We start from the raw sequence: 225493 nt of genomic DNA, 5'->3' as shown, positions 1-225493 counted from the left end.
AGCGCGCGCTCAGTTCTCGCTCAGTCCGCGCTGCGCCACGACGGCGCGCGCTTCTCGAGGAACGAACGCACGCCCTCGCGGCCTTCCTCCGACGCGCGGATCTTCGCAATACGCTCCGCGGTGTCCGCGATCGCGCTGTCGTCGACGGCGCGACTCGCGAAATCCTGCACGAGGCGTTTGCATTCCTTGACGGCGTTGGGACTGTTCTCGGCCAATGCCTTGGCCAGCGCGTGCACGGTGCCGTCGAGCGCGTCGGCGCTCACGACCTCGTGCACGAGCCCGTGCCGTTGCGCCGTCGACGCCGTGAAGCGCTCAGCCGTGAGGAAGTATCGGCGCGAAGCCTGTTCGCCCAAGGCGCGAATGACGTACGGCCCGATCGTCGCCGGAATCAGGCCGAGCTTTGCCTCCGACAGGCAGAAATGCGCCGTGTCGACGGCGACGACGACGTCGGCCACGGCCGCCAGACCGACGCCCCCGGCGTATGCGTCGCCTTGCACGCGTGCGATCACCGGCTTCGGGCAGCGGTAGATGGTGTTGAGCATGACGGCAAGCGTCATGGCGTCGGCACGGTTCTCGGCGTCCGAGTAACCGGCCATCTTCTTCATCCAGTTCAGGTCGGCGCCGGCGCAGAAGGCGACGCCTTCTGCCGCGAGCACGATGACGCGCACGTCGTCGTTCGTGGCGAGCGCGCGAAACGCACCTGTGAGTTCTTCGATGACCGTCTCGTTGAACGCATTGCGAACATCGGGACGATTGAGCGTGACGGTGGCGACATGCGCGTCGACGCCGAATTTGAGCGTGGCAAGATTCATGACGTGGAAATCCTCGAGTGGCCGGGCGTGTCGATCGGGGCGATTACATGCGGAACAGGCCGAAACGCGAATCCGGAATCGGTGCGTTCAGCGAGGCCGACAGGCCCAGTCCGAGCACCGTGCGCGTATCGGCCGGGTCGATCACGCCGTCGTCCCACAGGCGGGCGCTCGCGTAATACGGATGTCCCTGACGCTCGTACTGATCGCGGATCGGTTGCTTGAAGGCGTCTTCCTCCTCGGCGCTCCATTGACCGCCCTTGGCCTCGATGCCGTCGCGCTTGACCGTGGCGAGCACCGATGCGGCCTGCTCGCCGCCCATCACCGAGATGCGGGCGTTCGGCCACATCCACAGGAAGCGGGGCGAGTATGCACGACCGCACATGCCATAGTTGCCTGCCCCGAACGACCCACCGATGATCACGGTGAACTTTGGCACGTTGGCCGTGGCCACGGCCGTCACCATCTTGGCGCCGTGCTTGGCGATGCCTTCGTTCTCGTACTTGCGACCGACCATGAAGCCCGTGATGTTCTGCAGGAAGATCAGCGGGATCTTGCGCTGGCAGCACAGCTCGATGAAGTGCGCGCCCTTCTGCGCCGACTCCGAGAACAGAATGCCGTTGTTCGCCACGATGCCCACCGGGTAGCCCCACAGATGCGCGAAGCCGCACACGAGCGTGGTGCCGTAGCGTGCCTTGAACTCGTCGAACTCGGAGCCGTCGACCAGACGCGCGATCACTTCGCGCACGTCGAACGGCTTCTTCGTATCGGCGGGAATCACGCCGTAAAGCTCGCGTGCGTCGTACTTCGGCTCGACCGGGGGGCGTACGGCGACGGTCGCGGGCTTGCGCCGGTTCAGGTTCGCGGCGATGCTGCGCGCGATGGCAAGCGCATGCGCGTCGTTCTGGGCGAAATGGTCGGCCACGCCTGACAGGCGCGTGTGCACGTCGGCGCCACCGAGATCTTCCGCACTCACTTCCTCGCCGGTGGCGGCTTTCACCAGCGGCGGGCCGCCGAGGAAAATCGTGCCCTGTTCCTTGACGATGACCGACTCGTCGCTCATGGCAGGCACATACGCGCCACCGGCCGTGCACGAGCCCATCACCACGGCAATTTGCGGAATGCCCTTCGCGGACATCTGCGCCTGGTTGTAGAAGATGCGTCCGAAGTGATCTCGGTCGGGGAACACGTCGTCCTGATTCGGCAGGTTGGCCCCGCCCGAGTCGACCAGATAAATGCAGGGCAGATGATTCTGCTCGGCGATCTCCTGCGCGCGCAGGTGCTTCTTGACCGTCATCGGGTAATAGGTGCCGCCCTTGACCGTGGCGTCGTTGCACACGATCACGCATTCCTGGCCCGATACGCGGCCGATGCCGGTGATCACGCCCGCGCCCGGGGCGTCGTCGTGATACATGCCGATGGCGGCGAGCTGCGAGAGCTCGAGAAACGGCGAGCCCGGATCGAGCAGTTGTTGAACGCGCTCGCGCGGCAGCAGCTTGCCGCGGGCGATGTGCTTCTTGCGCGCGGCCTCGCCGCCGCCACCGGCCAGTTGCGCGATACGCGCGCGCAGGTCGTCGACCAGGGTCTGCATCGTGGCCGCGTTGCGTGCAAAGTCTTCGCCGCGCGGGTTGAGTTTGCTCTCGAGAATCGGCATGTGACGAAATCCGGTGGAGGGTGAGTTGTCGTGAAATGCGTGGCTTGGGCGATGCGAACCGTCGCGCGGACGCTTCGCGCGCGTTGTCAGTCGTACAGATCGCCGTCGACGTAACGCCAGCGTCCGTCGTCGGTGCGCTCGAAGCGGCTGCGCTCGTGCAGCCGGTGCGCGCGGCCGCCGACCTTGTAGCGGGCGACGAATTCGACTTCCGCATGCGCGTCGTCGCGTTGCAGGTGCGCCTTGACCTGGAGGCCAAGCCATTGGGGCGCGTCGTCGAACTCGAGCGAGGCGGGGCGCGTGCGCGCCGCCCAGGTGTCGAGCAGATACGCCGCGTCGTGGCGCACGAATGCCGTATAGCGCGAGCGCATCAGCGTCTCGGCCGTGGGCGCGATGTCGCCTCGTTCGAGATAGCGTGCGCAACAGTCGTCGAACGCGAGACCGCCGCAGGGGCAGGCTTCGCGTCCGGTGTCCTGTGTCGTGTCGTCGCGCGACGGTTGGGGTCTTGCCATGATGTTGTCGTGCCTTGTTGTCAGAGCTTGCCGTGCTTCAGGCAGGCCTCGACCTGTGCGAAGCGGTCGAACCCCCAGAACGGCTCGCCGTCCACGATGACGAACGGCGAACCGAACACGCCGCGCGCCATCGCCAGATCGATCTCGGCCTTGAGATGATCCTTCGCCGCCGGGGAATGCATGCCCGCGTCGAGTGCCGCGCCGTCGATGCCCAGCGACTCGCCAATACGCACGAGTTCCGCCGGATCTCCGATGTTCACGTCGTCGACGTACAGCGCCGTGAAGATCGACTTGGCAAATTCCGCGGACAGGTCGCCGCCGCGATGGTCCTGCACCCAAAGCACGGCGCGCTCGGCCGCCTGGGTGGGAATCGGGAAATGCGTTGGCCGTTTGTACGGAATCTTGTGAAAGCGCGCGGTGCGCTCCACGTCGTGCCGCAGATACTCGGTCTTGATCGGATGCTGCACCGGCGCACCCGTGCCATTCACTTTGTAGACGATGTCGAGCAGGATCGGATGCCACGCGACACCGCGCCCGTTCTTCGAAGCGATGTCATCGATGCAGGTGCTCGCAAAATACCCATACGGGGATGCGAAGTCGAAATAAAAGTCGATAGCGGACGTCATGTTGGCTCCCGTTCCGAGTGACGTTTCTGGCCCGCGAATCAAAAGATACGGCGGTGTGGCAACCACTGATGCATACAGCTTGTTATTCGGTTGTGCGCCGGGCCATGTTCGCCCGGTCGCCGCCCATCGATGTTCCGTCGATGCAATTCTTGCTGCCCGCCCGGCTTACCAGGTGAGCGCGTTGCCGTCGTAGTTGAAGAAGCCGCCGTTGTGCGTGGCGCGCTCGCCCGGTGCACGGGCGAGTACGCGGCGCATGCCGGCGACGCTCGTCTGCACGTCGATGTCGGCGTGCTCGCCGCCCATGTCCGTGCGCACCCAGCCGGGGTGCATGGCCACGCATGTGGCGCGCCGCGCTTCGAGCGACGTCGCTTTCACAATCGAATTCACGGCCGCCTTGCTGGCGCGATACAGCCAGCTGCCGTTCGAATCCATGAGCGCCACGCTGCCCATGCGACTCGACAGGAACCCGAAGGCGCCGCCGGCGGCCTCGACCAGCGGAAGCACGAGCGGCGCGGCATGCATGGCACCGAGCACGTTCGTGTGAAACACGCGGTCGAATTCCGCCGTTGTGACCGGCGCGAGGCCCGTCGTGCGCTCGGAATTCACGCCCGCGTTGTAGACCGCAACGTCGAGTGTCACGCCGTCCAGTTGCCACGACAGGCCGGAGATCGATTCGATACGCGTGACGTCGAGCTTGAGCGGCTCGGCGCCCAGTTCGCGCAGGGCCGCCAGTCCGTCGTCGTTGCGGGCGGTGGCGAACACGCGCCAGCCGTCTTCCCGGTATTGCCGCACGAACTCCATGCCGATGCCGCGCGAGGCGCCGATGATGAGTGCTGTTTTCATGAGGAGTGGGTTCCGAAGAGCCTTGAGAGAGCCGTCAGCGGGCTCAGACGAGTTCAACGGCCATCGCCGTCGCTTCTCCGCCACCGATACACAGGCTGGCCACGCCGCGCTTGCCCCCGGTCTTGCGCAACGCGCCGATCAGCGTCACGAGAATGCGCGCACCGGACGCGCCGATGGGGTGGCCGAGCGCGCACGCGCCGCCATGAATGTTGACCTTCTCGTGCGGCAGGTCGAACTCGTGCATGGCGGCCATCGTGACGACGGCGAACGCTTCGTTGATTTCGTACAGATCGACGTCGTTCGCCGACCAGCCGGTCTTCTCGAAGAGTTTGCGCATGGCGCCGACCGGTGCGGTGGTGAACAGGCCCGGTGCCTGGGCAAACGTGCTGTGCCCGACGATGCGAGCGAGCGGCGCGAGTCCAAGACGTTTCGCCGTCGACTCGCGCATGAGCACCAGCGCGGCGGCGCCGTCGGAGATCGAGGACGAATTCGCGGCCGTGACCGTGCCGTCCTTGCGGAATGCCGCCTTGAGCGTGGGAATCTTTTCGGGGTTGGCCTTAAACGGTTGTTCGTCCTGGTCGGCGACGGTGTCGCCCTTGCGGCCGGGTACCGTGACGGGTGTGATTTCCCACGCGAACGAGCCGTCCTTCGTCGCGTTTTGCGCGCGCTCGAGGGAGGCGATCGCGAACGCGTCCTGCGCTTCGCGGGTAAAGGCGTAGCGGTCGGCGCATTCTTCGGCGAAGGTCCCCATCAGACGGCCCTTGTCGTAGGCGTCTTCCAGGCCGTCGAAGAACATATGATCGATGACCTGGCCGTGACCCATGCGCATGCCGGCGCGCGCCTTGGGCAGCAGGTACGGCGCATTGCTCATGCTCTCCATGCCGCCCGCGACGATCACGTCGACGCTGCCGGCCACGAGCATGTCGTGCGCGAACATCGCGGCGCGCATGCCCGAACCGCACATCTTGTTGACCGTGGTGGCGCCGGCCGCAAGCGGCAGACCGGCGCCGAGTGTGGCCTGACGCGCCGGGGCCTGGCCCTGCCCGGCGGGCAGCACGCATCCCATGACGACTTCGTCGACCTGCTCCGGCTTGAGGCCGGCACGTTCGACGGCCGCGCGAATGGCGGCGGCACCGAGTTGCGGGGCGGTGACGTCGCCGAACACCCCTTGCAGGCCGCCCATCGGCGTGCGGGCGGCGGAAACGATGACGATCGGGTCTTGTTGCATGGCAATCTCCTGTAATCGGTGGCGGCGCCGGCGACCCGCCTCGCGGCGGATTCAGCGGCACCGGAATATCCAATGCTTCAATCGCTCCATCGTCCACGCGCCCGATCGCGGATCAGCCCCGGGCGTGTCCGGCGCGAGCCGGACAGCGTCTGCCGTTCAGGCGCGCGGTTGACGTAGTTCTGCCATCGCGGCCACGCAGCGGTCATAGATCCGCGGCAGGCTCTCGAGGCTGTTGACGGACATGCGCAGGTCGCGCACCAGCCCGTCGCGCAGGCCGTACACCCAACCATGCACCGTGACCGGCTGATTGCGTGCCCAGGCATCGCGCAGCACCGTCGTATGGCAAATGTTGACGACCTGTTCGATGGCATTGAGCTCGCACAGGCGGTCGTGACGCGCGTCGCGCGAGGGCAGCGCATCGATCTGGTCGACGTGGCGCTCGTAGACGTCGCGCACGTGCCGCAGCCAGTTGTCGACCAGGCCCATCCTGTCTCCGTCGAGTGCGGCGCCCACGCCGCCGCAGCCGTAGTGGCCGACCACCATGATGTGGCGGACCTTCAGCACTTCGACCGCGAACTGCAATACCGACAGACAGTTGAGATCGCTGTGGACGACCACATTGGCGATGTTGCGGTGCACGAACACCTCGCCCGGCGCCAGGCCCGTGATCTGGTTGGCAGGCACGCGCGAGTCGGAGCAGCCGATCCAGAGATATTCGGGGGCCTGTTGCTTGGACAGCCGCTCGAAAAACGCGGGGTCTTCCGCGTTCACGCCGGCAACCCAGGCGCGGTTGTTGTCGAGCAGGTGGATGAGGGGCTGGTCTTTGTCTTCGGTCATGATCGTGTCATCCGGCGGGCGCGTCGTGGGCTGGGAAACGTCGGGCGCTCAAGCGGCCACCGCGCGGGGCGGAGCGCTTGCGGCACCGCTCGCGGCACCGTAGCGATTGACGAAACGCAGCGCGACATCGTACGGATAGAAGTCGTGCATCTGTCCGGCCCGTACCCGGTCCTGAAAGTCCTGCCACAGGCGCGGGTCGAAGAAATCCGGATGATGCTGGCTCAGATAGTGACGCACGCGCGTGTCGCCCGTCAGAAACGTTTCGAACGTCTGCGGAAACACGTCGTGCGGGCCTACACGGTACCAGACTTCCCCCGACATCGCCTCTTCTTCGTTACGGGGCTCGGGCACCCGGCGGATGTGGCAATCCGTCAGGTATTCGAGCTCGTCGTAGTCGTAGAAAACCACCCGGCCGTGACGCGTCACGCCGAAATTCTTGTACAGCATGTCTCCCGGAAAGATGTTGGCCGCCATCAGTTCCTTGACCGCGTTGCCATACTCGCGCATGGCGTGATCGACCTGGGCATCGGTAGCCGTTTGCAGCCAGAGGTTGAGCGGCGTCATGCGGCGCTCGATATAGCAATGACGAATCACGAGTGCGTCGCGGTCGTATTCGAGCAGCGAGGGCACTTCGGCCTGGAGTTCCGCGAGCAGGGCGTCGTCGAAGCGCGAGAGCGGGAAGGCCACGCTCGAGAACTCCAGCGTGTCGGCCATGCGGCCCACGCGATCGTGCTGCTTGACCATCAGGTACTTCGCCTTGACCTGTTCGCGCGTGGTTTCCTTGGGCGGCGCGAAGCGCTCGCGAATCAGCTTGAACACGTACGGATACGATGGCAGCGTGAATACGAGCATCACCAGCCCGCGAATGCCGGGCGCGCTGACGAACTTGTCGCTCGAATGCTTCAGGTGATGCAGGAAGTCGCGGTAGAACAGGTTCTTGCCATGCTTTTGCAGGCCGACCGACGTGTAGATTTCGGCCTTGGGCTTGCCCGGCATGATCGTGCGCAGAAAATGCACGTAGGCCGACGGCACTTCCATGTCGACCATGAAGTAGGCATGGGTGAAGCCGAATACCACCCGCAATTCGTCGCGGCGAAGCAGCGCGGCATCGAGCGCCAGCTTGCCGTCATCGTCGTGCATGATCGAGATGGCGAGCGGCGTGGTCGTGTCGCCGTTCACGATACGGCCAACGATGTAGGCCGCCTTGTTGCGGAAGAACAGCGACGAGAGCACGTGAATCTGGAAATTCGGTGCGGGCTGGAATGCGCCGAGTGCCTCGTCGATGGCGCGCATCACGTAGCCGATGTCACGCGGCAGATCGGCGAATGCCCGCCCGAGCTGAAAATTCGTGACGATTCGCGTGAGCGTGGCGTGCATCCCGTCCTGCGCCGGGTAGTAGACGCGGTACGTCGGCTTGGCGGCCGGCGCGTCGTTCTCGATGTACTCCGTCGCCACGGCCGGGCGCACGAAGATGAAGCGGTTGTTGAAGTACGAGCGGTGCAGGATCTTGCAGCACACCGAGTTGAAGAACGTCTCCGCCAGCTCGGGCTGACGATGCTCGGTGAGCAGACCGATGTAGTGCAGCTTCACCTGCTGCCAGACGTCGTCGTCGAGCGACTGGGCGTCGAACTCGTCTTCCAGCGTGACGACGCATTCGCGCACGCGCTCGTCGTAATAGGCGATGCGGTCGCGCTGGAGTTTCTGGATGCCCATGAAGTCACCCGCCTCGAAACATGCCCGCGCCGCGACACACACCTCGCGGAAAATGCGGTAGTGCTTGTCGAAGCCGTCCAGCATCGTGCGGGCGACGTCGAAAGCAAACTGCGACGACAGGAGTTTCGGGAAGTGATTCATACCGGTCGGGACGGGCGCAGGCGCGTTTTCCTTGCTGGCTGAATGGATTGTAGCGCCGCTGCCCGCGCCTGCATGTGGGTCGTCTTGCCGAGGTCGTTTGCTGGCTTACATCGTTTCCGCGAACAGTTCGCGGCCGATCAGCATGCGACGGATCTCGGATGTACCGGCGCCGATCTCGTAGAGCTTGGCATCGCGCCACAGTCGGCCGACCGGGTATTCGTTGATGTAACCGTTGCCTCCCAGGATCTGGATGGCCTCGCCGGCCATCCACGTGGCCTTTTCGGCGGTGTAAAGGATCACGCCCGCGCAGTCCTTGCGCACCTGGCGCACGTGGTCGCTGCCCAGCGAGTCCAGCTGGCGGCCCACGGCATAAAGGTACGCCCGGCTGGCCTGCAGGATCGTATACATGTCGGCGACCTTGCCCTGAATGAGCTGGAATTCACCGATCGACTGGCCGAATTGCTTGCGGTCGTGGATATACGGCACGACCACGTCCATGGCCGCCTGCATGATTCCCAGCGGACCGCCGGCGAGCACGGCGCGCTCGTAGTCCAGCCCGCTCATGAGCACCTTCACGCCGCCGCCGACCTGGCCCAGCACGTTCTCCTCGGGCACTTCCACGTTCTCGAACACCAGCTCGCCCGTGTGCGAGCCACGCATGCCGAGCTTGTCGAGCTTTTGCGCCACGGAGAAGCCCTTCATGCCCTTCTCGACGAGGAAGGCCGTCATGCCGCGCGCGCCCGCTTCCGGATCGGTCTTGCCATAGACGACCAGCGTGTCGCAGTCCGGGCCGTTGGTGATCCACATCTTGGTGCCGTTGAGCACGTAGCGGTCGCCGCGCTTCTCGGCACGCAGCTTCATGCTCACGACATCCGAACCGGCATTGGGCTCGCTCATCGCCAGTGCGCCGATGTGTTCGCCCGACACCAGCTTGGGCAGGTACTTCTCTTTCTGTGCGGCCGTGCCGTTGCGATGGATCTGGTTGACGCACAGGTTCGAATGCGCGCCGTACGACAGGCCGATCGAGGCCGACGCGCGCGAGATCTCCTCCATCGCGATCATGTGCGCCAGGTAGCCCATGTTCGCGCCGCCATACGCCTCCGAGACGGTCATGCCGAGCACGCCGAGATCGCCCATCTTGCGCCATAGGTCCATCGGGAACTGGTCGGTGCGGTCGACTTCGGCGGCGCGCGGTGCGATTTCCTTCGCGGCGAAGTTCGCCACCGATTGGCGCAGCATGTCGAGGTCTTCACCAAGCATGAAGTTGAGGCCGGGCAACAGGGTCATGACACAGTCTCCAGAGGGTGGCGCGTGGCGGCTCGCCCGCGCGCGTGTTCGATAAGGCTTCGAAATCGTTGAGTGGGTCGCTTCGCTTGCGGCGATGGTGCGTTGACGTGCGCGCGAGCGCGGCTCAGCGCGCCGTGACAGGCGTTCTCGCTGCCGGGTTCCCGGGCAGCGGGAAAAGCGTTTGCTGCATCAGTGCGCAAAGCGTCCACTGGCCTTCGTCGATGACGAACAGTTCGGCGGTGGTGACGATGAGCGAGCGTCCGGCTTTGACGACCTGACCGCGTCCGATCAGTGTATCCCCCCTGCCGGGCGCCAGAATGTTCAATTTGTATTCGGCCGTGACCAGCTCCTGCTCCGGCGAGAGGCGCGTGTAACCGGCGTAGCCGCCCGCCGAATCGGCGATCGCGCCGATGACCCCGCCATGAAAGAAGCCGTGCTGCTGATTGACCCTGTCGGAGAAGGGCAGCGTGATCTCGCAGTGACCGTCAGCCAGATGCGAAATGCGCGCGCCCCAATGCGTCATGACGCCCTGTTGGTCGAAGCTCGCGCGGATTTTCGCGGCGACGGCGTCGTCGAGCGGTGCGGCGTGGGAGACAGGGACGTTTGCCATGATCAGAAGGGGCGCGTCGAAAGGGCCGGGGTACCAGGTTCGGAGATACTACTTTACGTTTACGTAAACGTAAAGTCAGGGGTTTCCTGAGGGTCTCCTGGATTCGGCGTGGCCGCCCCGCGGCTGGCTCGCCGCGCCGGGCGACGCTCGCCATCGAGATGTTGGCGGGCCTTGCGTGATCGGCGCCGCCGGGCGAGCGCCGTCAGGTCGGGCCGATTCAGTGAGCGGCGTTCGCCTTGCCGCGCCGGGCAGGTGTCGTGGGCACCGCCTCGCCCGCGGCTTCGAGCAGGGCGAGGCACTGGGCTTCGTGCTGCGAGACTTCGTCGAGCGTGGCGTGAAGATCTTCGAGCTGCTGCTCGAGTACCTCGCGATGCTGCGCGAGGGTGTCGAGGAACACCTTGAGCTGCGGCACCGTGTCCTTGGGCGACTCGTAAAGATCGAGGATCGTCTTGATTTCCGAGAGCGTGAGGCCGAGGCGTTTGCCGCGAAGCGTGAGCTTCAGGCGCGTGCGATCCTGCCCGGTGTAGACGCGATGGCGTCCACCTGGGCCTTCCCGGGCGGGTGTGAGCAGCCCCTGATCCTCATAGAATCGGATCGCTCGGGGCGTGATGTCGAACTCGCGGGCGAGATCGGTGATCGTGTATGTGAGCATCGGGTTAAGCGGGTGCTTACCATTGCAGATAGAATTGCCGTTTACGTTAGCGTCAACTTGCACCGTATGCAATCGGTGACGGCGTCAACCTCACAACGAGAGAACAAGCCCTTCTGGAGCGTGGCCCCCCGTGAATGCCCTCGAACAACAACTGAACTATCCCCTTGGCGACTTTCTGCCTGACGGCGGCACGGTGCACGAAGTGGTGCCCGGCGTATTCTGGGTGCGCATGCCGCTGCCGTTCGTGCTCGACCACATCAACCTGTGGCTGTTGCGCGACGAAGTCGACGGCGTGAAAGGCTGGACCATCGTCGATTGCGGCATTACCCATCCGCAGATCAAAGCCTATTGGGAGCAGGTGTTCGACAGCGCGCTCGGCGGCGAGCCGGTGTTGCGTGTGGTGGTCACGCACTGTCATCCCGATCACCTGGGGCTCGCGCACTGGATCTGCAAGGGCGGCGACAAGTCGCGCTGGGACGCCCGGCTCGCCATGTCGCTGGGCGACTACGCATGGGGGCGTCTCATGTCGGAGGGCGACAACAACAACGCCGCGAACGCCGGTGGTGAATTCGCGGTGGCGCACTTCATCGCGCACGGGCTGGCCGACGAACGGATGATCGACCAGATCCGCAACCGCAAGACCTACTTCAGCGATCTCGTGCCGGAGGTACCGTCGCGCTTCTATCGCCTGCGCGATGGCGGCACGCTGCGCATCGGCGGCAACGACTGGCGGCTGATCGCCGGCTATGGACACTCGCCCGAGCACATGGCGCTGTACTCGGCGCAGCACAATGTACTGATCTCCGGGGACATGGTGTTGCCGCGCATTTCGACCAACGTGAGTGTGTTCGACATCGAGCCGGAGGCGAATTCGCTGCAACTGTTCCTCGACTCGCTCGGTGTCTATCTCGAGCTGCCCGCCGATTGCCTGGTACTGCCCTCGCACGGCAGGCCGTTCACCGGGTTGCACACGCGCATTCACCAATTGCGCGACCACCACGCGGCGCGATTGCAGGAAGTGCGCGACGCCTGCGCGCGCGCGCCGCAAAGCGCCGGCGACATCGTGCCGATCATGTTCCACCGCAAGCTCGACGCGCACCAGACGACTTTCGCCATGGGCGAGGCGCTCGCACACCTGCATCTTTTGTGGCACGCCGGTGAACTCCGGCGCACGCGTGACGAGAAGGGCGTCTGGCGCTTCAGCCCGGTCTGATTACCGCGCCGAGTCGAAAGCAAAAACGCCCCGCAGGCCGAAGCCCGCGGGGCGTTTTTGCCTGGTGTGACGCCGTCGGTGTCAGGCGTGTTGTGCCGCCGCCGGCAGGTGCCGTCCGTCGCGGCCGAGCAGGCCGTAGGTCACCAGGCTGATCGCCACGGTGAGCAGAATGTAATACGCGGGCGCGAGCGGATTCTGTGTCGCCTTGATCATGTACGTGATCCAGAACGGGGCAAGGCCGCCGAACAGCATCACCGAGACGTTGTACAGGATCGAGACGCCCGTCGAGCGCACGCCCACCGGGAACACTTCCGTGACGGCCGTCGGGAACGCACCCCATACGAAACCCATGCACACGGCAGGCAGAATCTGGGCAAGCAGAAGGTTGCCCATCGACGGCGCGTTATGCAGGCGCGTGAACATCCAGAACGACGTCAGGCCGTAGAGCAGCACGAACATCAGGATCAGCGGCTTGCGTCCCACGCGATCCGAGATCCACCCGGTCAGCGGGCACAGCGCCGCGATGAGCATGGCGGCGACGAACGTCGACAGGCTGGCGGCGCCCTGCGTCAGGCCGAGTTGCTTGACGGCATAAATCGGCGTGTAAATGAGCGTGACGTAGAACGACGTGGTCGCGGCCACGGTCAGGCCGAAGCCCGCGATGAGCGGGCGGTAGTGCCTGGAGAACACGTCAGTGAGCGGCGTGCGACGCGTCGGCTCGCGTGCGGCCGCGTACGCCAGGAACTCCGGCGATTCGGTCATGCGGCGACGAATGTAGAAACCGACCGGACCGATCAGAATCCCGAACAGGAACGGCAGACGCCAACCCCACGATTCGAGGGCTTCTTTCGTGAGGCTCGTGTTGAGCACATATGCGCACAGCCCGGCGAGCGCCACGGCAAGGGCCTGCGAGCACATCTGGAAACTGCCGTAGAAGCCACGCAGATGCGGCGGAGAAAACTCGATGAGCATGGCCGTCGACCCGCCGAATTCCCCGCCGGCCGAAAAGCCCTGGATCACGCGCGCGAGCAGGATCAGCAGCGGCGCCGCGAAGCCAATGGTCGCGTATGTCGGCGCGATACCGATGAGCCCCGTGCCCAGCGCCATGAGCAACACCATGACCGAGAGCGCGGACTTGCGACCGGCGCGGTCGGCGTACAAACCGAACGCGAGCCCGCCAATGGGACGGAAGAAGAACGCCACGCCGAGCGAGGCCACGCTCGCAAGCAACGAGTTCGTGTCGTTTTCCGCGGGGAAGAACAGCTTCGCGATGACAACGGCAAACAGCCCGTACACCGTGAAGTCGAACCATTCGAATGCATTGCCCAGCGTGGACCCGATCACTGCCTTGCGTCGCAGAGCAGGATCGATGGCCGGCGCGCCGGTGGGGGTTGTCTGCATGTGCCTCTCCTGCGTGGTTGGGCCTGCCGCAGTCGGATCGGTACGCGGCCATGGGCCGTCGACACGCGTCCGCTCTTTGGCGGCAATGCCGGTTTAACGTCGTGTATACCTCATGCCAGTTGCATGCCCACTCTAGCGCAGGTTTGGAATGCACCACAATGGGTCAAAAATATCGCAGGATCTTGCGTCGAACAGCGGATTTTCCGCATGGAACACTGCACCGCTGACAAACCTGCTGCTCTAGCGTCGTTTCCGATGCCCTTTCCAGCGATAGTGCCGCTGGTCGACCCAGTCCCACGCGCCGGTATAGGGGTCGAACACGTAGCCACCCCGATGCTCCGTGGTGTAGCACCCGCCTTTCTGCCGGTAGCAGCGCTCACGCAGAAAGTGGGCGGCGTCACGCGAGCTGCGCGGCAACCACGGCGGCACCACGACGTACGGCGGCGTCACCGGGGCGACCACCACGGGCGGCGGGGCGATGATGGCGGCGGGCGGCGTGATGAGGGTGGGCGCCGGCGTGACGATGCGCGGCGGCGGTGTCACGATCAGGGGCGTCGGTGCGACAACGGCTGGCGGCGGGCTTACGTAGGCGCCCGGCGCGCCGAACACTTGCCAGTTGCCGGCATCCAGTGCCGCACATCCGGCGAGTGCCGCGAGTGCCGCGAGTGCGGCGAGAGATTCGAGCCAGCGCAGTGCGCGGTAGCACTTGCCGACGCTCGCTTTCACGATGACGCGCAAGTGCGAGACCGCGTTCGAGACGGGGCGAATGCCGGTGATGACCTGGCAAAGAGGCTCGGACGAGACGAGGGTGACGCCGCGCGGAGGGCAAGCGCGCGGTGCGCCTTGCAGGGACAGGGCGTTCATGGGACATCGCAGGGTGAGCGGAGCGAGGCACTCTAACGCGCAATGCCCGGCATCCCGCGCGGTCGCGGCGCATTTTGGGGGATGTCCGAATGGAGTCTCGGCGCGACGGCGGCGGGCGTCGCGGGTGAAGCAGATTAGGCAGATGACGCACGGCGCACCGCGATGACGCGCCCGGGCTCGGGGCGCGTCGCCCTAAGGCGTGCCGGACGTCTTGCCGGTTGTGTCGTCCTTCGTGTCCTTCATGGCCTGTTGCGGGCCGTCCGCCTTAAGCGCCTCGGCCTCGCGCGCCTGGCGTTGCGACATCGTCGGCTTGCGCGGCGCCCGCGCGAAAAGCCTGTCATAGAGCCAGCGCGGCAGGTGTCGCATCGCGCAGGCCACGAAACCCATCGGCCAGGGCAGCACGACGAAGCGCCGGCCGCGCGCGATCGCCGCCGCGGCCTTTCGCGCGAACTTGTCCGCATCCATCAGGAAGGGCATCGGAAACGGATTGCCGTCGGTCATCGGCGTGCGAATGTACCCTGGCGCGATCGTGACCACCGCGACCTTGTCGGCCCGCAGTTCCACGCGCAGGCTCTCAAGGTAGGTCATCGCCGCCGCCTTGGAGGCGCTGTAAGCGCCATGACCCGGCAGACCGCGCACTCCCGCCACGCTGCCGATTCCCACGAGCGTGCCGCGTTTGCGCGCGCGCATGGGTGCCACGAACGGGCTGAAGGTAGCGACCATGGCCATCCAGTTGGTGTCCATGACGGAGGCGAAATGCGGCAGATCCGCTGCATCTTCCGTATTCACGCCGTGGCTGATGCCCGCGTTCGCAATGACGATATCGGGTACCCCGTGGCGCGCCATGAAGTCGTCCGCCGCCGCCCGCAGCGCCAGCGCATCGCGCACGTCGACGGCGTAGCAATGCACGGCGTGCGGATGCGGCAGCGTGGCCGCCAGATCGGTGAGCTTGTCGCCGCGACGCCCGACCAGGCCGAGAATGGCGCCCTGCGCCGCGTAATGACGTGCGAGCGCCTCGCCCAATCCGCTCGAGGCACCGGTAATAAAGACCTTCGGTGATGTCGTATGTGTGACCATGTAACGCAAAAGCCCGGCCGGAGCCGGGCTTTGTCGGCGGCGAAGCTTACATCTTCTTCGCGCGGATCTGATTGATGATCGAGTCGGCCGTCTTCAACGCCGCATCGAACGTTTGCTGCTCGGTGGTCGCCGGCTTGCCGGCCTTTTGCAATGCGTCGCCCGAGGTTGCCGGCGAAACGAGATACTTGCCCTGGATCGCAATCGTCGGCACGCCGTCGATCTTGTAGTCCTGCCACGTCTTGTTGGCGATTTCCACCGGGGATTCCTTGCGCGCCATGGCCGGCTTGCCGGCAGCGTCGTACGCGGCGCCGTAGGCGGCCTTGTCGATGCCGAACTTCGAGAGGAAATCGGCCTGCGTATCCTTCGTCAGCAGATAGTTGTGCTTGACGTGGATCTCATTGAAGACCTTCGGCGTGAGCTCGGCTTCCTTGCCCAGCGCGGTCAGCGCGATGAACATGCGCGTGTGCGGCTCGAAGCGGCTCTGGAAGGCCACCGGTACGCGCTTGAACACGACATCCTTGCCTTGCTTCTTGACCCACGCTTCGAGCGATGGCTCCAGCGCATTGCAGTGCGGGCAGCCGTACCAGAAGAACTCCGTCACCTCGATCTTGCCCGGGCCCGACGACGTCGGCTGTGCCTGCGGCAACACCAGGTAGTCGGTCCCCGCGACCGGTGCTTCGGGCGACGCCGAGGCCGCACCGGAGAGGAAACCGAAAGAAATCAGAACGGCACCAAGAAGTTTTTTCATGATCGTTATTGAGGAGTGAGGCGGACGCGCCAGCCATCGTTTGCGTGGCGTTCCCGCGAAACCATATCCCGAAGTCAGGCAATTGAATCGCCAGTGCGTATGACAGTCGATGCACTGCCGGGTTCAACACGCCGCCGACACCGGTTCCCCCCGAATAATGCAGCGTTTTTCAACATTCTGCTCAGCCGGCGTGGGATTGAATGGGGCAATGGGAAGAGACGCAAAAGGCGTTGCCCTTTCGGCGCAACGCCTTTTGCCACGGGGCGCTTACTGCTTCGTGAAGCGAATTACCGCCGTGTCGTAGCCGCCGTCCTGCAACCGCTGACGCACGTGATTCATCTCGTCGAGCTTGCCGTACGGACCGAGGCGCACGCGATAGAGCGTGAGACCGTTCGCGTCGCGCTGCGTGACCTTCGCCTCGAAGCCCGAGAGGGCCAGCTTGGCGCGCAGTTGCTCCGCGTCGTTTTGCGACTTGAACGCCCCGACCTGCAGGTAGTAGCCGGTGTTGGCGTTGTCGGTCGCGCTCGCCGGCGGCGTGGTCGGCGGAGCGACGGGCACCGTCGACTTGCCGTTGAGGATGTCCGCCGGCGACGGTTTCGTGTGAGCGGGCGAGGTGGCCGGCGCGGTGGGCGATGAGGCCACCGGCGGCGTGGTCGGCTCCACCGGCGTGCCTGGCACGAGCGGCGAGGTGGCCTGCGGGGACGGCTCCGTCGCCGCGGGACCCGAAGCGGCGCCCGGCAGCGGCGTGCGCGGCTGCAACGACTTGTTCGGATCCGGCGCCTGTGCGGCCGGCGAATTCTCGGCGGGGCGCGGCGGCGTCTTTTCGACGAACGGGGTTGGCGTCTTCGTGATGTAGAGCGCGACGACGACGGCAACGGCCAGCCCGACGATCAGGCCGAGCACGATGCCCAGGAAAGTACCGCCCCGTTGGCGGGGTGGTCGACGTTTGTTTGCCATCGAGTCGAGTCCGTCCTTACAGAGTTCCGATGCGATTGCCGTTCGGAGTGGGTTGGAAAGCTTACATCTTGGCCGGGGCGGACACGCCCAGCACGGCAAGACCGTTGCGCAGCACCTGACGCGTGGCCGCCAGCAACGCGAGTCGCGCATGCTTGACGGTTTCGTCGTCGACCAGCACGCGATCGGCGTTGTAGAACGAATGGAACGCGCTTGCCAGATCCCGCAGATAGAAGGCCACGGCATGCGGCGCAAGTTCCTCGGCGGCGCGCGTGAGCATGTCCGGATACTCGGCCAGCAGTTGCAGCAGCGCGAGTGCGCGTTCGCTGTCGAGCGGGGCGAGGTCGGCGTGCGCGAGTTGCGCTTCGTCGCCACCCCATTGCGTGAGGATCGAGCAGATGCGGGCGTGCGCATACTGCACGTAGTACACGGGGTTCTCGTCGTTCTGCTTCAGCGCGAGGTCCACATCGAACACGAATTCGGTATCGGCCTTGCGCGAAATCAGGAAAAAGCGCACGGCGTCGCGGCCACGGCGCAGCGCGTCTTCACGCTGGACCGGGTCCGTGACCGGCGTTTCGGCCGTGATGCCGCCCGACCACTCGATCAGGTCGCGCACGGTCACGTAGCTGCCTGCACGCTTGGAGATCTTCACCTCTTCGCCGTTGCGCATGACGGTGACCATCTTGTGCAGCACGTAGTCGGGATAGCCCTTCGGAATGCCGATGCCCAGCGCCTGCAGGCCGGCCCGCACGCGGGCGATGGTGCCGTGGTGGTCGGAGCCCTGCACGTTGATGACCTGATGGAAGCCTCGCTCCCACTTGCGCGTGTGATAGGCGACGTCCGGCACGAAGTACGTGTAGGTGCCGTCGGACTTGCGCATCACGCGGTCCTTGTCGTCGCCGTAATCGGTCGTGCGCAGCCAGAGCGCGCCTTCCTGTTCGTACGTCACGCCGGCGTCGACGAGTGCCTGCACCGTGCGCTCGACGCTGCCGTCCGCGTACAGCGACGATTCGAGATAGTACTGATCGAAGATCACGCCGAACGTCTGCAGATCGATATCCTGCTCGCGACGCAGGTACGCCACGGCGAATGCGCGGATCGAGTCGATGTCACCGATGTCGCCGCTGCCGGTGACGGGGGCGCCGTCGGAGGCCTGGACGGTCTTGCGCGCGAGGAAGTCCTGCGCGATGTCGCCGATATAGTCGCCGTTGTAGGCGGACTCGGGCCACTCGGCGTCGCCCGGCTTCAGGCCGCGGGCCCGGGCCTGCACCGACGTGGCGAGCGTCTGGATCTGCACGCCCGCATCGTTGTAGTAGAACTCGCGATGCACCGGGCGGCCCTGCGTATCGAGCAGCGCCGAGATCGTGTCGCCGAGCGCGGCCTGTCGGCCGTGACCCACGTGCAGCGGACCGGTCGGGTTGGCCGAGACGAACTCCACGAGCACCGGGGCGGCATTGCCTTCGGCGGCGCGTCGGCCGAAGGCCGCGCCTTCGGTCAGGATCGCGCGGGCGACCGACTGCTTGGCCGTGTTGGCCAGACGCAGGTTGATGAAGCCGGGACCGGCGATCTCGACGGCGTCCACCAGACCTTTGGCACGCGCGTCGGCGAGGATCGCGTCGGCGATCTTCTGCGCCAGTTCGCGCGGGTTGGCGCGCAGCGGCTTGGCAAGCTGCATCGCGACGTTGCAGGACAGGTCGCCGTGCGCGGCGACTTTCGGGCGTTCGAGCGAGATCGTGGGCGCGGCGGGCGCGGTACCGTCCGCGGGCATCAGGCCGGCGACGACATCGCCGATCAGCGCGACGAGAGCATTCTTTTGGGCGGGTAGCATTGGCGGGTGTTTCGGGTGCGCCCGGACGTGTCCGGACAGGCAATTGAATCGTCAGCACCGGATTTTAACAGGTGTATGATGAAGTCACGGTACCCGCCGGTCCCCTCGTTGCGTGACATGTCGGGGACGGGGGTGGTGATAACTCGAATAGGGAGCCAACCATGCTGGTAACGTTCAAGTCGCACGCCTCGCCAAACATCACGATGCTGGAAAATCTGGCGCAGTATTTGCTGGGAATCGTCGGCAAACAGGTGGGCGTAAGGGGTGCGATCGGCGACGACGAAACGGACGCCGCCGTCAAGAAGCTCGAGGCCGCCATTGCCGAAGACAAGGCCGTGGAACAGAAGCAGAACGAAGGGAAGAAGTCGGAAGAGCGTGACGAGAACGATCGCGTTCGTCTGGCGCAACGCGCCTATCCGCTGCTCAACATGTTGCGCGAAGCGAAGAACGAAGGCTGCGCGGTGACGTGGGAGACGAGCGAGCGTTAAGCCGCCGGAACTTGCCCCCGGGCCAACGGGGAGCGAGGCGGTCTCGCCCGATGCGTTTCGGACAGCAAAAATCGAAAAAGCAGGCCGCAATGTGCGCGCCTGCTTTTTTTTGCCGATATCAGGAAGGGGCCGCCCCGGGCGAGGGGGAGGGGCTGAGCAGCGGCGGCACCGCTTCCTGTGGGGTCAGGCCAGGCGTGGATTACTGCGCCTTGCCCGGTGCATTATCCGGCGCGTTGGTGCTGCCGTTGCCGGTATTGCCGTTGTTCGGCGTCTTCTTGGTACTGTGATGCGGCTTTTGCGTCTTCGACGTCGGGTGCGGGTTCGACGGCGTCATGGTCTGGGCGCCGGGCGTGGGGGTCTGCGGCGAAGTCGGCGAGGCCTGGCTGGGCATCGGCACCGACGGATCGGTCGTCGTGCCGCCGCCGGGCCCGGCCGCGCCGCCGCCTGCCGAGCCTTGGGCGAAACTCAGCGCCGAAGCGCCGGCGAGGGTCAGGGCGGCAACCGAAATAATCAGCTTCTTCATCAGATGGACTCCTTTACTTTGCGCTGCACACCTAAGGAACGTCTGTCGTGCAGGCATCACTTGCGTTAGTGAGATTCCAGTCTAAGAAGTCGCGTGCAATGGTGCTGTAAGCCTTTGTAATGGATTGTAATTCGGCTTTATCGGTTAGTCATCCGAACGACTTGACCAGAAGACCTGATTCACGCCGGGCAAGGTTTCGAGGTGATCGGTCAGTGCGTCGAGTTCGCCGGCCTTGACGGCGGTCGGCAGCAGCAGTGCCTCGATTTCGACTTCGGATTCGCCGAATGGGTGGATGTCCAGCGCACGCACCGGGTAATTCGAGGCTTCGAGCCACGCTTCGACCTTGTCGAGCACATCGCGCTGGACGGTGCGCGCGCAGATGACCGACAGCGCGTAGGTCGCTTCGGACGTGGCTTCGTTGATCGGCGCCCGGTTGATGCGGTTGACGACCGGTCGCAGCAGCGTGTTGGCCGCGAGCACGAATGCCGCGACCACGACCGCTTCGACGATCAGGCTCGCGCCCGCGGCGGCGCCCACGGCTGCCGAGCCCCACAGCGTGGCCGCCGTGTTCAGGCCGCGCACGGACGCGCCGTCTTTCATGATGGCACCCGCCCCGAGGAAACCCACCCCCGAAACGACGTAGGCGATCACGCGAGTGTCGCCTGGCATGAGTCGCATCGAGAGGTCGACGAAGGCGGCGGCGCCCACGGCGACCAGCACGTTGGTGCGCAGACCGGCCGTGCGCTGGCGGACTTGCCGCTCCACGCCGATGATCGTGCCGAGCACGAAGGCCACGAACAGGGAGATGGCCGTGTTGAGCAACGGCAGGAGCTGGAAATTCTGGAGGCTTTGCAGTGCGTGCATGGAACGTCTCGGTCGGCGCCGGCAGGCGAGGGAGGTCGGAACAAGCGCAAGCGCAGGTCGAGGCGCGCTCGGGCGCGCAAGGCCTGCGCGTCGTGCACAACAGGGGCACAACAGGGGTACAACAGGGAACAGCATGGCACCACGGGCCATCGCGCAGAGGAAAGCGGCGACCCGAGGAGCCGCCGCAATTATGCCTCCAGTTCGTGACGAAATGCGTTACGGCAGGCGCGGGGGCATGCAAGAGGACATGGGTTCCGCGATCTTGGTCACGACAGTTGCGGCGCGAGCAGACGTCGTGCCGTCGCCTCGTCCACGCCCGTGCGTTCCATGAAGTCTTCGACCTGATCGGGGCCGATCTTGCCGACGCTGAAGTACGTGCTGTCCGGGTGCGACAGGTAGAAGCCGGATACGCTCGCCGCGGGCAACATGGCCAGCGATTCCGTCACGCTCATGCCGATCTCGTGTGCCTGGAGGTAGTGGAACATCGGCCCTTTCACCGAGTGCTCCGGACACGCCGGGTACCCCGGTGCCGGACGAATGCCGACGTATTGCTCCTTGATTAGGGCGTCGTTATCGAGTTTTTCGTCGCTCGCGTAGCCCCAGAAGTCGCGGCGCACACGGGCGTGCATGCATTCGGCGAAGGCTTCGGCCAGACGATCCGCCAGCGCCTTGAGCATGATCGCGCTGTAGTCGTCGTGGGTGGCGAGGAACCCCGCCTCCCTGGCGTCCACGCCGAGGCCTGCCGTCACCGCGAACACGCCGATGTAGTCGGCCACGCCGCTGTCCTTCGGCGCGACGAAGTCGGCCAGCGACCGGTTCGGGCGACGCACGCCGTCGACCACCGGGCGCTCGCTTTGCTGGCGCAGGTTGTGCCACGTGAAAGCGACTTCCGTGCGAGATTCGTCGGTGTAGATCTCGATGTCGTCGTCGTTCACCACGTTCGCGGGCAGCATGGCGATCACGCCGTTGGCGGTGAGCCAGCGACCCTTGATCAGGCGATCGAGCATGTCCTTGCCGTCGGCGAACACGCGCTGCGCCGATTCGCCGACGATCTCGTCGTTCAGAATCGCGGGGAACGGTCCGGCGAGATCCCACGTCTGGAAGAAGGGGCCCCAATCGATGAAGTCCGCCAGCTCGGCGAGGTCGTAGTTCTTGAACACGCGCCGGCCGATGAACTTGGGCCTCGGCGGCACGTAGGACGACCAGTCGACCTTGAACTTGTTCTCGCGCGCGGTGGCGAGCGACACCATTGGCGTGGCCTTGCGGTTGGCGTGTTGGGCGCGCACGCGTTCGTAATCCGTCTTCACCTCTTCCAGATACCGCTCGGCGGCGTCGTCGGAGAGCAGGTTCGATGCCACCGAGACCGAACGCGAGGCGTCGGGCACGTAGATCACCGGGCCGTCGTAATTCGGTGCGATCTTCACGGCCGTATGCACGCGCGATGTCGTGGCGCCGCCAATGAGCAACGGGATGTTACGCAGCCGGAAATAGTCATCGCGCTGCATTTCCGAGGCCACGTAGGCCATTTCCTCGAGGCTGGGCGTGATGAGGCCTGACAGGCCGATGATGTCGGCGCCTTCTTCCTTCGCCTTGGCGAGGATCTCGGCGCAGGGCACCATCACGCCCATGTTGACGACCTCGAAGTTGTTGCACTGGAGCACCACCGTGACGATGTTCTTGCCGATATCGTGCACGTCCCCCTTGACCGTGGCGATCACGATCTTGCCCTTGGAGCGCACATCCTCGCCGGCGGCCGCCATGCGTGCCTTTTCTTCCTCGATGAACGGTACCAGATGCGCGACGGCCTGCTTCATCACGCGCGCGCTCTTCACAACCTGCGGCAGGAACATCTTGCCCGCGCCGAACAGATCGCCCACGACATTCATGCCGTCCATGAGCGGGCCTTCGATGACCTGAATCGGACGCCCGCCCGCCGCGGCGATCTTCTGGCGCACTTCCTCGGTGTCTTCCACGATGAACGTGGTGATACCGTGCACCAGCGCGTGCGACAGACGCGCCTCGACCGGCTGGTTGCGCCACTCCAGGTTTTCCTCACGCTTTTGCGCCCCGCCCTTGAAGCGGTCGGCGATTTCCAGCAGACGCTCGGTGCTGTCGTCGCGCCGGTTGAGTACCACGTCTTCCACGCGCTCGCGCAGTTCGGGATCGAGATTCTCGTACACGCCGAGCTGGCCGGCGTTGACGATGCCCATGTCCATGCCCGCCTGAATCGCGTGGTACAGGAACACGGTGTGGATCGCCTCGCGAACGATGTCGTTGCCGCGAAATGAGAACGACACGTTCGACACGCCGCCGCTGATCTTTGCGCCGGGCAGGTGCTGCTTGATCCAGCGCGTGGCGTTGATGAAGTCGACCGCGTAGTTGTTGTGTTCCTCGATGCCGGTCGCAACCGCGAAGATATTGGGGTCGAAGATGATGTCCTCGGGGGGGAAGCCCACTTCGTCGACGAGTACGCGGTAGCTGCGCTCGCAGATCTCGATCTTGCGCTGGTAGGTATCGGCCTGTCCCTGTTCGTCGAAGGCCATGACCACCGCGGCGGCGCCGTAGCGGCGGATGCGCTTGGCATGTTGCACGAACGCGTCCTTGCCTTCCTTGAGCGAGATCGAGTTGACGATTGCCTTGCCCTGCACGCACTTCAGGCCCGCCTCGATCACTTCCCACTTCGACGAATCGATCATGATCGGCACGCGCGCGATGTCCGGCTCGGAGGCGATCAGGTTCATGAAGCGAACCATTGCCGCCTTCGAGTCGAGCATGGCCTCGTCCATGTTGATGTCGATGACCTGCGCGCCGTTCTCGACCTGCTGGCGGGCGACCGCGAGCGCTTCGTCGAACTGGCCGTTCAGAATCATGCGCGCGAACGCTTTCGAGCCCGTGACATTGGTGCGCTCGCCGACGTTCACGAACAGCGTGCCTTCGCCGATGTTGAAAGGCTCGAGGCCGGACAGGCGCATCGGCGGTACGAGGGACGTTTGGCTCATGGGGCGGATCCGTTCAGTGGGTGGCGCATCGCGGCTTCGGGGCGACGCGCCGGGTGTCTTGCTTTCAGACCTGTCGATCTATCGGACGTGCCGTCGCCGGACACGCCGGCGACGGCGGGGCGGCGCTCAGGCGTCGGCGCTGCGGTATTGCGACGGCCAGCGGCGCGGCTTCACGTCGGCCAGCGCCTTGGCGATCTCGGCGATATGCTCCGGCGTCGTGCCACAACAACCGCCTGCCAGATTCACCAACCCGGCCTGGGCAAACTCCCTGAGCAGGCCGGACGTCACGTCGGGCGTCTCGTCGAAGCCGGTGTCGCTCATCGGATTGGGCAGGCCGGCGTTCGGATAGACCGAGACGTAGGTGTTGCAGAGCTTCGCCAGCTCGGCGATGTAAGGGCGCATCAGCGTTGCACCCAGCGCGCAGTTCAGGCCGAATGTGAGCGGCCGGGCGTGACGCAGCGAGTTCCAGAACGCCTCGACCGTCTGGCCGGACAGAATGCGTCCGGACGCGTCGGTCACCGTGCCCGAGATCATGATCGGCAGCAGCTCGCCGGTGTCTTCGAACAGTTCGTCGATGGCGAAGAGCGCGGCCTTGGCGTTGAGCGTGTCGAAGATGGTCTCGACGAGAAACAGGTCGACACCGCCGTCGAGCAGCGATTTGGCCTGCGCGTAATATGCCTCGCGCAACTGGTCGAAGTCGACGTTGCGCGCACCGGGATCGTTCACGTCGGGGCTGATGCTCGCGGTCTTGGGTGTCGGGCCGATGGCGCCGGCGGCGAAACGCGGCTTGTCGGGCGTGCTGAAGGCATTGCACGCCTCACGCGCGAGCCGCGCGGACTCCCGGTTCATCTCGTCGGCCAGCGCTTCCATGTGATAGTCACTCTGGGCGATCGTGGTCGCGCCGAAGGTGTTCGTCTCGATGATGTCGGCGCCCGCTGCCAGATACTTGCGGTGGATCTCGCTGATCACGTCCGGTCGGGTCAGCGAGAGCAGTTCGTTGTTGCCTTTGACGTCGTGCGCGAAGTCGGCAAAACGCTCGCCGCGATACTCGGCCTCGCCCAGCTTGTATTGCTGGATCATGGTCCCCATCGCGCCGTCCAGAATCAGGATGCGCGACTCGAGCAGCGCAGGCAGCGCCTGCCCACGCGTATAGGCGCGCGTGGATGGCGTGGCGTTTGCGGCGGGTGGGGTTGCGGTGGTCATGACGGACGTCGCCTTGGAGTGGCCGGAAAACCTATAATTGTAATGGTTTTGGCGGCAATCGCCCGCGAGACGCGCCGTTTCCCACTATTTCGACAACGATATGGAATTCCTTCTGCCGGGCGCTGCCCACCAGTTTCTGCAAGCCAACGCCAACGCGCTGTTCGTCGACTGCCGCAGCGAGATGGAATACCTGTTCGTCGGGCATCCGGCGGGCGCCATCCACGTCGCCTGGAACGACGGTCCCGACTGGGAGATCAACCCGCATTTTGTCCAAAGCGTGCGCAAGCTTGCGGGCGCGGGGGGCGACCGTCCGGTGCTGCTGATCTGCCGCAGCGGGAATCGCAGCACGGCGGCGGGCGAAGCGCTGGAGGCCGCGGGTTTTCTGAACGTCTACGGTGTGCTGCACGGCTTCGAAGGCGATCTGGACGCCACTCACCACCGCAACGCCGTGAATGGCTGGCGCTTCGAGGGCTTGCCCTGGGAGCAGTGCTGAGCCTGACACGAGGTCAAGCCCTGATGCCATGAAAAAACCCTCGCCGTGGCGAGGGTTTTTGTGTGGCTACACCGCTTGCGGTGCCGACGTCAGTGGAGCACGACCGGGTTCGTCATGAAGGTGTCGAACTGTCCGAGGAATTCGTCGACTTCGTCTTCGGAAGGCTCGGTGGCAATCAACTTCTGCACCTCTTCACGGAATTGCCGGGCAAGCGTGCCGTCGAGAAAGATCTCGCGGCCAGCGGTCTTGTCCACGATTTCATAGCCACCGGCAGACAGCGAGTGATTGCCGTTATCCGCGGCAAACTCAACGACACAGTAATTCGGGCTGTTGTAAATCATGAGCATGGCAACTCTCCTGGTGTTCCTGCATGGTCCTTGGTACCCACATAGGGGCGACGCGGCGCGATTTCAAGAGGCAGTGCCCCATGATTCGCTTATCGGCACACCGGCTGACGAATTCAATGGCGAATTCAATGGTTTCGGCCCTCCTTGGTCAAAGGTCCCGCTTCAGGTCCCGCATTCTGCAGGGTTCATACGTTAGAGGCGGCCCCCTGCAAAAACGTTGCAAGGGCATTGGTTACGAACTGTTTCTGCTCGACGATCGACAGATGCGCGGCGTCGGGCACGACCACCAGACGGGCGCCGGCGATCCCGTCGGCAATGCGCTGCGCGACAGGTGGCGGCGTGGAGGGATCGTTTTCCCCTACTAGCACCAGCGTCGGTGCCTCGATTTCGTGCAACCTCGATCGCACGTCGAACTCGGCGAGCGCTTCGCACGCGGCGGCAAAACCCTCCGGATGGGCGCCGGCCACCAGTGCCCGAATCCGCTCGGCGCGATGCGGATGACGCTTGCGGAAACCCGCGCTCAACCAACGGCCCAGCGTGTCGTCCGCCAGCGCCTTCATGCCATCGTCGCGAGCTTGCGAGGCGCGCTCTCGAAAGCGTTTGGCGTCGGCCTCGTCGTAGCCGGCGGTGGTGTCGATCAGCGTGAGGCTGGTGATACGCTCGGGGGCGTCTAGGGCGACCTGCTGGGCGACTGCGCCGCCCATCGAAATACCCACGAAGTGGGTGCGGGGGATTTCCAGCGAACTGAGCAGTGCCGTGGCGTCCGCGGCCAACTGCTTGACGGAGTAGGGCCCATGGGGCACGTCGCTGCGTCCGTGGCCGCGGCTGTCGTATCGCAGTACTCGGAAGTGAGCCGCCAGATCGGGCACCAGATCGTCCCAGACCGTCAGGTCCGCACCCAACGGGTGCGCCAGCGTCAGCCAGGGACCATGGCCGTCCACTACGTAATGCAGCGATGCTCCGTTGGCACTGACTTTCATGTTGTCCGGCCTCCCGAATTTCGTCGATACATTGGCGAAGTGGCGTCGATGCACTGGGATGTTTCCGATTATGTCAGGAACACGTAACTTGTGCAGCGCGATTCGTAGTAGTGGGGCAACACTTCGCCGGGCGGCCGCATGATCGCGGTGTCTGCGTGGGGTCCGTGCCGGGGCTGCGATGATTCGCTCGACAATCGAAGGAATTCAGGACGGCGATTTCTGGGTGAATATCAACTCGAATTCGTTGCCCGACGGCTCGGTCTGCTTCACGCGCACCGGCATCCAGTCGAGCGACGGCGCGAGCCAGATGTCGACGCGCCGCTCGTCGCCCGCCTTGCGCGGCAAGCGCGTGAAGTGGCGCGTCTCGACATACCCCTGCGGTGTGGTCAGCGTCTCGCTGCCCACGTACTGCACCGGCCACACTTCGCTGCTGTCGGTGTCGACCACAGTGAACTCATGCGTGACGCCCACCTGTGTGTAGCGTTCGGGGTTGCCCCGCGCGTAGCTCGCCAGTTGCATCATCACGCTGAAACGGTCCTGGGCGCCGGGCGCGAGCGGCGCCGATTGGCCCGAGCGCGAGAATGTCAGCGTCGGGGCGCCTTCGCGAAGGAAATCGGTGACGTACTCGGCCCGCCGCCCGCGCTTTTCCACGTAACGGGACGGCGCGATGCCATTCACGTCGAAGCCGCCTTCGCTGATGAACTCGAACGTACCGAAAAAGATGATGGGCACGGCAATGCGCAGGCGGTAGTGCCCGTTCTCGTTCACCCATTGCAGCTGGCCGGTCTGGTTGCGCACACCGTTCATGAGCGCGTCGTAAGTCAGCGTGGTGGACGGTGGCGGATCGAACTTGTCGCCATTGGCCGCGGCGGCCGTGAGCGGCGGTCCGGGCGGCGCTTGCGCCGCCGCGTCGCTCGCCGCCGCATCCGGGGTGTCACCGGTGCCGGCGACGGTCTCGGAGGCCGCCTGTGGACCCGGCGTATCGGCCGTGGCGGGCGCCGCGAGCGTGTCGGGCCGCGACGGGGCGGCGGCCGGCCTGGCCGCAGGCTTGCGCACGGGGGGCTTCGTCGGCTTCGGGGGCGGTGGCGACGGGGCCTCAGGGGTGGGGGGCGCGACCGGTTTGAGCGGAATCAGCGTGATTGGAATCACGGGGGTCGGCGTGTCGTCGAGCGGCGTGCGATGCAGGGCGACCCACATCGCGAGGAGTCCGTGCACGACGAGCACCGCCGCGAGCACGCCCGTCCGGACGAGCCATGGCCTGCGCCCGCCAGGCGGCCACGCGCCGGACCGGGTCTCGCCCGGCGCCGCATTGCGGGAGCGTCCGGGGGGATCGGAGTGATCGGAACGGGAGGGGCCAGAAAGGCGTGGGTCGCGCGAAGACACGGGAATCGGAGAGCCGGAACGTCAGAGCGTCAGCATCTCACATTGCGATGAAGTCGGTTCGACACTTCTCGCTCACCGCCGTTCATGCCGCGCCGCGACCATGCGGATCAGGGCCGGTGGCCGGGCGCCTGCGCATGGCCCAGATCCGCCGAGAGCTTTTGCGCCAGGGTGCGCAAGGCGGTGTCGATCGGTCCGCCCCAACTCGCGTCGAAGCGGCTTTCCGGGCCGAGCGCCATGAGCCCCATGACGAGCTGCCCGGTGGCGTCGAACACCGGCATGCAGAACGCGTTGACGGACGGCAGCACCGTGCCTTCCACGCGCGCCGCGCGGTGAGCGCGCACGTCGTCGAGCACTGCTTCGTATTGCTCGCGCGTGGCCGGCAGGTGGTGGCGCGAGGCGTGCTGCAGGGCGGTCAGGGCGGCGTCGATGAGCGGGGCCGTCTGACGCGCCGGCAGGTAGGCGGCGAAAAGGCGTCCGGCCGCCGATTCGAGCATCGGCATCACGTCGCCCAGACGCAGTGGCACGCGCATCGGGAACGTCGACTCCAGCCAGTGCACGACGGTCGGTCCCTGGTTTCCCCAGACGGCGAGACCGACCGTCTGATCGATGGCGTCACGCAGTTCGGACAGGGCGAACCGGGCGGCCTTGAAGGCGTCGATGCGCGCGAGATGGGCGAGGCCCATGCGCAGCGTGAAGGGGCCGAGGTCGTAACGGCCGCTCACGGGATCCTGCACGATGAGCCCCAGCCGCTGGAAACTCACGAGATAGCGGTGCGCCTTGGCGGGATTCATGCCCGCAGCGTGGGCGAGATCGCGCAGCATCATCGCGTTCGACGCCTCGGTGAGGACTTCGATGAGTCGGAAGCCGACCTCGATGGACTGAATACCCGAGCGGGTCTTCTCCTCGTCGGGCGCGGTGTCGTCTTGATCGAGCTTGTTGTCTTTGTCAGGCGCTGTCATGTGTCTCCGTTGTTCTCGTGTACGTCGTGTGCGAAAGCGTCTTCGGCTTCGTCATTTTCCTTCGGCGGCGTTCGTCGCTCGCCGCGGACTGCCGTCGTCGTCGCGACGTGGGTCGCCGTTAGGGGCGTCAGGGCGTCAGGGCGTCAGGGCGTCAGGACGCTCAGGTAGAATCGTGCGCTTCAAGCGCCATTCTATCGGGCCCGAGATCGCCCGCAGACTCCCACACATGAAACTTGCCACTCGTAAGGACGGCACCCGTGACGGCCAGTTGATCGTCGTCTCGCGCGACCTGTCGACCGCCTGCATTGCCGATGCCATCGCCCCCACGCTGCAACGCGTGCTCGACGACTGGACCTTTTACGCGCCGCAACTGCAAACGCTTTACACCGAGCTCAATCATCATCGCGCGCGCAACAGCTTCGCGTTCGACCCGGCCGAGTGCATGGCGCCGTTGCCGCGGGCGTATCAGTGGGCCGACGGTTCGGCCTACGTGAATCATGTCGAGCTGGTGCGCAAGGCGCGCGGTGCGGAAATGCCGCCCGAGTTCTGGACCGATCCGCTCATGTATCAGGGCGGCAGCGACGACTTCCTCGGTCCGACCGACGACATCGTGTGCGCGTCGGAAGACTTCGGCATCGACTTCGAGGCCGAGGTCGCGGTGGTGACCTCGGACGTGCCCATGGGTGCGAGCCCCGCGCGTGCCCTCGAGGGCGTGCGTCTGCTCATGCTGGTCAACGACGTAAGCCTGCGCAACCTGATCCCGGCCGAACTGGCCAAGGGCTTCGGCTTCTTCCAGAGCAAGCCGGCGAGCAGCTTCTCGCCGGTGGCGATCACGCCCGACGAACTCGGCGACGCCTGGCGCGACGGACGCGTGCATCGTCCTCTCACGGTGAAGTGGAACGACAGGAAGTTTGGTGCGCCGGAGTGCGGCGAGGACATGGTCTTCGATTTCGGTCAGCTCGTGGCCCACGTGTGCAGGACACGCAACGTGCGCGCGGGCACTATCGTCGGCTCGGGCACCATCTCGAACAAGGATCGCAGTCGCGGCAGTGCTTGCATTGCCGAGAAGCGCATGCTGGAGACGATCGACAAGGGCGCCCCGGAGACGGAATTCATGCGCTATGGCGATCGCGTTCGCATCGAGATGTTCGACGCGCAGGGCAAATCGATCTTCGGCGCCATCGACCAGGCGGTCGCGCCGCTCGACGAATAACGAACAACGCGTTCACCACGTCGCGCGTTCGCGCCGTGCGAGCCCCGGCATCGCGCGCGCGGCGAGCGTTTGCGTCGCACGGGGCGTGGTATCCATAGGGTGAACCCGGATATGGCGGGCAATTCCGGCTCCGCTATTCTTTGTCTCCTTGAGTCGGTTCGCCCCCCTAGCGGGCGAGCCGGCCCTAATTTTTGCCGGCGCGACGCGAGGCACCCATTCCGGGAGTCCTGCGGATAGAAAAAAGCAGCGCAGGCCAGACCAGGAGATTTTCCATGCGAAACCCCGTGCGCACTGTCTTGTTGGGTGCGATGTTGCTGGCGCTGGCCGGCGGCGCCGCCGCTCAGGTCAAGATCGGCGTGAGCATCTCGCTTACCGGCCCCGCCGCCTCGCTCGGCCTTCCCGCGCGCGACACCATTGCCATGCTGCCGACTGAAATCGGCGGGCAGAAGGTCGATTACATCGTGCTCGACGACGCGTCGGATACCACGACGGCCGTCCAGAACACCAAGAAGCTCATTTCCGAGAACCACGTCGACGCCATTATCGGCTCGTCGATCACGCCGAACACGCTGGCCATGCTCGACGTGATCGCCGCAGGCACCACGCCGACGATCTCGCTGGCGTCGTCCGCGCGCATCATCGAGCCGGTGGACGCCAAGCGCTACTGGATGTTCAAGACGCCGCAGACCGACGCGCAGATGGCATCGGCAATCGCGGAGCATGCGAGCCGTCACGGCGTGAAGACGATGGCGTTCATCGGCCAGGGCGACGCGCTGGGCGAGGCGTTCTACGAAGAAGTGGCGAAGTTTGCCGGGCTGCACAAGATCAAGATGGTGGCGAGCGAGCGCTTCGCGCGCACCGATCCGAGTGTGACCGGACAGATCCTGAAAATCATGGCGACGAACCCCGACGCCGTGGTGGTGGGCGCCGCCGGCACCCCGGCCGCGCTGCCGCCGAAGGCGCTCGCCGAGCGCGGTTACAAGGGCATCGTGTATCACAACCACGGCGTGGGCAATAACGACTTCCTGCGCGTGTGCGGCAAGGACTGCAACAACACGTACCTGCCGGCCAGCCCGGTGCTCGTGGCGTCGCAGTTGCCCAACGACCATCCGGCCAAGGCCGTGGCGCTCGACTACATCAAGAAGTTCGACGCCAAGTATGGCCCGGGCAAGGTGGCGGCCTTCGGCTCGTATGCCTGGGATGCCGGCATTCTGCTCCAGCGCGCGATTCCGATCGCGCTCAAGACGGCCAAGCCGGGCACGCCGGAATTCCGCAAGGCGCTGCGCGACGCGATCGAGAGCAGCAAGAACGTGCACGTGTCGAACGGCGTGATCAACATGAGTGCGACGGATCACCTCGGCCTCGACCAGCGTGCCCGCGTGATGGTGAAGATCGAAAACGGCAAATGGGTGATTGCGCCGTAAGCGGCCCGACGCCCCAGGACCCTTCATGCGTGTGAGCGACCCGACGGCGCTCGCATCGACCTGTTGACCGTCGGCGGTGTCGGCATTGTCCGGCACCGCCGTTTCCCATCCCCGCCTGTGCGGGGATATTTTTTTGGAGCGGTAATCCATGTCGCAAGACCCCTATCAACACTATCAGTCGCTGCAATTCAAGCGGCATCCGAACGGCGTGCTCGAGCTGATCATGGGCGCCGGTGCGAACAAGAGCGGCCTGTCGACGGCCGACCATCGCATGCATCAGGAGCTGGCCGACGTGTGGCGTGACATCGACCGCGACGCGCAAACGCGCGCCGTCGTGATTCGCGGCGAGGGCAAGGGATTCTCCGGCGGTGGCGATCTCTCGCTCGTCGAGGACATGGCGGACGACTTCGCGGTGCGCGCGCGCGTGTGGCGCGAGGCGCGCGATCTTGTCTACAACGTGATCAATTGCAGCAAGCCGATCGTCTCGGCCATGCACGGCCCGGCCGTGGGCGCGGGCCTGGTTGCCGGGCTGCTGGCGGACATTTCGATCGCGGCGAAGAATGCGCGCATCATCGACGGCCACACGCGCCTGGGGGTGGCCGCCGGCGATCATGCGGCCATCGTCTGGCCGCTGTTGTGCGGCATGGCGAAGGCGAAGTACTACCTGTTGCTGTGCGAGCCGGTGTCAGGCGAGGAAGCCGAGCGCATCGGCCTCGTCTCGCTCGCGGTCGACGAGGCCGACCTGCTGCCCAAGGCGTTCGAGGTGGCGGACAAGCTCGCCAGCGGTTCGACGACCGCCATCCGGTGGACCAAGTACGCGCTCAACAACTGGCTGCGCAGCGCGGGGCCGTCGTTCGATGCGTCGCTCGCGCTGGAATTCATGGGCTTCGCCGGGCCGGACGTTCGCGAGGGCATCGCGTCGCTGCGCGAGCGCCGCGCACCGGACTACAAGGGCGACGCGCCGTTCTGACACACCAAGGGCGCAGGCTGGGCGTATGATCGGTACAAGCGCCCCTCGGGCCTCGATGCGCATGGCGTGCCGGTGAGCGGGCAGGCCACGGGCACATTGTCCGCAGTGAACCCCGATTGGGCATGGATTTCGCCGGAACGTCACGGCCATCGCTGGCCTTTTGACGGCGCCGCGGCGGCGTTTCCCGGCAGGCCGTCCGTCCCGGACCACGACTGGAGACTGTAATGAGCGATTCGACGAGTGCCATGCCCAATGGCTTCGACATACTCAAGAAGATGTGGGAGGCGTTCAGCCCGCCCGCGACCTTCACTTCACCGCTCACGCAGCTGATGCAGAGCGCCGCACCGTTGCTCGATCCGAACGAGATCGAGAATCGCATTGCCGAAATGCGCGCCGTCGAGCAGTGGCTCACGCTGAATCTGAACGTGCTGCGCTCGACGATCCAGGCGTTCGAGGTGCAGCGCGCGACCTACGCCACGCTGCGCGCGTTCGGCACGGGAAGCTTCGGCGCGTCGAGCGATGCCGGCGACGCCGCACGTTCGGCACAAGGCGCAGAGGCGCCCACGCCACCCTTCGGGCAAACGGGCGTGGGCGACTTCTGGCGCTCCCCGTTTGGTGCGACGGCAGCCGCGCAGGACGGGGAGGCGTCGTCGCCGGCCGCCGCCGAGCCGGAGCCGGAGCCGGAGCCTGAGCCGCCGGCCGCTTCGCAGGAGGCGTCGCCCCAGGTCGACGGCGCGGCACCGCCGTTTGCGCAGGCCGGTAACGCCTATGGCGCGCTCGATCCGTCGCTCTGGTTCAACGCCATGCGGGCGCAGTTCGATCAGATTGCCGCGGCGGCGCAGGCCGCCGGCCTGTCGGCTGCGCAAATGACGGAAGCGGCCGCGGCGCAAATGTCCGACGCGGCTGCCAAGGCGAATCAGACGAACCAGTCGAATCAGGCGACGACGTCGCGCCCCGGTGCGGCCAAGGCGTCGAAGGCGTCGAAGGCCACCGGCAAGACGGGCGCGGCAGGCAAGGCGGCGGGGACTGCTGCCGGGAAGGCCGCGACGAAAACGGCGGTCAAGCGCGCGCCCGCCGACAAGAAGACGCCCGCGAAGTCGGCCACGGCCAGGACCGCCGCGAAGACATCGACCAGCGCGTCGGCAAGGACGGCGAAAGCCACCGGCGCCTCGACGGCGTCGGAGGGGGGGCCTGCTAGGGCGCCCGGCAAGCAGGCGGCGTGGAAGTGGTGACGCCGACGGGCGCGATCACAGGCCGTGACGCACGAAGACGCGTGTCGCCGCCGCTCATCGCCGCACGGCCACCGCCCACCTTGCGCCACAGACAATAACGAAGGCAGGAGGATGCCCCATGATCTCTGGCGAACGCACCGGTCTCGTCCTGATGGGCGGGGGCGCACGCGCGGCGTATCAGGTGGGCGTGCTCGCGGCGATCGCGGCGATCCAGCGCGAGGTCTTGCCGTCGCGGCGCGCGATACCGTTTCCGATCGTCTGCGGCACGTCCGCCGGGGCGATCAATGCGGCGGCGCTCGCCTCGCACGCCGACGATTTCCAGCACGGCGTGATGAAGCTCGATGCGGTATGGCGGCAGTTCCACGCCGGGCAGGTGTTTCGCGCCGACTCGCTTGGCATGGCGGGCACCGGGGCGCGCTGGCTTGCCGCGCTCTCGCTGGGATGGGCGTTGCGCCGATCGCCGCGTTCACTGTTCGACTGGTCGCCGCTCAACGAGATGCTGCGCAACGCGATCCGTCTCGACCGACTGCCCGACGTATTCGCGTCCGGCGCGCTCGAAGCGCTCTCGGTCACGGCGCTGTCGTATTCCTCCGGCAAACACGTCACGTTCTATCAAAGCGCCGCGCCGATCCAGCCCTGGAAGCGTTCATTGCGGCTCGCACGCGCCGTGCCGCTGACGGTCGATCACCTGCTCGCGTCTAGCGCGATCCCGTTCCTGTTCCCGGCCATCGAGCTCGATCTCGACGGACAGCCCGAATATTTCGGCGACGGGTCGATGCGCCAGATCGCGCCGCTCAGCCCGCCGATCCATCTCGGCGCGACGCGTATTCTCATCATTGGCGCGTCGCACGGCCAGTACGGGCTCGACAGCAGCGGCGAGCGTATCGGCGGCTACCCCAGCCTCGCGCAGATCGGGGGGCAGGCGCTGGCGAGCGTTTTCATCGACGGTCTGTCGGCCGATCTGGAGCGGCTCCAGCACATTAACAACGTACTGCGACACGTGCCCGAGGCGCATCGAGAATCGAGCGGATGGCGGCCGGTCGAGACGCTGCTGATCTCGCCGAGCCAGCGCATCGAACCGATTGCGTCGCGGCACCTGCAACAATTGCCGCGCGCGGTTCGCACGATGCTCGGCGCGATCGGCGCCGACGAAGCCCGCGGCGCGGCGTTCGCGAGCTACTTGCTGTTCGAATCCGCGTACACGCAGGAACTCATCGCGCTGGGCGAGGCCGATGCGTACGCACAACGCGACGCCATCGCCGCATGGCTGGTGGCCGAAGCCGACGGCACGAGCCCGCTCGATCACGTGGAAGCGGGGGCGGTGGGCGGAGCGGGCATGCCCGCGAATTCGCCGCTGTCCGTCGACGAGCCAGCAACGGTTGCGGACAGCGGCAAACCGGCGGCATGATTCGGTGCCCGTGCGGCTCAGGAATCCGACGTGCCAGCGGCACCGGTGTCCCGGACGTTGGTAGACTTCATGGCCGACGATCCGACCGTCCGAAAGTCTCGGCACGGCAGCACCGCCGCAATACCCGCGCCTGAGTTAGTAGACAATTCCGTTCGCTCATGTCCAAAGTCACTGTTCCCTGTCCGTATCCGTCGACGTTCTGGCGCGATCCGGCATTGCCGTTCATCGAAGCGCGCGAAGTGCTCGACGGCCGTCGCGTGTGCTACGCGCTCCATAGCCACGAGACGTTCTCGATCGGAGTGGTGACGGGCGGCCGTAGCACGTATCTGAACGGACACGCGCGAGAGACCGTGGGGCGGGGCAGCGTCGTCGTGATGAATCCCGACGCCGTGCATGCCTGCAACCCTATCGGCGACGAAGCGTGGGCGTATCGCATGCTGTTCGTCGACACGGTCTGGTTGCGCGATCTTCAGCGCGAACTGGGTTTTGGACACGGCCAGGATCTGCATCTGTTCGATCCGATGTCGTCAACCGATCCTGTGCTGTACGACGGACTGAATCGGCTCTACGACGTTTGCACGGACGCAGCGCGCGACCGGCTGGAACGCGAGACAGCGGTGCAGCAGTACTTCATCGATGCGCACGAGCGTCTCAACCCGGCCCCGCGGCCGATGCGCGAGGACGCTCGCAAATTGCGCGACGCCGCGGACTTCATCCGCGCGCACTGTCGCGAGGCCCTGAGCCTTGCGCAGATCTGTGCGGCGGCGGGATTGTCGGCGTCGTACCTCACGCGGGCATTTCGGGCGCAGTATGGCCTTACACCCCACGCATTCCTGATGAACCAGCGGATCCAGTATGCCCGAGCGCGGTTGCGCCGCGGCCACGCCATTGCCGAAGTGGCCCTCGACGCGGGATTCGCCGATCAGGCCCACTTCCAGCGAACGTTCAAACAACTGCTCGCCGCGACCCCAGGGCACTATCGAGGCGCGCTCGACGCGCGTGGTTCCGGCGATTTGTGCGATTTGGCGGATTCGCTCGATCTGGACAGTTCGGGCGAGGCGGCAGCGTTGCCGGCGTCGCGTGACGTCCAGGAGTCCCGCGCGGCATGACGAGCGGCGCGGGACTGCCGCGCTGCCGGTGAATTGCCGTCGTGTCCAGCTTCCACCGGGACGCCACCCCGCCGCTACCCCGCCGCTACCCCGCCGCTACCCCGCCGCTACCCCGCCGCTACCCCGCCGCGACGAGATATACCGCACTTCCCGCCAACAATGCGGCCATCACGCGGTTCAGACGCCGCACGCGTACCGCGTCGCGCATATGGTGGCGGAGCATTGCCCCCGCGGCTGCCCAGCACGCGATCGAGAGCCAGCACACCGCGAAGTAGATCGCCGCGAACTGCCAGATGCGCAGCGGATCGCCGGCCGTATACGCACCCATCCCAGCCAGCGCGGCAAGCCACGCCTTTGGATTGAGCCATTGCATGACGGCGCCATTCGACAGGGTTGGGCCGCGCGCGGTGTCGGAATCGCCGAGTTCGCCATTGTCCACGGCCAGCTTGTACGCCATGTACAGCAGAAACGCCACGCCGAACCACTGGATCGCATGCAGGAGCCCCGGCACGCGCTGAAGCAGCTCGTACACGCCGAAGCCAACGGCAACGAGCAGTGCGACAAAGCCAACCGTCGCGCCGGTCACATGGCGCAGGCTGGCGGCGAGCCCGTAACGGGCGCCCGAGCCCAGCGCCACGACGTTCACCGGCCCAGGGGTAATGGAGGCGGCCAGTGCGAAGGCCGCCATGGAATAAAAGAGTGTCATCGGAGCCCTCATTGCCAAAAAATGCGAGTGAAACGAGGTTCCGAGCGTAGGCGTATTCGCTGGCGGCGTATTGAACAAAACTGCCCTTCGGCAGCATGCGCCGCCGTCATCCGCCATCCGTCGGCGGCGCATGCGATTCGCGTTGCGGCAGTCGGCCAGATAGCGCTGGTCAGGTCGGGGAGGCGACGCCACCAGGGTGGGCTGGACGAGTTCGGTGAGCGGGCGAGGTCGGTTAACGACAGCGTGAATAGATGGCAGCGTGAAAAGATGCGGGCGAGCGGCAGACGATAGACAGATGAAACCGCCGAGGCGCAAACGTTTCCCGGATGGGGCGATGGGGCGATGGGGTGAGCGGGGGCGCTGCGTGAAGGGCGGCGAGATTCCGTGTCGACGGTTCAGCCAAGCAGGCGATGGCGTAACCATCTGAGCAGACGGCCCATGAACGGAAGCTTGAGATAGAGATCCTCCGTGGCGTCCCAATAGTCGCGCTGGTAGGCGACGCGCCCGTCGACGGCGAGCCGCAGATGCGACGCGCCATGGATGATCTGTTCGTCGTCCAGCCAGCGCCTCGCGTGAAAGTGCAGATTCCACACCAGCATCGCCTGATTGTGCTGGAGCAGCGTGGCGGTGATCTCGAAGCGCGGTACGTCGACGCGCTCGAACAGTTGCGTGAGCAGCCCGGCGACTTCGGCGGCGCTGCGCACTTCGTGCAACGGCGTTCGAAGATAGACGTTGGGCGTATAGAACTCGCCCAGATTCGCGATGTTCTGGCGGGTGAGGGTCTCGAGGAAGCGCGTCAGGCGCGTCAGCGCCGCAGCATGATCGATATCCATGGGCACACTCGCGTGAGCGCTGTCACAGCGCGATTCGATGGACAGCCGGAAACATCCGGCTGTCCGCGCAGCCAACGCGCGACGCCTGCGGACCTCGGTCCGCCGACTCGCCGACTCGCCCCGCGCGGCTCAACGCAAAGACTTGGGGGCAGCGCGGCCCCCTAGTAAACTTAGCAGCCGTCACGGCCACGTGCACCACGGCGGTGCGCCGGACGTGGCGTCGATGCGACATCGCGCACCCGATCAACGGGCGTCGCTGATCAGTTCCGCACGCAGGTCGGGCGCGCTGGTGCGCGGGTCGAGCCAGATCGCAAAGAAGGCGCGTCCGAAAGCGTCGCCCGCGATGCGCCCAATCAGTTTGCCGTCGGAAAAGAAGCGTGTGCCGTCGCCGGGCCGGAACACCCCGGTAAGGTGCTGTCCGGCCGAGACATCCGGCAGGATGCGCGCGAGTTCCTCAGCCCAGTGCTGTCGCTCGGCGTCGGTGGCGACCTGCAGCTTGGTCATCTCGATCAGGCTGCGTTGCACCAGCGTATGCGACGTGAAACTGCGCGCATAGCGCAGATCGAGCACCAGCGGATGCGCACTCCAGTTCGCGCTCACGCGATCGGCCCCCGAAAACAGCTCGGCGTCGTAAAGATGAAAGCCCAGACGGGTGAACGAGCCGTGGCCGACCAGGCGCACGGCCGGCGTCTCCTGCGAGGCGAGTTGCCCGACGTCGAACGCACGGGCGTGAGGGACAACGGCGACTGCCGTCAACAGGCAGGCCATGCGCAGCCATATGGCGAATGCGGGACGAGTTGCCATGCTCGGCTCCTTATCGGTCAAGGATTCCGTCGAGTAGGTTGGCCCGTGTCGTAGCGTCGAAGTCTCGGCTAGCGACTTGTTGCGAAATTGCGACTGAGAACTATCCTCAAACAAGGCGCAGGCATCCGGGGAAGCGGGTTCCCGCCCGGCCCCACGGCCTCAAGCTTCTGGGAAGCGTCTCGGTCTGCCATTGCGATACGACGTTTCCAGCGTAGACCATTGACCGGCGCCCGCGCAGGCCCGTGGCACAAGGACTTACCCTGATGACTGAGGCGACGTCACGTGGGATCGACGTCCACCAGCGGCGGGCGATGCGCGCGCAACGGCTACTGGTGCGGGGGAATGTCGGGAAGTCGATCGACGGTGACCTCGGCGACGCTCGCCGCCGTTGAAGCTTAGGCGCTCCGCGTGACATTTTGACGGTCGTCAAAATTACGACGCATTACCGTCACGTGAGTGTCAGGCGCAGGGGAAATGAAAGGGATTTATGTTATGATTCAAGAGTTTGCCCATATTTTAGTAGGGTCGCTCTAAGCCATATCGCCAGGATGCGGCCACGTAATCGCGTAATAGCAACGTAACAGGCGTAACATCGCCGTCCTTCCGCGACGGCAGGGTTCAAGACGTGAAGCCGGGATGGCGGGGGCCTCCCGCGACGCGCTCACCGTTTTGTCTGTCGAAATTCGGCGTAAACTTTCACAATACTATCTTGAGTCCTGGTGTAAGGTCTCGCGACCTTGGGGGTAATTGAAATGAACGAAATGCTGTATCCCGAACTTTACAAGTCGCTGGAGGCAGTGCGTTGGAACATGGAAAAGGACATTCCTTGGGACAAGTTTGACGCGAGCCAACTCACTGACGATCAGGCGCGCACCATCAAGATGAATGCCATCACGGAATGGGCGGCGTTGCCGGCCACCGAGATGTTCCTGCGCGACAATCGTGACGACAGCGATTTTTCCGCGTTCATGAGCGTGTGGTTCTTCGAGGAGCAAAAGCATTCGCTGGTGCTCATGGAGTATCTGCGCCGCTTCCGCCCGGATCTGGTGCCGACCGAAGCCGAGCTGCATGCCGTCCGTTTCCCGTTCGATCCGGCGCCGCCGCTCGAGACGCTCATGCTGCACTTCTGCGGTGAAATCCGCCTGAACCACTGGTATCGCCGTGCTGCCGAGTGGCACACGGAGCCGGTCATCAAGGCCATTTACGAAATCATTTCGCGTGACGAAGCCCGTCATGGCGGCGCATACCTGCGCTACATGAAGAAGGCGCTCACGAGCTTCGGCGACAACGCGCGTGCCGCGTTCGCGAAGATCGGCGTGCTGATGGCGTCGGCACGTCGCACCGAAAAGCCGCTGCATCCGACCAACCTGCACGTGAACAAGGACCTGTTCCCGAACGATACGGTGCAGTCCCGTCTGCCGGAGCCGGAGTGGCTCGAGCACTGGCTCGACGAGCAGATCAAGTTCGACGACAGCTGGGAGAAGAAGGTGGTCGAGCGCATTCTGCACAACATGTCGCTCCTGTTCGAGCGCACGTTCGCGACAGCGCAGGACCTGAATCGCTACCGCAAGGAAATCACGAGCCGTCTGGCCGCCGTTACGGCACCGGCGGCACAGGCCGTCGCGACGGCATCGTGAGTGCATCGCCGCGTCTTCCAGACCCTCGGGTCCGGCGAGGTGCGATGAACGTATCGACGAAAGAGGGGCTTCGGCCCCTTTTTTGTTGCCTCGCGCCCGGCGTGGGACAATAGCGCGTCAACTTCGATCGATCGTCATGTCATCTTCCCCAGTCATTCCTCCGGCCGATTTCGAGGCCAAGATCGTCACGCGCGAGGCCCTCGCCGCCGTTGCGCCGACGCTGCCGCGCCCGTTGGTATTCACCAACGGCGTGTTCGACATCCTGCACCGCGGTCACGTGACTTACCTCGCGCAAGCGCGCGCGCTCGGTGCATGTCTTGTCGTCGGCGTGAATACCGACGCTTCGGTGCGCACGCTTGGCAAGGGCGACGACCGCCCCATCAACAACGAACAGGATCGTGCCGCGCTGCTCGCGGCGCTGCAAAGCGTGGACTACGTGGTGACGTTTGGCGAGTCGACGCCGCAGGCGCTGATCGAGGTGGTGCGGCCCGATATCCTGGTCAAGGGCGGTGACTACGACATGGACGTCCTTCCCGAGTCGGCCGTTGTGCGGCGCTGGGGCGGCAAGGCGCTGGCGATCCCGTTCGAACATCAGCGCTCCACCACGTCGTTGCTCAAGAAAGTGCGGGCCCAGTCATGAATCTTGCCCCACTCGTCGAGGTCACGCGCGGCGCCCAGGGCGTCGATACGGTGGAGTGCATTCATTACGGCAGTGTGGCCGTGGTCGATGCGCAGGGGCACTTGCGCTACGCGGCCGGCGATCCGTCGTTCCTTACCTTTTCGCGTTCGACCCTGAAGCCGTTTCAGGCGCTGCCCTTCGTCGAGGGCGACGGTGTGAGGCACTTCGGCCTGACGCAGCCGGAGTTGGCGCTGCTTTGCGCCAGCCATTCCGGCGAGAGCTTCCATGTCGAAGGCGTGTCGAGCCTGCTGACGAAGGCGGGCTGCGACGAACAGCATCTGCAATGCGGTTGCCATACGCCGACCTTTTATTCGGCAACCGGCAAACGAGCGCCCGCCGATCTGAAGCCGACACCGCTGCACCATAACTGCTCAGGCAAGCACGCCGGCTTTCTTGCGTACTGCGTGCAGCACGGCCTGCCGCTCGATACCTATCTGGATCCGGCGCATCCATTGCAGCAGGCCATTCGTGGGCGTGTGGGCGATGTCGTCGGCGTGAACGGCGATGCCTTGCCGCTGGGTATCGACGGGTGCTCCGCGCCAAATTACGCGCTGCCGCTCGAGAAGCTGGCGGGCGCCTATGCGCGCCTTGCGGCAAGCGACGATGCGGCGCTCTCGACACTGTTCGACGCGATGACGCAGCAACCGGAGATGGTGTCCGGTACCGCGCGCAATGATCTGGCGTTCATGCGCACGGCGCCAGGCGACTGGGTGGCGAAGATCGGCGCCGACGGCGTGCAGACGATCGGCGTGCGGTCCGCCGGATTGGGTATCGCGATCAAGGTGGTCGACGGCAACATGCGCGCGCTCTACACCGCTGCCGTCGCGGTGCTGGAGGCGCTTGGCCTGGTGACATCCGCGCAGACGACGGGGTTGGCGCCCTGGGTGTCTCCGGTCGTCAGGAACGCACGCGGCATTCAAACGGGCGTCGTGCGGCCGGTGGTGGCGCTCCGGCGTGTGCGCTGACGGCGTCGACGCCTCTGCCGCCTAGCGGACCCCGGTTGGTGGGCTGCCGGCGGGAGCGGGGCAGGCACGCACCATTTGCGCCGACCACTGTTGTGTGACGACGCCACGTACCTGCGTGGCGGCATTCCCGTTAATGCCGGCGATACGATAAATGATCCGGCTTCGAGCGTTCGGCCGCTCGCTCAACTGGGGGGTGAGGCCCTTCTTCTGTGCGGCAGCCATCAACCGCACGGCGCGCTCACGATCGTTGAACAATCCGAGCGATACCACCACATTCGATCCGTCGTCGTTGAGCAGGAAATACTCCGTCACGCCCGCCGCGCGTAATTGGGCGACCTGCTTGTCGGCCGCCGCCTTGTTCGGCACGGCGTCCAGATGCACCCAGTAGCGCTTGTCGACGGCGATCGACTGAATGTCGCCCTGACCCGAAGGCAAGGCCGCGAGCAATAGCCCGCGCGCTTGTGGCGCGTCATTGGCGGAGAACGGGCCGATATCCAGGCACGCTGTTGCCACGGCAGCCGCGGCCGCCGACGATGCGGCGCTCGCCTGTGTCGCGGTCGACTCCGCCGATGTGGCGCCGGGCGCTGCTGCCGCGACAGCCTGACTGGCCGCCGACACGGCCACGCCCGACGTGCCCGATGCGCTTGACGCGCTCGAAGGCGCGACGGCGAGCGACGCGGTGCCCTCGCGCGCATCGACGGTCGGGGACGCGGCGTCCGCTACCGGCTCGCTGAGCTGGGCGCCCAACAGGCGGATCTTCGCGGGTTCGATCTGCTGGGCCACGCGCATCGGCTCACGCCCCGAAGTCGCCAGGAGGTCGCGCCATTTCAGCCAGCCGAACTGCACCGCGGCCAGTGCCGCATTCGCGGCAAGCAAGACAGCGAGTAACAACGCACGCAACATCTCAGATACCTCTGCGGGAGGGGCCACTGTTACGCGACCGCGACGATGGTGCCGATGCGGCGGATGCGGAAGATTCCGCGGCGCCGACAGTGCGAAGCGCGACTTCGTACAAGCCGGCCGGCACCAGTTGATCGTGTTCGGTAAACGGCAAGGCAAGGGTCTGCGCTAGCGCTTGGCGCGCGCCGCCCGAGAGAACGCAGCGCACGGGCGCCCCGAGCTGGGTTTGCAGTTGGGCGTGGCTGCGTTCGACGAGCCCGGCCTGTGCCGCGGCGCATCCTCGGAGAATCGCATCCGTCGTGCTGCGCGCAAATGCCTGTCCGCCGGTCGGTGTCGTGGCATCGAGCGTCGGCAGTTGCGCAGTGCCCTGGGCGAGCGACTGGAGCATCAGTGCGGGCCCGGGCGCAATCAGTCCGCCGAGGTAGTCGCCATCCGCACGAAGGGCCTCCACCGTCGTTGCGGTGCCCAGCGTGACGATCAGCAAATGCTCGTCAGGCCAGGCAGCATGGGCGCCGATCAGGCTGGCCCACCGATCGCTGCCGAGCTGGGTGGGAGAGAGGTAGCCGTTACGCACACCGGCGCGCGATTCGCTGGCGCGCAGCACTTGCAGCCAATCGGCCGACGCCATGCCCCACAGGGTTTGCAGTGTCATGCGAACGGCCTGCTCCGCCGCCTCGCCCGCGACATTGGCCAGCCAGACGCCCGCGGGTGCCGGGCAGATGAAGCCGTCGTCCTGGCCGCCCTGACCCAGCGCCAGCGGCGCCGAATTCGGCGCGAAGTGGGTCTGGCTGCCGATACCGGCGGCCAAGGCGGCCCAACCTGCACGAATCTGGGCGGCGAGCGTGCGCCACTCGACGTGATCGACGGCGCCGCTGGCGAGAAAGCTCGGCGCCGCGGCACGCCAGTGCGTCGGTCGAACCGCGGGCGCGAGCGCCCACTTGATCCGGCTGTTGCCAGCATCGATCAGGAGCCACGGGGCGTGGCGCGCGGCCTCGGTCGAACCGGACTCCGTCGACGGCACCAGACCCGTCGGCGAGCGCGCAGGCCCTTGCCGGGGATCGGTCATCTGCGGGCCTCCTGCACGCCGGGCGCGGGGTCGAGCAGACGCACGGATACCTCGCCGCTCGCTATGGCGCGCTCGCCCTGTGGCGTGGCCACGCGCAGGCAGCCACGTCCGTCAACGCCGAGTGCCACGCCGTGCAAGATGTCGCGGCCATGCTCGATGATGCGGATGGAGGCCCCGCCGTAAGCATGCATCGCTTCCCAGTCTTCGCGAAACGACGCGAAGCCCTGCGTCGCAAAGCGGTCCAGCATGGCAGTGAGGCGCTGGACGAGAGCGACGAGCACCGTCGACATATCCGGCTCCGGAAACACGGATTCGAGTGCCGCCGGTGGTGTGGCCGGGACGGCGGGTATCGGCGAGGCGGAGGGGCTCGACGCGCCCGCGGCACTGGGGGCACTGGCGGCACTTACCGCCGCGCTGTCGATTCGGGCGGCCACGTCGTCCGCATGCCGAAGATTGAGACCGATGCCAATGACGATGCCGATACGCCCAGGCCCTGCGGGAACGGTTTCGATCAGAATGCCCGCCAGCTTGCCGCCGCGCAGCAGCACGTCGTTCGGCCACTTCAGACCGAGTGCTTGTGGCGCCGACAATGGCAAGTCGGAAAGTCCCTCGATCACCGCGACACCGGTGGCGAGCGACAAGCCCGCCAGGTCCGCCGGTCCGCCGGACATCACATAGGCCAGCGAGAACATCAGGCTGTCTCCGGGCTGGCTTTGCCAGACCCGGCCGCGCTGTCCGCGCCCGGCGGTCTGGTTCATGGCGGCACGCACCGTCGGCGTGCACGCCACGTTCTCGCGAAGCCGCGCGAGCAGGTCGAGATTCGTGGAGCCGGTCGTCTCGACCACCTCGATTTCCCAGCCACGGCAAGCGCCGCTCAGTCGCGAGCGAATGCGTTCGCCGTCGAGCCGGCGCGATGCGACGTCGAACCGGGTCCGGGCGGTTGCGCCGACGGCGGATTCGATGCCACCGGCGGCCGAGCAAGCCTGGGCGGCGTCAAGGATGTTCGGGGAGGAAGATGCGGCGTTATTCATGGCTGCTATTGTAGCGGCGAGGCTGGCGGTGCGCCGGTCTGATCGGCGCAAACGCCCGTTTTTCGGCATTATCCGACGCTCGGGTGAGCTGATTCCGAGCGCTTTTCAGACCGCACCGGGTTGCCATCGATTGGCCTCGCCTGTACCGTACAATGACCGCGTTTCGCTGGACGCGAGCCGAATTCCAGCGGGTTTGTTGTCAGGAGACGCCCTGTTTTGAACCTCGATGCCGTGCCCACTCTGGAGCTGACCACCTCGGCGCAAGGCCCGGTGGTCATGCTGCGCGGCCTGTGGACGGCGCTGGCGCTCTCGCAGCGCAAGAAAACGCTGCTTGGTCTGGTGCGTGCATTGCCGACTGGCCCGCTCGCCTGGGACCTTACGTGCGTCGAAAGGCTGGACCACGTGGGCGCGCAGGCGCTTTGGCGGTATTGGCAACGGCAATATCCCGAGCGCATTTCGCTGACGCCGACTCAACGCGCGCTGTTCGATCATCTGGCCGAATTCGACCGAACGCGGCAGAGTCCGGTGCCGGCGCGCCGCGTCGATCCGATCAGCCGCCTGGGATATTCGCTGTTCTCGCTGGGAGAACACTTGCGTGACGGCATCGCGATGTTCGGCCGGTTCGTGATCGACCTCGGCCGCGTGGTTCGCCACCCGGTGCGCGCCCCGTGGCTGGAGATGTCCGCCAATGTCTACAGCGCCGGGGCCAAGGCGCTCGGCATCACCGCGCTGGTGGCGTTCCTGATCGGTATCGTGCTGTCCTACCTCTCGGCCCAGCAGTTGAAGCTGTATGGGGCGAGCACTTTCATCGTGAACATCCTGGGCCTCGCAGTCATCCGCGAACTTGGTCCGGTGCTCGCGGCGATTCTCGTCGCGGGGCGCTCGGGGTCGGCCTTTACCGCGCAGCTCGGGGTGATGCGTGTAACCGAGGAACTCGATGCCATGCGGGTGATGGATATCCCGCACGGACTGCGGCTGGTGCTGCCGAAAGTCGTCGCGCTGGCCATCGCCATGCCGCTGCTCATCATGTGGACGAACATCATCGCGCTGCTTGGCGGCGCACTTGCCGCGAAGTACGAGCTGGGCATCGGTTTGCACTACTTCTTCACGACGCTGCCGAATGCCGTACGCGTCGCGAATCTATGGATCGGTCTGGGCAAGGGCGTTGTCTTCGGCATGCTCATCGCGCTCGTGGCGTGTCATTTCGGCATGCGCGTCAAACCGAATACGCAGAGTCTGGGTGAGGGCACCACGCAGTCGGTGGTGACTTCGATCACCGTGGTGATTCTGGCCGACGCGGTCTTTGCCATCATGTTCCGCAATGTGGGGATTGGCTGATGCGCACGACCACGGTATCCGATCCGTCTCGCTCCGGCGCCGCGCGGGAGTCCGGTGGCGACGTGTTGCATGGCGCGCCCAACGGTTGTCCGCCGGTATCGTCGACCCTGCCGGGCGAAGCGCAGCCGGTGATCGAAGTGCACGATCTGACCAAACGCTACGGCACGCATACGATTCACGAGCACCTCGACCTTACGGTGGGGCAAAGCGAAATCATCGCGCTCGTCGGCGGATCGGGCTCGGGCAAGACCACACTGATCCGGCAGATCATCGGGCTGGAGGCGCCGACGAGCGGTCATATCCGGATTTTCGGCCACGACATCACGATGATCGACCGTCGCGCGGCCCACTTGCTGCGCCGTCGGTCGGGCATGCTCTTCCAGCGCGGCGCCCTGTTCTCGGCCATGACGGTGTTCGACAACATCGCGCAGCCATTGCGCGAGTTGCACACGCTCTCGGAGGACCTGATTCGCGACGTGGTGATGTACAAGCTCGAGATGGTCGGATTGTCGGGGCGCATGGCCAATCGCATGCCGTCGGAGTTGTCGGGCGGGATGATCAAGCGGGTGGGGATCGCCCGGGCGATTGCACTCGAGCCGGAACTGCTCTTTCTCGACGAACCGACGGCAGGGCTCGACCCGCAGGCGTCCGATGAGTTCGTGGACATGGTTCGCGGTCTGCACCGCTCGCTCGGACTGACGGTGGTGATGGTCACGCACGATCTCGATACGGTCATGATGCTCGCCACGCGCGTGGCAGTGCTCGCGGAGCGCAGGGTGATCGTCAACGCGCCCGTCGAGGACGTGGTTCGGGTCGATCACCCGTTCATTCACAGCTTCTTCCTCGGTGAGCGCGGCAGACGCGCGTTGCTGGCTTTGCCTGCGGCAAGGCGCGCCAAGATTTCGGAGTTACTCGACGATGGAAAATAAATCGCACGCTTTCATGGCGGGCCTGTTCACGCTGCTACTGCTCGCGGCGGTCGCCGCGTCGGTGTACTGGTTCAATCGCGACAATCGCGAGCGCGTCCCGTACGACCTGGTGGCGCACACGAATGTCACGGGGCTCAACCCGGAATCGGCCGTGCGGTATCGCGGCCTGGCCGTGGGCAAGGTCGAGTCGATCAAGTTCGATCCGCGCACACCCGGACAGATCCTGATCCGCATTCTCGTCAATGAGGGCACCCCGATGACCCAGTCGACGTTCGCCACGCTGAGCTACCAGGGCGTAACGGGGCTGGCCTTCGTGCAGCTCGACGACGACGGGCACGACCGGACGTTGCTGCCGTCGTCGCCGGCACACGTGGCGCAGTTGCGGCTGCGCCCGAGTTTCGTCGACGAACTTCAGCGTCGCGGCAACAATCTGGTGCATCAGCTCGAAGAGGCGACGTCATCGGTCAACAAGCTGCTCGCACCGGAGAACCGGCAGGCGATTCTCGACTCGATCAACAGCGTGAAGACCGCCGCGCAAAGTGTGAATCGCGTGGCGCAGCAACTCGAGCCGGTCACCCGTCAGTTGCCCGACACGGTGCGCGAACTCAACGGCACTTTGTCCGGCGCGAATCGTCTGACGAATCAGTTGGCCGACCCGCAAGGCCCGCTCGTGCGCAATCTGAACAGCGTCGGACGCGCGGCCGATCAGGCGACGTCGAGTCTGGCGGCGTTCGAAGGCACGATGCATACGTTCGAGGGTTCGCTGCAGCAAGAAGCGCTGCCGCGCCTGAACCGCTTGTCCGACGATCTGCGCTTCACGACCCAGGCGGTCGGGCACGCCGCCGACACCATCAATCGCAATCCGCGCGCCTTGCTGTTCGGCACGACGCCGCCGACGCCCGGTCCGGGCGAAGCGGGCTTCTCGTGGCCCGGCGTGGCAGGACACTAATGCGCGACATCGTGATGCAAGGGGAAAACGAGATGACCAAGCTGAGCACGGCGAGCACACACACAGTCCACACCCGCGTCGGCCCGCTGCGCCTGCTGAGCACCTGGATGCTGGGTCTGGGCGCGGCGATATTGGTCGCGGGATGCGCGGCCCCGTCACCCTCGAATTCGGTCGCCCGATTCGACCTCGGGCCGCCGATGATGCCGGCGGCCGCGGTAGCCGCGGGACATCCGGCCGTCGCCGACGTGACGGGAGCGCCGCGTCTCTCGCCGCTGAAGGTGGTCGTCAATGCGCCGAGCTGGCTGGATACCGAGATGATCTACTACCGCTTGCCGGCCCGCGACGGCGACCAGGCGCGCGTGTATGCGAACAGCCGGTGGCTGGCGTCGCCGGTGCGGCTCTTCGGCGACCGTCTGCGTGCGGCGCTGTCGGTCGACCGTCCGGTACTGGCTGCCGGCGATCCCACGGCGGCGCCCGCTTTGCGTGTCGAGATCGACGAGTTTGCACAGTACTTCGACAGTGCCTCGACCAGTCATGGGGTCGTGCAGATGCGCGCCACCCTGTTCGACGGCCCGAAGTTGCTCGCGCAAACCACGTTGCGTGCCCAGGCGCCAGCGGCGACGGCGGATGCTGCCGGCGGTGTGAAAGCGCTGGCGGCAGCGTGCGACGCCGTGCAGACGCAACTGATCCAGTGGCTCGCCGGGCGCGTGCCGACGCCCTCCGCGACGACGCGGGCACCGGCCCGGTCGCAAGCTACGCCGGCGGCCACCGCGCAGCCGGCGACTTCGGGTGCCGTAGCGCCCGCCCGATAGGCAGACGTCGCCGATGCCCGAGCCGGATGTCAAACCCTGGCAACGACGCGCTTCACCGCTTACGCGTCAGGCGCTGCTCTGCCTGATTCTGCTGATCGCCTACGCGAGTCTGTATCCCTTCACGTTTCAGCGCGCGGCCGTCGGGCCGTTCGACTATCTGTTCGCCCCGCTGCCCCGCTGGATGACGACGTTCGACGTGGTGACCAATGTGCTGGGCTACCTGCCATTGGGCGTACTCACGGTGCTGGCGCTGCATCCGGCCTGGCGGGGCGTGCGCGCGGTGATCGCCGCGCTCGTACTCGGAGCGTTGCTCTCGTGCGGCATGGAGGCGTTGCAGACCTATCTGCCGACGCGCGTCGCGTCGAACGTCGATCTGGCGACGAACGCGCTCGGTGCGCTCATCGGCGGCGCGATTGCCGTGCCGCTCACCAGCCCGCTGCTCGATCGCGGATGGCTGCGACACCTCCGCTTTGCCTGGTTCGAGCGCCAGGCGAGCATGTTGCTCGTCTTGCTGGCGCTTTGGCCCTGGGCCCAGGCGTACCCGCAGCAGTTTCTCTTCGGAGACGGTGACCTCGTGCGCCAGATCTGGCTCTGGCAAGACCCGGACGTGACCGATCGGGTGATCGACTGGGTGCCGCGTCTGGGACAACTGCAGGACTACCTCTCCGCGCTCGATGCCGTGGCCAGCCACGCCTTGTGGGAGACGATCGTCACGGCATGCGGCACGGTCCTCGCCGGTCTGCTCGCCACGCTGGCAATGCGCCGTACGGCGCCGCGCGTGCCATTGCTGTGCGCCATGTTCGCGAGCGCGTTCGCGATCAAGGCCGTTGCCTCGGCATGGCAGTTCTCGGCGGCTCAGGCCTTCGACTGGGTGACGGCAGGGGCCGTCTACGGCATGGTCGTCGGCGGCCTCGTGCTGTTTTTGGCCGGCAGGGGGCCGCGCGCCTTGCGCGGTGCGGTCGCCCTTGCGGCACTCATCGTATTGCTGGTGCTGGTCAATCTGTTGCCCGCCAATCCGTACTATGAAGCCGCGCTCCAGTCGTGGCGTCAGGGGCAATACGTTCACTTCAACGTGCTTGCGCGCTGGCTCGCGTGGACGTGGCCTTACCTCGTGCTGATCTACCTGCTCGCCATGTTCGATCCGAGCCATCGCGGCCCGGCCCGTAGCGTCGGAAAGTCCCGCTGACGCGCTTCTTTCTTGCTCGGAGAGGAGGAATCGATCGAATCTTGCGGTGGATTGTTTCCGAATTCGCAATAGCGTATTGGCCCGTTGCCGGTTGGTCCCCGGCGCCATGAATCCTAAACTCCCATGTAAGGCACGCTGATACTTCGCGTGCCGCGACCGCCCGGCATCGACAGGCAGATCCCGGGCTTTTTTCATTGGCGAGGCAAAGATGAGTACCTGGGGATTGGCGTTTGCGCACAAGACACGACAGCGCGTGCTGATGGCCGTGATCGCCGCCGCCACGGGTATCGAAATGCTTGAGAACGGCATGTTCGTGTTCGCGTCGTCGCACATCGCGGGTGGGGTCGGTGCCGCCCCCGAAGAATACGCTTTCGTCTCCACGCTCTACGCGGTGGCCGGAATCCTTGTGATCCTCAAGCAGCGCTGGCTTGCGTCGCGCCTGGGGTATCGCACGTTCCTCGCCGGTGCGCTGACGCTCATGGCGTTCGGCGCGTGGCTATGCGGCATGGCGCATACGCCGACGCAGCTCGCCATCGCCCGCTTCGTGCTCGGTCTGGGCGCGGGTTCGCTCTTCACCGCGAGCCGTATCCTCATCAACCTGTGCTTCGCCCCGGAATTGCGGCTGCGCGCACTGCTTTTCTTCACCTACGGCTTCTTCGGCGGACAGATCTCCGCGCCGCTGCTCGCCAGCTATCTCGTCGACCATTTTCTATGGTCATCGGTGTTTTTCGCGGTTGTGCCGATTGCGCTGGCCGGCGCACTTGCTTCGTGGATCGTGATTCCTGATTTTCGCGAGCGCTTGCGCGACGAGGGCGAATTCGAAATGCGCGGCATCGTGTTCTTTGCGGCGGGCGTGCTGTTCGTCGAAGTGATGATGCAGCGATCGCGGTTCGACTTTTTCTCCAACCCGCTGCATCTGCTCGAGTTGTGCCTGGTCGGTGCGATCTGCGCGATCGGGTACATGTGGCATCAGTACTCGCACCACAAGCCGCTGATCGACTTTCGGGTGCTGGTGCGCAACCCGGTCTACGTGCTGGGGTTGGGGGGCTATGCCGTGTACTACTTCTTCTCGTATTCGACGTCGTATCTGTTCCCGATCTACATGCAACGGGGGCTGAACTGGAGCGTCGAGCACACCGGATATCTGCAGGCGGTGGCGTCGGTCACGAGCCTGGTGGTCGCCGTCATGTACACCCTGGCGCGTCCGAAGTTCGTGCAGCTCAAGCCGTTTGTCCTGATCGGGTACCTGTGCCTGCTCGGGTACGCGTTCCTGCTTTCGCAGTCGTACCCGGGTGTGTCGAGTCAATGGCTGATCCTGCCGATGGTGCTCAGTGGGCTTGGCGGCGTGTTTGCCATGATTCCGATCGCGGAGCTCACGTTTCGCGGCATGGACGAATACGTCTTCCAGCATGGCTATCAGACGAAGAACATCGTGCGCCAGTTGGTGAGCTCGATGTCGGTGTCGATGATGGCCGTGCTGATGCAGGATCGTCAGGCAGTGTTCATGCATCAACTCACGCCGGCGATGACGCCGCTCAATCCCGCCTACAATGCCGCGGTGTCGCAGGTGCAGCAGGTGTTCGGCGCGAGCGTGGATGCGACGACGGCCGCGCACATGGCATCGGCATGGGTGGGCAATCTCGCGTCGCAACAGGCGCTGGTGCTCGCCAGCGTGAATGTTTTCTTCGGTTTTGCATGCCTTGCCGCGTTTTGCGCGTTGTTCATGGCCGTGCAACGCCGGCTTGGGTGAGGACGGTCGTCTCCGCACGCGCGGGGCAGGTCGGTTAGAATGGGCCGAAATACGCGAACACGTTGCCACTTCCCGATAGCCCCGACATGGCCACCCAGCCGCAGTTCTACAAACATCACGTCTTTTTCTGCCTGAATCAGCGCGAACCCGGTGCAGACCGTCCGTCGTGCGCGAACTGCAATGCGCAGTCGATGCAGGAATACGCCAAGAAAAAGGTCAAGCAGCTGGGCCTTGCCGGCCCCGGCAAGGTCCGTGTGAACAAGGCCGGGTGCCTCGATCGCTGCGAACAGGGCCCGGTCGTGGTGATCTACCCCGAGGGGACCTGGTACACCTACCTCGACGAGTCCGACATCGACGAAATTGTCGAAAAGCATCTCGTGCAGGGCGAGATCGTCGAGCGCCTGCTGATCGATTGATCCCATCGCGGCTTCGTCTGCTCCAGGCCTCGCCGCGTGTGCCCGACACCGAACTTCCCGAACCGGCTCGCCCGCTCCCGCACCCATGTGGGGATAGCGCGGGCGCTGCCGCATCCCAGACCTCACATCGCCCATGAACGCTCAGACTGAACGCTTCACCATCGACGGCCCGGTCGGGGCCATCGAAATCGCCATCGACCGACCGGCCGGCGCGCCGCGCGGCATCACGCTGGTCGCGCATCCGCATCCGCTGTTCGGCGGCACGCTCGACAACAAGGTTGCCCAGACCCTCGCCCGCGCTTTCGTGCAACTGGGCTACGCCGTGGTGCGCCCGAATTTTCGCGGCGTGGGGCAATCGGCGGGTGAGCACGACAAGGGCATCGGCGAGCGCGACGATTTGCTTGCCGTGATCGAATGGATGCGCCGACAGCCCGGCTGGGATGCCCTGCCGCTCGCGCTGGCCGGCTTTTCGTTCGGCACGTTCGTGCTCTCGCACGTCGCCAAAACGCTCGAGGCCGCCGGCACGCCGGCTCAGCGCCTGGTGTTCGTGGGAACGGCCGCGAGCAACTGGGACGTGGCCGACGTGCCCGCCGATACGCTCGTCATTCATGGCGAAGTGGACGACACGGTGCCGCTTCAGTCGGTGCTCGACTGGGCGCGGCCGCAGAAGCTGCCCATCGTGGTCATCCCGGGCGGCGAGCACTTTTTCCATGGTCTGTTGCCCCTGTTGAAACAGATCGTGGTCGACGCGTGGCGTCATTGATACATCGAGGGTGAATTTCGTCGAATTTGGGCCGCTCGGGAGGTTGGTGCTGGGGGGTCGAAATCCCGGCGGGTATAATTCGCCCCTGAACCTTGTCAGGTCCCTCGGGGTCTATGTCCCCGACAGGCATGGCACCGGCACTTCGGTGCCGCTGTCTTCGTCGCCGTATCGCAGGCCCGCAGGCTCGACGGAATACCGGTGCAATGCCAACGCCAAGCCAACGATACGGCGCTTCTTCAAGCGCAGATGCTCCTGAGTCTCACTTCGTCCTCCTCTTCGCCCATGAAATTCAACGCTTCGCTGTCCCGTGCCGCCGCCGCCGCGGCGCTTGTCGTTTGCGGCTCGCTTGCAACGCTTCCCGCCCGTGCCCAACAGATCCCGCCGCCGCCGATGACGGCCAAGGCGTGGACGATCGTCGACGTGACCAGCGGTCAGGTGCTCGCGGCCGGAGACGCGGATGCTCGCGTGGAACCGGCATCGCTCACGAAGATCATGACCTCGTACCTGATCTTCGAAGCCTTGCGCGACAAGCGCATTTCGATGGACCAGACGGTGATTCCGGGGGAATCGGTCCGCAAGGTCGGCCGCGACGAATCGCGCACCTTCATCGAAGCCGGCAAGCCTGTCACGGTGCACGATCTGGTCTATGGCATGATCATCCAGTCGGGTAACGACGCCTCGATCGCGCTGGCGGAACTCGTCGGCGGTTCGCAGCCGGGCTTCGTTGAACTCATGAACCGTGCCGCGCAGCGCATGGGGCTGAAAAACACCCATTACACCAACGTCGACGGTCTGACCGACCCGCAGCACTACACGACCGTGGCCGACATTGCCACACTGTCGACGCGCCTGATCCAGGACTTCCCCGAGTACTACAAGATTTACTCGGAGAAGAGCTTCACTTACAACAACATCCGCCAGCCGAACCGTAACCGTCTGCTGTACCTCGATCCGACCGTCGATGGCCTGAAGACCGGCCACACGAAGGAAGCCGGCTACTGTCTCGTGTCGACGGCGTCGCGTCCGATGCCCGGTGCCGCCGGCGTGAACCGCCGCGTGCTGTCGGTCGTCGTGGGTGAGCCCACCGAGCGCGCGCGCGTGCAGGACAGCCTTTCGGCGCTGAACTACGGCTATCAGAACTTCGACACGCTGCGCGTGTATGCCGCGAATCAGGTCGTGGCCACGCCCAAGGTGTGGAAGGGCAAGGAAAGCGAGCTGAAGATCGGTGTTAAGAAGGACACCTTCATCACCGTGCCCAAGGGCATGGCCGACAAGATCAAGCCGCAGCTGGAACTGCGCGAACCGCTGATCGCCCCGTTGGCGAACGGCGCGCAAGTGGGCACCGTCAAGGTCATGGCCGACGGCAAGCAACTGGCCGAGTTCCCGGTCGTGGCGCTGGCCGACGTGCCCCAGGCCAGCTTCATCGGCCGCGCATGGGATGCGCTGCGCCTGATGTTCGTGAAGAAGTAAGCCGCATGGACAACTCCACTGTCTGGCTCAACGGCGAGCTGATCGCGCTCGCCGATGCGAAGATCTCCGTGTTCGATCGCGGTTTCCTGTTCGGCGACGGCATTTACGAAGTCGTGCCGGTCTATCACGGCAAGCCGTTCCGTCTCGCCCAGCATCTCGACCGGCTCGAGCGCAGTCTCGCGGAGATTCGCATCGCCAACCCGTACACGCGCGCCGAATGGGAGGCCCTGTTCGCGCGCCTGTCGACCACGTGTGCCGCCGACCCACACAGCATCTACGTGCAGGTCACGCGGGGCGTGGCGCCGCGTCAGCATACGTTCCCGAAGGACATCGCTCCGACCGTGTTCGGCATCGCAACACCGCTCACGCTGCCGGGGCGCGAAAAGGTGGAGCACGGCGTGGGGGCGGTCACGCATGAGGATCGCCGCTGGCTGAACTGCCACATCAAGTCGACCTCGCTGCTCGGGAACGTGCTGATGGCGCAGTACGCTGCCGATCACGAAGTGCAGGAAACGATCCAGTTCCGCGACGGAAATCTGACCGAGGCGTCGTCGAGCAACGTTTGGGTCGTCAAGGGCGGTGAAATGTTCGCCCCGCCGCGCGATAATCGAATCCTCGAGGGTATCCGCTACGGTGCGCTCGAGACGTTTGCGCGCGAGTGCGGCATAGCGTTCCATGAGCGTGCGGTCAGCGAAGCGGAAGTGCGCGACGCCGACGAACTGCTCATCACGTCGGCCACGAAGGAAGTGCTCGCCGTGGTCACGCTCGACGGCAAACCGGTAGGCGACGGCAAGCCGGGACCCGTTTTCCGCGCGCTCTACGCTGCCTATCAGCGGGCCAAGGAGGCACTATGACGACGGAAAAGAAGGAAAGTCTGCTCGAATTTCCGTGCGACTTTCCGATCAAGGTCATGGGCGCGATGCAGGACGGTTTCGCCGACGCCATCGTGGCGCTGCTGCGCGAGTTCGATGCGCAGTTCGATTCCGCCACCGTGGAGATGCGTCCGTCGAGTTCGGGCAAGTACCTTGGCCTGACCGTCACCGTCCGTGCGCACTCGAAGGCGCATCTCGACGACATCTACCGCGCACTTACCGGCCATCCGATGGTCAAGGTCGTGCTGTAAGCGGCACGCTTGGGGCGAGCCCGGCGCGTATGCGGGGCTCGCGCATCGGCATGCTGCGCCCGTGGCGCCTCGTGGACTCAAGGCCCCCAAGGGGGGGCTGAGGCGTCCGGAATGCTGAAGTCCTTGCCGAGCCTGATGCGCCGATAATCACCTCACGCGTGTGTTGGCGCGCCGTCGTCGCGCGGCAACGCGGGGTCGGCGTCGATGCCCGGTCGCACGCCCGTCGTGGCGGCGAGGTCGGCCGCCAGGGCCACGGGACCCGGCTGTGTCGGACGGCGCTGCATATCCTTCACCGATTCGAACGCCGCCAATTCCTCCAGAAACCACGTCCGGAACGCCTGAACACGCTGCGTCTCGAGCACGGCGGGCGGGCAGACGAAGTAGTAATCCCACTCGCAGGGCGTGTCCACGTCGGACAGCCGCACCAGCCGGCCGGCCATGATGTCGCCCACGGCGAGCGAGCGACGCACGAGCGCCACGCCCTGACCGACGATCGCCGCCTGCGACAACATTCCCGAGTCCTCGTACATCATGCCTTGCGTGGGTTCGGGCAGCGCGAACCCGGCCGCCGCGAACCAGGGTGCCCAAGGCTCGCCCTCGGAGCGAAGCAGCGTGCTGCGCCGGAATTCCTCGGCGGTGCGCGGCAACCGACCGCCGTTGTACGCCGGGCTGCAAGCCGGGAAGAACACGTCGTCGAGCACCTTCTCGATGTGCAATCCGGGCCAGTTGCCCTTGCCCATGCGCAGCGCAACGTCCACGTCGTCGCGTTCAAAGTCGATCAGGTGCGCGCTGCACCGCAGTTCCACCTCCAGCTCGGGATGACGATCGATGAAGCGCCCGATGCGCGGCGTGAGCCACCGGCTGGCGAACGACGGCATGGTCGTGAGCACCAGACGCCGTTCGCTGCGCGTGCCCGCCTGCAATTTGCGCGTGGCTTGCGCGATATCGTCGAGCGCGGCGCGGATCGAGGTGGCGTACTGGCGTCCCGCTGGTGTGATGCTGATGCGCTTGCCGTTGCGCGCGAAGAGCGTGGTGCCGAGCTCCTGCTCCAGCGCGCGTATCTGATGGCTGATGGCGCCGTGCGTGACGAACAGCTCCTCCGCGGCGCGGGAGAAACTCTCCAGGCGGGCGGCCGCCTCGAAGGCGCGCAAGGCGCTCAGGTTGGGAAGTCTCCGAAGGTCCATGTGAGCTCTATTCGCAAGGCCGTGAAAATATGTCGTTTGGTACGGCGCTTGGCAGTCCCTATGATTCAGTCATTGTCTCGCACTGAGTGAGGGTCGTAAAATGCAAAACAATTTGACAAAGGTGCAGTACTTCTACGGTATTCGCCCGGGTGAAGTGATCACCCTCGACCTGCACCACGAGCATACGCTGGTTGCGCGCGGATCGGCGGTTTGGGTCACCCGAGCGGGAGATCCGCGCGATTACTGGCTGACGCCCGGTCAGCGGCTTGCCGTCGAGCCCGGACGCCGCTACTGGATCTCCGCCGACGCCGACGCCGAAGCGGCGCTCGAACGCCAGGTGGCGCACCGTTTCCCGCTCGTTCGCGTGCTGCGCAAGTGGCTCGCCGGACGTCGCGCGGCGCGTGAGGCGAACTCCTGCACGGCGGCCGCCTGAAACCTGGCGCACGTTGTTCGACCGACGCCACGCGCTCCGAAGCGAAATTCGCCGAGGAGCGCGTGTTTCGTTTCAGTCACTCGGGTTGTCACGCCGGATATGTCAATCGAATTCACAACAAGACGCGCAATAATCTGTCCGAAAATCACCCGATAGCGCGTCAAAACCGGAGAAGTCCCTACCTGATGCCCCCCCGCGCTTCATCCCCCGCCCCTGTGTCGTGCCCACCGCAGAACGACGCCCCGTCCCGCCGCGCGCAGACCGACGAGCGCCTTGGCCGCCTGTTGATGATTGCCGCCATGGTGATCTCGGGGACGATCGGCTACTTCGTGCTGATGTCGGGGCAGCCGGCGCTCAACGTCGTCTTCTTCCGATGCCTGATCGGGGCGGCCAGCCTGTGCGCCTGGTGCGCCTGGCGCGGCTACTGGCGCGGATTGCGCATGGCGCGCTGGCAAATCGTGAATGTGACCCTGGGCGCCATCACGCTCGTGTCGAACTGGTATTTCCTGTTCACGGCCTACCGGCTGACCTCGGTCGGCATCACGACCGTCGTCTATAACGTCCAGCCGTTCCTGCTTGTGCTCGCGGGCGTGGTCGTGACCCGCGAGCGCCCGTCGATGGCCACCCTGGGATGCCTGGGCGTGGCGTTTGCCGGGCTGGTGATTCTGGCGGAGCCCGGTGGGGCGCACGGTGAGGGTTATCTGCTCGGCGTGGCCAGCGCGCTCGCCGCGGCGTCGCTTTACGCGGCCACCACGCTGTTTACCAAGAAGCTGGCGGGCACGATTCGTCCGGAGATCATCGCGGCGCTGCATATGGTCATTGGCGCGGTCGTTTTCGTCTGGATGGCCGATTTCGGCCATCTGCCCTCGGCGCCGCGCGAGATCGGGGCCATCGTGACACTGGGGCTTTTCCACACGACCTTCATGTACCTGCTGCTCTACGGCGCATTCCAGAAGGCGTCGACGTCGAGTCTCGCGGTCTTCGGCTTCGTCTATCCGGTCGTGGCGGTGGCGGTCGACTTCCTGGCATTCGGCATCGTGTTGCATCCGACGCAGTGGCTGGGCGGGCTGATGATCCTGCTCGCCGCCGGCGGTTACGCTCGGGGGCTCGGCGCGCCCGTTGCGCGAAAGGGCGTCTGACGGCGCGCGCGGGAGAGTCATCGGCCAGCGGGAGGGGGGAATCCGGCGCAAGCACGACACAAACGGGGCGCAAACCGCGCGGTGGGCATCGTTGCGCTCGGGCAACACCGGCCGCGCACGCCCGTGGGGCGGGGCTGCGAGCAAGACTGTGCCGGTTTCGATAAAATTGCGGCCATGACCTCCCCGATCGAAGTGTGCTGGCGCGGCACCGAAGACTACGCCACATCGTTCGACGCCATGCGTGCCTACACCGACACGCGCGGCTCGCACGGCCCCGACCAGCTCTGGATCGTCCAGCATCCGCCGGTCTACACGCTCGGACTGGCCGGAGATCCGGCGCATCTGCTCGTCGCCGACACCGGCATTCCGCTCGTCAAAGTCGACCGTGGCGGCCAGATCACGTATCACGGCCCCGGCCAGGTGGTCGTTTATCTGCTCGTGGACTTGCGTCGTCGCAAGCTCGGTGTGCGCGAAATGGTGCGTTTGATCGAGCAGGCAGTGATCGACACCCTTGGGGCGTATAATCTCGAGGTTGAGCGCCGGGCCGGCGCGCCGGGCATCTATGTGAGTCCCGGCGATGGCACCGCAGCGCATGCCGGTGCGAAAATCGCCGCGCTTGGATTGAAGATCCGCAACGGATGCAGCTATCACGGCGTGTCGCTCAACGTCGCCATGGATTTGCGCCCGTTCGAGTGGATCAATCCGTGCGGCTACGCAGGCCTGCAAACCGTAGACATGGCCACGCTCGGCGTGGCCCCCCGCTGGGACGAAGTGGCCGCGCGACTGGCGCAGCAACTCGGTCGTCACCTCGAACAGCACACCGCGACGGCCGTCGCCGCGTCGACCCCCGGCGCCAACGCCGCCGCCTGAATGGACGTCTGGAAAGCCCCAACATGACCACCGTGACTCAGAACGACAACGCGAGCAAGGAAGTTCGCACGATCGACGGCGAATACGACGCCACCGCCAAGCAAAAGTCGCAAGCCAAGACGGCGCGCATCCCGATCAAGATCGTGCCGGTCGAGCGTCTGAAGAAGCCGGAATGGATTCGTGTGAAGGCGGCCACGCACACGTCGCGCTTTTACGAAATCAAGCAGATCCTGCGCGAGCACAACCTTCACACAGTGTGCGAAGAGGCGAGTTGCCCGAACATCGGCGAGTGCTTCGGCAAGGGCACGGCCACGTTCATGATCATGGGCGACAAGTGCACGCGCCGATGCCCGTTCTGCGACGTCGGCCACGGTCGCCCGGATCCGCTCGACGCCGACGAGCCGCTGAACCTCGCGAAGACCATCGCCGCCATGCGGCTGAAGTACGTGGTGATCACTAGCGTGGATCGTGACGATCTGCGCGACGGCGGCGCCCAGCACTTCGTCGACTGTATCCGGCACGTGCGCGAGCTCTCGCCCCAAACCCGCATCGAAATCCTCACGCCGGACTTCCGCGCGCGTCTCGATCGCGCGCTTGGCATTCTCAATGCCGCACCGCCCGACGTGATGAACCACAATCTCGAAACGGTGCCGCGTCTGTACAAGGAAGCGCGGCCGGGGTCGGATTACCAGCACTCGCTCACGCTCCTGAAGGAGTTCAAGGCGAAGCATCCGGACGTATCGACCAAGTCGGGCCTGATGGTCGGCCTGGGCGAGACGGACGAAGAGATCCTCGAAGTGATGCGCGATCTGCGCGCGCACAACGTCGACATGCTGACCATCGGCCAGTATCTCCAACCGTCGGAGCACCATCTGCCGGTGCGCCGCTACGTCACGCCCGACACGTTCAAGATGTTCGAGGAAGAAGCCTACAAGATGGGCTTCACGCACGCTGCCGTCGGCGCAATGGTGCGCTCGAGCTATCACGCCGACGTGCAGGCGCACGAAGCCGGAGTGGCCGACGCGATCTGAGCGGCGCGCGATTCGCCGTTCCAACGTCTTACCCCCGGGCAGCCGATCCGCCCATCCCTCCGGGCACGACACCGACATCCTGACCCTCGGTGTCGTGCGCACCGCACGCAGGCGCGCACGGTCGTGACCTTGCCTGGGGCGGCATCCCGCCATCCCGCCATCCCGCCATCCCGCCATCCCGCCTTCGTCCACCCTGCGGCAACCGTCTGTGCCGACGAGACTTGCGGTTTCCGCCAGTTCCTCCCCCCGCTTGCCGCCCCCGATCACCGGCTTGCGCGGCAGCCGATGCAACGCGATTCCCGATGGATTAGCGCGAAGGTCACCTCGCACGCGCTGGTTGACCGATTTACGCGGGCAGGTTGGCGACCGCGCCACCTGAGCCCGCCGGGCGCGTAGCGGGGCGAGACTGGTTTACATGGCGTCACAAGACGCGCGCCTTTCGCTGTGCAATACGCGCCGCGCCGGCTCGCGCATGCTGGCAACGTCCATCGAATTTGATTCCATCTGGCTGCAACCCCGCTTAATCCTCTCCGCTTGGTCGATTTGCGGCTGCTCACGCCGTCGAAATATGTTGTAACACGTCGAACCTTGTCGGCGTCTGTCCGTTGTTTCAGAATATTCGAACCTTGTTTTGCTTGGCAAAACGATGCGTTCGCCCAAAGCAACGGGCAAGCGGAAGTCACGGATGCACGCAAGGAGAGGGCATGTCCCGTCAGGTCACCGAGGGCCGGTATTTCGTGGAAGCACCACAACGGGGCTCGGCGGGCTGCGGAAAAGACCTGCCGCTGGTGATCGACGCGCCGCACAGCGGCCACGTGTTCCCACCGGATTTCGACACTATCGCATCGACCGCGGCGATTCTCGCGTGTGGCGACCCCTACGTGGACGAGCTGTGGTCGGTTGCCACGCATCACGGCGCGACGCTTGTCGCCGCCCTGTTTCCCCGGGCGTACATCGACCCGAATCGCGCGGAGCATGACATCGATCCCGAATTGCTTGCGAGCCTGTGGCCGCACGACGCGCGTCCGCAAGCCTACAGCGAACGCGGCGTCGGACTGCTGCACCGCTTCGCCGCACCCAATGTGCCGCTGTACGACCGGCGGTTGACGGTGGCCGAAGTCGAGCGCCGCGTTCATGACTACTACCTGCCGTACCGACACGCGCTACGCGACGCCCTCGATGCGGCCCACCAGCGCCATGGCGTGGTCTGGCATCTGGACTGTCATTCGATGAGTTCGCGCGGTGGCGCGCTGGACCCGGACGCCGGCATGTCGCGCCCCGACATCGTGGTGAGCGACGGTGACGGCACCACGGCCGACCCCGCGTTCTCGCGCTGGGTCATTGCCGCATTGACGCGCCTGGGCTATCGGGTGGCCTACAACACGCCTTATCGCGGCGGCGATCTGGTGCGCCACTTCGGGCGCCCGGCCGAGCGGCGCCACAGCGTGCAGATCGAACTGAATCAGGCGCTGTACCTGAACGAATCGCGCGGCGAGAAGCATGACGGTTTCTCGACGCTGCAATCGCAACTAGGCCAATTCGCGGCGGCACTCGCCGCCTACGCCGAACAACATAGCGAGGAAGTTTGATGGACTACACAGTCGCTTCGGTCGACACGGCGCTTACGCTGTTGTCGCTGGTCGGGGAATGCCCTGGCCTGGGTGTGACGGAACTGGCGCAGCGCGCCGGTCTCAACAAATCGCGGGCGTTTCGTCTGTTGGCGACGCTGGAACAACACCGCTGGGTGGTGCGCGAGGGTAGCCCGGTGACGTACGTGCTGGGCGCGCAGGCGCTGGTGCTCGGCGTGGCCGGGCACGAGCAGGTGAATCTCGTGAAGGTGGCGCATCGTCACCTCCAGTCCCTTAACCGGGCCCTCAACGAAAACATTCAACTGCGCGTGCGCGATGGCCTCGAGTCGCTGTGCGTGGCGCGCGTCGAGTCGACGCATGAGCTGCGCGTGCACGGCGTGGTCGGCAATCGCCGTCCGCTATACGTCGGGGCCTCGGGACGCGTGTTGCTTGCGTTCGCCTCGGATGACGTGCGCGCGCAGGTGCTCGGCCGTCCCCGCAAGCGATTCACGGCCGGTACGCTCATCGAGCGCGATGAACTGGCGGCCGAACTGCTCAATGTGCGACGTCAGGATTGCGCCGTGAGCTTCGGCGAACTCGCTCCCGAGGCCGTGTCCGTGGCCGTGCCCGTGCGCGACGCCTCCGGTGAAGTCATCGCCTCCTTGTCGGCCTCGGGACCTTCGTCGCGCATGACGCGTGCACTGCTGCCCGATATCTCATCGCGCCTGTCGGCGTGCGCCGCCGAAATCTCCGCTGCCCTCGGTTACCAGACGCCGGTGCCGGAAGCCCTTTCGGCCTGACGCCGGCAGCACGCCGCATTACCGCGACACACCCCGGCCGCTGCCGGGAACCGCCTCGTCGCGTTGCCCGATTTTCCGGAAATCCAGAAGAGCTGTCCGCCGGTTTTCTGGATTTCCGTATCCCAGGCTATCGGGTTTTCCTTAATTTGACACTTTAAAATCAATGACTTGCGTCATTGGCATAGGTTTTGCTTTATTGATCGTGTGCTGCCGCGTTGTCCGGAGTGTCAACGGAAATCCGGACAAATCCGGCAAGCCGATCCAATAAGAGAGGAGACCCTATGTTCAAGCAATGTCTTGCCGCTGCGGCGCTGTGCGCGGCTTCGCTACACGCGTTCGCTGACGACCTCGTGCGTCTGGGCAACCTGAAGTTCGCTCACTACGGTGCGGTGTCGTACATGAAGGTGATTGGCCCCAAGTACGGCCTGAAGATCGAGGAGCGCATGTTCGCCAAGGGCGTGGACATCATGCCGGCGATCGTGGCGGGCCAAATCGACGTGTCGGCAAGTGCGCTTGACGCCGCCATCGCGGGTCGTGCACAGGGCGCGCCGATCTATGCCGTGGCCGGCTTCGCGAAGGGCGGTGTGCGCCTCGTCGCGAAGAAGGGCGAATCGATCACCAAGGTGGCCGACCTCAAGGGCAAGAAGGTGGGCGTGGCCCGTGGCGGCGCTCAGGAACTGATTCTCTACGCCGAGCTGGCCAAGGCCGGTCTCACATGGTCGGATCAGCCCGGCAAGGACGTGCAGATCATGTTCATGGCGTTCGCCGACCTGAACCAGGCGCTCGCCGCCGGCAGCATCGACGCCATGTGCCAGTCGGAGCCCCAAGCCTCGCAAGCCATCAACAAGGGCTTCGGTGTGGAAGTGCTCAAGCCGTACGACACGCCGATCGGCGAGCCGGTGCGCGCGCTCGTGATCACCGAGAAGCTCTACAAGGAAAAGCCGGACGTCGCGCAGCGCCTGATGTATGCGTTCGTGGAGGCGACCGACTACTTCATCAAGAACCCGCAAGCGGCCGAGAAATATGTGCGCGAGGACATGTTCAAGAATCAGATCACCTCGCAGGACTTCACCGACGCGATCGGCAACTCGCCGTATAGCTACGATCTGAGCCTCTCGCACGTGCAGCTCACGACCGACCTCATGAAGAAGTACGGCGTGGGCAAGCTGCAGGATCCGGTGCCGAAGGCCAGCGACTGGGTCAAGCTCGACCTGCTCGCCAAGGCCAAGGCCAAGCTCAACATCAAGTGAGGCGGGGCGCACGGATGGCCGCTGTACTTGCTAATTCGGGCGTCTCGCGCGCCACGCGAATCCTGCGTGGCGTGCTGATTCCGCTCGCGGTCCTGGCGATCTGGCAGATCGTCACGGGTTTTGGGTGGATCAACCCGATCATTCTTCCGTCGCCCGTGGCCGTGGTGGCCAAGTGGTGGCAATACCTCAAGCCGACCGCGACGATCGCGGAGGGCTTCGGCGCATGGCTGCAATCGAGCGAGCTGCTCATGGACGCCACGCACAGCCTGTACCGCGTCGTGATGGGCTTTCTCGTGGGCAGCGTGATCGCATTGCCGCTCGGGCTGCTCATGGGAACGAGCACGCGCGTCTACGGGTTGTTCAACCCGCTGGTGCAGGTGGTACGGCCGATTCCGCCGATCGCCTACATTCCGCTGGCCATTCTTTGGTTCGGCCTGGGTAACCCGCCGGCGTTCTTTCTCATCGCGCTCGGGGCGTTCTTCCCGGTATTGATGAACACGATCGCCGGCGTGCGACATGTCGACGGGATCTACCTGCGTGCCGCGCGCAACCTCGGTGCGAACCAGTTCACGATCTTTCGCCGCGTGATCATGCCGGCGGCCACGCCTTACATTCTGTCGGGCGTTCGGATCGGCATCGGCACGGCGTTCATCGTCGTGATCGTGGCCGAGATGATCGCCGTGAACAACGGTCTGGGCTACCGCATTCTGGAAGCGCGAGAGTACATGTGGTCGGACAAGATCATCGCCGGGATGCTGACCATCGGTCTGCTCGGCCTGGTCATCGATCTGGGCATGGATCGCCTCAACAACCACCTGCTCAAGTGGCACCGTGGTCTCGAAACCAAGTGAGGCGAACGACATGCTCATCGAAATCGAACACGTCAACAAGCAGTTCCCCATTCCCGGCGGCGTCGTCGACGCGCTCAAGGACATCGACCTGGACATCGCCGCGGGCGAGTTCGTCTGCCTGCTCGGTCCCTCGGGCTGCGGCAAGTCGACGCTGCTCAACGCGCTGGCAGGCTTCGTGCAGCCGAGCTCGGGCACCATCCGCATCGACGGGCGCGCCGGTGCCGCCGCCGAGCCTGGCCCGGATCGCGGCATGGTGTTCCAGGAGTACGCACTGTTCCCCTGGATGACCGTGGCGCAGAACATCGCGTTCGGGCTGGAGATCAAGGGCATGAAGCGCGCCGAGATCAACGAGCGCGTGGACCTGCTGCTCGGCAAGCTCAACCTGCGCGAATTCCGCGACCGGTTTCCGCGCGATCTGTCCGGCGGCATGCGCCAGCGCGTGGCGATTGCCCGCGTGCTCGCGCTCGACAGCCCGATCCTGCTCATGGACGAGCCGTTCGGTGCGCTCGACGCGCTCACGCGTCGCACGCTGCAGGATGAGCTGCTGCGCATCTGGGAGGAATTCAGGAAGACGATCATTTTCGTCACACACAGCATCGAGGAGTCGATCTATCTGGCCGACCGGGTCGTCGTCATGACGTACCGGCCGGGCACGGTCAAGCAGGACGTGGTCATCGAACTACCCCGTCCGCGCGACACGGCGGGCAGCGAATTCAACGAACTGAAGAAGACGCTGGCCCAGATGGTGATGGAGGAGCAAATGCGCTTTGCGCAAAGCGAGATTCGCGGCGTCACCGCGGATTGATAACAAGGGCGGTGGCTTGCCCCGCCGCCTGAAGAGGAAACGACATGGAAACCCAGACCAAGAAACCTTTCTACCGCATCCTGTACGTGCAGGTGCTTATCGCCATCGTCATCGGCGTGCTGCTCGGGCACTTCAAGCCCGACCTGGCCGTGCAGATGAAGCCGCTAGGCGATGCATTCATCAAACTGATCAAGATGATCATCGGACCGGTGATCTTCTGTACGGTCGTGACCGGCATCGCCGGCATGGAAGACATGAAGAAGGTCGGCCGCGTCGGCGGCAAGGCCCTGATCTACTTCGAGATCGTCTCGACGCTCGCGCTGATCATCGGTCTGGCCGCGACTCACATCCTCAAGCCGGGTGCGGGCTTCAACGTCGACATCAACTCGCTCGATCCGAAGGCGATCGCCGGCTATGCCGCGAAGGCGGCACATGGCGAGACGTTCGTCGACTTCCTGCTTCACCTGATTCCGAGCACGATCACCGACGCGTTCGCCAAGGGTGAAATTCTGCAGATTCTCGTGATCGCGATTCTGTTCGGCGCCGCGCTGGGCGCGATCGGCGAGCGTGGCCGCGTGGTCACGAGCTGGATCGACAGCGTGTCGGGGGTGCTCTTCCGCGTGGTGCACATCATCACCAAGGTGGCGCCGCTGGGTGCCTTCGGCGCGATGGCCTTCACGATCGGCAAGTACGGTATCGCCTCGCTGGTGCCGCTGGCCAAGCTCATGGGTACGTTCTACCTCACCTCGTTCCTGTTCGTGGTGGTGGTGCTGGGTCTGATCGCCAAGTTCACCGGCTTCTCGATCTTCCGCTTCCTCGCCTACATCAAGGAAGAGCTGCTGATCGTGCTGGGGACCAGCTCGTCGGAAGCCGCGCTGCCGCACCTGATGGAAAAGATGGAGAAGGCCGGCTGCTCGAAGTCGGTGGTGGGCCTCGTGATTCCGACCGGCTACTCGTTCAACCTCGACGGCACGAACATCTACATGACGATGGCCGTGCTGTTCATTGCACAGGCAACCAACATCGACCTGACCTGGGGCCAGCAGCTCACGCTGCTCGCCGTGGCGATGCTGACCTCGAAGGGCGCATCGGGCGTGACCGGCGCTGGCTTCATCACGCTGGCCGCCACGCTCGCGGTGATTCCGACGATCCCGGTGGCGGGTATGGTGCTGATCCTCGGTATCGATCGCTTCATGAGCGAATGCCGCGCGCTGACGAACATCGTCGGTAACGGCGTGGCCACGGTCGTCGTGTCGGCCTGGGAGAAGGAGCTCGATCGCAAGAAGCTGGCCGAAGCGATGGCCGGCAAGCAAGGTCCGGAGCTGGCCTGACGGCCGGCGGCCGCGGCGGCCAGTGCGGTGCGCGACTCGGTTCGCGCGCCGGCGCCGGCCGGACATGAAACCCGCTGCCACATCAACGTTCGCCACCGGGCGGCGCGGCACAGGCACAATAGCGCCTGTGCTTCGCCGCCCGGTGGTCCTTCGGTACCCAGCGCCCCAATGGCCACCCTGTACGACACCCTGATCCGCGCATGCCGCCGCGACTCGCCTGCGAGTGCGGCCGGCGTGTCCGCGAGGTCACCGGATCCCCGGCGCGACGAAGTCCCCATCGAACTCGAGAGGGCCGTGCCGATGCGCCGTTGGTCGTGGATCGTCGTCATGCTGTTGGCGAGCGTCCTGTTCTGCTGGTTGACTTACGCCCTGAGCTGGCAGCGGGGCGTGGCCGATTTGCGCGTGAATGCCGGCGCGCGCGTCGAGCGCTATGCCGGGAGCCTGCGCAGCACTGTCGACCGCTACGAATTCCTGCCCTATCTGTTGTCGCTACACCCATACGTTCACGATCTGCTGCGCAATCCCAAAGACCGCGCGGTCGTGCAACGCGCCAACGACTATCTGTTCGACGTCAACCATCGCGCCAAGGCGTCGGCTGCCTACGTGATCGATGCCAACGGCCTCGCGCTGGCGGCGAGCAACTGGCGCGAGAAGGCCACGTTCGTCGGACAGGAATACCGCTTCCGGCCGTACTTCATCGACGCCATCAAGGGCGCCCTCGGCCGGTTCTACGGCGTGGGCACCACGTCCGGCGAACCCGGTTATTTCGTCTCCCAGCCGATCATGGTGGATGGGGCGATTCTCGGCGTGGTCGTCGTCAAGCTGAATCTGGAGTGGTTCCAGCGCGCGGGCGCCGACGCCTCCGAGCCGGTCGTGGTGGCCGACGATCACGGCGTGATGTTCCTGTCGTCGGAGCCGCGCTGGCAATACCGCTCGCTTGCGCCGCTCTCGCCAGAGGTGACCGCCGCGCTCGACAGCACGCGCCAGTATTACAACCAGCACATCACGCCGCTGGCGTGGCACGAGGACGAGCGGCTCGACGCCGACGGCGAGGTGGTGACCGTGCGCGACGGTCGCGGCGCGGGCGGGAGCCGGCGCTTTCTCGCCGTGCAGCGCAAGCTGGGGGAGCCGGACTGGACGCTCATGTACTTCGCCCCGCTCGACCAGGTGATCGCCAATGCACGGATCGCGGCGGTGGCCGCGGCGTGCCTGGCGGCGTTCACATGTTTGCTGGGCGTGGCGTGGAATCAGCGTCGCCAGCGGGTGCGCGACATGCTCAAGAGCCGTGAGTTGCTCCAGGCCGCGTACGCCGAGCTGGGCGAGCGCGTGGCCGAGCGCACGGCGGATCTGCAATCCGCGAACGAGCGATTGCAGACCGAAGTGCAGGAGCGCTCACGCACGGAACATGAATTGCGCGAGGCGCAGAGCGAGCTCGTGCAGGCATCGAAACTCGTGGCGCTCGGACAGATGGCCGCGGGCATCACACATGAACTCAATCAACCGCTCTCGGCGCTGCGCAGCTTCTCCGACAACACGCGCGTGCTGCTCGAACGTGGCGAACACGACGCGGCGCGCGAGAATCTCGAGGCTATCGCGTCGCTGACCGATCGCATGGGCAAGATCACCGGGCAACTGCGTCTGTTCGCCGGACGCGCACGGCGCGGCGACTCGGAGGCGTCGGTGCGGCGTGCGCTGGAAAATACGCTGATGTTGCTGCGCGGGCGGCTGGACGGCATTCAGGTCGCCACCATGTTCGCCGACGGTCTCGACGACGTGCATGTCGCCTGCGAAGGCTTGCGTCTGGAGCAAGTGCTCATCAATCTGGTGGGCAATGCCATCGATGCCGTGCTGGGCGTATCCGGCGCACATACGTCGCCGTCGATCTGGATCGATGTCGACGCCGACGCGCAGTGGGTGCGCATTTACGTGCGCGACAACGGGCCGGGCATTTCCGAGGCGCATATGCCTCGTCTTTTCGAACCGTTCTTCAGTACCAAGGAGGGCGGGCAGGGCATGGGGCTCGGACTCGCCATTTCATCGTCCATCGCGCAGGAGAATGGCGGCCAGTTGGTGGCGCGCAATGTTCCCGGCGGCGGTGCCGAATTCCTCGTGACGCTGCGCCGCGTGCAGCGCAGCACCAGTACAACCCTCGCATGATGTACAAGAACCTCCAGATCCTTTTTGTCGAAGACGACGAACTCGTGCGGCGCGCCACGCTGCAAAGCCTGCAACTCGCCGGCCTCGACGCCTTTGGGCTCGCATCGGCCGAGGCGGCGCGCGAGCGCATCACGCCGGACTTCGCCGGTATCGTCGTGTCCGACATTCGCCTGATCGGCATGAGCGGGCTGGAGCTGCTCGCGCACCTGCGGCAGCACGCGCCGGAAGTGCCGGTGATCCTCGTGACGGGCCATGGCGACATTTCGATGGCGGTGCAGGCCATTCGCGACGGCGCGTACGACTTCATCGAAAAGCCCTTCGCGCCGGATCGTCTGATCGAGTCGGCCAAGCGCGCGCTCGAAACCCGCAAGCTGATGCTCGAGAACCAGGCGCTGCGCCGCGAACTGGCCGAGCAGGGCGGTCGGGCGTCGCGCATCATCGGCCGCAGTCCCTCGATCGAGACGCTGCGCACGCTGATTGCCAACGTGGCGATGACCGACGCCCCGGTGCTCATCAACGGCGATACCGGAACCGGCAAGGAACTGGTGGCGCGCAGCCTGCACGAGTTGTCGCGTCGGCGCGATGCGCCATTCGTCGCGCTCAACTGCGGGGCGTTGCCCGAAGCGATTTTCGAGAGCGAGATGTTTGGCCACGAGGTCGGCGCGTTCACCGGCGCGGCCAAGCGTCGTATTGGTAAGTTGGAGCATGCCTCGGGCGGCACGCTGTTTCTCGACGAGATCGAGAGCATGCCCGCCGCGTTACAGGTCAAGCTGCTGCGCGTGCTGCAGGACGGCGTGCTGGAGCGACTCGGGTCGAATCAGTCGATTCGCGTCGACTGCCGCATCGTGGCGGCCGCCAAGGGGGACATGGAGGCGCTCGTGCGTGCGGGCACGTTCCGCCGCGACCTGTACTATCGGCTGAACGTGGTCACGCTCGCCTTGCCGCCGCTGCGCGAGCGCCGCGAGGACATCCTGCCGCTGTTCGAGCACTTCCTGCTCGACGCTGCCGTGCGCTACGGACGTCCCGCGCCGGTGGTCTCGGACCGGATGCGTCAGGAGCTGATGCAGGCGGACTGGCCCGGTAACGTGCGCGAGCTGCGCAATGCCGCCGACCGGCTCGTGCTGGGGGTGGCGAGCGCGCCGGAAGGCGATTCGCTCGCGCCCTTGCCGCTCAAGGAGCAGGTGGAACGCTTCGAGCGTGCCGTGTTGCAAGAAGCGTTGGAACACAGCAAGGGAAATGTGGCCGCCACGGCCGAAGCCCTGCACGTGCCCAAGGCGACGCTCTACGAAAAGCTCAAGCGCTACGGGCTGCAAACGCGTGGGCAGGGCGACGGGAGCGAGGGCGTGCGCTGAGGCGTCCGAAACGAAAAAGCGCCCCGAAGGGCGCTGTCGTTTCATGCTTGGCGACGTGAACGCGCGCAGGGCGTCAGGCCTGTTTGGCCAGCGCCTTCTCGATGAGCTTGTCGAGTTCCGCGTATTCGGGCTCGCCAACGTACTGCTTGAGCACCTTGCCATCTCGGTCCACCACGAACGTCGTGGGGGTGAGCTGCACGTTGCCGTACTGCTTTGCCACGCTGCCGTCGGAGTCCATGGCGACCTTGAACGGCAACTGACGCGATTGCGCGTAATTCACCACATACATCGGCGGGTCGTAACTCATGGCCACCGCCACGAACTCCAGACCCCGGCCCTTGTACTTCTCGTACGTCTGCACCATCGTGGGCATTTCCTTCATGCAGGTCGTGCAGCTCGTCGCCCAGAAGTTGACGAGGTAGACCTTGCCCTTGAGTTGCTCGGTGCCGAGCTTCTGGCCCGAGAGCAGCGTGAAGGTGGCGTCCGGGGCGCGCTTCTGACCAGCGAATGTGAAGTAGGCGGCAATCGCGACGACGGCGACGATCGCCACAGCGACGATTTTGCCAAGCGGAGACTTGCGGGAGGTCGAGGTGCTCATGACACAGCCGTTGGAATGAGGTTGTTCATTGGGTGACGTCGATTCTACTCTGATTCTCTGCGATCAATCTCGGCGCGTCGCAGCGCCGGAATTCCCGTTTCCCCCGTGAAGGCGGGCCCGGCCGCGCGCGATGGCGTCGTCGAGGTAGGCGCCGTAGAAATCCGGCAGGCCGGCGCCGATCAAAGGCTCGGCAACGGGCCGTCCTTGCGTATCGAGGAACAAAACCGTCGGCGACACCTTGGCCCCGTGCGCGCGCGCCCATGCGACGCCGGTGGTGGTCGAGCCATCGAAGTCGCGTACCGCCGCCGTGCTGTCCATGCCGATCTCGCGCACTTCGTACTTGCCGCTGCGCACCAGCGGCGCGAGTTCACGCTGGCGGATGGGCCCGCAGTAGACGCAGTCCCGCAGCGACACCAGCACGATCAGCGGCACGTCGAGTGACTTGGCGCGCTTTGCGTGTGCGGCGAAGTCCGTCGCCAGCGGCACAGCGGCGGACTCGCGCGCGGGCGCTTTGACGTCGCGCGAAAGGGGCGATGCAGGCGCCGAGGAAGACGACGAGACTGCGCGCGGATACGTCACGCCGCCCGGCTGCGCCGGTTCTCGCCAGGGCGTGACCGGACGCAGGTCGTCGCCGGGGCCGGGGGCGGCGTTTGCCGCACCGGGGACGCCGCCGAGCATCGACAGCACCGCGAGTGCGTTCGCCGCCAGGGTGACGGCCGGCATCAGACGCCCGGTGCGTGCGGCAAGGCCCGCACGGGCCAAACGGGCCAGATGGGCCGCACGGGCCACGTGGGCCAAACGGGCCAAACGGGCCAAACGGGCCACATCGGCCACATCGGCCACATGGGTCTCATGTGCCGTATGGGCCGCATCGGCCGCATGTGGGGCGCGTGAGGCCGGAACGGCGTTTCGAGGCCATGTCGTCCGCGTGGTCCCGGGGACAGGGCGAGCGGGAGCGAATGCGTTTTTCATGCCGCCGATGATACCGGGAACGGGGTGTGTGCGTGGGTGCGTCAAAGCGCGATAGTGACGCGACATGACGGATAATGCCCGTTTCCCGGTCCTTCGAAAGGCTCCCGTCCATGAACCGTGTTGTCCGTGTCTGCGTGATGCTCGCCTCAGCGGTGGTACTCGCCGCCTGTTCCCCTCGCTACGACTGGCGTGAGGTTCACGACACGGACGGTGGCTATGCCGTGACGTACCCCGCCAAGCCGACGCAGGACGCCCGCGAGGTCAAATTTGCCTCGGGTGCGTTGCCCATGCGCATGCAGGCCGCCCGTGTGGACGCCGCCTTGTTCGCCGTGGGCGTGGTGACATTGCCGTCCGACGACGCCACGTTGCGACAGACGGTGCTTGCCGAATTGCAGCAAGGATTGCTCGCTAACGTCAACGAGGCCGCGGCCAAACCGGCGCAGGTGATGGTGCGTCAGGCGGGCGACGCGCCGGCCGTGCCCGGACTGGCCGTCGCCGCGCAAGGCGTGGCAAGCGACAAGACACCGCGTTACGTTGCCGCTCGATTCGTCGGGCGCGGCAAGCACGTTTATCAGGTCGTGGTTCTGGCGACGAAAGCGCCCACGCAGGACCAGGTCGACCAATTTCTCGACTCCTTCACTCTTGAGTGACGCCGTCCGGTTGCCGCCGTGTCGTCATGCGGTCAACTGGGGGCCTCTCGATATTGCACAGCTTCGGCGACGTGGTGCGCATCGATGGCTTGGCATTGCGCAAGATCCGCGACGGTACGCGCCACACGCAGCACGCGGTGATAGGTGCGAGCCGACCAGTGGTGCTGCGCCACAGCCCGGTGCAGGACCGCTTCGGCGTCGCGGGACAATGCGCACTGCCTCTCCAGGGCCCGTCCGGACAGCGCGCAGTTCAATTGCCCTTGACGCGACAGCTGCCACTCCCGCGCCTGCCTGACACGCGATGCGACAACCTCACTACGCTCGCCATCGGCCTGGCCGGCGAACGTCTCGGCGCTCAGCGCCGGCACTTCCACATGCAGGTCGATGCGATCGAGCAGCGGCCCTGAGAGCCGGTTGCGATAGCGCGCCACCGCGTCCGCCGTGCAGCGACAGCGTCGCGAGGGATGCCCCAGATCGCCGCAGGGACACGGGTTCATCGCGGCAACCAATTGGAACGCGGCGGGGAACGTGGCGTGTCCGCCGGCACGGGAGATGGTCACGTGCCCCTGCTCGAGTGGTTCGCGCAGGACTTCGAGTACACGCCGCTGAAATTCGGGCAATTCGTCGAGAAAGAGCACCCCGCGATGCGCAAGGCTGATTTCGCCGGGGCGCGGCGTACTGCCGCCGCCTACGAGTGCGGCAGCCGATGCCGTGTGATGCGGGGCGCGAACCGGTCGGCGTCCCCAGTGGCGCAAGTCGAACCCCTGTGCGCTGAGGCTCGCGAGCGTGGCGGATTCCACCGCGTGTGCCTTGCTCAACGCGGGAAGCAGTCCGGCGAGCCGCGTCGCCAGCATCGACTTGCCCGTGCCCGGCGGCCCATAGAAGAGAATGTGATGTCCACCCGCGGCGGCCACTTCCAGTGCCCGTTTGGCGGGGGCTTGTCCCTTGATGTCCGACAGATCGGGCGCATCGGCCACCGCGTCCGTGGGGATCGGCCGCTCGCCTGTGCAGGTCGACATCGCTGCGCCGTCCTGCCGCATCGACCCACCCGGCACGGTGGCACGCGGCAACGACGTCGCAACGCCGGGTTCGGCGAGATGCGCACAGACATCGAGCAACGTGCGTGCGCCGAAGACAGTGGCATCTTCGACCAGGGCCGCCTCCCGAGCGCTGTCCATGGGTAGTACCAGCGCGCGCGTCGGGGCCTCGGCGGCGACGGCGCCGGCCATGGCGAGCCCCCCGCGCACGCGGCGCAGCTCGCCGGTGAGCGACAATTCGCCCGCGAACTCGTGCGTACGCAGGCCGGCCTCGGGTAGCTGGCCGCTGGCCGCAAGAATGCCGAGCGCAATCGGCAGGTCGAAACAACCGGATGCCTTCGGCAGGTCCGCCGGCGCCAGATTGACCGTGATGCGCCGCGCCGGAAACTCGAACCGGCTGTTCTGCAACGCCGAGCGTACCCGCTCCCGGCTTTCCTTGACCTCCGTGTCGGGCAGCCCCACCAGCGACAGGCCCGGCAACCCGTTGGCCAGATGCACTTCGACCGTCACCGCGCGTGCCGCCATGCCCGTAATCGCCCGGCTGCTCACGATGGCCAATGACATGCCCTCCCCCTTTGAACGTCGCGACGAATCGCCTGAGCATCGATCGTCGGCCCGGAGCGAGGCGGGCGCAATGGCCACACCGCGCAAATATGGCGCAGGGGACGTTTTTCGGAGAAGAGATGCGGGTGTGTCGGAGGTGTCGCCGCCGCCGCTAGGACGATTCCGGTTGTTGACGCGCCGCCGCAGCGAATGTTCGGGGAGCGCTCGCAGCGGGAGTCGAGGCAGAGGCCGGGCGGGGCTGACACGGAGGGCGGGGCGCACAAACCACTGGCCGACGCCGTGACGTCGGGCCAGAAACGACAAGGGGCGCCGCAGCGCCCCGTTTCGGGTCGTCAGTCCTGCGCTTCGCTGCGCAGGCTTTCGAGTTCGGCCACGCGCTTCTCGAGCGCTTCGAGTTTCTCGCGCGTGCGCGCGAGCACCTGCGCCTGGACGTCGAACTCCTCCCGAGTCACCAGATCGAGACGGTTGAAGCCCTGATTGAGCAGGCTTTTGACGTTGCGCTCGATATCCTTGGCGGGCGATTGCCTGAGCAGGTCGCTCACCTTGGCTTGCATGTCTTGCAGGATCTCGTTCGGTTTCATAAGCCTTCCTCTCTTCGTTTGTTCGCACCAACGTGGTGCCTGCACCGTCAGTGTGCTGCGTCGTGCCGGTCTGACCGGTGCAAGGTGGTGCATCGGAGGCGGTCCATAACGCTGGCGCAACTCTAACACCGTTTCTTGCGGCCAGCCAACGCAGGTGAGGCGTCCGACCGTTGCCCCGCAAGGGTTCGACACGATACCCCGCGCGGGGTTGCGGCAGGTGGCGACATTCCTGAACGGCACGCTGCCATGCCGGCCGCACCACAATTTTGCCCTTTTTTTATCCCGTAATTCGTATCTTGCGCGTCGCAGCAAACGCAGACGACGGAGCTGGCACGGGAGTTGCTCTACCCAGTCCGGAACCTGCCGCACGCTGTACCAAGACTTCAATATTCAACTTAGGGGAAAGTGATGAAAAAAGTGTCAACTGCGATGGCTGGCGTTGTGTTCTTCGGGGCGATGGCGGGATCCATGGGCGCATTCGCGCAGGCGAGCGGCGACGCGCCCGCCGCCGGTGCGGCGCCGGCCGCCGCGGCTGCGGCCGAACCGTTTACGGTGACCGCCAACATCGGGTTGTTCTCGGACTACCGTTTCCGTGGCATCTCGCAAACGGCAAAGCGTCCGGCGGTGCAGGGCGGCTTCGACCTCGCGCATGAGTCCGGCCTCTACGCCGGCGTATGGGCCTCGAACATCAGCTGGATTTCGGACGGAAATTCCGCGGTGAGCGCGCCCATCGAAATGGACTTCTACGGCGGCTGGAAAAAGGAAATCGTTCCGGACTGGACCGTCGACTTCGGTGGTCTGCAGTACTACTACCCGGGCAGTTATCCGTCCGGCGCCTATTTCCCGCGTCCGCATACGTTCGAACTGTATGCCGCCGTGGGCTGGAAAACCATCACGCTGAAGTACTCGCACTCGCTGACCCGCCTGTTCGGTCTGGTGAGCCCGGACGGTCAGGACACGACCAACAGCGGCTACCTCGACCTGACGGGCACCTACGACATCGGCTTCTGGGGCTTGTCGGCCGTGGGGCACGTGGGTCACCAATGGGTGCACAACTTCAGTGCGGCAAGCTACACCGACTGGAAGATCGGCCTGCAGAAGGATCTGGGCAAGAACTTCACCGTGTCGGTCGCCTACATCGATACGAACGCAGACGAGAAGTACTACACGGCCGGGAACTCGGGCAAAGTACTCTCCAAGGCGACGGTCGTCGTAGGGTTGTCGAAGACATTCTAAGGAGCGACTCATCATGAAGCTGATTACCGCCATTGTGAAACCCTTCAAGCTCGACGAGGTGCGTGAAGCCCTGTCGAACATTGGTGTGGCAGGCATTACGGTGACCGAAGTCAAGGGCTTCGGCCGCCAAAAGGGGCACACCGAGCTGTATCGGGGTGCGGAATACGTCGTCGACTTCCTGCCGAAGGTGAAGATCGAGGCGGTCATCGGCGACGCCCTGCTCGATCAGGCGATCGACGCCATCGAGCAGGCCGCCCGCACCGGCAAGATCGGCGACGGCAAGATTTTTGTGTCGAACGTTGAGCATGTGGTCCGAATCCGTACGGGAGAGACCGGCGAAGACGCGCTGTAAAGGTCCTAAATAAGAGACATCCATCATGAAAAAACTGTTTGCCAAACTCTTGCTCGCCGCCGCCTTCCTGGGCGTGACGGGCGCTGTCGGACTGGGTTCCGGCGCCGCATTCGCACAGGATGCGTCGGCTCCCGCCGCCGCCTCGGAAGCGGCCGCGCCCGCGGCAGCCGCCGTGGCAGCACCTGCGGCATCCGCCGCGCCGGCAGCCCAGGCGACCGCACCCGCGCCCGCCGCCGCAGCGACGCCCGTGCCGCCCAACAAGGGCGACACCGCGTGGCTGCTCACCTGCACCGCGCTCGTCATTCTCATGACGCTGCCCGGCCTGGGCCTGTTCTACGGCGGTCTCGTGCGCTCGAAGAACATGCTCTCAGTGCTGATGCAGTGCTTCATCATCTTCGCGTTGATCGTGGTGCTCTGGTCCATCTACGGATACAGCATTGCCTTTACCGAGGGCGGGGCGTTCTTCGGGGGCTTCGACCGCCTGTTCCTGAAGGGCATGACGCCGGATTCGGTGGCCGCGACCTTCAGCAAGGGCGTGAACGTGCCGGAATACGCGTACATGGCCTTCCAGGCAGCGTTTGCCGCCATTACCTGCGCGCTGATCGTCGGTGCCTTCGCCGAACGTGCCAAGTTCTCGGCCGTGCTGCTCTTCACCGTGATCTGGTTCACGTTCTCGTACCTGCCGATGGCGCACATGGTCTGGTTCTGGGCCGGTCCTGACGCGTACACCGACGCCGCCGCAGCAGACGCCGCCACGGCACACGCCGGCTGGCTGTTCCAGAAGGGCGCGCTCGATTACGCGGGCGGCACGGTGGTGCACATCAACGCGGCCATCGCGGGTCTGGTCGGCTCTTACATGGTCGGCAAGCGCGTGGGCTTCGGCAAGGAAGCCTTTAAGCCGCACTCGCTCACCATGACGATGATTGGCGCATCGCTGCTCTGGTTCGGCTGGTTTGGTTTCAACGCCGGGTCGGGTCTGGAAGCCAACGGCGGCGCGGCGCTCGCCTTCGTGAACACGCTGCTCGCCACGGCCGCCGCCACGCTGTCGTGGACGGCGGGTGAGTGGATCGGCAAGGGCAAGCCGTCGATGCTCGGCGGCGCATCGGGCGCGGTGGCCGGCCTGGTGGCCGTGACTCCCGCGGCCGGCTTTGTCGGCCCGATGGGCTCGATCGTGCTCGGCCTGCTCGCCGGTGTGGTCTGCCTGTGGGGCGTGAACGGCCTGAAGCGCCTGCTCAAGGCCGACGACGCGCTCGACGTGTTCGGCGTGCACGGCGTGGGCGGCATGCTCGGGGCAATTCTGACGGGCGTGTTCGCTGCGCCGTCGCTGGGCGGAACGGGCATCTACGACTATGTTGCCAACAAGGTCGCACCGGACTACTCGATCGCCGGGCAGGTCTGGATTCAGTTCCAGGGCGTGGTGACCACGCTTGTGTGGTCGGGTGTGGTGGCGTTCATTGCCTTCAAGATCGCCGACATCGTGCTGGGACTGCGCGTGCCGGAAGACGAGGAGCGCGAGGGCCTGGATATCACGTCGCACGGCGAATCGGCCTATCACAACTGATCGCGGGCATTGCTGAGAGGCGTTTGGCTTCGACCCACACGGGTTGAGAGAGAAGCGTCGCCGGTGTACCGGTCGGACAGCCGGTCCCGGCATTGTGCGGGCACCCCAGCGGGTGCCCGTTTTTTTTCGATCCCGGACGGCGCGGCACGGCGCCGTCATGGCTTCGCGGGTTCGCGGCGGTGTGTCCCGCTTGTGATCCGCGGTTTTGCCCCCATCTCCCTTCATCGCGGCATTGCGCCGCCCCTCCCGACCACGCGGCACTGTCCCGCGGCACGTGCCGTCTTGTCCGCCGCCCGGCGCGGAGCCCCTGCCAGGGGTATGGCGAACGACAAAGGGGCCGGGCGTATGCTCTACAATCGATATTCCATCTGGATATGAGAGAAGCATGGTTCCGCATCTCGTCACGGCCCTGAAAGGCCCCCTGCTCGACCTGGAAAAGAAGATCCTCGATGCGACGCCTGCCATCGAGCGCTGGTTCCGGCTCGAGTGGCAGGAACATACGCCGCCGTTCTATTGTTCGGTCGATCTGCGAAATGCCGGCTTCAAGCTCGCCCCCGTCGACACCAACCTCTTTCCGGGCGGCTTCAACAATCTCGCGCCGGAAGTGCTGCCGCTCGCCGTGCAGGCCGCCATGGCCGCCATCGAGAAGATCTGCCCCGACGCGAAAAATCTGCTCCTTATCCCTGAGCGGCACACGCGCAACTCGTTCTACCTGCAAAACCTCGCGCGCCTGTCGACGATCATGCGCCATGCCGGACTGAACGTGCGGCTGGGCTCGCTCTCGGACGACATCAGCGAACCGACGACCATCGAGCTGCCCGACGGCCAGCATGTGGTGATCGAACCGCTCGAGCGCACGCCACGCCGGCTGGGGCTCAAGAACTTCGATCCGTGCTCGATCCTGCTCAACAACGACCTTTCGGCGGGTATTCCGCCGATCCTGGAAGGCCTGCACGAGCAATACCTGTTGCCGCCGCTGCACGCAGGGTGGGCCGTGCGCCGCAAGAGCCAGCACTTCTCGGCCTATGACGACATCGTCAAGAAGTTCGCAAAGATGATCGACGTCGACCAGTGGATGCTCAATCCGTACTTCGCGAAGTGCGAGGACATCGACTTCGACGAACGCGTCGGGGAGGAGAAGCTGGCGGACACCGTCGACGCGGTGCTCAAGAAGATCAACAAGAAGTATCGCGAGTACGGCATCACGGAAAAGCCGTTCGTCGTGATCAAGGCCGATGCCGGCACCTACGGCATGGGCGTGATGATGGTGCGCGACGCCGCAGAAATCAAAAGCCTGAACCGGCGCGAGCGCACCAAGATGAGCGTGGTCAAGGAAGGCCTCGAAGTGCACGACGTGATCGTGCAGGAGGGCGTGTACACCTTCGAGCGCATCAATGAGGCGGTCGCCGAACCGGTCGTGTACATGATCGACCGATACGTGGTGGGCGGGTTCTATCGCGTGCATACGGGACGCGGCACCGACGAGAATCTGAACGCCCCCGGCATGCACTTCGTTCCGCTGGCGTTTGAACACACCGCCTTGCCGGACGTCCACGCCAAGCCGGGTGCCGCCCCGCCCAACCGCTTCTACATGTACGGGGTGGTGGCGCGTCTGGCGCTCCTGGCCGCCTCGGTCGAACTCGAGCGCACCGACCCGGACCCGGAAACGTATTGACGACGAACGGTCAACGAATGAGAGACGAGTGAGCGAGTGACATCGACTCGCGCACTATCGGCCTCTGCGTCTGCTTGAGAAGATTCTGAATTCGTTATGAAGCCGAATCCGCGCGGCGGTGGCTTCGCGCGCGTCCGGTGCAGGTCGGCGCAAAGAAAAAGACGCCCGGCTGGCCCCCCGACTAGCCGGGCGTCACATTTACCGGCCGCCTCATGCAACGGCCGGAAATCGGGGCTTCCCTGAGCGAGTCCCCCCGCAAACTGGTTTTCCTGCGTCCCCCCTCGTCTGACGGATCGTGTACTTTGCCGATCCGCCTTACGGTTCGCGTCAGCAGTAAGTGGATGATGCGACGGTTCGGCACGCCAGACATCCCCCGAATGGGGGATGGCGGCTCGTGACAAGGCGGAATAAGAAATTTCCTTGGGACTGGCTGGGAGCTACATCGGAATGCATGGCGAGTTGCGGGCGTGCCTTCGGCAAATCCACCAATTGCCGGTGCCCACCCTCGGTTACCTGTCGCTATGGTTGGAGACCTTGCGCGTCGGGTTGGGGGCAGACGGGGTGGTGGCGGCATGGTGCGTGGGGACGGAAGTCGACACGACAGAAGATTCGATGTCTGCGCAGGCGAGCAGCCTTACCGAATGGTACGCCCCGCAGGCTTCGCTTCCAGCGTGCGAGGAACTGTCGGTGAGCGGCGGGCCCGCCATGCCGGCCGGCGCCCTATTGCCCCGCTCGCCCTCGCGCGACAGCCTGCTGCGCGCCCATGCGCGACGCAGCAAGGCCAAGGGTGGAGGGGAGGCGGCGATCCTGCTGTCTCGTCCTGCCGCGCTCGACCGTTGCCTGCCGGACGGCGACCTGCTCGATGTCTGCGTGCGGCCGTTCGCGGCGACGCCGGACGCGATGGTCGACGCGCAGTCCACGACGCCGATCGGCGCGCTTCGACTGCTGGTCGCGCGCCATCCGTCGAAGCCGCGCTTCAACGCGCGAGACGTGGCGACATTCGAGGCAGCAGCCTCGGAGTTCGCGGCGCCGCCCGGGCGTCCGCTTTTCCCGCCGTTTCCGCCTCCTTTGTCGTCTACATCGCCCTCATCGCCTGCGTCCGCGGCGACGCTCTCATCCTCCGCTTCCCTCCCGTCGCCCTCGCGGCCGGCGGCGTGGCGGGCCGTCGACGACGATGTCACGGGAACGCTCGTCTGGCATCGACACCAGCCCGAGTGGGCCGACCGGTCGGCGCTTGCCCTGATGCGCCGGGTTTGGCGCGCCGCCCCCGGCGGCGCATGGCCCGACGCCTGCGCCGTGGTGCACGTCTGCCGGTCGCTCGCGAATGCCCTGATGCTGCAACCACCGAACGAGGCCGGGGCAGGCCGCCAGGTGAGTCGTGCGGTGCTTGTTCCTGGAGGTACGCTGCATCTGCATGCCACGCATCTTTGCGGCATGGGAGGGCGTGCCACCGACCGCGTGCGCATTGCGCTGCATCTTGCCGTGCCGCCGGCCGTTCGATTGTTGCAACGCTTGCGTGCCACGGCGCTCACGCCAGTGCAACGCGAGATCGCGATGCGATTGCTCGCGGGCCAGTCCCGCGCGCAGACGCGCGAAGCCTGCGCGATCGGCGTGCAGACGCTCAAGACGCATTTGTCGCTCATGCGAGCGCGGCTGGATCCGGTGCGCGATGCGCCGCTGCTGGCCGGGTTGGGGCGGGCCGGGGTGGGCGCCGGATGATGCGTGCGCGAATTTCGCGCAGGAAGCGTCCTGAAACGCCTGGCCGTGGCGGCGCGCCGGTGCGAAGCGGCAAAATGACGGCTCGGCTAGAATAGTTGCCTGTCGCCGCTAGCAGCGGTGTTTGCATCCGAACCCCCAAAGACTCCCGCCGATCGATGCAGATTCTCTTTATTGCCGACCCGCTCGACCAGTTCAAGATCTACAAGGACACCACGTTCTCGATGATGCGCGAAGCCGCACGTCGCGGACACCGTATTTTCGCGTGCGAACCCCACGAGATGGCATGGCAAGGCGCCATCGTCGATGCGCGCGTGCGCGAGATCCGCATGACGGGCGACGCGCAAGTCTGGTACGACGTGGTGGACACGCGCGTGGCCGCGCTCACGGAGTTCGACGCCGTGCTCATGCGCAAGGACCCGCCGTTCGACATGGAATACATCAATTCCACGTGGCTGCTGGAGATCGCCGAGCGCGCGGGCGCCCGCGTGTTCAACAAGCCCAGCGCGATCCGTGATCATTCGGAAAAGCTGGCCATTGCCGAGTTCGGGCAGTTCGTGGCGCCGACCCTGGTCACGCGCGACGCCGCGCGACTGCGGGCGTTCCATGCCGAGCACGGCGACGTGATCTACAAGCCGCTCGACGGCATGGGCGGCACGGGGGTGTTCCGTATCGGCCCGGACGGACGCAATCTGGGATCGGTCATCGAAATGCTCGGGGAGTACGGGGCGCGCTCGGTCATGGCGCAACGCTTCATCCCGGATATCAAGCTGGGCGACAAGCGGGTGCTCGTCATTGGTGGCAAGGTCGTGCCGCATTCGCTCGCGCGTATCCCGCAAGGCAACGAAGTGCGCGGCAATCTCGCTGCTGGGGGACTGGGCGAAGCGCGCGATCTGTCCGCGCGCGACCGCGAGATCGCGGAGACGCTTGCCCCGGTGCTCTGGCAGCGCGGCCTGCTGCTCGTGGGCCTGGACGTCATTGGCGATTATCTGACGGAAGTCAACGTCACGAGCCCGACGTGCTTCCAGGAAATCACCGATCAGACGGGTTTCGACGTGCCGAAGATGTTTATCGACGCGCTGGAACTGGCCGTCTGAGACTCGACGGGAGCGTGCTGCCAGGTAACGCTTGGGGTAGACGCTAAGACCATGAAATTTCGGGGTTTTTGCGCGCCTGCTAAAATAAGAGTCCCAAAATCGACAGGCGCGCGTTCGTCGTTGTGTTTGTATCCCGAACACCCGCGGCGCACGGCGTGCCTAGCATCATGGCTGGCATTCTGATCATCGCTCACGCACCGCTCGCCTCCGCACTGCGCGAGTGTGTTTCGCACATCTACGGCGGCTGCCCGTCGCGCATCGGCGCGATCGACGTCGTTCCCGACCAGGACACGGCGGCGCTCGTCGAAACGGCGCGCGAACGTCTGGTCGACTTGCACGAAGAGAATGGCGTGCTCGTTTTGACCGATCTGTTCGGCGCGACGCCGTCGAACGTGGCGGCGCAACTCGTCGGCCCCAAAGTGCGCGTGCTCGCCGGGGTGAACCTGTCGATGTTGATCAAGGCGGTGTGCTATCGCTCCGTGCCGCTCGACACGTTGGCGGAGAAGGTGCTTTCGGGCGGATCTAAAGGTATTCTGGAAGTCGGCGCGGGTGCGCCGGCCACACACACTACGTCACACTGAAACATGCTTCGACAAGAAACGACGATCGTAAATAAATTGGGCTTGCACGCCCGGGCATCCGCAAAGCTGACGCAACTGGCAGCGAAATTTCAGAGTGAGGTCTGGCTGACCCGGAACGGTCGGCGAATCAACGCGAAGAGCATCATGGGTGTCATGATGCTGGCGGCCGGGATCGGCTCGACGATCGAAGTCGAAACAGAAGGCGAGGACGAGCAGCAGGCCATGGACGAAATCCTGGCGCTCATCGCGAACAAGTTCGGCGAAGGCGAATAACACGCCATTGCGGCGATCGCGGTAAGTCACGGCGCTTTGCAGGCGCGCCGCCGCGCGCGGGGACATGGACGCATGCGTCGCCCCGTTGCCGCCTACCGTGATACAGGCCTGATCCACGCGCAAAACATGCGCGAGACATGCGCCGAAAACGCCCCCCGAAACGTAAAATAAACACAGAATACGGTCGTATCACCCGCCTCTGAACTGGGGAGACTTCCTTGTCTTTCACCCTGCACGGTATTCCCGTTTCCCGCGGCATCGCCATCGGCCGAGCGTATCTGCTCGCGCCCGCCACGCTCGATGTTCCGCATTATCTGCTCGATCCTTCGCAGATCGACGACGAAATCGCGCGCTTTCACAGCGCGCAGGCAACTGTCCAGCACGAACTCGACACGCTCAAGGCCGAACTGCCCGACGACGCGCCCGGCGAGATGGGCGCGTTCCTCGATGTTCACTCGCTGATTCTCAACGACACGCTGCTGGCCGACGCCGTCCTCAAGCTCATCCGTGAACGACGCTACAACGCGGAATGGGCGCTGACGACGCAACTCGAGGTACTCGTCGCTCGCTTCGAGGATATCGACGACGAGTACCTGCGAGAGCGCCGTGCCGACATCGAACAGGTGACCGAGCGTGTGCTCAAGGCGCTCGCCGGCGCACCCGGCATTCGGCATGTGGTCGCGGAGACGCCGCGCGACGACATGATCGTCGTGGCCCGCGACATCGCGCCGGCCGACATGCTGCAATTCAAGTCGCAGACGTTCAAGGGCTTTGTCACGGACCTGGGTGGCAAGACGTCGCACACGGCCATCGTCGCCCGCAGTCTGGGCATTCCGGCCGCCGTTGGCGTGGCGCAGGCCAGCCTGCTCGTCAAGCAGGACGACGTGATCATCATCGACGGCGACAACGGCGTCGTCATCGTCGATCCGGCGCCGATCGTCCTCGAAGAGTACAGCTATCGACAGAGCGAGCGCGCACTGGAAGAGCGTCGCCTGCAACGGTTGAAGCATTCCCCCGCCCAGACGATCGACGGCACGCCCATTGCCTTGCTGGCCAACATCGAACTGCCGGAAGACGCCAAGACGGCGGTCGAGGCAGGTGCCGTCGGTGTGGGACTGTTCCGCACGGAGTTCCTCTTCATGAACGAGGAGGAAGCGCCGGAGGAGGAAGCGCAGTTCGAAGCCTACAAACGCGCCGTGGAAGCGATGCACGGGCTGCCGCTCACGATCCGCACCATCGACGTCGGGGCCGACAAGCCGCTCGACAGTCACGAGACATACGAGACCGCACCGAACCCGGCGCTCGGCCTGCGGGCCATTCGCTGGAGCCTGTCGGAGCCGCGCATGTTCCTCACGCAGTTGCGAGCGATCCTGCGTGCCTCGGCATTCGGCAAGGTGCAGATTCTGTTCCCGATGCTCGCGCATGCGCAGGAAATCGATCAGACGCTCGAACTCGTGCGCGAGGCCAAGTCGCAGCTCGACGCCGCCGGCCTGCTCTACGACCCCGGCGTGAAGCTCGGGGCGATGATCGAAGTGCCCGCGGCGGCGCTGACCGTGCCGATGTTCCTGAAGCGGCTCGACTTCCTGTCCATCGGCACCAACGACCTGATTCAATACACGCTGGCAATCGACCGGGCGGACAATGCCGTGGCGCATCTTTACGACCCGCTGCATCCGGCCGTGCTACGCCTGATTGCCATGACGATTCGCGAGGCGCACGCATTCGGCGTGCCGGTGGCCGTTTGCGGCGAAATGGCGGGCGATCCGACGGCAACGCGCCTGCTGCTGGGAATGGGATTGCGGGAGTTTTCCATGCATCCGAGCCAGCTGCTCCAGGTCAAGCAGGAGATCCTTCGGGCGCACCTGCCCGATCTGGAACGGCCCGTGCAGGAATTGCTGGCCGCCACGGAACCCGAGGAAATGCAGGCCGCGCTGGCACGGCTGGCCATCGCCTGACAACGGTTGCGTTGCGTTGCGTCGCGCGTCGACCGATGCATGAAAAAAGCGGACCCCGGTGGACGGGTGTCCGCTTTTTTTGCATTCAATCTCGCGATCCGGCGCCTGTCTGGTGGACGGGCGCCGGGGCGTTCAGTGCCGCCGCGAGCAGACCTTGCATTCCGGATTGCGCGCACAGTGCATCGTGTGCCAGCTCATCCTGCGTCCGTCGAGCATCTGGAGGCGACCGACCAGTGGCGTGCCCACGCCCGTGATGATCTTGATCGCTTCGGCGGCCTGCATGCTGCCGATGATGCCCACGAGCGGCGCGAGTACGCCCATGGTGGCGCACGCCTGCTCCGGGAACGGTTCGTCGGCCGGAAAGATGCACTCATAGCAGGGCGATGCGTCGTTGCGGACGTCGAATACGCTGATCTGGCCGTCGAACCGCAACGCGGCGCCCGACACCAGTGGCACACCTGCCGCCACACAGGCCCGGTTCACCGCATGTCGCGTGACGAAGTTGTCCGAACCGTCGAGTACCACGCTCGCCTCGCGGACCAGCGCCGTGAGCCGCGCTTCGTCAACGCGTTCGTTGACCACCTCGACCACGACCCCCGGATTGATCCGAGCGATACGTTCGCGCCCGGAAATCACTTTGGGACGCCCCACACTGTGAGTGTCGTGCAGGATCTGGCGTTGCAGGTTGGTGAGATCGACGTCGTCGTCGTCGATCAAGGTGATGCGCCCGACGCCCGATGCCGCCAGATACAGTGCGGCCGGCGAGCCGAGACCGCCGGCGCCCACGATCACGGCGTGGGCGGCGAGCAAGCGCTCCTGCCCCTCGATACCGAGCTCGTCGAGCAGAATATGGCGGGAGTAGCGCAGCAACTGATCGTCGTTCATTGCGAAACGGGGGATACGGAAAAGGAATAAAAAAACCGTGCCGGCTTTCGCTGGCACGGTTTGTAGTGTAAAGCCGAAGCTTACTTCTTGTCCGACGGCTTGGCCGGTGCGGCCGCAGCCGGCTTCGCATCGGTCCTGGCGCCGGCGGCGGCAGGCTTCGAGGCGTCGTTCGGCATCGGACCGGCGTTGGCTTCCAGGCGCGACTTCGTGCGCTGGACCGGCTCGCCCTTGAGCTGGTGGACGGCTTGTTGGAGCATGAAGTCGTCCGGGCTGCCCAGATCCGGCAGGCGTTGCTCGCGCTCCTTCTTGCGCTCTTCCGGCGTCTTCTTCGCGTTCTCTTCCTCGAGGCGGCGCAGCTCTTCGAGGCGACGGGCCTCGCGGGCGTCGATTTCCTTCTGCTCGTCAGGCGTTTGCGTGTTGTGCAGATGGTTCTGGTAATCGATTTCGCGCGTGACCAGCACGTCGTCCGGATCGCCCTTCGGATTCTGGTCGACCGGCACGTCAGGCTTGATGCCGATGGATTGGATCGAGCGACCGCTCGGCGTGTAGTAGTACGCCGTGGTCAGGCGCAGCGCCGTATCCGGCGAGAGCTGCTGCACCGTTTGCACCGAACCCTTGCCGAACGTCGTCTTGCCCATGATGAGCGCACGCTTCGAATCCTGCAGCGCGCCGGCCACAATTTCCGAGGCCGAGGCGGAGTAGGCGTTCACCAGCACGACCATCGGTACCGTCTTCCAGATCGCGGCTTCACCCTTGAGCGGATCGTCCGGGCTGGCCGACAGGCGGTAGTTGTCGAACGTTGCCGTGTACTTCTGCTTGGCGTCTTCGATCTGGCCGTTGGTCGTCACGACCGTGGCGCCTTCCTTCAGGAACGCCGCGGAAACGCCCACTGCGGACTGGAGGATACCGCCACCGTTGTTACGCAGATCGAGGATGAGGCCCTTGACCGGTTGATCCTTGGCCAGCTCCTGGAGCTTCTTGGCCAGATCCGGCACGGTGCGTTCCTGGAAGCTCGTGATACGAACGTAAGCGATGCCCGAGTCGAGCATCTTGCCCTTTATGCTCTGCACCCGGATTTCAGCGCGCACGATCGTCACGGGGAAGGTGCGCTCTTCCGACTTGCGGAAGATCGTCAGCGTGACCTTGCTGCCGGGGGCGCCGCGCATGCGCTTCACCGCCTGATCGAGCGTCATGCCGCGCACGGGCTTGTCGTCAATACGGGTAATGAGGTCGCCAGGCTTGAGACCTGCCTTGAACGCCGGGCTGTCCTCGATCGGCGAAATGACCTTCACGAGTCCGTCTTCCTGGGAGATCTCGATGCCCAGGCCCGCGAAGCGGCCGCGGGTCTGTTCCTGCAGTTCCTTGTACTCGTCCTTGTCGAGATACGACGAGTGCGGGTCGAGGCTCGACACCATGCCCTTGATGGCTGCGGTCAGCAGCTTCTTGTCGTCGACCGGCTGCACGTACTCGCGCTTGATGCGGCCGAACACTTCGGCCAGCAGACGAAGCTGCTCGAGCGGCAGTGGCGTGGTGGCGCTTTGGGCGGAGGCCTGCGAGAACGCGAGGGTGGCCGCCGCACCGGTCGCGAGGCCCAGCACGATCAGGCCGATGTGTTTGAGGGTTTGGCGCATATAGGCGTGGAAATTCCGGGATTTTCGGGGCGCTAGCCAATGGGCGCGCGCGCTTTGGCGAAGTATAACCGTTTGCCCGCAGGCGGGACATTGCCCATTCGACAGGGACTTTTCCGGAGTGGTTCTCCGAAAAGTGTCGTTTAAATCGCGCTCGGGACGAATTTTTTGCGGGATGCCCGCTGGCAGGGTCGCACTTTTGCAGGCAAATCACGCGCCGGATGGGCGGGCGTACGTGAGATGGGGTACGCAAAAGGCGCTAGGCGTCGTTTACCGCGTATTACCGGGGGGCGGCTGGGAGGGGGTAGCACGGCGCAACGGTGCGGCGTGCTACCCGACGCCTCGATTCCGGCCGGATCGACCGGCGCGGGGCCGAGGCCGGAAGGTCTTACTTCGATTTGCCTTGTGCGGCCACGGCGGCCAGCGCACCGGCGATCTTCTCCTGATCGCCCAGGTAGTAATGGCGGATCGGCTTGAGTTCGGCGTCGAGTTCATACACGAGCGGCGTGCCGTTCGGAATGTTCAGGCCCGCGATGTCGTCGTCGGAAATGTTGTCGAGGTGCTTGATGAGGGCGCGCAGCGAGTTGCCGTGCGCGGCGATGAGCACCTGCTTGCCGGCGCGCACGGTCGGGGCGATCGATTCGTTCCACAACGGGAGCACGCGCGCCACCGTGTCCTTGAGGCACTCGGTCAGCGGAATTTCTTCTGGCTTGAGCTTGGCGTAGCGCGGGTCGTTGAACGAGCTGCGCTCGTCGTCGGTGCTCAGCGGCGGCGGCGGGGTATCGTAGCTGCGGCGCCAGACGTGCACCTGTTCGTCACCGTACTTGGCGGCGGTTTCGGCCTTGTTCAGGCCGGCGAGCGCGCCGTAGTGGCGCTCGTTCAGGCGCCAGCTGTGCACCACGGGGATCCACATGAGGTCCATGGCGTCCTGCACGTGCCAGAGGGTGCGGATCGCACGCTTGAGCACCGACGTGTAGGCAAGGTCGAACTTGAAACCCGCTTGCGCGAGCAACTCGCCGGCCTGGGCGGCTTCGGCAACGCCCTTCTCCGTGAGGTCGACGTCGACCCAGCCGGTGAAGCGATTTTCCTTGTTCCACGTCGATTCGCCGTGGCGGATGAGAACGAGCTTGTACATGTGCAGACTTCAAACAGAGTTGGAAAGCGGGGGCAGCCGAAGGGGGGGCGTCCGGCCGCTGCTACCTCGTGCAGCCGCGCCCGGCAAGGGTTTGCGGCTGACGTCGAGGGACGTCGGGGAGGGCGGCGAAGGGGCCGCCGGCGTCCGGCGCAGCGATCGGCAACGAGACCCGTCGGCGCAATCACGGAATATTTTATAATGATCGGATTCTTTTGACCTTTTTCAGGTGGTTTGTGAAGTTCTTTGCCGATTACACCAACCTCGCGCTGATCGCCATCGCGCTCGTCTCCGGCGGCATGCTCGCATGGCCGGTCTTCAAGCGCGGCGGTCGCGGTCTGTCGACCATGGAAGCGACCCAGCTCATCAACCGCAAGGGCGCCGTGGTGCTCGACGTGCGGACCGGCGAGGAATTCGCCGCGGGCCACCTGCCGTCGGCACGCAACGTGCCGCTCGACGACGTGGAACAAAAGGTCGCGCAGGTCATCAAGAACAAGGCGGCGCCGGTACTCATCGTGTGCAAGAGCGGCCAACGCTCGGCGCGCGCTCAGACGCTGCTTCGCAATCTTGGCTATGCTGAGGCGTTCAGCCTCCAGGGTGGCATTGCCGCCTGGCAGGAAGCCGGCCTGCCGGTCGTGAAGTAATCGAGGAGTTGCAAGTCATGCCGAAGATCGTGATGTACAGCACGCAAGTGTGTCCCTACTGCCAGATGGCGGAACGTCTGCTGCGCCAGCGTGGCGTCCAGGAAATCGAGAAGATTCTGATCGACAAGGAACCCGCCCGTCGCGAGGAAATGATGACGCGTACGGGGCGCCGCACCGTGCCGCAGATCTACATCGACGAACGTCACATTGGCGGTTACGACGATCTTTCGGCGCTGGATCGTGCCGGCGGCCTGGTGCCGCTCTTGCAAGCGGCCTGATACCGCCCGCAAAATAGTCGTTCGGCCGCGTGTCTGCGCGGCCGTCTCATATCCAAGGAAACGAACAAATGTCCGACCAGAATCAGCCGTTTTTCAGCATCCAGCGCGCTTACCTGAAAGATCTGTCGCTCGAGCAGCCGAATTCGCCCGCGATTTTCCTCGAGCAGGAGATGCCGACCGTTGAAGTGCAACTGGATGTCGCGGCGGAGCGTCTGAACGAGCACGTCTTCGAAGTGGCGGTGATCGCGACGGTGACGGCCAAGATCCAGGACAAGGTCGCGTTCCTGGTCGAAGGCAAGCAAGCCGGTATTTTCGAGATTCGCAACGTGCCGGTCGAGCAACTCGATCCGCTCATCGGCATTGCCTGCCCGACGATCGTCTACCCGTACTTGCGCGCGAACGTGGCAGACGCCATCAGCCGCGCGGGCTTCCAGCCGATCCATTTGGCCGAAGTGAACTTCCAGGCGCTGTACGAGCAACGTCTGGCCCAACTGGCCGAGCAGCAGGCGGCCAACGGCGAGACGCCGGCCCCGGGCATCGTGATGCCCGACGGCTCGTCCGCCCAGACCCACTAAGCGCTCGCGCTCCATCGACGCGTCGGTCCGTCTGCCTCGGACCCGCGCGTCGGGGTCCACCTCATGAAGATTGCCGTATTCGGTGCGGGTGCCTGGGGCACCGCGATGGCGAGTCACATGGCGGCACGCCATGACGTTGTCCTGTGGGCGCGCGACGCGGCGCTGCTCCAGCAACTCGCCAGCTCCCACGAGAATTCCACTTATCTCCCCGGTTGTCCGCTGTCCCCACGCTTGCGATTCGAAGCCGATTTCGCGACGGCGCTGGCCCACGGTACGGGCGAGCGTGCGCTGTGCGTGGCCGCCGTCCCGGTGGCAGGCCTGCGCGCGCTGGCGGGGCATATGGCACAGGCCGCTAACGCGCCGAGGCATCTGATCTGGCTGTGCAAGGGCTTCGAGGCCGATTCCGGACTGTTGCCTCACCAGATCGTGGCCGAGGTCTTTCCCAAGGTCGCGGGCGGGTCGCTGTCGGGGCCGAGTTTCGCCCGTGAAGTCGCGCAGGGTCTTCCGGCGGCGCTGACGATCGCGAGTGCGGTGCCGTCGCTGTGCGAACTGACGATCGCCGCGTGTCATTTCGGCGCATTGCGCATCTATTCGAGCGACGACGTGGTCGGCGTGGAAGTGGGCGGCGCCGTCAAGAACGTCCTGGCGATCGCCACGGGCGTGAGCGATGGACTCGGCCTCGGCTTGAATGCGCGTGCCGCACTGGTCACGCGAGGACTGGCCGAGATGACGCGTCTGGGCGTCGCCCTGGGCGGCAAACCCGAGACATTCATGGGGCTGGCCGGCATGGGCGATTTGATTCTGACGGCCACCGGCGATCTGTCGCGCAATCGCACCGTGGGACTGCAACTTGCCTCGGGCAAATCGCTCGACGAGGTGCTGGCATCGCTCGGCCATGTAGCGGAAGGCGTACGATGTGCACGTGCGGTACGCGATCTGGCGCATGCCCACGGCGTTCAGATGCCGATTACCGAAGCCGTGTGTGCGACGCTGTTCGAAGGTTTGCCCGCGCGCGCCGCGGTGGAGGCGCTGTTGCGGCGCGACGCCCGCGCGGAGCGCGAAGACGACAGCTACTCCGGCTGACGTCTCCCGCGACGAATCGCAAGGTGCGTCGACTGTTCCCACGGATGGTCGGCACTTTGCTTCCCCGACGACGGCATTCCGTCGCCGACACTCGCTGCAAGGGAGTCCCGCCCATGTCGCAAGTTGCCCGTCTGCACGCCTCACAAGGCGATATCACGCAATCCCCGGTCGACGCCATCGTGAATGCAGCGAACGAATCGCTGCTGGGCGGTGGCGGCGTCGATGGCGCCATCCGCCGTGCCGCCGGACCGGAGCTCGTCGAAGCCTGTCGCAAGCTGCATGGCTGTCCGACCGGACAGGCGAAGCTCACGCCGGGATTCCACCTCAAGGCCAGGTATGTGATTCACGCGGTCGGCCCGATCTGGCACGGCGGCGCCAACGACGAACCCGCACTGCTCGCGAGTTGCTACCGCGAGAGCCTGCGCCTGGCGTCGGAACATGGATGCAGCAGCGTGGCGTTTCCCGCGATCAGTTGCGGCGTCTTCGGCTATCCCGCCGAGTTGGCGGTGCCTCTGGCGGTGTTTACGGTGCGCGACGCGCTGGCGCATTTCCCAAAGATCCAGCACGTGGAGTTCGTTTGCTTCGACAAGGCCATGCTCGCGCTTTATCGGAAGGAACTCGTCAATCAGGCACCGCCTGCGTAGCCTTGCTGACGCCATGCTTCGAAGACGACCACGGCCACCGTATTCGACAGGTTGAGGCTGCGATTCCCGGGGCGCATCGGCAGGCGCACGCGCTGCGTGGTCGCAAACGTGTCGAGCAATGCGGGATCCAGGCCCCGGGTCTCCGAACCAAAAATGAACCAGTCGCCCGGCGCGAACGACAGTTCGCCGAAGGGGCGTGAGCCGCGCGTGGTGAGCGCGAACATGCGCGACGGATCGGGGGTTTCAGCGGTCAGAAACGCAGCCCAGTCCTTGTGCACCTTCATTTGCGCATACTCGTGATAGTCCAGGCCGGCGCGGCGCATGCGCGCATCGTCGAGCGGGAAGCCCAGCGGCTCGATCAGATGCAGCCGGGCACCGGTGTTGGCACACAGGCGGATCACATTCCCGGTGTTGGGCGGAATTTCGGGGCAGACGAGAACGACGTTGAACATGTTGGTCGGGGCAGGGTTATCGGGAAGGCGGCGTACGCAAGGCGACCGCAGCGCGCACATGCGTGGCGCCCGCCAGTTTGAGCGCGGCCGCGGCCGCATCGCAAGTGGCGCCGGTCGTCATCACATCGTCGACCAGCACGACGCGGCGTCCGCGAACTTGTGCGCTCGCCGTGAAGGCGTTGCGCAGGTTGCATTGCCGCGCTTCGCGTGAAAGTCGGCGCTGTGCGGCGGTCGTTCGTTCGCGATGCAGCGCACGGGCACTCGCCGGCAGGCGCGCGCGCCGTGCGGCTACGCGTGCCAGCTCCCACGCCTGGTTGAAGCCGCGCGCGGCGAGCCGCGACGGCGCCAGCGGCACCGGCACCACTAGCGGGGGCTCGTCGCCAGCCGGCTCGACAAGCGCGTCGCCGAGGCGATGTCCGAACTCGCGAGCGAACGGCAATGCGCCATGGTATTTCAGACGAATCATCAGCGCGTCGAGTGGCGCCACGTAGTCCGCGAGGGTGATCGTCGCGTCGAAGGCCGGACGGAACCGGAGGCATTGTCCGCAGACGACGCTTGGCGGGGTGCGGCAAATTGTCGCATGAGCATGCGCGTCGGCTTCGAAGCGGCAGTCGCGTACCGCGGGCAGCGCGACGGCACATCGGGCGCAGCGTCGTGGCGGATCTGCGCGATCGACGTCGAAGACATCGGCGCAATCCGAGCAGATCTGCCGCGCGGCGCGGCGATGGCAGAGCGCACAATGATCGGGCAGTGCCGCGTGCAGCAGTGCCTCGGCAAACCGGGCGAGCGTCGGTAGGGTGGCACGAAGGATGGACACGGGCGAAAGTGGGCGTCGGTGGTGTGGTGTGGCGGGCCGGGGCGTTGTGCGGGAACTGCCTTGCCTGGCGATGTCCGTCGACGGAAGGCCGGATTTTGCCATGGGCGAACGTGCACGCGTGCAAACGAGCTACTGGCCGGGGCTGTCCGGCACTTACGGGCACGGAGGGCGACGCCGCGGTGCCCAATGCGCTCGGGCAGCAGCGAGTATACTGCCGACTCGCCTTTTCGCCTGTCCCATGAAGCCTTCCGCCGCCCCCCAAAACCTGTCCCCCGCGTTCAGCGCACGTTTTCTGCGCACCGCGTTCGATCGCCGTGCGCCGCACTGGTCGGATGCCGATTTCCTCATGCGGGAGGTGGCATCGCGACTCGCGAGCCGGCTTGACTACATCAAGCTCAAACCCGGGCGCGTGCTCGATGCCGGCTGCGGCACGGGGGGCGACCTGCTGAGCTTCGGCGAGCGCTATCCGGACGCCTATCGGGTGGGGCTCGACGCTTCCTTCGCCATGGCGCGAGCGGCCGCCGCAGCGGGCGCGGCGACGGGATGGCGGCGTTTGCTGCGCAGCGCGCCTCCGTACGGCGTGGTGCAGGCCGATTTTTCCGCATTGCCGTTCGCGGCGCGCTCGTTCGATCTGGTCTGGTCGAATCTCGCGCTGCACTGGTATCGCGAGCCGCATCGCGTCATTCCGGAATGGCACCGCGTGCTGAGTACCGACGGCTTGCTGATGTTCTCGGCCTACGGTCCCGATACGCTGCGCGAGCTGCGTGCCGCGTGGGCGGAGGTCGACGATCTGCCGCACGCGCTCGAGCCGACGGACATGCACGATCTTGGCGACATGATGGTGGCCAGCGGCTTCGATACACCGGTCACCGACATGGAGCGCCTCACGCTCACATTCGAGTCGCCGGACACGCTGTTGCGCGACGTGCGGCTGCTGGGGGTGAACCCCCGGCCGGAGCGCCGCGCGGGCCTTACCGGACGCCATCGTCTGGCCGCGTTGCGAGCTGCCCTGGATCGCCAGCGCGGCGCCGACGGGACGATCTCGCTGACGTTCGAGCTCGTCTACGGTCATGCCTGGAAAATTCCGGAAAAGACGGACGCGGCAGGCAATGCCGTGGTCCGGATTCAGGATATCGGGCGCGGCGGCCGACCGCGCTGAACGCGTTTGCGTTCACAAGGTTTCCCCCACCAAGTTTCCCCCTTCGATCAAGTTTTCCGCCCGGCGGTGCCGGACCGGCTAGCTCACCGCATCCTGCGTCCTACACGACCATGCAGGTGGCCGGCGCGCGCCCTGTTCGCTTAAATGACGCTTCACGGCATGCATGAGCATGGCGCGTTCGGGAGCATCATTCCGCGATTCCGGCACCATCCGGCTGCGGATTCCCTGCGCTCGAATCGCTCGCGTCAGCATGTCATTGCGTTGCCTTCGGGCGCGATTTCGGGAGGTGAGCCGTGGGGTATCAGCACGAAACGATGGCGACCGCCGCCATGGGCGCCAGTTCGCGAGACGGACTGACGCTTTGCGTGAACGGCGCATTTCTCCAGCCGTCGCGGCCAACGTTTGTGAGCATCGACGGATTGTGCCCGGCCACCGTCCATCTCAAGCTTGAAGGGTTGAACCCGGCCGGGTCGATCAAGCTCAAGACGGCGCTGCAACTGATCGAAGCCCTGGAGACGACGGACCGCCTTCGCGCCGATACGCAGATCGTCGAGTCGTCATCCGGCAACCTGGGCGTGGCACTCGCGCTGATCTGCGCCAATCGCGGCTATCGCTTCACATGCGTGACCGATCCCAACACCTCGCGCCAGGCGACCCGGGCGATGCAAGCGGCGGGTGCCAGGATCGTGCGGGTGGCGCAGCGGGACGCACAGGGTGGCTACCTGGGCACGCGTATCGCATGGATCCGCGAGATCGTGGCGCGCGATGCGCGATGGGTATGGCTCAATCAATACGCGAATCCGGAGAACTGGCGCGCGCACTACCGGTGGACGGCGGCCGAAATCTTTGCGACGCTGCCTCGCGTCGATCATCTGTTCGTGGGCGCAGGCACCACCGGAACGTTGACGGGATGCCTGCGCTACGTGCGGGAGCATCGCCTGAACACACGCGTCGTGGCCGTCGATGCGACCGGTTCCGTCACGTTTGGCGGTCCGCCGGGGCCGCGCCGCATTCCGGGGCTGGGCACCAGTTGCCGTCCGGCGCTGAGCGAGGGCCCGAATGCCGAGTCGCCGGATGCCATTGTCCATGTGGACGAAACGGACACGCTACGCATGTGCCACGCCCTGGCACGGCGTGGGTTGCTCGCGGGCGGATCGACGGGCAGCGTGCTGCATGCGGTGCGAATGTCGGCTGCCGACATTGCCGCTGGCGACGCGGTCGTGGCACTTGCGCCCGACATGGGCGACAAGTATCTCGACACGATTTACGACCCCGACTGGGCGGCGTCATGCATCGGTGTCGATGAGGGCGGGCGGCGGGCCACGGTCGATCCGGTGGACGTTGCGAGCGCGTCGCTGTCATGAACGCGCTGCCATCCCCTCAATTTCGCGTATTCACCGGCGAGCAGGTCGACGCTGCCGTTCGCGCAGGAATGTCCGACATCCTGGTCGTGGTCGAGGCGGCGTACCGAGCGCATCATGCCGGGAGCACCGTGATTCCGCAAAGCCAGTTTCTTCGCTTCCCGGATGAGCGGTCCAATCGGATCATCGCGCTTCCCGCGCATATTCGCGATGGCGATGGCGAGGGTGTGACCGGAATCAAATGGATATCCAGTTTTCCCGGCAATGTCGAGCGGGGCATGCCACGCGCGTCGGCGGTGCTCATTCTGAACGACGCGTTGACCGGCTATCCGATGGCTTGCATGGAGGCGAGCATCATCAGCGCCGCGCGGACCGCGGCGAGTGCGATCAGCGCGTTGCGCCGCCTTTTTGCCAATCGAACGTCGATCCGTGCCGGCGGTGTGCGCGTCGCACTCATTGGCGCGGGGGTGATTTCGCGCCATGTGGCGGAATGCCTCCCGCTTGGCGCAATGCCGATCGAACGGGTGATTGTGCACGATCTGCGTCCCGATTCGGCGAGAGCACTGGCCACGCGCGTCGAAACGGAACTCGGCTACCCCGCGCATGGCGAGCCATCGCTCGAACGCGCTGTCCGGCAGGCCGATGTGATCGTGTTCGCGACGACGGCGGCGGCGCCGTATGTCGACGATGTCGCGTGGTTTTCTCACTGCCCGCTCGTACTTCACCTGTCGTTGCGTGATCTCGCTCCTGAGATCGTGCTCGCGTCGTGCAACGTCGTCGACGATATCGATCATTGCCTGCGCGCGCAGACATCGCTGCACCTCGCCGAAATGGCGACCGGCCACCGTCGCTTCGTCACGACGTCGCTGCCGCATCTGCTATGTGGCGGCGAGCCTCCAAAGCATGACCGCCCGGTCGTATTTTCGCCATTCGGTCTCGGCATTCTGGACGTCGCCGTCGGCCACTGGGTCTATGAACGGCTGGCGGCTCGGCAAGCACCTGTTCCTCGTTTCTTCCTTGATATGCAACGCGCATGACCTCCGCAACCCGTAACACCGTCTCCCGCTGTTCCCACCACGCGTCGAAGCGCGAAGCCGGCTATGCCGACGTCCTGGTCGGCCTGCAATATGGCGACGAAGGCAAAGCAAAAATCATCGACGCCCTGGCGCAGGACTACGACGTGATCGCACGCTTCAATGGTGGCGCCAACGCGGGACACACCATCGACACGCCGCTCGGCAAGATCGCCCTCAAGCAATTGCCGTCGGGCGTGTTCCACCCGCATGCCTCGCTGTACATCGGCTCGGGCTGTGCCATCAATCCCTGGAAACTGGCTGACGAAATCGAGCAGTTGCGCGACATGGGGATCTCGTTGGACGGGCGGCTGCACATCAGTGCGAGAGCCGCGCTGGTTCAGCCTCATCACATTGCGCATGACCGTCGCGGCAGCGACACCATCGGCACGACCGGCAACGGTATCGGCCCGTGCTACGCCGACCGCGCCTTGCGCGTGCGCAACGATACGCGCGTCAATCTGATGCTCGGCGATTTGCTTGAACGGGAGGCGCAGACGGTGATGGCCATGCGCCGGGTGCTCACGGGCATGATCAACGCAGAAGGCGGCGCGTGCCCCTGGATGGCGGAGCTATCGGACTTGCTGTTGAGCCTGCCGAGGGTCGCTCACACCCTGCGTCCCTATCTCGAGCCGGATCGGAGCTGGCTCACCCGTCGCGTGATGGCCGGCGGGCGCGTGTTGTTCGAAGGCGCCCAGTCCGTGTTGCTCGACGTCGTCGACGGCACGCAGCCCTTCGTCACGTCGAGCCACACGGTGCCGGCCTATGCGTATGTGGGCGGCGACCTGCCGCCGAAATTCCACCGCCGAACCATCGGGGTGGCCAAGGCTATCATGTCGCGCGTCGGACGTGGCCCGTTCCCTTCGGAACTCGGCGGCGAGCGTTCCGCGCAGTATTGCCATGCGGCGTCGCAATCGCGAGTGGGTGTCGTTGAAGAGGCTCAACGTCATTCACCCGACACGCTGTTGCGGTCCCAGGATCCGCTCGATGTCGGCACGGCGCTTCGCATGCTCACGGGCGAGTATGGCACGGGCACGGGGCGGCCACGCCGTATCGGTATCCTGGATCTCGCCGCGTTGGGTGACGTCGTGAGAATGCACGCCGTCGATTGTGTCTACCTCAACAAGGTGGATTGTCTGACGCACTATTTTCAGTCGACCTACCAGGGCGTGCCCGTCAGGGTGCAACGCGATGCGCTGTCCGGCGGCGAGGCGTCCGAACTGAAGATCTACACGGGGTTGACGGAAAGCGCCATCGCGCGCAGCCGAGACGGAACACTGGACAGTGCGATGCGCGGCTTCGTCGAATTCGTCGAACGACATATCGGCGCGCCGCTGGCGGGTATCGGCCTCGGTCCCGAGCGCGCCGGCCTGGTGTCGCTTGCTTCGCATCCGCCAACACCGGCTCCAGTGGGGGAGGCGCATGGCTGATCCATCATCGATCGACGCCCCCGGATCCCGGCCCGAGCTGCGACCGTGGCGCGATGTCGCGGCCGTCACGCGGTGCGCAACGGAGACGCCGTTCCCCGCGCTTCGCCCCGATGATCTGCTGTTCAACGTGTCGCTCATGCCGTATGCCATGCATCCGCTGGTGTGCGCGCGGGGACAAGCAACGCGACAACACCTGAGCGTGTTGCGTCTGGCCGATTACCTGAACCGGACGGAACGCGTCGAGCTGCATATCGTCAATCGCGCCGTTGAACAGATGCTCGACATTCCTGGCGTTCGGTCGGTAACCCGTGACGATCTTCTCGCCATCTATACGGATGAGGGATTTCATACGTGGATGATGGAGCGCTTTCGCCGCCATTGCCATGCGGCCACCGGATACTCGCTGACGCAATGTTCCTCGCTCAGTGTCGCGCGGGTCATGGCGCTGTGCGAGGCTGCCCCCGAGTCGTGTCGGGGGACGGCCGTCGTGGCGGCGGCGGCGATCACCGAGACGCTGATTACCGGCACGCTGCGTGAGGCGGGCGCAGGCGACAGCGTCTACGCGCCGGTGCGCACGCTGCTGGCCGAACATGGCGCCGACGAGATGCGGCATCAAGCGGCGTTCGTGCGCTTTGTCGGGGAGTGGGTGCCCCTGCTCTCGCCGGATGAGCGTGGTTTTCTCGACGCGATCGTGCCGGAGTTGATGGTGGCCTTTCTCGCGCCCGAGCTTCCAACGTGGCACGCGCATCTGTGTGCTGTGGGAATGACGTCGCAAGATGCGGATCGGATCCTCCGGGACAGCGTTGATCCGTTGCAGGTCGGCGTGCAGATGATGGAGGCGGCATTGGTGCCAAGGCGCCTGTTCGAGCGACTCGGCATGTCGTGTACGGAGCGGTTTGCGCATCGCGTGGGTCGCTGGCGGCCCCCCGCATGATGAGGATGAGGAGGAGCGTGTGACTTGCCATTGGCTGGCGCCCGACATGACCCTGCGCGCGGCGGACTATTGCGCGCTGCTTGATGCCGCGCTTTCATTCAAACGACGCTATCCGATGCACACGGAAGCGGTGTTGCGTGGCCGTACGATTTACTTCCTCTTCCACAACGCCTCGTTGCGCACGCGAAGCAGCTTCCAGACCGGGTTGTCGCGAATGGGTGGGCACGCGGTGGTGCTCGATCCGCGTCACGGCATCTATACGCCGGCGCTTCCGGACGCCGAAATTCCCTACGCGACGGAGCGCATCGCGGACGTCGCCCGAGTCCTCTCGTCGTACGGCGATGCCATCGCGATTCGCATGTACGGCGAGCCCGCAGGATGGGTGTACGGCGCGGCGCATCGTCATCTCGAGGCGTTCGCGCAGTGGAGCGACGTGCCGGTCATCAACATGGAATGCGATCGATTTCATCCGTGTCAGGCGCTGGCCGACGTGATGACGATGCGCGAAGCGCTGGGCGAACTCCCGGGGCGACGGCTATGCATTAGTTGGGCGTACTCGGGAAGCTGGCACAAGCCGGTGGCGGTGCCGCAGAGTTTGTTGCTCGCAGCGGTCAAAACGGGGATGGATGTAACGCTTGCGCACCCTCCCGCTTTCGCGCTCGACCCTCACGTGATGCAGGCGGCGGCGCAGATTGCCGGACAGACCGGCGCATCCGTTCGCGTCACGCACGAATGGCCGGCCGGCGTGGACGGTGCGCATGTCGTCTACGCGAAGTCGTGGTGCAGTCTTGCGCATCTCCCGAAGCGACTTGGGGAGTCCGTCGATGAAGCCGCGATGCGCGATGTCTTCGAGCGCCACCGCGACTGGCGCATCGATGCGCGGGTGATGCAGCGCGCGGCGCCGAGTGCGGGCTACATGCATTGTCTGCCGGCTGACCGCGGACAGGAAGTCTCGGAAGACGTGATCGATGGGCCCTCGTCCTGGGTCTTCGCGCAGGCGGCCAATCGGCTTCACGCGCAGAACGCCGTGATGGCCCATTTGCTCAACCCGGGATGTCTGGCATGACTTGCGCGTTTTCCTACCACTATGTCTGTGTGCGATGCGCGACGCCGCAACCGTGGGATGGCATTCGGTATCGCTGTCACGTGTGCGGCCAGAACCTGCGGGTCGAACGCAAAGCCGACAGTCACTCGCCCGCCGCGGCGGATCTTGTCCGTGCGTTTCGTGGTCGGGGCATGTGGCGCTACGCGGCGCTCTTGCCTGTCGACGACCGCTGGCGCAGCCGCTTGGACGTTGGCGGAACGCCACTGGTCGACTGCGGTGCCGAGCGCAGCGCGCACCTTTGGATCAAGGACGAAGCGCGCAACCCGAGCGGGTCGCTCAAGGACCGGGCGACGGAGCTGGTGCTCGCCGTCGCGAGACGATCGGGATGCAAGCGAGTCGTCACGGCGTCGACCGGCAACGCCGGTGCATCGCTCGCTTGTATCGCAGCGTCGCATGCCATGCGTGCGACCGTGTTGGTGCCGGCCTCGGCGCCGCCGGCGAAACTGGCGCAGATCCGCGCGTATGGCGCGACGGTTCGACTGGTGGAGGGCGGGTATGACGCCGCGTTCGATATTGCGGAGCGGATGGCCGACGACGCGCGCGTCTGCTGCCGAAACACCGGCGTCAATCCCTTCACCCGAGAGGGAAAGAAGACGTGTGCATTCGAAATTGCGGAGTCGCTCGATTGGCAAGTACCGGATTGGGTAATCGTCCCGACAGGCGACGGTAACCTGCTCTCCGGGATCGCAACGGGATTCTTCGATCTCTTCTCTCTTGGCATCACGTCGTCCGTCCCCCGATTGCTCGCCGCGCAAGCCGAGCGCTCGAACAGCATTGCACGAGACTGGCGGGCGCACGGGAGGCACCGCGACATCGACCTGCCGGACGCGCCGGTTGCCGTGCATCCCGATTCGGTGGCTGACAGCCTCTGTGTCGAGCGTCCGCGCGATCACTTCGCTGCATTGAGCGCATTGCGGGCGACGCGTGGCGATTGCGTTGTGATCAGCGACGCACAGATCATGACAGCCTCGCGCGCGCTCGCGCAGCGGTTCGGCCTCTGGTTCGAGCCGTCTTCGGCGGCAGGCTACGCCGCGCTGCGCGATTGTCTGGCAAGCGGGCTGATCGCACCGGGAGCGCGCGTGGTGGTGCTCGGCACAGGCAGCGGGCTCAAATCCGTACAGGCGTCGGAACACGCGCCATTGGATGGCGCCTCCGACATCCTGGATGTCGGACCACACCATGCGCAAGACAACCGGCGGCTCGCCGGGAAGGCGGATACGCGACCATGACACGTCGTCGACACGTCGTCGTGCTCGGCGCAGGCGTCAGCGGACTGACCACTGCCGTAGCGCTTTGCCTGGCAGGATGTGATGTCGAGGTGCACGCCGCCGAGGGGCCGTCGCAGACGACCTCGGCACTTGCCGCCGCGATCTGGCATCCGTTCTATCAGGCGCCGGACTTTGTTTATCTGGCTCGCGCCGGAAAAACCTACGCAACGATGGCCCGGCTCGCTGAGGATGCGTCATCGGGTATCCGCATGCGCGAGTTGACCGAGTACTTTCGTCACGACGCGGGAGCGCCATGGTGGGCCGAATGCGCCCACCGCCTCAGCCGGGTCGCACCGCATAACGTTCCCGAAGGATTTGCATGTGCGTACCGGATGGACGTGCCCGTTGCCGACGCCGCCGTTTATCTGCGCTATCTCATGAATACCTTCCTCGACGCCGGCGGTCGGTGCGTGCTGAAACGGGTCGACGACCCGATACCTCTGCTCGATCAAGCGGATTGGGTGGTGAATTGCTGTGGCTACGGCAGCCGACGGTTCGGCGACGACGCCCTTGCGTTGTCGCGAGCCGTGGTGCTGCGCGCGGCGAGTGACCCGTGCGTGAACGGCTGCTTCATCGACGATTCCGACCCGATCTCGCCAACCTATGTCGTCGATCGCGGACATGACGTCATTCTCGGTGGAACGGCCGACGCGGAACTCACATCGACGCTCGTTGGCCACGCGCGAATCGACGACATTGTCGAACGTTGCTCGCGGTTGTGCGAGGGGGTGGCGCGACTTCGTGTCATCGAAGCGCGGGTCGGTTTCCGGCCCGTGCGGCGGACGGCGCGTGTGGCGCGCGACTCGCGGCATGCGAGGTTGCTCCACAACTACGGCCACGGCGGCGGTGGGTTCACGTTGTCATGGGGATGCGCCGACGAAGTCGTGCGCATGGTCGAGGAGGGCGGTTGACGGATCGCGTCGCTCAAACCCGTGCTCCTGACGGCCCTGACACCTCAGACAGCCCGGACAGCCCAGACATCTCCCTCACCGAGGGCGTGCGAACGCAGCAATCGTCCCTATCAATCGGCGCGACGCGCCACCCGGAGCGGCAACATGGAACTGGACCCGACCACCCTCGACGAGTCGAGCATCTACAACTTCATGATGAGCACGATCCTGCCGCGCCCTATCGCATGGGTCAGCACGGTCGATGCCCACGGGCGTCCGAATCTTGCGCCGTACGCATACTTCATGGGGGTGTGTTGCGTGCCGATGACCGTGTTGTTCTGCCCGGTGGTGCCGCCGCCGCCGAAGCGCAAGAAGGACACGCTCTGCAACATCGAGGCCGTGCCCGAGTTCGTCGTGAATGTGGCGAGCGCGTCGAATATCGACGCCGTGAATCTCTCCGCCGTGCCGTTGCCTCCGGGCGAGTCGGAGTTCGATCTGGCCGGGGTGACGCCCGTCGCCTCGTCGCGCGTACGGCCGCCGCGTGTGCGGGAGGCGGCGGTCGCCTATGAATGTCTTGTGCGCGACGTGATCGAAATCAGTGCGTCGCCCGGTGGTGGGTGGGTCGTGCTAGGGACCGTGCTGGCGGTGCACGTCGATTCGGCACTGCTCGATCCGGTCTCGCATCACGTCGATCTTGCCGGGCTTCGCCCGATCGGCCGGCTGGGGGGAGGATCGTTCGTGAATGCCGCAAGCGACACGTTCACCTTGACGCGGTACAGGACGCTCGCGGATCTGGCCAACCGAAAGTGACGAGCGACAGCGGGGGAGGCGGCGCCTGCGTTGGCAAGGATGCCGGTTCCAGCGACGCAACCGTTGGCGAGCAAGACGGCGTGGAGACCTGAGCCTGGGACGACGCGATGGCCGGCCCGTCATCGAGCAGGCCGTAATCGCTGGCGAGCTTTGCCGCCCGATGTCGGCTCGAGACGTTGAACTTGCGCATGACACTTCGCAAATGGAAAACGACGCCGTGTTCGGAAATGGTGAGGATGCGCCCGATTTCCCATGACGTCTTGCCACGCGCGACCCATTGCAGGCATTCGCGCTCCCGCGGCGTCAGAACCGGGGCATGCGCGCCTGAGGCGTCGCGTTGCACGATGCGCCAGACGGCTTCATGCACGTGCATGGCCAGCACGGCGCCCGCATGCAACACCCAGGCATGGGTGCCGTTTGCGCGAAGGCGTCGGGCCGAGGCATGGCTCGACGACAGACTCAACGTGCCGGATGCCCCGGAAGGGGCAAACACGGGGTACGTGATTCCGGCGCGCAGTCCCGCCGCGCGCTGCTCTCGCAGCAGTTCACGTGCCTCGGGCGAGGCGTACAGCGCGGGCGTCCATTCCACGGGAGTGAGCTGACGAGCGGCGAGCGCGAGTACCGGGTCGATCACGCCATATCGCCGCTGCTCATATCGCGCCTCCCAAGCGCGTGGCAGATTGCCGAGTCGTGGCACGGCCACGCCATCGCCCGGCAACGGAAAATGACCGCGATAGCAGAAGTAGCGTTGCCTGAGCGCGCGACACAGCGGGACCAGCGCGGCGCGCACGCCATCGACGTCGCTGGCCGCGTGCAGTGTGCTCAGATGGTCGGTGAACGAACGAGGTGTGGGGCAGCGTGTGGCACGCATGGCATGGCGATGTAGGGACGATGTTCGCTTGTAGCATGCGGGTAGGGGGTGCGCGCACGGCGTGTCGCCGCGGGGCGCGACGGTGCGTCAGGCGCGCCATCGACGGCACGCCTCAGCAGCCGCGACATAACGTCGCACGCGAAATCGGGTGCAGCGTCTACTGTGGATGGATATCGGACGAATCCCGCATTGCAGCGATGCCGGTTCGGCGCGGACGTGTCTCGCGAAATCGGGCAAGGCGTGAATGACGGAGCTGGAGATGCCGGTGATTACCGGTCGTCATGCGTGACTGTCGACCCGCATCGCGGTGGACCGAACGGTATTCAGGACACCGCAACGAGTGATTCCGTGCTGCATTGTGTCAAACGCGGGGCACATAGGGAGTATCCCGTAGATGCTTGGCAGCGATGTTTTTCGGCTAGGGGAATTACCGGATTTCCCTTTTGCATCAATGGGTTCAGGAGAATGCTATGGCGCGCCAAATACTCGGTATCAATGTTGTCGCTTCGAGAAGGCGCGTTCTATAATGCGGCAGTTTGTCGCGGCCCGGACGCAGTTGGTTCCCGGCCGTCGGACATGAAAGACCCAAAATGCCCCACGGGTGACGGCGATGCTCGCAGCCTCTTCCTCCGACGTCGGATCGGTGACGAAGGAATGGACGCACAAGCGCAACTGCGCGATATCGCCGCGCCAGTTTGTCCTGTTCTACCTGTCGTTGGCCGCCGTGTCGCTGGGTGTTGCCTTGATTGCGGCGTGGCGCGGTGGGTGGTTGGTCTTGCCGTTCACAGGCCTGGACTTGCTCGTGGTGGGCGTTGCGTTCGTCATTCATGCCCGGCATGCCACAGATTACGAGGTCATTCGGTTGTCGCCCATGAGCCTTGTGGTCGAGCAACGTTCAGCACAGAGGTTGACGCAGTACGAGTTCAATCCCCGCTGGGTACGCATCGACGTCGAGACACCGCCGCGCACGCGCATCGTATTGCGCTCGGGCGGCCGCTCGATCACCGTCGGCGCCTATCTTGCGCCGCATCGCCGCGAAACGTTTGCGCGCGAGCTGCGCCGTTGTCTTGCCCAACAGGCCTGAGAGAGATGGAGACGATCTCGGGCGACCGCCAGGGAGGATTTGGATGGTAATTTTGGGTAAGGAAGCTATGAAAACAACGAAACACGCCTTGGCGGCTTTCCTTGCGGGCGCCTCACTGCTCGCCGGCGCTCCTTCACTGGCGCTGGCGGCGGTCTCGGATATGCCGGGGGGGCCGGCCGTCAACGAGCTCAACTTCCAGCCGCCGGTCACGAAACTCGCGGAAGAGCTTCACAGCCTCCACACCATGATGCTGATCATCTGCCTGGTGATCTTCATCGGCGTGTTCGGCGTGATGTTCTACTCGATCTTCAAGCACCGCAAATCCAAGGGCCATCAACCCGCCAATTTCCATGAGAGCACCACGGTCGAGGTGATCTGGACGGTCGTGCCGTTCATCATCGTGATTCTCATGGCGCTGCCCGCCACGAAGACCGTGGTGGCAATGAAGGACACTTCCAACGCCGATCTGACGATCAAGGTCACCGGTTATCAGTGGAAATGGGGCTACGACTACCTGAAGGGCGACGGCGAGGGCATCAAGTTCCTCTCCACGCTCGCCACGCCGCGCAGCCAGATCGACGGCCAGGAAGCAAAGAGCAACACGTACCTTCAGGAGGTCGACAACCCGCTCGTGGTGCCGGTCAACAAGAAGGTGCGCCTGATCACCACCGCCAATGACGTGATCCACTCGTTCTATGTACCGGCGTTCGGCATCAAGCAGGACGCGATTCCGGGCTTCGTGCGCGATACGTGGTTCAAGGCCGAGAAGGTCGGCGAGTACCGTGGCTTCTGCACCGAGCTGTGCGGCAAGGAACATGCGTTCATGCCGGTCGTGGTGAAGGTCGTCTCGGAAGAGGATTACAGCAAGTGGGTCGACACGCAGAAGAAGCAGATGGCCGCTTCCGCCGACGATCCGAACAAGACATACACCGTGCAGGAGCTGATGGAGCGCGGTCAGAAGGTCTACTCAGCGAACTGCGCCGTTTGCCACCAGCCGAACGGCAAGGGGGGCGGCGCGTTCCCTGCGCTCGACGGATCGAAGATCGCGACGGGTCCGGTGGCCGATCACATCAGCATCGTGCTGCACGGCAAGAACGCGATGCCCAACTGGTCGCATCTGAACGATGTGGAGCTTGCGGCCGTCATCACGTTCGAGCGCAACTCGTGGAGCAACAAGACCGGCGACGTGGTTCAGCCGGCGCAGGTGCGCGATGCACGCGGCAACAAGTCGGCGAATGCCGCAGGGGCCGCCGCAGACGCAGCGAAGAACAGTTAAGTCGTTCGACCAGTTCGAAGCAAGGAGATTGGGTATGAGTTCCATCGCTCACGATCACGTGGCGGGTCACGACGATCACGCGCACGACCATCCGCACGGATGGCGTCGCTGGCTGTTCGCGACGAATCACAAGGACATCGGCACGATGTACATGATCTTCTCGTTCGTCATGCTGCTCTCGGGCGGCGTGATGGCGCTGATGATCCGTGCGGAATTGTTCGAGCCGGGCCTGCAGTTCATTCGTCCCGAGTTCTTCAACCAGCTCACCACCATGCACGGGCTGGTGATGATTTTCGGTGCGATCATGCCGGCGTTCGTGGGTTTCGCGAACTGGATGATTCCGCTGCAGATCGGTGCCTCCGACATGGCGTTCGCGCGCATGAACAACTTCAGCTTCTGGCTGCTGCCGGTCGGCGGCCTGTTGCTGATCTCGTCGTTCCTCGTGCCGGGCGGTGCCACGGCGGCCGGCTGGACGATGTATGCGCCGCTGTCGGTGCAGATGGGCCCGGGGCAGGATCTGGCGATCTTCGGCGCGCACATTCTGGGCGCCTCGTCGATCATGGGCGCGATCAACATCATCGTGACCATTCTGAACATGCGTGCGCCGGGCATGACGCTCATGAAGATGCCGATGTTCGTGTGGACTTGGCTGATCACCGCCTATCTGCTCATCGCCGTGATGCCGGTGCTCGCGGGCGCCATCACGATGCTGCTCACGGACCGTCACTTCGGTACGTCGTTCTTCAACGCGGCGGGCGGCGGCGACCCGGTGATGTACCAGCACATCTTCTGGTTCTTCGGACACCCGGAGGTGTACATCATGATTCTGCCGGCGTTCGGGATCGTGTCGCAGGTGATCCCGGCGTTCTCGCGCAAGCCGCTGTTCGGCTATAGCTCGATGGTGTACGCGACGGCGTCGATCGCGATCCTGTCGTTCATGGTGTGGGCGCACCACATGTTCGTGACGGGCATGCCGGTCACCGGGCAGCTCTTCTTCATGTACGCCACGATGCTGATCTCGGTGCCGACCGGCGTGAAGGTGTTCAACTGGGTTGCCACGATGTGGAAGGGCTCGCTCACGTTCGAGACCCCGATGCTCTTCGCCGTCGGCTTCCTGTTCGTGTTCACGATGGGGGGCTTCACCGGCCTGATGCTCTCGCTGGCGCCGCTCGACATTCAGATGCACGGCACTTACTACGTGGTGGCGCACTTCCACTACGTACTGGTGGCCGGCTCACTCTTCGCGTTGTTCTCGGGGTTCTATTACTGGGTGCCGAAGTGGACAGGTCACATGTACAACGAGTGGCGCGGCAAGTTCCACTTCTGGGGCTCGCTGATCACGTTTAACGTGACGTTCTTTCCGATGCACTTCCTGGGACTCGCGGGCATGCCGCGTCGCTATGCCGACTACCCGGCGCAGTTCACGGACTTCAATCAGATCGCCACGATCGGTGCGTTCGGCTTCGGCCTGATGCAGGTGTATTTCCTGTTCTTCGTCGCGCTGCCGACATGGCGCGGTGGCCCCGCAGCCGAAGCCAAGCCGTGGGACGGCGCGGAAGGACTCGAGTGGACCGTGCCGAGCCCGGCGCCGTTCCATACGTTCGAGACCCCGCCGAAGGTGCATTGAACATGGCAGCAAGTCGCGAGCAGCGAACGAAGAACCTTCGCACCGGGCTGATTCTCGCCTCGGTCGTGTTGGTCTTCTTCTTCGGTGTGATGATCAAGACCAAGCTGATGGGCGGTATCTGATCCCTGCGTCCGGCCCGGGCGGGACGCAGGGTGGCCCCGGCGGTCGCGGCAGCACGAGGTGTCTTCACGGCAGTCTTCAAGGCGGATATGGGCGGTTTGCGACGAATCAATGTGCGTACCTTCAGTAAGCTGCTGCTGCTGGTCGCGGTGATGTTCGGTTTCGGCTACGCGATGGTGCCGTTCTACCGGGCGTTCTGCGATCTCGTCGGCATCAACCAGCTGGGCGACCGCACCGCGGAGATCACTGCCCGTAATACGCAGGTGGACAAGAGCCGTACGATCACGGTCGAGTTCGATGCCAACGCGCAGGGACCTTTGCGTTTCAAGCCGGCGAAGAGCAGCCTGACGGTACATCCGGGCGAGATCGCGACCATCGAGTACGAAGTGGCGAACCAGCAGTCCCACGAGGTGCGTGCCCAGGCGATCCCGAGCTACGCCCCCGCGCAGGCCGCCAGCTACTTCAGGAAGATCGAGTGCTTCTGCTTCACGCAGCAAACGCTCAAGGCCGGCGAGGCCAAGGAATTTCCGGTGGTTTTCGTGGTGGACACGAAGCTGCCCAAGGATGTGAATACGATCACGCTGTCCTATACTTTTTTCGATCTTGGCAAGAACGATGCCAACCAGCGTGCGGACGTTTCGACGAGCGCGCCGGCGGGTGAAGTCAACGCAGGAGCGACAGGAGGAGGCAAGGGCGGCAATGGATGACCTGAAGGAGGCGACCCGGCGCAAGCTGTCTTTCGTCCAGACCGTCAAGGCGGTGTTCTGGTCGTTTTTCGGTGTGCGCAAGGGGCGCGATCACGACCGCGACATGGCGCAGCTCAACCCTGTGCATCTGATCGCGGCGGGACTGATCGGGGGCATCCTGTTCGTCGTGGCGCTGGTAATGCTGGCGAAGCTCGCCATCCGGCTCGCGACGTCGTAATCGGCATAGACAAAGAGAACCAAGCCTGGAGAGATAAGAATGAGTGGTCAACACCAAACGGCGCCTTACTACTTCGTGCCGGCCCCCTCGCGCCATCCGGTGAGCTGCAGTGTCGGCCTGCTGGTGGTGCTGGCGTCGGCGGCAGCGTGGGTGAACGGTCAAACGTGGGCCCCGTGGACGGCGCTCGTCGGCCTGCTGTGGGTATTGTGGGTGCTGCGCGGCTGGTTCGGCGACTCGATTGCCGAGTCGGAAGGCGGTCTGTACGGCAAGCGCATCGACGTGTCGTACCGTTGGGGAATGAGCTGGTTCATCTTCTCCGAAGTGATGTTCTTCGCGGCGTTCTTCGGCGCCCTGTTCTATGCCCGCACGCTGGCCATGCCGTGGCTCGGCGATCTCGACAACAAGCTGCTCTGGCCTGACTTCACCGCCGTGTGGCCGAACACTGGCCCCGCCGGCGTGATCGATGCGTTCGAGACCATGGGCCCGTGGCCGATTCCGACGCTCAACACGGCGTTGCTGCTGACGTCAGGCGTCACGCTTACGATCTCGCATCACGCCCTGCGGGCCAACCATCGGGCGAGCGCGATCTTCTGGCTGTTCGCCACCGTGGTGCTCGGTTTCGTGTTCCTGGGCTTCCAGGCCTACGAATATCATCACGCCTACACCGAACTGAACCTGAAACTGACCTCCGGCGTGTATGGCTCGACGTTCTTCCTGCTCACCGGTTTTCACGGCTTTCATGTGATGATGGGGGCGATCATGCTCTCCGTCATGCTGGTTCGCCTGATGAAGGGACACTTCACGCCCGAGCACCATTTCGGCTTCGAGGGCGCAGCCTGGTACTGGCACTTTGTCGACGTGGTGTGGCTGGGCCTGTACGTCGTGGTCTACTGGCTCTGACGCCAGAGCGCCTGTCGCTGTCGGAACGCCGCCGGATTCCGGCGGCGTTTCCGTTTGCGCGATTCCAGCGCATGGCGGCAGGCGATATGGCCTCACGCCAGTAGGGGTATTCAGTCAGGCGGCCGGCCGGGCAGCGCGGAATGCGGCTTTATGTCGCAGCGCTCGCGAAACCGCCTGGACGCTGGCGAGGATGTGCCGGGACCGACCTGAAATGCACCGCATTGAGCGGTGGACGGCGGTGTCGCCGGGCATGACCCGGCATGACCCGGCGCGCTATGGAGGGATATAGCGCGATAAGGCGCGATAAGGCGCGATAAGGCGATGTCGGCGGGACGACGCGGGTGCGGTGCGGCGATTTGCCGCAGGTGAGGGGCGCGAGACTCAGTATCGTATGCCCGTGCTGTGGATCCACCCCATCCAGTTGGCGAACAGGATGAGCAGGAACAGCGTCACCGACAGGCCGACGCGCACCATGAGCGAATGCACGGTGCGATTCGATCGGCCCTTGTCCCGCATCATGAAGAATAATGCGGATGCCAGACTGCCGAGAATCAGGACGAAGGCGATGGCAACGATGATGCGCATGATCTGTCCGATAACGGGAATGCGTCATTATCGGGCAACGGACACAGGCTGGCACGCTGCAATGCAGTGCGAGGCGCGAGTGTTCCGTGCGGTCGAACGGCGGTCAGACAAGGAACTCACGTGTTGAAAACCCTCTTGCGGGGCATGCGCCCGGTGCCGGCGCTGCTGATTCTGTTGGGCGTGTTGCTTACGGCGGCGCTCGGCGTGTGGCAATACCAGCGCGCGCAGATGCGCCTGTCGCGTCAGGCGCACATCGAGCAGGCCGAGCGCGCGCCCGTGATCACGCTGGGTGCGCAGTCGTACCACCTGGCGGACGTGGCCAACCGGCGCGTCCGCGTGACGGGCCGTTTTCTGCAGAATCGCGTGGTGTACCTGGACAATCGTCCGCGCAACGAGTTGCCTGGCTTTTACGTGGTGATGGCGCTGCAGATCTCGCCGAATCAGGTGGTGCTCGTCAATCGCGGGTGGTTGCCGCGCGACTTGCGCGACCGCACGGCGATCATGCCTTACGCAACGCCGGCGGGCGATGTCACGATCGAGGGTCTTGCGCAGCCCGACCCGTCGCGGGCCTTCGAGTTGGGGCACGGCGGCTCGGCGCCGGGATTGAGCATCCGCCAGAATCTGGATGTCGCGGACTATGCGCGCGAGACGTCGCTGCCGCTGCAACCCTTCGTGATCATGCAGACGAACGACACGGGCGATCACCTGTTGCGCGACTGGCCCGCGCCGGCGAGCGGCGCGGATCGCAATTATGGATATATGGCGCAGTGGTTCGGCATGTCGCTGATCCTTGCGCTGCTGGGGCTGCGTCTGGCATATCGACGCGGCCGCCGCCTCGGGGTGGCCCCCGACAACTTCAAGCGGGCATGAGGCAAGCATGAGTGCAGATGTGAGTTCCGGACGCCCGGGCCGAGTCGACCCGACCGATCCGATGCAACGCCGTCGCGCGCGGCGCATGTTGATTTTGCTGTTTGTAGTGTGCGCCGCACCGGCAATCGCGGCCTACCTGATGTATTACGTTTTCAAGCCCGCAGGCGGCACGTCGGCGTACGGCACGTTGATCGAACCGCAGCGCCCGCTGCCATCGCTGATGGTGCGCGACGACGAGACGGGCCAGTCGCTCGCGCTGTCGTCGCTCAAGGGCAAGTGGCTGATGATCAGCGCCGATACTGGCGCCTGCGACGAAAACTGTGTGAGCAAGCTCTTCTACATGCGGCAGATCCGCGTATTGCAGGGCAACGAGCGCACACGTGTGGAAACGTTGTGGCTGGTGACGGATGGTGCCGCAGTGCCGGAGACGATCGACACGGCGTATCCCGACACTCGCCGCCTGCGCGCCGACCCGATCGCGCTCGCGTCGTGGTTGCCGACGCAGGAGGGCACCGGCCTGCGCGACCATATCTATCTCGTCGACCCGCTGGGCAACCTGATGATGGCGTTTCCGAAGAACGCCGACCCGAGCAAGATCAAGCGCGACCTGGCGCGACTGCTCAAGTGGTCGGGTACGGGTTGAGGGGCGATGTCGCCTGCAGGAACGAGACCGGCGCCGCGCGCCGGAAATGACGAAGAACTGACGCAAAACCGATGCTTTACCTTCTGGAACTGGGCTTCATCGGCCTGTGTATCGCCGTACTGCCGCTGGGTTGGGTGCTGCTGCGCCGCGACCCGAACAAGTACCGCAAGCTGGCCTGGGTGACGACCTTTCTCACGCTCGACCTGATCATGTTCGGCGGTTTCACGCGCCTGACGGATTCGGGACTCGGCTGTCCCGACTGGCCGGGCTGCTACGGCACGTCCTCGCCGTTCGCGGCGCATGCCGACATCCACGCCGCACAAGTGCTGCTGCCGAGCGGGCCGGTGACATTCGTCAAGGCGTGGATCGAGATGATCCACCGATACTTCGCCATGTCGGTGGGGGTGCTCATCATCGTGCTGATGGTCATGGCATGGCTCAAACGACGCGACCTGAAGCAATCGCCATGGCTTGCAACCTGGCTGTTCGTCCTCGTTTGCGTGCAGGGGGCCTTCGGCGCATGGACCGTGACGATGAAGCTCCAGCCGGTGATCGTCACGACGCATCTGATGTTGGCCCTCACTTTGCTCGGATCGCTTGCCTGGCTGGCGTCGCGTCAGATGCCGCTCACCCAGGTGGCGGCAGACCCCGAGGCCCTGCGCTGGCGCTGGGCGGCGCTCGCCGGGCTGGCGTTGCTCGTCTTCCAGATCGCCCTCGGGGGGTGGGTGAGCACCAACTATGCGGTATTGGCCTGCACCGACTTCCCGACCTGTCAGGGCCAGTGGGTGCCGCCGATGGACTTCCACAACGGTTTCCGGCTGTGGCGCGAGCTGGGCAAGACCGCCGGCGGCGAGGTCATTCCGATGCAGGCGCTCGTAGCGATTCACTGGGTGCACCGTACGTTCGCCGTGGTGGTGGTGGCCTACCTGGCGTGGCTGGCGACCCGCTTGCGGCGCTACCCCGCACTCAAGACACCGGCGACGCTGGTGTGGGTGCTGGTGGTCGTGCAATTCGCGACCGGGCTGTCCAATATCGTTTTCCAGTGGCCGTTGCTCAACGCCATCGCCCACAATGGCGGGGCGGCGATCCTGTTGCTTTTGCTCGTCATGTTAAACTACCGCATTCGCGCCGCCCGCCATGTCGAGGCGGCGCCCGTTGCGGCCAGCCTGGCTCAGGCAGACCTTTCGGCCCGCCAGAAGCCCCTCCCGTCAGCGGAACCGGCCGCCGCGCCCATTGCTGGCACCCCGACCGGCTCGGCGTAGCGCATTGCCTCTGAATGTATGAAAAGCACGACCCTTCCCCATCCGCCGGCTAGCCGTATCGCGCAGTACTGGGCGCTGACCAAGCCCCGAGTGACGCAGCTGGCCGTCTTCTGTGCCGTGATCGGCATGTTCCTGTCCACGCGCGGTATGGTGCCGTGGCAGGTGCTGATCGGCGGGACCATCGGTATCTGGCTGCTCGCCGGATCCGCTTTCGCGGTGAACTGCCTGATCGAGCAACGCGTCGATGCGCTCATGCGCCGCACCGCGTGGCGTCCGTCGGCGCGCGGCGAGATTGCGCCGTGGCAGATCATCGTGTTCTCGACGATCCTCGGCGCCGCCGGCATGGCCGTCCTCTATACGTTCACGAATGCGCTCACGATGTGGCTCACGCTCGCCACGTTCGTGGGCTATGCGCTCATCTACACCATCATCCTCAAGCCTTCCACGCCGCAGAATATCGTGATCGGCGGGGCATCCGGCGCCATGCCACCGGCACTGGGCTGGGCGGCAGTGACCGGCGCGGTGCCGGCCGACGCGTGGATACTGGTGCTCATCATCTTTGTCTGGACGCCGCCGCACTTCTGGGCGCTCGCGCTCTACCGCCGGCAGGACTATGTGAACTCCGGTCTGCCGATGTTGCCGATCACGCATGGCGAAAAGTACACGCGCCTGCAGATCCTGCTCTACAGCGTGGTCCTCTTCGCCGTCTCGCTGTTGCCGTTCGCGCATCGCATGAGCGGATACCTGTATCTCGTGTCGGCCGTGGTGCTCTCGGGCATCTTCCTCGGTTACGCGGTCAAGCTGTGGCGCAACTATTCCGATGCGCTCTCGCGCTCCATGTTCCGCTACTCGATCGTCTATCTGTCGCTGCTGTTCGCGGCGCTGCTGGTCGATCACTACGTCCAGATCTTCCTGCTGGGCTGACACGACGTCTGCCGTGTCGACGGCGGGCCCGCCTGCGGCGATGCGAGTCACGAAGACAGGCGCGTTACGGTATTCTCGCCGTCGCGCCGGTTGTCTTTTCGGAAGGCACTTTTTCCATACGTTCTGGGGTCATTCGTTCATGAATCTTGCGCTTACCTGGTCGCGTCGTGCGTTGTTGCTGCTGGGGCTCACCGTGCTGCTCGCTGCGTGCGGCAAGGAAGGTCCGACGTTCCAAAGTCTCGATATCACCGGCAACAAGGAGTTCGCGCAGGACTTCTCGTTGCAGGACCCGCAGGGAAAGACGCGCACGCTCGCCGACTACAAGGGGCGTGCGGTGGTCATGTTCTTCGGCTACACGCATTGCCCGGACGTTTGCCCGACCACGATGGCCGAACTCAACCAGGTGATGCAGAAGCTCGGCCCCGAGGATGCCAAGCGCGTGCAGGTGATTTTCGTGACCGTCGATCCGCAGCGCGACACGCCCGAACTGATGGGCCAGTACGTCCCGGCATTCAATCCGGCGTTCGTGGGTTTGCGCCCGGCGGACGACGCCGCGCTCAAGGCGCTCACCAAGTCGTTCCGGGTGGTGGTCAACAAGGTCGAGGGCTCCACCCCGACGAACTACACCATCGATCACACCGCCGGCATCTATGTGTTCGATCCGAAGGGCCAGTTGCGCCTGTTCATGCGCCCGGACGAATCCGTCGACGCGATGGCCAAGGATCTGAAGACGCTCTTGAGCTGATCGTGAACCGCGGCGCGTCCGAGCGCGCCACACACAAAAAAACGCGCCCCACGGGCGCGTTTTTCGTTCTCGCCGAGATCGCCGGCGGTGTCAGTTGCCTTCCTGCGAGCGGCGCTCGAGGTCATCGTGTGCTTCGAACCACATCACGTTGATGATGCCGAAGGCGAGTGCTAGGCCGAGGCCAAGAATCCAAGAGAAGTACCACATGTCGCGACTCCTTGATCAGTACATCGTGTGCGGGTTGTCGTTGACCGTCTCGATCGTCACGCGGCCACGGATCACGCGGTACACCCAACCGGTGTAGAGCAGGATGATGGGCAGGAAGACGATCACGGCGATCAGCATGATCTGCAGCGTGAGCTGGCTCGACGTGGCATCCCAGACCGTGAGGCTGCTGCCCGGCGCGGTGGCCGAGGGCATCACGAACGGGAACATCGAGAAACCGGCGGTCAGGATGATGCCGGCCATCATCAGGCCGGTGACGACAAACGTCCAGGCGTAGGCGCGGCTGGTAGCGAGCAGCGCGGCGAGCAGCGCGCACAGGCAGGCGACGACCGGCGCTGCGATCATCCACGGATACGTGTGGTAATTCGTGAGCCACAGTCCCGGGCCGGTGGTGACCTGCTTGAGCAGCGGGTTCGCCGGTGCGTCGGTGGCACCCATCTGTGTGATGGCGAAGCCGTCGACGTGCGTGGCGACAAGCACGCCGGCCACAAGGAACAGCGCGAGCGTGCCGAGCGCCGTGAGACGCATGATGCGACCGGCCCGCTCCGCCACCCGCGGATCGGCCTTCATGCGCAGATGCGCGGCGCCGTGCGTGAGCAGCATCAGCAGGCTCACCAGACCGCAAAGCAACGCGAACGGGTTGAGCAACGCCCAGAACGAGCCGGTGTACGTGGAGCGCAGCGTGTTGTCGAACGAGAACGGCAGGCCGAGCAGCAGGTTGCCGAACGCCACGCCGAAGACCAGCGACGGCACCGTGCTGCCCACGAACAGCGCCCAGTCCCAAGAATTGCGCCAGCGCGCGCTCGGCAGCTTGTTGCGGTAGTCGAAGCCCACGGGGCGCAGGAACAGCGCGAAGAGCACGAGCAGCAGCGCCCAGTACAACCCCGAGAACGCCGCGGCGTAGACGAGCGGCCACGCGGCGAACATGGCACCGCCGGCCGTCACGAACCATACCTGGTTGCCTTCCCACGTGGGCGCCACGGTATTGATGATGACGCGGCGCTCCGCGTCGGTCTTGCCGAGGAAGGGCAGCAGCGTGCCGGTGCCCATGTCGAAGCCGTCGAAGAAGGCGAAGCCGATCAGCAGCACGCCGACGAGGACCCACCAGATCAGCTTGAGTACGGTGTAATCGATCATCATGATGTCGTGTCTCCCTGACGATCAGGCCGAGGCCGCGCGGTCGGTGCCGTTCGCGCCTTCGGTCTCGAAGTGGTAGCGGCCGGTGTGCAGCGACGACGGGCCGAGCTTGACGTACTTCACCATCAGGAACATTTCAATGACGAGCAGCGCGGTGTAGAAGACGATGAAACCCGCGAGGCTCAGATAAAGGTCGGTGGCCGAGAGCGACGACGTCGATAGGTGCGTCGGCAGAATGCCGGCAATAGTCCACGGCTGGCGGCCCACTTCCGCGACGATCCAGCCGAATTCGGCGGCGAGCCACGGCAGCGGAATCGCCCACACGGTCCAGCGCAGGAACCAGGCCGAGCGCGGCTTGAGCAGACGGCGACGTGCGCACAGCCAGAACGCCCACAGGAACGTAAAGAGGAACAGGAAGCCCAGGCCGACCATGATGCGGAACGACCAGAACACCGGTGCGACCGGCGGGATCGTGTCGTTGGCGGCCATCAGGATCTGCTCGGGCGTGGCGTCGACCACGTTGGGCGTGTACTTCTTGAGCAGAAGGCCGTAGCCGAGATCATCCTTGTACTTTTCGAACTCGGCCTTCACTTCCGGCGACTTGTCGCCGCCGCGCAGCTTTTCAAGCGCCGCGAAGGCGAGCATGCCGCGCTTGATGTTGTCTTTGTGTTCGTCGCGCAGTTGCGTCAGACCGACCACCGGCGTGTCGATCGAGCGCGTGGCGATCAGGCCCATGGCCCACGGAATCTTCACCGCGTAATCGGTGCGCTCTTCCTTCTGGTTCGGGAACCCGAACAGCGTGAACGATGCGGGCGGCTTCGCCGTTTCCCACTCCGCTTCGATCGCGGCGAGCTTGACCTTCTGCACTTCGCCGGTGGTGTAGCCCGATTCGTCGCCCAGCACGATGACCGAGAGCGTCGATGCGAGGCCGAAGCCCGCAGCCACGGCGAACGAACGCAGCGCGAAAGGGACGTCGCGACGCTTGAGCAGATACCACGCGGAGATGCCGAGCACGAACATGGCGGCGGTCACGTAACCGGCCGAGAGCGTGTGCACGAACTTCACCTGGGCGACCGGGTTGAAGATCACCTCCCAGATGCTGTTGAGCTCCATGCGCATGGTCTCGTAGTTGAAGTGCGCGCCGACCGGATTGTTCATCCAGCCGTTGGCCACGAGAATCCACAGCGCCGAGAGGTTCGAGCCGAGCGCCACCGCGAACGTGGTCGCCAGGTGGCCGATGCGCGAGAGCTTGTTCCAGCCAAAGAAGAACAGGCCGACGAACGTGGCTTCGAGGAAGAACGCCATCAGGCCTTCGATGGCGAGCGGCACGCCGAAGATGTCGCCGACGTAGTGCGAGTAATACGCCCAGTTGGTGCCGAACTGAAACTCGAGCGTGAGACCCGTGGTCACGCCCATCGCGAAGTTGATCAGGAAGAGCTTGCCCCAGAACTGGGTCATGTCCTTGTAGATCTGCTTGCCGGTCATCACGTAGACCGACTCCATGATGACAAGCAGCCACGACAGGCCGAGCGTGAGCGGGACGAACAGGAAGTGATACAGCGCCGTAGCGGCGAACTGCAAGCGCGAGAGGTCTACGACTTCGCTACTGATCATGGCGGACACCTTGACTTGGGGTGGGGGACTGCGCTTCTGCTGCCTGCGGCCCGATCAGGGCGCGGGCCACGACGTCCGGCGGCAATTGCATGTGCTTGGCCATCGGCGCGTCGAAGAACGCATGTTTCAGAATGAACAGGAGTACGACCTTGATCGCGAGAACGATCAGGATTTCGAACATGAAACGGGAAGGGCGGTTGCGCCAGCGCCTGACCAGCCAGGCGACGATGCCGGAGGCAACGGGGCGCGGCGCGACTGCGGGCGCGGCCGTGGCGGGAGGCTTCAGACTGCTAGGAGAGTGGGTGTCCATCCGTGACGGCTCCTGGCGTCGAAAGTCGTGATGTCGGAAACAGCGTCGACTTCCGGCGCATTGTGCCTTAACGCTTGAAAATGTCAAACCGCGGAGCGCGGGGGCGGATGACACGCAGATGACGCTGGTTCGATGCGGATCTGCCGCCCGTGATGCACGGCAGATGAGAAGCGGATTCGAGACAAGGGTCCGGCGCGCCGAACGGCCCCCGGGCCGTCCTTCGCACGCAGCATGGCCACGTACGATCCGATTCTATCGGCGCGCTCTGCCGGCGACCTTGCGATGCATCAAGTCTTGAGCGAATGGGCGACGAACTTTCGAAGTCCAATAAAAAAGCCCCGTGGATCTCACGGGGCTTGATGACCGGCGACAGGGCGTTGCGGTGCGGTCGACTTATGCGTATGCCTGAAGCGCGCCTTTCATCTTCTTCATCGCGGCGACCTCGATCTGGCGAATGCGCTCGGCGGACACGCCGAATTCTTCCGCCAGTTCGTGCAGCGTGGCGCCGCCACTGCCGTCGTCGGCCACCGACAGCCAGCGGGCTTCGATGATGCGACGGCTGCGCGGGTCGAGTCGGCCGAGCGCGGTTTGCAGACCGTCGCTTTGCAGGTGGTCGCGCTCGCGTGCGGCGATCACGGCGGTCGGCTCCTGATGCGAGTCGGCCAGGTACGCGATCGGGGCGAAGCTGGCGCTCTCACCGTCGTCGCTGTGACCTTCGAGGGCGATATCGCCGCCCGACATGCGCGTTTCCATCTCGATGACGTCTTCGCGCTTGACGTTCAGATCGCGAGCGACCTGGTCGATCTCTTCCGGCGTGAACGCTTGCAGGCCTTGCTTCTGGCTGCGCAGGTTGAAGAACAGCTTGCGCTGCGCCTTCGTCGTGGCGACCTTCACGGTGCGCCAGTTCTTCAGCACATACTCGTGAATCTCGGCCTTGATCCAGTGCATGGCGTAGGACACGAGCCGAACGCCCTGGGCGGGGTCGAAGCGCTTGACGGCCTTCATCAGGCCGATGTTGCCCTCCTGGATCAGGTCCGCATGCGGCAGACCGTAGCCGAGGTAGTTACGCGCGATCGACACCACCAGACGCAGGTGCGAAAGCACCAGTTGGCGGGCGGCTTCCAGATCGTCGTTCTCGCGCAGACGCTTGGCGAGCGACTGCTCTTCCTCGGCGGAAAGCAGCGGAATGCGGTTGACAGCCTGAATGTAGCTGTCGATATTGCCCAGACTGCCCGGCAGCATCAACGCGGACGGGGCAAGCGCAAGGGCACGCGAAGTCGGCGCCGTGCCGGTGGCCGGCGTCGTCGGATGCAAAGTGGCGGCAGTACTCAAGTGGTGGACTCCTGGTTAGCCTCTAGGAAAGCATTTTAGCACTCTCTTTCCGTGAGTGCTAAAGACGTTAGAACCCTTACCGGACGGGAAGTTTCCGGCGTCTCGGGGTTTTCCAGCACCCCCCGTCAAACGGGAGAAGTCACTGGCGCAAACGTCACGTGGATGGTGTAAATTGCAACCCAAGCCGCGAGCGTTTATTGGTGGCGAAGATGGGAGGACAGCATGGCCGGAAAGCACATTGACGCGGTACGGGAACTCGAATCGGCGCGCTTCGACGCGATGGTCGAGTGCGACGTCGAACAACTGGATGCCTTGCTGGCAAGCGATCTTCATTACGTTCATTCAAACGGCAAACGAGAAACCAAAAGCGAGTTTCTCGAGGCGCTCAGTTCCGGGCGGCGTCGTTACATCGACATCGACGTCAAGGCGCAGGAGTTGCGCCAGTTCGGCGACACCGTGGTCGTGACGGGCAAGCTCCGCGTCGAACTGGAGACCGCTACCGGCTCGCTCGAGTCGCAGATGACTTACACGGCGGTCCACGTGCTCGAAGCGGACGCCTGGCACCTCATCTCCTGGCAAGCGACGCGCATGGCGTCGGCCGATTGACGCGATGCCCTGACGTCCGGCGCTCGCCGGATGCATGCCTCAATACCTAACGTTTGACAAATTCCGGAACAAAATGTTCCAGGAAAAACGGAATTCGCGTGTCGTCCAAGCGATTGTTGCGTTTATCGGGAGCAATGCATGAAATTGCGCTCGGATGATGCGTCAATGCCGGCATATCCGTCATATCCGTCATGTCCGCCTGTCCGCCTGTCCGCCTGTCCGGCGGCGGACGGCGGTGGCCGTTCGCATCGCGGGGACGCTTGCCCGAGCGGGGCGCGGGCAAGCGAGAAGCGTGGGCACGAGGTGGCTCAGGCCAGCGCCCCTGGCGTGTCGAGGCGCAGCGCCAGGCGGATCACCTCGACCTGTCGGGCGATGGGGGCGGGGATCGGGAGGTCGCCCGCCAGCACCGCCTCGATCCACCGGGCAGTCGCGGGGGCGTCCGCGCCAGGGAGCGCCGGCGGCGTGCCGGTCGCGCCTTCTTCAGCGGCCTGCCACAACGTAGGCACGCCGTCGCTAAAGCCCTCGATGGCCGCCTGACGACGGGCATCGGCGACCGGCTCGCCTTCCGTGCCGCGCGCGAGCAGCACGCCGGGGGCGGGGCTGTTCGCCGGGTCGGAAAACAGTTCGCCGAGCGTTTCCCGATACTCGGGATGGGTGTAGTTCACCAGGCGTAGCGCCGGACCGGCGAACGGCTGCAGCAACTTCACCACCGTGTGCCCTGAATTGCGCACGCCGAGCGCGGCTCGCATCTCCAGCAAGCGCTCAAGCGCGGGCGACAGCGCCGCGATCGGCAGGTAGGCGACGCGTCGGTCGCGCAGCGCCGCTTGCGCGTCCGTCGCCGAGCCGCACGCGGCGTGCCCCAACTCGGCCAAGATGGCCTGGGTGCCGACGCGGTTCGCGCCGCTGTGATGCTGACCGTGCACCAGCACCGGAATGCCGTCGCGGGCGAGCAGCAGCGCGAGCAGGGGGGTCAGGTTGGGCTGTTTGCGCGCGCCGTTGTAGCTTGGAAGCAGAACGGGGGGCGGCGCGTCCGCGGGGGCGACAAGTGGGGTGAAGGTGGCGTGGGCGGCATCGAGCATGGCGCGCAACTCGACCGGCGTCTCGCCCTTGATACGGTACGCGATCAGCACGCCGCCCAGCTCCGCCGGTGCCACACGTCCGGCGAGGATGGCGTCGAAGAGTTCACGCGTCTCGGCCGCGGTGAGCGCACGCGCCCCCTTGGCGCCCCGGGCAATGGTCTTGAGCAGCGGCGCGCAGGCGAAGGGAGCGAGGGGGGCGGCGGCGGTCATGGCACTTCGGCGTTGTCGTTCATGGGAGACCGGGGCGGCGAGGCGCGCTCCGGCTGGGGATGGTTCGCTCATGATACGCACATGGGGGTGCCCGGTGCCAGTGCTTGAAGTACCATCTCGTGTTCGGGCGCGGCGCACGCACACAACTGGTGGCGGCCTTCGCCTTCCCCCATTGCCCTCCGAGGTCCTGTCATGTCCACGCTGTACAGCTATTTCCGCAGTTCCGCCGCGTATCGCGTGCGGATCGCCCTGAATCTGAAGGGGCTCGATTACGAGATCGTGCCGGTGCATCTGGTGCGCGATGGTGGCGAGCAGCTCAAACCGGCGTACCGTGCGCTGAACGTCAACGGGCTCGTGCCCACGTTCGTCGACGGCGACGTCAACATTCATCAGTCGCTGGCCATCATCGAATATCTGGAAGATGTGCATCCGACGCCGGCGCTGCTGCCCGCCGACCCGGTCGCGCGGGCGCAGGTGCGGGCGCTGGCGCTCGACATCGCGGCCGACATCCATCCGATCGACAATCTGCGCGTGTTGCGCTATCTCAAGCAGGACCTGGGCGTGAGCGAGGAGCAGAAGAACGCGTGGTACGTCCATTGGGTCGTGGAGGGCTTCACGGCGCTCGAGGCCCGTCTGGCGGCCCAGCCCTCGCCCGGAAAATTCGTCTTCGGCGACACGCCTACCCTGGCGGACTGCTGTCTCGTGCCGCAGGTCTACAACGCCAATCGATTCAAGGTGGACATGGCACCGTTCCCGCGCATTGCCGCCATCGACGCGCACTGCCAGACGCTCGACGCGTTCCGTCGCGCTGCCCCGGAAGCGCAACCGGACGCCGAGTAAGCGTTGCATGTTCGATCCGGCTTTCTGGCGGGGCATGGCCCTTGGCGCCAGTCTCATCATTGCCATCGGCGCGCAGAACGCGTTCGTGTTGCGCCAGGGCATCCTCAAGCGGCATGTCGGCTTGGTCGTGGCCGTGTGCGCCGTTTGCGACATGGTGCTGATCGCGGCGGGCGTGGCGGGCATGGGCGGGCTCATCGACGCGTATCCGCGTTTCCTGACCGCCGTGACGTGGGGCGGTGCCGCTTTCCTCTTCTGGTATGGACTTCGGGCCTGGCGCGCAGCGTTTCGCGGCACCGGCGCGCTGCAGGCGGATGGCAGCCGCGCGGCGACGCAGGACATGACCTGGCAACGCGCATTCGTGCTCGTGCTGATGCTGTCCGTGCTCAACCCGCACGTTTATCTCGACACGGTGATCCTGCTTGGCGGCATTGGCGCGCGCGAGGCCGCGCCCGGCAATGTCTGGTTCGCGGCGGGAGCGATGACGGCGTCCGTCCTCTGGTTCACGCTGCTCGGCTACGGTGCACGCCTGCTCGCCCCGCTGTTCTCGCGGGCAAGGGCCTGGCAGATCCTGGACGGCCTCGTGGGCACGATGATGTGGGGGCTGTGCGCGGGACTCCTCGCGCAACAGTTGTAGCGAGCTGACCGGCGGCGCCGTCGGTTGCCGTCGGTTGCCGTCGGTTGCGCCGCCCCGAGAGACAAACGGCCCGCACACGTGACGTGGCGGGCCGTCGGTTCGTCTGACGCCGGCGGGCGGCGTCGTTCGGCTGCGCGATTCGCGCGTCTTACCCGAGCAGGGCGTCGGCGAACTCTCGCGCCGAGAACGGTTGCAGGTCCTCGACCTTTTCGCCCACGCCGATGAAGTACACCGGCACGGGACGCTGGCGGGCGATCGCGGCGAGGATGCCGCCCTTGGCGGTGCCGTCGAGCTTGGTCACGATGAGGCCGGTGAGCTGCAGGGCGTCGTCGAACGCCTTGACCTGCGCGAGTGCGTTCTGACCGGTATTGGCATCGATCACGAGCAGCACTTCGTGCGGCGCGCCGTCGGCGGCCTTGCCCAGCACGCGCTTGATCTTCTTGAGTTCTTCCATCAGATGCAGTTGCGTGGGCAGGCGACCGGCCGTATCGGCCATCACGATGTCGATCTTGCGGGCGCGGGCGGCGTTGACTGCGTCGAACACGACGGCGGCCGGATCGCCGCTCTCCTGCGAGACGACCGCCACGTTGTTGCGCTCGCCCCAGATCGTGAGCTGCTCGCGAGCGGCCGCGCGGAACGTGTCGCCGGCGGCAAGGAGAACCGACTGACCGTAGTGCTGGAAGTGCTTGGCAAGCTTGCCGATGCTGGTCGTCTTTCCTGCGCCGTTCACCCCCGCGATCATCACGACCAGCGGCGCTTCGCGGCCCAGCACGAGGCTTTGCTCGAGCGGTTGCAACAGTTCGACGAGCAGGTCGTGCAATGCGCGCTTGACCTGTTCGCCGTCGGTCAGCCGTTCGGCCTTGACCTTCTTGCGCAGGGCGTCGAGCAGGAAGGTGGTCGCTTCCACGCCGGCATCGCTCATCAGCAGTGCGCTCTCGAGTTCCTCGAACAGGTTTTCGTCGACCTTCACGCCGACGAAGATGCCCGTGAGGCCGGCGCTCGTCTTCGACAGGCCCGCCTTGAGTCGCGTGAGCCACGAACGCTTGGCGGCCGGTGCGGGGGCCGGTGCGGACACGATCTCGCCGATGGCTTCGCCGCTGGCGTCCTTCACGACGACCGGCGCGGCCGATGCCGACACGTCAGACGATTCGAGCGATTCTAGCCATCCGGACGTCTCGGAGGCGTCGGTCGTTGGGACATTCGCCATCGCCGGCTCGGACGCCGCCGCGTTTTCGGCAGAGGAGGCGTGACGGACGGGCTCGCTCACGCGGGCGTCGGTGACGTGCGGCGCCGTGGGGCTGGCAGGCGTGCTCGGCGCAGGGGAGACCGGGGGCGCGACCGACACATTTGGCAAGTCGTCCGGCACGCCGACGGGCGGGGCGGTCGGCGTTGGCGCGATGTCTGCCCTGGCGTCGTTGCCCAGCGGCGGCACCGCGGGCGTGGCGGGCGTGGCGGGCGTGGCGGGAGCGGCAGGCGGGCGGGCCGCCTCGTCCGACGCATCGGACTCGGGCAATCCGGGAGATTCGGTCGGTGCGGGACTCGTCTCGGCGGTCTTGTTGCCGCCTGACTTGAAGCGCTTGAAGAAGCTGAACATGGGGTGAAGAACTCGACGTGGGGACGCGCAAGCGGCGTGCGACTGTGATTTGTCCTGCGATTCGCGTGGCACAAAACCCCCTACAATGGGCGGGTCGTTGTTTCCGACGCGGGAAATGCGACGTATTTTATCAGACGCGAATCGACGTCCACGACGGGCGAAAGGGGATCCATGACGGGAACCATGCGCTGGCGCCACGCCTTGGTCGGATTGGCCGTGGCGGGGGTAATGAGCCTGAGCCATGCGGCCGACACGACGGGCAGCAAAACGACCGACAACACATCGGAATTCACGCTATCGAACGGCTTGCGGCTGATCGTGCGCGAAGATCACCGGGCGCCGACGGTGGCGCACGTGGTCTGGTACCGCGCCGGCTCGCTCGACGAGTTCAATGGCACCACCGGCGTCGCCCACGCGCTGGAGCACATGATGTTCAAGGGCACCAAGTCGGTCGGGCCGGGCCAGTTCTCGCGTCAGGTTGCCGCGCTCGGCGGCCGTGAGAACGCCTTCACCAGCAAGGACTACACCGGCTATTTCGAGCAGACGGAGAAGTCGCGCCTGCCGGAGATGATGCGCCTGGAAGCCGACCGGATGGCCAACCTGACCTTGTCGGCGGACGAGTTCGCCAAGGAAATCCAGGTCGTCATGGAGGAGCGTCGCCTGCGCACGGACGATCAGCCGCGCGCCTTGCTCTACGAGCAGTTGATGGCCACCGCGCTGGTCGCCAATCCCTATCGCCGTCCGATCGTCGGCTGGATGGACGATCTGGAGCACATGACGGTGCAGGACGCGCGCGACTGGTACGAGCGCTGGTACGCCCCGAACAATGCCGTGGTGGTCGTGAGCGGCGACGTGGACCCCGCACAGGTCAGGCAACTCGCCGAGAAGTATTACGGGCCGATCAGGTCGCACGCGTTGCCGGATCGTCGTCCGCAGAACGAACCGGCCCAACTCGGCGTGCGGCGGGTCTTCGTGAAGGCGCCGGCCGAGAATCCGAACGTGATGCTCGCGTGGCGGGCGCCGCGCCTGAAAGATGTCGAGAAGGATGACGACGTCTACGCGCTGCAAGTGCTCGCGGCCGTGCTCGACGGATACGGCAACGCACGTCTGACAAGTCGTCTGGTGCGCGAGCAGCGCATTGCAAACGACGTCGGCGCGAGCTATGACGGCGTCGGACGCGGGCCGCAGTTCTTCATCCTCGACGGCACGCCCGCTCAGGGCAAGACGCCCGAGCAGATGGAGAAGGCGTTGCGCGCACAGGTCGCCGACATTGCCGCGCACGGCGTGACGCAGGCCGAACTCAAGCGCGTGAAGGCGCAGGTAATTGCCGGGCAGATCTACAAGCGAGACTCGGTCTTCGGACAGGCGATGGAGATCGGCCTGAACGAAATGTCGGGTATCTCCTGGCGCCAGATCGATCGCATGCTCGAGAAGGTGAAGGCCGTCACGCCCGAACAGGTGCAGGCGGTGGCCGGCAAATACTTCGGTGACGAAACGTTGACGGTGGCGACGCTGGTGCCACAGCCGATCGACGAAGCGACACGCAAGCGCCGCGCCCAAGGGGCGGAAGACCTGAAGAACATGCGCTGAGAGGGCCACACGATGATGAAGATTTCCGCACTGTTGCGTGCGTTTGGCGCGCCTGCGCGCTCGGGGTTGATGGCCTCGGTCGCCGCCGGCGCCGTCGCGGTAGTCATGCCGCTGTCGGCACAGGCGGCGCTGCCGATCCAGAGCTGGATCGCCCCGTCGGGGGCGAAGGTGATGTTCGTCGAGAGCCGCTCGATTCCGATGATCGACCTGAACATCGACTTCGATGCCGGCAGCCGCTACGATCCGCCGGGCAAGTCCGGGCTGGCGCTGCTGACCGCGGGCCTGCTCGATGCCGGCGCGGCCGCGGCGACGGGCCGTCCGGGCCTCACCGAGGCACAGATCGCCGATCGCTTCGCAGATGTCGGCGCGATGGAGGCGACGAGCGCCGGGCGCGACGCCGCGACCGTGACCATGCGCACACTGTCGTCGGCCGCCGAGCGGGACGCGGCCGTCAATACGGTGGCGCAGTTCCTCCAGCATCCCACGTTCCCCGACGCGGTGCTCAAACGCGAAGCGGCACGACTGTCTTCGGCGATCGCCGAATCCGATACGAAGCCGGAGGCGATTGCGGAGAAGGCCTTCCGCCATGCCATCTACGGCAGCCATCCCTACGGCGTGAGTCCCACGGTGGCGAGCGTCAATGCCATCAAGCGTGAGGATCTGCTGCGCTTCTATCGTGACATGTACAGTCCCAAGCGGGCGGTCGTGACGATCGTGGGCGATATCGATCGTGCTCAGGCGGAGAAGCTCGTGGCGTTGCTCACCGACGCGATGCCGGCGGGCGTGACGCCGCCCGCAATGCCCGCTGTCGCGCCGCTGCGCAGCGCCGTGCAGATCGATCTGCCGCATCCGGCCGAGCAGGCGCATATCGTGACGGGGCAGGCATCCGTGGCGCGCAGCGATCCGGACTACTTTCCCCTGCTCGTGGGCAATTACGTGCTCGGCGGCGGCGGGTTCGTCTCGCGGCTCACGACCGAGGTGCGCGAGAAACGCGGTCTGACGTATGGCGTGTCGAGCAGCTTTTCGCCGCAATTGCAGGAGGGGCCGTTCGAGATCAGCCTGCAAACGCGTCGTGAGCAGGCGCAGCAGGCGCTGCGCGTGGTGCGCGACACGCTCGCGGCGTTCGTGCAGGACGGACCGACCGACGCGGAGATGCAGGCCGCCAAGGACAACCTCACCAACGGGTTCCCGCTGCGACTCGACAGCAACCGCAAGCTGCTGGCGAACGTGGCGGCCATCGGGTTCTACAATCTGCCGCTGGATTATCTCGACACGTGGACGAGCATGGTGCAAGCCGTGACGGCGACACAGGTGAAAGCCGCGTTTTCGCGTCATGTTCAGCCGGAGCGGCTCGCGACTGTCGTGGTCGGACCGCGCGATGTGTTCGGTGCGGCGAGCGCAGCCGCCGCGACGCCGGGCGGTCCACGGCCAAACGGCAAAGGGAAGGCGAAGTAACGCACGGACTGCATTGGGCGACGCGATCTGCTGCGGCGCGAATGACGTTGGAATGTCGAACGACAACGGCACCGGAACGCTCCCGGTGCCGTTTTTTTGTGGTGTGTCAGCGCAGAATCCGGTGGCGCAAAAGCCGCAGGGCCACGGCGAAGCCGACGACCGCATAGACGAGCAGCGCGCCGACATGCAGCCATGGCAGGTCAATGGCGCGCCCGAGCATCGCCGGACGGATGAGCGCGACCGCATGCGCGAGCGGCAGCCATTCGGTCACGTGGCGCGCCGCCGCCGGCAATTGCGACAACGGGAAGAACACGCCGGAGAGCAGCAGCATCGGCGTCATCACCAGCGTCTGGTAGAACATGAAGAAGTCGTAGCTCGGCGCGAGCGCCGTCATGATCATCGCCAGGCTCGCGAACGCCAGACCGGCGAGCAGAACCGCGGGTAGTACCACGGGCAGGGCGTCGATGCGCGCATAGCCGAGCACGCTCGCCACCAGCAGAATGGCAACGCCCGAGAGTACGGCCTTGCTGGCTGCCCACACGACCTCGCCCAGCACCACGTCGCCGAGTGTCAGCGGCGTGTGCATGAGCGCTTCCCACGTGCGCTGCACATGCATGCGAGAGAAGCCGGAGTACATCGACTCGAAACTCGCCGAGAACATGACACTCGACCCGACCGTGCCCGCCGCGAGAAACGCAATGTACGACGTGCCATCGACCTCGCCAACCATCATCCCGAGGCCGAAGCCGAGTCCGAACAGATAGATCATGGGGTCGGCCAGATTACCGAACATCGACGCGATGGCGAGCTTGCGCCATACGAGGAAATTGCGTCGCCAGACACCCGTCCATGCCGATGCGCCCGGCAGGTAGCGCGGCGAAGCAGGAGGTGTTGCCGGATGCGAGCCACAGGCAATTCGCGAGGCTCGCACCGGTTCGGTTTCCGTTGTGTGCGCGTTGGGGTTGGGGTGGGCGCGGGTGTTCTCGCCGGCGTCGGCATTGGGAAGCGGGCCGGGGCCGGGGGCGTGACGGTCGTGTTCACTCATCGCGCATCTCCCGGCCGGTGAGTTTGAGAAAGACGTCTTCGAGGTTGGCGCGGCGGTGCAGATAGCGCACGCCGGGCTGGTCCTGCAGGGTGCCGACCACCGGGGCCGCATCGCGTACGTAGCAGAAATGCGTCTCGCCGCTGGTCTCGATGCGTTCCGCCAGAGGCGCCAGTCGCGCGAGCAGCGAATGCGGCACGTCGCCGAAGACTTCGACGACATCGCAGCCGATCTCGCGAGCGATCAGCTCAGGCGGCGTGCCTTGCGCGATCTTGCGGCCGGCGTCGATCACGCACAGGCGGTGGCACAGGCGTTCCGCCTCCTCCATGAAGTGCGTGGTGAGCAGAATGGTCTTGCCCTCGCTCATCAACGATTTGAGGCGTTCCCAGATCAGATGTCGCGCCTGCGGATCGAGACCCGTCGTGGGCTCGTCGAGGATAAGCAGATCCGGATTGTTGATGAGCGCACGCGCGAGCGTGAGGCGTCGTTTCATGCCGCCGGAGAGCTGGCCCACGCGTGCATCGGCCTTCGATTCCAGACGGGCGAAGGCGAGCAGGGCGGGCACACGTTCGCGCATGTCGGCGCGGGAGAGTCCGAAATAGCGGCCGAAGACCGCCAGATTTTCCCGTACCGTGAAGTCGGGGTCCAGGTTGTCGAACTGAGGAACCACGCCGACGCGACGCCGCGCTTCCGGTGCCAGACGCGGCACCGGCAGTCCGCCGAGGCGAATGTTGCCGGCATCGGGCGTGACAAGTCCGAGCAGCATGCGCAATGTCGTGGTCTTTCCCGCGCCGTTGGGGCCCAGCAGACCGAAGCACTCGCCCGGCGCCACATGCAGCGACAGGTGATCGACGACGGGGCGGCCCTCATAGGCCTTGCATAGCTCAACTACCTCGATGGCGGCATCGGTCATGGCGGATCGGGCGCTCTCCTGTTTGGCGGCAGGCGCATCCAGGAGCCCGGTGGCGAACGAGGGAGAGTCGTTTGCGCCGCGTGGGCCGGCCGGGTTGGGTGCCTTGCCGCGATCGACGTGGTCCCCGATGGGGCCGGGGCTCGGACGATGTGGTATGTTTCGCCTCAACAATGTAGCGTGAATTGTCATGATTTTGGATTCCGTGCGCGCGCCGCGAAGCGCGCGATCTCATTCTGGCGTCGGCATCGGCGCATCCGGCAACGCTTTGCTGCGGGGGGCGGTATGAAGTCCGGCGCAGGCAACGTCGCGCGCGGGGCTCCCCAGCAGGTGCGCATCATCGGCGGTCAGTGGAAGCGCACGCCGCTACCGGTGCCCCCTGGCGATGGCTTGCGGCCGACGCCGGACCGCGTGCGGGAAACGCTCTTCAACTGGCTCGGGCAGGACCTGAGCGGCATGCAATGCCTGGACGCATTCGCTGGCAGCGGTGCGCTCGGGTTCGAGGCCGCATCGCGTGGTGCCGTGCGGGTGCTCATGATCGAGCAGGCCGCGCCAGCCGTGCGCCAGCTTCGCGCCAATCAGGCCAAGCTTGGGGCCGATCAGATCGAGATCGTGCAGGCCGACGCGCGACGTCTGATAACCACATTGGCGCCCGGGGCTTTCGACGTGGTGTTTCTCGACCCGCCGTTTGCGAGCGGGTGGCTGCAGGATCTGTTGGCGCCTGCGGCACGCCTGCTGGCGCCGGGCGGCGTGATCTACGCCGAATCCGACATCGCGCTGGAAGACGATGCGCTTGCCGTGCTTGGCCTTGCGTGCGTGCGCCGGGCGAAAGCCGGAGCGGTGCATTATCATTTGCTTGAATCGATTCCGAAAACCCAGAGACCACAATGAAAAAGTACGCAGCACCGGTCCCCAGCCGCGAGGAGACGTTGGCATGGTAGTGGCGATTTATCCGGGGACTTTCGACCCGCTTACCCGAGGACACGAGGATCTGGTTCGCCGCGCGGCGGGCATCTTCGACAAGCTCGTCGTCGGCGTCGCGGACAGCAAGAACAAGAAGCCGTTCTTCACGCTGGAAGAGCGCATCGACATTGCGCGTGAGGTGCTGGGCCACTATCCGAACGTGAGCGTCGAAGGGTTTTCCGGGCTGCTCAAGGATTTTGTGCGCAAGCATCAGGCACGCGTGATCGTGCGCGGTTTGCGCGCCGTGTCGGACTTTGAGTACGAGTTCCAGATGGCGGGGATGAACCGCTACCTGTTGCCCGATGTGGAAACGATGTTCATGACGCCGTCCGATCAATACCAGTTCATCTCCGGCACGATCGTGCGCGAGATCGCGCAACTGGGCGGCGACGTCAGCAAGTTCGTGTTCCCCTCCGTCGAGAAGTGGCTGGTGACGAAAGTCGGCGGTCAGGCGTCGCAGGGATAAGTATCGTGCGCGCCGGGTGATCCGGCGCGGCGATACGGCTGGAGGTGCCGTATGGCCTTGATGATTACCGATGAATGCATCAATTGCGACGTGTGCGAGCCGGAGTGCCCGAACGACGCGATTTCGATGGGGATCGAGATTTACGAGATCGATCCGAACAAGTGCACCGAGTGTGTCGGACACTTCGATGAGCCGCAGTGCGTGCAGGTATGTCCGGTAGAGTGCATTCCGGTCAACCCCGAGCACGTGGAGACGCCCGAGCAGTTGCTTGAGAAGTACACCCATCTGCAAGCGGCCAAGTCGGCCTGAGCGAGGCTCGCGTGTGTCCTTGCCGGGCGAGACCCGAGGCTTCGTAGCGATCGGCCCGAGCGTTGCGCGGCGGCACCTCGGGCAATGAGATGAGCGGCCTGCGAGCCGCTCATTTTCGTTTCCGGCCTATTTTCCCGGCGTGGCGTGCAAACGCATCATCGCCTTTTCCATGTCGCCCTTGACGACCAGATCGACGATGTCGAGCGAGCGCGACATGGCGTCGTCGATCTGCGCCTGTTCTTCCTTGCGTGGCGGCTTGAGTACGAAGTCCACCACCTGCTGCTGGCTGCCGGCGGGCTGGAGCGTGCGCGGATGACCGATCCCCAGGCGCAGGCGCCAGAACTCCGGCGTGGTGAGGTGCGCGGCGATGTCCTTCAGACCGTTGTGACCGCCGCTGCCACCGCCTCGCTTGAGCTTCACGGTGCCGGGCAGTAGATCGAGCTCGTCGTGCACCACGAGGATTTCGTCCGGCAGGATCTTGTAGAAGCGTGCGAGCGCAACGACCGATTGACCGGATCGGTTCATGAAGGTCTGCGGCTCGAGCAGCCACACTTCCTGACCGGCGATGCGTGCGCGCGCGGCGAACCCCTGGAAGTTTTTCTGGTTGGACAGCGATGCACCGCATTGCTGCGCCAATGCGTCGACGAACCAGAAGCCGGCGTTGTGACGCGTTGCTGTATATTCGGCGCCCGGATTGCCGAGCCCTACGATCAGCTTGATCATTTCGGTGTCAGGATTTTGGCGCGCGCCGATTCGGCGTGCGCGCAGCCATAAAAAAACCCGCCGGACATGATGTCGCGGCGGGTCTTGCGTCCAGCGTCGCCGCTGAAGGCCAACACGCGTGGCTTAGGCAGCCGGCGTTTCGCCTTCGGCAGCCGGTGCGGCCGCTTCGTCAGCAGCAGCGCCAGCCGGTTGAACGGCTTGCGCCACCACCGGGTTTTCCTGCTCGACGTGCAGCGTGAGCGTCACGCCGGCGGGCAGCTTGACGTCCTTCGCATGCACGGTCTTGCCGGCTTCCAGCGTCGACAGATCGACTTCCAGGAATTCCGGCAGCTTGCCCGGCAGGCAGCTGACGTCGAGTTCGTTCACGGTGTGGCTGATGACGTTCGAAGCCAGCTTCACGGCCGGGGCGTTCTCGGCGCCCAGGAAGTGCAGGGGTACCTTCACGTGGATCGGCTTGTTCGGGTCGACACGTTGGAAATCCACGTGCAGGACCAGTTGCTTGAACGGGTGATACTGCACATCGCGCAGCAGCACTTGTTCGGACTTGCCAGCCACTTCCAGATCGAGGATCGACGAGTGGAAGGCTTCCTTGCGGAGGGCGTGCCACAGTGCATTGTGATCCAGTTCGATCAGTTTCGGATCGACGTTACCACCATACACGATGCCCGTGGTCTTACCGGCATTGCGCAGGCGGCGGCTCGCACCCGTACCTTGCTGAGTACGCTCAAAAGCGACGACTTTCATAACAACTCCTTGGACTGCCCGCGACCAGGCAGCGATTTCTTCCCGAATATTCCGCAAAAAAAGCAGGCTTCAGGAACGACAAAGGCAGGGAGATGCTCCCTGCCAACATAACAACGGCGCCACCCAGGCGCCGTCGCATAACTTTACCGACCGCTTACTCCGCGAACAGCGACATCACCGAGTCGCCACGACGGATACGCGAGAACGTCTCGGCAAGCAGATTGGCGCAGCTCAACTGGCGAATCTTGCCGCCCTTCGAGTCGTCGCGCAGCGGAATCGTGTCCGTCACGACGACCTCGTCGAGTTCCGAGGCATTGATACGGGCTGCCGCGCCGCCGGAGAGCACCGGGTGCGTGCAGTACGCATAAACCTTTTTCGCGCCGCGCTCCTTGAGCACTTGCGCAGCCTTGCACAGCGTGCCTGCGGTGTCGACCATGTCATCCATGATGACGCAGGTGCGGCCTTCGACTTCACCGATGATGTTCATCACTTCGGCCACGTTGGCCTTCGGACGGCGCTTGTCGATGATGGCCAGATCGCAATGCAGTTGCTTGGCCAGCGCGCGGGCGCGCACCACGCCGCCGACGTCCGGCGAAACCACGAGGAGGTTTTCGTGATTCTGCTCGCGCACATCGGCCAGCAGCAACGGCGACGCGTAAATGTTGTCGACCGGGATATCGAAGAAGCCCTGAATCTGGTCGGCGTGCAGGTCCATCGTGATGATGCGTTCGACGCCCGCGATCTGCAGCATGTTGGCTACGACCTTCGCCGAGATCGCCACGCGCGCCGAGCGGGGGCGACGATCCTGACGGGCATAGCCGAAATACGGAATGGCAGCGGTGATGCGGCCGGCCGAAGCACGCTTGAGCGCGTCGACCATGATCATCAGTTCCATCAGGTTGTCGTTGGTCGGCGCGCACGTCGATTGCAAGACGAAGACGTCCTTGCCGCGCACGTTTTCCTGAATTTCAACCTGGATTTCACCATCAGAGAATCGGCTCGCCATGGCCTTGCCAAGCGGGATTCCCAGGGTGTCGACGACCGCTTGGGCCAGGGCGGGATTGGCGTTCCCGGTGAATACCATTAGGTTATCACTACTCATCTGGCTACCTGCGGGACGTATGGATGCTGACACTGCACGACAGAGAAATTGGCAGGGGAGGAAGGACTCGAACCCTCGTATGCCGGAATCAAAATCCGGTGCCTTAACCAACTTGGCGACTCCCCTACACTAACCGTTGCCTTTGCTGCGCCGTAGGAAACGCAACAAAGTAAAACTTTTTCACGCGAAGGCGAACATCGGGTGTTCGGCCAGACTGGTGGTCACCTGACCGATCCAGCGCTCTGGCAATCGCTTGCATGCGGCTTCCGCTTCCGCCTTCGTGTCGAATGCCGCAAACACGCTGGCGCCGGATCCTGTCATGCGTGCCGGGGTGAAGGTTCTGAACCAGTCAATCACAGCAGCGACTTCCGCGTATTCTCGAGTGACTACCGCCTGCATGTCGTTACGGAAAATTTCATCCGTTTCGAACACGTTTTTGTTGGCGTGCTCAAGAAAGAACGCCATTGTGACGATCTTCGTATCCCTTGTCAACAGGGGATCGCGAAATATTTTGTCCGTCGCGACGTGCACGCGCGGGTTCACCACGAGGAAGTGTCGTTGCGGCAATTCCACGGCCTGCAGCGCCTCGCCGAGTCCCTCGGCAAACGCATTGCGACCGAAGACGAAAAACGGCACGTCGGCACCGAGTTCGAGAGCCAGCGCCTGAAGGGTTTCGCGGGGCAGGTTCAACTGCCACATGCGGTTGAGCGCGAGCAGCGTGGTCGCGGCGTCGGAGCTGCCGCCGCCAATGCCGCCGCCCGCCGGCAATCGTTTCTCGATGCCGATGTCCACGCCGAAGCGTACGCCGCAATGCGTCTGGAGCAGGCGGGCGGCACGCACCGTCAGGTCGGTCTCGGGCGGCACGCCCGGCAGCGGGTTCGTGTGCACGACCCGTCCGTCGTCGCGGCGCTCGAAATGCAGCGTGTCCGCCCAGTCGATCAGCTGAAAGACGGTTTGCAATTCGTGATAGCCGTTTGGCCGGCGACCCACGATGTGCAGGAAGAGATTGAGCTTGGCCGGAGCGGGGCAGTCACGCAGGATTTCGTACATGGCAATGCGAACGAAGACTTATGGGGTGCCGTCGCCGTCGCCGTCGACAGGCGACACCGGCAGCCGGAAACGGGAGCGCGTTGCCCGTGCGGCGTCCCAGGTGCCGGCGCGGGCGGTGCCAAGCATAGCACCGCCGACGTGAGGCTGTTTGGGAGTGCGCGTGCCGCGCGAGGGACGGGGGACGGGGGACGCGTGCAGCAGATGGGGCGCGGAGGACTACTCGTCGATCACCAGACGCACGGCGAGCGGCGAACCGTCGAGATCGCGCGACAGGTCAAGACGTTTGACCCGCAACGGCGTGCCATCGAAAAACGCCTGATAGTCGATCGTCCATCCATCCTGCTTGAGATGTGACGGGCGCTGCGTCTGCGGATCGGTTTCGATGCTCGCCTGTGAGCCAGGAGCGCTGCGCATGCGCAGCCAGTAGCGCAGCCCGCCGACCGGGAGCGCGAATCCCAACGCGTCGTGCATCACGTCTTCGAGGCGCGGCCCCGTCAGCGGCGCCTTGCCCGGCAATTCGAGCGAAGCGCTGCGCGGACTCTCGCGCACGATTGCCTGCGTCTGCCCGAGCGGATCGAGCAACTGGACGGTCGCGTTCTCGCCGTTTTGCTGCCAGTCGAAGTTGCCGTAGGTATTGCGCGTCTCGCCGTTTTGCTCATAGCGCACGGCGAAGCGGCCGCGATAGTGCTCGACACTTGCTCCGGGCGCCTGTTCGACAGCGGCCGGCGGCGCGAGACTGGCGCAGCCGGTCGCGAACACGGTGGCCGAGCAGGCCAACGCCAGTGCCGCGCCGCGCATGACACGAAACGACCGACCGCCGCGCAACGGGGGCTGCGCGATGGCGCGCGCCATGTCTTGCATCAATCCCTTCATCAAACCCTGCATCCGTCGTACCTGATCCATCACGGTGCCACGTTGTAGCGCTTCATCGTCGAGCGCAGCGTGTCGTCGTCGCCGTCAAGCTTGAGCGCTTCACGCCAGGTCTTGCGTGCTTCGTCCTGCTGGCCCGTTTCCCACAGCACTTCGCCCAGGTGTGCGCCGATTTCCGCCTGCGCCTGGATGCCGTAGGCGCGGCGCAGCAGTTCGAGCGCCTGCTGCTTGTCGCCGAGGCGATACTTCAACCAGCCCAGGCTGTCCATGATGTATGGATCCTCGGGCGCGAGCGCCGATGCCTTTTGCAGCAGCTTGAGGGCTTCCGGCAAGCGCGTGTTGCGCTCCGTGAGCGAGTAGCCGAGTGCGTTGTAGGCCTGCGCGTTATCCGGCTGCGCCGTCATGACACGGCGCATCGCCTTTTCCATGACGTCGTAGTGCTTGTTGAGTTCTGCCACCATGCCGTACTGATACAGCAGGTCCGCGTCGTCCGGATGGTTCTTCACTTCGACGGCCAGCAGTTTCTCGGCGTCGTCGTAGCGCTTGGCCTTGACGAGCAGATCCGACTCGGCGCGCTTGAGCGCGAGCTGCTCACGCGGATCGCTCGGCTTGATACCGTGCAACAGCGCACGGCCTTCTTCGACTTTGCCCTGATCGGCGAGCAACTGCGCGCGTCCGATCTGCGCGGGCAGATACGCGTTGCTGTCCTCGCGGATCTTCGAGAGCCATTTGTCGGCGGCCGGGTAGTCCTTGCGATCCTGCGCGATCTGCGCCAGATAGATGTAGGCTTGCGCGCCGTCGGTGTTCTGCGCTTCGGCTTCGCTGGCGTACTTCTGCAGATACTGCTCGGCGATCTCCGGATGCTTGGCGTGCAGATTGAGCAACGCGAGCGCCATGAGCGTCGAGAGTTCGTGCGGATAACGCTTCTCCAGCGTCTCGAACTGCTTCTGCGCGGCGTCGAGCTGGTTGTCCGCGAGCAGGAGTTTGGCGTAGGCGAAGCGCGCCTCTTTCGCGTTGGGGTTGCGATCGAGGAAGGTCTTCAGTCCGGCGATCGCGCTGGTGCGCTCGGCGGGGCCCATCTGACCGTACAGCAGCGCGGCGGCTTCATAGTCGGGCTTGAGCTTGAGGGCGGCTTCGAGCGACGCGCGGGCGCCGGCGGTGTCGCCTGCGTCAAGCTGCGAGCGGGCGATCGCGAGTTGCGCCTCGGGGCGCTGCATGTCGTTGGCCAGCATGCGCTTGAGCGACTCGATGCCCGTGGCGCGTTCCGGACTGCGCGCGATCATCTGCTGGAGTTCGAGAATGGCCTGACCGCGACGTGCTTCGGGCACCTTGTTCAGTTCGTCGACGAGCAGCGGCTCGGCTTCCGCGAGGTGGCCGGTGCCGACTTCGAGGCTCGCGAGCAACTGCGTGCCCGGACGCCACGTCGGATCGAGCTGGTGCCACAGCCGGGCCGCGACGAGTGCGTCGCCGAGCTGACGCGCGCCGAGCGCGATCTCCACGGCGCGGCGTGCCATGCGCGGGTCCTTCGTGCGATTGGCCAGGGCGATGTAGGTATTGAAGGCCGGCGCGAGGTTGCCTTGCTGCAGGCTCAGCTCCGCGGCCATCACTTCGAAGACGATCTCGCTGGTCAACGCGACGTTCGGGAGCTTTTCATGCGGCACGCTCGCGTTCGGCGGCACGTCCTCGCTGTCGGCGTCGGTCCGGGCGTCGCCGGCCGCGCCCGCGCCGTTGGCCTTGCCCGGCGCGACGGCCGGTGCGGCGGGGGCCTTCGGTGCCGACTGGGCGGCGGGGCCGCTCTGGGCGAAGGCACTCGTCGACGGCAGGAACGCCATGACGGCGGTCGCGCAGGTCATGCCAAGCGCCGCTGCGCCGGCCCAGGCCCCGCGTGCCAGGGCGCCGCGCAGGCGCAAAACCACGGGTGCCGCCGGTTTGGCAACGGCGGAATCGGACTGGAATCGGGTGTTCGGCATAGGGATCCACGGCAGGTTTCGAGCGATTGTAGCGCGCCCGATACAATAGAGTCTAAATCCTCAGCAAACGTTCGCAGGCATGCCTGAACTCCCAGAAGTCGAAGTCACCCGCCGCGGTATCGCGCCGCATGTGGCGGGAACGCGTGTTGCGCGCATCGACGTGCGCAACGCCTCGCTGCGCTGGCCGGTACCCGACGGGCTCGACGCACGCCTGCGCGGCGAAACGCTCATCGGCGTGACCCGTCGCGGCAAGTACCTGCTGCTTGAATACGCGCCCGGGTGGCTGCTCGTGCATTTGGGCATGACCGGGACGTTGCGCGTCATGCCCGAGCCGCATGCATTGCCCGCGGCCGGCGTGCACGACCACATCGATCTGGTCTTCGAGCACTGTGCGCTGCGTTATCGCGACCCCCGGCGCTTCGGCGCCGTGCTGTTTCACCCGCGCACCTCGGGCGATGTGCTTTTGCACCCGCTGCTCGCCAGCCTGGGGGTCGAGCCGCTTACCGACGCCTTCAATGGCGCCTGGCTGCATGCCGGCACGCGTGGGCGAACGGTCTCCATCAAGCAGGCATTGCTCGCGGGCAGCATCGTGGTGGGTGTGGGCAACATCTACGCCTCGGAGAGCCTGTTTCGTGCACGCATTCATCCGCGCATGCCGGCGGGCAAGCTCACGCGACCGCGTGCCGAGAGACTTGCCGCGGCCGTCAAGGATGTACTCGCCGCCGCCATCGAGAAGGGCGGCAGTACCTTGCGGGATTTCGTCGGCAGCGACGGCAAAAGCGGCTATTTCCAGCAGGAATATTTCGTCTACGATCGCGCCGGCCTGCCGTGCCGGGTGTGCGGCACGCCGATCCGGCAGATCGTGCAGGGGCAGCGCTCCACGTTCTTCTGCCCCCATTGTCAGAAGTAGCGCGGAGCACGGTACCCCGCGCACGGCATCCGACATCCCCCCGAAACGCCTATGAACGAATCTCCAGAAAACGCTGCCGCCGAGACGCTGGCGGCCACGTTTGCCGAGCGCCTGATCGCGTGGCAGGCCGAGCACGGTCGTCATGACCTGCCGTGGCAGAACACCCGCGATGCCTATCGGATCTGGCTCTCGGAGATCATGCTCCAGCAGACGCAGGTCGCTACCGTCATTCCGTATTACACGAAGTTTCTCGAGCGCTTTCCCGACGTGACGTCGCTGGCCAACGCGCCGCAGGACGACGTCATGGCCCTGTGGAGCGGACTTGGCTACTACTCGCGGGCGCGCAATCTGCACCGTTGTGCCCAGGTCGTGGTGGCGGAGCATGGGGCCCGCTTTCCGTCCGATCCGCAGGTCCTTGCCACGCTGCCGGGCATCGGCCGTTCGACGGCCGCCGCCATCGCGGCATTCGCGTATGACGCGCACGCGGCCATTCTCGACGGCAACGTCAAACGCGTGCTCGCAAGGGTGTTCGGCATCGAAGGATTCCCCGGCACGCCGAAGATCGAGCGGGAGATGTGGGCGCTGGCAGAGTCGCTACTGCCCGAACGGGATCTGCCTGCCTATACGCAGGGGATGATGGATCTCGGCGCGACGCTTTGCGGGCGGGGCAAGCCGCGCTGCGGCGAGTGTCCGTTCGACGGCGATTGCGTGGCGCACGCCACGGGCCGCGAGCGCACGTTGCCGACGGCCAAGCCGAAGAAGGCGCAGCCGCAGCGCTACGTCGATGTGCTGGTCATTCGTGCGGCCGACCGCGTGCTGTTCGAGCGGCGTCCTGACAGCGGCATCTGGGGCGGACTGTGGAGCTTGCCCGAACTCGCGCCGCCGGCGGATGCCGCCGCGCCGGACGATGCCTCGTTGCGCTCGCGCCTCACGGCCCTGGCCTTGACGCTTGCCCAGGGAGCCGACAAGGGAGCCGACAAGGGCCTGGGCGCACGGGAAGCGGGGCCCTCGATCGTTCCTCTGCAGGGGATGACGCACGTCTTCACGCACTTCAAGCTGTTCCTGCGGCCGTGGCTGGTGACGCTGCCAACCGCGTCGGCGGCCGGTTCGCGTCACGCATGGTTCGACGCGTCGGGCATGGCGGCTGCCGGCCTGCCGTCGCCGATTCGCAAGATCGCCGACGCGCTCTCGCTTGCCGTGCAGGACGACGGCCAACTCCGATTGCCCGCGTGATTCCCTGCGCATCCCGACACAATCGCCCGGCACTCAGGTCGAATCGGCCGGTGTGAGCTCGCGATGGCGCACGAGCACGCTGGCTTCGGTGCGGAAGCGCTCGCCCAGTGTCTCGGCGATGAAAACCGAGCGGTGTTGGCCGCCGGTGCAGCCGATGGCCACCGTCAGGTAGCTGCGGTTATCGCGCATGTAGCTCGGGAGCCACTTTTGCAGATAATTGCCGATATCGTGGATCATCTCGTCGACTTCGGGAATCGCCGAGAGGAAGTCGATCACGGGCTGATCGCGGCCCGTGAGCGGGCGCAATTGCGAGTCGTAATACGGATTGGGTAGCGAACGGACATCGAATACGAGGTCGGCATCGAGCGGCACGCCGTGCTTGAAGCCGAAGGACTCGAACATCAGCGTGAGTCCGGTGTGATCGTGCTGCACGAACTCGCGAATCCAGCGGCGCAGGGCGCTTGCGCGTAAATTGCTCGTATCGATCTGGTGACCGAGCTCGGTCACGCTGTTGAGCATTTCGCGCTCTTTCTCGATCGCCTCGACGAGCGAGCCGTTGGCCGAAACGGTATCGTCCCCGGCCACCGACAGCGGATGACGGCGACGCGTCTCGGAATAGCGCTGTACCAGCGTTTGCGTGTTGGCGTTCAGGAACAGCACGCGCACGTCGTGGCCGAAGCGGCGCAGGCCGCCGATGATCGGCGGCAGATCGGCGAGGGCGCCGCCGCTGCGCGCGTCGATGGCAACGGCCAGGCGCGTGTAGTTTTGCGTCTCTAGGTACTCGGCGAGTTCAGGCAGGAACCGTGACGGCAGATTGTCGACGCAGTAGTAGCCCGCGTCTTCGAGGACATTCAGCGCGAGCGACTTGCCGGAGCCCGAAACGCCGGTAATCAATACGATCTTCATGACATTTCCCGGATACAACCCTCATGTTAAGCGATTGTGTCGTACGGGTGTCGAGCCGCGGAACGGGATAATGTTCCGCACGCGTCGCGCTCCGGAGCGCGAATTCGCGGCACGCCAACAAAAACGGCGCCGCAAGGGGCGCCGTCTGGCGGAAATCGCTGGGTGCCGGAGCTCGGCGGATCAGCCTGCCGGCTTGTTCGACAGGCACGACTTCATGAACGCCTTGCGCTCGTCGCCCTTCTTGTCGCCGGCCTGAGCGTTACAAGCCTTCATCTTTTCCTGCTGCGTCTGCTTGGCGGCCGGTGCCGGCTTGTTCGACAGGCACGACTTCATGAACGCCTTGCGCTCATCGCCCTTCTTGTCGCCGGCCTGTGCATTGCAGGCGCTCATCTTGCTTTGTTGCGAGTTGGACGCCTTGGGTGCGGGGGCCGGCGCGGCCGTCTGGGCAAACACGGGCGATGCGAGCAGCGGGGATACCAGGAGCAATGCAGCAAGTGCTTTCTTCATGATCGTCTCTCCATAAGGTCGACACGCACGGGGATGGGCCGCGTGGCGATTACAACATGAAAGAAAACGCGCCGCAATCGCGCGGCGTTGACAGAAAATCGCAAAAATTGCGGTAAACCCGGGGAAAAAGGGGACGGCGACGCGTCGCGCCGCTCAGAGGAGCTTACCTTGCATCCCGTCCGGGTCCTGCATGGCCTGGCGCTGGCGCTCCATGAAGTCCTTGAGCGTATCGATGCCGCGCAATTGCAGAATCGTATTGCGCACGGCGGCTTCCACGAGCACGGCAAGGTTTCGCCCGGCGGCCACTTGCAAAATGACCTTGTTGATCGGCAGCCCCAGCACGTCGACCGTCTGGGCCTCGAGCGGCAGGCGCTGGAATTCGCCGTCGGGGCGGCGAACCAGTTGGACGATCAGCTTGAGTTTCATCTTTCGGCGCACCGCTGTCTCGCCGAAGATCGTCTTGATGTCGAGCAGGCCCAGACCGCGCACTTCGAGCAGGTTCTGCAGCAAGGGCGGACAGCGGCCTTCCACGAAGTCCGGGCCGAGACGCACGAAATCGACGGCATCGTCGGCGACCAGCCCGTGACCCCGGCTGATCAGTTCCAGGCCGAGCTCGCTCTTGCCCAGGCCGGAGTCGCCGGTCAGCAGCACGCCCATGCCCAAAATGTCGATAAATACGCCGTGCATGGTGCATCGCGGCGCGAACACGCGCGAAATATACAGCCGCAGGCTGTCGATGACGGCTGCCGTCGACATTGGCGTGGTGAACAGCGGGGTCGAGGAACGGGTACAGCGCAGCACCAGGTCGGGCGGCGCTTCGAGGCCGTCAGCGACGACCAGGAACGGCGGTTCCAGGGCGATGACTTCGCCCATGTGGCGTTTGCGGTTCTCGTCGGTCAGGCGCTGGTAATAGCGCAGTTCGGCCTCGCCGAGCACCTGGATCCGGTTCGGGTGAATGAGGTTCAGGTGACCCACGAGGTCCGCGCTGGAGGTCGCGGTAGCCACGCTTTCGGGCGTGAAGCCGCGCTCCCATCCCTCATGGCCGGTCAGCCACGACAGGCGCAGCGTGGCCGCGTTGTCGTCGAATATGCTCTGCGCGTTGATGCCGGTCAGTTCCACCGCGTCGCCTCGTTCGGTTGGGTGTGGGAGCTACGGAATTCGTCTGTCTTTGCGGCGATACCCGTGAATATCGGCGGAAATCGGCGAGCCCTTGCGGGCTCAGGGCTGCCAGTTCGCGAGCGCGGCGTGAATGACTTCGGCGTCGGGCGCCGTGGTCAATGTCTCGCGCATCGAGCGATCGGAGAGCAACTGGGCAATTTCGGACAGAATCTCGAGATGCTGCTGGGTTGCCTGTTCCGGAACCAGGAGGAAGAAGAGCAGGGAGACGGGCTGGCCGTCGGGGGCTTCGAACGGAATCGGGTCGGCCAGGCGCACGAAGGCGGCCATCGGATGCTTCAGGCCCTTGATCCGGCCGTGCGGAATCGCCACGCCTTCCCCCAGCCCGGTCGAGCCCAGACGCTCGCGCGCAAACAGATTGTCGGTGACAAGCGCGCGCGTGAGCCCGGCATTGCTCTCGAAGAGCAGCCCGGCTTGCTCGAAGACGCGCTTCTTGCTGGTGACGGACAGTCCAAGCAGGATGTTGGACGCAGGTAAGAGTTTGACTAAACGATTCATCTTGTAATACGGGCGAACGCGTAGTCGCCCTCCAACCCCCGATTGACCTCGCATTATAGACCACCCGTCGCTGCGCCCGCGCCAACGCGCGGAACTCGTCGGGACCATACAAAAGGGGCCGTTCAACGGCCCCGCGGTGGGTGATGCCAGACTTATGACAGACGTAGGTTCGCGCGTGAGGTTCCGTGCGGCTTCTCGTCAGTGTCGGTCAATGCGACGACCTCTCCCGGATGGACTTATTGCAGCGGTTCCGCCTCTGGAGGTTGCTGGTGCTTGAGTGCCTCGCGGCCGTGATCCTGAACCTTGTCCTTGTATTGCATTACCTTGCGGTCGAGCATGTCGATCAGCTTGTCGATGGCAGCGTACATATTCTCGTCACACTTCTCGACGAAAATTTCCTTGCCCTTGAGATACACCGTGATGCTGGCGATCTGGCGCCCGGTCTTCTCCTTGGTCTTGTCGACAGAGAGGATCACCTCGGCGCCGATGAGCTGATCGAAGTGCCTCAACACGCGTTCGAGCTTGTTGACGACGAATTCGCGCAGCGACGGCGTGAGTTCGAGATGATGTCCACTGATCTTCAGATTCATAGCTGCTCTCCTTGCTGAAATGCCGAAGTGCAGGCCGCGTCACGAGCGACGCCGGCTGATGAGAGCCATTGGCGTGACGCAATGTCGCACTGCGGCGTAACGCCCCAGCGAGCCAACATGGCGCACCAGGACCGTACTACAAAGATTTGCGCAAGTTGACTGCGGGGATTCGCATGGCCTCGCGGTACTTCGCGACAGTGCGCCGCGCCACCACGAACCCTTGCTCTGCCAGCAGTTCCGCGATACGGCTGTCGGAAAGGGGGCTCTGCGGGTCTTCTGCTCCTATGAGTTGCTTGATGAGTGCGCGGATGGCCGTCGATGACGCTGCGCCGCCCGCTTCCGTGGCCACGTGCGAACCAAAGAAGTACTTGAGCTCGAAAGTCCCGAATGGAGTGAGCATGTACTTACTGGTTGTCACCCGTGAAATCGTGGATTCATGTAAACCCAGCGTATCAGCAATCTCGCGTAAAACCAAGGGCCGCATGCCGATTTCGCCATGCGTGAAGAAGTTCTTCTGTCGCTCGACGATCGCCTGCGCGACACGCAGGATCGTGTCGAACCGTTGCTGGATGTTCTTGATCAGCCATCGGGCTTCCTGGAGCTGCTGCTGCAGATTGCCGGTGCCCGGATCGTTGCGGTTGTTTCGCAGAATTCGCGCGTACATCTCGTTGATGCGCAGTCGCGGCATGACCTCGGGATTGAGTTCGGCGATCCAGTTGCTGCCCTGCTTGCGCACCAGCACGTCGGGCACCACGTAATCGGCCTGCGGCGAGCCATAGGCCGCGCCGGGGAACGGGTCGAGCGAGCGAATCAGGTGATGCGCCGCGCGCAGACTGTCCTCGCTCACGCCGAGCAGGCGACGCAGACGCGTGTAATCGCGTGCGGCGAGCAGTTCCAGGTGATCCGAGACGATGCGTAGCGAGAGCGTGCGCACGCTGCTTGGCGGAAGGCGCTGCAACTGCAGACGCAGGCATTCGGACGGCGTACGCGCGCCCACACCGGCCGGATCGAAGCTCTGCAGCAGCGCGAGCGCCGCGTTGATCTCTTCGGTCTCGAGCGCCAGCTCTTCCGGCATGTCCGCCTGGATTTCGTCGAGCATGGTACCGAGGTAGCCGTCTTCGTCGAGCGATTCGATCAGGAATTCGACGAGCGCGCGATCGCGCGGCCCGGCCTTGGTCAGGCGCAACTGCGCGAGCAGGTGTTCGCGAAGGTTGGGGTGATCGACATGCAACTGCGGACGCGCGTTGTCGTCGTCGTCTGAGGCGCTGCCCGAGCGGGCGAAATCGTTAAGACTCCAATCGCTGCCGCTGTCCTGGTTGCTGTCGTCGAAGCGGGTCTGGCCGTCGAGCTCGCGGGTTTCGTCATGGCCGTTGGCCGACTCGGGGCCTTCGCTGCCGCTGCTCGCCGACGTGCCGCGCTCGTTGCGCAGCGACCCGTCCGTGCCGACACGTACCGAGCCCGCGAGCCAGTCGTCCTCGCGTTCGAGCATCGGGTTCTGGGTGAGGGCGTGCTCGACTTCCTGCTGAAGTTCGAGCGTCGACAGTTGCAACAACCGGATGGATTGCTGCAACTGCGGCGTGAGGGTCAGGTGCTGCGAGGTGCGGAGTTGAAGAGTCGGTTTCATAGCGTGTCTCGCCTTCATTGTAGAGGCTTTGTCACGCCAGCGGAACCGGCCCGGCGCCCTATCGGTGGCAGGGTTTACATGCGAAAAATTTGCTTTACATCCGGAAATTCTCGCCCAGATACACGCGCCGGACGCTCTCGTCGGCCACGATCTGATCGGGGGTGCCTGCGGCGAGCACCGAGCCTTCGCTAATGATGTAGGCGTGATCGCAGATACCGAGCGTTTCCCGCACGTTATGGTCGGTGATCAGGACACCGATGCCCCGATCTTTCAGAAAACGCACGATTCGCTGGATTTCCAGCACGGCGATCGGATCGACGCCGGCAAACGGCTCGTCGAGCAGGATGAAGCGCGGTTGCGTTGCCAGCGCCCGGGCGATTTCCACGCGGCGGCGTTCGCCGCCGGAGAGCGACATGGCCGGATTCTCGCGCAGATGGCTCACCTGGAGCTCGTCGAGCAGGGCTTCGATGCGTCGCTCGATCTCGTCGCGCTTGAGCGGCTTGCCCTGGGCGTCGACCTGTAGTTCGAGCACGGCGCGAATATTGTCCTCGACCGTAAGCTTGCGAAACACCGACGCTTCCTGCGGCAGGTACGAGACCCCCATGCGGGCGCGCTCGTGAATCGGCAATTCGCTGATCAGGTTGCCATCGAGCTGGATTTCGCCGTCGTCGGCGGGCACGAGCCCCACGATCATGTAGAACGAGGTCGTCTTGCCCGCGCCGTTGGGGCCGAGCAATCCCACGACTTCGCCGCTTTTCACGTCCAGCGACACGTCCTTCACGACGGTGCGCGCGCCGTATTGCTTCTTGAGCGAGCGCACGACCAGCGCGCTCGGCTTGCCTGACGGCCCGGCGCCCGGGTTGATGGTCGAGGCGTTGTTGGCAGAATTACTCACGCGGATTCCCGATGCTTTTGGAGGGAGACAGCGGCGGCAGATCGCCCTTGGGGGCTGCGGCCGGCTTGCTGCCCGGGCCGCCGGTCGCGGGTGCGGCGCCCGTCGCATTGCGCGGCGCGAGCGTGGCGCGTACGCGGCCGTTCGGATTGTTGGCGTTGACCTGATCGGCACCGCTGTTCGCGGTATAGACCTCGTTGTACGTGTCGTAAGTGATCACGCTGCCATGGATTTCGTCGAGCACGCGCGTGCCGCCGGCCAGGCGCTTGAGCGTGGCCTGCGTGGTGAGCGTGGCGACTTCCGTCTTGCCGTTGTAGTAGATCGTCTGGCCCCAGCCGTCGATATATTCGTCGAGGCCGTCGCGCTTCTGGCGCATGTAGGCGAGGGGGCCGCCCGGCTTGTAGTAGGCGGTGGCGTACTGGTAGCCCTCGGGATCCTGAGTCACTTCGACGCGATCGGCCTTGAGGAGGATGGTCCCCTTGGTCATCGTCACGTTGCCCGTGAAGATGTTGACCTGCTTGAGGTCGTCGTAGCTCATGTGATCCGACTCGATGTTGAGCGGCTTGTCGCGGTCGGCGCGTTCGGCATGGGCGAGCGGCGACGCCAGGGCGCCGAGCACGGCGAAGGCGGCGGCCAGCGAGCGCAGGGCGCGCAGCGAAAGGGAAGCGGGTCGCGGATTGCGGCGATCGATCATGGGGTCTTGGGGCCCTGTTTGGTCTGGGATGGCGCGCCGGGCGTGGCGGGCGGTGCCGGGGACTTGTTGCCCAGTTCCGCCGGCTGGATCGTGCCGTGCACGTTGCCGAGCAATTGTACGGCGCGCGAGATGTTATTGAAAATCATGCCATCGCCATACATCACGGACATCCCGCGGTACAGCTGGACGGGTTTTTCCGTGCGGACGATGTCTTCGTTCACGAGCACCTGGAAATGTTCCGAGAGTGCGCGCATTTCCGGGTCGCGCGGGCCGGCCTGGCGCACCACCACGGCGTCGTCGTACAGATCCACCACCGACATGTCGGCGTTGAGCGTGCCGCGCTTGCTGGTGGCAGTCACTTCGGGCTGATCCGGGGTGAACGCGCGCACGGCGGGCATCGTCATCGCGGTGGTCTGGTCGTCCTCGAAGTGCGTCATGTGATCGGCGTTGACGCGATATTGCGTCATGCCGCTTGCCGAGAGCATGGAGATCACCATGTCGTCGGCATAGTAGTCGGGGATGTGTTGCTTGACGTACGGTGCGCGATCGGCGTCCGAGGGCAGCGTGCGCTGCACCAGCCAGTACGTGCCGGCGGCAAGCCCGGCGAGCACGGCGATCGCGATCAGCGAAGCAGGCGAGACGCGTTGAATGGCCATGGGGGGATGGGCTCCTTCGGCGCGGTCAGGCGAGGGCGTCCGCGAGCAGGGCGTCGTAACGCCCCTGCGCGCGCAGGACGAAGTCGCACAGTTCGCGCACGGCGCCGTCGCCGCCGCGCGTGGCGGCGATCCAGTGGCTGCGCGCTTTCACTTCGGCGTGTGCGTTGGCCGGGCAGGCGGCGAAGCCCACGCGCGTGAGCACCGGCAGGTCCGGCCAGTCGTCGCCGATGTGGCCGCAGACGTCGGCCGTCACGGACAACTTGCCGCACAGGTCCTCGAACGCCTCGCGCTTGTCGCGTACGCCTTGGTAGACATGTTCGACACGCAGGTCCGCGGCGCGTTTGGCAACGATGTCGGACTGGCGACCGGTAATGATGGCGGTGACGATGCCGGCTTCGGCCAGCAGTTTCATGCCGTGGCCGTCGAGCGAGTCGAAGGTCTTGATGAGTTCGCCGGACGGGCCGTAGCGCAGACCGCCGTCGGTGAGCACACCGTCGACGTCGAACACCATCACGCGCACGCGGGCGGCGCGCCGGACGGCGGCAGCCTCGTCGAATGCGGCGAGTGGGGCGGTACTGGGTCGATTCATGGGCAACGGACTCACACGACCTTGGCGGCGAACAGATCGTGGACGTTCAGCGCGCCGGCGAGGCGGCCGTTCTCGGTCACGAGCAACTGCGTGATGCCGAAGCGCTCCATGAGCTCGGCGGCTTCCGCGGCGAGCTGATCCGGCCCGATGGTGCGCGGGTCGGCCTTCATGACGTCGGCGAGCTTGAGCGTGCTGAAGTCGAGCGTGCGCTTGAACAGGCGGCGCAGGTCGCCGTCGGTGAAGATGCCCACGACGCGATCGTCGGCATCGACGATGGCCGTCATGCCGAGACCCTTGGCGGTCATCTCGAGCAGGGCTTCCGACAGGCTTGCGTCGGCGCGCACGCTGGGAATGCGCTCGCCGGTGCGCATGACATCGCGCACGAACGTGAGCAGGCGTCGGCCGAGGGCGCCGCCCGGATGCGAGCGGGCAAAATCTTCGGCGCCGAAGCCGCGGGCGTCGAGCAGCGTCACGGCCAGGGCGTCGCCGAGCGCGAGCGCGGCGGTGGTGCTGGCGGTAGGTGCCAGGCCCAGCGGGCAGGCTTCGCGGTCCACGTGCGCGTCGAGGTGGACGTCGGACAGGCGGCCCAGGCTCGACGCGGCGTTGCCGGTCATGGCGATGAGCTTTGCGCCGAGGCGCTTTATCATCGGAAGAATGCTGACGAGTTCCCCCGTTTCGCCGGAGTTCGACAGGGCGACGACGACGTCATCCGCCGTGATCATGCCCAAATCGCCGTGGCTGGCTTCGGCGGGGTGAACGAAAAAGGCGGGCGTGCCGGTGCTGGCGAACGTGGCGGCCAGTTTGCGGCCGATGTGCCCCGATTTACCCATGCCCGTCACGACGACGCGACCGCGACACGCAAGCAGCAGCGAAACCGCTTCGAAGAAGCTGTCGTCGAGGTGCGAAGAGACTCGTTCGATGGCGTCGGCTTCGGTGCGCAACACCTCCCGGGCGACCTCGAGTGCCCGGTCTGGATTGATTTTCGCTATCATGCGCGGAGTATATCAAAACGGACGCCGCGCCGAGGACAGCCGCACCACGCCTGGGATTGCGCGATTCGGGAGACGTCCCGAACCGTTCCGGTTTCTGCCTCGATCCTGCCGTCCGGGTGCAATCTGGCACGGCCCTTGCGTGAGAAGTGCCGCGCGCCTTCCAACTGACTCAGGAAACCGACCCCAGCCGATGGCTTCGCCTCTCGAACTCACTCTTGTCCTGCTGTTCGCCGCCTGCGTCGGGGTGGTGCTGTTCCGCATGCTTCATCTGCCGCCGATGCTCGGCTATCTGAGTGTCGGCATCGTGATCGGTCCGCACGCGCTCGGTGTGGCGGCCGACTCGCAGCGCGTGCAGTACCTCGCCGAGTTCGGCGTCGTCTTCCTGATGTTTTCCATCGGCATCGAATTCTCGCTGCCCAAGCTCAAGAGCATGCGCCGGGTGGTGCTCGGGCTGGGGGTATCCCAGGTGATGGGCACGCTACTCGTGGCGGTGGGCCTGGGCGCACTCGTCAACCTGTTCTGGTCGTTCTCGTGGCAGGCGTCGGTGGCGCTGGGCGGCGCGCTGGCGATGTCGTCGACGGCGATCGTCACCAAGATGCTCGCCGAGCGGCTGGAGCTGGAAACGGAGCATGGGCGCAACATCATGGGAGTGCTGCTGTTCCAGGATCTGGCGGTGGTGCCGCTGCTCATCGTGATCTCGGCGCTTGGCGGCAACTCGAAGGCGCTCGTGCTCGCGCTGTCGCTCGCGGCGCTCAAGATCACCGGCGCCCTCGCATTGTTGCTGTGGGTCGGACAGAAGCTGGTGGGGCGCTGGTTTCACATCGTGGCCGCGCGGCGCTCGCAAGAGCTCTTCATGCTCAATCTGCTGCTCCTTACGCTCGGTCTGGCGTACCTCACCGAACATCTGGGCCTGTCGATGGCGCTGGGCGCGTTCATTGCCGGCATGCTGATTGCCGAGACGCCGTTCCGGCATCAGGTGGAAGACGACATCAAGCCGTTTCGCGACGTGCTGCTCGGTCTTTTTTTCATCACCACGGGCATGTTGCTCGATCCCGCCATCCTGCTCAAGCAACCGTTGCTCGTACTGTTGTTTTTCGTTGGCCCGCTGGTCGTCAAATTCACGCTCATCGCGGGGCTGGCGCGTCTGTTCGGCAGCTCGCCCGGCACGGCGATCCGCACCGGCCTCGGTCTCGCGCAGGCGGGCGAATTCGGTTTCGTGCTGCTCAATCTGGTGATCGATCGGCATTTGCTCGATGCGTCGCTCTCGCAGGCGGTGCTCGCCGGCATGCTGCTGTCGATGTTGTGCGCGCCATTTCTCATCATCAACGCCGACCGCATCGCGCTGCGTTTCGTCGCCAACGAATGGATGATGCAGTCGTTGCAGATGACGAAGATCGCCACACAGAGCATCAAGACGTCCGGACACGTGATCATCTGCGGCTACGGCCGATGCGGCCAGAACCTCGCGCGCATGCTCGAACCGGAGGGCATCGCCTACGTGGCGCTCGATCTCGACCCGGACCGCGTGATGGAGGCGGCCCGTTCCGGCGAGACTGTCGTTTTCGGCGACGCCGCGCGTCGCGAGGCGCTCGTGGCCGCCGGCATTCACCGCGCCGCGGGCATCGTGGTGACGTACGACAGCACCCCGGCGGCGCTAAAGGTGCTCGCGCAGGTGCAGGCGCTGGAGCCGACGCTGCCCGTCGTCGTGCGTACGGTCGACGAGACGCACATCGACGATCTGATCGCGGCGGGCGCCACGGAAGTCGTGCCGGAGATCGTGGAGGGCAGCCTGATGCTCGCCTCGCACGCTCTCGTGCTCATGGGCGTGCCGATGCGTCGCGTATTGCGTCGTGTGGCGCAGGCCCGTAACGAGCGTTACAGCTTGCTACGTGGCTATTTCCACGGGCTCGACGACGAGGACGACGGCGGCGAGCGGGAGCAGGTCCGACTGCAGTCCGTACCGCTGCCGCTCAATGCCGACGCCGTGGGCCGCACGCTGGGCGAGCTTCGTCTTGACCGGCTGGGCGTGACGGTCACGGCCATCCGACGCCATGGCATTCGCGGCGTGGAGCCGGTGTCGGAGACCCGTCTGATGGCCGAGGACATCGTGGTGCTGCGGGGGCTGCCCGAGAAACTCGCGGCCGCGCAGGAGCGCCTGCTCGGCCACGAGAGCGAGCGGCGGCGCTGAGGCGGCGCGGCGTCGGATCGCAAATCCGCCGTCAGGGGAAAGTCGGGTCCTTTTTGGCATAATGTGGCGTGTTCCCCATCCGTTCCCCACGAAGGATCCCCGTGCAGATCGACGAGTCCCCTGCCGCCTATATCAAGAGCCAGATACGCACCGTACCCGACTGGCCCGCGCCCGGCGTGCAATTCCGCGACATTACGCCGTTGCTCAAGAACCCGCGTACGTTGCGTGTGCTCATCGACGTGTTCGTGCATCGCTACATGGCGCAGCGCCCCGATTACATCGCCGGCCTCGATGCGCGCGGCTTCATCCTCGGATCGATCCTCGCGTACGAGCTGAACATCGGCTTCATCCCCATCCGCAAGAAGGGCAAGCTGCCGTACCAGACCGTCGCCGAAGAATATGAGCTGGAGTACGGCAGCGCGACGGTCGAGATTCATGCCGACGCCTGCGGGCCGGGCGATCGCGTGCTGCTCATCGACGATCTGGTCGCGACCGGCGGCACGATGCTCGCGGGCAAGAAGCTGCTCGAGCGTCTCGGCGCGACGGTCATCGAAGGCGCGGCCATCGTCGACCTGCCCGAGCTGGGTGGTTCGCGCCTGATTCGCGATGCCGGCCTGCCGCTGTTCCTGTTGTGTTCGTTCGAGGGCCACTAAGGCGGCCTTCCCGCTTCGCCTGCTGAACCTGACTGCGCCCACCGCGCCAACTACGCCCCGGATCTTCCGATGCCCAATCTCTGGCTGTTTCTGCTGACCTCGGTGGCGATCACGCTCGCGCCGGGCCCGGACAACATGCAGGTTATCGCGCGAGGGATTGCGCAGGGCCGGCGTGCCGGCCTGGCGGCCGCTGCGGGGTTCACATTCGGTTGCCTGTTCCACACGACGGTCGCGGCTGTCGGGCTGGCCGCCGTGCTGCGCTCGTCGCCGTGGGCGTTCGAGGCGATCAAGCTCGCGGGGGCGGCCTACCTCGTCTGGATCGGCATCAAGGCGTTGCGCGCGCGCGGCGCCTTGACCCTGGCCGGCAGCGCGGCGCCGCAGCCGCTCGGCGCGGTGTTTCGCCAAAGCGTGTTCGCGAACATGCTCAATCCGAAGGTCACCCTGTTTTTCCTCGTCTTCCTGCCACAGTTCGTGAGCGCCGACGCGGCGCATCCTGGCTGGCAGATGCTGGTGCTGGGTCTCGTGTTCATGGCGCAGACCATCGTCGTCTTCAGCGCGTACGGCTGGTTCGCCGGGGTGCTGGGCGGGTGGCTCAAGCGTCGTCCGGGCGCGGGGCGCTGGCTCGATCGCGTGGCCGGGGCCATCTTCATCGGCCTGGGACTGCGCGTCGCGTTGCAAGGATAGCGGGCCTTCGGCCCGACATCCACCGCGCCATCAAGATTTCGTAGTCCAACCGACATTGCCCGATCATGCTTGCCGAACAACGCCAACAATACGTGCTCGAACAACTTGCCAAGACCGGGGCCCTCGCGATCAGCGACCTCGTGCGCGAGTTGGGTGTCTCGCGAGAGACCGTGCGGCGCGACCTCAATACGCTGGCCGCCCGCGGGCTCTTGCTCATGACGCACGGCGGCGCGCTCGCGGCCGATCGTAGCGAGCCGGACTGGACACTGCGCGAGAACGTCAATGCGGTGGGCAAGCGGGCTATCGGCGTGCGCGCGGCGGAACTGGTGCCCGACGGCGCCTCGGTCATCATCGATTACGGCACGACCACGCGCGCGGTGGCGCAGGCGCTGCTTTCCAAGCACCGGCTGCGCATCTACACGAACGACTGGCAGATCGCCCGGCTCCTCGGGCGTCACCATGACAACCGGGTGACGCTGCTCGGCGGTGAATTGCAGGACAACGAAGATGCCGTGCAGGGCTGGGACGCCATCAACCAGATCGCGCAATACCACGCCGACTTTGCCTTCATCGGGGTAGGCGGCGTGACCGAAGACGGCGGTATCACCGACTTCAATCGCGCGGCGGCCGAACTGCGGGCGCGCATGCTGCTGTGTGCGAACGTGGCCGCGGTGGTGGCGGATCACACGAAGTTCGGGCGCGTCACGCCGGTGCGGATTCGCCACTTCGAAGCCGCGCGCTATCTCATCAGCGACGCCGCGCCGCACAAGAGCATGCTCGCGCAATTGCGCGCCCGCGGCCCGGAGCTGCTGATCGCCTGATAAGCACCGGGTGTGGCGCCAGGCGGTCGCGTCCTCGCTCGCCGCACCCTTGCCTCGATCGCCAATCTCCGCCAATCGTCGCCAATCGTCCGCAGTGACCGGGCGGGGCTCGTCTGAGGCCGCGCGTGGCCGCTGCCGGGCAACGCCGGTCGGGCGGTGACCACCGCGCACGGCCCGGCACGTCCGGGGCGGTGGCGTTCGGCAAAACATGTAGACAAAATCACCTCTCGAAACGCCGGATGCCGGCGCAGCGACTCTCCCGACGCGACTGTGACGCCCGCGGGCAGCCCTGTTCAATCGTCTGAAAGCGTTCCCAAATCATTGACCCGATAAGGGTTTTTGTCGTCCACGAAAAAGCTGGCCGATTGTCACCGTGGTGTCATCGACGCTTTTTAGACTGCGTTCACTTTTGGCACAAATTGCCACAAAACAGCTAGTCGGAAGGCGCCGGCGATGCATCCCTTCGGGGGGGGGGCATCCCTCACGGGGCGCACCGCCCGGCAGGCGAACTGAACGACAGGTGAACCGTGGACGAAGCGATTCGAATCGAGCGACTGACCAAGACTTTCGGAAGCGGCCGACGTGCGCTCGATGAGGTGGCGCTCAAAGTCATGCCGGGCGAGATGATTGCCCTCATCGGGGCCTCGGGCTCGGGCAAGTCGACGCTGATGCGTCACATCGCCGGCTTCGTGGCAGCCGATCCGCAGCCGGGCTGCATCGAAGTCTTCGGCCGCCCGATCCAGCAGGATGGCCGCATCGTGCGCGAAGTGCGTCAGATTCGCCGCGATATCGGCTTCGTGTTCCAGCAGTTCAATCTGGTGGGGCGCCTGCCGGTGATCACCAATGTGCTCACCGGGCTGCTCGCCCGCGTGCCGCTGTGGCGCAGCCTGCTGTTCCGTTTCACGTCGGCCGAGCGTCAGGCCGCGATCGAGGCACTGGCCGAAGTGGGGATCGCCGATCTGGCGTTCCAGCGGGCGAGCACGCTCTCCGGTGGCCAGCAGCAGCGTGCGGCGCTGGCGCGCACGCTGGTGCAGGGCGCGAAGGTCATTCTCGCCGACGAGCCAATCGCCTCGCTCGACCCCGAGTCGGCGCGCAAGGTCATGGACATGCTCGCGCGCATGAACCGCGATCACAAGTTGACGGTCGTCGTCTCGCTGCATCAGGTGGATGTGGCCATGCGCTATTGCGTGCGCACGGTGGCGCTGCATCAGGGGCGCGTGGTGTACGACGGTCCTTCCTCGGCCCTCACCCCCGACCTGCTGCGCCGACTGTATGGCGTGCAAGCCGGCGAGCTGCTCAACGAATCCGCCGACAGCCCGGAAAGCACGGGCGTCGGCACGCATGCCAAGCCTGCCGACGAGCAGGCGCCCTTTCTCACTTCGATGTCCCTAAGCCTGAACTGACCAGGAGCTTGCTCTCATGAAACTGTGGAAAACCCTGCTGGCCGGCGCGGCCATGATCGCCTCGGTAGCGGCGGCGCACGCGCAGGAAATCAACTTCGGCATCATCTCGACGGACTCCAGCGCGGCGTTGCGCCAACGCTGGCAGCCGTTGATCGACGACATGGAGAAGCAAACGGGCCTGAAGGTGACCCCGTTCTTCGCGACGGACTACGCCGGCGTGATCGAAGGCATGCGCTTCAACAAGGTGCAGCTCGCATGGATGGGCAACAAGGGCGCAATGGAGGCCGTGGATCGCTCGCAGGGCGAAGTCTTCGCGAAGATCCTGTACGCCGACGGCACCGAAGGCTACTACTCGCTGCTGATCTCGAACGCGTCGAGCCCGTACAAGACACTCGACGACGTGATCAGGAACGGCAAGAAGATCAACTTCGGCCTGGGCGATCCGACCTCGACGTCGGGCACGCTGGTGCCGGGTTATTACGTGTTCGCCAAGCACAACATCGACCCGCGCACGTACTTCAAGACGGCCCGCAGTTCGAACCATGGCGCGAACCTCATGGCCGTGATCAACAATCAGGTTGACGTGGCCACGAACAACACCGAAGAGCTCAACAAGCTCGAAGCCACGCAGCCGGAGAAGGCCAAGCTGGTGCACGTGATCTGGAAGTCGCCGCTGATCCCGTCGGACCCGCTGCTGTGGCGCAAGGACCTGCCGGACGCGACCAAGAAGAAGATTCGTGACTTCTTCCTCGCCTACGGCAAGGATGCGCACGAGAAGGAAGTGCTCAAGAACATCTACAACTACGGCGGCTTCCGCGCGTCGTCCGATGCCCAACTGCTGCCGATCCGCCAGCTCGAGCTGTTCAAGCAGAAAACGCAGCTCGAAGCCGATACGAGCGTGGACGCGGCGAAGAAGAAGGCGCAACTGGCCGACATCGACAGCAAGCTCGCCGCGCTCGATCAGCAAATCGCCAAGACGAAGTAAGTCATACGACGTCAGTGGCATGCGTCTCGCAAATGCATCGATGCAGACGCAGTTCGACGTTCACTCGCAGGGTGGCGGCCGCTGCCCTGCCATCGAATCCGGCGGGCCCGTTGCGGCTCGCCGGATTCGATGCCGAACGAAATTTCGCCGGTGGCGTCGCGCGGCACGGCGCGGCGACCGGTACGACCTGTGGTACTCGACATGAACTCCAGCGTTCCCCTCACTGCAAATGGCCGTCTGCCGGGCGAGCCGCCCAAGCGTTCGTGGTTGTCCCTGATCGGCTGGGGGGCATGCTTCCTGGTACTGGTGTGGTCCTGGGGGGGCGCGGACATGCGTCCGCTCGACCTGTTTCGCGATTCCGGCAACATGAGCCAGTTCGCGCATGACTTCTTCCCGCCGGACTTCAAGGACTGGCGCGTCTACGTTCACGAAATGCTCGTGACGATCCACATCGCGGTGTGGGGCACGGCGCTGGCGGTGGTGTGCTCGATTCCGATGGGGCTGCTCTCGGCGTCGAACATGGTGCCTGCGTGGGTGTATCAGCCGGTGCGCCGGGCGATGGATGCGTGCCGCGCGATCAACGAGATGGTATTTGCCATGCTGTTCATCGTGGCCGTGGGACTGGGGCCGTTCGCGGGCGTGCTCGCGCTGTGGGTGCACACGACGGGCACGCTCTCGAAGCTTTTCGCCGAGGCGGTGGAGGCCATCGATCCGCGTCCGGTCGAGGGCGTTCGCGCAACCGGCGCGCGGGCCGTCGACGAAATCCTGTACGGCGTGCTGCCCCAGGTCATGCCACTGTGGATCTCGTACACGCTGTATCGCTTCGAGTCGAACGTGCGTTCGGCGTCGGTGGTGGGAATGGTGGGCGCGGGCGGCATTGGCGTGGTCCTCTACGAAGTGATCCGCAGCTTCCAGTACGCCCAGACATGCGCCGTGATGCTGATCATGATCGTCGTGGTCACCTGCATCGACGTGTTTTCGGCGCGCGTGCGAAAGATGGTCATCTGACGCCGCGACAACGCGCCGGGACAACGGACGGAACAAAGGGCGCTTCGGCGCCCTTTGATTTTTATCGCCGGACCCGGCCTTCGCGACCCGCTTCTCGTACTAGTATCGTCCTCCGGGGGATCGGCCGGCGATGACGGGTTGGACGATCGACAAAACCCTGAATCGGACGCCCGCGTGCATGTCGACAGTCCGCCGATCGCCGGCGAGTCGGCGCCCGGGGGAGTCGTTCTTGTTGTATGAACGTTTCGCACTGGGAGGCCAGACATGAATCGCGCACGCCTTTTCTACGTCATGGGGCCGTCGGGGGCGGGCAAGGATTCGTTGCTGCGCTATGCGCGCGAGCGACTTGGCAACGTACCGGTACTCTTTGCGCACCGCTACATCACGCGCGCGCCGGCGGAAGGCGAGAACCACATTGCGCTGTCTCGCGAGGAATTCGCGCAGCGCCGCGCGCTTGGATGCTTTGCGCTGGACTGGGAGAGCCACGATTGCCGGTATGGCATCGGCATTGAGATCGACGCGTGGATGGCGGCGGGGGCAAGCGTCGTCGTGAACGGCTCGCGCGCGTTTCTCCCGCAGGTCGTGCGTCGCTATGGCGAGCGGCTGCATCTGGTGGAGATACGCGTCGATCCCAAGGTGCGCGCAATGCGGCTTGCGAGTCGCGGACGCGAAACCGGCGACGCGCTCCACAAGCGCGTGACGCACCGCGTCGAATGGTCGGCACCCGAGGGTGTGCCGCTTTCCGTCGTCGTCAACGACGTCACGCTTGCGCAGGCAGGCGAGCGCTTGTTGGCGGTGCTTCAAGGTCCGGACAACGCCTGAGGCCGTGTTCGAAGGGCGTCCCGGCGTCGCCATGGACAACCCGGGATGGCCTGGGATGGCCGACCCCGGACGTCCGGCTGCCCGCCATGCCCGGCGGGGATGACATAGGTGTGTCGCATTTATCTGTTGCATTGTTTGTCGTTATTTTGCAAATTATTGCAAATGAAGTGCGCTTTGCGTAATCTCGGGGCATTGCACACGACATTGCCCGTCGCGCGAACGCCGTCTCGGCGCGGGCCAACCCGGGAGCCTCACCATGACCTCAGCACTGCCCACGCACGCCCGCGTCGTCATCGTCGGCGGCGGCATCGTCGGCTGTTCCGTCGCTTATCACCTGGCAAAGCTTGGCTGGACAGACATCGTCCTGCTCGAGCAGGGGCAGTTGTCCTGCGGCACGACATGGCATGCGGCGGGGCTTGTGGGGCAGTTGCGTTCGCAGGAGAGCATGACGAAGCTCATTCGCTACTCCACGAAGCTCTACAGCGAGCTCGAAGCGGAGACGGGGCTGGGTACCGGCTGGAAGCCGTGCGGCTCGCTGTCGGTGGCGCGTACGCAGGAGCGCATGACGCAGCTCAAGCGAACGGCGGCCGCGGCGCGCGCCTATGGCGTGCAATGCGACGTGATCTCCGCGCGAGAGGCGGGCGAACTCTGGCCGGTGATGCGCACCGACGACCTCATCGGGGCGGTCTGGCTGCCGGGAGACGGCAAGGCGAACCCGACCGATCTCACGCAGGCGCTCGCGCGCGGTGCGCGTCAGCGAGGCGTGCGCATTGCCGAGCACACGCGAATCACCGACATCCACACGGCATCCCCCAATGGCGTACGCACGGCGACGGGCGTGTCGTGGCGCAACAAGGCGGGCGAGACCGGCCGCATCGATGCGGACATCGTCGTCAACTGCGCGGGGCAATGGGCCAAGGCGGTCGGCCGGATGTGCGGCGTGACGGTGCCGCTGCATTCGGCCGAACACTATTACATCGTCACGGAGCGCATCCCGGGCGTGCATACCGATCTGCCGGTCATGCGCGATCCCGACGGCTACATCTATTTCAAGGAAGAAGTCGGCGGGCTGGTGATGGGCGGCTTCGAACCGAACGCCAAGCCGTGGGGAATGAACGGCATTCCGGAGAATTTCGAGTTCCAGTTGCTACCCGACGACTGGGACCAGTTCGAGATCCTGATGGAGAACGCGCTGATTCGGGTGCCGGCGCTCGAGACCGCACAGATACGCCAGTTCTACAACGGGCCGGAATCGTTCACGCCGGACAACAACTTCATCCTCGGCGAGGCGCCGGCGCTGCGCAATTTCTACGTGGGCGCGGGCTTCAATTCGATGGGCATTGCGTCGGCGGGCGGCGCGGGCATGGCTCTCGCAGAGTGGATCGTGGCCGGTGAGCCGACCATGGATCTCTGGCCCGTGGACATTCGCCGTTTTGCGGGCTTCAACGGCAATGACGCCTGGCTGCACGATCGCGTGAAGGAGACGCTCGGGCTGCACTACGCGATGCCGTGGCCGAACCGGGAACTCGATACCGCGCGGCCGTTCCGGCGCTCGCCGCTGTATGCCACGCTGCTGGCCAAGGGCGCGTGCTTCGGCAGCAAGATGGGCTGGGAGCGGCCCAACTTCTTTGCGCCGACGCGCGCGCAAGCGCGCATCGACTATCGATTCGGTCAACAGAACTGGCACGCGTGGAGCGGCGCCGAACATCGTGCGTGCCGCGAAGCCGTGGCGTTGTTCGACATGAGTTCGTTCTCGAAGCTGCTCATCAAGGGACGCGACGCCGAGGCCGTGCTGCAAGCCCTGTGCGCTAACGATGTCGCCGTGCCGCCGGGCCGCACCGTCTACACCGCCATGCTCAACGAGCGTGGCGGCTACGAATCGGACTTCACGCTCACGCGCCTCGCGCAGGACCAGTACCTGATGGTGACCGGTTCGGCGCAGACCACGCGCGACATGGATTATCTCGAGCGACGCATCGCGAGCCTGCCGGGCGACGCCCGCTGTACCGTCGTCGACGTGACGGGACAGTTTGCGGTGTTGGCGTTGATGGGGCCTAACTCGCGCATGCTGTTGCAGCAAGTGTCCGGGGACGATTTTTCCAATGAGGCATTTCCGTTCGGCACGAGCCGGGAGGTCGGGCTTGGCTATGCGACCGTGCGCGCGACGCGCCTGACCTACGTCGGCGAACTGGGATGGGAGCTGTATGTGCCGGTCGAATTCGCGGTAGGGGTGTACGAGACGCTGCATGCGGCAGGTCGGGCGTTGGGGCTCAAGGACGCCGGTTACTATGCGATCGAATCGCTGCGCATCGAAAAGGGATATCGCGCGTGGGGCCGAGAGCTCACGCCGGACACCAATCCTGTCGAGGCCGGACTGACGTTCGCGTGCAAGCTGGCGAGCGGGCACCCGTTCACAGGACGTACGGCCGTCGAACGGGCCCGCGCGAACGGCGTGCGCCGTCGGCTCGTGAGCGTGGCGCTCGACGGCGCTCACGACAAGATGCTGTGGGGCGGCGAGGCCGTGTTGCGCGATGGCCTGCCGGTCGGCTTCATCACGTCGGCGGCTTACGGTCACACCGTCGATGCGCCGGTGGGACTGGCGTTCGTGACCCATCCCGACGGGGCGGTGAGCGCCGCGTACGTCGAGACGGGACGCTATCAGGTCGATCTGGCGGGCGAACGCATCGACGCAAGGGTGCAGCTGTGCGCGCTTTACGATCCAAAGGGCGAACGCGTGAAGGCCTGATGGCTTCGAGCGTGCCGGACCACGGTCCCCGAGCGGGTGTGGCGCGGCTGTATCGACGGCGGCAGGATCGTCCCGCCGGTCCGGCATCGGGACCATGGCGCCGCCTTCGCGTCCCGGGAAATCGCTGCCACGGGCGTACTCGTCGCCGCTTCTGTAAAATGCCGCTTTTGCCTCGATTTCGCGTGCCTCGAAAGGGGGGCCGCGTCCGGTCTCTGACGTATGTCTTTTGCTTGTATTGCGGCGGCGCGCCGCTTCGACGACAGGGCGCATCTGCCGCTCGTGATCGGTTCGCAGCGTTACGGCTGGGTCCGCCGTAGCGATGTCGAGTCGTTGTGCCGCTGGCCCGACGTCTTCGAGATCAGTTCGCTCGCGGTGCGCATCCATCCTCGCCACGACACGTGCGAAGCCCGCACGGCGGCCCTCGCGCCGGTGGTCGAGACGCTGGCTGCCGAGGGGCGCATTACCGGCTGGCGCAACGAGCGCTACGCCATTCGCCAGCGGCTGTACGACGCCCCGCTGGCGTGGATCGAGCGGGCGGCATCGCGCTTTTTCGGCACGCGCACGTTTGCCGTGCACGTGAACGGCTTCGTGCCGGCGCGCTTCGTGGGCGAAGCGCCGAAAATGTGGATCGCACGGCGCAGCGTCCTCAAGGCGACCGACCCTGGTTGTCTCGACAATGCGGCGGCGGGCGGTATCGGCAACGGCATCGGCGTGGGCGACACGCTCGTGAAGGAATGCTGGGAGGAAGCGGGCATTCCGGCGCATCTCGCCAACGAGGCGCGGCCGGGCCGCACGCTGCACATCCTCGCGGAAATTCCCGAGGGCGTGCAGTCCGAGCAGATCTTCGTCTACGATCTCGCGCTGCCGCGCGGCTTCGTGCCCGTGAATCAGGACGGCGAGGCGAGCGCGCACTGGCTGTGTTCGGCCGGCGACGTTCGCGACGTGATCGCGCGGGGCAAGATGACCGTCGATGCGAGCCTCGCGAGCCTGGACTTCCTGCTTCGCGAGGGCGCCATTCGCGTAAAGGACTGCCCCGGGATCGAGGCGTTGTTCAAGCCGGCGGAAGAATAGCGCGCGATCGCGCGACCCCGGCTTTGCGCGTCGGCACGCCGCGCGCCACGAGGGCGGTCCACAAGCCGCCGAACCGACAGAATTTCAACACTGCAACGACATTGCAAGCCTTTGCCCAGGAGCAATCATGGCACCGATCGAAAATAGCTACATTCTGAAGTTGTCCTGTCCGGACCGTCCCGGCATCGTCCACACGGTGGCCGGTTTCCTGGTCGAGCGCGGTGGCAACATTCTCGACTCGGCCCAGTTCAACGATCGCTTCACCGGCGGCTTCTTCATGCGCGTGCATTTCCAGCAGCGCCCGGGCCAGACCGATCTCGCCTCGCTGCAACGCGACTTCGCGCCGCTCGCCGAGCAGTTCGAAATGCAATGGGAGCTGGTCGACGCCGCCATCAAGCCGCGCGTGCTGCTCATGGTCTCGAAGATCGGCCACTGCCTGAACGATCTGCTGTTCCGTTACAAGACCGGTCAGCTCAACATCGAAATCCCGGCGATCGTCTCGAATCACAAGGATTTCTACCAACTCGCCGCGAGCTACAACATTCCGTTCCACCATCTGCCGCTGATGAACGCCACACCGGAATCGAAGGCGGCGCAGGAGGCGAAGGTGTTCGAGCTCGTGGAGGAGAACAACGTCGACCTCGTGGTGCTCGCCCGCTACATGCAGGTGCTCTCGAGCGATCTGTGCAAGAAGCTCGCCGGTCGCGCGATCAACATCCATCACTCGTTCCTGCCGAGCTTCAAGGGCGCGAAGCCCTATTACCAGGCCTTCGATCGCGGCGTGAAGCTGATCGGGGCAACGGCCCATTACGTCACGTCGGACCTCGACGAAGGTCCGATCATCGAGCAGGAAGTCGAGCGTGTGGATCACACGATGGATCCGGAGCAGCTGACCGCCATCGGCCGCGACGTCGAGTGCGTGGCGCTGGCGCGTGCGGTCCGGTATCACGCCGAGCACCGCATTCTGCTCAACGGGCACAAGACGGTGATCTTCCGCTGAGCTTCGCGAAGCGCACGGACGAGCGACGAAAACGAAACGCCCGGGACATCATGTCCCGGGCGTTTCGTTTTGGGCCGTGCGCGTTCAGCGTGCGTTGCGCTGCGCGAGTTCGTTGCCGGCGTCGCGTTCGAGCCGGGCGATCGACACCGTCGAGCTGATCGCGACCAGCCCCACGACAAGGAACGCCCACGGGAAGTCGACGTTTGTCACATGATCGCGCCCATGCAGCCAGGACGACGTTTGCAGCACGGCCGCGCCGATCGTGATGCCGAGGGTCAGCGAGACCTGCTGGGCGACGCTGGCCAGACTCGTCGCCTGACTCATGCGGTTCGCGGGCACGTCGGCGTAGGAGATCGCGTTCAGGCTGGTGAACTGCAGCGAACGGAAGCAGCCGCCGAACAGCAGCGTGCCGAGAATCACCAGATGCGACGTCTGCGCGGTGAACAGACCGTAGGCGCTGATGGTGGCCGATGCGATCAGCGCGTTGATCATGAGCACACGCCGGAAGCCCCAGCGTTGAAGGATTCGCAGCGAGAGCGTCTTCATGAACATGGCGCCCGCGGCCGAGATGAACGTCAGCGCGCCGGACTCCATGGGCGTCATGCCGAAACCCAGTTGCAGCATCAGCGGCAGCAGGAACGGGGTGGCGCCCACGCCGATGCGGAACAACGTGCCGCCGGCCACGCCCGCGCGAAAGGTGGGAATGCGGAACAGGTCGAGCCGCAGCAGCGGATGCGCCAGGCCTCTCGCGTGACGCAGATACACCAGGATCAACCCGGCGCCCAGCGCGACGAGGCCCAGCGCAAGCGGTGTGGGAATCAGGTGCCGGCCGATGGTCGAGAGTCCGAGCATCAGAATGGACAGGCCGAGGCCCGACAGCACAAAGCCCCTGACGTCCAGCGGCGGCAGGTCTTCCTCGTAGAGATCGGGAATGTACTTGGTGGCGAGAACGAAACCGAGTACGCCGATGGGGATGTTGATGAAGAAGATCCAGCGCCAGTGCCAGAACGTGGTGATGAAGCCGCCCAGCGGGGGTCCGAGCACGGGGCCGACCAGCGCGGGGATCGTGAGGTAATTGAGCGCGCGCACCATATCGCGCTTCTCCACGGATTTGAGCAGGGCGAGGCGTCCCACCGGCACCATCATGGCCCCGCCCATGCCTTGCATGAAGCGCGCGATCACGAGCTCGGGCAAGTTCGTGGAAATGCCGCAGCAGATTGAGCTGAGGACGAACACGCCGATGGCGGTGCGAAAGACGTTGCGCGTGCCGAAGCGATCGGCGATCCAGCCGCTCACCGGAATGAAGACAGCCAGGCTGATGAGGTACGTCGTCAGGGCGAGCTTGAGCGTGATCGGGCTCTCGCCAAGATCTTTCGCGATCAATGGCAAAGAGGTGGACAACACGGTGGAATCCATGTTCTCCATGAAGAGCGCGCAGGCAACGATAAGTGGAACGAGCATGAGACATGGCGCTGCCATCGCGGCAGCGCGAAAAAACGCATGAACAGGGGCATGACGCGCCGGCGGCGCACAGAGCCTTATAGCAAACTTCCCCGCCGCCCGCCGGGCTTGCCCGTCGATCCAGTCGCCATGCGGGGTTTCAACGGCGTCGCGCGAGGCCGTCGCGTTTCAGTCGGTGGAATGCCGTGTCGCGGCGCGATACGACGTTTCGAGAGGCGAGACGCCGCCGGTCACTTGGCTTCGAGGAAGTCGCGAAGCACGTCGAGGTGCGTATGGGCGTCGTGTTCGACGAGCCGATGGGCCGCCGTAAGGAGCGTCACCGGACCCGCCTTCAAGCGCGTGCGCAGTTCGGTCAACGTGACGTTGTGGTCGGCATCGAGTGCGGCGAGTTCGTGCAGATAGCGTTCACGGAACGCGTCGAACTGTTCCGGATGTTCGTGGAACCATTTGCGAAGTTCCGTGGTGGGCGTGACATCCTTGGCCCAGAAGTCGATTTGCGCGTTGGCCTTGGCCAGCCCGCGCGGCCACAGCCGGTCGGCCAGGACACGCTGCCCGTCGTCGGGCCCGGGGGCGTCGTAAGCGCGCTTGAAGCGAATGTCGGCGTGTTTGGCGCGGCCGCTGGCGCCGGTGGTTTTCGGCGATGGCATGCGGATCACCTCGGAAAGGGGCGCGCACTCGCGCGCAATAGCCGCAAGCTTACCGGAGCCCCCCGGCCGCGTCGATGGACGAGGCCGGGGGCGCGGCCTCACGCCGCGCGCGTGAGCGGCGCGACCTGACGGATCCCAAGCGATGCCAGAGATTGCGCGATCGCCGTCACGACGTTGCGCATCTCGTTTTCGTCGATGGCACCGATACAGCCGACGCGGAATGTTTCGAGCTGCGTGAGTTTGCCTGGATACAGGATATAGCCGCGTTCGCGTACCGCGGCGTAAAACGCCTTGAAGTCGTACTTGCTGTCGGCCGGCGCGTGGAACGTGACGATGACCGGTGCCTGCACCTCGGGCGCGAGGAAGGGGCGAAAGCCCAGCGCGGCCATGCCGTCGACGAGCGTTCGGCAGTTCTTGCGATAGCGCTCGCCGCGCACCGGCTGGCCGCCTTCGACGAGGAACTGATCGACGGCGGCGCGTAGTGCGGCGACCACGTGCGTGGGCGGCGTGAAGCGCCACTGCGTGGTCTTCTGCATGTAGACGTACTGATCGTGCAGGTCCATCGCGAGCGAGTGGCTGTTGCCGGCGCTCGCTTCGAGCACCGGGCGCTTCGCGATCACGAAGCCCATGCCCGGCACGCCTTCGAGGCATTTACCGCTCGCGGCGACGAGGGCGTCGAACGGCATGGAGCGAGCGTCGATCTCCACGGCGCCGAACGAGCTCATGGCGTCGACGATGAGTCCCCTGCCGTGCTTCTCGCATACGCGCGCGATATCGGCGAGCGGGTTGAGCACGCCCGCGCCGGTTTCAAGGTGCACCTGGGCCACGTGCGTGATCGACGGATCGCGCGTCAGTGCGTCGTCGATGGCGGCGGCGCTTGCCGCCGCGTCCTCGGGAATGGGCAGGGCAATCGCGTCGCGCCCCAGATAGCGGCAGATCTTGATAATTCGCTGGCAGTACGCGCCGTTGTCCGGCACGAGGATCCGCGCGCCGCGTGGCGTGAGCGTGCCGATGGCGGCCTCGACGGAGAACGTCCCGGAGCCCTGCAGCGGCACGCAGACATAGTCATCGCCGCCATGCACGATGTCCACGAGGTCGCGGCACAGCGACGCCGTGATGCGGTTGAACTGGGCGTCCCACGAGCCCCAGTCGCGCAGCATGGCCTGTCGGGTGGCCGGCGACGTGGTGAGCGGGCCGGGGGTGAGCAGAATCGGTTCCTGACCGAGAATCATGACCGCCTCCTATCAAGCGGGGAAACAAGCGAGAGAAGTCACAGCGTCGTCGAAATGCGGTGCTGCGACGGACCCGGAAGCTGCGGACACAGTGCCGGGTCCCGATACGTGAAACCTCGTATTTGCGGCGAACTTCAATGACCTTTGCCGACCATGCCCGACGGCCGTCGCCATGCCTGCGTATAGCGTTCCACCAAGATCTGGACACCGTGATAGAGCAGGCAGACCAGCATGGACGTGAGCACGACGAGCGTGGCCATGGCGGCGGCCGGTCCGATCGAGCCGGTCTCGTCCATGTTGACGATGGCCACCGACGCGAGCGACGTGTCGGCGGCGTATAGGAACACCACGGCGGACACCGTCGTCATCGCGTTGACGAAGAGATACCGGCTGATGTCGATGATGGACGGCAGGCAAATGGGGGCGGACACGCGCCAGAACGTCCGGTAGAACGGCACCTTGAGCGACGCCGACACGTACTCGAATTCGGGATCGATCTGCTTGAGGGCGGTCACGGCGGTGAGGTGGCTCGACGAGTAGTAGTGCACCACGTTGACGATCACCAGGATGGCCAGCGTGCCGTACAGGCCATGCAGCGGATTGGATTCCGGAACGAAGAAGAAGATGTAGCCCAGGCCGAGCACGAGGCCGGGCACGCCCATCGGCAATACGGCCATCATGCGGATCAGGCCGCGCACCCATGACATGCCGCGCGTCTTCTCCAGCAGGTAGGCGATGGCGAAGATGACCGCCGTGCCCCAGACCGCGCACCAGAATGCCATCTGCACGCTGTTCATGTAGGCGTCGAACGCGCCGCTCTCGATCAGGCCGAACCGGTAGTGTCCGAGCGACAGGCTGAAGTTGTAAGGCCAGAACTTCACGAACGAGGCATACACCGCCATGCCCAGAATCGCGAGCATGATCGCCGCCATCGACCAGCACAGCACGGCCATGAGCGCATCGAAGCGGCGCGACGGCTTGGGCGTGTAAGGCACGGCCCGGGCCGAGAGCAGTGCCTGCTGCTTGCGTTGCACCACCGAGTCGACGAGGTACGTGATGCCGACCGGCACGAGCAGCACGAGCCCCACCACGGCGCCCTTCGAGAAATCCTGCTGGCCGATCACGAGCTTGTAGATGTCCGTGGCGAGCATGTTGAAGTCGCCTCCGATGACCTTGGGAATGCCGAAGTCGGAAATCGCATACGTGAAGACGATCATCGCCGCGCTGATCACGCCATACTTCGCGCCCGGCAGCGTGATCGTGAGAAAGCGCCGCACCATCGGTGTGCCGAGCGCGTCGGACGCTTCGTACAGACGCGCGTCGGTGAGCGACAGCGCCGTGATCAGGATCATGAGCGCATGGGGAAAGGTGGCGTTCACGAGCGACATCACGATGCCCAGCGGGCCGTAGATGTCCACGGTGCCCATGAACGGCCGCAGCAACCCCTGGTTGCCGAACCAGAAGATGAAAGAGATCGCGGGCAGTAGCGTCGGGCCGAGAATCGGGATCAGCGCGATGTTGCGCAACAGCGTCTTGCCGCGAATGCAACTGCGCGTGAGCGCGTACGCGAAGAGAAATGCGAGCGGCACGGTGATGCACGTCGTCACCAGGGAAACCCACACGCTGTTCCAGATCGAGCCGAGCAGGGCGGGCGAATGGAAGTATTCGCGGAAGTGCCGCAGCCCGACGAAATGCCCGTCGTTGTCCTGCACGCTTTTGACGAGAATCGCCCCCATCGGCGCGAGCAGGAACAGCACGCCCGCGGCCGCCGCGACGAGCAACAGCGCGTGGGCCAGGCGATCGGTCCAGTGCGCCGCGAGCCGCACTGCTCGCGCGGTGGCCGCAGGCGGATGGTCCAGGCGACCGGGGCGGTCGTCGGCCGAGTGCGCCGATGGTGCGCTGCGCAGTGTGGACGGTACGGAGCTCATCGTGGCTTCACCCCTGACGGAAGACGCGCACGGCGGCGCTAGGCACGGCAAAGCGCAGTGCGCCGCCCGCGGCCGGTTGCAAGGCCTGCATGTCGGCAGGCGAGAGGTCGGCGTAGAGCGGATGCTCGCAAGCGTGCATGCGCAGCGTCACACGCGAGTAGGCGCCGAGAAACTCGATCTTCTCGACCGCGCCGTCGAAAACGTTGGCTTCGTCGTCGAGGTCGTCGAGATCGCGCACACGGACATCCTCCGGTCGGAAGAACACGCGAATGTCCTCGCCGCTGCGGCAGCCGTTGAGCGTGCCGCAGGTGAGTTCGTACTGCCCGACGTGCACGCGCCCCGCATCGCCGAGCCGGGCCGGCAGGATGTTGGTCTTGCCGACGAAGTCGGCCACGAACGGCGTAGCCGGGTGCTGATAGATCTCGCCGGGGGTGCCCACTTGCTCGATCACGCCTTGGTTCATGACCACGATGCGGTCGGCCATCGACAAGGCTTCTTCCTGGTCGTGGGTCACGAGAATCGTGGTGATGCCGAGCCGTTGCTGCAATGCGCGGATCTCGCCGCGCAGACGCACGCGCACCCGCGCGTCGAGCGCCGAGAGCGGTTCGTCGAGCAGCAGCAGGCCGGGCGACGTGGCGAGCGCCCGCGCAATGGCGATGCGTTGCTGCTGGCCGCCGGAGAGTTGTCCGGGGAATTTGCCGCCCGCGTCCGGCAGGCCGACCATCGCGAGCAACTCGGCCACGCGGGCGTCGCGCTCGGCGCGCGCGACGCGCCGGTTCGTGAGCCCGTAAGCCACGTTCTGCGCAACGCTCAGATTGGGAAACAGCGCGTACGACTGAAAGACGATGCCGTAATCGCGCTGCATCGGCGGCAGCGTCGAGATGTCGCGGCCGTTCTGCGACAGCGTTCCCTGCGTCTGGGCCTCCAGGCCCGCGATGATGCGCAGCAGCGTTGTCTTGCCGCAGCCTGACGGGCCGAGGAAACACAACATTTCGCCACGCCGCACGCTGAGGTGGATGTCGTGCAGCACCACCGTGTGGTCGAAACGTTTGTGAATGCCGGCAAGGTGCAAATACGTGTCGTCGCTCATTCGGGGGACCTCCTGCAGGGTTCGCAATGTCCGATGGGCCAAGTGTCCGGCGCGTTCGCCGCGCTTATTTTTTCTCGGACTTCGCCCCGTAGCGCTTTTGCCATTCGGCGAGCACCGACTCGCGTTGCTTCGCGATCTCCGTGAAATCGTTCTTCACGAGCATGTCGGGGTAGTTCGCCGGAATGGTGTCGAACTTCTTCGCTACCCCCGGATAGGCGACGATGGCCCAGTCCTTCGCGTACATCTCGTTGGCTTCCTTGCTGGCGAGCCAGTCCATGTATCGTTTGGCGGCGTCGAGCTTCCTGGTGGTCTTCACTATGCCTGCCGCCTCGATGTCGTAGCCCAGCCCTTCCCTGGGGAACACGAGATCGATCGGCGCGCCCGCGGCCTTCGTGCGATGCGCGTTGAACTCGAACGAGATGCCAATCGGGTATTCGCCGGCGCCCGCGTCCCGGCAGGGTTTCGAGCCCGAGTGCGTGTACTTGACGATGTTCTTGTCGAGTGCATCCATGTACTTCCAGCCGCCTTCCTTGCCGAACATCTGCAGCCACGCCGTCACGTCGAGGAAGCCGGTGCCCGAGGTGGCCGGATTGGGCATCACGATCATGCCCTTGTAGATCGGCTTGGCCAGGTCTTCCCACGAGGTCGGTTTCGGCAGATTGCGCTTGGCCGCTTCCACCGTGTTGAAGCACACCGTGGCGCCCCACACGTCCAGCCCGATCCACGAAGGCGGTGTTGCCTTGTCGCTGTAGGCGCGCGTGAGTTGATCGAAACCCTTGGGCGTGTATGGCGTGAGCAAGCCCTCCTGCTTGATCAGCTCGAGACTCGAGGCCGCGAGTCCGGCGATCACATCGGCCTGAGGGTTGGCTTTCTCGGCGAGCAACTTGGCGGTGACCACGCCGGTCGAGTCGCGCACGTATTTGATATCGATATCGGGATTCGCTTTCTGGAACGCCTCGGCATACGGTCGCATGACTTCGACTTCCCAGGCCGTATAGACGGTGAGTGTGGTCTTCGCGAGCGCTTGACCGGCCTGCGCGGCGCAGACGAGTCCGGCGGCAAGCGAGGCGGCTACGCGCATGGCACGGCGCAACGGTTGGTTCATGGATGGCTCCTGTGGGTCGCGAATCCAGATCGCGTGAATGAGTCGGTCAACGCCCTCTGTTGGGGTGTTGTGTTGCATATTATTGGCAAATTATGTCTTTTTCTTGAAACCCTTTGCATTTGTCATCTGTTCGTCAAATACCTCCAATAGTATGGAAATCATTGATTCAGATAGGGTTTTGTCGTTGCCTCAACCGACTCACCCCGACGTTGTTGCCAAACTTGCCTGCAATGTCGGATGTGTTTTGTTGACAATCTACAAATTGCTGTGCTTGAATGTCAACAACAAAAATAATCACGGTATGCCACAAATTGCAACGGCGTTGGCAAGGGTGGCAGCGCGGGATCGCATGAATGTCCAGAGCAGTGTCCAGAGAAAAGGAAGACCGGTATGACCCCGAAGCCCACCTCGCCCACGGCGATCGAGTTGCTGCAGAGTCAGTCGCTCACCACGCTCGTTCAGCACGAGATCGAGCGTCAGATCATGGCGGGCACGCTCACGCCCGGCACCAAGCTCAACGAAATCGAGGTGGCCGGGCGCCTGGGGGTGTCGCGGGGGCCGGTGCGTGAAGCGTTTCGCGCACTGGAAGAAGCCGGGTTACTGCGCACGGAGAAAAATCGCGGCGTGTTCGTGCGGGTCATCTCCCTGGAAGAGGCCGAGGAGATTTACGCGCTGCGCGGCGTGCTCGACGAATACGTGGCGCGTACGCTGGCCGAGACGATCGCGTCGGAGCAGCTCACGCGGTTGCGCGAATCCGTCGAGGCAATGCACCGCGCGGTGGAGGCGGGGGACAGCGAGGCGTACTACCGGTTGAACCTGGCGTTTCACGATGCGCTTGTGGAGATGGTGGGCAATCGCAAGTTGCTCGAGACCTACCGCCGTCTGGTCAAGGAACTGAGCCTGTTCCGTCACGAGGCGCTGACGGCGGACACGTCCGCGCCGCCGAAGTCGGAGCGAGAACACCGCGACATCGTGAGCGCCATTGCCTCACGCGACCCCGAGCGCGCGGCGCAGGTCACCCGCGAGCACCTCTCGCGCGGCCGCGCCCGCATTCGCGAAGCCCTGGCGCGTGCGCCGGGAGGGGGCACGCAGGCGAAGGCGGGCTGATTGCGCCCGCGCCCATCGATGCACCGATTGTGTTGAACACCCGGCCGCCGGCAGGCCGTCGCCCCCAACGACGATGCCTGCGGCAGTCACCCAGTGGCGCTTGAGGAGATCCGACGTGACCCAGCCCGTACAGATTCAAGTGAACGGCCGCCAGTACCGGCTGCCGCAACAGCCGACCGTCATCGTGTGTGTCGACGGCTGCCAGTTCGAATATCTCGAAGCGGCCGCGGCCGCCGGAGTGGCACCTTATCTTGCGCATCTGCTCAACGAGGGCGCCGTTTTTCAGGGCGACTGCGTGGTGCCGTCGTTCACGAACCCGAACAACCTGTCGATCGTGACGGGGGCGCCGCCTGCCGTGCACGGTATCTGCGGCAATTACTTCTTTGATCCATCCGCCGACGGTGGGCGTGGCGCCGAGGTCATGATGAACGACCCGGCCTACCTGCGCGCGGGCACCGTGCTGGCTGCCGCCGCGGACGCCGGCGCCAGCGTGGCCGTGGTGACGGCGAAGGACAAGCTGCGCAAGCTGCTCGGGTACCGCATGAAGGGCATCTGTTTCTCCTCGGAGAAAGCCGATCAGGTCACGCTTGGCGAGAACGGCATCGAAGACGTGCTCGGTCTGGTCGGCATGCCGGTGCCGGATGTCTATAGCGCCGAGCTCTCGGAGTTCGTGTTCGCGGCGGGTGTGCGCCTGCTGGAGACGCGCCGGATCGACCTGATGTATCTCTCGACGACCGACTACGTACAGCACAAGTGGGCGCCGGGCACGCAGGGGGCGAACGCGTTCTACGCCATGATGGACAAGTACCTGCGTCGCATGGACGAACTGGGCGCGGTGATCGGTCTGACGGCCGATCACGGGATGAATGCCAAGCACGATCCGGCGACCGGGCAACCCAACGTCGTCTACCTGCAGGATCTGCTCGACGACTGGTTGGGCAAGGGCGTGGAGGCTGGCGGTGCGCGCGTGATTCTGCCGATCACGGATCCCTACGTGGTGCATCACGGCGCGCTGGGTTCATACGCCACGATCTACCTGCCGGGCGAAGTCGATCGCGACGCCATTCGCGCGCGCATCGCCGCGCTGCCGGGTATCGACGTCGTGCTGACCAATTCGGAAGCGTGCGCGCGTTTTGAACTGCCGCCCGATCGCGTGGGCGACCTCGTGGTCGTGAGCGATCAGTCGGTCGTGCTCGGCACGAGCGCGAGCCGCCACGACCTGACCGGGCTGACCGTGCCGCTGCGCTCGCACGGTGGCATCTCGGAGCAGACGGTGCCCTTGCTCTTCAACCGCAAGACCGAAGGCATTCCGGGCAAGGCGCGCCTGCGCAACTTCGACATTCTCGATGTGGCGCTGAACCACGTCTGACGCGCGACCGATGCCGCATCCGAACGATTTTTGATGAGAACCAACGGCGCGCAAACCTCGTCATGTTTGCGCGGCCGGGCCCCTGTCCAGCTGGATACGCTGTGGAGAACCCCATGAACGCGCCGCACAAGCTGCACCCCGAATTCCGCGCCGAAGCGCTTCGCATCGGTGGCGAGAAAGTGACCCGCGAACGGATCATCGAAGTCTTCAATCCGTACTCGGGCGACCTCGTCGGCACCGTGCCGAAAGCGTCGCTCGACGACGTGCGACGCGCGTTCTCGATCGCCAAGCAATTCCGCTCCACGCTCACGCGTTTCGAGCGCGCGAATATCCTCGAGAAGGCTGCCGCGTTGCTGCGTGAGCGCACCCCGCAGGCGGCAGCCATCATCACGATGGAGTCGGGGTTGTGCCAAAAAGATGCCGTCTACGAAATCGGCCGCGTGGCCGACGTACTCGGCTTTGCCGCCGGCGAGGCGCTCAAGGACGATGGGCAGGCGTTCTCGTGCGATCTCACGCCCCATGGCAAAAAGCGTCGCGTGGTCACGCAGCGCGAGCCGCTACTGGGCGCGATCTCGGCCATCACGCCATTCAATCACCCCATGAATCAGGTGGCGCACAAGGTGGCACCGTCGATCGCGACCAATAACCGCATGGTGCTCAAGCCATCCGAGAAGGTGCCGCTCTCGGCGTACTACCTGGCCGACACACTGTACGAGGCGGGACTGCCGCCGGAGATGCTGCAGGTCATCACGGGCGATCCGATGGAGATCGCCGATGAGCTGATCACCAACGAGAACATCGACCTGATCACGTTCACGGGCGGTGTGTCGATCGGCAAGTACATTGCGTCGAAGGCGGGGTATCGGCGCATCGTGCTGGAGCTCGGGGGCAACGACCCGCTGATCGTCATGGAAGACGCCGATCTCGATCGCGCCTCCGATCTCGCGGTGCAGGGCTCGTACAAGAACTCCGGCCAACGCTGCACGGCGGTCAAGCGCATGCTCGTGCATCAGGACATCGCCGCCCGGTTCACCGAGCTGGTGGTGGAGAAGACCCGCGCATGGAAATACGGCGATCCGGCCGACGGCAACAACGACATGGGTACGGTCATCGACGAAGCGGCGGCCCGCCTGTTCGAAGCGCGCGTGAACGAAGCGGTCGCACAGGGGGCGCGGCTGTTGGTGGGAAATCACCGCGACGGCGCGCTGTATTCGCCCACCGTCATCGATCGTGTCGATCCGAAAATGACCGTGGTGCGAGAGGAGACGTTCGGTCCGGTATCGCCGATCATCACGTTCGGCAGCATCGACGAGGCCATCGCCATCTCCAACGGCACCGCCTTCGGCTTGTCCTCGGGGGTGTGCACGAACCGGCTCGACTACGTGACGCGCTTCACCAACGAGCTGCAGGTCGGCACCGTGAACGTCTGGGAAGTGCCCGGCTACCGCATCGAACTGACGCCGTTCGGCGGCATCAAGGATTCGGGGCTGGGCTACAAGGAGGGTGTGCAGGAGGCAATGAAAAGCTTCACCAACACCAAGACCTTCACGTTGCCCTGGGGAATTTGAAGCCGTCAGGGGGGCGGTGGTATGCGCAGGGGAAGCGGGGGTGGCCGGAAGACCGACCACCCGTCTGTCCCCCTTACGCAACAAGGGTTGGCAGAATCGAGCCGAAAATTGTGACAATTTGATGACACGATTGTTGCAGTGATCGATTTGGTGTACGGTGTACCGATTGGGGATACGCATGACGCGTGAACTTCATACGCATCCCGACGCCAGTGATGGACTGACGCGGGATGCCGGTTTGGCAAACCAGTGGGCGCGTCATGCCGGCGGCGCAGGGCGTCGCCAGTCCCGTCGACAAGAAGATCACGGAACACTGGCATGCTGACTCTACTCAACCTCCTTTCCGGCGTGGCGATGCTGATTTGGGGTACGCATATCGTGCGTACCGGCGTGCTGCGCGTCTACGGCGCCGATCTGCGGCGCATTCTTTCGCACAGCATTTCCAACCGTTTCCTTGCCTTCGCGGCCGGCGTGCTCGTCACGGGCCTCGTGCAGAGCAGCAACGCCACGGCGTTGATCGTGTCGTCATTCGGCGCGCAGGGGCTCATTGCACTGGCGCCGGCGTTGTCGATCATGCTGGGGGCCGACGTCGGGACGGCGCTCATGGCGCGGGTGCTGACGTTCGACCTGCACTGGCTTTCGCCGCTATTGATCTTCTTTGGCGTCATCTTCTTTCTGTCGCGCAAGCAGACGCGCGCGGGCCAGCTCGGGCGCGTGTCGATCGGGCTCGGTCTGATCGTTCTCGCGTTGCAACTGATCGTGGCGGCGACCACGCCGATGACCGAAGCCGCGGGCGTGAAGGTGTTGTTCGGCTCGCTCACGGGCGACGTGATGCTCGATACGCTGATCGGCGCGCTCTTTGCGATGGTGTCGTATTCGAGTCTGGCGGCGGTACTGCTTACGGCAACGCTGGCGTCTTCGGGGGTGATTTCGCTCAAGGTCGCGCTGTGCCTGGTGATCGGCGCGAATCTGGGCAGCGGCATGCTGGCCATGCTCACGTCGGCAGGGCAGAACGCCGCGGGTCGTCGCGTGGTGTTCGGTAGTCTCATCTTCAAGTTGATCGGGTGCGTGCTGGTGCTGCCGTTCGTCGACTATGCGCCGCATCTCGTGGCCTGGATCTCCGACGCGCCCGCGCAGGCCGTCGTCAATTTCCATGTGTTGTACAACCTGATTCGCTGCCTGGTGTTTCTCGCGTTCACCGAACCGATGGCACGGCTTTGCGAGCGCCTGCTCGCCGAGAAGCCAGAGGCCGACGGCACCACGCGTGCGCGCCATCTTGACGAAAGTGCGCTGGAGATGCCGTCGCTCGCGCTGGCCAACGCCACGCGCGAAACGTTGCGCATGGGCGACATCGTCGAGCAGATGCTCAACGGTCTGCTCGACGTGATTCGCAGCAACGACGTGGTGCGCGCCAGGGAGACGCGGCGGCTGGACGACGACGTCGACCATCTCTATACCGCGGTGAAGCTGTATCTCACGCGCGTGTCGCGCGAGAACCTGAGCGAGCAGGACAGCCGTCGCTGGACCGACATCATCTCGCTCACGATCAACCTGGAACATGCCGGTGACATCATCGAGCGCATGGTGACCGAGGTCGAGGAGAAGAAGATCTCGCACAAGCTGTCGTTCTCGGAGGCTGGCCTGCAGGAGATCTGCGACATGCATGCGCGTCTGGTGACCAACCTGCAACTGGGCCTGTCGGTGTTCCTGAATACCGATCTCAAGAGCGCGCAGCGCCTGATGGCCGAAAAGGAGAGCTTCCGCGATCTCGAGCGTGCCTATTCGTACACGCACCTGAATCGGCTGGCGGGCCAGTCGGTGCAGAGCATTGAGACGAGTTCGCTGCATCTGGACATCATCAGCGACATGAAGCGTCTCAACTCGCTGTTCTGCTCCACGGCCTATCCGGTGCTCGACGACGCCGGCGCGCTGCGCAAGAGCCGCATGCGTGACAAGCCCAAGGATGCGACCAAGCCGCCCAAGGAAGCGAAGGCGTCCAAGCTGGCGGCGCTCGCCGATGTCGCGACGGCAGCCGCCCCCGGATCTCGCGACGACAACGAGAGTTCACACGATGGCCCTGAGCCTGCCGGACATCCGCACCCTGTTCGATAAATTCGGTTCGCTCGCGTACAGCGGCGAGCCCGTCACCCAACTGGAGCACGCGCTGCAATGCGGCGCGCTTGCCGAAAGCGAGGGCGCCGACGAGGCGCTCGTCGCGGCAAGCTTCCTCCACGACCTCGGCCATCTGCTCAATCTTCAGGGCGAAACGCCCACCGAGCGCGGCATCGACGATCTGCACCAGTATTACGCGTTGCCTTTTCTGAGGCCGCTGTTCGGCGACGCCGTGCTCGATCCGATTCGCCTGCATGTGGACGCCAAGCGATGCCTGTGTGCCATCGATGCGGCGTATTTCGGCCAATTGTCCGCGGACTCCGTTCGCAGCCTGACATTGCAGGGCGGGGTGTTCAGCGACGAGCAGGCGCGCGCATTCCTCGAGCGCGAGCATGCCGATGCGGCGTTGCGCCTGCGCCGATGGGACGATCGTGCCAAGGTGGCCGGTCTGGCCACACCGTCGCTCGATCACTTCATGGCGGTGCTCACGCGTGTGACGTTGCAATAGCGGTGGGGGGAGTGGTGCGCAAGCGCGGGCCGGTCAGCGCGGCAAACGCGCCCGCCACGCCGCAGGCAGCAGGCGCAGCACCGCGGCGCGCGAGGGTTTCCAGAACACGGAGAGCAACAGCAGCGCCCCGCCGACCACGACGGCGACCAGTGGCAGCGACATTGGCGCGAGGTCGTAGGACTGTCCCGGAAGATCGCCGCCGACCGGCGATGGCGTGACCATCAGGCGCAGCATCGCGCTCATCACGTACAACAGCGACGAGAGCATCAGCGCGCGCCGGTCGATCGCAAGCGACACCGCGGTGAGCACGAGGAACACGGCGATCACGGCGCCCGGATGATGCGGGGCAAGCATCCAGAAGATCGGATGGGTGACCATGCAGGCGGCGAGCAGGTGGAGCCAGAAGGCGACGTCCGAGCGGATCGTGGTGCGTTGCGGATCCTGTGCGTCCCAACGCAGCGCCCAGACGAAGATCGCAAGGCCGGCCACGATGTTGGCGACAAGCAGCCAGCCGACGGCCTGCTCGTCGAGCACGAGCGCATGCGCCCACGCAACGATCACCACGCCCGCCAGACCCATGGCGATGACGGCGGGAACGCGGAACCGCCACCAGTACAGTGCGGCAGCCAGGAGCGTGCACGCGGAGGTGGCGGCAAGCGTCCACAGGCTCATCGAGGCCCGCACCGTCTCGCTACCCTGATGCATGAGCGATGCGTTGCCGAAGCCGAGCAACGCGGCGGTGCTCACGAAACTGAAGGCGAAGCACAACGCGGGCAAGGCCATGCGACGACGCCGCACGAAGATCTCGGAGAGGCCCCACGTGATGGCTGTCGCGATCAGCATCTGCAGCCAGGAGGGAAGCCCCCCGGTCAGGAATAGCGTGCCGAAGGAGAGCAACCACGCTGCGATCACGACGAAGATGTCGTTGAAGCTGGTGACAAGTCGCAACGGCTCGTCGTCGATGCGTTGCGGCGTCGGAAGGCTCGATTCAGCGGCAGGCTGGGCGGCGGAGGGGGCAGGTGCGGTCATGGTGAGCGGCGTATCGGCTGATTGGTGTATCGGCGAAGGGGGCGATGAGATATCCCTGAGACGGATCTTCGCAGATAAATATCCCGCCCTTTGCATGCCGCTGCCGTGATTTGTGACATGGCTTGCGCGCGGGGGCGCCGTCTCCCAAACGGCTGGCGTTTGACGCCGACCCCGCGCGCCGTCAGCGCGCCTGCCGCTCAACTTTCGGGCGGCCTTCGGACGCGCCTCAGCCGGCCAGTGCCGTCGCCTCGATCTCGACGGCCAGGCCGTGACTGAGCCCTGGCACGGGAACCACGGCCCGGGCGGGCTTTGCGCTGCCGGCCCACGCGGCGTAGACCTCGTTGAATGCGCCCCAGTCGTCCACGTTGGTGATGTACGCGCGCACCTGCACCAGACGGCTCACGCTCGTGCCGCACGCGTTCAGGATCGCCCCCACGTTCTCCAGCGCCTGCCGCGCCTGCTCGGCGAAGGGGGCATCGACCAGGCGTTCGCCATCGGGGGTGATCGGCAACTGTCCCGACACGAACACGAAGCCCCCCGCGCAAACGCCGTGCGAATAGTGTCCGCGGGGCGGCTGCAGCGCGGGAGCGTTGATCGATTCGATACCGCGTTCGCGCGTGCTCATGCGGCCTCCCCGAGCGTGAGTTTCGCGAAGCGCGCCATGTCGACGTTGCCGCCCGACAGGAGGACGCCCACACGCTTGCCCCGCACGTCGATCTTCTTCTGCAGGACCGCGGCCGCCGCGAGGCACCCGGTAGGTTCGACGACGATCTTCATGCGACTGGCGAAGAACTGCATCGTGTGCACGAGTTCGTCATCGGTCACGGTCAGGATGTCGTCGACCAGCGAGTGGATCACGGGAAAGGTCAGCGCGCCGAGATGCTGCGTTTGCGCGCCGTCGGCGATCGTTCGCGGCGTGTCGATGTGAACGATGGCGCCGCTTCGGAAACTTTGCTGACCGTCGTTGCCCGCTTCGGGCTCAACCCCGTAGATCTCGATGTTCGGATTGAGCGCACGCGCGGCGATCGCGCTGCCCGAGAGCAGCCCGCCGCCGCCGAGACAGACCACCAGCGTGTCGAGCTCGCCGGCATCTTCGATCAGCTCCTTGGTCGCCGTGCCCTGGCCGGCCATCACATGCGGATGGTCGTAGGGGGGGATCAGCGTCATGCCGCGCTCGCTCGCCAGGCGCTTCGACAAGGCTTCGCGATCTTCCTGATAGCGGTCGTACAGGATCACTTCCGCCCCGTAGCCGCGAGTGGCGTCGATCTTCATCTGCGGCGCATCCTGCGGCATCAGGATGACGGCCGGCACGCCGAGTTCCCGAGCGGACAAGGCGATGGCCTGTGCATGGTTGCCCGACGAGAACGCCAGCACGCCGGCCCGCTTCTGCTCGGCGGTGAATTGCGAAATCGCGTTGTAGGCGCCGCGGAACTTGAAGGCACCCATGCGCTGGAAGTTCTCCGCCTTGAAGAACAGGCTGGCGCCGGTCATGGCGTCTGCCGTGCGCGAAGTGAGCACGGGCGTGCGGTGGGCGGCTTCGCGAATCCGGTCGTGAGCGGCGACGACGTCGCCGTAGGTGATCGCCAACGGGGTGGGGGTCATGATGCGCCTTTCGGGTCGGTGAGGTAGGTGTACACGGTCGAGCGCGCCACACCGAGCGTACGCGCGACTTCCGCATGCGCATGACGCAGATCGAGCAGGCCGCGCGCTTCGACGAGACGGATTGCCTCGCGGCGTTGCGTCAGCGTGAGGCCCAGGGGTGTCGTGTTGCGCTGGGCCGCGAAATCGGCAATCAGCGGGGCGATGTCGTCGAGTCGGCGAGTGGCGAGCGTCTCGCGCACCGGCGCGGGCGTTTGCGCCGACACGCTGACCAGTTGCTGCACGCTGGACGCTGCGGCGGCGAGCATGGAAATGTCCATGTTCAGGCAAATCGCGCCGACGTACTCGCCACGACTGTTCTTCAGCCCAATGGACGTGCTCTTGGCCGGACGTCCATCGGGAAACCGGTTCGCATAGTTGGCGATGACTTCCGGGAAAGCCGGATCGGCAATCCGGGCGAGGCCCATTTCGGTGACCGCGTCACCGGGTTGGCGACCCGACAAATTGTTGGCGATGGCCACGACTGCGTTGTCCGGATCGGTCAGGTCGTGCAGCACCACCTCGACGAGCGGCGCGAACGTCTGCCCGAGTGCCTCGACGATCTTGCGCCCCTCGCGCAGCAGCAGCGCGTTTTCGTCGAGCTTGCCCGCGCCGACAATGGATTTGGTGGATTTCATGATTTGACATTATGTCATTAAGTGACGAAATGTCAAATCCAGGGCGGAAAAAACGCCCGTGGACCGTCCTGACCCGCTGCCTGGCGCAATCGCGAGATTGCGCCAGGCACTAAGGGGTCGGGCGACGCACGGGCGTTCGTCTCAGACGAGTTGTTTGTCGGCGAGCTCGCTCTTGAGGTAGCCGTAATAGATGGGCGCGGCGATGAGTCCGGGCAGACCGAACGCTGCCTCCATCACGATCATCGCGAGCAGCAACTCCCATGCGCGCGACTGGATCTGGGTGCCGACGATGCGCGCATTCAGGAAGTACTCGAGCTTGTGGATGACGATCAGGAACACGAGCGCTCCGATCGCCACGTAAAGCGACATCGACAGCCCCAGCACCACGATGAACGTATTCGAGATGAGGTTGCCGATGACCGGCAACAGCCCGACCACGAAGGTCACGATGATCATCGTCTTGCGCAGCGGCAGGTGAACGCCGAACATCGGCAGCACCGCGAGCAGGAAGATGCCGGTAAAGAGCGTATTGATGGCCGAGATCTTCACCTGCGCGAACACGATGCGGCGAAAGGCGTCGCCGAACAGCGTGACGCGGCGCGTGAGCGCTGCGGCCAGCGGGCGCATGTGCTGGACGGGGCGCACCGACGAGAGTGCCACGAGCGCGCCGAGTACGAGCCCGACGATAATGTGCACCATCGCGTTGAGCGCTTCCTTGCCGACCAGCGACATCTCCTGAGTGTGATCCTTGAGATACCCCGTGATGGCCTGGTGGATGTCGTCGGTATCGGCGGGAAGCCGCGCCGTCACCCACGCGGGCAGTTGGCTGCGCGCCTGTTCGAGCGCGTCCATCATGCGGCCGTTGATGTGCTCGAGATGCCCGGCGTCGTTGCGGAAAAAGGCAATGATCCCGAAGATGAGCGCGGTCATCAGCGCCACGATGACGGCCGAGAGCAGCGCCACGGCGGCCAGCCGCGCCCAATCGCTGGAGATGCGCAGTTGCAGGCGCGGGCTGAGCACGTGCACGAGCTGATAGACCACCATGCCCGCGAGCACTACCGAGAGCAGATGGATGCCGAGAATGAGCCACAGGCCCACGGCGGCGAATACGTAGCTCGCCAGTTCGACCCAGAAATTCCGGTCCGGATTCCAGCCAGATCGCGATTCCATGCAATGACGTCCTTTATAAGCGCTTCGTCGTGATGGCGCGGCTCACTTCGTTCGCGCGAGCAGCGGGGCGAGATACTTCCCGGTGAAACTGGCCTTGTTGGCAGCCACTTGTTCGGGCGTGCCCTGCGCGATGATCTGCCCGCCCCCCGCACCGCCTTCGGGGCCGAGATCGATCACCCAGTCTGCCGTTTTGATCACGTCGAGATTGTGCTCGATGATGACGACCGTATTGCCCTGGTCGCGCAGGCGATGAATCACGGTGAGGAGCAGTTCGATGTCGTGAAAATGCAGTCCAGTAGTCGGTTCGTCAAGGATGTACAGCGTGCGGCCCGTATCGCGCTTGGAGAGTTCGAGCGAGAGCTTCACGCGCTGTGCTTCGCCGCCCGAGAGCGTGGTGGCCGACTGGCCCAGTCGAATGTAGCCCAGGCCTACGTCGAGCAGTGTCTTGAGCTTGCGCGCCACGACCGGCACCGGCTTGAAGAACTCGTGCGCCTGCTCGACCGTCATGTCGAGGACTTCCGAGATGTTGCGGCCCTTGTACTGCACTTCGAGCGTTTCGCGGTTGTAGCGCTTGCCGTGGCAGACGTCGCAGGGCACGTACACGTCCGGCAGGAAGTGCATTTCGACCTTGATGACGCCGTCGCCCTGACAGGCCTCGCAACGCCCGCCCTTCACGTTGAACGAGAAGCGGCCCGGATCGTAACCGCGTTCCTTGGCGGCGGGCACGCCCGCGAAGAGCTCGCGAATCGGCGTGAAAACGCCCGTGTACGTGGCCGGGTTCGAGCGCGGCGTGCGGCCGATCGGGGACTGGTCGACATTGATGACCTTGTCGAAGTGCTCGAGTCCATCGATCTGTTCGTACGGTGCCGGCTCGGCCGACGACCCGTAGAGATGGCGCGCGACGGCGTGGTAAAGCGTATCGTTGATCAGCGTCGACTTGCCCGATCCGGAAACGCCCGTCACGCAGGTGAGCAGACCGACCGGCAGATCCAGATTGACGTGCTTGAGGTTGTTCCCCGTGGCGTCGACGATGCGCAGGTGGTCCTCGCCGGGGGCATGTCGCTCGGCTGGCACTTCGATGCGGCGCGCGCCCGACAGGTACTGCCCGGTGAGCGATTCCGGCGCGCTTTCGATCTGCGCGGGGCTGCCTTGCGCGATCACTTTCCCGCCGTGAATGCCGGCGCCGAGTCCCATGTCGACGACGTAGTCGCTCGCGAGAATCATGTCCTCGTCGTGCTCCACCACGATGACCGAGTTGCCGAGGTCGCGCAGGTGCTTGAGCGTGCCGATGAGGCGGTCGTTGTCACGCTGGTGCAGCCCGATCGAGGGTTCGTCCAGCACGTACATCACGCCTGTGAGGCCGGACCCGATCTGCGATGCGAGACGAATGCGCTGCGCTTCGCCGCCCGAGAGCGTGTCGGCGCTGCGCTCGAGCGACAGGTAGTCCAGTCCGACGTTGTTCAGGAACGAGAGCCGCGCCACGATTTCCTTCACGATCTTGTCGGCGATCTCGCGCTTGGCGCCATGCAGCACCAGCTCGTGGAAATAGCCGAGTGCGTCGCGCAGCGGCAGGTTGCCGATCTCGTAGATGGCGCGAGCCTGCTTGTCTTCGCCGACCTTGACGAAGCGCGCCTCGCGGCGCAGGCGACTGCCCTCGCAATCGGGGCAGGCCCGGTTGTTCTGGTACTTGGCGAGCTCCTCGCGCACGGCGACCGAGTCGGTCTCGCGATAGCGGCGCTCCAGATTCGGGATGATGCCTTCGAACGCATGCGAGCGCACCGACGTGCGGCCCTTCTCGTTCACGTAGGTGAACGGGATCTCCTGCTCGCCGGAGCCGTACAGCACGATCTTCTGCGTGGCCTCGGGCAAGTCCTCGAACGGCGTGTCGACGTCGAAGTCGTAGAACGCCGCCAGGCTTTGCAGCATCTGGAAGTAGAACTGATTGCGACGATCCCAGCCCTTGATCGCGCCGGAAGCGAGCGAGAGCGCGGGGAAGGCCACGACCCGTTTCGGGTCGAAGAACGTCATCTGTCCCAGACCGTCGCAGGTCGGGCAGGCGCCCATCGGGTTGTTGAACGAGAACAGGCGCGGCTCGAGCTCCTGGAGCGAATACGAGCACACCGGGCAGGCGAACTTGGAGCTGAAGACGTGCTCCTTGTCGGTGTCCATCTCGAGCGCGACGGCGCGTCCGTCGGCCAGACGCAGTGCCGTCTCGAACGACTCCGCAAGACGTTGCTTGAGATCGGCGCGCACCTTCACGCGGTCGATCACCACGTCGATCGAATGCTTCTCCGTCTTCTTGAGCTTGGGCAGCGCGTCGATGTCGTAGACGCGTGCGGTGCCCTCGTTTGCCGCGCCGCCACCCGACCGAATGCGAAAGCGCACGAAGCCTTGCGCCTGCATCGAATCGAACAGGTCCGCATGTTCCCCTTTGCGATCGACGACGATCGGCGCGAGGATCATGAGCTTGGTGTCTTCGGGCAGCGCGAGCACGGCGTCGACCATCTGCGAGACGCTCTGCGATTCGAGCGGCAGGCCATGATCGGGGCAGTAGGGCGTGCCCACGCGGGCGTACAGCAGGCGCAGGTAATCGTGGATTTCCGTGACGGTGCCGACCGTCGAGCGCGGATTGTGCGACGTGGCCTTCTGTTCGATGGAAATCGCGGGCGAGAGGCCCTCGATGAGGTCGACATCCGGCTTTTCCATCAGTTGCAGGAACTGACGGGCATACGCCGAAAGGCTCTCGACATAGCGGCGCTGACCTTCCGCGTAGAGCGTGTCGAAGGCGAGCGACGACTTGCCGGAGCCGGACAGGCCAGTGATCACGACCAGCTGGTGACGCGGCAGGTCGAGATTGACGTTCTTGAGGTTGTGGGTGCGTGCCCCACGAATACGAATGGTTTCCATTGACGGTTCCGGGTCGTCGCCGAGGAATCCGCGCGGCGAATTGTCGCGGGGCGGTTTCCGGCCCCCAAGAGTCCGAATTTCCCGGGACGTCGCGCCATGTCCACGCGGCATTGGCCGGGCGTCGACGCGGCAGGCGGCGGGAGCGGTCGGGCGGGCCGCTGGGGGGAAATCCGGGCGGCTAAACCTGCTAATATACCTAAGTTTGATTGCCAGGGCTGAACCGGCTGACGGGCTGTCTCGCACGGCACAACGGCCAGCGACTCAGATGGGGACGAACCGCCCGAAATCCAGAGGCTCGGACCGGTCGCCGGCTTGGGTGCGATGCTTGCGCCGCACGGACGGCTGACACGGCGCCCGGGGCCGCGAACATCGGACGGTGCCGAGGCGGCTCGACAGCCAAACTGATAGCGAAACCCATCCGGCGAGCGCTTTTTCCATCTCTCAGGACGTAATGTCTACCGATTCCGTGACTTCCGCTTCTCCTGCCTCGACACGCGGCCGAGGGGGCCGCATGACCCCGCTAGAAGTGCGCGCGAGTGCGTCGCTCGCGGGGATCTTCGCGCTGCGCATGCTCGGCCTGTTTCTCATCATGCCGGTGTTCTCCGTGTTCGCGCAGACCCTGCCGGGCGGCAACAACACGTTTCTCGTGGGACTGGCCATCGGCATCTATGGTCTGACGCAGTCGCTGCTTTACATTCCGTACGGCTGGGCGTCCGACCGACTGGGGCGCAAGCCCGTCATTGTCTTCGGGCTGATCGTGTTTGCCATCGGGTCGCTGGTGGCGGCGATGGCGCACGATCTGACGTGGATCATCGTTGGTCGGGCGATTCAGGGGGCGGGGGCGATTTCGTCGGCGGTCATGGCCTGTGTGGCGGACCTCACGAGCGACGCCAACCGCACCAAGGCGATGGCGATGATCGGCGGGAGCATTGGAATCTCGTTCGCCGTGGCGATCGTCTGCGCGCCGTTCCTGTATCACTGGCTCGGCATGAGCGGGCTGTTCTCGGCCATTGGCATTCTGGCGGTACTGGCGATCTTCGTCGTGCTGTGGGTCGTGCCCACGCCGCCGGCCCATCCGAAGGCGGGACCGGCGCCGTTCTCGGAGGTGCTCCACAACCCCGAGCTGTTGCGCCTGAACTTCGGTGTGTTCATCCTGCACGCCACGCAGACCGCGCTGTTCGTGGCGATGCCGCGCATGCTCGTCGCGGCGGGCTTGCCGGTGGCGCAGCACTGGGAGGTCTATTTGCCGGTCATGGGGCTGTCGTTCGTGGCGATGGTGCCGGCGATCATTGCGGCGGAAAAGCGCGGCAAGATGAAGGCGGTGCTGCTCTCGGCGATCGCGCTGGTGGCGGTGGCGCAGGTGGCGTTGGGCGAGTTGCCGCCGACGGTGGGCGTGATCGCCGGGGTGCTGTTCGTGTACTTTCTGGGCTTCAATGTGCTCGAGGCGTCGCAGCCGTCGCTGGTGTCGAAGCTGGCGCCGGGGCAGCGCAAGGGCGCGGCGGTGGGCGTCTACAATACGACCCAGGCACTCGGATTGTTCACCGGTGGCGCGCTTGGGGGGTATCTGATGACCCACTTCGGACAAAACGCAATCTTCATGACCTGTGCGGCCGGGGTTTTGGTGTGGCTTATAATCGCCGCACCGATGAGGACGCCAGCGCCTCGTCAATCCTGAACGGATTTCAGCAATACCGGAGAAAGATTTATGGCATCAGTCAACAAAGTGATCCTGGTCGGCAACCTTGGCGCCGACCCCGAAGTCCGCTACATGCCGAGCGGCGATGCGGTCGCGAACATCCGCCTGGCCACGACCGACCGATACAAGGACAAGCAGTCCGGCGAGTTCAAGGAAATGACGGAATGGCACCGCGTGTCGTTCTTCGGCCGGCTCGCGGAAATCGTCAATGAGTACCTGAAGAAGGGCTCGTCGGTGTATATCGAAGGCCGTATCCGCACGCGCAAGTACCAGGCGCAGGACGGCACGGACCGTTACAGCACGGAAATCGTGGCGGACCAGATGCAGATGCTCGGTGGCCGCAGCGGCGGCGGTGAAGGTGGCGGCGGTGGCGGCTACTCGCGCGGTGGTGGCGACGAGGGCGGCGGCGGTGGCGGTGGCTATTCGCGTGGCGGTGGTGGTGGCGGTGGCCGTCAGCAGGCGCCGGCCAAGCCGTCCGGCGGTTTCGACGACATGGACGACGATATTCCGTTCTGACCGCCAGACTAGTCCGTGAGAATTGCGAGAGGCCCGTATCCCGTCCGGATACGGGCTTTTTGTTTGTGGGACGACGTCCGAGGGCGCGACCCCGGGCGTCACGCCGGTTACGGTGAGCGTTTGCGTCGGCTTGGGCGAAGCGGCTGCGGTCCCCGCACGTCCGAGGCTTCTCGTGCCACACGCGAAGACGCGCAGTGTCTGCCGGCATGGCGAAGTCGATGACCGGTAGAATCGAGGGCATTCCCTCGTCAGCCGTTTCACCGCCATGCTTGCGCACGCCTTTGCCCCGTTCGAGACAACCATTGCCGCCGTCCTCGACGCGCTGGGCATCAACACGCAGGATCCGCAAGCCGACGGTTCGCCCGATGGCACGCCTGATGGCGCCCACGATGCCTCGCATCTGATTCGCGTCTGGAAGCTTGTGAAGGAGATTGCGGCGAGCGCCCGGGCCGCCGATCTCGAGATGCTTGCCGTGGCTACGGTCTTGCACGATTGCGTGCCGGTGGAGAAGCACGATCCGCGTCGCGCGTTGGCGTCGCGGTTGTCCGCCGACAAGGCAAGCGCGGTCCTGCACGCGATGGGTTGGGAGGCGGCGCGCATCGACGCCACGGCGCATGTGATCGAGGCGCACAGCTTTTCGGCCGGGATCACGCCTCGCTCGTTCGAAGCCCAGGTGCTGCGCGATGCCGACCGGCTCGATGCGATCGGCGCCATCGGCATTGCGCGCACGTTCTACGTGGCCGGCCGCATGGGCTCGCGCCTGTACGCACCCCTGGACCCGTTCGCCGCGCAACGCCCGCTCGACGACCGCCGCTATGCGCTCGATCACTTCGAGACGAAACTCTTCCGACTGGTCGACGGCCTCCTCACGCCGGCCGCGCGGGCCATTGCCGAACGACGCGTCGCCACCATGCGCGCCTTCGTCGACGCGCTGCGCGAGGAAATTGCGCCGCAGGCATGAGCACCGCCTAAGCGGCTACTTCCCGACAACCGCGTCCAGCGGCACTTCCAGACCGACCTTCACGTTGCTCATCGAGACGAGCGTCTTGAAACGCTTGACGTTGTTGCTCTCGAAAAAGAGCGAGCGGGTGAGTTCGGTGTACTGCGCCATATTCCGGACCACCATGATCACCACGAAGTCGCACTCGCCCGCGACGTAGTAACACTGTTGGACCTGCGGGCACGCCAGGAAACTGCGCTTCATCGCATCGAGCAGGTCGAGCCGCTCGTTCTCGACTTCTACCTCGGTGATGATGGTGAGCGGATAGCCGACGCTCGCCGGATCGATGCGCGAGGCGGTACCGCACGTCACACCTTCGTCGGCGAGTTTCTTCAGGCGTCGGTTGACGGCCGCGGACGACAGGTTCACCCGCGCGCCGAGCGCGTGCTGCGGTGTCGTGGCGTCCTGCTGAATCGCCGCGAGCAGGGCGATGTCGTAACTGTCGAGGCTCATGGTGCGCAATAAAAATTCGATTGCAGGCGACAAAACGCGAAAATCGTACGCATGCCGCGGAATATTATTCAGGCTTGACGATGATACTCCGCCAGCGTCGACACTCCCATCGACGAGCGCGACACCCGAGACTTTCCCATGCCCCAGACGAATCCTTCCGGCACGCTCGAACTCAATGGCGCGCGCCTGTTGCAGCAACTTCGCGAGCTCGGGGAGATCGGCGCCGATCCCGTGGCGGGCGGGCGCACTCGCGTGGCGCTGACCGACGACGAAAAAGCGGGCCGCGATCAGGTCGTCGCCTGGATGCGCGAACTTGATCTCGACGTGCAGATCGACCGTATCGGCAACATCTTCGGCACGCTGGCGTCGTCGAATCCGACGGCGCGCCCGCTCATGATGGGGTCGCACATCGACACCGTGGTCAACGCCGGTGCGCTCGACGGCTGCTACGGAGTACTGGGTGGCCTCGCGGTCGCGCGCGCCTTTCGCGATGCCGGCATCGTGCCGTCTCGTCCGATCACGGTGGCGGCATTCACGAACGAGGAGGGTGCCCGCTTTCATCCCGACATGATGGGGTCGCTGGTGCATGCGGGCGGCTTGCCTCTCGATGAAGCGCTCGACGCCATCGGCACTGACGGCGCGCGTCTGGGCGACGAACTCGTGCGCATCGGCTACGCGGGCGAAATGGTACCGGGCACGCTGGTGCCGCACGAGTATCTCGAACTGCATATCGAGCAGGGTCCGATCCTCGAAGCGGAGGGGTTGGAAATCGGCGTGGTGGAAAACCTGCAGGGCATTTCATGGCAGCAGGTGACGGTCCACGGCAATGCGAATCACGCGGGGACGACGCCGACGCACCTGCGCCACGATGCAGGTTACGTCGCCGCCGCCGCCGTCGCCGAGCTGCGACGCATCGCCGTCGACGCCGGCACGACGCTCGCCACCGTCGGCACGTTCAGAGTGGAGCCGGGCGTCGTCAATGTCATTCCGCGCAAAGCGGTCTTCACGGTCGACATGCGCGATCCGGACGAGCAACGCCTGGCTGCTGGCGAGGCCCGCTTCGCCGCGTATCTCGCGACGATTGCCGGGCAGGAGGGCGTGCGCATTTCGACGAAGCGTCTCGCACGCTTCTCACCCGTCGTTTTCGACGCCGGGCTGACGGACGTCATCGAGACGTGCACGAAGCGTCGCGGCTTTTCGTATCGGCGCATGACCTCGGGCGCGGGGCACGACGCGCAAATGATGGCGAGGATCGCGCCGGCGGCGATGATTTTCGTGCCGAGCCGCGGCGGCATCAGCCACAACCCGCGCGAGCATACCGACGACGATCAGCTTGTGCGCGGCGCGCAAGTCCTGCTCGACGTCGTCGCACAACGTCTGGGCGCGACGACGTAATCCCACCGCGCACCCAAGCCCGCGCCGCTACACCGAATTTTCCGGAGCCCCCCATGTTTTACGTCAACCCGCATGCCACGCGTGCGCCATATCCCGCGGATCTTCAGGACATCATGAGCATCGCGCGTGCGCAGCAAAGCCGCGAATGGCTTTCGCACTGGCAGGGCCTCGCGCCCGGAAGCACGCCGCTGCGTGCGCTGCCCGATCTCGCGGCCTCGCTCGGCGTGCGCAGCGTGCTTGTGAAGGACGAAGCGCTGCGCTCGCCGCTGGGCAGCTTCAAGGCGCTCGGTGCGCCGATCGCCCTCGTGCGCCTGTTGCTGCGGGAGTTCGCGGGGAGCCACTTCACCGCGCGCTCCCTGCTCGCCGGCGAGCACCGCGCGGCGCTCGCCGGCGTCACCGTCATTAGCGCGACGGACGGCAATCACGGCCGCGCGCTGGCTGCGGCGGCGCAGAGCATCGGCTGCCGTTGCGTGATCGTGCTGCATGCGCACGTGAGCGACGAGCGCGAGCAGGCCATCGCCGCCCATGGCGCCGAGATCGTGCGCATTGCCGGGAATTACGATGCGTCGGTGGAGACGGCGGCGGCGCTCGCCACGCGTCATGGCTGGCATGTCGTATCGGATACGTCATACGATGGCTACGAGGCGATCCCGCGCGATGTCATGCAAGGCTACGCAACGGTGGTGGCGGAAGTCGTCGAGGCGTTGATCGCGACGGCTTCGCCGGCGGACGATGCCTGCCCGGTCACGCACGTCTTTCTGCAAGGTGGCGTGGGCGGACTGGCGGCCGGTATCGTGAGTTATCTTTGGGAGCGTTGGGGCGCGTGGCGCCCGACCTTCGTGGTGGTGGAACCTGAGCAGGCCGACTGCCTGTATCAGAGTGCGATCTCGGGGCGCGCGGCGTCGGCGTCGGGTTCCGTCGACTCGGTCATGGCGGGATTGGCTTGCGGTGAGACGTCGCCGCTCGCGTGGCGATTCCTCCAGCCGTCGGTCGATGCCTTCATGACCGTGACCGATGCGCAGGCGGTCGAGGCCATGCGGCGTCTGGCGCGCGGCAGCGAGCACGACGTGCCTTTCGTGGCAGGCGAGTCGGGGGCGGCGGGGCTGGCCGGACTGATCCGGGCGGCGGCAACCCCCACCATCGCGTCGGCGATCGGCCTGACGGCGCAATCGCGCGTGTTGCTCATCAGCACCGAGGGTGCGACGGCGCCGTCCGTCTACGCGGAACTCGTCGGCGAGACGGCCGCGTCGGTCGCCGGACGTCAGCAGGCATGGATGGCGCGCTGAACGGCGCCATCGGACATCGACTCAGGGAGACGCTCGCATGACTCAGGACACCTACTTCGCCGACGCGCTCAAAAGCTGGCGCCATGCGTTCCACCGTGAGCCGGAGACCGGCTTCGAGGAGGTCGGCACGTCGCAGCGCGTGGCCACGATCCTGGAGAGCCTGGGGCTCGAGGTGCATCGCGGCATCGGCGGTACGGGCATCGTGGCGAACCTGCGGGTTGGGGAGGGGGGCGGCGCGATCGGCATCCGCGCCGACATGGACGCGCTCATGATCGCCGAGCAGGCGCCGGGGCGCGCATACGCGTCGCAGGTACCCGGCAAGATGCACGCGTGCGGCCACGACGGGCACATGTCGATGGTGCTCGGCGCCGCGAAACTGCTCGCCGAGTCGCGCGACTTCAACGGCACGGTGCGTTTCATCTTCCAGCCGGCCGAGGAACACGGCCGAGGCGCGAAAGCCATGATCGCGGACGGCCTGCTCGAGCGCTTTCCCATCGACGCGATCTACGGCGTGCACAACATGCCGGGCATTCCCGCAGGGCATTTCGCGACCCGCGCCGGCGGCATCATGGCCAGCGAAGACAACTTCGTCATTCGCATTCGGGGCAAGGGCACGCATGCCGCGCGACCGCACATGGGGATCGATCCACTGGTCATCGGCGCGCAAATCGTCCTCGCGCTGCAGACCGTGGTGTCGCGCAACGTCGACCCGGGCCAGTCAGCGGTCGTGTCCTGCACGGAGTTCGTCACCGACGGCATTCGCAACGCCATTCCGACGCATGTCGTGATCAGGGGCGACACGCGCAGCTACACACCCGACGTGCAGCAATTGCTCGAATCGCGCATGCGCGAGATCTGCATCGGAATCTGCGCGATGCACGGCGCGCACTGCGAGTTCGAGTACACGCACGAGTTCGCGCCGACGGTGAACTGGGCCGAAAGCACGGCGCTCGCGGTGAAGGCAGCGCGGTCGGTGACGGAACCCGCAACGGTCGACGCGGACGTTGCGCCCATGATGGCGTCGGAGGACTTCGGCGTGTTCCTGCAGCATGTGCCGGGCAACTTCATGTTCATCGGCAACGGCAGCGGCGACGCGCCGGGGGCGATCCCGCTGCACAATGCCTGCTACGACTTCAACGACGCGATCCTGCCGCTCGGTGCACGCTATTTCGCCCGGATCGTGCGCGACAGCCTTCCGCGCTGAAGCTAAACGCCAGGCGCCGAGCGCGGCACGCGATGCGGTGAAAACCGCTCAGCGCACCGGTGCGAGCGGTACCGTGCCGGCGTTGATGACGGCGTCCGGCAATTCCCGGACCGCCTCGAGCGTCTTGCGGATGTGGGCCGCGAGCAGTGCCGTCGCCTTGTCGGCGTCGCGCGCGAGGCAGGCGTCGAAGATTGCCTGATGTTCTTCGTGAACGTCGCGCGGCACCGGCCGATGGGTGATCGACAAGCGCCGGTAGCGCTCCGACTGACGGTAGAGGATCGTGAGGAAGTGGTGCAGCCAGCGCGACGGACACGCCCGAATCAGCACCTCGTGAAAGGCGCGATTGCGCGTCTCCCATTGGGCGAAGTGACCGCCGTTGTCCCCCATGCCGTCGCCCAACCGCTCCTCGGCGAGCGAGAGCAGGTGAAACGCGCTCGTCAGGTCGGCTTCCCAGACGTCGTCCCCCAGCGCGATGGACTGGCGCAATGCCTCGGTCTCCAACTGCACGCGCGTTTCGGTGATGTCGATGAAGTCGGCCAGCGAGATCGGCGTGACGCGAAATCCCCTGTGCCCATGCTGGACGACGAGCGCGTCGGCCACCAGCAACGCCAGTGCTTCGCGCAGCGTGCCCGCGCCAACGTCGTATCGATCCTTCAGATGCTCCACGCGCAACTTCTCCCCGGGCGCGAGATGCCCCTCGACGATGTCGCTGCGAAGCCGCAGGTAGGCGCTTTGCGCGAGCGTGGCATCGGCGCTCGGGGGCGACGACGGAGTTGGGCTGTGCATGCGAATGGGAGTCGGAAGCGTAGGGACGACCGCCGCAAGGGTGGCGTGCCGAGATTATAAGCAGCTTCTGCTCGATTGTCGCAAAATCATCATAAAATCGAGATAAATAAAAATTCTCGAGAAAATGTTGACGAGACCCATGGCATCGCCGTATCGTTTGCCTCATGCCGCCATCGGGACGCCTGACGTACCCGGGCATGGCAGGCCGTCGCGAACCAACTAACAGAACGAGAGTGAGCCATGAAGGATTTCCGCAACTTCATCAACGGTGAGTGGGTGTCTAGCGCACGCACCTTCGAGAACCGCAACCCGGTCGACAACAGCCTGATCGGACACGTGCACGAAGCCGGGCGCGCTGAGGTGGACGCCGCCGTGCGTGCCGCTCGCGCCGCGCTGGCCGGGCCGTGGGGCAAGATGACGGTGGCCGCGCGCGTCGACCTGTTGCACGCGGTCGCCGACGGCATCCATCGACGCTTCGACGACTTCCTGGCCGCCGAGATTGCCGACACGGGCAAGCCGCACAGTCTCGCGAGCCATCTGGACATTCCGCGCGGCGCCGCGAATTTCAAGGTGTTCGCGGACATGATCAAGAACGTGCCCACCGAGTCCTTTGCGATGACCACGCCCGACGGCGGCAACGCGGTGAACTACGGCGTTCGCACGCCCCGCGGCGTGATCGCTGTCGTGTGCCCGTGGAACCTGCCCCTGTTGCTAATGACGTGGAAGGTCGGCCCGGCGCTCGCGTTCGGCAACACGGTCGTGGTGAAGCCGTCGGAGGAAACGCCGGCCACCGCCACGTTGCTGGGCGAGGTGATGAACGAAGTCGGCGTGCCGGCGGGCGTCTACAACGTGGTGCACGGTTTCGGCCCCGAGTCGGCGGGTGCATTCCTGACGGAGCATCCCGGCGTGAATGGCATCACGTTTACCGGCGAGACCCGCACGGGGGAAGCGATCATGAAGGCTGCGGCCAACGGCGTGCGTCCGGTGTCCTTCGAGCTCGGCGGTAAGAATCCGGGCATCGTGTTTGCCGACGCGGATTTCGACAAGGCGGTAGCGGGCATCATGCGCTCGGCGTTCGACAACAGCGGTCAGGTGTGCCTGGGCACGGAGCGTGTCTACGTGCAGCGGCCGATCTTCGAGCGCTTCGTCGCCGCGCTCAAGGAACGCGCGGAGTCGCTCAGGCTAGGCGACCCGTACGCCGAGGGCACCAACTTCGGTCCGCTCGTCTCTCAGGTGCATCGCGAGAAGGTGCTGTCGTATTACGCCAAAGCGCGTGAAGAGGGCGCGACGGTCGTGACCGGCGGCGGCGTGCCGGACATGCCGGCGTCGATGAAGGAGGGTGCCTGGGTGCAGCCGACGATCTGGACCGGCCTGCCGGAGACGGCTTCGGTCATTCGCGAAGAGATCTTCGGGCCGTGCTGTCACATCGCGCCGTTCGACACCGAGGAGGAAGTCATCGCCATGGCGAACGCGACGCCGTATGGTTTGGCCGCCACGGTGTGGACCAGCGATGTCGGCCGGGCACACCGCATGGGCGCCGCGCTCGAAGTGGGCGTGTGCTGGATCAACGCCTGGTTCCTGCGCGACCTGAGAACCGCGTTCGGCGGCGCCAAGCAATCGGGCATCGGCCGTGAAGGCGGCGTTCACTCGCTCGAGTTCTATACGGAATTGCGCAACGTCTGCATCAAGCTGTGATTCGACGCGGATCCGCTACGACGCTGGCGCCCGCCCCCGGTTGATTCGCGGGCGGGTCGGCACAAGGGCCTCGCCCACCGCCCCCTCGGGGACGGCTGGCGAGGCCCTTGCCGCCGGATCGGCATGTTGATCCGAATGTCGAACGGCGAGTGGCGGCTTTACTGGCCGATCGCCTGAATCACGCGCGCGAGGCGCGCTGCACCTTCTTCGATGGCCGGCACGTCCGGTGCGGCGAACGACAGCCGCAGCGATGCCTCGTCGGGTGTCTCGGCGAAGAACGCGGTGCCGGGCACGAACAGCACCTTCTCGGCGATGGCCCGCGGAAGCAGCGCACTGGTCTTCACCGACGAGAGGCGCGCCCACACGAACATTCCGCCCTGTGGCACGTGAAACTGGATCGCATCGCCCAGTTGCGCGCGCAGCGCGCCGCACATCGCTTCGCACTTGCGACGATACGCCTCGGTGATCGTCGGCAAGTGTCGTGCGAGCGCGCCATCCGCGAGGTACTCGGCGGCAATCGCCTGCGTCCACGGCACGCTGCACAGATCGACGGTTTGTTTGGCGACCACGCAACGCCGCGCGATTTCGGGCGGTGCGACGGTCCAGCCCACGCGCAGCCCCGGTGCCGCGATCTTCGACAGGCTCGAGAAGTGCACCACCCAGTCACGCGAGCCGGGGACCTCGGCGGTGAGCGCGAGCATCGTCGGCACAGTCTCCCCCGCGAATCGCAGATCTCCGTACGGGTCGTCCTCGACGATCACGAAGCGGTACTTCACGGCGAGCCTCAGCAGCGCGAGGCGTCGCGCGCGCGAGAGTGTGGCACCGGTCGGATTGGCAAACGTCGGCACCGTATAGAGCAACTTCGGTACCGGGGCCTTGCCCTCGCGCAGCCAGGCGTCCAGATGCTCGACGTCCAGGCCGTCGGCGTCGACGGGCATCGTCACGATTGCCGCCTGCGCAAGGCGCAAGGCCTGAAGTGTCGCGGGATACGCCGGTTGTTCGGTCACGACGACATCGCCCGGGGCGACCATCACGCGCAGGAGCAGATCGAGCCCTTGCTGCGAGCCCGTCGTCACGACGAGCGATTCGGCGGCGCACGGCGCGCCGCGCGAGGCCATGAGCGTCATGAGCTGGGTCTTGAGTTCGGCGAGCCCGTCGGTCGGCCCGTATTGCAGGCAACGCGTCGGTTGCGCGAAGGCACGCGCCTGCGCGGCAGCCAGACCTTCGACGTCGAAAAGTTCGCTCGCCGGGTACCCACCCGCGAACGAGATCATGCCCGGCTCGGACAGGTACTTGAACAATTCGCGAATCGGCGAACCGGTCGGTTTGGCAAACGGAGCAGTGAAGGCGTACATGTGAGCGTCGCCGGCGAAGGCGTGACGGATTGGGCGTTGTTCCGCGGGGGGCGAGTCGGGGCGACAGCAGCGCCCCCGCGGCGATATCGGCGGCGGGCGCCGGGGCGTCGTGCCTGGCGCACGTCGTCCCGCACGTCCGCTATCGCGACTTCACTCGATCGAGAAGTCGATGCCTTGCGCGAGCGGCAGGGCGGAAGAGTAGTTGACAGTGTTCGTGGCGCGCCGCATGTAGCCCTTCCACGCGTCGGAGCCCGACTCGCGACCGCCGCCGGTTTCCTTCTCGCCACCAAAGGCGCCGCCGATCTCGGCGCCGCTCGGCCCGATGTTGACGTTGGCGATACCGCAGTCGCTGCCGGCCGACGACGTGAAGCGCTCGGCTTCGCGCAGGTCGTTGGTGAACACGCACGAGGACAGCCCGTGCGACGACGCGTTGTTGGCGTCGATGGCTTCGGAGAAGTCGCGGTACTTGAGTACGTAGAGAATCGGCGCGAACGTTTCCGTGAGCACGACTTCCGTCTGCGACGGCATTTCGACGATGGCCGGCTTCACGTAGAAGCCTTTCTCCAGGCCGGCCACGGTGTGGCGTTCGCCGCCGGTGACCTTGCCGCCCTGGGCGCGTGCCTGATCGAGCGCGGCCTGCATGCGCGCGAAGGCGCCCTCGTCGATCAGCGGCCCCATGAGCGTGCCGCGCTCCAGCGGATTGCCGATGGCGACTTTGCCGTACAGCGTTTTCAGGCGTTCGACCGTTTGTTCATACACGCTTTCGTGCACGAACAGGCGGCGCAGCGTGGTGCAGCGCTGACCGGCGGTGCCCACGGCCGAGAACAGGATGCCGCGCAGCGCGAGTTCCATGTTGGCGCTGTCGGTCACGATGCCGGCGTTATTGCCGCCGAGCTCGAGAATCGAGCGGCCGAAGCGGCGTGCGACTTCCACGCCGACCTTGCGGCCCATTTCGGTGCTGCCGGTCGCGCTCACGATTGCCGAGCGCGGGTCGGCGACGAGCGCCTCGCCCACGTCGCGACCGCCGATGACGAGGGCGGTCAGGCCCTCGGGGGCATCGCCGAATTCGGCAATCACCTCTTCCATCAGCTTGTTCACTGCCAGTGCGGTGAGCGGCGTCTTCTCCGACGGCTTCCACACCACGGCATTGCCGCACACGAGCGCGAGCGCGGCGTTCCACGACCAGACGGCCACCGGGAAGTTGAAGGCGGAGATCACCGTGCACACGCCCATCGGATGCCACGTTTCCGCCATGCGATGGCCGGGACGCTCCGAAGCGATCGTCAGGCCGTAGAGCTGGCGCGACAGGCCGACGGCGAAGTCGCAGATGTCGATCATTTCCTGGACTTCACCCAGGCCTTCCTGAAGGATCTTGCCGGCCTCGAGCGTGACGAGCGCGCCCAGCGCCTGCTTGCGTTCGCGCAGTTTTTCGCCGAGCAGACGCACCAGTTCGCCGCGGCGCGGCGCGGGCACGTTGCGCCAGGCGGTGAATGCGGATTGCGCACGCGCAAGTGCGGCCTGGGCGTCGGCGACAGACGCGCTGGCCACGCGTCCGATCAGTTCGCCGTTGATCGGCGAATGCACGGCGATGTCGCCCGCTTCGGCCAGCTTGGCAATGCCCAGTTCGTTGAGGATGGAAGTTGCGTTCACGTGGATACCCCTTTGGAATTCAGTGTTGGCCGCCGGTGCCGTTCACCGGTGTCGGCAGGTGAGGTGGCGACACGAGCACATGGGTATTGTGCGCCGAGGTCGCCATGGCTCGCTTGACTGGGTTACTTGGCGTTGGCCGTCATCTTGAAGATGCCCTGCGCGTTGCCGGCATCGAAGCGAAGATCGATCTTCCAGCGACGGTTGACGGTGTCGTACTCGCGATGGCGCGTGATGAACTCGTAGAAGGAGCCGGGCACTTCACGCGTCACGATCCCGCCATCCTTGCCGCGGAATTCGCGACGCACCGTGTCGGCGCGATAAGCCGTCTGGAATACGCGGCCCGAACGCGAGCGCTCGACCTCGGGCTTCATCGGGCGACCCTTGGCCTTCTCGGCGTCCGACAGGGCGAAGACGTCGTCCACGCGATCGGTCGCATGGTTGAACGCGTTGCCTTCGGTCGCGATCCAGGCCATCTCGGCGGATTCGGCCAGCAGCAGTTCGTAATCGGCTTCGCTCGGCACGTCGTGCTGGCGCGCGAACGCGCCCACGATCACCGGCAGGAGCGCTTGCGCGATATCGAGCGGCAACGTGCCGTCGCGCTCCAGTTCCCAGAGCTGCGCGACGGCTGCCGGCGTGAGCGGGTCTTTCGAGGTCCCCACCACGCGGGACACCGCGTGCTGGAAGGTCTCGGAGAAGCGTTCCGGATGCAGCTCGCTCACGAAGAACTGGGAGATCTCTTCCGGGGCGTCCTCGTGAGCGTAGGCACGCCCGGTCATGCCCAGACGATCGAGCGGATAGCGGCCATTCGGGCGAAAGCCCAGCGGGCGCAGAATGCGCGTGAAGGCTGCCTCGCCCGGCGGCAGCGCACCGTTGTCGGCCCAGCGAACGGTGCGCAGCGCGCCGTGGTCGAGATAGACGCTGCCGCCTGCGGCAATCGCTTCCTCGGTATAGGTGCGGCCGTTCGGGGAGCGCGCCAGCAAGTCTTCGAACAGCGCCATGTTCATCGCCTGCGCCAGTTCGGCGCGGGTCACGAGACCGGGCTCGCCATCCGACAAAATCGACGGCGAATTGAGCGTGGCGAACAGCGCGTCGGTACGCGCCTGCCCGATCAGGGAAACCAGCAAGGATTGCACATTCGCATTGCGCATCGTGATGTCTCGCAGGGAAGACGCCGTCTCGGGCGGCGTCGCAGGGGGTCGGGGCGGGCATGGGGCGCATTTCCCCATACCTTCTTGCAGTGACAGCATTATTGGAACGGACGCGACGCCCGTAAAGCGAGATAAAATTGCCACTTGATGCCTTTTGGGAATCATCATGCGCAAATTCAAGACGCCCGGCACCGCGGCGCTGCTCGCCTTCGAGGCGGCGGCCCGGCACGAGAGCTTTACCCATGCGGCGCGCGAACTGTTTCTGACGGAGAGTGCCGTGTCTCGTCAGATCGCCACCCTTGAGGCGCAACTGGGCGTACGCCTGTTCGTGCGCGCCAAGCAGCGCGTGGTGCTCACGCGGGCCGGACGTCTGTACGGTACCCAGGTGCGGCGCACGCTGGAGCAACTCGATCGCGACACCCTCTCGATCATGGCGCACGGCAGTGGGGGCGGCTATCTGGAGCTGGCGGTGCTGCCGACCTTCGCGTCGGAGTGGTTGATTCCCAGAATGAAAGACTTCGACGACCGGCATCCGGACGTTCGCGTGAACATGGGCGTGCACACCGACCTTTTCACGTTCGACGAGACGCACTTCGAGGCGGCCATTCACTTTGGTCAACCGACGTGGCCGGGGACGTCGTCGGATTATCTGTTCGGCGAGGAGGTGGTGCCGGTATGCCGGGCGTCGTTGCTGCGGGGGCCGGTGCGCACGGCGGCCGATCTGCTCGCGTATCCGTTGCTGCACTCCACGACACGGCCGAGCGCGTGGACGCAATGGTTCGCCGAGCAACGCATCGAGGACAACCGTACGTTGCAGGGCGTGCGCTACGAGTTGCATACGATGCTGATCGCGGGGGCCGCGGCGGGATTGGGGATAGCGCTCGTGCCGAAGTTTTTCGTCGAGGGGCAATTGCGCACGCTTGGTCTCACGATTCCGTTCGACGTGAAGAGCGTGGCGGGGTCGGCCTATTACCTCGTCTATCCGACCGAGCTCACGCACGGGCAGCCGCTCAGCGTGTTTCGCGAGTGGCTGCTTGGGCAGGCGAGCGCCTACCGGCCGCCGGGCCGGCAGGGCGCTCGGTAAGCGCTCGAACCGCTTGAAGTAAGGATTCCGACGATCGGCGTCGGTTCAGCAACCGGTATAGCGTCCCGGTCGGTGCCACGCCACCACCATGCCGCTCATGGCGACGGCCGACAGTGCCGACCAGGCGACGCGTCCCGCCGGGATCGTGGCGAGCGAAGCGAGCAGGATCGTGCTGTCGATGCAGACCTGCGAGATGCCCGCATTGATGCCGCGCTTGCGTTGCAGCCACAGGGTGACGATACCTGTTCCGCCCACGCCCGCGCCGTGACGGGCGAGCGCCAGGATACCCATGCCGCACAGCGTGCCGCCGACAAATGCCGCGAACAGCGGATTGACGAAGGCAACGTTGAACGTCTTGGGCATGGCCGCCAGTGCGAAGGTGATGCCGAAGCTCGCGACGGTGGACTTGAGCGCAAATCGCGAGCCCATCGTGAAGTAAGCGAACAGGAAGAACGGAATGTTCACCAACGTGAAGATGGTGCCCACCGGTAAGGGAAAGACGTAGGAGGCGAGCAGCGCGATGCCGGCCACGCCGCCGGTGACCAACCCGGCAGCCTTGAGCAGCACCAGACCGACCACCACAAATGCCATGCCGATGACCATCGCATAGATGTCTTCGAACACGGAGTGCGGAACGCCGATTGTGTCGGCTGCCGCAATGACGCCGGATGCGGCGCCCGAATCGTGTTTCATGATCTGCAAGTCAAGTACAACGAGACGGCGCGCCCGACTCTCCTTATGTCGTGACGCACCGCCCAAGATTTCCCGCGTCGCTGTCTCGGGCGACGCGCAGCTTCACAGCGTGTTATGTCGATACCGCAGGCGATTGCGCGAAATTACGCGACGTGGTGGACCCAGCCGAACGGATCCGCGACCTTGCCTCGTTGAATGCCGGTGAGTTGGTCGCGAATGCGCCTGGTGACCGGGCCTTCGCCGCCGTCGCCGATGGTGAATTCGCCGTTCGCGTGGCGCACCTGGCCGATCGCCGTGACGACCGCCGCCGTACCGCACGCAAAGGTTTCCTTCACACGACCGCTGGCGGCATCCGCCTGCCATTGGGCGAATTCGTACGGTGTTTCGTTGACCGTCAGGCCTTCGCGCTTGGCGAATTCGATGATCGAGGCGCGGGTGATGCCCGGCAGGATCGTGCCCGACAGGGGCGGCGTCTGGAGCGAACCATCGTCCATGACGAAGAAGACGTTCATGCCGCCGAGCTCTTCGATCCAGCGATGCTGTGCGGCGTCGAGGAACACGACCTGGTCGCAGCCCTTGGCGCTCGCTTCGGTCTGCGCGATCAGGCTGGCCGCGTAATTGCCGCCGCACTTCGCCGCGCCGGTGCCGCCGGGCGCCGCACGCGTGTACTGGTCCGAGACCCACACGGTCACCGCCGACTTGCCGGGCTTGAAGTAGGGGCCGACCGGGCAGGCGATCACACAGAAAATGTACTCATGCGCGGCACGCACGCCGAGGAAGCTTTCCGAGGCAAACATGAACGGGCGGATGTACAGGCTGCTGCCCTCCGCGCTCGGGATCCATGCTCGATCGATGTCGACCAGCTTTTCCACGGCTTCGAGGAACACGGCTTCCGGCAGATCGGCCATCGACATGCGCTGGGCCGATTCGCGAAAGCGCCTGGCGTTCGCCTGCGGGCGGAACAGGGAGATCTTGCCGTCTTCGCTCCGATAGGCCTTCATGCCCTCGAAGATTTCCTGCGCGTAGTGCAGTACGGCGCAAGCCGGGTCGATCTGGAACGGGCGGCGCGCTTCCACCTTCGCGTCGTGCCAGCCGGTACCCTCGGTCCAGCGGATCGTGACCATGTGATCGGTGAATACGCGGCCGAACACCGGGTTGGCCAGCTTGGCGGCGATCTGGTCGGCGGGGGTGGGGTTGGCGTGCGGCTCCACGACAAAACGCAAAGGATTATCAGCGCTCATGTTTCTTCAATGTCTCGGCAGAGGTGGCTTGAGTCGTCAGTGCCGTTAACGTAAACGGCAACGTGCCAATATTTTCCTCCTTTCGGGGCCCGGCTGTCGACTGAATTCACCGCGAATCCCGTCACGTCGGGGCGCGCAGGCCCTGAGCGCCGGAAAATCTCGGAATTTGACCGTTTTTTGCAGGAAAATCGCGAAAATTCCGCCAACGGGTGACGGGGGATTGCCAGGAGCGGGTTGAAGAGGGGTAACAGTGTGTAAAAAAGCATTTCCGGACACGAGGCGCGCACGCTGGACATTTAAGATCGGGGGCGGATGATGGCGGCAACGCCGGCGGACACGATGTGCCCGGAATGACCGGGTGGGCGCCACGGGCGTTTTGCCAGTCGGGCGGCAAAGGGAAAGGGAGGAGAAGCGAATGAAATCGACGACGATTCGTATGTTGCGTGCCTATCTGCTCGTGGCCTCGCTCGGTGCCGCATGTATCGACGCCTGCGTGGTGATTGCCATGCTGGTGTTCGACGTGCCGGAGTCCGTCTTCACGTCGGCCGATTTCCGTATCGCGATGGCGGGCTCGCTGCTGCTGCTCATGCTCGCAGCGCGGTCGCTGGCCGGTGTCGCCTACCAGGCGGCGCTCTCGAGCCGCCACGCCAGCGTGGACGGCGAGGGGAGAAAGGTCGCGTTGCGCGACGATTGCCCCCATCGCTGGCTTGTCCTGTTTCACATTTTCATCCACCGCCAACCACTGGCCGCCGCGGCCGTCTGAGCCGGTCCGAGATCTGTCGATCTACGGCCGATCCGCGCGCGCCCGCTGAGCGCACGGGCCCGCGGGGACGCCGCGCCGGCCTGCGCTCAGGCGACCGCCTTTCCGGGCGCCTGGGGCACGCCATCGCCCGGGCGTGGCGGACGCGCCATGGCCATCCACTCCTGCACGGCGGGGCGGGCGAACTGACGCCGGGCATAGTCGACGAGCGGCGCAGGAACCACGTCGTCGTTATAGATCAGGCGGTTGAGCATCAGCGCGAGATCGACGTCGGCGATGCACCACGCGTCGAACAGCGACTCACGCCCATCGGGCAGCAGGCTTTGCGCGATGGCGATCAGCTTGCTTGCGGCCGTGAAGCCGGCGTCGGACAGCGGCTCGGCTGCGGGCGCGTAGAAAATCACTTCCGTCGAGCGCTCCGCCCGCAACGCCCCCAGATCGCTGCGCAGCCACGCCTGCACCTGACGCGCTCGGGCACGCGCGCGTGCCTGCGCGGGATAGACAGGCACCTCCGGCGCGATCGTCTCCAGGTATTCGCTGATCGCCGACGATTCCGACAACGTGAAATCGCCATGCACGAGCGTCGGCACGCGGCGAGTGAGCGACATGTCCGCGAAGCGCGACTCGCAATGCGCGCCTTGCAGCAGATCGACGGTGCGCAGCTCGAAGGGCAGCCCTTTCTCGCGCAGCGTGACGAAAACGGAGAGGGCATAGGGGCTGGTGAATTGCGCGTCCACGTATAGCGTGAACGGGGCGGGGGCTGCGGCAGGCACGTGGGACTCCTCGAAAAGTGAACGGCGGGCGACGCGTGACGCCAGGCATGAACTCCGACATCAGCGCCCGACACCCTCGCCCGCACAGGCCTATCTTGCCGCACACCCGCAGTGATAAGCTACGACACGAATCGGCGACCTGCTGTGAGATACGTTCACAGCAGGTCGTGTCGTCGGCAAGCGCCCCATCGTGCCCCATCGTGTCTTACCCCCCCTGGGATTTCGGCCTCCGCCCATGAATGCACAACATCGCTCGCGCCCGCCACTGGCCAACCTGGAAACCGTCTGCCTAGTGGCGCGTCACGGTTCGTTCACCGCGGCGGCCGAGGCGAGCGGCCTGACGCACGGGGCGATCAGCCGCCGGGTCGGCGCCGTGGAAAACTGGCTCGGATGTCCGCTGTTCGAGCGGCACGGGCGCGGCGTGAGTCTGACGTGCGACGGCCAGCGTTTCCTCGGACGCGTCGAGCACGCGTTCGACGTTATCGACGCCGCCGCCGACCAGTGGCATCAGGCACGCAAGACACCGGCCGTGCGCCTGAGCGTGGTGCCGTCGTTCGCCAAGCTCTGGCTGCTCGAACGCCTGAGATCGCTCGAAGCCGGCGAGCCGTTCATCGACATTCAGGTGACGACGGAACACCGCAACGCCGATGTCGCCGCGGGCGAAGTCGACATCGCGCTGCGCTACGGCCGAGGCGGCTGGACAAGTATTGACGCGGAACCCTTGATGTCCGAAACGTTGTATCCCGTCGCGTCGTCGGAGGTTGCGGCGCGCATCGAGGGCGCGGAGGCGGCGCAAATGCTGTCCATGCCGCTGCTGCACGACTCCGATCTGACCGGCTGGCGCGCGTGGTGCGGCGCGCAGGGCGTGAGCCTGCGCCCGCGAGCGCGCGATCGTCGCTTCGAGGATTACACCGTGGTGCTGGCGGCGGCCGAAGCCGGGTTGGGCATCGCGCTCGCCCGAGCGCCGCTGGCCGACAGTTGGCTCGCGCGCAGCCGGCTCGTGCGCGTGTCCGAAGTGGAAGTCGAATGTCCGTTGCAGTACCACATCGTGACCGCCAAACGTGAGAAGCGCCCCGAGGTACTGGAAGTCATCGCCCGTCTGCACGCGGCGGTGCAAGCGGGCGCGCGCACGTGATACCACGAACGTTGCCGCGCGCGCGGGCGGGTTTACCGCACTGCGCACACGCCCGAACGTTGCCTAAAATGCGGCAGCTTCTTGCAGGACGGTACGGCTGGGGATGAACTTACGCTCGCTCGATCTGAATTTGTTGCTCGTGTTCGAGTCGCTGCTGCGCACTCGGAGCACGACGGTGACGGCCGAGGAACTGAACCTCACGCAGTCGGCCGTGAGCAACGCCCTCAAGCGTCTGCGCCTCGCGTTTGGCGATCCGGTCTTCGTGAAGACGCCCCAGGGCATGCTGCCGACCGATCTCGCCAGCTCGCTCGCGCCGCCCGTCACCGAAGGCCTTGCCCTCATCCGCAGCGCGCTCGAGGCGCCGCAGGACTTCGAGCCCGCCAACGCACAACGCACCTTCCGCCTGTACCTGAGCGACATCGGTCAGCTGATCTTCATGCCGAAGCTCATGGCCACGCTCGCGACCGAGGCCCCCGGCGTGCGCATCGTGACCGTCGACACCACGCCGCGCGAGGCGCAGAACGCCATGGCGATGGGTGAGATCGACCTCACGCTGGGCCTGTTCACCCGGTTTTCGTCAGGATTCCATCAGCAACGCCTGTTTCGCGAGCACTATGTCGCTCTGGTGCGCGAGGGACATCCCGCGATTCGGGAGCGGCTTACGGGCGAGGCGTTCCTCGGCGCCGCGCACGCGGTCTATCGTCCAACCGCCGGTAATCACGACCTCTTCGAGACGGCCGTCGAGCAGTGGTTCGCACAGGCGGGGCGCCAGCGGCACGTGGCGTTGCGCATGGCGCATTCGATGGGGCTCTCAGCGCTGATTGCCGCGAGCGACCTCGTGGTGTGCGTGCCCACGCGGCTCGGACGTGCACTCCAGGCCGCCGCCGATCTGCGAACGCACGCATTGCCGTTCAACGGTCCCGAGTTCGACATCTCGCAACTCTGGCACGAGCGCTTTCATGCGGACGCCGGCCATCGCTGGTTGCGCAGCACCATCTTCCGGCTTTTCCACGGCGAAGACTGATCCCGGTCGGCCGCATCCTCGTCTCACACCCCGCACCTCGCGCCGGTCAGGCGAGTTCGGCGCGCGTCCGTCATCGCCCGAGGCCGCGTGGCACCGTGTCCATGCTGCACCCTCGATTCACGGCGTAAATACCGCGCATTTACGCAATTTGTTGGCGTCATACGACGCGGCTCCTTATCGTATCCCTCACGACATAAACCGGGCGCTCGTCCGGGACACAAACTTTATCCGCAGGAGACAGGCGGTGATCAATCTGCACGACATCCGTTACGTGCGGCTGGGCACGCGCGACCTCGAAGGTGCAACGCGCTACGCGCGCACCATTCTCGGTTTGCAGGAAGTGCGCCGCGAGGCCGGTTGCGTATTCCTTCGCAGCGACAGCCGCGATCATTCCGTGTGCTATTTCGAGGGGGATCCGACTGATCATACGGTCGCGTTCGACATCGCGAGCGACGCTCACTTCGACGCGGCCGCGGCCCAGCTCGAGGCGATGCGCATCGATTTTCGCCGGGGCACGCGCGACGAGGCGCACCTGCGTCGCGTGGCGGACTTTCTTGCCTTCCGAGATCCCACGGGTAACCGGATCGAGCTGGTGCTGCGCGCGGCGCAGACCGGGCGCGGCTACCACGGCGAGCGCGACGCGGGCATCGATTCGTTCAGTCACGTCGGGTTGTGCACGACCGACGCACGACGCGACGAAGCGTTCTGGACCAGCGTGTGCAACGCGCGTGTGTCGGATCGCATTGGCGAAGCCCCGCTGCTGCGCATCGACGAGGTGCATCACAAGATCGCGCTGTTCCCCGCGCGCCGCGCGGGCATCCAGCACGTGAACTTCCAGGTCAACGGTATCGACGACCTCATGCGCTCCTGGTATTTCCTGCGCGAGCAAGGCGTGCCGATTCGCTTCGGCCCCGGCCGCCATCCGACGTCGCACGCCATGTTCCTGTACTTCGCGGGCCCCGACGGCATGGTCTACGAATACTCCACCGGGGTACGAACGATTGCCCCGGAAGACGAAGCGACGTACGTGCCACGCCAGTTCCCGTTCGATCCGACCGGCTTTTGCATGTGGGGCGCGAAGCCCGAGATTCCCGAATTTTCGGCCTGACGCATCGCGTCGATTTCTCCGGCGACGACAAGCGCCGCGTTTGCCCATGACACCACACACACCCGACGGCGTCGCCGACCTCGATCGCGCCGTGCGCGTGGCGGCTCGCACGCTCGCCCGCGCCGGTCTGGCCCACGCCTATGGCCATTGCAGCGCGCGTCTGGATGCCGATTCCTTCGTCGTTTGCGCTGCCCGCCCGATGGGACTGATCGGCGTGGGCGAGGCGGGCACTGTCGTGCCCGTCGACGGACCGCTGCCGGAAGGCGTGCTCGGCGAGGTCCGTCTGCATCAGCAGATCTATCGCACGCGGCCCGACATCGGCGCAGTCGCCCGCACCATGCCGCCCCGGACGATGTCGCTCTCGACGCTGCGTCGCACGCCACGTGCGCTGCACGGGCCCGGCACCTACTTCGCGCCCGGCGTGCCGCTCTGGGACGATCCGCAACTGATTCGCACCGACGCGCAGGCTGAAGCGGTCATCGCGGCGATGGGCGGCAACGCTGCCGTCGTCATGCGCGGCAACGGCGCGGTCGTCGCGGCGGACACGCTCGAGGCGATGGTCGCGCTCACCTGGTACCTCGAAGACGCCGCACGCGTCGACCTGGAGGTGCTTGCACTCGAAGCCGCGCAGCCCGCGTCGTTTTCCGCCGCAGTGCTCGACGCGGAGGCGTGCGGCGCTCGCGCCACACGTTCGGGCCGCATCATCGAGCGCATGTGGGAATACCTCTCGGCGGGCGACCCCGAATTTCCCCCTATCCGGTGACGCCGCGGCGCGCGGCGTAACACGCAGCGAAACTGCGTCATGCGCAGTTGTTTCAGGTAATCGCCCCCAACCGGTGGCGCGGCATTCACAGAGCGTCGACAACAGATGCCACCGCCCGCCGCCTTGCCCGCGGTCACGACCGCACAGGAGACAGACATGGAAATATCCGCTTTGATGAATCGCAGGGGCATCACGCCGTTTCAATGGCGCGTGATCGCCCTGTGCTTTCTGATCGTCACGCTCGACGGCTTCGACACGGCCGCCATCGGCTATCTCGCGCCGGCCATTCGCACGGAATGGGCGATGGCGACAACGAGCCTTGGTACCGTGTTCGGCGCCGGACTGGGCGGCCTGATGCTCGGCTGCTTCATCTTCGGCCCGTTGGCCGACCGTATCGGCCGCAAGCGGGTGCTGATTCTCTCGGTGATCCTGTTCTCGGTGGGCAGCATCGCCTCGGCCTTCGTCCATAGCCCCAACGAGCTCGCCGTCATGCGCTTCCTGACCGGCATCGGGCTGGGCGGCGCCATGCCCAATGCCATCACGCTGAGCTCGGAGTACTGTGCCGAGCGCATGCGCTCGCTGCTGGTGACGGCCACGTTCTGCGGCTTCACGCTGGGCTTTGCCATCGGTGGCGAGATCGTCGCGCAGACGCTGCCGCACATCGGTTGGCGCGGCGTGCTGATCGCCGGCGGCGTGGTGCCGCTCGCGGTCGTGCCAGTGCTCATGCGCTGGTTGCCGGAGTCGATGCGTTACCTCGCCGCGCGCGGCGATCGCGCCGAGCAGTTGCTGGACATCGCGCGTCAAATCGACCCGCAGGTCACGCGCATCGACCCGGAGGTCGCCCCGGCCGGGGCCTCGGATTCGGCGGTGGGTGGACTGTTCGCCCGTCGTTACGTGGTCGGCACGATGCTGCTCTGGGCGACGTACTTCTGCACGCTCTGCGCGTTCTACCTGCTGACGAGCTGGATGCCGCTCGTCGTCAAGGATTCGGGCTATTCGCTCGCCGAGGCGGCGCGCATCGGCGCAATGCTGCCGCTCGGCGGCACGGTCGGCGCGGTGCTGATCGGCTTCGCCATGGATCGTACGAGCCCGTACCGCGTGCTGGCGGCATCGTATGTGATGGCCGGTGTCGCGCTGTGCGTGCTTGGCTCGGTGACGCACCAGGCCGGATGGCTCATGCTCGTGGTGTTCCTCGCCGGCTTCGGCGTGGCCGGCTCGCAAACCGGTGCCAACGCGTTGACGGCGGCGTATTACCCCACGGCGTCGCGCGCGACCGGCGTCGCATGGGCGCTGGGCGTGGGACGTCTCGGCTCGATTCTCGGGTCGAGTCTGGGCGGCGTGCTGATTGCATCGTCGTCGAGCATCGCGCAGGCGTTCCAGATCGTTGCCATCCCCGCGTTCCTCGCGGCGGGGCTCATGCTGGTGATGCGTCGTCGCGTGAGTTGGGCGGGCGCGCAGACGTCGGCGGCCAAGTCCGCGGCGGGCGCCGTCTGATCCCTTTCGTCGGTTACGGGGCGAACGCCACGCGTTCGCCCTCGCAGCATCCGCCACGCCTTCGTCCCCCGACGCTCGGCGCGGCGGCGCTTCTCGTCGTTCACCGGCCGATACAGGCCGGACCACCACATGACTCCATGGAGACACACCGTGACCCACAAGGGACTGCCCGCGCTCGCGCTGGCCGCCGGTCTGGCGCTGGCCGGCACATCCGCCTCGGCGCAAACCGTAACGCTGTACGGCATTCTGGACACCGGCATCGAATACCTGTCGCATGCCGGCACGAACAACAGCTCGCTCGTGCGCATGCCTTCGAACACCGGCTCGCTGCCATCGCGCTGGGGCCTGCGCGGCGATGAGGATCTCGGTGGTGGCCTGCACACCGTATTCGCGCTCGAGAGCGGCTTCAACGTTCGCGCAGGCGACCTGAACCAGGGCGGCCGGATGTTCGGCCGCCAGGCGTGGGTGGGATTGTCGAATCCTTACGGCACGCTGTCTTTCGGTCGGCAGTACTCAATGACGTTCTGGGTCATGGGCGACGCCGACATTCTCGGCCCCGACCTCTACGGCAGCGGCTCGCTCGACAGTTACATCCCGAATGCGCGCAGCGACAACACGATCGCTTACAAGGGCGTCTTCCATGGCCTGACGCTCGGCGCCACCTACTCGTTCGGTCGCGACAGCGGCGGTACGGGCAACTCGCCGGGACAGGGCACGTGTGCGCAGGTCCCCGACCAGATGACCGCGTGCCGTCAGGTGTCGGCGATGCTCAAGTACGACGCCTCGTGGTTTGGCGTGGCCGGTGCATGGGACGAGCAGCGCGGCGGCGCCGGCGCGGCGGCGAGCTTCTTCAACGGCGCGGCCGCCGTGCCGCTCACCAGTTCGTCCGACAAGGACACGCGCTGGCAATTGAACGGCTATGTGAAGGGCGGTAACTGGAAGGCGGGCGCGGGGTGGCTGGGGCGTCGCGTGCAGACGGCGTCGGCGGCGGTCGCCGATGTGAATTCCGACATGTTCTACGTCGGTGCGCTGTATCAGTTCACCCCGGCGTTCGCGGTGGACGGCGAAGTGTTCCGCATGCTCAACTCGCGTCAGAACACGCGTGCCACGATGGCCACGCTGCGCGGCACTTACTTCCTCTCGAAGCGTACCGCGCTCTACACGCAGGTCGCCTGGCTGGGCAACAGCGAGCATGCCGCCTACTCGGTCAGCTCGGGCGGGCCGGGCGGCGCACCGGTGGCGGGCAGCAATCAACTGGGCGTGAACGTCGGCATGCGTCACACGTTCTGATGCCGTGACGCAAAAGGCCACGGCGCACCGTTCGTAGGGTGCGCCGTGGGTCGTTTTGCGCCTCGCCCGCGTTACAGCAGACCGGCTTCCGCCAACTGGGCGCGACGCGGATCGCCCTGGCGCGAGAGCATCCAGCCCGGGTACTCGCTCGGCAGCGCGCTGGCTGCGTCGATGGCGGACAATTCGCGCTCGTTCAGGGTCACCCGTGTGGCCGCGATATTGTCGTCGAGCTGGTCGATGCGCTTCGCACCGATGATGACGGTGGAGACCACCGGCTGAGCGAGCAGCCAGGCAAGCGCGATCTGCGCGACCGAGACGCCCCTCTCGGCGGCGATGCCGCGCATGACGTCGATCGCGTCGTAGGCGCGTTCCACGTCGACCGGGGGGAACTCGAAGGCCTGACGGCGGCTGCCGGCCTCGCTCTGGCCGTCACGCGTGTACTTGCCGGAGAGCAGGCCGCCCGCGAGCGGACTCCACACCATCAGGCCAACGTTCTCGCTGCGCAGCATCGGCACGATCTCGCGCTCGAGGTCGCGTCCGGCGACCGTGTAGTACGCCTGCAGCGATGCAAAGCTTGCGAGGTTCAGGCGAGCGGAGATGCCCAACGCCTTCGCGATTTGCCAGGCGGCCCAGTTGGACACCCCGATGTAGCGGACGTGCCCGTGGCGTACCAGGGTGTCCAGCGCACCGAGTGTCTCCTCGATCGGCGTGGCCGGGTCGAATCCGTGCACCTGGTAGAGGTCGATGTGATCGAGCTGCATGCGCTTGAGGCTGGCCTTGATGCCGTCCATGATGTGGTAGCGCGACAGGCCTTTCGAGTTGGGGCCTTGCGCTCCCGTTGCACCGAAGACCTTGGTGGCGACCACGACGCTGTCGCGCGGCACCTTGAGGTTGCGCAGCGCCTGGCCGGTAAGCATCTCCGACTGGCCTTCCGAATACACGTCGGCGGTGTCGATGAAGTTGATGCCCGCATCGAGCGCGCGACCCACGAGCGCGTCGACGTCGTTTTGCTGCAGTTGCCCGATCTTGCTCCAGAGTTCGCCCTGCCCGCCGAAGGTCATCGTGCCGAGGCACAGTTCCGAGACGAAGAGGCCGGTGTTGCCGAGTTTGCGTTGTCGCATTGCGTCGCTCCGTTGAATTGGCTGCCCATTGCACGAATCGTTGGGGGAGAGGGTGTGCACGGGATGGGATGGATTATGCGGTGCTGCGTTGGTATGACTGTACTAGCGCGCCGTCGCCCGCGTCAGCCGGGTCAATATTTCCTTGGTCAACCGCTGCCGCGCGGCCTTGTCATAGCCCTCCCAGGGGTCTTGCCTCAGGGAGGAGACGTGTTCCACGGCGTTGCGCACATTCCATGCATCGGCGCCGGGCAATGCCGTCAGATCCTCCCAGCGTACCGGCATCGATACCGCCATGCCTTCGCGCGCCCGCGACGAATAGGCGCACACGGTCGTCGCGCCGCGGTAATTGCGCAGATAGTCGATGAAGCATTTCCCCACGCGATGCTTCGGGCCCATCGTTGCCGTGAAGCGATCCGGAAATATGCGCGACATGTGCCGGGCCACTGCCTCCGCGAAGGCCTTGGCGACGTCCCACTCATGACGGCGAGCCAGCGGTGTCACGATGTGAAGACCGCGCCCCCCGCTGGTTTTCACGAAGGCGGTCAGGCCCAACTCGTCGAGCAATCCGCGAATCAGCCGTGCGCCTTCGACGACGGCCGCGAAATCCAGGCCTTTGCCGGGGTCCAGGTCGAAGATGACGCGATCGGGGCGCTCGATCAGATCGCTTCGGGCATTCCATGTGTGAAACTCGACGGCGCCCATCTGCACCGCGCCGACAAGGCCCCGCACGTCGTCGATCTGCATGAGTGCCGCATGATCGGGATCGAGCGAGGGATCGAGCGTGTGCACGCCGGGCATCGTCTTTGCCGCGTGCTTCTGGAAGAACATCTCGCCGCCGATACCCTCCGGCGCACGCAGTACCGCCACCGGGCGCCCGGCCAGATGCGCAAGCATCCAGGGGGCCACGGCGTGGTAATACGCGGCAAGTTCCGCCTTGGTGACTTCGGAGTGGGTGTCCATCACGCGATCGCCGTGGGTGATCTTCACGGGCAACGAAGCGGATCCTGCGTTCGATTTCGCACTGCGCGGCATTGGCGATGTCTCCTTGTCGGGGCGACCACGGGGGCGGGATGACGCGAGCGCGTTGACGGTTCCGCGCATGCGCGCCTCGCGGCGAATGTCCTTCGCGGGCTTGTCGTCGCGCATCGCCACGAACGACGCCTGGCGCACGTTGCCGTCGCGGGTCCACTCGGCGAAGCGCACCTCGGCCACGAGGGTGGGTTCGAGCCAGTGCACGCGTGCGGCGCCGGCAGGCTTCGGCGCGGGCGACAACGGCGCGCGCGGCGATCGCACGGCATCGAACCGCTTGCGCAGGCGCAGCAAGGCATCGGTGTCGAAGCCCGTGCCGACCTTGCCCGCGTAGCGCAGCGTCTTGCCGTCGTCATCGTAATACCCCAGCAGCAACGCGCCGAATCCTTGCCGCGTGCCGGACGGTTCGGTGAAACCGAGCACGACGAACTCCTGACGCTGCGAGCACTTGAGCTTGCGCCACGCATCGCTGCGTCCCGCGACGTAAGGCGAATCGTCGCGCTTGACCATGATGCCTTCCAGTCCGGCCTCGCACGCGCTATGCCACAGCGATTCGAGTTCGCCACTCACCGGTTGCAGCACGCGCACGGCGTCGGTTTCCCTACCTTCGAATAGCGCCGCGAGCGCGGCCTGTCGTTCGCGCAACGGCATGTCGCGCAAGTCCTCGCCATTGCACCACGGCATATCGAAGACGTAGATCAGGATGGCGTCCTGCGCGTTCGCATCGAAGGCGCGTTGCAACGCCTGGAAATCGGGTAGACCGCGCGCGCCGACGACCACGGCTTCGCCATCGAGCCACGCGTTGGGCAGGGCGCATTTGCGCAGCGCGTCGCACGCGGGACGAAAACGATGCGTCCAGTCCTGCCCCGAGCGCGTGAATACGCGCACGTCGTCGCCGTCGATGCGGATCAGCACGCGGTAACCGTCGAGCTTGATCTCGGCATGCCAGCCCGCGGACGGCGGCGCTGCGTCGACGAGGGTGGCGAGCATCGGGCTGAGTGTCGTCGGCGGGCTTTGGGACGATTGACGAGACGTCTCGCGCGTTCGCGTTCGGGTTGTGGTTTTTGCTTCGGTTCTCGCAGCAGCGGACCGCGTTTGTGTGGCGGCGGGTGTCGACGCCTGGAGCGTGGTGGCGTGGTGTGTGCCATCGCGCCGGTGGATCAGCAGCCATTGCGGTTGACGCGTCGGCTTCGTGGTGCGAACGAGCGTCCAGTCTCCGTCGAGACGCTCGCCATGCAAGGTGAACGACAGCTTGCCGTCCTCATAGTCGCGCCGCGCGTCGCCGTGTGGCTCCCACGTGCCGCTGTCCCAGATGTCGACGTGCCCGGCACCGTAGTTTCCCGGTGGAATGTCGCCCGAAAAATCCGCGTATGCCAACGGATGATCCTCCACCTGAACGGCCAGTCGCGGGCGGCTGACGTCGGGGCTGGGCTGTTTCGGCAGCGCCCACGACTTCAGCGTGCCGTCGAGTTCGAGCCGGAAGTCGTAGTGCAGATGACTGGCGTCATGGCGCTGGATGACATACCGCATCGCGCGTCCTTGCGCGGCGCGCTCGCCGCGCGGTTCTGGCGTCGCCGCGAAATTGCGCCTGGCATCGTAGGCGGCCAAAGCATCGGGCGCGTCGCGCGACGACGAAGGGTGCTGCGAGCGCTTCGGGCGCTTTGGACGTTTCGGACTCGCTTCGCGTCTTGTCATGCGTGACCTCAGTCGGCTTTCGTACGTTTTGCCGTGGGCTGCTTTGACACCTTCGCCGCCTTCGTGGTTTTCCCCGCTTTCGTCGCCTTCGTCGCTTTCGTCGCTTTCGTCGCTTTCGTCGCAGCGGGCTTCCGCGGTTGGCGCGTGGACGCCTTGGCAGCTTTGGCAGCCTTGTCCGCGGCTGCGGTCTTCGGTTCGACATCCTGCACGGCTGCGGCCTCGCGCTTGCCGCGAGTGCCGAGACTCTGCCTGAGCAGGGCCATGAGGTCGGCAGTGCCGCCCGCGCCGGGCAGCTTCGGCGCGCTGGCTTCGATCTGGGCGACCTCGCGTGTCTGGCCCGAAGCGATCTTGCGGTCGATGAGCGCCTTCAGGTCGTCCTGGAACGTGTCGCGAAAGTCCTGTGGGCGCCACGGCCCGGACATCTCGTCGATCAGCCGTACGGCCATGTCCAGTTCGCGCTCGCCCGGCGCGGCGAGTTTGCCGAGCTTCTCGCGGGTCAGGCCGACCTCGGCCGGGTCGCGCATTTCGTCCTGCCAGCGCAGGGTGTCGAGCACCAGCGCATCGCCCGCCGGCGCGAGCACCGCCAGGTGTGCGCGCGTGTGCATCACCACGCGGGCGATACCCAGCTTGCCGGCCTTGACAAGCGCCGCGTGCAACAGGGCGTACGCCTTGGCGCCGCCGCGTTCGGGCACGAGATAGTACGGCGTGTCCAGGTACATGAACGAGACGTCGCTGGCGTCGACGAACGCCAATATGTCGACGGTTTGCGTGGCTGCCGGGTTCGCGGCGCGGATCTCATCGTCGCTGAGCACGACATAGTTGCCCTTTTCGAACTCGTAGCCGTGCACGATCTGGTCGCGCGGCACCTCCTTGCCGTTCTCCTTGTTGACGCGCTTGTAGCCGACCGGCGACATGGTGCGCTTGTCGAGCCAGTCGAGATCGAGCGTGTGCGTGGTGGAGGCGGGAAACAACGTGACCGGCACGTTGACGAGTCCGAAGCTGATAGCACCCTTCCAGATTGCGCGAGCCATATGTGCTCCCAAAGCGGCGTTCCGAGGGTTGGCGCGGGTGAATCATCCAATCGGCAGAATTCACATGACTGGATTGACAGGTGCCCGCGGGCGTCACCTTGCCATTACCTTGCCAGTATAGGAGGCATGAAGGTGCGATCGACGCGCCGTCCTGCGGGTTCCCGGGTATTGATTTTCTCAATGCGTCGTCGCCGGCCATAAGGATTCCTTGATGAAACAAAGCCGATGGACGTCTATCCCACAAAGACCACTGCGACCACTGGAACAGTAGGCAAATCAGACAAGGGAGGTTGACGATGGCGATGATCGTGGCAGGACGGTTCACGACGTTCGATCAGGCGAATCTGGTGGCAAGTCGGCTGTACGACCGGGCGTTCCGGCCGGCCGATGTCTCGGTCTTCTATCTCAATCCCACGGGACAGCACGCCCGGTTTCCCATCGGCGGCGATGTCGATGCGGATGCCGCCGCGCGTCCCGCGGGCCGCGGCGCGGCCCAGGGTGTGATCGCGGGCGGCGCATTCGGATTGGCCGTGGGGGCGCTGCTCTTTGCGTTGGTCTGGCGTTTCTGGTTGGTGCCGGTCGTCGGCATGATGGGCGGCGCCTACCTCGGCGCGTTTTTTGGCGCGTTGCGGCGCATGCGTGGCCGCGAGCGTGTGTCGGCCCGTCAGGCGGGGTTGCGCGACGCCGGCGTGATGCTTGCCACGCACGTGAGCGAGACCACGGCCGACACCGCGATTGCCGTGCTGCGAGATGCCGGGGCGGCCGCGATCGAACAGGCCGACGGCGTTTGGGAGAACGGCGAGTGGCGAGACTTCGATCCGCGCGAGCGCGTGCATCGCGCCCCGGTGCCGGAGGGCCATGCCGAGCCGACCGTCGGCGTGGCGGCGAATGATTTGCCGACGAAGGCGCCTGCGTCGCCCCATGGCGAGACTGGTGGGGCGACGCGGGATCGACGGCCCGAACTGCCAGACCGGCCCGGCCAGCCCGACGATCCGGAAGCTTTCGATCCTGGCCACGGCCGCCCCCGCCGCACGGACTGGTTGTAGAATCGATCACGTCGTCGACAGGAGAACCGCCATGCGATCGATCCACACCGGTTTCGTTGTCTGCCCGACCTGCAAGGCCCGTTTTCCCGTGGCGGCGAGCGAGCCCACCGTCAAGGCGCTGAGCGATTATCTTCATTCGGATGCCGAAGTGAAATGCCCGACGTGCGAAACGGTCTTCACGACGGGCAGCGCCCGGAGCAGCATCGAGTTCGAACCCGTCAATGACGGCGTCACGCTTTCCGCGTCGCCGGAGCGCAGCATCGACGGGTTGGACAATCACTGACGCGCGCGCACTTACAGCGGCGTCATCACCGGCTCACCGGCAAGGTAGCGTCGCGCGTTTTCGAGGAACATCGCGAGCGTGGCCGCCTCGGCTTCCGGTGAGCGCCCGGCCACGTGCGGGCTGAGCACCACGTTCCGCAAATCGATGAGCGCCGCCGGAGGGGAGGGCTCGCCCTCGTAGACGTCGAGTCCGGCGCCGGCGATGGTGCCGTTGCGCAACGCCTCGGCCAGCGCGGCGGTGTCGACGATGCTGCCGCGCCCCAGATTGACCAGAAAGCCGTCTTTGCCCAGGGCTTTCAGGACTTGCGCGTTCACGAGGTGGTGCGACTGCGCGCCGCCGGGCGCGGTCACGACGAGATAGTCAGCCCATTCGGCCAGCGCCAGCACGCTGTCGAAGTATCGGTAATGGGCCGGCACGTCGTCGCGAGGGTTGCGATTGCGATAGCCGATCTGCATGTCGAAGCCTTCGCCGCGCCGGGCGAACTGGCGTCCGACGGCGCCAAGACCCACGATTCCCAGCTTCTTGCCCGACACGCCGGGCTGCATCGGCAGCGCGTCGCGCCACACGCCCTTGCGGCAGGCGGCGTCGTATTCCGGAATGCGGCGCACGGCGGCGAGCAGCAGCGCAAAGCCCTGGTCGGCAACGGTGGGGGCGTTGGCCCCGGCACCGTTGACCGCCGTGATCCGGCGCGCGTGCATGGCGGCAACGTCCAGGTTTTCGTATCCGGCACCCAGTGCGCTCACGAATTCGACCTTTGGCAAATGCGCCAGCTCGGCCGCGCACAGGCCACGTGCACCGTTGGTGAGCACGAAGCGCGCGCGCTCGCCTTCGGCACCCCAGCCTTGCGGCTCGGGATGATGGCTCGGGCGGTAGATCACATCGAAATGGGTCTGCAGTTCGGACAACTGCTCGGGGTGCATCGGGATGACGACCAGCAAGGGGGGCAGCGACACCTTCAATCTCCGTCAGAGGGCATGGGGTTGCATGGCGCACGATGTCGTCCGTCTCGACATTGCGAGCGCGCCGTCACCCAACACTCTAGCCGGATCCCGCACGATTTGCGCGGCACGTCGCCACGCGCCCCGCTCGCGGGGCCGACGCCGACGACGCCACAAAAAATCAGGCGGACGCCAGCGCGGATGGCGACTGGCGTCCGCCGGGGAGAAAGCGTCGTGGTTGCGTGTGCCGAAACGACTCGACGCTTTTCTACGCTGTCCGGGGCGCGTGCGGACGTTTAAGCTTGTCGTCCCGTCAGACCGTGGCGCCCACGGCCAGTGTGGCCTGACGGTGGCGCAGGCGACCCAGCGTGAGCATCGTCAGACCGGCGAGCACGGCAGGTACGCCGATGGCCGCGAACAGCGCCGGCATCGACCAGCCCATGGCCAGCATCGAGGCACCACCCACCGAGCCCACCACCGATCCCAGGCGACCGACGCCGTTGGCCCAGCTCACGCCGGTGGCGCGGCAGTCCGTCGGATAGAAGCCGGCGGACAGCGCGTTGGCGCCGACCTGGCCGCCCGATACGCAGAACCCGGCCCAGAACACCGCGACCGATGCGAGCAGCGGCGAGCCGGCCAGTGGTCCGACCGCCGCGATGCAGACGCCCGCCAGTACGTAAGCCGCTGCCAGCACGTAGTGCGGATTGAGGCGGTCCATCAGCCAGCCGAGCACGATGGCGCCGAGCGTGCCGCCCACCTGGAACATGGCCGTCACGATAGCCGCGTTGCGAAGCGTCAGGCCATTCGTGCGCAGCAGCGTCGGCAACCAGCTCGACAGCAGGTAGATCACGAGCAGACTCATGAAGAACGTGGCCCAGAAGAGCAGCGTGCCGCGCAGCAGTTCGGGCTTGAACAGGTGTCCCACGGGAGATGTGTTCGACGGCCGGGTCGCGAGGTTGAACGTCGCGCCGCGCAGGTCTTCATGCGGGGCGATGCGCTGGAGCGAGGCCGCCACGCGCTCGGGCGACTTGCCGGCCATCACCAGAAAACGCACCGATTCGGGCAGTGCGCGGATCAGCACCACGCCGAGCACGATCGGCATGACCCCGCCGGCGACGAGCACCGAGCGCCAGCCGAATGTCTCGATCAGGCCCGCCGACGCCAGGCCGCCCAGTGCCGAGCCGAGCGTGAAGCCGCAGAACATGGTCGTGACGAGGAACGAGCGGCGCGAGTCGGGACAGTATTCCGAGGTCAGCGTGATTGCGTTGGGCATGGCGCCGCCGAGGCCGAGCCCGGTGAGAAAGCGCAGGGCCACGAGGTGCCACAGGTCAGTCGACCAGGCCGACGCGAGGCTGGCCACGCCGAAGAACATCACGGAAAAGATCAGGATGGTCTTGCGGCCGAACTTGTCGGCGAGCGGTCCGAAGATGAACGCGCCCGCCATCAGGCCGGCCAGCCCGGCGCCGAAAAGCGGGGCGAGCAGGGCGGGCGTGAGCGACCACTCCGCACGAATGGCGGGGGCGATGAAGCCGATGGCTGCCGTGTCGAAGCCGTCGATGGCCACGATCAGGAAGCACAGAACGACGATCATCATCTGGAACGGCGAAATGCGATGCCGGTCGATGAATGCCGTCACGTTGATGGGGGTGGCTGGCATGGTTGTCTCCTCGAAGGTGCCAGAGGCGTTGTCAGCCGACAGGCCGACATCGCCGAACGCGTTGCAGTGTTTGTTGTTATGGGTACCGCATGCCCCCGCGTCGCGGCATGTGACGCTGTGGGCGGTGGCGCGACGTCGTTGGGGATGTCGCGCCAGGGCACTACGTGACTACAGGGTGATTGGGGTGATTGGGGCCGGGCTGTCGTGCGTCTCAGGCGTCGTTGAGCCAGGGCGTTTGCGACAGGCAGTTCTCGGCGCGCCAGCCGTGCAGCCACTGCAGCGCGTCGTAAAATTGCGTTTGCGTACGACCTTTCCACAGCGAGTTGCGCACCCAGCGATCGACGCCCTTCGCGTGGTACACGCGGCCCATGTCGCGCGCGCCGTACAGCACGCGGGCGGTGCGCGGAATGCGCGCATGTTCGTAGCGGCGGAACGCGTCGACGAAATCGCCGTTCGCGGCCGCATACGCCGCGCCCAGCGTGACCGCGTCTTCCAGCGCCTGGCAGGCGCCTTGTGCGATGTATTGCGTCATCGGATGCGCCGCGTCGCCAAGAATCGTGGCGCGCCCGAAGCTCCACTGCTCCACCGGATCTCGGTCGGCGGTGGCCCAGCGTCGCCACGACGTCGGGCGATCGAGCATCTGGTGCGGCAGGGGATCGATCCCCTGGAAGTACGACAGCACCTCTTCCTTGCTGCCGTCGCGCACGCCCCAGACTTCCTGCTCGCGGCTGTGAAACGTGACCACCAGGTTGTATTGCTTGCCGCCGCGCAGCGGGTAGTGCACCAGGTGGCAGTTCGGCCCGGCCCACACGACCGGCGCATTGACCTGCAGGTCCTTCGGCATGTTCTCGACGTCGACGACGGCGCGATACACCACGTGACCGGTCACGCGCGGCTCGTCGCCGATCAGCACGGCACGCACGGCGGACTTCACGCCGTCGCAGCCGATCACGGCGTCGGCCGTGTGGCGCTCGCCATGCTGGTCGATCACCGTCACGCCGTGCGCATCCTGTTCCAGCGTGACCACGCGCGTGGCCGTGCGGAACTGGATCAGCGGGTTGCGTTGCACCGCTTCGAGAATCGACAGGTGGATGTCGGCCCGGTGAATCACGGCATACGGGTTACCGAACCGTTCGCGGTACGGCGCGCCGACGTCGACCTGCGCGATCACGCTGCGATCGATGGCATCGCGAAGCGTGATGTGATCGGTGAAGACCGACCGCCCACGTGCGGCTTCGCCGACGCCGAGGGCGTCGAGCGCGGCGAACGCATTGGCCGCGAGCTGAATGCCCGCGCCGATCTCGCCAATCGTTTCGGCCTGCTCGAGCAATTCGATGCGCACGCCCTGATTGGCGAGCGCGAGGGCGCCGGCCAGGCCGCCGATTCCCCCGCCGACGACGAGGGCCTTGGGTTGATGAGATTGATTCATGATTGTCTCCTGCGGCCCTTCCAGCCGTTGCGGACGTCGATCAGGCCGAATAATCCGGCTGGCGGTTCGGGGCGGCCGCGAGGAACGCCGGGTGCGATTGCGCCACGGCGTATACCGCCATCGCACGCGGATATGCCGACATGTCGCAGCCCATGCGTTGCGCGTTGGCGATCTGCGGCACCAGACACACGTCGGCGAGTGTCGGCGCATCGCCGAAACACCACTTGCCGTGGCCGTGCCTTGCCAGTAGCCGCTCCACGCCTGCCATGCCCTCGGCGATCCAATGGGCGTACCACGTGTCCTTCTGCTGCGCCGACAGCCCCATCGGGCCCTGCAGGTACTTCAGGACGCGCAGGTTGTTCACCGGATGGATGTCGCAACTGATGAGCATCGAGAGTTCCAGCACGCGCGCGCGGGCCTCGATGTCGCGCGGGATCAGCGGCGTGCCCGGATACTTTGCGTCGAGGTAGTCGAGAATCGCGAGCGACTGGCCGAGCGACACATCGCCGTCGACCAGCGCCGGCACCGTCGCCGACGGATTGACCTCGTCCACGTAGGCTTCGGCGCGATGCTCACCCACACGGATATTCACCGGCACGGTGTCGAACGACAGCCCTTTGAGCGCGAGCGCGATGCGCACGCGATACGACGTCGAGCTGTTGAAAAAGCTGTAGAGCTGCATGACCTTGCCTCAGACCACGCGCACGGTGATCTCGCCGAGGCCTTCGACGGCCGTGACCATGGTCTCGCCCGCCTTGACCGGGCCCACGCCTTCCGGCGTGCCGGTATAGATCAGATCGCCCGGTTCCAGGCGGAAGAACTGCGACAGATACGAGACCGTTTCGGCCACCGACCAGATCAGGTGCGTGATGTCGCTCTTCTGCTTCTGCACCCCGTCGACCGTCAGCGAAATCGCGGCCTTTTCGATATGGCCGACGCTCGCGGCGGGGTGGATCGGGCCGATCGGCGCCGAGGCGTCGAAGGCCTTGCCGATTTCCCACGGACGGCCCATCTCGCGCATTTTCATTTGCAGGTCGCGACGCGTCATGTCCAGGCCCACGGCGTAGCCCCACACGTGCTCGAGCGCCTGCTCGAGGGGGATGTCCGAACCGGCCTTGCCGATCACGGCGACCAGCTCCGCTTCGTAGTGGTAGTTGCTCGTTTGCGCGGGGTACTTCAGTTCGAGCGTCTCGCCATAGGCCACCGGAATCACGGCGTCGGCCGGCTTGCAGAAGAAGAACGGCGGTTCACGGTCCGGATCGAAGCCCATTTCGCGGGCGTGCGCGGCATAGTTGCGGCCGACGCAGTACACGCGGCGCACGGCGAACTGATCGTTGCTGCCAACAACGGGAATGGCGACGGTGGCGGGCGGAGCGAAGACGAAGGACATAGGTTTTGACTCGACGAATAAAGAGGAAAGCGGGGCGCCGCGTTGCGCGTGCTTCGTGTGCGATGTCCGCGGGGCCGATGTGTCGTGTGTGCGCGCTGACTCAGGTGCGCGACTCGCGCAGCAGATTCAGCGCGGCAAGTACCGGGCGATCGGAGTAGCTGAAAAGCACGGCGTCTTCGAGCGCGGCGAGCTGCACCGGCGCCCACGACGGCACGACGAAGTGATCGCGCGGCTCGAACTGGAACGTCTCGTCGCCGATGCGCACCGTGCCGCGACCTTCCACGACCGAGAAAACGGTGGCGTCGGTGCTGCGATAGGTCTTGCCCTGGAAGCCTGCCGGGAGGTACTGCATGAAGGTCGCCATCGTCGGCATCGGCCAGCCGCCGGTGGCCGGATTCACGTAGCGCAGTTTGATGCCGTCCCACGCATCGAGCTCGCCGTTGCGGTACAGCGTGTCGAGCGCTTCGCGCGAGCGCTCGTACGGATAGCTGAAGATCGGCGACGTGGGATCGCTCACCTTGTGGTGCACCGGCAACATGTTGAACCCGTAGCGCGCAAAGCTGTCGCCCTCGGGCCGCTGCACGGGCTGCTGCGATTCGGGGTAGTTCTCCGCGAAGCCGGCATCGAAATACTGGACGAGCGGAATGTCGAGACCGTCGAGCCACACCACCGGTTCGCCGTCCGCGGGGTTGCCGTGGTCGTGCCACGTCCACGACGGCGTGATGATGAAGTCGCCCGGGTGCATCGTGGTGCGCTCGCCGTTCACGGCGGTCCAGGCCCCACGGCCTTCGACGATGAAGCGCAGCGCCGACTGCGTATGCCGGTGACTCGGCGCGATCTCGCCCGGCAGGATCAGTTGCAGCCCGGCGTAGAGCGAGCCGGTAATGCTCGACGAGCCGGGGGTGCCCGGATTCTGCAGAATCAGCACGCGCCGCACTGCTTCCTCGGCGCTGATGACTCGCCCGGCTTCCATAACCAGCGGACGCACTTCGTTGTATTTCCAGATCGCGGGCACCACGCGCGGGCGCGGTTGCGGGGGCACGAGGCTGTGCAGCGATTCCCACAGCGGGGCCATGTGGTTGCGGCCGATGTGCTCGTAATACGCAGCGCGCTCGGCGCTGGGGGCGCGTTCGGACATGCTTGTCTCCGGAGGTGGCAGGGGGCCCGGTCGGCGGGCGCCGCATTTGTGTCTTCTCGGTGTCGAGCAGGGCGCGCGCGGCGGGCTTTCGGGTCTATGGATAGCGTTATACTCGGCGAGACATATTCTTTGAAATGAAATAATCATCGGATCCATACGAAAATTCGTATGGGTCGAGACGATTTTGGGGCGCCCCCGGGGGTGCCCGGAGACTGCGCATGGATTGGACCCATCGCCTGCGTCTGCGCAACCTGCAGATGCTCCTGACCCTCGCGGAGACCGGCAACATGAGCCAGTCCGCCACGCTGCTCAACACGACGCAGCCCGGATTGTCGAAGTGGCTCAAGGATCTCGAGGACGATATCGGGCTGCCACTGTTCGAGCGTCAGGCGCGCGGATTGCGCCCGACGGTGTACGGGGAATCCCTGATCGAACATGCGCGCCGCATCGAGGCGCAACTCGATACCGCGCGCGACGATCTCGACGCCATGCGCGAGGGCGGCAGCGGTCTGGTGGCGATCGGCACGTCGGGCGCGTCGTCGGCGGACACGGTGCCGCTCGCCGTGCTGCTGCTTCTGCAGCGCATGCCGCGTGTGCAGGCGCGCGTGATCGAGAACACGATGGACCGGTTGATGAATCAGCTCGCGCACAGCGAGATCGATATCGTGGTCGGGCGCTCGGCCCCGGAATTGCAGGATCGCAACGTGCGCGCCGAAGCGCTCTATCTGGAGCCGCTGCACTTCGTCGCGCGAGCCCGGCATCCGGTCTTTTCGCTCGGGCAGGTGCAGTGGGAGGACATTCAGCGCTACCGCTGGGTCGTGTGGCCGCGCGGCACGCCGATACGCAATGCGCTCGAGGCGGCGCTCGCCGAAGCCGGGTATCCGCTGCCGAACGACACGGTGGAGTCGAACTCCACGATTCTCAATCTGACGCTGCTCAACAACAGCGACATGATCGGGCTGGCGTCGCACCGCACGGCCAGCCGCTTGCAGGCGCTCGGCGCGCTGCGGATCGTGCCGCTGCGACTGGCGGGATTCGGCGCGATCTCGATGTACTGGCGCGACGACGGCGCCAACCGCGCGGCCGTGGCGGCTGCCCTCGAGTGCTTGCGCAGTGCGGCCACGCGCTCCACCGGCGACGCGGTGACCGGCGTCATGGAACTGCGGTAGTCCCATCGATCGCCGAGATCCGGGGGCGGCCGTTTGCTACACTTGCCGCCTGTCGAAGTCACTCTCTCGGGGCGTCAATGATTGGCCGCATCTCCGGCACGCTGCTGGAAAAGAATCCGCCGCACATCCTGGTCGATTGCCAGGGCGTGGGCTACGAAATATCGGTGCCGATGAGCACCTTCTTCAATTTGCCGGGCGTCGGCGAGCGCGTCACGCTGCTCACCCAGTTCATCGTGCGGGAGGACGCCCAACTGCTGTTCGGCTTCGGCTCGCCCGACGAGCGAAATACGTTTCGCGAACTGCTCAAGATCTCCGGCGTCGGTGCGCGCACCGCACTGGCGATCCTCTCGGGCATGAGCGTTGCGGACATCGCACAGGCCGTGACGCTGCAGGAATCGGGACGTTTGACCAAGATCCCCGGCATCGGCAAGAAGACGGCCGAACGGCTGCTTCTCGAGCTCAAGGGGAAGCTCGGGGCGCAGTTGGGCACCGTGGCCGGCGTCGCCACGCCGCACGATCACAAGAGCGATGTCGTGAACGCGCTGCTCGCACTGGGTTATTCCGACAAGGAAGCGCTTGCCGCCGTCAAGTCCGTGCCCGAAGGCACGGGCGTATCGGAGGGCATCAAGCACGCACTCAAGTCACTCTCCAAGGCATGAGGTTCGGTCGGGGCGGGAAGAAGACGCCGCCATGACGATCGCGTGAGGACACGACATGCAACTGCGATGGCTGGAAGACTTCGTCGAACTCGCGCGAACGCGCAGCTTCACGCGTGCGGCGGAGAACCGCTTCGTCACGCACCCGGCCTTCGGGCGGCGCATCCGCGCGCTGGAAGAATGGGTGGGCACCCGGCTCGTCGAGCGCAGCAAGCCGTTGGAGCTCACGGCGGCCGGCAACGTATTTCTCGACGCCGCGACCAACGCGCTCGACATTCTTCACAGCGCTCGCACCCAACTGCAGGACGCCGCGCCAACGCTGGAAAACAATCTGAAAATCGCCACCGGGCGCACGCTCGCCGCGACATTCTTCCCCGATTGGTACGACCAGATGGTCGCGCGCGTCGGCTTCTTCAGCGCCACGCTGTCCACGAGCGGGGCGGAAGAGGCGATTCTTCGACTGGCGGCGGGCGAGGTGGATCTGCTGATCGTGTATTCGAGCGCACACACGCGGCTGCTCATCGACCAGGAGCGGTTCGACTGGCTCAGCGTGGCGCGTGAAGTGCTGGTACCGGTCAGCGCCCTCGACGCCAAGGGACGCGCCAGATATCGTCTGACGGGCGGCCCGGCGCCGATTCCGTGGCTGGCGTTCACGCGCACGCTCACGCTGCGCGCCGTACTGGCCCGCCACCTCGCGGAGATGCCGAACCGCCCGATGCTCAAGCCCGTATACCAGGCCGATTCCTACGAGGCGATTCTGGCAATGGCACGTCGGGGCACTGGCATTGCGTGGTTGCCTCAGCGTCTGGTGGCCGATGATGTTGCACGCGGCACACTGGCCATCGTCGGCGGCAAGGATTGGCAGA

At 65.3% G+C, this 225493-nt stretch carries 215 protein-coding genes, 1 tRNA gene and 1 pseudogene (1 of these 217 cut by a window edge); 118 read left to right on the top strand and 99 right to left on the bottom strand.

All coding sequences use genetic code 11. The features are described from left to right. Positions 1-20: 20 nt before the first annotated feature. The 11 genes from PMO31116_RS06045 to PMO31116_RS05995 all read right to left on the bottom strand — a co-directional run bounded on the left by PMO31116_RS06045 (position 21) and on the right by PMO31116_RS05995 (position 10909). On the bottom strand, positions 21-812 hold the full coding sequence (locus PMO31116_RS06045) for an enoyl-CoA hydratase/isomerase family protein (RefSeq protein ID WP_150565908.1): 792 nt from the start codon (positions 810-812) through the stop codon (positions 21-23). Positions 813-855: 43 nt separating this feature from the next. Next, positions 856-2463: a carboxyl transferase domain-containing protein gene (locus PMO31116_RS06040; RefSeq protein ID WP_150565907.1), complete on the bottom strand. Its 1608-nt coding sequence runs from the start codon at positions 2461-2463 to the stop codon at positions 856-858. A gap of 86 nt (positions 2464-2549) precedes the next feature. Next, on the bottom strand, positions 2550-2972 hold the full coding sequence (locus PMO31116_RS06035; RefSeq protein ID WP_150565906.1) for a YchJ family protein: 423 nt from the start codon (positions 2970-2972) through the stop codon (positions 2550-2552). 20 nt (positions 2973-2992) lie between these two features. Continuing rightward, positions 2993-3598 carry a 2-hydroxychromene-2-carboxylate isomerase gene (locus PMO31116_RS06030; RefSeq protein WP_023872904.1) on the bottom strand — a complete coding sequence of 202 codons (606 nt, stop codon included), beginning with the start codon at positions 3596-3598 and terminating at the stop codon, positions 2993-2995. A gap of 165 nt (positions 3599-3763) precedes the next feature. Next, positions 3764-4441: an SDR family oxidoreductase gene (locus PMO31116_RS06025; protein WP_150565905.1), complete on the bottom strand. Its 678-nt coding sequence runs from the start codon at positions 4439-4441 to the stop codon at positions 3764-3766. 43 nt (positions 4442-4484) lie between these two features. Continuing rightward, positions 4485-5669, bottom strand: a complete 1185-nt coding sequence (locus tag PMO31116_RS06020; protein WP_150565904.1) for an acetyl-CoA C-acetyltransferase — start codon at positions 5667-5669, stop codon at positions 4485-4487. 156 nt (positions 5670-5825) lie between these two features. Beyond that, positions 5826-6506, bottom strand: coding sequence for a carbonate dehydratase (can, locus tag PMO31116_RS06015; protein WP_150565903.1), 681 nt, complete (start codon positions 6504-6506; stop codon positions 5826-5828). A gap of 48 nt (positions 6507-6554) precedes the next feature. After that, positions 6555-8360 (bottom strand): bifunctional isocitrate dehydrogenase kinase/phosphatase, encoded by a 1806-nt coding sequence (aceK, locus tag PMO31116_RS06010; RefSeq protein ID WP_150565902.1) that lies wholly within the window; start codon positions 8358-8360, stop codon positions 6555-6557. Positions 8361-8465: 105 nt separating this feature from the next. Continuing rightward, a complete protein-coding gene (locus tag PMO31116_RS06005) occupies positions 8466-9647 on the bottom strand; it encodes an isovaleryl-CoA dehydrogenase (protein ID WP_150565901.1) in 1182 nt (393 codons plus the stop codon). Between the two features lie 124 nt (positions 9648-9771). Then, positions 9772-10257 carry a PaaI family thioesterase gene (locus tag PMO31116_RS06000; protein ID WP_150565900.1) on the bottom strand — a complete coding sequence of 162 codons (486 nt, stop codon included), beginning with the start codon at positions 10255-10257 and terminating at the stop codon, positions 9772-9774. A 217-nt stretch (positions 10258-10474) separates the two neighbouring features. After that, positions 10475-10909 carry a MerR family transcriptional regulator gene (locus tag PMO31116_RS05995; RefSeq protein ID WP_150565899.1) on the bottom strand — a complete coding sequence of 145 codons (435 nt, stop codon included), beginning with the start codon at positions 10907-10909 and terminating at the stop codon, positions 10475-10477. Positions 10910-11039: 130 nt separating this feature from the next. On the opposite strand from PMO31116_RS05995, the gene PMO31116_RS05990 reads away from it, so the two are divergent. Further along, the gene (locus PMO31116_RS05990) at positions 11040-12122 is read left to right on the top strand and encodes an MBL fold metallo-hydrolase (RefSeq protein ID WP_150565898.1); all 1083 of its coding nucleotides are present in this window, start codon (positions 11040-11042) and stop codon (positions 12120-12122) included. An 81-nt stretch (positions 12123-12203) separates the two neighbouring features. On the opposite strand, the gene PMO31116_RS05985 is transcribed toward PMO31116_RS05990, so the two are convergent. From PMO31116_RS05985 to argS, 6 genes are all read right to left on the bottom strand, one after another. After that, the gene (locus PMO31116_RS05985; RefSeq protein ID WP_150565897.1) at positions 12204-13523 is read right to left on the bottom strand and encodes an MFS transporter; all 1320 of its coding nucleotides are present in this window, start codon (positions 13521-13523) and stop codon (positions 12204-12206) included. Between the two features lie 240 nt (positions 13524-13763). Next, positions 13764-14387, bottom strand: a complete 624-nt coding sequence (locus tag PMO31116_RS05980; protein WP_150565896.1) for a hypothetical protein — start codon at positions 14385-14387, stop codon at positions 13764-13766. 192 nt (positions 14388-14579) lie between these two features. Further along, complete coding sequence (locus PMO31116_RS05975) at positions 14580-15464, bottom strand: SDR family oxidoreductase (protein ID WP_246185154.1); 885 nt, start codon at positions 15462-15464, stop codon at positions 14580-14582. 46 nt (positions 15465-15510) lie between these two features. After that, entirely contained in the window at positions 15511-16212 is a 702-nt protein-coding gene (locus tag PMO31116_RS05970) for a thiol:disulfide interchange protein DsbA/DsbL (RefSeq protein ID WP_023597890.1), read from the bottom strand. A gap of 267 nt (positions 16213-16479) precedes the next feature. After that, complete coding sequence (locus PMO31116_RS05965; protein WP_150565895.1) at positions 16480-17169, bottom strand: SPOR domain-containing protein; 690 nt, start codon at positions 17167-17169, stop codon at positions 16480-16482. Between the two features lie 61 nt (positions 17170-17230). After that, positions 17231-18994 carry an arginine--tRNA ligase gene (gene argS, locus PMO31116_RS05960; protein WP_150565894.1) on the bottom strand — a complete coding sequence of 588 codons (1764 nt, stop codon included), beginning with the start codon at positions 18992-18994 and terminating at the stop codon, positions 17231-17233. A gap of 161 nt (positions 18995-19155) precedes the next feature. Here argS and PMO31116_RS05955 point away from each other — a divergent pair, with 161 nt between their 5' ends. Next, complete coding sequence (locus PMO31116_RS05955; RefSeq protein ID WP_023597887.1) at positions 19156-19482, top strand: DUF1840 domain-containing protein; 327 nt, start codon at positions 19156-19158, stop codon at positions 19480-19482. Positions 19483-19681: 199 nt separating this feature from the next. Here PMO31116_RS05955 and PMO31116_RS05950 read toward each other — a convergent pair whose 3' ends face one another. From PMO31116_RS05950 to PMO31116_RS05935, 4 genes are all read right to left on the bottom strand, one after another. After that, positions 19682-20005, bottom strand: a complete 324-nt coding sequence (locus PMO31116_RS05950; RefSeq protein WP_150565893.1) for a hypothetical protein — start codon at positions 20003-20005, stop codon at positions 19682-19684. A 144-nt stretch (positions 20006-20149) separates the two neighbouring features. Beyond that, positions 20150-20860 carry an MgtC/SapB family protein gene (locus PMO31116_RS05945; protein WP_150565950.1) on the bottom strand — a complete coding sequence of 237 codons (711 nt, stop codon included), beginning with the start codon at positions 20858-20860 and terminating at the stop codon, positions 20150-20152. 275 nt (positions 20861-21135) lie between these two features. Further along, positions 21136-23868 carry a methionine synthase gene (metH, locus tag PMO31116_RS05940; RefSeq protein WP_150565892.1) on the bottom strand — a complete coding sequence of 911 codons (2733 nt, stop codon included), beginning with the start codon at positions 23866-23868 and terminating at the stop codon, positions 21136-21138. Positions 23869-23994: 126 nt separating this feature from the next. Then, the gene (locus tag PMO31116_RS05935; RefSeq protein WP_150565891.1) at positions 23995-25071 is read right to left on the bottom strand and encodes a homocysteine S-methyltransferase family protein; all 1077 of its coding nucleotides are present in this window, start codon (positions 25069-25071) and stop codon (positions 23995-23997) included. A 100-nt stretch (positions 25072-25171) separates the two neighbouring features. On the opposite strand from PMO31116_RS05935, the gene PMO31116_RS05930 reads away from it, so the two are divergent. Beyond that, on the top strand, positions 25172-25564 hold the full coding sequence (locus PMO31116_RS05930) for a rhodanese-like domain-containing protein (RefSeq protein WP_023597882.1): 393 nt from the start codon (positions 25172-25174) through the stop codon (positions 25562-25564). Positions 25565-25653: 89 nt separating this feature from the next. On the opposite strand, the gene PMO31116_RS05925 is transcribed toward PMO31116_RS05930, so the two are convergent. The 4 genes from PMO31116_RS05925 to PMO31116_RS05910 all read right to left on the bottom strand — a co-directional run bounded on the left by PMO31116_RS05925 (position 25654) and on the right by PMO31116_RS05910 (position 29233). Continuing rightward, on the bottom strand, positions 25654-25911 hold the full coding sequence (locus tag PMO31116_RS05925) for a BTH_I0359 family protein (protein ID WP_023597881.1): 258 nt from the start codon (positions 25909-25911) through the stop codon (positions 25654-25656). 185 nt (positions 25912-26096) lie between these two features. Next, entirely contained in the window at positions 26097-26891 is a 795-nt protein-coding gene (gene pcaD / locus PMO31116_RS05920) for a 3-oxoadipate enol-lactonase (protein WP_150565890.1), read from the bottom strand. 204 nt (positions 26892-27095) lie between these two features. After that, on the bottom strand, positions 27096-28088 hold the full coding sequence (locus tag PMO31116_RS05915; RefSeq protein ID WP_174970886.1) for a DUF3108 domain-containing protein: 993 nt from the start codon (positions 28086-28088) through the stop codon (positions 27096-27098). A gap of 293 nt (positions 28089-28381) precedes the next feature. Further along, positions 28382-29233, bottom strand: a complete 852-nt coding sequence (locus PMO31116_RS05910; RefSeq protein WP_150565888.1) for an IclR family transcriptional regulator — start codon at positions 29231-29233, stop codon at positions 28382-28384. Positions 29234-29459: 226 nt separating this feature from the next. Between PMO31116_RS05910 and PMO31116_RS05905 the strand changes: the two genes are divergently transcribed. The 6 genes from PMO31116_RS05905 to PMO31116_RS05880 all read left to right on the top strand — a co-directional run bounded on the left by PMO31116_RS05905 (position 29460) and on the right by PMO31116_RS05880 (position 36589). Then, a complete protein-coding gene (locus PMO31116_RS05905) occupies positions 29460-30446 on the top strand; it encodes a fumarylacetoacetate hydrolase family protein (RefSeq protein ID WP_150565887.1) in 987 nt (328 codons plus the stop codon). A gap of 272 nt (positions 30447-30718) precedes the next feature. Further along, positions 30719-31870: an ABC transporter substrate-binding protein gene (locus PMO31116_RS05900; RefSeq protein WP_141570669.1), complete on the top strand. Its 1152-nt coding sequence runs from the start codon at positions 30719-30721 to the stop codon at positions 31868-31870. Between the two features lie 148 nt (positions 31871-32018). Then, positions 32019-32840 carry an enoyl-CoA hydratase/isomerase family protein gene (locus tag PMO31116_RS05895; protein WP_150565886.1) on the top strand — a complete coding sequence of 274 codons (822 nt, stop codon included), beginning with the start codon at positions 32019-32021 and terminating at the stop codon, positions 32838-32840. A 224-nt stretch (positions 32841-33064) separates the two neighbouring features. After that, the gene (locus PMO31116_RS05890; RefSeq protein ID WP_150565885.1) at positions 33065-34072 is read left to right on the top strand and encodes a PhaM family polyhydroxyalkanoate granule multifunctional regulatory protein; all 1008 of its coding nucleotides are present in this window, start codon (positions 33065-33067) and stop codon (positions 34070-34072) included. Between the two features lie 118 nt (positions 34073-34190). After that, positions 34191-35480, top strand: a complete 1290-nt coding sequence (locus PMO31116_RS05885) for a patatin-like phospholipase family protein (RefSeq protein WP_150565884.1) — start codon at positions 34191-34193, stop codon at positions 35478-35480. Between the two features lie 158 nt (positions 35481-35638). Further along, positions 35639-36589, top strand: a complete 951-nt coding sequence (locus tag PMO31116_RS05880; RefSeq protein ID WP_150565883.1) for a helix-turn-helix transcriptional regulator — start codon at positions 35639-35641, stop codon at positions 36587-36589. A gap of 118 nt (positions 36590-36707) precedes the next feature. On the opposite strand, the gene PMO31116_RS05875 is transcribed toward PMO31116_RS05880, so the two are convergent. The 3 genes from PMO31116_RS05875 to PMO31116_RS05865 form a co-directional block, all read right to left on the bottom strand. Further along, on the bottom strand, positions 36708-37295 hold the full coding sequence (locus tag PMO31116_RS05875) for a LysE family translocator (protein ID WP_150565882.1): 588 nt from the start codon (positions 37293-37295) through the stop codon (positions 36708-36710). Positions 37296-37690: 395 nt separating this feature from the next. Beyond that, complete coding sequence (locus PMO31116_RS05870) at positions 37691-38128, bottom strand: nuclear transport factor 2 family protein (protein WP_150565881.1); 438 nt, start codon at positions 38126-38128, stop codon at positions 37691-37693. Positions 38129-38371: 243 nt separating this feature from the next. Then, positions 38372-38932 carry a chalcone isomerase family protein gene (locus PMO31116_RS05865; RefSeq protein WP_150565880.1) on the bottom strand — a complete coding sequence of 187 codons (561 nt, stop codon included), beginning with the start codon at positions 38930-38932 and terminating at the stop codon, positions 38372-38374. A 752-nt stretch (positions 38933-39684) separates the two neighbouring features. Between PMO31116_RS05865 and PMO31116_RS05860 the strand changes: the two genes are divergently transcribed. The 3 genes from PMO31116_RS05860 to PMO31116_RS05850 all read left to right on the top strand — a co-directional run bounded on the left by PMO31116_RS05860 (position 39685) and on the right by PMO31116_RS05850 (position 42213). After that, complete coding sequence (locus PMO31116_RS05860; protein ID WP_150565879.1) at positions 39685-40569, top strand: ferritin family protein; 885 nt, start codon at positions 39685-39687, stop codon at positions 40567-40569. Between the two features lie 136 nt (positions 40570-40705). After that, complete coding sequence (gene rfaE2 / locus PMO31116_RS05855; RefSeq protein ID WP_150565878.1) at positions 40706-41209, top strand: D-glycero-beta-D-manno-heptose 1-phosphate adenylyltransferase; 504 nt, start codon at positions 40706-40708, stop codon at positions 41207-41209. Continuing rightward, a complete protein-coding gene (locus PMO31116_RS05850; RefSeq protein ID WP_150565877.1) occupies positions 41206-42213 on the top strand; it encodes an asparaginase in 1008 nt (335 codons plus the stop codon). Before rfaE2 ends, PMO31116_RS05850 begins: the two co-directional genes overlap by 4 nt. Before the next feature lie 21 nt (positions 42214-42234). Here PMO31116_RS05850 and PMO31116_RS05845 read toward each other — a convergent pair whose 3' ends face one another. From PMO31116_RS05845 to PMO31116_RS05835, 3 genes are read right to left on the bottom strand one after another with little or no spacing between them, the layout of a single operon-like run. Continuing rightward, positions 42235-43116 (bottom strand): SPOR domain-containing protein, encoded by an 882-nt coding sequence (locus PMO31116_RS05845; RefSeq protein ID WP_150565876.1) that lies wholly within the window; start codon positions 43114-43116, stop codon positions 42235-42237. 1 nt (position 43117) lies between these two features. Next, complete coding sequence (locus tag PMO31116_RS05840) at positions 43118-44179, bottom strand: type III pantothenate kinase (protein WP_150565875.1); 1062 nt, start codon at positions 44177-44179, stop codon at positions 43118-43120. After that, positions 44176-45210: a biotin--[acetyl-CoA-carboxylase] ligase gene (locus PMO31116_RS05835; protein WP_174970883.1), complete on the bottom strand. Its 1035-nt coding sequence runs from the start codon at positions 45208-45210 to the stop codon at positions 44176-44178. The genes PMO31116_RS05840 and PMO31116_RS05835 overlap by 4 nt, the downstream gene beginning before the upstream one ends. A gap of 216 nt (positions 45211-45426) precedes the next feature. Between PMO31116_RS05835 and PMO31116_RS05830 the strand changes: the two genes are divergently transcribed. From PMO31116_RS05830 to PMO31116_RS05780, 11 genes are all read left to right on the top strand, one after another. After that, a complete protein-coding gene (locus PMO31116_RS05830; RefSeq protein ID WP_150565873.1) occupies positions 45427-46548 on the top strand; it encodes an MlaE family ABC transporter permease in 1122 nt (373 codons plus the stop codon). Continuing rightward, positions 46548-47477: an ABC transporter ATP-binding protein gene (locus PMO31116_RS05825; protein WP_246185153.1), complete on the top strand. Its 930-nt coding sequence runs from the start codon at positions 46548-46550 to the stop codon at positions 47475-47477. The genes PMO31116_RS05830 and PMO31116_RS05825 overlap by 1 nt, the downstream gene beginning before the upstream one ends. Then, positions 47467-48426 carry an MlaD family protein gene (locus PMO31116_RS05820; protein ID WP_150565872.1) on the top strand — a complete coding sequence of 320 codons (960 nt, stop codon included), beginning with the start codon at positions 47467-47469 and terminating at the stop codon, positions 48424-48426. The genes PMO31116_RS05825 and PMO31116_RS05820 overlap by 11 nt, the downstream gene beginning before the upstream one ends. A gap of 32 nt (positions 48427-48458) precedes the next feature. After that, a complete protein-coding gene (locus PMO31116_RS05815) occupies positions 48459-49238 on the top strand; it encodes an ABC-type transport auxiliary lipoprotein family protein (protein WP_174970880.1) in 780 nt (259 codons plus the stop codon). A 13-nt stretch (positions 49239-49251) separates the two neighbouring features. Beyond that, positions 49252-50424 (top strand): VanZ family protein, encoded by a 1173-nt coding sequence (locus tag PMO31116_RS05810; protein WP_150565870.1) that lies wholly within the window; start codon positions 49252-49254, stop codon positions 50422-50424. Positions 50425-50632: 208 nt separating this feature from the next. Continuing rightward, entirely contained in the window at positions 50633-52174 is a 1542-nt protein-coding gene (locus PMO31116_RS05805) for an MFS transporter (RefSeq protein WP_150565869.1), read from the top strand. A gap of 86 nt (positions 52175-52260) precedes the next feature. Continuing rightward, positions 52261-52590, top strand: a complete 330-nt coding sequence (locus tag PMO31116_RS05800; RefSeq protein WP_023597856.1) for a (2Fe-2S) ferredoxin domain-containing protein — start codon at positions 52261-52263, stop codon at positions 52588-52590. Between the two features lie 133 nt (positions 52591-52723). Next, complete coding sequence (locus tag PMO31116_RS05795) at positions 52724-53353, top strand: alpha/beta hydrolase (RefSeq protein WP_150565868.1); 630 nt, start codon at positions 52724-52726, stop codon at positions 53351-53353. A 282-nt stretch (positions 53354-53635) separates the two neighbouring features. Continuing rightward, positions 53636-54823 (top strand): D-alanyl-D-alanine carboxypeptidase family protein, encoded by a 1188-nt coding sequence (locus tag PMO31116_RS05790; RefSeq protein WP_150565867.1) that lies wholly within the window; start codon positions 53636-53638, stop codon positions 54821-54823. A 5-nt stretch (positions 54824-54828) separates the two neighbouring features. Next, a complete protein-coding gene (locus PMO31116_RS05785; protein ID WP_150565866.1) occupies positions 54829-55677 on the top strand; it encodes a D-amino acid aminotransferase in 849 nt (282 codons plus the stop codon). Beyond that, positions 55674-55946 (top strand): DUF493 family protein, encoded by a 273-nt coding sequence (locus PMO31116_RS05780; protein WP_150565865.1) that lies wholly within the window; start codon positions 55674-55676, stop codon positions 55944-55946. The genes PMO31116_RS05785 and PMO31116_RS05780 overlap by 4 nt, the downstream gene beginning before the upstream one ends. 152 nt (positions 55947-56098) lie before the next feature. On the opposite strand, the gene PMO31116_RS05775 is transcribed toward PMO31116_RS05780, so the two are convergent. Beyond that, positions 56099-57130 (bottom strand): transcriptional regulator GcvA, encoded by a 1032-nt coding sequence (locus PMO31116_RS05775; RefSeq protein WP_150565864.1) that lies wholly within the window; start codon positions 57128-57130, stop codon positions 56099-56101. A 100-nt stretch (positions 57131-57230) separates the two neighbouring features. On the opposite strand from PMO31116_RS05775, the gene PMO31116_RS05770 reads away from it, so the two are divergent. The 12 genes from PMO31116_RS05770 (at position 57231) to PMO31116_RS05715 (ending at position 70717) form a co-directional block, all read left to right on the top strand. After that, entirely contained in the window at positions 57231-57563 is a 333-nt protein-coding gene (locus PMO31116_RS05770; protein WP_150565863.1) for a DUF2917 domain-containing protein, read from the top strand. A 185-nt stretch (positions 57564-57748) separates the two neighbouring features. Then, positions 57749-58702 (top strand): DMT family transporter, encoded by a 954-nt coding sequence (locus PMO31116_RS05765; protein ID WP_150565862.1) that lies wholly within the window; start codon positions 57749-57751, stop codon positions 58700-58702. A gap of 174 nt (positions 58703-58876) precedes the next feature. Beyond that, positions 58877-59572, top strand: a complete 696-nt coding sequence (gene lipB, locus PMO31116_RS05760; protein WP_150565861.1) for a lipoyl(octanoyl) transferase LipB — start codon at positions 58877-58879, stop codon at positions 59570-59572. Between the two features lie 23 nt (positions 59573-59595). Further along, positions 59596-60603, top strand: coding sequence for a lipoyl synthase (lipA, locus tag PMO31116_RS05755; RefSeq protein WP_150565860.1), 1008 nt, complete (start codon positions 59596-59598; stop codon positions 60601-60603). Between the two features lie 704 nt (positions 60604-61307). After that, on the top strand, positions 61308-62192 hold the full coding sequence (locus PMO31116_RS05750; RefSeq protein ID WP_150565859.1) for an N-formylglutamate amidohydrolase: 885 nt from the start codon (positions 61308-61310) through the stop codon (positions 62190-62192). Next, entirely contained in the window at positions 62192-62971 is a 780-nt protein-coding gene (locus tag PMO31116_RS05745) for an IclR family transcriptional regulator (RefSeq protein WP_023597844.1), read from the top strand. The genes PMO31116_RS05750 and PMO31116_RS05745 overlap by 1 nt, the downstream gene beginning before the upstream one ends. A 281-nt stretch (positions 62972-63252) precedes the next feature. After that, on the top strand, positions 63253-64221 hold the full coding sequence (locus PMO31116_RS05740; RefSeq protein ID WP_150565858.1) for an ABC transporter substrate-binding protein: 969 nt from the start codon (positions 63253-63255) through the stop codon (positions 64219-64221). A gap of 14 nt (positions 64222-64235) precedes the next feature. Then, positions 64236-65072, top strand: coding sequence for an ABC transporter permease (locus PMO31116_RS05735; protein WP_150565857.1), 837 nt, complete (start codon positions 64236-64238; stop codon positions 65070-65072). Between the two features lie 10 nt (positions 65073-65082). Beyond that, the gene (locus PMO31116_RS05730; RefSeq protein ID WP_150565856.1) at positions 65083-65877 is read left to right on the top strand and encodes an ABC transporter ATP-binding protein; all 795 of its coding nucleotides are present in this window, start codon (positions 65083-65085) and stop codon (positions 65875-65877) included. A 44-nt stretch (positions 65878-65921) separates the two neighbouring features. After that, positions 65922-67208: a dicarboxylate/amino acid:cation symporter gene (locus PMO31116_RS05725; RefSeq protein ID WP_150565855.1), complete on the top strand. Its 1287-nt coding sequence runs from the start codon at positions 65922-65924 to the stop codon at positions 67206-67208. A 168-nt stretch (positions 67209-67376) separates the two neighbouring features. Further along, entirely contained in the window at positions 67377-69365 is a 1989-nt protein-coding gene (locus tag PMO31116_RS05720; protein WP_150565854.1) for a sensor histidine kinase, read from the top strand. Beyond that, positions 69365-70717: a sigma-54-dependent transcriptional regulator gene (locus PMO31116_RS05715; RefSeq protein ID WP_023872945.1), complete on the top strand. Its 1353-nt coding sequence runs from the start codon at positions 69365-69367 to the stop codon at positions 70715-70717. The genes PMO31116_RS05720 and PMO31116_RS05715 overlap by 1 nt, the downstream gene beginning before the upstream one ends. Positions 70718-70790: 73 nt before the next feature. Here PMO31116_RS05715 and PMO31116_RS05710 read toward each other — a convergent pair whose 3' ends face one another. Both PMO31116_RS05710 and PMO31116_RS23610 read right to left on the bottom strand, forming a co-directional pair. After that, positions 70791-71315, bottom strand: coding sequence for a TlpA family protein disulfide reductase (locus tag PMO31116_RS05710; protein WP_023597837.1), 525 nt, complete (start codon positions 71313-71315; stop codon positions 70791-70793). Positions 71316-71378: 63 nt separating this feature from the next. After that, positions 71379-72158 (bottom strand): thioredoxin domain-containing protein, encoded by a 780-nt coding sequence (locus tag PMO31116_RS23610; RefSeq protein ID WP_174970877.1) that lies wholly within the window; start codon positions 72156-72158, stop codon positions 71379-71381. A 239-nt stretch (positions 72159-72397) separates the two neighbouring features. Here PMO31116_RS23610 and PMO31116_RS05700 point away from each other — a divergent pair, with 239 nt between their 5' ends. Next, a complete protein-coding gene (locus PMO31116_RS05700; protein WP_150565853.1) occupies positions 72398-72937 on the top strand; it encodes a hypothetical protein in 540 nt (179 codons plus the stop codon). A gap of 32 nt (positions 72938-72969) precedes the next feature. Here PMO31116_RS05700 and PMO31116_RS05695 read toward each other — a convergent pair whose 3' ends face one another. Both PMO31116_RS05695 and PMO31116_RS05690 read right to left on the bottom strand, forming a co-directional pair. Then, on the bottom strand, positions 72970-74538 hold the full coding sequence (locus PMO31116_RS05695; RefSeq protein ID WP_150565852.1) for a YifB family Mg chelatase-like AAA ATPase: 1569 nt from the start codon (positions 74536-74538) through the stop codon (positions 72970-72972). A 332-nt stretch (positions 74539-74870) separates the two neighbouring features. Beyond that, positions 74871-75119, bottom strand: coding sequence for an accessory factor UbiK family protein (locus tag PMO31116_RS05690; RefSeq protein ID WP_150565851.1), 249 nt, complete (start codon positions 75117-75119; stop codon positions 74871-74873). A gap of 408 nt (positions 75120-75527) precedes the next feature. On the opposite strand from PMO31116_RS05690, the gene PMO31116_RS05685 reads away from it, so the two are divergent. The 9 genes from PMO31116_RS05685 to ptsP all read left to right on the top strand — a co-directional run bounded on the left by PMO31116_RS05685 (position 75528) and on the right by ptsP (position 85565). Then, complete coding sequence (locus PMO31116_RS05685) at positions 75528-76355, top strand: TorF family putative porin (RefSeq protein ID WP_150565850.1); 828 nt, start codon at positions 75528-75530, stop codon at positions 76353-76355. A 13-nt stretch (positions 76356-76368) separates the two neighbouring features. Continuing rightward, positions 76369-76707, top strand: a complete 339-nt coding sequence (locus PMO31116_RS05680; RefSeq protein ID WP_010804740.1) for a P-II family nitrogen regulator — start codon at positions 76369-76371, stop codon at positions 76705-76707. A gap of 25 nt (positions 76708-76732) precedes the next feature. Continuing rightward, positions 76733-78268, top strand: a complete 1536-nt coding sequence (gene amt / locus PMO31116_RS05675) for an ammonium transporter (protein WP_150565849.1) — start codon at positions 76733-76735, stop codon at positions 78266-78268. Positions 78269-78653: 385 nt separating this feature from the next. Further along, positions 78654-79943 (top strand): glutamate--cysteine ligase, encoded by a 1290-nt coding sequence (gshA, locus tag PMO31116_RS05670; protein ID WP_150565848.1) that lies wholly within the window; start codon positions 78654-78656, stop codon positions 79941-79943. A 489-nt stretch (positions 79944-80432) separates the two neighbouring features. Beyond that, on the top strand, positions 80433-81662 hold the full coding sequence (locus PMO31116_RS05665) for a helix-turn-helix transcriptional regulator (protein ID WP_174970874.1): 1230 nt from the start codon (positions 80433-80435) through the stop codon (positions 81660-81662). 155 nt (positions 81663-81817) lie between these two features. Then, a complete protein-coding gene (gshB, locus tag PMO31116_RS05660) occupies positions 81818-82756 on the top strand; it encodes a glutathione synthase (protein ID WP_150565846.1) in 939 nt (312 codons plus the stop codon). A 167-nt stretch (positions 82757-82923) separates the two neighbouring features. Further along, positions 82924-83337: a PTS sugar transporter subunit IIA gene (locus PMO31116_RS05655; RefSeq protein ID WP_023597827.1), complete on the top strand. Its 414-nt coding sequence runs from the start codon at positions 82924-82926 to the stop codon at positions 83335-83337. Between the two features lie 3 nt (positions 83338-83340). Further along, positions 83341-83610 (top strand): HPr family phosphocarrier protein, encoded by a 270-nt coding sequence (locus PMO31116_RS05650; RefSeq protein WP_023597826.1) that lies wholly within the window; start codon positions 83341-83343, stop codon positions 83608-83610. Positions 83611-83828: 218 nt separating this feature from the next. Beyond that, positions 83829-85565, top strand: coding sequence for a phosphoenolpyruvate--protein phosphotransferase (gene ptsP / locus PMO31116_RS05645; protein WP_150565845.1), 1737 nt, complete (start codon positions 83829-83831; stop codon positions 85563-85565). Between the two features lie 132 nt (positions 85566-85697). On the opposite strand, the gene PMO31116_RS05640 is transcribed toward ptsP, so the two are convergent. The 3 genes from PMO31116_RS05640 to gpmA all read right to left on the bottom strand — a co-directional run bounded on the left by PMO31116_RS05640 (position 85698) and on the right by gpmA (position 89213). Further along, the gene (locus PMO31116_RS05640) at positions 85698-86450 is read right to left on the bottom strand and encodes a HesA/MoeB/ThiF family protein (RefSeq protein WP_150565844.1); all 753 of its coding nucleotides are present in this window, start codon (positions 86448-86450) and stop codon (positions 85698-85700) included. An 80-nt stretch (positions 86451-86530) separates the two neighbouring features. Further along, a complete protein-coding gene (locus tag PMO31116_RS05635; RefSeq protein ID WP_150565843.1) occupies positions 86531-88081 on the bottom strand; it encodes a S41 family peptidase in 1551 nt (516 codons plus the stop codon). 385 nt (positions 88082-88466) lie between these two features. Further along, positions 88467-89213 (bottom strand): 2,3-diphosphoglycerate-dependent phosphoglycerate mutase, encoded by a 747-nt coding sequence (gene gpmA, locus PMO31116_RS05630; RefSeq protein ID WP_023597822.1) that lies wholly within the window; start codon positions 89211-89213, stop codon positions 88467-88469. Positions 89214-89446: 233 nt separating this feature from the next. Between gpmA and PMO31116_RS05625 the strand changes: the two genes are divergently transcribed. The 5 genes from PMO31116_RS05625 to PMO31116_RS05605 all read left to right on the top strand — a co-directional run bounded on the left by PMO31116_RS05625 (position 89447) and on the right by PMO31116_RS05605 (position 92434). After that, the gene (locus PMO31116_RS05625) at positions 89447-89854 is read left to right on the top strand and encodes a rhodanese-like domain-containing protein (RefSeq protein WP_150565842.1); all 408 of its coding nucleotides are present in this window, start codon (positions 89447-89449) and stop codon (positions 89852-89854) included. Between the two features lie 17 nt (positions 89855-89871). Beyond that, on the top strand, positions 89872-90132 hold the full coding sequence (gene grxC / locus PMO31116_RS05620; RefSeq protein WP_023597820.1) for a glutaredoxin 3: 261 nt from the start codon (positions 89872-89874) through the stop codon (positions 90130-90132). A 68-nt stretch (positions 90133-90200) separates the two neighbouring features. Further along, a complete protein-coding gene (secB, locus tag PMO31116_RS05615) occupies positions 90201-90707 on the top strand; it encodes a protein-export chaperone SecB (RefSeq protein ID WP_023597819.1) in 507 nt (168 codons plus the stop codon). A 63-nt stretch (positions 90708-90770) separates the two neighbouring features. Then, positions 90771-91790, top strand: coding sequence for an NAD(P)H-dependent glycerol-3-phosphate dehydrogenase (locus PMO31116_RS05610; RefSeq protein ID WP_150565841.1), 1020 nt, complete (start codon positions 90771-90773; stop codon positions 91788-91790). A gap of 113 nt (positions 91791-91903) precedes the next feature. Beyond that, positions 91904-92434 carry an O-acetyl-ADP-ribose deacetylase gene (locus tag PMO31116_RS05605; protein ID WP_150565840.1) on the top strand — a complete coding sequence of 177 codons (531 nt, stop codon included), beginning with the start codon at positions 91904-91906 and terminating at the stop codon, positions 92432-92434. Here the strand turns inward: PMO31116_RS05605 and trmL are convergent. Both trmL and PMO31116_RS23605 read right to left on the bottom strand, forming a co-directional pair. After that, entirely contained in the window at positions 92416-92886 is a 471-nt protein-coding gene (trmL, locus tag PMO31116_RS05600; protein ID WP_150565839.1) for a tRNA (uridine(34)/cytosine(34)/5-carboxymethylaminomethyluridine(34)-2'-O)-methyltransferase TrmL, read from the bottom strand. The genes PMO31116_RS05605 and trmL overlap by 19 nt on opposite strands. A gap of 16 nt (positions 92887-92902) precedes the next feature. Then, positions 92903-93352 carry a ComF family protein gene (locus tag PMO31116_RS23605; protein ID WP_174970871.1) on the bottom strand — a complete coding sequence of 150 codons (450 nt, stop codon included), beginning with the start codon at positions 93350-93352 and terminating at the stop codon, positions 92903-92905. A 114-nt stretch (positions 93353-93466) separates the two neighbouring features. Between PMO31116_RS23605 and PMO31116_RS23600 the strand changes: the two genes are divergently transcribed. The 10 genes from PMO31116_RS23600 (at position 93467) to PMO31116_RS05550 (ending at position 103733) form a co-directional block, all read left to right on the top strand. Beyond that, positions 93467-93682 carry a hypothetical protein gene (locus tag PMO31116_RS23600; protein WP_174970868.1) on the top strand — a complete coding sequence of 72 codons (216 nt, stop codon included), beginning with the start codon at positions 93467-93469 and terminating at the stop codon, positions 93680-93682. 259 nt (positions 93683-93941) lie between these two features. Next, the gene (locus tag PMO31116_RS05590) at positions 93942-94862 is read left to right on the top strand and encodes a methyltransferase domain-containing protein (RefSeq protein ID WP_150565837.1); all 921 of its coding nucleotides are present in this window, start codon (positions 93942-93944) and stop codon (positions 94860-94862) included. Between the two features lie 293 nt (positions 94863-95155). Next, the gene (gene sbnA / locus PMO31116_RS05585) at positions 95156-96226 is read left to right on the top strand and encodes a 2,3-diaminopropionate biosynthesis protein SbnA (protein WP_246185152.1); all 1071 of its coding nucleotides are present in this window, start codon (positions 95156-95158) and stop codon (positions 96224-96226) included. Continuing rightward, a complete protein-coding gene (gene sbnB / locus PMO31116_RS05580; RefSeq protein WP_150565836.1) occupies positions 96223-97260 on the top strand; it encodes a 2,3-diaminopropionate biosynthesis protein SbnB in 1038 nt (345 codons plus the stop codon). Before sbnA ends, sbnB begins: the two co-directional genes overlap by 4 nt. Then, the gene (locus tag PMO31116_RS05575; protein ID WP_150565835.1) at positions 97257-98726 is read left to right on the top strand and encodes an adenylosuccinate synthetase; all 1470 of its coding nucleotides are present in this window, start codon (positions 97257-97259) and stop codon (positions 98724-98726) included. Before sbnB ends, PMO31116_RS05575 begins: the two co-directional genes overlap by 4 nt. After that, positions 98719-99660: a diiron oxygenase gene (locus tag PMO31116_RS05570; RefSeq protein WP_150565834.1), complete on the top strand. Its 942-nt coding sequence runs from the start codon at positions 98719-98721 to the stop codon at positions 99658-99660. Before PMO31116_RS05575 ends, PMO31116_RS05570 begins: the two co-directional genes overlap by 8 nt. A gap of 19 nt (positions 99661-99679) precedes the next feature. Next, a complete protein-coding gene (locus PMO31116_RS05565) occupies positions 99680-100726 on the top strand; it encodes an ornithine carbamoyltransferase (protein ID WP_150565833.1) in 1047 nt (348 codons plus the stop codon). Beyond that, positions 100714-101994, top strand: a complete 1281-nt coding sequence (locus tag PMO31116_RS05560) for a pyridoxal-phosphate dependent enzyme (RefSeq protein ID WP_150565832.1) — start codon at positions 100714-100716, stop codon at positions 101992-101994. The genes PMO31116_RS05565 and PMO31116_RS05560 overlap by 13 nt, the downstream gene beginning before the upstream one ends. Next, the gene (locus tag PMO31116_RS05555; protein WP_150565831.1) at positions 101991-102944 is read left to right on the top strand and encodes an FAD-dependent oxidoreductase; all 954 of its coding nucleotides are present in this window, start codon (positions 101991-101993) and stop codon (positions 102942-102944) included. Before PMO31116_RS05560 ends, PMO31116_RS05555 begins: the two co-directional genes overlap by 4 nt. A 144-nt stretch (positions 102945-103088) precedes the next feature. After that, positions 103089-103733, top strand: a complete 645-nt coding sequence (locus PMO31116_RS05550) for a flavin reductase family protein (RefSeq protein ID WP_150565830.1) — start codon at positions 103089-103091, stop codon at positions 103731-103733. On the opposite strand, the gene PMO31116_RS05545 is transcribed toward PMO31116_RS05550, so the two are convergent. Then, positions 103684-104604 carry an autoinducer binding domain-containing protein gene (locus tag PMO31116_RS05545; protein WP_150565829.1) on the bottom strand — a complete coding sequence of 307 codons (921 nt, stop codon included), beginning with the start codon at positions 104602-104604 and terminating at the stop codon, positions 103684-103686. The two genes, PMO31116_RS05550 and PMO31116_RS05545, sit on opposite strands and share 50 nt — an antisense overlap. A gap of 610 nt (positions 104605-105214) precedes the next feature. On the opposite strand from PMO31116_RS05545, the gene PMO31116_RS05540 reads away from it, so the two are divergent. From PMO31116_RS05540 to PMO31116_RS05515, 7 genes and pseudogenes are all read left to right on the top strand, one after another. Beyond that, entirely contained in the window at positions 105215-105688 is a 474-nt protein-coding gene (locus PMO31116_RS05540; RefSeq protein ID WP_150565828.1) for a DUF2244 domain-containing protein, read from the top strand. Between the two features lie 43 nt (positions 105689-105731). Continuing rightward, positions 105732-106952: pseudogene (gene coxB / locus PMO31116_RS05535) on the top strand (cytochrome c oxidase subunit II); the annotation flags it as partial. Positions 106953-106998: 46 nt separating this feature from the next. Beyond that, positions 106999-108591 (top strand): cytochrome c oxidase subunit I, encoded by a 1593-nt coding sequence (gene ctaD / locus PMO31116_RS05530; RefSeq protein WP_025249913.1) that lies wholly within the window; start codon positions 106999-107001, stop codon positions 108589-108591. 2 nt (positions 108592-108593) lie between these two features. Then, entirely contained in the window at positions 108594-108713 is a 120-nt protein-coding gene (locus PMO31116_RS23870; RefSeq protein ID WP_217424717.1) for a cytochrome oxidase small assembly protein, read from the top strand. A gap of 87 nt (positions 108714-108800) precedes the next feature. Further along, positions 108801-109418 carry a cytochrome c oxidase assembly protein gene (locus PMO31116_RS05525; RefSeq protein WP_150565826.1) on the top strand — a complete coding sequence of 206 codons (618 nt, stop codon included), beginning with the start codon at positions 108801-108803 and terminating at the stop codon, positions 109416-109418. Then, complete coding sequence (locus PMO31116_RS05520; RefSeq protein WP_023597801.1) at positions 109411-109635, top strand: DUF2970 domain-containing protein; 225 nt, start codon at positions 109411-109413, stop codon at positions 109633-109635. Before PMO31116_RS05525 ends, PMO31116_RS05520 begins: the two co-directional genes overlap by 8 nt. A 39-nt stretch (positions 109636-109674) precedes the next feature. After that, entirely contained in the window at positions 109675-110535 is an 861-nt protein-coding gene (locus PMO31116_RS05515; RefSeq protein WP_150565825.1) for a cytochrome c oxidase subunit 3, read from the top strand. 381 nt (positions 110536-110916) lie between these two features. Here PMO31116_RS05515 and PMO31116_RS05510 read toward each other — a convergent pair whose 3' ends face one another. After that, positions 110917-111120 carry a twin transmembrane helix small protein gene (locus tag PMO31116_RS05510; RefSeq protein WP_023597799.1) on the bottom strand — a complete coding sequence of 68 codons (204 nt, stop codon included), beginning with the start codon at positions 111118-111120 and terminating at the stop codon, positions 110917-110919. Positions 111121-111264: 144 nt separating this feature from the next. On the opposite strand from PMO31116_RS05510, the gene PMO31116_RS05505 reads away from it, so the two are divergent. From PMO31116_RS05505 to PMO31116_RS05485, 5 genes are all read left to right on the top strand, one after another. Continuing rightward, the gene (locus PMO31116_RS05505; RefSeq protein WP_150565947.1) at positions 111265-111990 is read left to right on the top strand and encodes an SURF1 family protein; all 726 of its coding nucleotides are present in this window, start codon (positions 111265-111267) and stop codon (positions 111988-111990) included. Between the two features lie 7 nt (positions 111991-111997). After that, positions 111998-112633 (top strand): SCO family protein, encoded by a 636-nt coding sequence (locus PMO31116_RS05500; protein WP_150565824.1) that lies wholly within the window; start codon positions 111998-112000, stop codon positions 112631-112633. 71 nt (positions 112634-112704) lie between these two features. Beyond that, positions 112705-113895, top strand: a complete 1191-nt coding sequence (locus tag PMO31116_RS05495) for a COX15/CtaA family protein (protein ID WP_150565823.1) — start codon at positions 112705-112707, stop codon at positions 113893-113895. Between the two features lie 18 nt (positions 113896-113913). Further along, positions 113914-114819 carry a heme o synthase gene (gene cyoE, locus PMO31116_RS05490; protein WP_023597795.1) on the top strand — a complete coding sequence of 302 codons (906 nt, stop codon included), beginning with the start codon at positions 113914-113916 and terminating at the stop codon, positions 114817-114819. A gap of 139 nt (positions 114820-114958) precedes the next feature. Continuing rightward, positions 114959-115564: an SCO family protein gene (locus tag PMO31116_RS05485; protein ID WP_150565822.1), complete on the top strand. Its 606-nt coding sequence runs from the start codon at positions 114959-114961 to the stop codon at positions 115562-115564. Positions 115565-115654: 90 nt separating this feature from the next. Here PMO31116_RS05485 and cydX read toward each other — a convergent pair whose 3' ends face one another. From cydX to rpoH, 5 genes are all read right to left on the bottom strand, one after another. Next, on the bottom strand, positions 115655-115771 hold the full coding sequence (gene cydX / locus PMO31116_RS05480; RefSeq protein WP_023597792.1) for a cytochrome bd-I oxidase subunit CydX: 117 nt from the start codon (positions 115769-115771) through the stop codon (positions 115655-115657). A gap of 15 nt (positions 115772-115786) precedes the next feature. Then, positions 115787-116923, bottom strand: coding sequence for a cytochrome d ubiquinol oxidase subunit II (gene cydB, locus PMO31116_RS05475; RefSeq protein ID WP_150565946.1), 1137 nt, complete (start codon positions 116921-116923; stop codon positions 115787-115789). Between the two features lie 27 nt (positions 116924-116950). Next, on the bottom strand, positions 116951-118540 hold the full coding sequence (locus tag PMO31116_RS05470) for a cytochrome ubiquinol oxidase subunit I (protein ID WP_145862800.1): 1590 nt from the start codon (positions 118538-118540) through the stop codon (positions 116951-116953). Continuing rightward, positions 118530-118850: a cytochrome oxidase putative small subunit CydP gene (gene cydP, locus PMO31116_RS05465; RefSeq protein WP_150565821.1), complete on the bottom strand. Its 321-nt coding sequence runs from the start codon at positions 118848-118850 to the stop codon at positions 118530-118532. Before cydP ends, PMO31116_RS05470 begins: the two co-directional genes overlap by 11 nt. A 393-nt stretch (positions 118851-119243) precedes the next feature. Beyond that, positions 119244-120182, bottom strand: coding sequence for an RNA polymerase sigma factor RpoH (rpoH, locus tag PMO31116_RS05460; RefSeq protein ID WP_023872972.1), 939 nt, complete (start codon positions 120180-120182; stop codon positions 119244-119246). A gap of 222 nt (positions 120183-120404) precedes the next feature. On the opposite strand from rpoH, the gene PMO31116_RS05455 reads away from it, so the two are divergent. Then, on the top strand, positions 120405-120788 hold the full coding sequence (locus PMO31116_RS05455) for a nuclear transport factor 2 family protein (RefSeq protein ID WP_150565820.1): 384 nt from the start codon (positions 120405-120407) through the stop codon (positions 120786-120788). Positions 120789-121096: 308 nt separating this feature from the next. On the opposite strand, the gene ybiB is transcribed toward PMO31116_RS05455, so the two are convergent. After that, a complete protein-coding gene (gene ybiB / locus PMO31116_RS05450) occupies positions 121097-122077 on the bottom strand; it encodes a DNA-binding protein YbiB (RefSeq protein ID WP_150565945.1) in 981 nt (326 codons plus the stop codon). 192 nt (positions 122078-122269) lie between these two features. Here ybiB and maiA (PMO31116_RS05445) point away from each other — a divergent pair, with 192 nt between their 5' ends. Then, positions 122270-122917, top strand: coding sequence for a maleylacetoacetate isomerase (gene maiA / locus PMO31116_RS05445; RefSeq protein WP_150565819.1), 648 nt, complete (start codon positions 122270-122272; stop codon positions 122915-122917). A 7-nt stretch (positions 122918-122924) separates the two neighbouring features. Then, on the top strand, positions 122925-123551 hold the full coding sequence (locus PMO31116_RS05440; RefSeq protein ID WP_150565818.1) for a LysE/ArgO family amino acid transporter: 627 nt from the start codon (positions 122925-122927) through the stop codon (positions 123549-123551). A 148-nt stretch (positions 123552-123699) separates the two neighbouring features. On the opposite strand, the gene ftsY is transcribed toward PMO31116_RS05440, so the two are convergent. Next, a complete protein-coding gene (ftsY, locus tag PMO31116_RS05435; protein ID WP_150565817.1) occupies positions 123700-125145 on the bottom strand; it encodes a signal recognition particle-docking protein FtsY in 1446 nt (481 codons plus the stop codon). Positions 125146-125316: 171 nt separating this feature from the next. Between ftsY and PMO31116_RS05430 the strand changes: the two genes are divergently transcribed. After that, the gene (locus PMO31116_RS05430) at positions 125317-126735 is read left to right on the top strand and encodes a M16 family metallopeptidase (protein WP_150565816.1); all 1419 of its coding nucleotides are present in this window, start codon (positions 125317-125319) and stop codon (positions 126733-126735) included. Positions 126736-126747: 12 nt separating this feature from the next. Continuing rightward, entirely contained in the window at positions 126748-128190 is a 1443-nt protein-coding gene (locus tag PMO31116_RS05425) for a M16 family metallopeptidase (RefSeq protein WP_150565815.1), read from the top strand. A 106-nt stretch (positions 128191-128296) separates the two neighbouring features. Here the strand turns inward: PMO31116_RS05425 and PMO31116_RS05420 are convergent, their stop codons facing one another. Continuing rightward, complete coding sequence (locus PMO31116_RS05420; protein ID WP_246185150.1) at positions 128297-129235, bottom strand: ABC transporter permease; 939 nt, start codon at positions 129233-129235, stop codon at positions 128297-128299. Next, the gene (gene nodI, locus PMO31116_RS05415) at positions 129228-130145 is read right to left on the bottom strand and encodes a nodulation factor ABC transporter ATP-binding protein NodI (protein WP_150565813.1); all 918 of its coding nucleotides are present in this window, start codon (positions 130143-130145) and stop codon (positions 129228-129230) included. The genes PMO31116_RS05420 and nodI overlap by 8 nt, the downstream gene beginning before the upstream one ends. Positions 130146-130427: 282 nt before the next feature. On the opposite strand from nodI, the gene rsmD reads away from it, so the two are divergent. The 3 genes from rsmD to PMO31116_RS05400 are packed head-to-tail and all read left to right on the top strand — an operon-like array spanning position 130428 to position 131880. After that, positions 130428-131033, top strand: coding sequence for a 16S rRNA (guanine(966)-N(2))-methyltransferase RsmD (rsmD, locus tag PMO31116_RS05410; protein WP_150565812.1), 606 nt, complete (start codon positions 130428-130430; stop codon positions 131031-131033). A gap of 43 nt (positions 131034-131076) precedes the next feature. After that, the gene (gene coaD, locus PMO31116_RS05405; protein WP_023597777.1) at positions 131077-131571 is read left to right on the top strand and encodes a pantetheine-phosphate adenylyltransferase; all 495 of its coding nucleotides are present in this window, start codon (positions 131077-131079) and stop codon (positions 131569-131571) included. Positions 131572-131622: 51 nt separating this feature from the next. After that, positions 131623-131880, top strand: coding sequence for a YfhL family 4Fe-4S dicluster ferredoxin (locus PMO31116_RS05400; protein WP_150565811.1), 258 nt, complete (start codon positions 131623-131625; stop codon positions 131878-131880). Positions 131881-132006: 126 nt separating this feature from the next. Here the strand turns inward: PMO31116_RS05400 and pth are convergent, their stop codons facing one another. The 7 genes from pth to PMO31116_RS05365 all read right to left on the bottom strand — a co-directional run bounded on the left by pth (position 132007) and on the right by PMO31116_RS05365 (position 138339). Continuing rightward, a complete protein-coding gene (gene pth, locus PMO31116_RS05395) occupies positions 132007-132603 on the bottom strand; it encodes an aminoacyl-tRNA hydrolase (protein WP_150565810.1) in 597 nt (198 codons plus the stop codon). 123 nt (positions 132604-132726) lie between these two features. Beyond that, positions 132727-133347 (bottom strand): 50S ribosomal protein L25/general stress protein Ctc, encoded by a 621-nt coding sequence (locus PMO31116_RS05390; protein ID WP_023597773.1) that lies wholly within the window; start codon positions 133345-133347, stop codon positions 132727-132729. Positions 133348-133501: 154 nt separating this feature from the next. Further along, positions 133502-134449 (bottom strand): ribose-phosphate pyrophosphokinase, encoded by a 948-nt coding sequence (locus tag PMO31116_RS05385; protein WP_025249903.1) that lies wholly within the window; start codon positions 134447-134449, stop codon positions 133502-133504. 49 nt (positions 134450-134498) lie between these two features. Further along, positions 134499-134575: transfer RNA gene (locus tag PMO31116_RS05380), tRNA-Gln, on the bottom strand. 54 nt (positions 134576-134629) lie between these two features. Then, a complete protein-coding gene (ispE, locus tag PMO31116_RS05375) occupies positions 134630-135499 on the bottom strand; it encodes a 4-(cytidine 5'-diphospho)-2-C-methyl-D-erythritol kinase (protein WP_150565809.1) in 870 nt (289 codons plus the stop codon). 216 nt (positions 135500-135715) lie between these two features. Then, on the bottom strand, positions 135716-136402 hold the full coding sequence (locus PMO31116_RS05370) for an outer membrane lipoprotein LolB (RefSeq protein WP_246185149.1): 687 nt from the start codon (positions 136400-136402) through the stop codon (positions 135716-135718). Further along, positions 136402-138339 (bottom strand): tetratricopeptide repeat protein, encoded by a 1938-nt coding sequence (locus PMO31116_RS05365; protein ID WP_150565808.1) that lies wholly within the window; start codon positions 138337-138339, stop codon positions 136402-136404. Before PMO31116_RS05365 ends, PMO31116_RS05370 begins: the two co-directional genes overlap by 1 nt. Before the next feature lie 79 nt (positions 138340-138418). On the opposite strand from PMO31116_RS05365, the gene mutM reads away from it, so the two are divergent. Both mutM and mutY read left to right on the top strand, forming a co-directional pair. After that, complete coding sequence (gene mutM, locus PMO31116_RS05360; protein ID WP_150565807.1) at positions 138419-139249, top strand: bifunctional DNA-formamidopyrimidine glycosylase/DNA-(apurinic or apyrimidinic site) lyase; 831 nt, start codon at positions 138419-138421, stop codon at positions 139247-139249. Between the two features lie 51 nt (positions 139250-139300). Next, on the top strand, positions 139301-140482 hold the full coding sequence (gene mutY, locus PMO31116_RS05355; protein ID WP_150565806.1) for an A/G-specific adenine glycosylase: 1182 nt from the start codon (positions 139301-139303) through the stop codon (positions 140480-140482). Positions 140483-140515: 33 nt separating this feature from the next. Here the strand turns inward: mutY and rapZ are convergent, their stop codons facing one another. From rapZ to PMO31116_RS05300, 11 genes are all read right to left on the bottom strand, one after another. Beyond that, positions 140516-141388, bottom strand: a complete 873-nt coding sequence (gene rapZ, locus PMO31116_RS05350; RefSeq protein ID WP_150565805.1) for an RNase adapter RapZ — start codon at positions 141386-141388, stop codon at positions 140516-140518. Positions 141389-141568: 180 nt separating this feature from the next. Next, complete coding sequence (locus tag PMO31116_RS05345) at positions 141569-141895, bottom strand: PsiF family protein (RefSeq protein ID WP_023597765.1); 327 nt, start codon at positions 141893-141895, stop codon at positions 141569-141571. A gap of 153 nt (positions 141896-142048) precedes the next feature. Continuing rightward, the gene (hprK, locus tag PMO31116_RS05340) at positions 142049-143014 is read right to left on the bottom strand and encodes an HPr(Ser) kinase/phosphatase (RefSeq protein ID WP_023597764.1); all 966 of its coding nucleotides are present in this window, start codon (positions 143012-143014) and stop codon (positions 142049-142051) included. A 99-nt stretch (positions 143015-143113) separates the two neighbouring features. Further along, positions 143114-143569: a PTS IIA-like nitrogen regulatory protein PtsN gene (ptsN, locus tag PMO31116_RS05335; RefSeq protein WP_023597763.1), complete on the bottom strand. Its 456-nt coding sequence runs from the start codon at positions 143567-143569 to the stop codon at positions 143114-143116. A gap of 236 nt (positions 143570-143805) precedes the next feature. Next, positions 143806-144159, bottom strand: a complete 354-nt coding sequence (gene hpf / locus PMO31116_RS05330) for a ribosome hibernation-promoting factor, HPF/YfiA family (protein WP_023597762.1) — start codon at positions 144157-144159, stop codon at positions 143806-143808. 136 nt (positions 144160-144295) lie between these two features. Continuing rightward, entirely contained in the window at positions 144296-145783 is a 1488-nt protein-coding gene (locus PMO31116_RS05325) for an RNA polymerase factor sigma-54 (RefSeq protein ID WP_150565804.1), read from the bottom strand. A 94-nt stretch (positions 145784-145877) separates the two neighbouring features. Further along, on the bottom strand, positions 145878-146648 hold the full coding sequence (gene lptB, locus PMO31116_RS05320; protein ID WP_028731000.1) for an LPS export ABC transporter ATP-binding protein: 771 nt from the start codon (positions 146646-146648) through the stop codon (positions 145878-145880). A 22-nt stretch (positions 146649-146670) separates the two neighbouring features. After that, on the bottom strand, positions 146671-147369 hold the full coding sequence (gene lptA / locus PMO31116_RS05315; RefSeq protein ID WP_150565803.1) for a lipopolysaccharide transport periplasmic protein LptA: 699 nt from the start codon (positions 147367-147369) through the stop codon (positions 146671-146673). Then, positions 147366-148025 (bottom strand): LPS export ABC transporter periplasmic protein LptC, encoded by a 660-nt coding sequence (lptC, locus tag PMO31116_RS05310; protein ID WP_150565802.1) that lies wholly within the window; start codon positions 148023-148025, stop codon positions 147366-147368. Before lptC ends, lptA begins: the two co-directional genes overlap by 4 nt. A gap of 25 nt (positions 148026-148050) precedes the next feature. Further along, positions 148051-148614: a KdsC family phosphatase gene (locus tag PMO31116_RS05305; protein WP_150565801.1), complete on the bottom strand. Its 564-nt coding sequence runs from the start codon at positions 148612-148614 to the stop codon at positions 148051-148053. An 11-nt stretch (positions 148615-148625) separates the two neighbouring features. Next, positions 148626-149606 carry a KpsF/GutQ family sugar-phosphate isomerase gene (locus PMO31116_RS05300; RefSeq protein ID WP_023597756.1) on the bottom strand — a complete coding sequence of 327 codons (981 nt, stop codon included), beginning with the start codon at positions 149604-149606 and terminating at the stop codon, positions 148626-148628. 190 nt (positions 149607-149796) lie between these two features. Between PMO31116_RS05300 and PMO31116_RS05295 the strand changes: the two genes are divergently transcribed. From PMO31116_RS05295 to purU, 11 genes are all read left to right on the top strand, one after another. Continuing rightward, positions 149797-151794 (top strand): monovalent cation:proton antiporter family protein, encoded by a 1998-nt coding sequence (locus tag PMO31116_RS05295; protein WP_150565800.1) that lies wholly within the window; start codon positions 149797-149799, stop codon positions 151792-151794. A gap of 101 nt (positions 151795-151895) precedes the next feature. Beyond that, complete coding sequence (locus PMO31116_RS05290; RefSeq protein ID WP_023597754.1) at positions 151896-152447, top strand: adenine phosphoribosyltransferase; 552 nt, start codon at positions 151896-151898, stop codon at positions 152445-152447. Between the two features lie 69 nt (positions 152448-152516). Continuing rightward, complete coding sequence (locus PMO31116_RS05285) at positions 152517-153131, top strand: LysE family translocator (RefSeq protein WP_150565799.1); 615 nt, start codon at positions 152517-152519, stop codon at positions 153129-153131. A gap of 65 nt (positions 153132-153196) precedes the next feature. Further along, on the top strand, positions 153197-153952 hold the full coding sequence (locus tag PMO31116_RS05280) for a DeoR/GlpR family DNA-binding transcription regulator (RefSeq protein WP_150565798.1): 756 nt from the start codon (positions 153197-153199) through the stop codon (positions 153950-153952). Positions 153953-154479: 527 nt separating this feature from the next. Next, on the top strand, positions 154480-155355 hold the full coding sequence (gene phnC / locus PMO31116_RS05275; RefSeq protein WP_150565797.1) for a phosphonate ABC transporter ATP-binding protein: 876 nt from the start codon (positions 154480-154482) through the stop codon (positions 155353-155355). A 16-nt stretch (positions 155356-155371) separates the two neighbouring features. Further along, positions 155372-156340: a phosphonate ABC transporter substrate-binding protein gene (gene phnD, locus PMO31116_RS05270; protein WP_150565796.1), complete on the top strand. Its 969-nt coding sequence runs from the start codon at positions 155372-155374 to the stop codon at positions 156338-156340. A 201-nt stretch (positions 156341-156541) separates the two neighbouring features. Further along, positions 156542-157348: a phosphonate ABC transporter, permease protein PhnE gene (gene phnE / locus PMO31116_RS05265; protein ID WP_150565943.1), complete on the top strand. Its 807-nt coding sequence runs from the start codon at positions 156542-156544 to the stop codon at positions 157346-157348. A 264-nt stretch (positions 157349-157612) separates the two neighbouring features. After that, complete coding sequence (gene phnN, locus PMO31116_RS05260; protein ID WP_150565795.1) at positions 157613-158170, top strand: phosphonate metabolism protein/1,5-bisphosphokinase (PRPP-forming) PhnN; 558 nt, start codon at positions 157613-157615, stop codon at positions 158168-158170. A gap of 256 nt (positions 158171-158426) precedes the next feature. Next, positions 158427-160916, top strand: coding sequence for a GcvT family protein (locus PMO31116_RS05255; RefSeq protein ID WP_150565794.1), 2490 nt, complete (start codon positions 158427-158429; stop codon positions 160914-160916). 219 nt (positions 160917-161135) lie between these two features. Then, positions 161136-161987 carry an NUDIX hydrolase gene (locus tag PMO31116_RS05250; protein ID WP_023597733.1) on the top strand — a complete coding sequence of 284 codons (852 nt, stop codon included), beginning with the start codon at positions 161136-161138 and terminating at the stop codon, positions 161985-161987. Between the two features lie 127 nt (positions 161988-162114). Beyond that, positions 162115-162987 carry a formyltetrahydrofolate deformylase gene (purU, locus tag PMO31116_RS05245; protein WP_150565793.1) on the top strand — a complete coding sequence of 291 codons (873 nt, stop codon included), beginning with the start codon at positions 162115-162117 and terminating at the stop codon, positions 162985-162987. Between the two features lie 84 nt (positions 162988-163071). Here the strand turns inward: purU and PMO31116_RS05240 are convergent, their stop codons facing one another. The 6 genes from PMO31116_RS05240 to PMO31116_RS05215 form a co-directional block, all read right to left on the bottom strand. Next, positions 163072-164448, bottom strand: a complete 1377-nt coding sequence (locus PMO31116_RS05240; RefSeq protein ID WP_150565792.1) for an MFS transporter — start codon at positions 164446-164448, stop codon at positions 163072-163074. A gap of 230 nt (positions 164449-164678) precedes the next feature. Continuing rightward, positions 164679-165095: a DUF488 domain-containing protein gene (locus tag PMO31116_RS05235; RefSeq protein WP_150565791.1), complete on the bottom strand. Its 417-nt coding sequence runs from the start codon at positions 165093-165095 to the stop codon at positions 164679-164681. Between the two features lie 98 nt (positions 165096-165193). Next, the gene (locus PMO31116_RS05230) at positions 165194-166327 is read right to left on the bottom strand and encodes a 2-aminoethylphosphonate--pyruvate transaminase (RefSeq protein ID WP_150565790.1); all 1134 of its coding nucleotides are present in this window, start codon (positions 166325-166327) and stop codon (positions 165194-165196) included. A gap of 134 nt (positions 166328-166461) precedes the next feature. After that, positions 166462-168255: a putative 2-aminoethylphosphonate ABC transporter permease subunit gene (locus tag PMO31116_RS05225; RefSeq protein ID WP_150565789.1), complete on the bottom strand. Its 1794-nt coding sequence runs from the start codon at positions 168253-168255 to the stop codon at positions 166462-166464. A 7-nt stretch (positions 168256-168262) separates the two neighbouring features. Beyond that, the gene (locus PMO31116_RS05220; protein WP_150565788.1) at positions 168263-169345 is read right to left on the bottom strand and encodes a putative 2-aminoethylphosphonate ABC transporter ATP-binding protein; all 1083 of its coding nucleotides are present in this window, start codon (positions 169343-169345) and stop codon (positions 168263-168265) included. Between the two features lie 64 nt (positions 169346-169409). Next, positions 169410-170450 carry a putative 2-aminoethylphosphonate ABC transporter substrate-binding protein gene (locus PMO31116_RS05215; RefSeq protein ID WP_150565787.1) on the bottom strand — a complete coding sequence of 347 codons (1041 nt, stop codon included), beginning with the start codon at positions 170448-170450 and terminating at the stop codon, positions 169410-169412. A 390-nt stretch (positions 170451-170840) separates the two neighbouring features. Between PMO31116_RS05215 and PMO31116_RS05210 the strand changes: the two genes are divergently transcribed. The 5 genes from PMO31116_RS05210 to PMO31116_RS05190 all read left to right on the top strand — a co-directional run bounded on the left by PMO31116_RS05210 (position 170841) and on the right by PMO31116_RS05190 (position 177114). Beyond that, a complete protein-coding gene (locus tag PMO31116_RS05210; RefSeq protein ID WP_150565786.1) occupies positions 170841-171557 on the top strand; it encodes a phosphonate utilization associated transcriptional regulator in 717 nt (238 codons plus the stop codon). A 73-nt stretch (positions 171558-171630) separates the two neighbouring features. Continuing rightward, complete coding sequence (gene phnA / locus PMO31116_RS05205) at positions 171631-172926, top strand: phosphonoacetate hydrolase (RefSeq protein ID WP_150565785.1); 1296 nt, start codon at positions 171631-171633, stop codon at positions 172924-172926. A 113-nt stretch (positions 172927-173039) separates the two neighbouring features. Continuing rightward, positions 173040-174494, top strand: a complete 1455-nt coding sequence (gene phnY / locus PMO31116_RS05200) for a phosphonoacetaldehyde dehydrogenase (RefSeq protein WP_150565784.1) — start codon at positions 173040-173042, stop codon at positions 174492-174494. A 318-nt stretch (positions 174495-174812) separates the two neighbouring features. Further along, complete coding sequence (locus PMO31116_RS05195; protein WP_150565783.1) at positions 174813-176606, top strand: Na/Pi cotransporter family protein; 1794 nt, start codon at positions 174813-174815, stop codon at positions 176604-176606. Further along, the gene (locus PMO31116_RS05190) at positions 176566-177114 is read left to right on the top strand and encodes a phosphonate degradation HD-domain oxygenase (RefSeq protein ID WP_150565782.1); all 549 of its coding nucleotides are present in this window, start codon (positions 176566-176568) and stop codon (positions 177112-177114) included. Before PMO31116_RS05195 ends, PMO31116_RS05190 begins: the two co-directional genes overlap by 41 nt. Before the next feature lie 33 nt (positions 177115-177147). Here the strand turns inward: PMO31116_RS05190 and PMO31116_RS05185 are convergent, their stop codons facing one another. From PMO31116_RS05185 to uvrA, 6 genes are all read right to left on the bottom strand, one after another. After that, a complete protein-coding gene (locus PMO31116_RS05185) occupies positions 177148-178143 on the bottom strand; it encodes a hypothetical protein (protein ID WP_150565781.1) in 996 nt (331 codons plus the stop codon). Between the two features lie 226 nt (positions 178144-178369). Beyond that, positions 178370-178768: a RidA family protein gene (locus PMO31116_RS05180; RefSeq protein ID WP_150565780.1), complete on the bottom strand. Its 399-nt coding sequence runs from the start codon at positions 178766-178768 to the stop codon at positions 178370-178372. Then, positions 178765-179745, bottom strand: a complete 981-nt coding sequence (locus PMO31116_RS05175; RefSeq protein ID WP_150565779.1) for a threo-3-hydroxy-L-aspartate ammonia-lyase — start codon at positions 179743-179745, stop codon at positions 178765-178767. Before PMO31116_RS05175 ends, PMO31116_RS05180 begins: the two co-directional genes overlap by 4 nt. Beyond that, positions 179742-180419 (bottom strand): helix-turn-helix transcriptional regulator, encoded by a 678-nt coding sequence (locus PMO31116_RS05170; RefSeq protein ID WP_150565778.1) that lies wholly within the window; start codon positions 180417-180419, stop codon positions 179742-179744. The genes PMO31116_RS05175 and PMO31116_RS05170 overlap by 4 nt, the downstream gene beginning before the upstream one ends. Positions 180420-180560: 141 nt before the next feature. After that, on the bottom strand, positions 180561-181589 hold the full coding sequence (locus PMO31116_RS05165) for an AI-2E family transporter (protein WP_150565777.1): 1029 nt from the start codon (positions 181587-181589) through the stop codon (positions 180561-180563). A gap of 42 nt (positions 181590-181631) precedes the next feature. Then, positions 181632-184496, bottom strand: a complete 2865-nt coding sequence (uvrA, locus tag PMO31116_RS05160) for an excinuclease ABC subunit UvrA (protein ID WP_150565776.1) — start codon at positions 184494-184496, stop codon at positions 181632-181634. A gap of 511 nt (positions 184497-185007) precedes the next feature. Between uvrA and PMO31116_RS05155 the strand changes: the two genes are divergently transcribed. From PMO31116_RS05155 to PMO31116_RS05145, 3 genes are all read left to right on the top strand, one after another. Continuing rightward, a complete protein-coding gene (locus tag PMO31116_RS05155; RefSeq protein ID WP_150565775.1) occupies positions 185008-186171 on the top strand; it encodes an MFS transporter in 1164 nt (387 codons plus the stop codon). Between the two features lie 30 nt (positions 186172-186201). After that, a complete protein-coding gene (locus PMO31116_RS05150; RefSeq protein WP_150565774.1) occupies positions 186202-186708 on the top strand; it encodes a single-stranded DNA-binding protein in 507 nt (168 codons plus the stop codon). 265 nt (positions 186709-186973) lie between these two features. Beyond that, positions 186974-187669, top strand: coding sequence for an HD domain-containing protein (locus tag PMO31116_RS05145; protein ID WP_150565773.1), 696 nt, complete (start codon positions 186974-186976; stop codon positions 187667-187669). Positions 187670-187684: 15 nt separating this feature from the next. Here the strand turns inward: PMO31116_RS05145 and PMO31116_RS05140 are convergent, their stop codons facing one another. Further along, entirely contained in the window at positions 187685-188161 is a 477-nt protein-coding gene (locus PMO31116_RS05140; protein WP_145862842.1) for an Lrp/AsnC family transcriptional regulator, read from the bottom strand. 138 nt (positions 188162-188299) lie between these two features. On the opposite strand from PMO31116_RS05140, the gene PMO31116_RS05135 reads away from it, so the two are divergent. Genes PMO31116_RS05135 through PMO31116_RS05125 form a run of 3 tightly spaced genes read left to right on the top strand, consistent with a single transcriptional unit; the run spans position 188300 to position 192046 of the window. Beyond that, positions 188300-189556 carry a Zn-dependent hydrolase gene (locus PMO31116_RS05135; protein ID WP_150565772.1) on the top strand — a complete coding sequence of 419 codons (1257 nt, stop codon included), beginning with the start codon at positions 188300-188302 and terminating at the stop codon, positions 189554-189556. 53 nt (positions 189557-189609) lie between these two features. Next, complete coding sequence (locus PMO31116_RS05130; RefSeq protein WP_150565771.1) at positions 189610-190842, top strand: diaminopropionate ammonia-lyase; 1233 nt, start codon at positions 189610-189612, stop codon at positions 190840-190842. Between the two features lie 37 nt (positions 190843-190879). After that, positions 190880-192046: a M20 aminoacylase family protein gene (locus PMO31116_RS05125; RefSeq protein WP_150565770.1), complete on the top strand. Its 1167-nt coding sequence runs from the start codon at positions 190880-190882 to the stop codon at positions 192044-192046. A 48-nt stretch (positions 192047-192094) separates the two neighbouring features. Here the strand turns inward: PMO31116_RS05125 and PMO31116_RS05120 are convergent, their stop codons facing one another. After that, positions 192095-192832 (bottom strand): GntR family transcriptional regulator, encoded by a 738-nt coding sequence (locus PMO31116_RS05120; RefSeq protein WP_150565769.1) that lies wholly within the window; start codon positions 192830-192832, stop codon positions 192095-192097. 240 nt (positions 192833-193072) lie between these two features. Between PMO31116_RS05120 and PMO31116_RS05115 the strand changes: the two genes are divergently transcribed. Further along, positions 193073-194527: a 2-hydroxymuconic semialdehyde dehydrogenase gene (locus tag PMO31116_RS05115; protein ID WP_150565768.1), complete on the top strand. Its 1455-nt coding sequence runs from the start codon at positions 193073-193075 to the stop codon at positions 194525-194527. Between the two features lie 158 nt (positions 194528-194685). Here PMO31116_RS05115 and PMO31116_RS05110 read toward each other — a convergent pair whose 3' ends face one another. From PMO31116_RS05110 to PMO31116_RS05100, 3 genes are all read right to left on the bottom strand, one after another. Further along, on the bottom strand, positions 194686-195882 hold the full coding sequence (locus tag PMO31116_RS05110) for an aminotransferase-like domain-containing protein (protein ID WP_150565767.1): 1197 nt from the start codon (positions 195880-195882) through the stop codon (positions 194686-194688). A 150-nt stretch (positions 195883-196032) separates the two neighbouring features. Beyond that, positions 196033-197532: an L-piperidine-6-carboxylate dehydrogenase gene (gene amaB, locus PMO31116_RS05105; protein WP_150565766.1), complete on the bottom strand. Its 1500-nt coding sequence runs from the start codon at positions 197530-197532 to the stop codon at positions 196033-196035. Positions 197533-197654: 122 nt separating this feature from the next. After that, complete coding sequence (locus tag PMO31116_RS05100) at positions 197655-198680, bottom strand: DUF1338 domain-containing protein (protein ID WP_150565765.1); 1026 nt, start codon at positions 198678-198680, stop codon at positions 197655-197657. 166 nt (positions 198681-198846) lie between these two features. Here PMO31116_RS05100 and PMO31116_RS05095 point away from each other — a divergent pair, with 166 nt between their 5' ends. Further along, on the top strand, positions 198847-199764 hold the full coding sequence (locus tag PMO31116_RS05095; RefSeq protein ID WP_150565764.1) for a LysR substrate-binding domain-containing protein: 918 nt from the start codon (positions 198847-198849) through the stop codon (positions 199762-199764). Between the two features lie 45 nt (positions 199765-199809). On the opposite strand, the gene PMO31116_RS05090 is transcribed toward PMO31116_RS05095, so the two are convergent. After that, positions 199810-200457 (bottom strand): YitT family protein, encoded by a 648-nt coding sequence (locus PMO31116_RS05090; protein WP_150565763.1) that lies wholly within the window; start codon positions 200455-200457, stop codon positions 199810-199812. A 143-nt stretch (positions 200458-200600) separates the two neighbouring features. Continuing rightward, positions 200601-201698 (bottom strand): branched-chain amino acid aminotransferase, encoded by a 1098-nt coding sequence (locus PMO31116_RS05085; RefSeq protein ID WP_150565762.1) that lies wholly within the window; start codon positions 201696-201698, stop codon positions 200601-200603. 415 nt (positions 201699-202113) lie between these two features. Here PMO31116_RS05085 and PMO31116_RS05080 point away from each other — a divergent pair, with 415 nt between their 5' ends. Next, a complete protein-coding gene (locus PMO31116_RS05080; RefSeq protein WP_150565761.1) occupies positions 202114-202461 on the top strand; it encodes a hypothetical protein in 348 nt (115 codons plus the stop codon). An 86-nt stretch (positions 202462-202547) separates the two neighbouring features. On the opposite strand, the gene yfcF is transcribed toward PMO31116_RS05080, so the two are convergent. Next, entirely contained in the window at positions 202548-203231 is a 684-nt protein-coding gene (yfcF, locus tag PMO31116_RS05075; RefSeq protein ID WP_150565760.1) for a glutathione transferase, read from the bottom strand. A gap of 235 nt (positions 203232-203466) precedes the next feature. Between yfcF and PMO31116_RS05070 the strand changes: the two genes are divergently transcribed. The 6 genes from PMO31116_RS05070 to PMO31116_RS05045 all read left to right on the top strand — a co-directional run bounded on the left by PMO31116_RS05070 (position 203467) and on the right by PMO31116_RS05045 (position 210045). After that, complete coding sequence (locus PMO31116_RS05070; RefSeq protein ID WP_150565759.1) at positions 203467-204366, top strand: LysR substrate-binding domain-containing protein; 900 nt, start codon at positions 203467-203469, stop codon at positions 204364-204366. 103 nt (positions 204367-204469) lie between these two features. Beyond that, complete coding sequence (locus PMO31116_RS05065; protein WP_150565758.1) at positions 204470-205390, top strand: LysR family transcriptional regulator; 921 nt, start codon at positions 204470-204472, stop codon at positions 205388-205390. 244 nt (positions 205391-205634) lie between these two features. Further along, positions 205635-206498: a VOC family protein gene (locus tag PMO31116_RS05060; RefSeq protein ID WP_150565757.1), complete on the top strand. Its 864-nt coding sequence runs from the start codon at positions 205635-205637 to the stop codon at positions 206496-206498. A 46-nt stretch (positions 206499-206544) separates the two neighbouring features. Continuing rightward, positions 206545-207261, top strand: a complete 717-nt coding sequence (locus tag PMO31116_RS05055; RefSeq protein ID WP_150565756.1) for a class II aldolase/adducin family protein — start codon at positions 206545-206547, stop codon at positions 207259-207261. 156 nt (positions 207262-207417) lie between these two features. Further along, entirely contained in the window at positions 207418-208755 is a 1338-nt protein-coding gene (locus PMO31116_RS05050) for an MFS transporter (RefSeq protein WP_150565755.1), read from the top strand. Positions 208756-208920: 165 nt separating this feature from the next. Beyond that, positions 208921-210045 (top strand): porin, encoded by a 1125-nt coding sequence (locus tag PMO31116_RS05045; RefSeq protein WP_246185165.1) that lies wholly within the window; start codon positions 208921-208923, stop codon positions 210043-210045. A 71-nt stretch (positions 210046-210116) separates the two neighbouring features. Here PMO31116_RS05045 and PMO31116_RS05040 read toward each other — a convergent pair whose 3' ends face one another. From PMO31116_RS05040 to ku, 3 genes are all read right to left on the bottom strand, one after another. After that, a complete protein-coding gene (locus PMO31116_RS05040; protein ID WP_150565753.1) occupies positions 210117-211166 on the bottom strand; it encodes an aldo/keto reductase in 1050 nt (349 codons plus the stop codon). A gap of 102 nt (positions 211167-211268) precedes the next feature. Then, on the bottom strand, positions 211269-213890 hold the full coding sequence (gene ligD, locus PMO31116_RS05035; RefSeq protein WP_150565752.1) for a DNA ligase D: 2622 nt from the start codon (positions 213888-213890) through the stop codon (positions 211269-211271). Between the two features lie 8 nt (positions 213891-213898). Continuing rightward, a complete protein-coding gene (gene ku / locus PMO31116_RS05030; protein ID WP_150565751.1) occupies positions 213899-214921 on the bottom strand; it encodes a non-homologous end joining protein Ku in 1023 nt (340 codons plus the stop codon). Between the two features lie 296 nt (positions 214922-215217). Here ku and PMO31116_RS05025 point away from each other — a divergent pair, with 296 nt between their 5' ends. Next, complete coding sequence (locus PMO31116_RS05025; RefSeq protein ID WP_343038592.1) at positions 215218-215967, top strand: hypothetical protein; 750 nt, start codon at positions 215218-215220, stop codon at positions 215965-215967. Positions 215968-215998: 31 nt separating this feature from the next. Beyond that, on the top strand, positions 215999-216250 hold the full coding sequence (locus PMO31116_RS05020) for an MJ0042-type zinc finger domain-containing protein (RefSeq protein WP_023597675.1): 252 nt from the start codon (positions 215999-216001) through the stop codon (positions 216248-216250). Between the two features lie 11 nt (positions 216251-216261). Here PMO31116_RS05020 and PMO31116_RS05015 read toward each other — a convergent pair whose 3' ends face one another. The 6 genes from PMO31116_RS05015 to gtdA all read right to left on the bottom strand — a co-directional run bounded on the left by PMO31116_RS05015 (position 216262) and on the right by gtdA (position 222802). Beyond that, positions 216262-217170, bottom strand: a complete 909-nt coding sequence (locus tag PMO31116_RS05015; protein ID WP_174970899.1) for a 2-hydroxyacid dehydrogenase — start codon at positions 217168-217170, stop codon at positions 216262-216264. A gap of 331 nt (positions 217171-217501) precedes the next feature. Next, on the bottom strand, positions 217502-218845 hold the full coding sequence (locus PMO31116_RS05010; protein WP_150565749.1) for an MFS transporter: 1344 nt from the start codon (positions 218843-218845) through the stop codon (positions 217502-217504). 211 nt (positions 218846-219056) lie between these two features. Continuing rightward, positions 219057-220274, bottom strand: coding sequence for a 3-hydroxybenzoate 6-monooxygenase (locus PMO31116_RS05005; protein ID WP_150565748.1), 1218 nt, complete (start codon positions 220272-220274; stop codon positions 219057-219059). Positions 220275-220314: 40 nt separating this feature from the next. Then, the gene (gene maiA, locus PMO31116_RS05000; RefSeq protein WP_150565747.1) at positions 220315-220956 is read right to left on the bottom strand and encodes a maleylacetoacetate isomerase; all 642 of its coding nucleotides are present in this window, start codon (positions 220954-220956) and stop codon (positions 220315-220317) included. Positions 220957-220965: 9 nt separating this feature from the next. After that, positions 220966-221664: a fumarylacetoacetate hydrolase family protein gene (locus PMO31116_RS04995; RefSeq protein ID WP_150565746.1), complete on the bottom strand. Its 699-nt coding sequence runs from the start codon at positions 221662-221664 to the stop codon at positions 220966-220968. A gap of 100 nt (positions 221665-221764) precedes the next feature. Beyond that, on the bottom strand, positions 221765-222802 hold the full coding sequence (gene gtdA / locus PMO31116_RS04990; RefSeq protein WP_150565745.1) for a gentisate 1,2-dioxygenase: 1038 nt from the start codon (positions 222800-222802) through the stop codon (positions 221765-221767). A gap of 218 nt (positions 222803-223020) precedes the next feature. Between gtdA and PMO31116_RS04985 the strand changes: the two genes are divergently transcribed. The 3 genes from PMO31116_RS04985 to PMO31116_RS04975 form a co-directional block, all read left to right on the top strand. Continuing rightward, positions 223021-223971, top strand: a complete 951-nt coding sequence (locus PMO31116_RS04985) for a LysR family transcriptional regulator (RefSeq protein WP_150565744.1) — start codon at positions 223021-223023, stop codon at positions 223969-223971. A 77-nt stretch (positions 223972-224048) separates the two neighbouring features. Next, positions 224049-224630: a Holliday junction branch migration protein RuvA gene (gene ruvA, locus PMO31116_RS04980; protein ID WP_150565743.1), complete on the top strand. Its 582-nt coding sequence runs from the start codon at positions 224049-224051 to the stop codon at positions 224628-224630. Between the two features lie 55 nt (positions 224631-224685). Then, positions 224686-225493, top strand: the 5' portion of a protein-coding gene (locus PMO31116_RS04975; RefSeq protein WP_150565742.1) for a LysR family transcriptional regulator. It continues 101 nt past the right edge of the window; 808 of the gene's 909 nt are visible here — the first part of the coding sequence; its start codon is at positions 224686-224688; its stop codon lies beyond the right edge, outside the window.

It is taken from the genome of Pandoraea morbifera (genome assembly GCF_902459575.1).
GTDB lineage: Bacteria > Pseudomonadota > Gammaproteobacteria > Burkholderiales > Burkholderiaceae > Pandoraea > Pandoraea morbifera.
This window is presented reverse-complemented; position numbering and strand designations above follow the sequence as displayed.

Bases quoted from the DNA above. Each gene is read 5' to 3' on its own strand.
- PMO31116_RS05485 (WP_150565822.1), top strand. From the start codon at position 114,959: ATGAATCTTGCGCTTACCTGGTCGCGTCGTGCGTTGTTGCTGCTGGGG.
- PMO31116_RS06020 (WP_150565904.1), bottom strand. From the start codon at position 5,669: ATGCAACAAGACCCGATCGTCATCGTTTCCGCCGCCCGCACGCCGATG.
- PMO31116_RS05370 (WP_246185149.1), bottom strand. From the start codon at position 136,402: ATGGATCAGGTACGACGGATGCAGGGTTTGATGAAGGGATTGATGCAA.
- PMO31116_RS05225 (WP_150565789.1), bottom strand. From the start codon at position 168,255: ATGAGCTCCGTACCGTCCACACTGCGCAGCGCACCATCGGCGCACTCG.
- uvrA (WP_150565776.1), bottom strand. From the start codon at position 184,496: ATGGAAACCATTCGTATTCGTGGGGCACGCACCCACAACCTCAAGAAC.
- metH (WP_150565892.1), bottom strand. From the start codon at position 23,868: ATGAGCCAAACGTCCCTCGTACCGCCGATGCGCCTGTCCGGCCTCGAG.
- PMO31116_RS05800 (WP_023597856.1), top strand. From the start codon at position 52,261: ATGGCCACCCAGCCGCAGTTCTACAAACATCACGTCTTTTTCTGCCTG.
- PMO31116_RS05590 (WP_150565837.1), top strand. From the start codon at position 93,942: ATGAAGCCTTCCGCCGCCCCCCAAAACCTGTCCCCCGCGTTCAGCGCA.
- lipA (WP_150565860.1), top strand. From the start codon at position 59,596: ATGACCACCGTGACTCAGAACGACAACGCGAGCAAGGAAGTTCGCACG.
- PMO31116_RS05135 (WP_150565772.1), top strand. From the start codon at position 188,300: ATGCCCCAGACGAATCCTTCCGGCACGCTCGAACTCAATGGCGCGCGC.
- PMO31116_RS05055 (WP_150565756.1), top strand. From the start codon at position 206,545: ATGACACCACACACACCCGACGGCGTCGCCGACCTCGATCGCGCCGTG.
- PMO31116_RS05365 (WP_150565808.1), bottom strand. From the start codon at position 138,339: ATGCCGAACACCCGATTCCAGTCCGATTCCGCCGTTGCCAAACCGGCG.
- PMO31116_RS05165 (WP_150565777.1), bottom strand. From the start codon at position 181,589: ATGGAATCGCGATCTGGCTGGAATCCGGACCGGAATTTCTGGGTCGAA.
- PMO31116_RS05250 (WP_023597733.1), top strand. From the start codon at position 161,136: ATGTCTTTTGCTTGTATTGCGGCGGCGCGCCGCTTCGACGACAGGGCG.
- PMO31116_RS05555 (WP_150565831.1), top strand. From the start codon at position 101,991: ATGACACGTCGTCGACACGTCGTCGTGCTCGGCGCAGGCGTCAGCGGA.
- PMO31116_RS05020 (WP_023597675.1), top strand. From the start codon at position 215,999: ATGCGATCGATCCACACCGGTTTCGTTGTCTGCCCGACCTGCAAGGCC.
- PMO31116_RS05175 (WP_150565779.1), bottom strand. From the start codon at position 179,745: ATGACCCCCACCCCGTTGGCGATCACCTACGGCGACGTCGTCGCCGCT.
- PMO31116_RS05145 (WP_150565773.1), top strand. From the start codon at position 186,974: ATGCTTGCGCACGCCTTTGCCCCGTTCGAGACAACCATTGCCGCCGTC.
- ispE (WP_150565809.1), bottom strand. From the start codon at position 135,499: ATGTACGAAATCCTGCGTGACTGCCCCGCTCCGGCCAAGCTCAATCTC.
- PMO31116_RS05790 (WP_150565867.1), top strand. From the start codon at position 53,636: ATGAAATTCAACGCTTCGCTGTCCCGTGCCGCCGCCGCCGCGGCGCTT.
- PMO31116_RS05740 (WP_150565858.1), top strand. From the start codon at position 63,253: ATGTTCAAGCAATGTCTTGCCGCTGCGGCGCTGTGCGCGGCTTCGCTA.
- PMO31116_RS05770 (WP_150565863.1), top strand. From the start codon at position 57,231: ATGCAAAACAATTTGACAAAGGTGCAGTACTTCTACGGTATTCGCCCG.
- PMO31116_RS05765 (WP_150565862.1), top strand. From the start codon at position 57,749: ATGCCCCCCCGCGCTTCATCCCCCGCCCCTGTGTCGTGCCCACCGCAG.
- secB (WP_023597819.1), top strand. From the start codon at position 90,201: ATGTCCGACCAGAATCAGCCGTTTTTCAGCATCCAGCGCGCTTACCTG.
- PMO31116_RS05470 (WP_145862800.1), bottom strand. From the start codon at position 118,540: ATGATCAGTAGCGAAGTCGTAGACCTCTCGCGCTTGCAGTTCGCCGCT.
- hpf (WP_023597762.1), bottom strand. From the start codon at position 144,159: ATGAATCTGAAGATCAGTGGACATCATCTCGAACTCACGCCGTCGCTG.
- phnN (WP_150565795.1), top strand. From the start codon at position 157,613: ATGAATCGCGCACGCCTTTTCTACGTCATGGGGCCGTCGGGGGCGGGC.
- PMO31116_RS05010 (WP_150565749.1), bottom strand. From the start codon at position 218,845: ATGCCAGCCACCCCCATCAACGTGACGGCATTCATCGACCGGCATCGC.
- PMO31116_RS05930 (WP_023597882.1), top strand. From the start codon at position 25,172: ATGGAATTCCTTCTGCCGGGCGCTGCCCACCAGTTTCTGCAAGCCAAC.
- PMO31116_RS06000 (WP_150565900.1), bottom strand. From the start codon at position 10,257: ATGGCAAACGTCCCTGTCTCCCACGCCGCACCGCTCGACGACGCCGTC.
- PMO31116_RS05495 (WP_150565823.1), top strand. From the start codon at position 112,705: ATGCTTTACCTTCTGGAACTGGGCTTCATCGGCCTGTGTATCGCCGTA.
- PMO31116_RS05870 (WP_150565881.1), bottom strand. From the start codon at position 38,128: ATGGATATCGATCATGCTGCGGCGCTGACGCGCCTGACGCGCTTCCTC.
- coaD (WP_023597777.1), top strand. From the start codon at position 131,077: ATGGTAGTGGCGATTTATCCGGGGACTTTCGACCCGCTTACCCGAGGA.
- PMO31116_RS05065 (WP_150565758.1), top strand. From the start codon at position 204,470: ATGAACTTACGCTCGCTCGATCTGAATTTGTTGCTCGTGTTCGAGTCG.
- mutY (WP_150565806.1), top strand. From the start codon at position 139,301: ATGAACGAATCTCCAGAAAACGCTGCCGCCGAGACGCTGGCGGCCACG.
- PMO31116_RS05505 (WP_150565947.1), top strand. From the start codon at position 111,265: ATGCGCCCGGTGCCGGCGCTGCTGATTCTGTTGGGCGTGTTGCTTACG.
- ptsN (WP_023597763.1), bottom strand. From the start codon at position 143,569: ATGAATCGTTTAGTCAAACTCTTACCTGCGTCCAACATCCTGCTTGGA.
- PMO31116_RS05015 (WP_174970899.1), bottom strand. From the start codon at position 217,170: ATGCACCCCGAGCAGTTGTCCGAACTGCAGACCCATTTCGATGTGATC.
- PMO31116_RS05860 (WP_150565879.1), top strand. From the start codon at position 39,685: ATGAACGAAATGCTGTATCCCGAACTTTACAAGTCGCTGGAGGCAGTG.
- PMO31116_RS05400 (WP_150565811.1), top strand. From the start codon at position 131,623: ATGGCCTTGATGATTACCGATGAATGCATCAATTGCGACGTGTGCGAG.
- PMO31116_RS05840 (WP_150565875.1), bottom strand. From the start codon at position 44,179: ATGACCGATCCCCGGCAAGGGCCTGCGCGCTCGCCGACGGGTCTGGTG.
- PMO31116_RS05815 (WP_174970880.1), top strand. From the start codon at position 48,459: ATGACCAAGCTGAGCACGGCGAGCACACACACAGTCCACACCCGCGTC.
- PMO31116_RS05610 (WP_150565841.1), top strand. From the start codon at position 90,771: ATGAAGATTGCCGTATTCGGTGCGGGTGCCTGGGGCACCGCGATGGCG.
- PMO31116_RS05695 (WP_150565852.1), bottom strand. From the start codon at position 74,538: ATGTCATTGGCCATCGTGAGCAGCCGGGCGATTACGGGCATGGCGGCA.
- PMO31116_RS05845 (WP_150565876.1), bottom strand. From the start codon at position 43,116: ATGTTGCGTGCGTTGTTACTCGCTGTCTTGCTTGCCGCGAATGCGGCA.
- PMO31116_RS05775 (WP_150565864.1), bottom strand. From the start codon at position 57,130: ATGGACCTTCGGAGACTTCCCAACCTGAGCGCCTTGCGCGCCTTCGAG.
- phnE (WP_150565943.1), top strand. From the start codon at position 156,542: ATGAACTCCAGCGTTCCCCTCACTGCAAATGGCCGTCTGCCGGGCGAG.
- PMO31116_RS05070 (WP_150565759.1), top strand. From the start codon at position 203,467: ATGAATGCACAACATCGCTCGCGCCCGCCACTGGCCAACCTGGAAACC.
- PMO31116_RS05040 (WP_150565753.1), bottom strand. From the start codon at position 211,166: ATGCGACAACGCAAACTCGGCAACACCGGCCTCTTCGTCTCGGAACTG.
- PMO31116_RS05825 (WP_246185153.1), top strand. From the start codon at position 46,548: ATGCGCACGACCACGGTATCCGATCCGTCTCGCTCCGGCGCCGCGCGG.
- trmL (WP_150565839.1), bottom strand. From the start codon at position 92,886: ATGTTCAACGTCGTTCTCGTCTGCCCCGAAATTCCGCCCAACACCGGG.
- PMO31116_RS05385 (WP_025249903.1), bottom strand. From the start codon at position 134,449: ATGAGTAGTGATAACCTAATGGTATTCACCGGGAACGCCAATCCCGCC.
- PMO31116_RS23600 (WP_174970868.1), top strand. From the start codon at position 93,467: ATGAGCATGCGCGTCGGCTTCGAAGCGGCAGTCGCGTACCGCGGGCAG.
- PMO31116_RS05640 (WP_150565844.1), bottom strand. From the start codon at position 86,450: ATGAACGACGATCAGTTGCTGCGCTACTCCCGCCATATTCTGCTCGAC.
- PMO31116_RS05635 (WP_150565843.1), bottom strand. From the start codon at position 88,081: ATGCGCCAAACCCTCAAACACATCGGCCTGATCGTGCTGGGCCTCGCG.
- phnA (WP_150565785.1), top strand. From the start codon at position 171,631: ATGCCTGCGGCAGTCACCCAGTGGCGCTTGAGGAGATCCGACGTGACC.
- gtdA (WP_150565745.1), bottom strand. From the start codon at position 222,802: ATGTCCGAACGCGCCCCCAGCGCCGAGCGCGCTGCGTATTACGAGCAC.
- PMO31116_RS05875 (WP_150565882.1), bottom strand. From the start codon at position 37,295: ATGACACTCTTTTATTCCATGGCGGCCTTCGCACTGGCCGCCTCCATT.
- PMO31116_RS05325 (WP_150565804.1), bottom strand. From the start codon at position 145,783: ATGAAACCGACTCTTCAACTCCGCACCTCGCAGCACCTGACCCTCACG.
- PMO31116_RS05115 (WP_150565768.1), top strand. From the start codon at position 193,073: ATGAAGGATTTCCGCAACTTCATCAACGGTGAGTGGGTGTCTAGCGCA.
- PMO31116_RS05195 (WP_150565783.1), top strand. From the start codon at position 174,813: ATGCTGACTCTACTCAACCTCCTTTCCGGCGTGGCGATGCTGATTTGG.
- PMO31116_RS05215 (WP_150565787.1), bottom strand. From the start codon at position 170,450: ATGAACCAACCGTTGCGCCGTGCCATGCGCGTAGCCGCCTCGCTTGCC.
- PMO31116_RS05690 (WP_150565851.1), bottom strand. From the start codon at position 75,119: ATGAAACCGAACGAGATCCTGCAAGACATGCAAGCCAAGGTGAGCGAC.
- PMO31116_RS05805 (WP_150565869.1), top strand. From the start codon at position 50,633: ATGAGTACCTGGGGATTGGCGTTTGCGCACAAGACACGACAGCGCGTG.
- PMO31116_RS05910 (WP_150565888.1), bottom strand. From the start codon at position 29,233: ATGACAGCGCCTGACAAAGACAACAAGCTCGATCAAGACGACACCGCG.
- PMO31116_RS05935 (WP_150565891.1), bottom strand. From the start codon at position 25,071: ATGACCACCGCAACCCCACCCGCCGCAAACGCCACGCCATCCACGCGC.
- PMO31116_RS05390 (WP_023597773.1), bottom strand. From the start codon at position 133,347: ATGAAAGTCGTCGCTTTTGAGCGTACTCAGCAAGGTACGGGTGCGAGC.
- PMO31116_RS05220 (WP_150565788.1), bottom strand. From the start codon at position 169,345: ATGAGCGACGACACGTATTTGCACCTTGCCGGCATTCACAAACGTTTC.
- PMO31116_RS05080 (WP_150565761.1), top strand. From the start codon at position 202,114: ATGAAATCGACGACGATTCGTATGTTGCGTGCCTATCTGCTCGTGGCC.
- PMO31116_RS05710 (WP_023597837.1), bottom strand. From the start codon at position 71,315: ATGAGCACCTCGACCTCCCGCAAGTCTCCGCTTGGCAAAATCGTCGCT.
- PMO31116_RS05575 (WP_150565835.1), top strand. From the start codon at position 97,257: ATGACCTCCGCAACCCGTAACACCGTCTCCCGCTGTTCCCACCACGCG.
- PMO31116_RS05725 (WP_150565855.1), top strand. From the start codon at position 65,922: ATGGAAACCCAGACCAAGAAACCTTTCTACCGCATCCTGTACGTGCAG.
- PMO31116_RS05090 (WP_150565763.1), bottom strand. From the start codon at position 200,457: ATGAAACACGATTCGGGCGCCGCATCCGGCGTCATTGCGGCAGCCGAC.
- PMO31116_RS05955 (WP_023597887.1), top strand. From the start codon at position 19,156: ATGCTGGTAACGTTCAAGTCGCACGCCTCGCCAAACATCACGATGCTG.
- PMO31116_RS05425 (WP_150565815.1), top strand. From the start codon at position 126,748: ATGATGAAGATTTCCGCACTGTTGCGTGCGTTTGGCGCGCCTGCGCGC.
- PMO31116_RS05890 (WP_150565885.1), top strand. From the start codon at position 33,065: ATGAGCGATTCGACGAGTGCCATGCCCAATGGCTTCGACATACTCAAG.
- PMO31116_RS05455 (WP_150565820.1), top strand. From the start codon at position 120,405: ATGGCCGGAAAGCACATTGACGCGGTACGGGAACTCGAATCGGCGCGC.
- PMO31116_RS05655 (WP_023597827.1), top strand. From the start codon at position 82,924: ATGGCTGGCATTCTGATCATCGCTCACGCACCGCTCGCCTCCGCACTG.
- sbnB (WP_150565836.1), top strand. From the start codon at position 96,223: ATGAACGCGCTGCCATCCCCTCAATTTCGCGTATTCACCGGCGAGCAG.
- PMO31116_RS05095 (WP_150565764.1), top strand. From the start codon at position 198,847: ATGCGCAAATTCAAGACGCCCGGCACCGCGGCGCTGCTCGCCTTCGAG.
- gshA (WP_150565848.1), top strand. From the start codon at position 78,654: ATGGTTCCGCATCTCGTCACGGCCCTGAAAGGCCCCCTGCTCGACCTG.
- ctaD (WP_025249913.1), top strand. From the start codon at position 106,999: ATGAGTTCCATCGCTCACGATCACGTGGCGGGTCACGACGATCACGCG.
- gpmA (WP_023597822.1), bottom strand. From the start codon at position 89,213: ATGTACAAGCTCGTTCTCATCCGCCACGGCGAATCGACGTGGAACAAG.
- ligD (WP_150565752.1), bottom strand. From the start codon at position 213,890: ATGACAAGACGCGAAGCGAGTCCGAAACGTCCAAAGCGCCCGAAGCGC.
- PMO31116_RS05255 (WP_150565794.1), top strand. From the start codon at position 158,427: ATGACCTCAGCACTGCCCACGCACGCCCGCGTCGTCATCGTCGGCGGC.
- PMO31116_RS05835 (WP_174970883.1), bottom strand. From the start codon at position 45,210: ATGAATAACGCCGCATCTTCCTCCCCGAACATCCTTGACGCCGCCCAG.
- PMO31116_RS05520 (WP_023597801.1), top strand. From the start codon at position 109,411: ATGGATGACCTGAAGGAGGCGACCCGGCGCAAGCTGTCTTTCGTCCAG.
- PMO31116_RS05995 (WP_150565899.1), bottom strand. From the start codon at position 10,909: ATGCTCACATACACGATCACCGATCTCGCCCGCGAGTTCGACATCACG.
- pcaD (WP_150565890.1), bottom strand. From the start codon at position 26,891: ATGAAAGTCAGTGCCAACGGAGCATCGCTGCATTACGTAGTGGACGGC.
- PMO31116_RS05085 (WP_150565762.1), bottom strand. From the start codon at position 201,698: ATGAGCGCTGATAATCCTTTGCGTTTTGTCGTGGAGCCGCACGCCAAC.
- PMO31116_RS05985 (WP_150565897.1), bottom strand. From the start codon at position 13,523: ATGCAGACAACCCCCACCGGCGCGCCGGCCATCGATCCTGCTCTGCGA.
- PMO31116_RS05685 (WP_150565850.1), top strand. From the start codon at position 75,528: ATGAAAAAAGTGTCAACTGCGATGGCTGGCGTTGTGTTCTTCGGGGCG.
- PMO31116_RS04985 (WP_150565744.1), top strand. From the start codon at position 223,021: ATGGATTGGACCCATCGCCTGCGTCTGCGCAACCTGCAGATGCTCCTG.
- PMO31116_RS06045 (WP_150565908.1), bottom strand. From the start codon at position 812: ATGAATCTTGCCACGCTCAAATTCGGCGTCGACGCGCATGTCGCCACC.
- PMO31116_RS05750 (WP_150565859.1), top strand. From the start codon at position 61,308: ATGTCCCGTCAGGTCACCGAGGGCCGGTATTTCGTGGAAGCACCACAA.
- PMO31116_RS05420 (WP_246185150.1), bottom strand. From the start codon at position 129,235: ATGAGTGAACACGACCGTCACGCCCCCGGCCCCGGCCCGCTTCCCAAT.
- PMO31116_RS05915 (WP_174970886.1), bottom strand. From the start codon at position 28,088: ATGTGGGTCGCCCTGCATCGCACGCCGCTCGACGACACGCCGACCCCC.
- PMO31116_RS05735 (WP_150565857.1), top strand. From the start codon at position 64,236: ATGGCCGCTGTACTTGCTAATTCGGGCGTCTCGCGCGCCACGCGAATC.
- PMO31116_RS05510 (WP_023597799.1), bottom strand. From the start codon at position 111,120: ATGCGCATCATCGTTGCCATCGCCTTCGTCCTGATTCTCGGCAGTCTG.
- PMO31116_RS05300 (WP_023597756.1), bottom strand. From the start codon at position 149,606: ATGATAGCGAAAATCAATCCAGACCGGGCACTCGAGGTCGCCCGGGAG.
- argS (WP_150565894.1), bottom strand. From the start codon at position 18,994: ATGCTACCCGCCCAAAAGAATGCTCTCGTCGCGCTGATCGGCGATGTC.
- PMO31116_RS05155 (WP_150565775.1), top strand. From the start codon at position 185,008: ATGACCCCGCTAGAAGTGCGCGCGAGTGCGTCGCTCGCGGGGATCTTC.
- PMO31116_RS05605 (WP_150565840.1), top strand. From the start codon at position 91,904: ATGTCGCAAGTTGCCCGTCTGCACGCCTCACAAGGCGATATCACGCAA.
- PMO31116_RS05905 (WP_150565887.1), top strand. From the start codon at position 29,460: ATGAAACTTGCCACTCGTAAGGACGGCACCCGTGACGGCCAGTTGATC.
- pth (WP_150565810.1), bottom strand. From the start codon at position 132,603: ATGATCAAGCTGATCGTAGGGCTCGGCAATCCGGGCGCCGAATATACA.
- PMO31116_RS05795 (WP_150565868.1), top strand. From the start codon at position 52,724: ATGAACGCTCAGACTGAACGCTTCACCATCGACGGCCCGGTCGGGGCC.
- PMO31116_RS05820 (WP_150565872.1), top strand. From the start codon at position 47,467: ATGGAAAATAAATCGCACGCTTTCATGGCGGGCCTGTTCACGCTGCTA.
- ruvA (WP_150565743.1), top strand. From the start codon at position 224,049: ATGATTGGCCGCATCTCCGGCACGCTGCTGGAAAAGAATCCGCCGCAC.
- PMO31116_RS06040 (WP_150565907.1), bottom strand. From the start codon at position 2,463: ATGCCGATTCTCGAGAGCAAACTCAACCCGCGCGGCGAAGACTTTGCA.
- PMO31116_RS05235 (WP_150565791.1), bottom strand. From the start codon at position 165,095: ATGCCATCGCCGAAAACCACCGGCGCCAGCGGCCGCGCCAAACACGCC.
- PMO31116_RS05680 (WP_010804740.1), top strand. From the start codon at position 76,369: ATGAAGCTGATTACCGCCATTGTGAAACCCTTCAAGCTCGACGAGGTG.
- PMO31116_RS05570 (WP_150565834.1), top strand. From the start codon at position 98,719: ATGGCTGATCCATCATCGATCGACGCCCCCGGATCCCGGCCCGAGCTG.
- PMO31116_RS05980 (WP_150565896.1), bottom strand. From the start codon at position 14,387: ATGAACGCCCTGTCCCTGCAAGGCGCACCGCGCGCTTGCCCTCCGCGC.
- PMO31116_RS05050 (WP_150565755.1), top strand. From the start codon at position 207,418: ATGGAAATATCCGCTTTGATGAATCGCAGGGGCATCACGCCGTTTCAA.
- PMO31116_RS05850 (WP_150565877.1), top strand. From the start codon at position 41,206: ATGAATCTTGCCCCACTCGTCGAGGTCACGCGCGGCGCCCAGGGCGTC.
- PMO31116_RS05500 (WP_150565824.1), top strand. From the start codon at position 111,998: ATGAGTGCAGATGTGAGTTCCGGACGCCCGGGCCGAGTCGACCCGACC.
- PMO31116_RS05550 (WP_150565830.1), top strand. From the start codon at position 103,089: ATGGAACTGGACCCGACCACCCTCGACGAGTCGAGCATCTACAACTTC.
- PMO31116_RS05900 (WP_141570669.1), top strand. From the start codon at position 30,719: ATGCGAAACCCCGTGCGCACTGTCTTGTTGGGTGCGATGTTGCTGGCG.
- PMO31116_RS05720 (WP_150565854.1), top strand. From the start codon at position 67,377: ATGGCCACCCTGTACGACACCCTGATCCGCGCATGCCGCCGCGACTCG.
- PMO31116_RS05125 (WP_150565770.1), top strand. From the start codon at position 190,880: ATGACTCAGGACACCTACTTCGCCGACGCGCTCAAAAGCTGGCGCCAT.
- PMO31116_RS06005 (WP_150565901.1), bottom strand. From the start codon at position 9,647: ATGACCCTGTTGCCCGGCCTCAACTTCATGCTTGGTGAAGACCTCGAC.
- PMO31116_RS05295 (WP_150565800.1), top strand. From the start codon at position 149,797: ATGGCTTCGCCTCTCGAACTCACTCTTGTCCTGCTGTTCGCCGCCTGC.
- phnY (WP_150565784.1), top strand. From the start codon at position 173,040: ATGAACGCGCCGCACAAGCTGCACCCCGAATTCCGCGCCGAAGCGCTT.
- PMO31116_RS05715 (WP_023872945.1), top strand. From the start codon at position 69,365: ATGTACAAGAACCTCCAGATCCTTTTTGTCGAAGACGACGAACTCGTG.
- PMO31116_RS05780 (WP_150565865.1), top strand. From the start codon at position 55,674: ATGACGACGGAAAAGAAGGAAAGTCTGCTCGAATTTCCGTGCGACTTT.
- maiA (WP_150565819.1), top strand. From the start codon at position 122,270: ATGTCCACGCTGTACAGCTATTTCCGCAGTTCCGCCGCGTATCGCGTG.
- PMO31116_RS05110 (WP_150565767.1), bottom strand. From the start codon at position 195,882: ATGTACGCCTTCACTGCTCCGTTTGCCAAACCGACCGGTTCGCCGATT.
- PMO31116_RS05950 (WP_150565893.1), bottom strand. From the start codon at position 20,005: ATGAAGAAGCTGATTATTTCGGTTGCCGCCCTGACCCTCGCCGGCGCT.
- cyoE (WP_023597795.1), top strand. From the start codon at position 113,914: ATGAAAAGCACGACCCTTCCCCATCCGCCGGCTAGCCGTATCGCGCAG.
- PMO31116_RS05150 (WP_150565774.1), top strand. From the start codon at position 186,202: ATGGCATCAGTCAACAAAGTGATCCTGGTCGGCAACCTTGGCGCCGAC.
- PMO31116_RS05130 (WP_150565771.1), top strand. From the start codon at position 189,610: ATGTTTTACGTCAACCCGCATGCCACGCGTGCGCCATATCCCGCGGAT.
- rapZ (WP_150565805.1), bottom strand. From the start codon at position 141,388: ATGAAGATCGTATTGATTACCGGCGTTTCGGGCTCCGGCAAGTCGCTC.
- PMO31116_RS05005 (WP_150565748.1), bottom strand. From the start codon at position 220,274: ATGAATCAATCTCATCAACCCAAGGCCCTCGTCGTCGGCGGGGGAATC.
- PMO31116_RS06035 (WP_150565906.1), bottom strand. From the start codon at position 2,972: ATGGCAAGACCCCAACCGTCGCGCGACGACACGACACAGGACACCGGA.
- lptC (WP_150565802.1), bottom strand. From the start codon at position 148,025: ATGGCCATTCAACGCGTCTCGCCTGCTTCGCTGATCGCGATCGCCGTG.
- PMO31116_RS05975 (WP_246185154.1), bottom strand. From the start codon at position 15,464: ATGGTCACACATACGACATCACCGAAGGTCTTTATTACCGGTGCCTCG.
- PMO31116_RS05885 (WP_150565884.1), top strand. From the start codon at position 34,191: ATGATCTCTGGCGAACGCACCGGTCTCGTCCTGATGGGCGGGGGCGCA.
- nodI (WP_150565813.1), bottom strand. From the start codon at position 130,145: ATGACCGATGCCGCCATCGAGGTAGTTGAGCTATGCAAGGCCTATGAG.
- PMO31116_RS04995 (WP_150565746.1), bottom strand. From the start codon at position 221,664: ATGTCCTTCGTCTTCGCTCCGCCCGCCACCGTCGCCATTCCCGTTGTT.
- gshB (WP_150565846.1), top strand. From the start codon at position 81,818: ATGCAGATTCTCTTTATTGCCGACCCGCTCGACCAGTTCAAGATCTAC.
- PMO31116_RS23870 (WP_217424717.1), top strand. From the start codon at position 108,594: ATGGCAGCAAGTCGCGAGCAGCGAACGAAGAACCTTCGCACCGGGCTG.
- PMO31116_RS05025 (WP_343038592.1), top strand. From the start codon at position 215,218: ATGGCGATGATCGTGGCAGGACGGTTCACGACGTTCGATCAGGCGAAT.
- amt (WP_150565849.1), top strand. From the start codon at position 76,733: ATGAAAAAACTGTTTGCCAAACTCTTGCTCGCCGCCGCCTTCCTGGGC.
- lipB (WP_150565861.1), top strand. From the start codon at position 58,877: ATGACCTCCCCGATCGAAGTGTGCTGGCGCGGCACCGAAGACTACGCC.
- grxC (WP_023597820.1), top strand. From the start codon at position 89,872: ATGCCGAAGATCGTGATGTACAGCACGCAAGTGTGTCCCTACTGCCAG.
- PMO31116_RS05650 (WP_023597826.1), top strand. From the start codon at position 83,341: ATGCTTCGACAAGAAACGACGATCGTAAATAAATTGGGCTTGCACGCC.
- PMO31116_RS05120 (WP_150565769.1), bottom strand. From the start codon at position 192,832: ATGCACAGCCCAACTCCGTCGTCGCCCCCGAGCGCCGATGCCACGCTC.
- PMO31116_RS05185 (WP_150565781.1), bottom strand. From the start codon at position 178,143: ATGACCGCACCTGCCCCCTCCGCCGCCCAGCCTGCCGCTGAATCGAGC.
- PMO31116_RS05785 (WP_150565866.1), top strand. From the start codon at position 54,829: ATGGACAACTCCACTGTCTGGCTCAACGGCGAGCTGATCGCGCTCGCC.
- PMO31116_RS05305 (WP_150565801.1), bottom strand. From the start codon at position 148,614: ATGAATCGACCCAGTACCGCCCCACTCGCCGCATTCGACGAGGCTGCC.
- PMO31116_RS05210 (WP_150565786.1), top strand. From the start codon at position 170,841: ATGACCCCGAAGCCCACCTCGCCCACGGCGATCGAGTTGCTGCAGAGT.
- ku (WP_150565751.1), bottom strand. From the start codon at position 214,921: ATGGCTCGCGCAATCTGGAAGGGTGCTATCAGCTTCGGACTCGTCAAC.
- PMO31116_RS05285 (WP_150565799.1), top strand. From the start codon at position 152,517: ATGCCCAATCTCTGGCTGTTTCTGCTGACCTCGGTGGCGATCACGCTC.
- PMO31116_RS05730 (WP_150565856.1), top strand. From the start codon at position 65,083: ATGCTCATCGAAATCGAACACGTCAACAAGCAGTTCCCCATTCCCGGC.
- ftsY (WP_150565817.1), bottom strand. From the start codon at position 125,145: ATGTTCAGCTTCTTCAAGCGCTTCAAGTCAGGCGGCAACAAGACCGCC.
- PMO31116_RS05540 (WP_150565828.1), top strand. From the start codon at position 105,215: ATGCTCGCAGCCTCTTCCTCCGACGTCGGATCGGTGACGAAGGAATGG.
- PMO31116_RS06025 (WP_150565905.1), bottom strand. From the start codon at position 4,441: ATGAAAACAGCACTCATCATCGGCGCCTCGCGCGGCATCGGCATGGAG.
- PMO31116_RS05180 (WP_150565780.1), bottom strand. From the start codon at position 178,768: ATGAGCACGCGCGAACGCGGTATCGAATCGATCAACGCTCCCGCGCTG.
- rfaE2 (WP_150565878.1), top strand. From the start codon at position 40,706: ATGTCATCTTCCCCAGTCATTCCTCCGGCCGATTTCGAGGCCAAGATC.
- PMO31116_RS05345 (WP_023597765.1), bottom strand. From the start codon at position 141,895: ATGAAGAAAGCACTTGCTGCATTGCTCCTGGTATCCCCGCTGCTCGCA.
- PMO31116_RS05895 (WP_150565886.1), top strand. From the start codon at position 32,019: ATGTCGCAAGACCCCTATCAACACTATCAGTCGCTGCAATTCAAGCGG.
- aceK (WP_150565902.1), bottom strand. From the start codon at position 8,360: ATGAATCACTTCCCGAAACTCCTGTCGTCGCAGTTTGCTTTCGACGTC.
- PMO31116_RS05560 (WP_150565832.1), top strand. From the start codon at position 100,714: ATGTCTGGCATGACTTGCGCGTTTTCCTACCACTATGTCTGTGTGCGA.
- cydX (WP_023597792.1), bottom strand. From the start codon at position 115,771: ATGTGGTACTTCTCTTGGATTCTTGGCCTCGGCCTAGCACTCGCCTTC.
- PMO31116_RS05880 (WP_150565883.1), top strand. From the start codon at position 35,639: ATGTCCAAAGTCACTGTTCCCTGTCCGTATCCGTCGACGTTCTGGCGC.
- PMO31116_RS05525 (WP_150565826.1), top strand. From the start codon at position 108,801: ATGGGCGGTTTGCGACGAATCAATGTGCGTACCTTCAGTAAGCTGCTG.
- PMO31116_RS05100 (WP_150565765.1), bottom strand. From the start codon at position 198,680: ATGCGCAATGCGAATGTGCAATCCTTGCTGGTTTCCCTGATCGGGCAG.
- lptA (WP_150565803.1), bottom strand. From the start codon at position 147,369: ATGATCGATCGCCGCAATCCGCGACCCGCTTCCCTTTCGCTGCGCGCC.
- PMO31116_RS05700 (WP_150565853.1), top strand. From the start codon at position 72,398: ATGAACCGTGTTGTCCGTGTCTGCGTGATGCTCGCCTCAGCGGTGGTA.
- PMO31116_RS05965 (WP_150565895.1), bottom strand. From the start codon at position 17,169: ATGGCAAACAAACGTCGACCACCCCGCCAACGGGGCGGTACTTTCCTG.
- PMO31116_RS06030 (WP_023872904.1), bottom strand. From the start codon at position 3,598: ATGACGTCCGCTATCGACTTTTATTTCGACTTCGCATCCCCGTATGGG.
- PMO31116_RS05280 (WP_150565798.1), top strand. From the start codon at position 153,197: ATGCTTGCCGAACAACGCCAACAATACGTGCTCGAACAACTTGCCAAG.
- phnD (WP_150565796.1), top strand. From the start codon at position 155,372: ATGAAACTGTGGAAAACCCTGCTGGCCGGCGCGGCCATGATCGCCTCG.
- PMO31116_RS05430 (WP_150565816.1), top strand. From the start codon at position 125,317: ATGACGGGAACCATGCGCTGGCGCCACGCCTTGGTCGGATTGGCCGTG.
- can (WP_150565903.1), bottom strand. From the start codon at position 6,506: ATGACCGAAGACAAAGACCAGCCCCTCATCCACCTGCTCGACAACAAC.
- rsmD (WP_150565812.1), top strand. From the start codon at position 130,428: ATGAAGTCCGGCGCAGGCAACGTCGCGCGCGGGGCTCCCCAGCAGGTG.
- PMO31116_RS05515 (WP_150565825.1), top strand. From the start codon at position 109,675: ATGAGTGGTCAACACCAAACGGCGCCTTACTACTTCGTGCCGGCCCCC.
- PMO31116_RS05745 (WP_023597844.1), top strand. From the start codon at position 62,192: ATGGACTACACAGTCGCTTCGGTCGACACGGCGCTTACGCTGTTGTCG.
- mutM (WP_150565807.1), top strand. From the start codon at position 138,419: ATGCCTGAACTCCCAGAAGTCGAAGTCACCCGCCGCGGTATCGCGCCG.
- PMO31116_RS05865 (WP_150565880.1), bottom strand. From the start codon at position 38,932: ATGGCAACTCGTCCCGCATTCGCCATATGGCTGCGCATGGCCTGCCTG.
- PMO31116_RS05970 (WP_023597890.1), bottom strand. From the start codon at position 16,212: ATGAAAAAACTTCTTGGTGCCGTTCTGATTTCTTTCGGTTTCCTCTCC.
- maiA (WP_150565747.1), bottom strand. From the start codon at position 220,956: ATGCAGCTCTACAGCTTTTTCAACAGCTCGACGTCGTATCGCGTGCGC.
- PMO31116_RS23605 (WP_174970871.1), bottom strand. From the start codon at position 93,352: ATGATTCGTCTGAAATACCATGGCGCATTGCCGTTCGCTCGCGAGTTC.
- cydP (WP_150565821.1), bottom strand. From the start codon at position 118,850: ATGGACACCCACTCTCCTAGCAGTCTGAAGCCTCCCGCCACGGCCGCG.
- PMO31116_RS05230 (WP_150565790.1), bottom strand. From the start codon at position 166,327: ATGATTCTCGGTCAGGAACCGATTCTGCTCACCCCCGGCCCGCTCACC.
- PMO31116_RS05140 (WP_145862842.1), bottom strand. From the start codon at position 188,161: ATGAGCCTCGACAGTTACGACATCGCCCTGCTCGCGGCGATTCAGCAG.
- PMO31116_RS05170 (WP_150565778.1), bottom strand. From the start codon at position 180,419: ATGAAATCCACCAAATCCATTGTCGGCGCGGGCAAGCTCGACGAAAAC.
- PMO31116_RS05190 (WP_150565782.1), top strand. From the start codon at position 176,566: ATGGCCCTGAGCCTGCCGGACATCCGCACCCTGTTCGATAAATTCGGT.
- PMO31116_RS05440 (WP_150565818.1), top strand. From the start codon at position 122,925: ATGTTCGATCCGGCTTTCTGGCGGGGCATGGCCCTTGGCGCCAGTCTC.
- ybiB (WP_150565945.1), bottom strand. From the start codon at position 122,077: ATGACCGCCGCCGCCCCCCTCGCTCCCTTCGCCTGCGCGCCGCTGCTC.
- PMO31116_RS05545 (WP_150565829.1), bottom strand. From the start codon at position 104,604: ATGCGTGCCACACGCTGCCCCACACCTCGTTCGTTCACCGACCATCTG.
- PMO31116_RS05925 (WP_023597881.1), bottom strand. From the start codon at position 25,911: ATGCTCATGATTTACAACAGCCCGAATTACTGTGTCGTTGAGTTTGCC.
- PMO31116_RS05810 (WP_150565870.1), top strand. From the start codon at position 49,252: ATGCCCGAGCCGGATGTCAAACCCTGGCAACGACGCGCTTCACCGCTT.
- PMO31116_RS05240 (WP_150565792.1), bottom strand. From the start codon at position 164,448: ATGCTCGTTCCACTTATCGTTGCCTGCGCGCTCTTCATGGAGAACATG.
- purU (WP_150565793.1), top strand. From the start codon at position 162,115: ATGGCACCGATCGAAAATAGCTACATTCTGAAGTTGTCCTGTCCGGAC.